Origin of the sequence: Bradyrhizobium sp. 35, from assembly GCF_023073215.1 — a bacterium.
GTDB lineage: Bacteria > Pseudomonadota > Alphaproteobacteria > Rhizobiales > Xanthobacteraceae > Bradyrhizobium > Bradyrhizobium canariense_D.
Window position 1 is genome coordinate 398,846 of the sequence record NZ_JADPJC010000144.1, and the last position, 181,672, is coordinate 580,517.

167 protein-coding genes, 2 tRNA genes and 2 pseudogenes (1 of these 171 only partly in view) are annotated in these 181,672 nt (G+C 64.0%); 105 read left to right on the top strand and 66 right to left on the bottom strand.

Going from position 1 to position 181,672, the window contains the following annotated elements; translation table 11 throughout:
* From IVB36_RS30530 to IVB36_RS30595, 14 genes are all read left to right on the top strand, one after another.
* Window positions 1-608, top strand: the 3' portion of a protein-coding gene (locus IVB36_RS30530) for an ABC transporter ATP-binding protein (protein WP_018455864.1). The gene continues 169 nt to the left of window position 1, outside the view; 608 of the gene's 777 nt are visible here — the last part of the coding sequence; the start codon falls outside the window, past its left edge; its stop codon occupies window positions 606-608.
* Window positions 605-1,327: an ABC transporter ATP-binding protein gene (locus IVB36_RS30535; RefSeq protein WP_018455863.1), complete on the top strand. Its 723-nt coding sequence runs from the start codon at window positions 605-607 to the stop codon at window positions 1,325-1,327. Before IVB36_RS30530 ends, IVB36_RS30535 begins: the two co-directional genes overlap by 4 nt.
* Window positions 1,324-2,334: a branched-chain amino acid ABC transporter permease gene (locus tag IVB36_RS30540; RefSeq protein ID WP_247295907.1), complete on the top strand. Its 1,011-nt coding sequence runs from the start codon at window positions 1,324-1,326 to the stop codon at window positions 2,332-2,334. Before IVB36_RS30535 ends, IVB36_RS30540 begins: the two co-directional genes overlap by 4 nt.
* Entirely contained in the window at window positions 2,331-3,416 is a 1,086-nt protein-coding gene (locus IVB36_RS30545) for a branched-chain amino acid ABC transporter permease (RefSeq protein WP_026233042.1), read from the top strand. The genes IVB36_RS30540 and IVB36_RS30545 overlap by 4 nt, the downstream gene beginning before the upstream one ends.
* A gap of 124 nt (window positions 3,417-3,540) precedes the next feature.
* Entirely contained in the window at window positions 3,541-6,651 is a 3,111-nt protein-coding gene (locus IVB36_RS30550; RefSeq protein WP_247295905.1) for an EAL domain-containing protein, read from the top strand.
* Between the two features lies 1 nt (window position 6,652).
* On the top strand, window positions 6,653-7,708 hold the full coding sequence (locus IVB36_RS30555; RefSeq protein ID WP_018455859.1) for a diguanylate cyclase: 1,056 nt from the start codon (window positions 6,653-6,655) through the stop codon (window positions 7,706-7,708).
* A gap of 74 nt (window positions 7,709-7,782) precedes the next feature.
* Window positions 7,783-7,859, top strand: a tRNA-Arg gene (locus IVB36_RS30560).
* A 163-nt stretch (window positions 7,860-8,022) separates the two neighbouring features.
* A complete protein-coding gene (locus tag IVB36_RS30565; RefSeq protein ID WP_247394068.1) occupies window positions 8,023-8,325 on the top strand; it encodes a hypothetical protein in 303 nt (100 codons plus the stop codon).
* On the top strand, window positions 8,322-9,005 hold the full coding sequence (locus IVB36_RS30570; protein WP_247394071.1) for a helix-turn-helix domain-containing protein: 684 nt from the start codon (window positions 8,322-8,324) through the stop codon (window positions 9,003-9,005). The genes IVB36_RS30565 and IVB36_RS30570 overlap by 4 nt, the downstream gene beginning before the upstream one ends.
* 389 nt (window positions 9,006-9,394) lie before the next feature.
* A complete protein-coding gene (locus IVB36_RS30575) occupies window positions 9,395-9,682 on the top strand; it encodes a hypothetical protein (RefSeq protein ID WP_247394074.1) in 288 nt (95 codons plus the stop codon).
* A gap of 143 nt (window positions 9,683-9,825) precedes the next feature.
* Entirely contained in the window at window positions 9,826-10,497 is a 672-nt protein-coding gene (locus IVB36_RS30580; RefSeq protein ID WP_247394076.1) for an HK97 family phage prohead protease, read from the top strand.
* Window positions 10,498-10,503: 6 nt separating this feature from the next.
* A complete protein-coding gene (locus tag IVB36_RS30585) occupies window positions 10,504-11,778 on the top strand; it encodes a phage major capsid protein (protein ID WP_247394078.1) in 1,275 nt (424 codons plus the stop codon).
* 9 nt (window positions 11,779-11,787) lie between these two features.
* Window positions 11,788-12,279 carry a hypothetical protein gene (locus IVB36_RS30590; protein WP_247394079.1) on the top strand — a complete coding sequence of 164 codons (492 nt, stop codon included), beginning with the start codon at window positions 11,788-11,790 and terminating at the stop codon, window positions 12,277-12,279.
* 170 nt (window positions 12,280-12,449) lie between these two features.
* Window positions 12,450-13,094, top strand: a complete 645-nt coding sequence (locus IVB36_RS30595; RefSeq protein ID WP_247394081.1) for a hypothetical protein — start codon at window positions 12,450-12,452, stop codon at window positions 13,092-13,094.
* A gap of 315 nt (window positions 13,095-13,409) precedes the next feature.
* Here IVB36_RS30595 and IVB36_RS30600 read toward each other — a convergent pair whose 3' ends face one another.
* Both IVB36_RS30600 and IVB36_RS30605 read right to left on the bottom strand, forming a co-directional pair.
* On the bottom strand, window positions 13,410-13,775 hold the full coding sequence (locus IVB36_RS30600) for a hypothetical protein (RefSeq protein WP_247394083.1): 366 nt from the start codon (window positions 13,773-13,775) through the stop codon (window positions 13,410-13,412).
* A 39-nt stretch (window positions 13,776-13,814) separates the two neighbouring features.
* Window positions 13,815-14,615 carry a DUF1828 domain-containing protein gene (locus IVB36_RS30605; RefSeq protein ID WP_247394085.1) on the bottom strand — a complete coding sequence of 267 codons (801 nt, stop codon included), beginning with the start codon at window positions 14,613-14,615 and terminating at the stop codon, window positions 13,815-13,817.
* Between the two features lie 1,079 nt (window positions 14,616-15,694).
* On the opposite strand from IVB36_RS30605, the gene IVB36_RS30610 reads away from it, so the two are divergent.
* The 3 genes from IVB36_RS30610 to IVB36_RS30620 all read left to right on the top strand — a co-directional run bounded on the left by IVB36_RS30610 (window position 15,695) and on the right by IVB36_RS30620 (window position 17,986).
* Entirely contained in the window at window positions 15,695-16,171 is a 477-nt protein-coding gene (locus tag IVB36_RS30610) for a hypothetical protein (protein ID WP_247394087.1), read from the top strand.
* A gap of 62 nt (window positions 16,172-16,233) precedes the next feature.
* Window positions 16,234-16,761: a hypothetical protein gene (locus IVB36_RS30615; protein WP_247394088.1), complete on the top strand. Its 528-nt coding sequence runs from the start codon at window positions 16,234-16,236 to the stop codon at window positions 16,759-16,761.
* A gap of 175 nt (window positions 16,762-16,936) precedes the next feature.
* The gene (locus IVB36_RS30620) at window positions 16,937-17,986 is read left to right on the top strand and encodes a site-specific integrase (protein WP_247394089.1); all 1,050 of its coding nucleotides are present in this window, start codon (window positions 16,937-16,939) and stop codon (window positions 17,984-17,986) included.
* 241 nt (window positions 17,987-18,227) lie between these two features.
* On the opposite strand, the gene IVB36_RS30625 is transcribed toward IVB36_RS30620, so the two are convergent.
* Complete coding sequence (locus IVB36_RS30625) at window positions 18,228-18,437, bottom strand: hypothetical protein (RefSeq protein ID WP_007598219.1); 210 nt, start codon at window positions 18,435-18,437, stop codon at window positions 18,228-18,230.
* Between the two features lie 168 nt (window positions 18,438-18,605).
* Here IVB36_RS30625 and dinB point away from each other — a divergent pair, with 168 nt between their 5' ends.
* Window positions 18,606-19,709, top strand: coding sequence for a DNA polymerase IV (gene dinB, locus IVB36_RS30630; protein ID WP_247394091.1), 1,104 nt, complete (start codon window positions 18,606-18,608; stop codon window positions 19,707-19,709).
* A gap of 115 nt (window positions 19,710-19,824) precedes the next feature.
* Here dinB and IVB36_RS30635 read toward each other — a convergent pair whose 3' ends face one another.
* From IVB36_RS30635 to IVB36_RS30660, 6 genes are all read right to left on the bottom strand, one after another.
* Complete coding sequence (locus tag IVB36_RS30635) at window positions 19,825-20,118, bottom strand: hypothetical protein (RefSeq protein WP_007598221.1); 294 nt, start codon at window positions 20,116-20,118, stop codon at window positions 19,825-19,827.
* A 240-nt stretch (window positions 20,119-20,358) separates the two neighbouring features.
* Window positions 20,359-21,045 carry a DNA-3-methyladenine glycosylase I gene (locus IVB36_RS30640; protein WP_018455857.1) on the bottom strand — a complete coding sequence of 229 codons (687 nt, stop codon included), beginning with the start codon at window positions 21,043-21,045 and terminating at the stop codon, window positions 20,359-20,361.
* A gap of 111 nt (window positions 21,046-21,156) precedes the next feature.
* Window positions 21,157-21,684, bottom strand: coding sequence for a GNAT family protein (locus tag IVB36_RS30645; protein ID WP_085385541.1), 528 nt, complete (start codon window positions 21,682-21,684; stop codon window positions 21,157-21,159).
* Between the two features lie 121 nt (window positions 21,685-21,805).
* The gene (locus tag IVB36_RS30650) at window positions 21,806-22,546 is read right to left on the bottom strand and encodes a di-trans,poly-cis-decaprenylcistransferase (RefSeq protein WP_018455855.1); all 741 of its coding nucleotides are present in this window, start codon (window positions 22,544-22,546) and stop codon (window positions 21,806-21,808) included.
* A 31-nt stretch (window positions 22,547-22,577) separates the two neighbouring features.
* Window positions 22,578-22,952, bottom strand: a complete 375-nt coding sequence (locus IVB36_RS30655; RefSeq protein ID WP_007616058.1) for a transcriptional regulator — start codon at window positions 22,950-22,952, stop codon at window positions 22,578-22,580.
* Complete coding sequence (locus IVB36_RS30660; protein WP_018455854.1) at window positions 22,939-23,556, bottom strand: hypothetical protein; 618 nt, start codon at window positions 23,554-23,556, stop codon at window positions 22,939-22,941. Before IVB36_RS30660 ends, IVB36_RS30655 begins: the two co-directional genes overlap by 14 nt.
* A gap of 199 nt (window positions 23,557-23,755) precedes the next feature.
* Between IVB36_RS30660 and IVB36_RS30665 the strand changes: the two genes are divergently transcribed.
* Window positions 23,756-25,003: a serine protease gene (locus tag IVB36_RS30665; RefSeq protein WP_026233040.1), complete on the top strand. Its 1,248-nt coding sequence runs from the start codon at window positions 23,756-23,758 to the stop codon at window positions 25,001-25,003.
* Window positions 25,004-25,075: 72 nt separating this feature from the next.
* Here the strand turns inward: IVB36_RS30665 and IVB36_RS30670 are convergent, their stop codons facing one another.
* Window positions 25,076-25,354, bottom strand: coding sequence for a DUF3551 domain-containing protein (locus IVB36_RS30670; RefSeq protein WP_247394094.1), 279 nt, complete (start codon window positions 25,352-25,354; stop codon window positions 25,076-25,078).
* A gap of 146 nt (window positions 25,355-25,500) precedes the next feature.
* Window positions 25,501-26,475: a tripartite tricarboxylate transporter substrate binding protein gene (locus tag IVB36_RS30675; RefSeq protein ID WP_018455852.1), complete on the bottom strand. Its 975-nt coding sequence runs from the start codon at window positions 26,473-26,475 to the stop codon at window positions 25,501-25,503.
* Between the two features lie 125 nt (window positions 26,476-26,600).
* On the opposite strand from IVB36_RS30675, the gene IVB36_RS30680 reads away from it, so the two are divergent.
* Together IVB36_RS30680 and IVB36_RS30685 are read left to right on the top strand one after the other, a co-directional pair.
* On the top strand, window positions 26,601-27,020 hold the full coding sequence (locus tag IVB36_RS30680; protein WP_018455851.1) for a VOC family protein: 420 nt from the start codon (window positions 26,601-26,603) through the stop codon (window positions 27,018-27,020).
* Between the two features lie 107 nt (window positions 27,021-27,127).
* Entirely contained in the window at window positions 27,128-28,708 is a 1,581-nt protein-coding gene (locus tag IVB36_RS30685) for an AMP-binding protein (protein ID WP_018455850.1), read from the top strand.
* 53 nt (window positions 28,709-28,761) lie between these two features.
* On the opposite strand, the gene IVB36_RS30690 is transcribed toward IVB36_RS30685, so the two are convergent.
* The 3 genes from IVB36_RS30690 to IVB36_RS30700 form a co-directional block, all read right to left on the bottom strand.
* A complete protein-coding gene (locus IVB36_RS30690; protein ID WP_085349734.1) occupies window positions 28,762-29,856 on the bottom strand; it encodes an HD domain-containing phosphohydrolase in 1,095 nt (364 codons plus the stop codon).
* 264 nt (window positions 29,857-30,120) lie between these two features.
* Complete coding sequence (locus IVB36_RS30695) at window positions 30,121-32,403, bottom strand: molybdopterin cofactor-binding domain-containing protein (protein ID WP_247394098.1); 2,283 nt, start codon at window positions 32,401-32,403, stop codon at window positions 30,121-30,123.
* A complete protein-coding gene (locus tag IVB36_RS30700; RefSeq protein ID WP_007616069.1) occupies window positions 32,400-32,891 on the bottom strand; it encodes a (2Fe-2S)-binding protein in 492 nt (163 codons plus the stop codon). Before IVB36_RS30700 ends, IVB36_RS30695 begins: the two co-directional genes overlap by 4 nt.
* A 304-nt stretch (window positions 32,892-33,195) precedes the next feature.
* Here IVB36_RS30700 and IVB36_RS30705 point away from each other — a divergent pair, with 304 nt between their 5' ends.
* The 4 genes from IVB36_RS30705 (at window position 33,196) to IVB36_RS30720 (ending at window position 35,850) form a co-directional block, all read left to right on the top strand.
* Window positions 33,196-33,960 carry an alpha/beta fold hydrolase gene (locus tag IVB36_RS30705; RefSeq protein WP_018455846.1) on the top strand — a complete coding sequence of 255 codons (765 nt, stop codon included), beginning with the start codon at window positions 33,196-33,198 and terminating at the stop codon, window positions 33,958-33,960.
* Between the two features lie 20 nt (window positions 33,961-33,980).
* A complete protein-coding gene (locus tag IVB36_RS30710) occupies window positions 33,981-34,316 on the top strand; it encodes a hypothetical protein (protein WP_026233039.1) in 336 nt (111 codons plus the stop codon).
* A 240-nt stretch (window positions 34,317-34,556) separates the two neighbouring features.
* Window positions 34,557-35,231 carry a dienelactone hydrolase family protein gene (locus IVB36_RS30715; protein ID WP_018455844.1) on the top strand — a complete coding sequence of 225 codons (675 nt, stop codon included), beginning with the start codon at window positions 34,557-34,559 and terminating at the stop codon, window positions 35,229-35,231.
* 136 nt (window positions 35,232-35,367) lie between these two features.
* Window positions 35,368-35,850: a hypothetical protein gene (locus IVB36_RS30720; protein ID WP_026233038.1), complete on the top strand. Its 483-nt coding sequence runs from the start codon at window positions 35,368-35,370 to the stop codon at window positions 35,848-35,850.
* Window positions 35,851-35,950: 100 nt separating this feature from the next.
* Here the strand turns inward: IVB36_RS30720 and IVB36_RS30725 are convergent, their stop codons facing one another.
* The 3 genes from IVB36_RS30725 to IVB36_RS30735 all read right to left on the bottom strand — a co-directional run bounded on the left by IVB36_RS30725 (window position 35,951) and on the right by IVB36_RS30735 (window position 37,993).
* Entirely contained in the window at window positions 35,951-36,694 is a 744-nt protein-coding gene (locus IVB36_RS30725; protein ID WP_018455842.1) for a polysaccharide biosynthesis/export family protein, read from the bottom strand.
* A gap of 195 nt (window positions 36,695-36,889) precedes the next feature.
* The gene (msrA, locus tag IVB36_RS30730) at window positions 36,890-37,546 is read right to left on the bottom strand and encodes a peptide-methionine (S)-S-oxide reductase MsrA (RefSeq protein WP_026233037.1); all 657 of its coding nucleotides are present in this window, start codon (window positions 37,544-37,546) and stop codon (window positions 36,890-36,892) included.
* A gap of 129 nt (window positions 37,547-37,675) precedes the next feature.
* Window positions 37,676-37,993 carry a hypothetical protein gene (locus IVB36_RS30735; RefSeq protein ID WP_007616084.1) on the bottom strand — a complete coding sequence of 106 codons (318 nt, stop codon included), beginning with the start codon at window positions 37,991-37,993 and terminating at the stop codon, window positions 37,676-37,678.
* Window positions 37,994-38,413: 420 nt separating this feature from the next.
* Between IVB36_RS30735 and rpsT the strand changes: the two genes are divergently transcribed.
* The 12 genes and pseudogenes from rpsT to IVB36_RS30795 all read left to right on the top strand — a co-directional run bounded on the left by rpsT (window position 38,414) and on the right by IVB36_RS30795 (window position 54,847).
* Window positions 38,414-38,680 (top strand): 30S ribosomal protein S20, encoded by a 267-nt coding sequence (gene rpsT, locus IVB36_RS30740; protein ID WP_007598259.1) that lies wholly within the window; start codon window positions 38,414-38,416, stop codon window positions 38,678-38,680.
* 1,273 nt (window positions 38,681-39,953) lie between these two features.
* A complete protein-coding gene (gene dnaA / locus IVB36_RS30745; protein WP_026233035.1) occupies window positions 39,954-41,366 on the top strand; it encodes a chromosomal replication initiator protein DnaA in 1,413 nt (470 codons plus the stop codon).
* 380 nt (window positions 41,367-41,746) lie between these two features.
* The gene (dnaN, locus tag IVB36_RS30750; RefSeq protein ID WP_007598262.1) at window positions 41,747-42,865 is read left to right on the top strand and encodes a DNA polymerase III subunit beta; all 1,119 of its coding nucleotides are present in this window, start codon (window positions 41,747-41,749) and stop codon (window positions 42,863-42,865) included.
* Between the two features lie 210 nt (window positions 42,866-43,075).
* A pseudogene (locus tag IVB36_RS30755) lies at window positions 43,076-43,440 on the top strand (DUF559 domain-containing protein).
* Window positions 43,441-43,529: 89 nt separating this feature from the next.
* Entirely contained in the window at window positions 43,530-44,666 is a 1,137-nt protein-coding gene (recF, locus tag IVB36_RS30760; RefSeq protein WP_018455838.1) for a DNA replication/repair protein RecF, read from the top strand.
* 120 nt (window positions 44,667-44,786) lie between these two features.
* Window positions 44,787-45,530, top strand: coding sequence for a hypothetical protein (locus tag IVB36_RS30765; RefSeq protein WP_026233034.1), 744 nt, complete (start codon window positions 44,787-44,789; stop codon window positions 45,528-45,530).
* A 124-nt stretch (window positions 45,531-45,654) separates the two neighbouring features.
* Entirely contained in the window at window positions 45,655-47,823 is a 2,169-nt protein-coding gene (locus tag IVB36_RS30770; protein WP_247394100.1) for a hypothetical protein, read from the top strand.
* 279 nt (window positions 47,824-48,102) lie between these two features.
* Window positions 48,103-50,538 carry a DNA topoisomerase (ATP-hydrolyzing) subunit B gene (gene gyrB, locus IVB36_RS30775; RefSeq protein WP_018455834.1) on the top strand — a complete coding sequence of 812 codons (2,436 nt, stop codon included), beginning with the start codon at window positions 48,103-48,105 and terminating at the stop codon, window positions 50,536-50,538.
* A gap of 225 nt (window positions 50,539-50,763) precedes the next feature.
* Window positions 50,764-52,059, top strand: coding sequence for a UDP-N-acetylglucosamine 1-carboxyvinyltransferase (gene murA, locus IVB36_RS30780; protein WP_247295895.1), 1,296 nt, complete (start codon window positions 50,764-50,766; stop codon window positions 52,057-52,059).
* Window positions 52,060-52,320: 261 nt separating this feature from the next.
* Window positions 52,321-53,715: an MATE family efflux transporter gene (locus tag IVB36_RS30785; RefSeq protein WP_018455832.1), complete on the top strand. Its 1,395-nt coding sequence runs from the start codon at window positions 52,321-52,323 to the stop codon at window positions 53,713-53,715.
* The gene (locus tag IVB36_RS30790) at window positions 53,712-54,200 is read left to right on the top strand and encodes a DUF2867 domain-containing protein (RefSeq protein ID WP_018455831.1); all 489 of its coding nucleotides are present in this window, start codon (window positions 53,712-53,714) and stop codon (window positions 54,198-54,200) included. The genes IVB36_RS30785 and IVB36_RS30790 overlap by 4 nt, the downstream gene beginning before the upstream one ends.
* Complete coding sequence (locus tag IVB36_RS30795) at window positions 54,197-54,847, top strand: 2-hydroxychromene-2-carboxylate isomerase (protein ID WP_247394103.1); 651 nt, start codon at window positions 54,197-54,199, stop codon at window positions 54,845-54,847. Before IVB36_RS30790 ends, IVB36_RS30795 begins: the two co-directional genes overlap by 4 nt.
* A 1-nt stretch (window position 54,848) precedes the next feature.
* Here the strand turns inward: IVB36_RS30795 and IVB36_RS30800 are convergent, their stop codons facing one another.
* Complete coding sequence (locus IVB36_RS30800) at window positions 54,849-55,964, bottom strand: FUSC family protein (protein WP_018455829.1); 1,116 nt, start codon at window positions 55,962-55,964, stop codon at window positions 54,849-54,851.
* A 118-nt stretch (window positions 55,965-56,082) separates the two neighbouring features.
* Between IVB36_RS30800 and IVB36_RS30805 the strand changes: the two genes are divergently transcribed.
* Window positions 56,083-57,450, top strand: coding sequence for an MmgE/PrpD family protein (locus tag IVB36_RS30805; RefSeq protein ID WP_018455828.1), 1,368 nt, complete (start codon window positions 56,083-56,085; stop codon window positions 57,448-57,450).
* Between the two features lie 6 nt (window positions 57,451-57,456).
* Here IVB36_RS30805 and IVB36_RS30810 read toward each other — a convergent pair whose 3' ends face one another.
* Together IVB36_RS30810 and IVB36_RS30815 are read right to left on the bottom strand one after the other, a co-directional pair.
* Window positions 57,457-58,884 (bottom strand): serine hydrolase, encoded by a 1,428-nt coding sequence (locus tag IVB36_RS30810; protein WP_018455827.1) that lies wholly within the window; start codon window positions 58,882-58,884, stop codon window positions 57,457-57,459.
* A 145-nt stretch (window positions 58,885-59,029) separates the two neighbouring features.
* Entirely contained in the window at window positions 59,030-60,091 is a 1,062-nt protein-coding gene (locus IVB36_RS30815) for a helix-turn-helix domain-containing protein (RefSeq protein WP_247394107.1), read from the bottom strand.
* A gap of 258 nt (window positions 60,092-60,349) precedes the next feature.
* Here IVB36_RS30815 and IVB36_RS30820 point away from each other — a divergent pair, with 258 nt between their 5' ends.
* From IVB36_RS30820 to IVB36_RS30830, 3 genes are all read left to right on the top strand, one after another.
* Entirely contained in the window at window positions 60,350-61,267 is a 918-nt protein-coding gene (locus IVB36_RS30820) for a pirin family protein (RefSeq protein WP_018455825.1), read from the top strand.
* A gap of 77 nt (window positions 61,268-61,344) precedes the next feature.
* The gene (locus tag IVB36_RS30825; protein WP_018455824.1) at window positions 61,345-62,259 is read left to right on the top strand and encodes a phosphoribosylaminoimidazolesuccinocarboxamide synthase; all 915 of its coding nucleotides are present in this window, start codon (window positions 61,345-61,347) and stop codon (window positions 62,257-62,259) included.
* Window positions 62,260-62,521: 262 nt separating this feature from the next.
* A complete protein-coding gene (locus IVB36_RS30830; protein WP_247295891.1) occupies window positions 62,522-64,738 on the top strand; it encodes a SulP family inorganic anion transporter in 2,217 nt (738 codons plus the stop codon).
* On the opposite strand, the pseudogene IVB36_RS30835 reads toward IVB36_RS30830, so the two are convergent.
* Window positions 64,728-65,560, bottom strand: a pseudogene (locus IVB36_RS30835) (alpha/beta hydrolase). The gene IVB36_RS30830 and the pseudogene IVB36_RS30835 overlap by 11 nt on opposite strands.
* A 221-nt stretch (window positions 65,561-65,781) precedes the next feature.
* On the opposite strand from IVB36_RS30835, the gene IVB36_RS30840 reads away from it, so the two are divergent.
* Complete coding sequence (locus IVB36_RS30840; RefSeq protein WP_018455822.1) at window positions 65,782-66,723, top strand: GlxA family transcriptional regulator; 942 nt, start codon at window positions 65,782-65,784, stop codon at window positions 66,721-66,723.
* A gap of 11 nt (window positions 66,724-66,734) precedes the next feature.
* On the opposite strand, the gene IVB36_RS30845 is transcribed toward IVB36_RS30840, so the two are convergent.
* From IVB36_RS30845 to IVB36_RS30855, 3 genes are all read right to left on the bottom strand, one after another.
* Window positions 66,735-67,454, bottom strand: a complete 720-nt coding sequence (locus IVB36_RS30845) for a hypothetical protein (RefSeq protein WP_018455821.1) — start codon at window positions 67,452-67,454, stop codon at window positions 66,735-66,737.
* A gap of 115 nt (window positions 67,455-67,569) precedes the next feature.
* The gene (locus tag IVB36_RS30850) at window positions 67,570-69,063 is read right to left on the bottom strand and encodes an NAD-dependent succinate-semialdehyde dehydrogenase (protein WP_018455820.1); all 1,494 of its coding nucleotides are present in this window, start codon (window positions 69,061-69,063) and stop codon (window positions 67,570-67,572) included.
* A 122-nt stretch (window positions 69,064-69,185) separates the two neighbouring features.
* The gene (locus IVB36_RS30855) at window positions 69,186-69,506 is read right to left on the bottom strand and encodes a hypothetical protein (protein ID WP_247394108.1); all 321 of its coding nucleotides are present in this window, start codon (window positions 69,504-69,506) and stop codon (window positions 69,186-69,188) included.
* A 347-nt stretch (window positions 69,507-69,853) separates the two neighbouring features.
* Between IVB36_RS30855 and IVB36_RS30860 the strand changes: the two genes are divergently transcribed.
* Complete coding sequence (locus IVB36_RS30860) at window positions 69,854-71,047, top strand: serine hydrolase domain-containing protein (protein WP_018455819.1); 1,194 nt, start codon at window positions 69,854-69,856, stop codon at window positions 71,045-71,047.
* Window positions 71,048-71,126: 79 nt separating this feature from the next.
* Window positions 71,127-72,821, top strand: coding sequence for an AMP-binding protein (locus IVB36_RS30865; RefSeq protein ID WP_018455818.1), 1,695 nt, complete (start codon window positions 71,127-71,129; stop codon window positions 72,819-72,821).
* Window positions 72,822-72,954: 133 nt separating this feature from the next.
* Here IVB36_RS30865 and IVB36_RS30870 read toward each other — a convergent pair whose 3' ends face one another.
* Window positions 72,955-73,956, bottom strand: a complete 1,002-nt coding sequence (locus IVB36_RS30870; RefSeq protein ID WP_018455817.1) for an adenosine kinase — start codon at window positions 73,954-73,956, stop codon at window positions 72,955-72,957.
* A gap of 125 nt (window positions 73,957-74,081) precedes the next feature.
* Here IVB36_RS30870 and murJ point away from each other — a divergent pair, with 125 nt between their 5' ends.
* The 16 genes from murJ (at window position 74,082) to IVB36_RS30950 (ending at window position 89,062) form a co-directional block, all read left to right on the top strand.
* A complete protein-coding gene (gene murJ / locus IVB36_RS30875) occupies window positions 74,082-75,632 on the top strand; it encodes a murein biosynthesis integral membrane protein MurJ (protein ID WP_247394111.1) in 1,551 nt (516 codons plus the stop codon).
* 73 nt (window positions 75,633-75,705) lie between these two features.
* The gene (trpS, locus tag IVB36_RS30880; RefSeq protein WP_018455815.1) at window positions 75,706-76,758 is read left to right on the top strand and encodes a tryptophan--tRNA ligase; all 1,053 of its coding nucleotides are present in this window, start codon (window positions 75,706-75,708) and stop codon (window positions 76,756-76,758) included.
* A 108-nt stretch (window positions 76,759-76,866) separates the two neighbouring features.
* Window positions 76,867-77,361 (top strand): universal stress protein, encoded by a 495-nt coding sequence (locus IVB36_RS30885; protein WP_018455814.1) that lies wholly within the window; start codon window positions 76,867-76,869, stop codon window positions 77,359-77,361.
* A gap of 174 nt (window positions 77,362-77,535) precedes the next feature.
* Window positions 77,536-78,105: a NifU family protein gene (locus IVB36_RS30890; protein ID WP_026233032.1), complete on the top strand. Its 570-nt coding sequence runs from the start codon at window positions 77,536-77,538 to the stop codon at window positions 78,103-78,105.
* Between the two features lie 85 nt (window positions 78,106-78,190).
* On the top strand, window positions 78,191-78,889 hold the full coding sequence (gene tsaB, locus IVB36_RS30895) for a tRNA (adenosine(37)-N6)-threonylcarbamoyltransferase complex dimerization subunit type 1 TsaB (RefSeq protein ID WP_018455812.1): 699 nt from the start codon (window positions 78,191-78,193) through the stop codon (window positions 78,887-78,889).
* On the top strand, window positions 78,886-79,368 hold the full coding sequence (gene rimI / locus IVB36_RS30900; protein WP_018455811.1) for a ribosomal protein S18-alanine N-acetyltransferase: 483 nt from the start codon (window positions 78,886-78,888) through the stop codon (window positions 79,366-79,368). Before tsaB ends, rimI begins: the two co-directional genes overlap by 4 nt.
* Before the next feature lie 38 nt (window positions 79,369-79,406).
* Entirely contained in the window at window positions 79,407-79,862 is a 456-nt protein-coding gene (locus IVB36_RS30905; RefSeq protein ID WP_007598312.1) for a Fur family transcriptional regulator, read from the top strand.
* Complete coding sequence (locus IVB36_RS30910; protein WP_018455809.1) at window positions 79,863-80,543, top strand: HAD family hydrolase; 681 nt, start codon at window positions 79,863-79,865, stop codon at window positions 80,541-80,543.
* Between the two features lie 192 nt (window positions 80,544-80,735).
* Window positions 80,736-82,124 (top strand): tRNA (N6-isopentenyl adenosine(37)-C2)-methylthiotransferase MiaB, encoded by a 1,389-nt coding sequence (gene miaB, locus IVB36_RS30915; protein ID WP_018455808.1) that lies wholly within the window; start codon window positions 80,736-80,738, stop codon window positions 82,122-82,124.
* Between the two features lie 4 nt (window positions 82,125-82,128).
* A complete protein-coding gene (locus IVB36_RS30920; RefSeq protein WP_081747794.1) occupies window positions 82,129-83,187 on the top strand; it encodes a PhoH family protein in 1,059 nt (352 codons plus the stop codon).
* A gap of 61 nt (window positions 83,188-83,248) precedes the next feature.
* The gene (gene ybeY / locus IVB36_RS30925) at window positions 83,249-83,758 is read left to right on the top strand and encodes an rRNA maturation RNase YbeY (protein ID WP_247394113.1); all 510 of its coding nucleotides are present in this window, start codon (window positions 83,249-83,251) and stop codon (window positions 83,756-83,758) included.
* A gap of 1 nt (window position 83,759) precedes the next feature.
* Window positions 83,760-84,878: a hemolysin family protein gene (locus tag IVB36_RS30930; protein ID WP_026233030.1), complete on the top strand. Its 1,119-nt coding sequence runs from the start codon at window positions 83,760-83,762 to the stop codon at window positions 84,876-84,878.
* A complete protein-coding gene (lnt, locus tag IVB36_RS30935; RefSeq protein ID WP_018455804.1) occupies window positions 84,875-86,488 on the top strand; it encodes an apolipoprotein N-acyltransferase in 1,614 nt (537 codons plus the stop codon). The genes IVB36_RS30930 and lnt overlap by 4 nt, the downstream gene beginning before the upstream one ends.
* Before the next feature lie 210 nt (window positions 86,489-86,698).
* Entirely contained in the window at window positions 86,699-87,112 is a 414-nt protein-coding gene (locus tag IVB36_RS30940; protein WP_007598327.1) for a helix-turn-helix transcriptional regulator, read from the top strand.
* Window positions 87,113-87,197: 85 nt separating this feature from the next.
* The gene (locus IVB36_RS30945) at window positions 87,198-88,355 is read left to right on the top strand and encodes a M20 family metallopeptidase (RefSeq protein ID WP_026233029.1); all 1,158 of its coding nucleotides are present in this window, start codon (window positions 87,198-87,200) and stop codon (window positions 88,353-88,355) included.
* On the top strand, window positions 88,352-89,062 hold the full coding sequence (locus IVB36_RS30950; RefSeq protein WP_018455802.1) for a tRNA (guanine(46)-N(7))-methyltransferase TrmB: 711 nt from the start codon (window positions 88,352-88,354) through the stop codon (window positions 89,060-89,062). The genes IVB36_RS30945 and IVB36_RS30950 overlap by 4 nt, the downstream gene beginning before the upstream one ends.
* On the opposite strand, the gene IVB36_RS30955 is transcribed toward IVB36_RS30950, so the two are convergent.
* Window positions 89,059-90,141 (bottom strand): DUF2336 domain-containing protein, encoded by a 1,083-nt coding sequence (locus IVB36_RS30955; RefSeq protein ID WP_018455801.1) that lies wholly within the window; start codon window positions 90,139-90,141, stop codon window positions 89,059-89,061. The genes IVB36_RS30950 and IVB36_RS30955 overlap by 4 nt on opposite strands.
* Before the next feature lie 364 nt (window positions 90,142-90,505).
* Here IVB36_RS30955 and rimP point away from each other — a divergent pair, with 364 nt between their 5' ends.
* The 8 genes from rimP to pnp all read left to right on the top strand — a co-directional run bounded on the left by rimP (window position 90,506) and on the right by pnp (window position 100,882).
* Window positions 90,506-91,285, top strand: a complete 780-nt coding sequence (gene rimP, locus IVB36_RS30960) for a ribosome maturation factor RimP (protein ID WP_018455800.1) — start codon at window positions 90,506-90,508, stop codon at window positions 91,283-91,285.
* A 2-nt stretch (window positions 91,286-91,287) separates the two neighbouring features.
* Window positions 91,288-92,898: a transcription termination factor NusA gene (gene nusA, locus IVB36_RS30965; protein ID WP_007603900.1), complete on the top strand. Its 1,611-nt coding sequence runs from the start codon at window positions 91,288-91,290 to the stop codon at window positions 92,896-92,898.
* A gap of 22 nt (window positions 92,899-92,920) precedes the next feature.
* Window positions 92,921-93,604 (top strand): RNA-binding protein, encoded by a 684-nt coding sequence (locus tag IVB36_RS30970; RefSeq protein ID WP_018455799.1) that lies wholly within the window; start codon window positions 92,921-92,923, stop codon window positions 93,602-93,604.
* Between the two features lie 70 nt (window positions 93,605-93,674).
* Window positions 93,675-96,377 carry a translation initiation factor IF-2 gene (gene infB, locus IVB36_RS30975; RefSeq protein ID WP_018455798.1) on the top strand — a complete coding sequence of 901 codons (2,703 nt, stop codon included), beginning with the start codon at window positions 93,675-93,677 and terminating at the stop codon, window positions 96,375-96,377.
* 156 nt (window positions 96,378-96,533) lie between these two features.
* The gene (rbfA, locus tag IVB36_RS30980; RefSeq protein ID WP_026233028.1) at window positions 96,534-96,965 is read left to right on the top strand and encodes a 30S ribosome-binding factor RbfA; all 432 of its coding nucleotides are present in this window, start codon (window positions 96,534-96,536) and stop codon (window positions 96,963-96,965) included.
* On the top strand, window positions 96,962-98,080 hold the full coding sequence (gene truB, locus IVB36_RS30985) for a tRNA pseudouridine(55) synthase TruB (RefSeq protein WP_018455796.1): 1,119 nt from the start codon (window positions 96,962-96,964) through the stop codon (window positions 98,078-98,080). Before rbfA ends, truB begins: the two co-directional genes overlap by 4 nt.
* A 2-nt stretch (window positions 98,081-98,082) precedes the next feature.
* Window positions 98,083-98,352, top strand: a complete 270-nt coding sequence (rpsO, locus tag IVB36_RS30990) for a 30S ribosomal protein S15 (protein ID WP_247394114.1) — start codon at window positions 98,083-98,085, stop codon at window positions 98,350-98,352.
* Between the two features lie 376 nt (window positions 98,353-98,728).
* Entirely contained in the window at window positions 98,729-100,882 is a 2,154-nt protein-coding gene (pnp, locus tag IVB36_RS30995; protein WP_018455795.1) for a polyribonucleotide nucleotidyltransferase, read from the top strand.
* Between the two features lie 76 nt (window positions 100,883-100,958).
* Here pnp and katG read toward each other — a convergent pair whose 3' ends face one another.
* Window positions 100,959-103,127: a catalase/peroxidase HPI gene (katG, locus tag IVB36_RS31000; RefSeq protein ID WP_026233027.1), complete on the bottom strand. Its 2,169-nt coding sequence runs from the start codon at window positions 103,125-103,127 to the stop codon at window positions 100,959-100,961.
* A gap of 114 nt (window positions 103,128-103,241) precedes the next feature.
* On the opposite strand from katG, the gene IVB36_RS31005 reads away from it, so the two are divergent.
* The 4 genes from IVB36_RS31005 (at window position 103,242) to IVB36_RS31020 (ending at window position 106,529) form a co-directional block, all read left to right on the top strand.
* Window positions 103,242-104,168, top strand: coding sequence for a hydrogen peroxide-inducible genes activator (locus IVB36_RS31005; protein WP_018455793.1), 927 nt, complete (start codon window positions 103,242-103,244; stop codon window positions 104,166-104,168).
* Window positions 104,169-104,175: 7 nt separating this feature from the next.
* A complete protein-coding gene (locus IVB36_RS31010) occupies window positions 104,176-104,640 on the top strand; it encodes a GNAT family N-acetyltransferase (protein WP_018455792.1) in 465 nt (154 codons plus the stop codon).
* Entirely contained in the window at window positions 104,613-105,569 is a 957-nt protein-coding gene (locus tag IVB36_RS31015) for a hypothetical protein (RefSeq protein WP_231189580.1), read from the top strand. The genes IVB36_RS31010 and IVB36_RS31015 overlap by 28 nt, the downstream gene beginning before the upstream one ends.
* Window positions 105,570-105,641: 72 nt before the next feature.
* Entirely contained in the window at window positions 105,642-106,529 is an 888-nt protein-coding gene (locus IVB36_RS31020; protein ID WP_240550533.1) for a hypothetical protein, read from the top strand.
* Between the two features lie 88 nt (window positions 106,530-106,617).
* Here IVB36_RS31020 and fabI read toward each other — a convergent pair whose 3' ends face one another.
* From fabI to fabA, 3 genes are all read right to left on the bottom strand, one after another.
* Window positions 106,618-107,418, bottom strand: a complete 801-nt coding sequence (gene fabI, locus IVB36_RS31025) for an enoyl-ACP reductase FabI (RefSeq protein WP_026233026.1) — start codon at window positions 107,416-107,418, stop codon at window positions 106,618-106,620.
* A gap of 155 nt (window positions 107,419-107,573) precedes the next feature.
* Window positions 107,574-108,797 (bottom strand): beta-ketoacyl-ACP synthase I, encoded by a 1,224-nt coding sequence (gene fabB / locus IVB36_RS31030; RefSeq protein ID WP_026233025.1) that lies wholly within the window; start codon window positions 108,795-108,797, stop codon window positions 107,574-107,576.
* A gap of 39 nt (window positions 108,798-108,836) precedes the next feature.
* Window positions 108,837-109,358, bottom strand: a complete 522-nt coding sequence (gene fabA / locus IVB36_RS31035) for a bifunctional 3-hydroxydecanoyl-ACP dehydratase/trans-2-decenoyl-ACP isomerase (RefSeq protein ID WP_007603915.1) — start codon at window positions 109,356-109,358, stop codon at window positions 108,837-108,839.
* A gap of 355 nt (window positions 109,359-109,713) precedes the next feature.
* Here fabA and irrA point away from each other — a divergent pair, with 355 nt between their 5' ends.
* Window positions 109,714-110,205 (top strand): iron response transcriptional regulator IrrA, encoded by a 492-nt coding sequence (gene irrA / locus IVB36_RS31040; RefSeq protein WP_018455787.1) that lies wholly within the window; start codon window positions 109,714-109,716, stop codon window positions 110,203-110,205.
* A 133-nt stretch (window positions 110,206-110,338) separates the two neighbouring features.
* On the opposite strand, the gene IVB36_RS31045 is transcribed toward irrA, so the two are convergent.
* Window positions 110,339-110,869 (bottom strand): SH3 domain-containing protein, encoded by a 531-nt coding sequence (locus IVB36_RS31045; protein WP_026233024.1) that lies wholly within the window; start codon window positions 110,867-110,869, stop codon window positions 110,339-110,341.
* Window positions 110,870-111,195: 326 nt separating this feature from the next.
* Here IVB36_RS31045 and IVB36_RS31050 point away from each other — a divergent pair, with 326 nt between their 5' ends.
* Complete coding sequence (locus IVB36_RS31050; protein WP_018455785.1) at window positions 111,196-112,197, top strand: D-glycerate dehydrogenase; 1,002 nt, start codon at window positions 111,196-111,198, stop codon at window positions 112,195-112,197.
* A 3-nt stretch (window positions 112,198-112,200) separates the two neighbouring features.
* Here IVB36_RS31050 and IVB36_RS31055 read toward each other — a convergent pair whose 3' ends face one another.
* The gene (locus tag IVB36_RS31055) at window positions 112,201-113,112 is read right to left on the bottom strand and encodes a LysR family transcriptional regulator (RefSeq protein WP_247295885.1); all 912 of its coding nucleotides are present in this window, start codon (window positions 113,110-113,112) and stop codon (window positions 112,201-112,203) included.
* 115 nt (window positions 113,113-113,227) lie between these two features.
* Between IVB36_RS31055 and IVB36_RS31060 the strand changes: the two genes are divergently transcribed.
* Window positions 113,228-114,235 carry an aldo/keto reductase gene (locus IVB36_RS31060; RefSeq protein WP_018455783.1) on the top strand — a complete coding sequence of 336 codons (1,008 nt, stop codon included), beginning with the start codon at window positions 113,228-113,230 and terminating at the stop codon, window positions 114,233-114,235.
* 9 nt (window positions 114,236-114,244) lie between these two features.
* Here IVB36_RS31060 and moeB read toward each other — a convergent pair whose 3' ends face one another.
* Window positions 114,245-115,048 carry a molybdopterin-synthase adenylyltransferase MoeB gene (gene moeB, locus IVB36_RS31065; RefSeq protein WP_018455782.1) on the bottom strand — a complete coding sequence of 268 codons (804 nt, stop codon included), beginning with the start codon at window positions 115,046-115,048 and terminating at the stop codon, window positions 114,245-114,247.
* 229 nt (window positions 115,049-115,277) lie between these two features.
* Between moeB and IVB36_RS31070 the strand changes: the two genes are divergently transcribed.
* Window positions 115,278-116,636 carry a serine protease gene (locus IVB36_RS31070; protein WP_026233023.1) on the top strand — a complete coding sequence of 453 codons (1,359 nt, stop codon included), beginning with the start codon at window positions 115,278-115,280 and terminating at the stop codon, window positions 116,634-116,636.
* Between the two features lie 77 nt (window positions 116,637-116,713).
* Here the strand turns inward: IVB36_RS31070 and ggt are convergent, their stop codons facing one another.
* Window positions 116,714-118,393 carry a gamma-glutamyltransferase gene (gene ggt / locus IVB36_RS31075; RefSeq protein WP_247370542.1) on the bottom strand — a complete coding sequence of 560 codons (1,680 nt, stop codon included), beginning with the start codon at window positions 118,391-118,393 and terminating at the stop codon, window positions 116,714-116,716.
* A gap of 239 nt (window positions 118,394-118,632) precedes the next feature.
* Between ggt and IVB36_RS31080 the strand changes: the two genes are divergently transcribed.
* A complete protein-coding gene (locus IVB36_RS31080; protein ID WP_085362015.1) occupies window positions 118,633-119,376 on the top strand; it encodes a ParA family protein in 744 nt (247 codons plus the stop codon).
* 270 nt (window positions 119,377-119,646) lie between these two features.
* On the opposite strand, the gene mutM is transcribed toward IVB36_RS31080, so the two are convergent.
* Complete coding sequence (mutM, locus tag IVB36_RS31085; protein ID WP_247394116.1) at window positions 119,647-120,552, bottom strand: bifunctional DNA-formamidopyrimidine glycosylase/DNA-(apurinic or apyrimidinic site) lyase; 906 nt, start codon at window positions 120,550-120,552, stop codon at window positions 119,647-119,649.
* 81 nt (window positions 120,553-120,633) lie between these two features.
* On the opposite strand from mutM, the gene ubiE reads away from it, so the two are divergent.
* The 12 genes from ubiE (at window position 120,634) to IVB36_RS31145 (ending at window position 138,775) form a co-directional block, all read left to right on the top strand.
* Complete coding sequence (gene ubiE, locus IVB36_RS31090; RefSeq protein WP_247295877.1) at window positions 120,634-121,395, top strand: bifunctional demethylmenaquinone methyltransferase/2-methoxy-6-polyprenyl-1,4-benzoquinol methylase UbiE; 762 nt, start codon at window positions 120,634-120,636, stop codon at window positions 121,393-121,395.
* Window positions 121,392-122,966 carry a 2-polyprenylphenol 6-hydroxylase gene (ubiB, locus tag IVB36_RS31095; protein ID WP_026233022.1) on the top strand — a complete coding sequence of 525 codons (1,575 nt, stop codon included), beginning with the start codon at window positions 121,392-121,394 and terminating at the stop codon, window positions 122,964-122,966. Before ubiE ends, ubiB begins: the two co-directional genes overlap by 4 nt.
* Before the next feature lie 56 nt (window positions 122,967-123,022).
* Entirely contained in the window at window positions 123,023-124,483 is a 1,461-nt protein-coding gene (coaBC, locus tag IVB36_RS31100; protein WP_018455775.1) for a bifunctional phosphopantothenoylcysteine decarboxylase/phosphopantothenate--cysteine ligase CoaBC, read from the top strand.
* Window positions 124,480-124,938, top strand: coding sequence for a dUTP diphosphatase (gene dut / locus IVB36_RS31105; RefSeq protein WP_018455774.1), 459 nt, complete (start codon window positions 124,480-124,482; stop codon window positions 124,936-124,938). The genes coaBC and dut overlap by 4 nt, the downstream gene beginning before the upstream one ends.
* 178 nt (window positions 124,939-125,116) lie before the next feature.
* The gene (locus IVB36_RS31110; RefSeq protein WP_018455773.1) at window positions 125,117-127,621 is read left to right on the top strand and encodes a PAS domain-containing sensor histidine kinase; all 2,505 of its coding nucleotides are present in this window, start codon (window positions 125,117-125,119) and stop codon (window positions 127,619-127,621) included.
* Complete coding sequence (locus tag IVB36_RS31115; RefSeq protein ID WP_018455772.1) at window positions 127,618-129,162, top strand: bifunctional tRNA (adenosine(37)-N6)-threonylcarbamoyltransferase complex ATPase subunit type 1 TsaE/phosphotransferase; 1,545 nt, start codon at window positions 127,618-127,620, stop codon at window positions 129,160-129,162. Before IVB36_RS31110 ends, IVB36_RS31115 begins: the two co-directional genes overlap by 4 nt.
* Window positions 129,163-129,291: 129 nt before the next feature.
* Window positions 129,292-129,609 (top strand): PilZ domain-containing protein, encoded by a 318-nt coding sequence (locus IVB36_RS31120; RefSeq protein WP_018455771.1) that lies wholly within the window; start codon window positions 129,292-129,294, stop codon window positions 129,607-129,609.
* Window positions 129,610-129,733: 124 nt separating this feature from the next.
* The gene (locus tag IVB36_RS31125; RefSeq protein WP_247394119.1) at window positions 129,734-130,456 is read left to right on the top strand and encodes a nucleotidyltransferase family protein; all 723 of its coding nucleotides are present in this window, start codon (window positions 129,734-129,736) and stop codon (window positions 130,454-130,456) included.
* A 127-nt stretch (window positions 130,457-130,583) separates the two neighbouring features.
* Window positions 130,584-133,730 (top strand): double-strand break repair protein AddB, encoded by a 3,147-nt coding sequence (addB, locus tag IVB36_RS31130; RefSeq protein WP_247394122.1) that lies wholly within the window; start codon window positions 130,584-130,586, stop codon window positions 133,728-133,730.
* Complete coding sequence (addA, locus tag IVB36_RS31135; RefSeq protein ID WP_018455768.1) at window positions 133,724-137,233, top strand: double-strand break repair helicase AddA; 3,510 nt, start codon at window positions 133,724-133,726, stop codon at window positions 137,231-137,233. The genes addB and addA overlap by 7 nt, the downstream gene beginning before the upstream one ends.
* 62 nt (window positions 137,234-137,295) lie before the next feature.
* Window positions 137,296-137,616, top strand: a complete 321-nt coding sequence (gene trxA / locus IVB36_RS31140) for a thioredoxin (RefSeq protein WP_007598398.1) — start codon at window positions 137,296-137,298, stop codon at window positions 137,614-137,616.
* Between the two features lie 145 nt (window positions 137,617-137,761).
* On the top strand, window positions 137,762-138,775 hold the full coding sequence (locus IVB36_RS31145; RefSeq protein WP_018455767.1) for an ATP-dependent DNA ligase: 1,014 nt from the start codon (window positions 137,762-137,764) through the stop codon (window positions 138,773-138,775).
* Window positions 138,776-138,784: 9 nt separating this feature from the next.
* On the opposite strand, the gene IVB36_RS31150 is transcribed toward IVB36_RS31145, so the two are convergent.
* The 12 genes from IVB36_RS31150 to aroA all read right to left on the bottom strand — a co-directional run bounded on the left by IVB36_RS31150 (window position 138,785) and on the right by aroA (window position 150,897).
* Entirely contained in the window at window positions 138,785-139,525 is a 741-nt protein-coding gene (locus IVB36_RS31150; RefSeq protein ID WP_247394125.1) for a metallophosphoesterase family protein, read from the bottom strand.
* Window positions 139,526-139,556: 31 nt separating this feature from the next.
* Window positions 139,557-140,900 (bottom strand): folylpolyglutamate synthase/dihydrofolate synthase family protein, encoded by a 1,344-nt coding sequence (locus tag IVB36_RS31155; protein ID WP_204513029.1) that lies wholly within the window; start codon window positions 140,898-140,900, stop codon window positions 139,557-139,559.
* A complete protein-coding gene (gene accD, locus IVB36_RS31160; RefSeq protein WP_018455765.1) occupies window positions 140,897-141,838 on the bottom strand; it encodes an acetyl-CoA carboxylase, carboxyltransferase subunit beta in 942 nt (313 codons plus the stop codon). Before accD ends, IVB36_RS31155 begins: the two co-directional genes overlap by 4 nt.
* A gap of 124 nt (window positions 141,839-141,962) precedes the next feature.
* Complete coding sequence (gene trpA / locus IVB36_RS31165; RefSeq protein WP_018455764.1) at window positions 141,963-142,799, bottom strand: tryptophan synthase subunit alpha; 837 nt, start codon at window positions 142,797-142,799, stop codon at window positions 141,963-141,965.
* Entirely contained in the window at window positions 142,796-144,013 is a 1,218-nt protein-coding gene (gene trpB, locus IVB36_RS31170; protein WP_018455763.1) for a tryptophan synthase subunit beta, read from the bottom strand. Before trpB ends, trpA begins: the two co-directional genes overlap by 4 nt.
* Window positions 144,010-144,681: a phosphoribosylanthranilate isomerase gene (locus IVB36_RS31175; protein WP_018455762.1), complete on the bottom strand. Its 672-nt coding sequence runs from the start codon at window positions 144,679-144,681 to the stop codon at window positions 144,010-144,012. The genes trpB and IVB36_RS31175 overlap by 4 nt, the downstream gene beginning before the upstream one ends.
* An 82-nt stretch (window positions 144,682-144,763) precedes the next feature.
* The gene (locus IVB36_RS31180) at window positions 144,764-145,156 is read right to left on the bottom strand and encodes a lipopolysaccharide assembly protein LapA domain-containing protein (RefSeq protein ID WP_204513028.1); all 393 of its coding nucleotides are present in this window, start codon (window positions 145,154-145,156) and stop codon (window positions 144,764-144,766) included.
* A gap of 71 nt (window positions 145,157-145,227) precedes the next feature.
* A complete protein-coding gene (locus IVB36_RS31185) occupies window positions 145,228-145,533 on the bottom strand; it encodes an integration host factor subunit beta (protein WP_007598410.1) in 306 nt (101 codons plus the stop codon).
* 172 nt (window positions 145,534-145,705) lie between these two features.
* Complete coding sequence (gene sppA, locus IVB36_RS31190) at window positions 145,706-146,686, bottom strand: signal peptide peptidase SppA (RefSeq protein ID WP_018455760.1); 981 nt, start codon at window positions 146,684-146,686, stop codon at window positions 145,706-145,708.
* 264 nt (window positions 146,687-146,950) lie between these two features.
* Window positions 146,951-148,657: a 30S ribosomal protein S1 gene (gene rpsA / locus IVB36_RS31195; protein WP_027566167.1), complete on the bottom strand. Its 1,707-nt coding sequence runs from the start codon at window positions 148,655-148,657 to the stop codon at window positions 146,951-146,953.
* Between the two features lie 267 nt (window positions 148,658-148,924).
* Window positions 148,925-149,563, bottom strand: coding sequence for a (d)CMP kinase (gene cmk, locus IVB36_RS31200; protein ID WP_018455758.1), 639 nt, complete (start codon window positions 149,561-149,563; stop codon window positions 148,925-148,927).
* Window positions 149,560-150,897 carry a 3-phosphoshikimate 1-carboxyvinyltransferase gene (aroA, locus tag IVB36_RS31205; protein ID WP_018455757.1) on the bottom strand — a complete coding sequence of 446 codons (1,338 nt, stop codon included), beginning with the start codon at window positions 150,895-150,897 and terminating at the stop codon, window positions 149,560-149,562. The genes cmk and aroA overlap by 4 nt, the downstream gene beginning before the upstream one ends.
* 172 nt (window positions 150,898-151,069) lie before the next feature.
* On the opposite strand from aroA, the gene IVB36_RS31210 reads away from it, so the two are divergent.
* The 3 genes from IVB36_RS31210 (at window position 151,070) to IVB36_RS31220 (ending at window position 152,000) form a co-directional block, all read left to right on the top strand.
* Window positions 151,070-151,480 (top strand): TIGR02300 family protein, encoded by a 411-nt coding sequence (locus tag IVB36_RS31210; protein ID WP_007598417.1) that lies wholly within the window; start codon window positions 151,070-151,072, stop codon window positions 151,478-151,480.
* A gap of 66 nt (window positions 151,481-151,546) precedes the next feature.
* Window positions 151,547-151,622 (top strand) — tRNA-Ala (locus IVB36_RS31215).
* Window positions 151,623-151,757: 135 nt separating this feature from the next.
* Entirely contained in the window at window positions 151,758-152,000 is a 243-nt protein-coding gene (locus IVB36_RS31220; protein ID WP_018455755.1) for a GIY-YIG nuclease family protein, read from the top strand.
* Window positions 152,001-152,016: 16 nt separating this feature from the next.
* On the opposite strand, the gene IVB36_RS31225 is transcribed toward IVB36_RS31220, so the two are convergent.
* The gene (locus IVB36_RS31225) at window positions 152,017-152,478 is read right to left on the bottom strand and encodes a MarR family transcriptional regulator (RefSeq protein WP_018455754.1); all 462 of its coding nucleotides are present in this window, start codon (window positions 152,476-152,478) and stop codon (window positions 152,017-152,019) included.
* Window positions 152,479-152,633: 155 nt separating this feature from the next.
* On the opposite strand from IVB36_RS31225, the gene IVB36_RS31230 reads away from it, so the two are divergent.
* The 8 genes from IVB36_RS31230 (at window position 152,634) to IVB36_RS31265 (ending at window position 159,884) form a co-directional block, all read left to right on the top strand.
* On the top strand, window positions 152,634-153,059 hold the full coding sequence (locus tag IVB36_RS31230; RefSeq protein WP_007598424.1) for an organic hydroperoxide resistance protein: 426 nt from the start codon (window positions 152,634-152,636) through the stop codon (window positions 153,057-153,059).
* A 176-nt stretch (window positions 153,060-153,235) separates the two neighbouring features.
* A complete protein-coding gene (locus tag IVB36_RS31235) occupies window positions 153,236-154,453 on the top strand; it encodes a CaiB/BaiF CoA-transferase family protein (protein WP_026233020.1) in 1,218 nt (405 codons plus the stop codon).
* A gap of 220 nt (window positions 154,454-154,673) precedes the next feature.
* Window positions 154,674-155,990: a sn-glycerol-3-phosphate ABC transporter substrate-binding protein UgpB gene (ugpB, locus tag IVB36_RS31240; protein ID WP_247338287.1), complete on the top strand. Its 1,317-nt coding sequence runs from the start codon at window positions 154,674-154,676 to the stop codon at window positions 155,988-155,990.
* A gap of 47 nt (window positions 155,991-156,037) precedes the next feature.
* A complete protein-coding gene (gene ugpA, locus IVB36_RS31245) occupies window positions 156,038-156,919 on the top strand; it encodes a sn-glycerol-3-phosphate ABC transporter permease UgpA (protein WP_018455751.1) in 882 nt (293 codons plus the stop codon).
* A complete protein-coding gene (gene ugpE / locus IVB36_RS31250) occupies window positions 156,919-157,767 on the top strand; it encodes a sn-glycerol-3-phosphate ABC transporter permease UgpE (RefSeq protein WP_247394129.1) in 849 nt (282 codons plus the stop codon). The genes ugpA and ugpE overlap by 1 nt, the downstream gene beginning before the upstream one ends.
* Window positions 157,768-157,772: 5 nt before the next feature.
* Window positions 157,773-158,852 carry a sn-glycerol-3-phosphate import ATP-binding protein UgpC gene (locus IVB36_RS31255; RefSeq protein ID WP_018455749.1) on the top strand — a complete coding sequence of 360 codons (1,080 nt, stop codon included), beginning with the start codon at window positions 157,773-157,775 and terminating at the stop codon, window positions 158,850-158,852.
* Window positions 158,853-159,134: 282 nt separating this feature from the next.
* Entirely contained in the window at window positions 159,135-159,560 is a 426-nt protein-coding gene (locus tag IVB36_RS31260; RefSeq protein ID WP_026233018.1) for an Hsp20 family protein, read from the top strand.
* 51 nt (window positions 159,561-159,611) lie between these two features.
* Entirely contained in the window at window positions 159,612-159,884 is a 273-nt protein-coding gene (locus tag IVB36_RS31265; protein WP_007598581.1) for a DUF1150 domain-containing protein, read from the top strand.
* Between the two features lie 165 nt (window positions 159,885-160,049).
* Here IVB36_RS31265 and IVB36_RS31270 read toward each other — a convergent pair whose 3' ends face one another.
* The 10 genes from IVB36_RS31270 to IVB36_RS31315 all read right to left on the bottom strand — a co-directional run bounded on the left by IVB36_RS31270 (window position 160,050) and on the right by IVB36_RS31315 (window position 170,894).
* Complete coding sequence (locus tag IVB36_RS31270) at window positions 160,050-161,072, bottom strand: glycoside hydrolase family 5 protein (RefSeq protein ID WP_247295991.1); 1,023 nt, start codon at window positions 161,070-161,072, stop codon at window positions 160,050-160,052.
* A complete protein-coding gene (locus IVB36_RS31275) occupies window positions 161,069-162,202 on the bottom strand; it encodes an O-antigen ligase family protein (protein WP_247394156.1) in 1,134 nt (377 codons plus the stop codon). Before IVB36_RS31275 ends, IVB36_RS31270 begins: the two co-directional genes overlap by 4 nt.
* A 449-nt stretch (window positions 162,203-162,651) precedes the next feature.
* A complete protein-coding gene (gene ptsN / locus IVB36_RS31280) occupies window positions 162,652-163,113 on the bottom strand; it encodes a PTS IIA-like nitrogen regulatory protein PtsN (protein WP_018455745.1) in 462 nt (153 codons plus the stop codon).
* Between the two features lie 238 nt (window positions 163,114-163,351).
* Window positions 163,352-163,969 carry a ribosome-associated translation inhibitor RaiA gene (raiA, locus tag IVB36_RS31285; RefSeq protein ID WP_026233016.1) on the bottom strand — a complete coding sequence of 206 codons (618 nt, stop codon included), beginning with the start codon at window positions 163,967-163,969 and terminating at the stop codon, window positions 163,352-163,354.
* Window positions 163,970-164,050: 81 nt separating this feature from the next.
* On the bottom strand, window positions 164,051-165,664 hold the full coding sequence (rpoN, locus tag IVB36_RS31290) for an RNA polymerase factor sigma-54 (protein WP_247295847.1): 1,614 nt from the start codon (window positions 165,662-165,664) through the stop codon (window positions 164,051-164,053).
* Between the two features lie 90 nt (window positions 165,665-165,754).
* The gene (gene lptB, locus IVB36_RS31295; RefSeq protein ID WP_018455742.1) at window positions 165,755-166,753 is read right to left on the bottom strand and encodes an LPS export ABC transporter ATP-binding protein; all 999 of its coding nucleotides are present in this window, start codon (window positions 166,751-166,753) and stop codon (window positions 165,755-165,757) included.
* Between the two features lie 266 nt (window positions 166,754-167,019).
* Window positions 167,020-167,730, bottom strand: a complete 711-nt coding sequence (locus IVB36_RS31300) for an LptA/OstA family protein (RefSeq protein WP_026233014.1) — start codon at window positions 167,728-167,730, stop codon at window positions 167,020-167,022.
* Window positions 167,731-167,735: 5 nt separating this feature from the next.
* Window positions 167,736-168,464 (bottom strand): LPS export ABC transporter periplasmic protein LptC, encoded by a 729-nt coding sequence (gene lptC, locus IVB36_RS31305; protein WP_018455740.1) that lies wholly within the window; start codon window positions 168,462-168,464, stop codon window positions 167,736-167,738.
* A gap of 144 nt (window positions 168,465-168,608) precedes the next feature.
* On the bottom strand, window positions 168,609-169,223 hold the full coding sequence (locus tag IVB36_RS31310) for a ribonuclease D (RefSeq protein WP_007598566.1): 615 nt from the start codon (window positions 169,221-169,223) through the stop codon (window positions 168,609-168,611).
* A 147-nt stretch (window positions 169,224-169,370) separates the two neighbouring features.
* Complete coding sequence (locus tag IVB36_RS31315) at window positions 169,371-170,894, bottom strand: hypothetical protein (RefSeq protein ID WP_018455739.1); 1,524 nt, start codon at window positions 170,892-170,894, stop codon at window positions 169,371-169,373.
* A 799-nt stretch (window positions 170,895-171,693) separates the two neighbouring features.
* Between IVB36_RS31315 and IVB36_RS31320 the strand changes: the two genes are divergently transcribed.
* On the top strand, window positions 171,694-172,155 hold the full coding sequence (locus IVB36_RS31320; protein ID WP_245288424.1) for a lysozyme inhibitor LprI family protein: 462 nt from the start codon (window positions 171,694-171,696) through the stop codon (window positions 172,153-172,155).
* Here the strand turns inward: IVB36_RS31320 and IVB36_RS31325 are convergent.
* On the bottom strand, window positions 172,142-172,327 hold the full coding sequence (locus tag IVB36_RS31325; RefSeq protein WP_157642950.1) for a hypothetical protein: 186 nt from the start codon (window positions 172,325-172,327) through the stop codon (window positions 172,142-172,144). The genes IVB36_RS31320 and IVB36_RS31325 overlap by 14 nt on opposite strands.
* Window positions 172,328-172,728: 401 nt before the next feature.
* Here IVB36_RS31325 and IVB36_RS31330 point away from each other — a divergent pair, with 401 nt between their 5' ends.
* Window positions 172,729-174,912, top strand: coding sequence for a PAS domain S-box protein (locus IVB36_RS31330; RefSeq protein WP_247394130.1), 2,184 nt, complete (start codon window positions 172,729-172,731; stop codon window positions 174,910-174,912).
* Window positions 174,905-175,270, top strand: coding sequence for a response regulator (locus tag IVB36_RS31335; protein WP_247394133.1), 366 nt, complete (start codon window positions 174,905-174,907; stop codon window positions 175,268-175,270). The genes IVB36_RS31330 and IVB36_RS31335 overlap by 8 nt, the downstream gene beginning before the upstream one ends.
* Before the next feature lie 119 nt (window positions 175,271-175,389).
* Here IVB36_RS31335 and IVB36_RS31340 read toward each other — a convergent pair whose 3' ends face one another.
* The 4 genes from IVB36_RS31340 to IVB36_RS31355 form a co-directional block, all read right to left on the bottom strand.
* Window positions 175,390-175,620 carry a hypothetical protein gene (locus IVB36_RS31340; RefSeq protein WP_247394136.1) on the bottom strand — a complete coding sequence of 77 codons (231 nt, stop codon included), beginning with the start codon at window positions 175,618-175,620 and terminating at the stop codon, window positions 175,390-175,392.
* 104 nt (window positions 175,621-175,724) lie between these two features.
* Window positions 175,725-176,030 carry a response regulator gene (locus IVB36_RS31345; protein WP_247394139.1) on the bottom strand — a complete coding sequence of 102 codons (306 nt, stop codon included), beginning with the start codon at window positions 176,028-176,030 and terminating at the stop codon, window positions 175,725-175,727.
* A 16-nt stretch (window positions 176,031-176,046) separates the two neighbouring features.
* The gene (locus tag IVB36_RS31350) at window positions 176,047-176,256 is read right to left on the bottom strand and encodes a hypothetical protein (protein ID WP_247394142.1); all 210 of its coding nucleotides are present in this window, start codon (window positions 176,254-176,256) and stop codon (window positions 176,047-176,049) included.
* A gap of 321 nt (window positions 176,257-176,577) precedes the next feature.
* Window positions 176,578-176,940 carry a response regulator gene (locus IVB36_RS31355; protein ID WP_247394145.1) on the bottom strand — a complete coding sequence of 121 codons (363 nt, stop codon included), beginning with the start codon at window positions 176,938-176,940 and terminating at the stop codon, window positions 176,578-176,580.
* 276 nt (window positions 176,941-177,216) lie between these two features.
* Between IVB36_RS31355 and IVB36_RS31360 the strand changes: the two genes are divergently transcribed.
* Window positions 177,217-177,486 carry a DUF2934 domain-containing protein gene (locus IVB36_RS31360; RefSeq protein ID WP_247394147.1) on the top strand — a complete coding sequence of 90 codons (270 nt, stop codon included), beginning with the start codon at window positions 177,217-177,219 and terminating at the stop codon, window positions 177,484-177,486.
* A 374-nt stretch (window positions 177,487-177,860) separates the two neighbouring features.
* Here IVB36_RS31360 and IVB36_RS31365 read toward each other — a convergent pair whose 3' ends face one another.
* The 3 genes from IVB36_RS31365 to IVB36_RS31375 all read right to left on the bottom strand — a co-directional run bounded on the left by IVB36_RS31365 (window position 177,861) and on the right by IVB36_RS31375 (window position 179,764).
* On the bottom strand, window positions 177,861-178,367 hold the full coding sequence (locus IVB36_RS31365) for a PRC-barrel domain-containing protein (protein ID WP_247394149.1): 507 nt from the start codon (window positions 178,365-178,367) through the stop codon (window positions 177,861-177,863).
* A 129-nt stretch (window positions 178,368-178,496) separates the two neighbouring features.
* The gene (locus IVB36_RS31370; protein WP_247360143.1) at window positions 178,497-179,351 is read right to left on the bottom strand and encodes a hypothetical protein; all 855 of its coding nucleotides are present in this window, start codon (window positions 179,349-179,351) and stop codon (window positions 178,497-178,499) included.
* A gap of 218 nt (window positions 179,352-179,569) precedes the next feature.
* The gene (locus IVB36_RS31375) at window positions 179,570-179,764 is read right to left on the bottom strand and encodes an SANT/Myb-like DNA-binding domain-containing protein (protein ID WP_247394151.1); all 195 of its coding nucleotides are present in this window, start codon (window positions 179,762-179,764) and stop codon (window positions 179,570-179,572) included.
* 1,062 nt (window positions 179,765-180,826) lie between these two features.
* Between IVB36_RS31375 and IVB36_RS31380 the strand changes: the two genes are divergently transcribed.
* A partial coding sequence (locus IVB36_RS31380; protein ID WP_247394153.1) for an FIST N-terminal domain-containing protein occupies window positions 180,827-181,672 on the top strand: 846 nt, incomplete at its 3' end.

Sequence of the window (181,672 nt, forward strand, 5' to 3'; positions counted from 1 at the left end):
CGAGCGGCAGCATTCTGTTCGACGGCACCGACATCACCCAGCATTCCGCGCCGATGCGGACGCGCGCAGGCCTGGGGCGCGCCTTCCAGCTCACCAACCTCTTTCCGAATCTGTCGGTGGAGGAAAACGTCCGCCTCGCGGTGCAGGCCGCCAACGGCACTCACTACGACATGTTGCGGCCCTGGATGGTCCGCCGCGATCTGATCGCCCGCGCCGATGCTATCCTGGATCAGGTCGCGCTCGGCGGCCGCCGTGGCGTCGCCGCGACCGCACTGTCGCATGGCGATCAGCGCAAGCTCGAGGTCGCGCTGATGATGGCGCTCGAGCCAAAGGTGTTCATGTTCGACGAGCCGACCGCGGGCATGAGCATCGACGAGGTGCCGGTCGTGCTGAACCTGATCGCGCAGCTCAAGCAGGACAAAAGCAGGATCATTCTCCTGGTCGAGCACAAGATGGACGTGGTGCGATCGCTCGCCGACCGCATCATCGTGTTGCATAACGGGCAGCTTGTTGCGGACGGCAGGCCTGCCGAGGTGATTGCGTCACCGATCGTGCAGGAAGCCTATCTCGGCGTCGCGCCCAATAAAGTTGCAGGGAGCGCAGCATGACCGATCTGTTGAGGCTCTCCGGTGTTCACACTCATATCGGCCGCTATCACATCCTCCAGGGCATCGATCTCGCTGTCGCGCAGGGGCAGACCACGATGCTGCTCGGCCGCAACGGCGCCGGCAAGACCACGACGTTGCGCACCATCATGGGCCTCTGGCAGGCCTCCTCCGGCGAGATCAGCCTCGCCGGCGAGCGCATCGAGAGCCGTGCGACGCCCGACATCGCGCGGCTCGGCGTCGGCTACGTGCCGGAGAGCATGGCGGTGTTCTCCGACCTCACGGTGAAGGAAAATCTGGTGCTGGCGGCGCGCGACGGACCACTCGACGACGCCCAGCTGGACTGGATTTTTGGCTTCTTCCCCGCGCTGCGCCGGTTCTGGCTGTCGCGCGCGGGAAGTCTCTCGGGCGGACAGAAGCAGATGCTGTCGATTGCCCGCGCCATCATCGAACCCCGCAAGCTCCTGCTGATCGACGAGCCGACCAAGGGGTTGGCGCCGGCGATCGTGATGGCGCTGATCGAGTGCCTGAAGGAGATCAAGCGCAAGGGCGCCACGATCCTGATGGTCGAGCAGAATTTCTTTGCCGCCCGCGAGCTCGGCGACAACGTGCTGGTGATGGACAACGGCACCATCGTTCATCGCGGCGAGATGGCGGCCTTGGCCTCAGACGTGCCGCTGCAGGAGCGGCTGCTCGGCCTGAGCCTGGAGACGCATCAATGACCGAGCTCGCCGCAACCGATCCGCTGCCGAAGCCGAAGCGCGACATCGCGCCGATCCTGCTGCCGATCGCGGTCGCCCTGGTGATGATCCCGCTGATCGGCTCGCCCAGCACCTGGCTGACGCTGACGGCCGCGAGCCTCGCGATGGGCATGATGATCTTCATCATGGCCTCCGGCCTGACGCTCGTGTTCGGCCTGATGGACGTGCTCAATTTCGGCCATGGCGCCTTCATCGCGGTCGGGGCCTATGTCGCGACCCTGGTGCTGGCGCCGTTCGCCGCTTCCCTCCAGGCGGATTCGCTGTGGACTAACCTCGCGGTGCTGGCGCCGGCGGCACTGCTGTCGATGGCGGTATCCGGCGCGCTCGGGCTGGTTGTCGAGCGGGTGCTGATCCTGCCCGTCTACGGTCAGCATCTGAAGCAGATCCTGATGACGACGGGCGGCCTGATCGTCGCCGAGCAGACGCTCTATGCGGTGTGGGGGCCGCAGATCATCCCGACGCCGCTGCCGACGTCGCTGCGCGGCTCCTTCATCCTCGGCGACGTCGCGATCGCGAAATACCGCGTGCTGGCGACGCTGATCGGCCTCGCCGTCTTCATCGCGATCCAGCTCGTGCTCAACCGAACCAAGCTTGGCCTTCTGATCCGCGCCGGCGTCGAGAACCGCGAGATGGTCGAGGCGCTCGGCTATCGCATTCGCCGTCTGTTCCTCGGCGTGTTCATGACGGGATCGGCGCTCGCCGGCCTCGGCGGCGTGATGTGGGCGCTGTATCGCGAGCAAGTCCACGCCTCCATGAGCGACGACCTCACCGTCCTGATCTTCATCGTCGTCATCATCGGCGGCCTCGGCTCGATCGGCGGCTGCTTCATCGGCGCGATCCTGGTGGCGATGATTGCCAATTACGGCGGCTTCCTGGTGCCTAAGCTCGCCCTCGTCTCCAATATCCTGCTGATGGTCGCCATTCTGATGTGGCGGCCGCGCGGCCTCTATGCGGTGACCAGCCGATGATGATCCTGTCAGGCGATCCGCCGCGCAGCCGCGTGCTCACGCTCGTTCTCGTCCTCATCATCCTGGCGCTGGTGGCGACGCCGTTCCTGTCTCCCGGGGCGAAGGCGCTGAACGTCGCGGCCAAGATCTGCGTCTTCGCCGCGCTGGTCGCCTCCTACGACCTCCTGCTCGGCTATACCGGCTCGGTGTCATTCGCACACACCATGTTCTACGGGATCGGCAGCTACGCGATCGCGATCGCGCTGTACGGGATGGGCCCGAATTGGGGCGCGGTCGCAACCGGCATCGTGGTCGGCCTGCCGCTTGCCGCGCTGCTTGCGCTTGCGATCGGACTGTTCTCGCTGCGGGTTGCCGCGATCTTCTTTGCCATGATCACGCTCGCGGTCGCATCCGCCTTCCAGGTGCTGGCCTCGCAGCTGTCCTGGCTGACCGGCGGCGAAGACGGGCGCAGCTTTCAGCTGCCCGAGCTGCTCAGGCCCGGCACGGTGCTGATCTCGAAGAACGTGCTGGGATTCGAGGTCAACGGCCGCCTCCTGACCTACTATCTGGTGTTCGCCGTCTCGGCCCTGATGATCCTCGCTTTGCTGCGGGTGGTGAACTCGCCGTTCGGGCGCGTGCTGCAGGCGATCCGCGAAAACCGCTTCCGCGCCGAGGCGCTCGGCTTCCGCACCGTTTTCCACCTGAGCTACGCCAACTGCATCGCCGCACTGGTCGCCGCCGGCGCCGGCATTCTCAATGCACTGTGGCTGCGCTATGCCGGTCCCGATACCTCGCTCAGCTTCTCGATCATGCTGGACATCCTGCTGATGGTCGTGATCGGCGGCATGGGCACGATCTACGGCGCGATCATCGGCGCCACCATCTTCATCCTCGCCCAGAACTATCTGCAGGCGCTGATGGGCGTCGCCTCCAAGGCGGCCTCGGAAGCCGGCCTGCCACTGCTGCCGGGGCTGTTGCATCCAGACCGCTGGCTGCTGTGGCTCGGGCTGCTTTTCATCGCCAGCGTCTACTTCTTTCCGACCGGCGTGGTCGGACGGCTGCGCAATCTCGGCGGCGACAAGAGCGCGAGCGGATCGCATTAACGCGTGATTCATGATGCAGCTCGGCGCAACCGTATTCGTGCAACGAGATTAACCCCCAGGTAACTGGCTTTCCTAAGCTTTACGCCATTTGTGCGGTGTATTCCTGTCCTTCCAGGGGGAGGGAATGCGCCAGGTCTTTGCAGAGATTGCGTCACGAATGTTCCTAGCCGCGAAGCACGGCTGGGAGGCAGCCATCCGGCGCGGACCGGTGCTGTGGCTTACTTTGTGCGGCGTGTTGCTGGTCGCCGGGATCTTCGCGGTGACCGCCATGGCCGTCGGCGAATTTCGCGAACGTACCCTGACCAACCGCGAGCGCGAGCTGGAAAACACGGTGCAGCTGATCGCGCGGCACTTCGATCAACAATTCGAAGATGCGGACGTCGTCGCCGCCGATGTGATCGGGCAGATGAATCTGCCGGAGATCAGTTCCGCCACGGCTTTCCGCGAGCGCATGTCCGGACCCGCGACGAACCAGATGCTGCGGAGCAAGATCAGCTCGGTGTCTTATCTCGGCGACATCGCGATCTACGATGCCGACGGCGAGCTGATCAACTGGTCGCGAGCCCAGCCGCTGCCCAAGATCAACATCTCCTCGCGCGCCTACTTCCAGACCTTCAAATCCGATCCGATGGCCGAACCGGTGATTCTGGAGTCGGTCCGCAGTTTCATCATCGGCAAATGGACCACGATTGTCGCACGTCGGCTGAGCGGCGTGGACGGCAGCTTCCTCGGCACGATGGTCCGCCGGATCGATCCGGACAGCTACCAGAACTATTTCGCATCCGTTGCGCTTGCGGAGGGCACGGCGATCTCGCTGTTCGACCGCAATGGCAAGATGCTGTCGCGCTACCCGCATGTCGAAGAGCTGATCGGCAGGGACTTCAAGGACGCGCCGCTGATGCGCAAGATGCTGGCCGAAGGTGGCCGGCACACCCTGCGCGTCAGGGGCCCGATCGACGGCGACGAGCGCCTCGGCTCCGGCGCCTCGCTTTCGCATTTCCCGCTGGTCATCGTCGCGACCAACACCACGAGCGCGGCGCTGGCCGACTGGCGGCAGCAGACCGGTTTCATGGTCACCACCGCCGCGCTTTCGGCGACCGTGATTGCGCTGATCCTGTTCCTGATCGTTCGCCAGATCAGCCGTCAGAATCGGGAGGCGCAGCAGCGGCTGGAAGCGGAGCGAGGGCGGCTCGACACCGCCTTGAACAACATGTCGCAAGGGTTGATCCTGTACGATGCAGCCGGATACATCGTCACCTGCAACCGCCGCTACGCCGACATGTTCGGCCTCTCCCACGACGTCATCAAGCCCGGCTGTCACATCCGCGAGGCGATGTATCATCGCAAGGAGCGCGGCGCGTTCGAAGGCGATGTCGAGGCATTTTGCGCCGACGTCATGAGGATCGTCGCGGAGGGCACGGTCTCCACCAGAAGCCATCACTTGCCGAGCGGCCGCGCTTTCCAGGTCATCAACACCCCACTCGCGCAGGGCGGATGGGTGGCCACGATCGAAGACATCACCGAACGCCGCAATCTGGAGCAGGAACGCGACCGCAACTACATGTTCCTGCGCGAGATCATCGACCACATCCCATCGCAGATCACGGTGAAGGATGCTCAAACGCGGCAATATCTGCTGGTCAACCGGACCGCGGAAGAGCAATTCGGCCAATCGAGTGAAAACATCGTTGGCAAGACTCCCTTCGACATTTACCCGGATGCCTCCGCCAGAGTCGTCACCGACGACGACAGCAAGGCGCTGCAGATGACCGAGGGATTGTTCAAAGACGAACATGCCTGGCAGAGCCAGGCCAAGGGAATGCGCTACATCACCTCGACCCGGATCGGGATCCGCGACAATTCCGGCGAGCCGCGTTACCTCATCAACGTGGTCGAGGACGTCACCGAACGACGGCGCGCCGACGAGAAGATCGCGCATATGGCGCATTACGATGCGCTCACCGACCTGCCCAACCGGACGCTATTCCGCGAGCAGATCGAGCGCGAACTTGAGAAGGTCGGCGGCGGCAGTCAGTTCGCGCTGCTCTATATCGACGTCGACGAGTTCAAGGGCATCAACGATTCGCTCGGCCATCACGTCGGCGACGAGCTGTTGAAGGGAATCGCCGCCCGCATCCGCGGCTGCCTCGGACAGGACGACCTGATCGCGCGGCTCGGCGGCGACGAATTCGCGGTGATCCAGACCGGCATCAAGTCGTCCGCCGACGTGGTGTCATTCGTGACGCGGATCTTCGAGGCGATCCGCCGGCCCTATCACTGCTTCGGCCATCAGCTCTCCACCGACGCCAGCATCGGCATCGCGATGGCGCCGCAGGACGGCACCGATCTCGACCAGCTCATCAAGAATGCCGATCTCGCGATGTACGGCGCCAAGGCCGGAGGACGCCGCGCTCACCGCTTCTTCGAGCCGGAGATGGATGCGAGCGCCAAGGCGCGCCTGAGCCTGGAGCAGGATCTGCGGCAGGCCCTGGTGAACGGCGGTTTCGAGATCCACTATCAGCCGCTGGTCGACTTGCGCACCAATGAGGTCACAGGCTGCGAGGCGCTGCTGCGCTGGCGGCATCCCGAGCGCGGCATGGTGTCGCCGGCGGAGTTCATTCCGATTGCCGAGGACACCGGCCTGATCAACGAGCTCGGCGACTGGGTGCTGCGCATGGCCTGCAACGAGGCCGCGACCTGGCCGGCGCATGTGCGTGTCGCGGTCAACGTCTCGCCGGTGCAGCTCAAATGCGACACGCTGGCACTGCGGATCGCCGGCGCGCTCGTCGCTTCCGGACTTGCCCCCTCCCGGCTCGAGCTCGAGATCACCGAGGCCGTGCTGATCCGCGACGACGAGGCGGCGCTCTCGATCCTGCACCAGCTCCGCGCCATCGGCGTGCGCATCGCGCTCGACGATTTCGGCACCGGCTACTCCTCGCTCAGCTATCTGAAGCGCTTTCCGTTCGACAAGATCAAGATCGACCGCTGTTTCGTCGCTGATATCGCCGAGACGAGCGGCGCGCCCGTGATCGTGCAGGCGGTGGTGAACATCGCCGCCGCCAGCGACATGACCACGGTCGCGGAGGGCGTCGAGACCGAGGCGCAGCGCGAGATGCTGCGTGCGCTCGGCTGCACGGAGATGCAGGGTTATCTCTTCAGCAGACCGAAGCCGGCCAGCGAAGTGCGAAAGCTGTTCGGTTCGAGCCATGCCTTGCCGGTGGCGGCGGTGGCCTGAGATGGCGAAGCCGGGGAAAACGCCAGCCAAGACGGTCGACGTTGCGGATTCCTATGCCGTGCGGCTGATGCAGCATCTGGTGGTGCCGACCTTCGTGATCGACCCCAAGCGCCGCGTCGTGATCTGGAACAGGGCCTGCGAGCGGCTGACCGGTGTCGCCGCCTCCGAGGTGATCGGCACCAATAAGCACTGGCAGGCCTTCTACGAGACCAGGCGCCCTTGCCTCGCTGACCTCGTCGCGCTCGACCGCCCGGAACAGCTGCCGGCGTTCTATTCGGAATATGCCGCGCGCGGTCATAACGGGCTCGGCTTCAGCGCCGAAAACTGGTGCGTGATGCCGAAGCTCGGCAGCCAGCTCTATCTCGCCATCGACGCCGGCCCCATTCACGACGAGGCCGGCCATCTGATCGCGGTGGTGGAGACTTTGCGCGACCTTGCCGACCAGAAGCGCGCCGAGATGGCCCTGAAGGAGCTTGCCACCAAGGACGGGCTGACCGGCCTGTCGAACCGCCGCGCGTTCGACCAGATGCTGATGAGTGAATGGGCCCGCGCCCAGCGGACGCAGAAGCCCATGGCGCTGCTGTTCGTCGATGTCGATCATTTCAAGCTGTTCAACGACCGCCACGGCCACCAGAGCGGCGACGAATGCCTGCGCGCGGTCGCGTCCGTCGTCAGCCGGTATGCCGTGCGCCCGCTCGATCTCGCCAGCCGTTATGGCGGCGAGGAATTCGCGCTGATCCTGCCGGACATGGGTTGCGATGCCGCCTGCGCCATCGCCGACGAAATCCGCTGCGCGGTGATGGCCTTGCGGGTCACCCACGGCGCCATCGGTGCCGGCGAGCACGTCACCCTGAGTGTCGGCGTCGCCAGCCACATTCCGGACGAAACCGACGACAGCCCCCAACGGCTGCTGGGCGCGGCCGACCAGGCGCTCTATGCGGCCAAACGGCTCGGCCGCAACCGCGTCATGTGCTCCGAACGGCTGCTCGCCGAGTTCGCCAAGCTCGGGCGGGACGGCGTGCCGGTTCCTGACCGCGCGACTCGTAAATCAGCCTAGCCCAAATCAGCCTGGACGAAGCCGGCGGAAGCGGTTGCCCACCCTCCGCCAATCGGCTAAATGAACCTCGACTAGCACCCGTAGCTCAGCTGGATAGAGCGTTGCCCTCCGAAGGCAAAGGTCACACGTTCGAATCGTGTCGGGTGCGCCAGTTTTCCGCACTTTCAAACTCATCAGTCCGCAGAATGTCCGCGTAATCTGTTCGCAGGTCGTTCTCTGCGCGCGTGCGCCGGCAATTCTGGCGGTGCCGTTTTGGAACAGCCAGAAGATGCTTCTGGCAACCGTTTCTCGTCGGCACAGTTGCGGAGGCCGTCGTGAAATCCGGCGGCTGGAAGCATAACCAGGAAACCAACGCCAAGATCGCGGCGACCAGGCGCGCGCAGCTGAGCGACCCTGCAGAGCGCGCCAAAATCAGTGAAGCGACTAAAGCCCGCATGGCGGATCCTGCCGTACGGCAGCGCATTCGTGACGGAATGCTGAGGGCCAGCGGCTCAGCCGACGAGCTGCGGACGCTGCGGGCTGTCTGGCGCGCAACGCGCACCACTGTTCGGGCGCGGTTTCTGGCCGAGCTGCTCGAGCCGGTCTGTCGCTCCGGTCGCGAGGACGATCAGTCATGAGCTGGCAGGCTACTGCATGGGCCGCAAAGCAGGTAACCGGCTCGGCTTCGAACAAGATAACCTTGTACGCGCTGGCGAACTATGCGGACGACAAGGGCATTTGCTGGCCCACGCAAGAGACCCTCGCTAGGGACACTGAGCAAAGCGTCGATACCGTCCAGCGGCGCATCAAGTCGCTCGTTAAGCTCGGCCTGGTGCGCGTCGAAACGCGGCCCGGCGGCCGCGGCCAGTGGGATGGCAGGAAGTATCAACTGGCGATGGGTGTTGCAGAAATGTCCGAGCCGCAATCTGCGGTGCGGTCGAGGCCGGCAAATGAGCCCGCAGCCAAGCCTCACCATGCCGCACCAGGCCCGGCCACCATACCGCACCAGGCCCGGTCACCGTACCGCACAGCTGTGCGGCGTAAACCTTCAATAGAACATCCAATAGAACCTTCAGCGCGCACAACTGCAAATTCCGCTGACGAGCGTCTGCGGGCTTTCCAGGCGAAGTGTGAGCCGACAGAGGTCATCCAGAACCGCATAGCTCAGCGCCTTGGGTCGGAAGGCTGGCTGATCCTAGGCGAGTTGAGCGATGCGCAGCGCGCAAGGCTCACCACGCTGCAGCGTCGCGGCGAGCTCGACGATGCGGCCCTAGCGACCTTCGCCGCGACAGTGCGCCTGGCGCGAGCGCCTCCGTGACCGGGGTGGGGCGGGTCAAAAGTCCACGCAGGAAGCCCGCGCAGACCGGCCTCTCTCTCATTCGCAGGTTTTTTTCCCGCTCAGCAGCGTTTTTCGGGACCAGTAGCAAGGTTGATCGATGAGCTCTCAAAGACCGATCGAGTCAAATCAAGCACTTAGCGATTCGGCGGGCGGCCGCGCGGTCGAATTGCCGGCAGGAAAATCGAATTATTTCCCGCAGCTGAATTTGCCATTGCGACAGCCGGTGACGTGCGTCGTTTGCGACGGGCCGTTCGAAATCGTTCGCCGGCGCGGCCGGCCTCAAAAATTTTGTTCCGCTCGCTGCCGAGCGGAACAGCTTCGCTGCCAGCAGACTGCCTGGACCGTTCGACAGAAAAGGAAAATCAACAATGGATGAAAATCGAAAGCATATCCGCGATCTGATCGCGGCCAACGCCGGCGCGCTGGCCGGCAATTTGAGAAATCTGTGGGTGCGCTCAATCGAGGATCTGCAGGACGGCGGCGTTGATCTCGCAGCCCTCGCGGATGCGATGTTCGATGTCGGCCTAACCTACAAGATTGCGATCGAGGGCAAGCACCGAACGGTCGAAACCCTGCGCGCCGTTGCTGACATGCTCGAGGAGAAGCTTCCGGACGCCGCGCCGCGCCGCGCCGCAAAGTCGGGGAGGCCGAATTGACAGAATCGCTCAAATCAGATTGTGCTGACCTGGTCGTCACGGCGGATCGCCGGGCGCGCCCTACTCACGGCAACGCGAAAGCGGGCTGCGAGCAAAGCCAGATCGAGCATTCGCGCTCGCAACCTTTGCCGTGGAATTTGCCGATGAGCATCAAACACCAAAATCTCGACGCGTCGCGCCAGCACAAGCAGGCCGCGCCCACACGCTTCAAGCTTGCTGCCTCGGCAGGGCGCATCGAAGGTTACGGATCGATCTTCGGGAACGTCGACAGCTACGGCGAGCGCGTCGTCAGGGGCGCGTTCGCCGGCTCGATCCAAAAATTCAAAGCCGAAAAGCGGATGCCGGCGCTGCTGTGGCAGCATCGCTCGGATGAGCCGATCGGCCGCTGGATCGACATGCAGGAGGATGAGGTTGGCCTCTGGATGCATGGCGAGTTCAATCTCGAGACGACCCGCGGCAAGGATGCCTATCACCACGTCCAGGCGGGCGACGTCGACGGCCTATCGATCGGCTATGAGACGATCAAAGCGCAGCCGAACGGCAAGGTCTTGGATCTGCTCGAGCTGCGGCTGATGGAAACCAGCATCGTCACGTTTCCAGCGAACCCAAAAAGCCGAGTTACCGGCGTGAAGGCCGAATCGTCGGCCGACGTCGAACGAATACTGCGCGAGGGCGGATTGCCCCGCGCATATGCGGCCAAGTTCGCGCAGGCCGGATGGGCCGCGCTAGCTGGGCAAACTTCCGACCACGATCTCAAACTCAACGAGCTGCTCGAGCTGGTCAAATCCGCTCGAGTTGATCTCAGAAAGGTCTAATCCACCATGAAACGCTACCTGCCTGTGATGGCGCTTGCCGCCATCGTCCTGATTGCCGCTGTCGCGGTAATGGGTTTCGACTATTCCGCCGTTGCGCACGCCCACGGTTTCGCCGGCACGATCGCCGACGCCGCCGGCGGCGCCGCCGCGACCGAAGAGCTTATGCGTCAGTTTAAAGCTCACAATTCCGACGTGCTCACCAAGTTGGAAGCCGCTGGCGTCGAGACCAAAGGCCTCGCGGCGCGCATGACCGAAATTGAGCAGCGAATGACGCAGCTCAAGCACGGCGGTTCGGCCGACCTGGTCGCTGACAGCTGGGGCGCGCAGGTTATCCGCAACGACGCCGCTAAGGCGCTTAACTCGACGTTCAAAGGCCGCATGCGCTTCGACGTGAAGACGACAGCGACGCTGACCAGCGCAAGCGGCGGCGCCGCTGGTGACGCTGGCGCACTCGTTCGCCCAGATCGTCAGGCCGGCTTCATCGAGTTGGCCCGCCGGAAGCTTCGTATGCGGGATGTGTTGGCGCCTGGCTCGACCACCAGCAATTCGATCGAATGGCCGCGCCAGACGGCCCGGAGTAACAACGCCGCGACCGTTGCGGAAGCTGCTCTCAAGCCGCAGTCGGACATGACTTTTGACATGCCGACGTGGCCTGTCCGAACACTGGCGACGTGGATCCTGGCGTCGCGGCAGATCCTTGACGACGCCGCGGCGCTGCAAAGCGCGATCGACGCCGAACTGCGCTTCATGCTGGCTGATACGGAAGATGGTCAGCTGCTCAACGGCGCCGGTACGGGCACCGATCTGCTCGGCGTCTACACGGCAGCGACGGCATTTTCCGCGCCGTTCGTGCCCACCGCCGCCGGCAGTGTCAATCAGATCGATATCCTGCTGATGGCGATCGCGCAGCTGCAGAATGCCGATTACGATCCGGATTTCATCGCGTTGAATCCACTGGATTGGGCCGACATTCTGCTGGTCAAGGACGACCAAGGTAAATATGTCGGCGACGGCCCGTTCTCGCAGCAGGCGGCGCTGCTCTGGACGTTGCCCGTGGTCACCACCAAGAGCATGACCCGGCGCAAATTCATGGTCGGATCCGGCAAGCGGGGCGCGCAGATCTTCGACCGGCAGGAGGCAACCGTCGAAGTCAGCACGGAAGACTCAGACAATTTTCGCAAGAACCTGGTCACGCTCCTGGCCGAGGAGCGCCTCGCGCTCGTCATCAAGCGCGCCGACAGCTTCGTAAAGGGCGACTTCGACGCCGCGCTGGCGAGCTAGGCGGCCGCCGTGACACCCTACAGCGGTTACCTCGCGCTCGGAAACCTCGACGACTCGGGGATCTTCACGGAGTTGACGGTCGCCGGTGGCGCCGTTGGCTACGTCCGACAGGCTATCTCTCTGGCGCCTGCGGGCGCCGGATCTCTGGTGAACTCGGCCGCGATCAACTTTCCAGTCGCGACCGTACCCTACATCTGGCCGAGCTTCCGCGCCTATGCCGTCTTTGACGCGGCGTCGGCCGGCAATCGTCAGATGGCCTGGCGGCTCGGCAATCCGATCGTCATCGCTGCCGGCGATCGGCATCGGCTCAAGGCAGGCGATATCGAGTTGAACTTTCCCGTGGCGACGTCGTCGCTCGGAACGGAAGTGCTGCTTTCGCAGACCTTCACGATATCGCCGGACAAGGTGCTCACTCAGCTGCCCAGCGTGACCATGACGCAGGCGGCATATGACGCGTTGCCAGTTAAGGACGCGATGACACTGTACGTGATTGTTGGGTGAGTTCTGAACTGGCGGCGGCGGGTGCTTCCGCCCACCGCCGCTACCCCAGGGTTCTTAGGATAAGGAGTTGACTCAAATGGCTATCTTCACCGCAATAGCAGCGGCGCTGGCGCTGCCTGCGTTCTTCGCGACACCATTTGTTGGTGAGGCCTTCATCGACGAGGTAGGTCATGACTGCGATTAGTGTTTGCGTCACGTCTGATGCGGCTCACTTATTCTCGGACGCGGGACTCATGGACCCGGCGTGCAGCAAGATCGAAGGAATCGGCAGTAAAGTGGCGATCTTGCCGGAATATAACGCCGTACTGGTCGCAAACGGCTTCACCTTCGTTGAACAAATTTTGCGGGCTACCTTGGCATTCGTTAGGTTCGATCATTTCGATGCGCTTTGCGCTGGCTTCCCGGAAGTGATCGGCAAAGCCGTCGAAAATGGCGTTCGGTATGGTGCACCCGCAGATTGGGGAAACACAGAGATCATCCTCGCCGGATGGTCGCTGGCTAAAAACGCGCCGACTGCGATGGTGTTCGCGTCCTATGAGAAGTTCGCGGGGAAGCAGGTAAGGACGTTCATCCGTCCCATGGTGAATATTAGTCTAGACCCGAGCGATATTGAGCAGTCTGGCTTGAGGCTGATGCAGGCTCAACGCGCGGCGACATTTCCGATCGAAGACAGCGGTGGTGGCCTGTTCATGAAGTCCAAAAGAGGGCGATGGGTCGTGCATGGTTTCTGCCAGCACACGGTTGTGACGCGAGACTCGATCCGCACGCGCGTTCTTGAGCGTTGGCCCGACGTCGTGCACCGCGAACCAGCCTAAGGCCGAGTGCCGATCCCCGTGTTACGGCTAACTTATTTGCGCCGATTACGCATCCCAGGTATCCGTAACAAATGCCCATCCCTTCTTGCTCAGATTGCGGTTACGAGAACCCGCTGGATGCAGTTCGCGGCCGATGTTGGAATTGCTATCGGCGGGACATGAGGGCTCTGAAGCGGATCAAGCTTTTTTGGTGCGTCGGCTGTGGAGTGGGGTTCAAAACCACGAGGGTTGATGCTCTTTACTGCTCGTCAGCATGCCGGCAAAAGGCTTATCGATCGCGACGCGCTGTGAGCCAGGTTGGCGGCTAGCAGCGCATCAGCTGCCTCGGCGCTTCGGTGGTTTCACTCTCATTATCATCCCGTTTTCTAGTCGGATGGCAAAATTGCCGGCCTGCCGGAAGGATTCCGAGGTCGGAGTGCCAGGCTCATCGGTTATCAGCTGCATGAACCGCTTGACGTCGCCGATCGTGAAAACGCGGTGACGCCTGGTGCGGCCGAGTCCTTTGAGCCGGCCGACCAGGTTGCCCGCGGCGATGTGCCTCGCGATCGTTTCGCGATGCATCGGGACTAGTGCGGCGAGCTCCGGCACACCGATAGTGGCGCGGCCCGCAAAGGCCGCCTCGAGAGCCCGGCTCAGATCGGCGGGGTCGCTCGGTATAGACGCGTGACCGCCGTGGGTCATTCGTGGCTCCCGAATGTACAGCCTCCTGATCCGTGGAGGTTAGGCGGCCAGCAACCCCATGGAGCGGCCGATCATGTCGACAGCCGCCTCCTCATCACCCCGAAAAATCGGCATCGAAAGTGCACGATTTTGGGCGCGCTGAAACTTCTTGCGGCTAATCAGTTTCAGGTCAGGTTCTTCGATCAGTGCAATGACCCTGAAGTCGGAAACACGCTTAGCCTGTGCCTCCATTTGCAAAAGCAGCGCCTCGTTTAGCTTGTCGTTGGAGTTGGCAAAGTAAATAGCAGCTGGCATTCCGGGAACCGTTGCGCGGGGCCTGATCACAAGGTCGGCAGGGTACTCAGAGAACTGCCTGTTGACCGGCTCGTTCTCTTCAAGCGTAGCCAGGTTGCTGAGTCGGCTCGTTAGGGCTGCGATTGCATCTTCACGGAATGTAGATCGAACGACTTCGCGCGTAAGCAACTCTAGGTCCCGCACCCGGATCATGGATGACAGAAACTCAATTACCCTTTGCGTGACATCAGACTCCGGGAAGCTCGAAGTCTTGATTTCGTAGGTTTCCTTATCCCAATAGGCGTTGGCCTTGGAGAGTATCGCGTCCAGCAGTTGTCCTCGCGTCCCTTCGTTAATGGGGACGTCCTTCGCAACTAGGTGCGCCAGGTAAGAACCGTCGTCTTCTATGCGGTAGCCATCGAGGGATGGCGACAAATAGAAACTGATTCGATCACCAGAATCGTCCTCGAAAGCAGAGCTGATCGCATAGCCGGACGCTACGGGATTAACAGAGATCCCGCTGCAAAAGGCCTTACAGAGTTTTTCCGACAGATCCTCGGTGATCATCTTACAACCCTAGCAGCCCGACTCTGTGCTCAACGTGGAAAAACCTCTTGGCTGCTTCCCAAAAGGAATGTTCCGTCCAGGCGCCTAATCTTCGGTGAAAGGCCTTAGCGCCAGGTATACGAGTCAACCCATCAATGCTTCTTGGCCCGGGCTCGAGGCCGCTGCGATCGCAATCCGAGTGTACATGAAGCCCAGGGTGACTGCCATGGAACTCAAAGCGACCAACCGCGGACCACCCGCCGGTCGCTTCAAGCAGCAACATCGCTTTCCAGTTGTCCCTGCTCGGATTGCATTCAGCGAGTAGGACATAATCCTCGGAAACCGAGACGCAACGCGCTGAGCGCCAAGTCCACCCTGCACGGATCGGTTTCGTCTTCGGATAGATTGGAGCGTGCCGGGGCCGCAGATCCTCGGTCGACCAGGTCGTTTCGCTGTCGATGTACTTCGGCTGTGAAATAAGATGCCGCACTCGCATTTTTTACTCGACCCCCCCGGCTCCCCCTGAAACGTAAGGTAGCGTAGGGCCCCCTGCCCCGAAAGGGGGTGTTTTCGTTAAGCAAATCAGCTAGCGTGTCCGTGGGCTTCATAACCCGGACCGAGATATAGCCGCACCATGCTTGGTCAGCATGCTTCCCGATTGGCGTCGGGTCGATGTCGGCTGAATTAGGAGGCGCATTGGCGTGCGCTCCAACCTGGCCATTATGGCCGGGAGGGCCGCGCCATGTCCAGCCCGCAAGGGTAAAAGCGCCGCCGCCAGTCTCTCGGCTGGTTATGAACTCCCGGCTGCCGGTCTGACACCGGCTACGGCCTTCATAAGCCGAAACCGAGAGTGAGCAATTATGACCCTTCAACGACCGATGTTTCCGCCTTCAACGGATCGCCGTGCCTCGACCGCCGGCTCGGCGCCGCCAGAAGCCGCCAGGGGGCGGACTGCCGGCCCGGGCGCCCCTTCGCCGTGTCTGACGCCCACGCTATGCGAACCTCGCTGTACGCGCCTACACGAGGCCCCTGCGGCCGGATTATGCCAGCCCGGCCAGCCGGCCGCGCCAGAACAGCCAATAGTATCTCGGAGAACCGTTATGCGTGCGTTGAGTTCGACCGTCGCCCTGCCCCTGATTGCCACGCCCTCGATCGCGAGCGGTGTGTCGACAGCCCACAGCAGGCCCGACCTAGCCGGAAGGTTTGATGAGTTCTATGCGCTTTGGAAACATCAGCGCGAGGCGGACGCTCTAGAGTCGGCGGCATGTGATGCGGCCGAAAGGACTGGCCAGCCTTTCGCCTGGTCGGATCCCGACAATGAAGCCTGGTCCAAGATCAATGAGGGCGGGAGCCAGCTAATCGACGAGATCATGTCGCAGCGAGCAAGCTCGCTGGCCGACATCGTCTTGCAAGCCAGAGCCAGTGCTATGGACAATCATCGATACTGGCTTGATCAGGCATCCCTGACAGGCGCCGGCCAGGTCGCGTATCGGCAGCTGGTCGATAGAATCTGCGAATTCGCCGACGTACAAGTCTTCCCAGGCCTCGAAACGGTGCCCTGCCAAGAAATTGTTTAGGCCAACTTGACCTACGATCGGAATATCAGCTATTAAAGCTAGTATCTGATTCCGAGGTTCTCATGCTCGATCTCAACACACCCGCCTACCCGATTGCCACGGCAAGCCTCATTGCCAACATGAACATGGCGACCGCGCGGAAGTGGGTGCAAAACGAGTGGGTGAAGTTTTCGAAGCACGACGCGCCGGCAGAAGTTGCCGGCGCGACTGCTCGTCTCTCGCCTCGTCGCATCCTGCAACTAGCGATCGCGGCTCGCCTGGTCGATGAGGGGATGCATCCTAAGACAGCTTGCAAGGCCGCGCTGCAGTTCACTGACTTCTCAAATCCGCTAGAGGCGCCGGGGCACGCGCGACAGCCTGGCGAGCTATTCGGCGGCAAAGCTCGGACAGTTCTCTGTTGTTATCCCGACGGGTCTTCCGTCGTCATGCGCGTCGACTCAAGCACTCGCTTTGATCAGGTCCTAACGCCCGCAGGCGGACAGACCCGGCAGGCTCGATACGGTCAGGCTCACGTCCTGGAGCTCGATGGAATCGTAAAGCATCTGGATGTCTCTCTGAAAGCTTCTAGCGGCGGGCACGTGCTCGGCTGAGAAAGGGTTTCGATGTGATGACTCTCAATGAGCTGCCCCGTCTTGTCACTGTGACGCAGGCCGCCGAGTATTTGGGTTTAACGGCCTCCCAGGTTCGAACTTTGGTTGCCACCGACAAAATCGCCCGCACGCCCGTTGGCGCGCGCGTCATGATCCCGCGAGATGCGCTGGATCAATGGATACTGAAAAACACGGTGCAGCCATGCCGCGACGAAACTCAGGTGCCCGCCTCCGCTTTCTCGAAAAGCGCAAGTGCTTCTATATCGTCTGGACAGATGGCGGACGCAGCCGCGAGCGCTCAACGGGCACTGCGGACCGCAAGCTCGCTGAAAGCGCGCTAGCTGATTTCCTGCATATCCGAAACCGCGACGCCGGCCCGCGAGATCCTGCGGAGATCCTCGTGACCGATGTGCTTGCCGACTATGCCGACGAGCAGGGACCTGAGACAGGCTCGCCCTGGCGGATTGCCGCAGCGATCAAAGTCCTCGTGCCGTTCTGGCAAGGCAAGACCGTCGCGAAAATTTCCAAAGAAAGCTGCAAGGCGTATGTGACAGCCCGAAATCGCGCGGCCGGCACAGCGCGCCGGGAGTTGGGCGTTCTGCGCGCGGCAGTGAATCACGCGCATCGTGCTGGACGGCTAACGCGAACGGTTGCGGTGGATCTGCCGGACAGTGCCGAAGCGCGCGACCGTTGGCTGACTCGACCGGAGGCCGCCGCCCTATTGCGCGCAGCGCTACGTGAGCCGCGCGTCCGTCTCCATCTGCCACTGTTCATCCTGATCGGCCTCTATTCCGGACAGCGCAAGCAGGCAATTCTTACTCTGCGATGGTCTCAGGTCGACCTCGAGACCGCTCGAATGGACTTCAACGCGCCGGGAGCTCGTCGATCGAATAAGCGGCGGGCGAGGCAGCCGATCCCGCGGAAGCTGCTTGGTCACCTCAGGCGGGCTCGAAAGCGCGGCTCCGATGTCGGCTTCGTCGTCAACGAAAACGGCAAACGCCTCGGCGATATAAAGCGAGGTTATGCCTCGGCTTGTGACAGGGCCAGGCTTTCCGATGTCACGCCGCACACGCTGCGACACACCTGCGCGACCTGGTTGATGCAGCGCGGCGTCCCTCTATGGGAGGCCGCCGGTTACTTGCAAATGACGGTCGAGACGCTGCAGCGGGTGTACGGCCACCATCATCCGGACTTCCTCAAGGGTGCCTCCGAGGCGTTCTCATGATCGTCCGCGATATGTCCGCGCAACGCGGCATCATTCACGCTTCGTTTCCGGGGTTTAGAAAGGCGCTAGCATTGATTTTAAACGAGAAAAGGCATGACCAGAGTTCTCCGAAGGCAAAGGTCACACGTTCGAATCGTGTCGGGTGCGCCAGTCTCCTCCAGTGCGCGCTGGAGGCACCCTCACCCGATTTGCGTTGTTACCCCGCCCGCTCAGGTCATCGCCTGCTCGGCGCAAGCCCACCTCAATTCAGCATCGAGATGATCGCCTGAACCTGGTCGGAAGCCGACGTGACCAGTCCGTCGTAGGACGTCTGACCGTGTGCGGCCGCCTTCAGGATGCATTCGGCGACCGCCGCCTTCAGGCCGAACACCGACTGATCGGGCGGCACGCTGGCCATCACGGCCTCCAGCGCCTGACGCATCGTTCGAATGAGTTCGGAGCTGTATTGCATGGGCTGTCCTCCGCAGCCTCATATTAGAGCGCGTGGCCATGCTGGCCACTCACAAGCCTGAGATTGTTTTTTGATGAAGTGGGACATCCCGGAGCGGCGGCCAGCCTGTCTCGAGCGCTGAACCACACCCACCTCGCGCTTCTCATCGCTCGATTGTATCATCTTGCCATGAGCGAATCCGACACGGCGACCGGCGAAGCTTCGCCCGTCCGCAAGATCATCCATATCGACATGGATGCCTTCTACGCGTCCGTGGAACAACGCGATCATCCGGAGCTGCGCGGAAAGCCGGTCGCCGTCGGAGGCTCCGCGGAACGTGGCGTCGTCGCGGCCGCCAGTTATGAGGCCCGCGAGTTCGGCGTTCGCTCTGCCATGCCATCCGTGACGGCGAAGCGACAATGTCCCGATCTGATCTTCGTCAAGCCGCGCTTCGAGGTCTACAAGGCGATCTCTAGGCAGATCCGCGACATCTTCGCGGAGCATACCCCCATCATCGAGCCGTTGTCGCTCGACGAGGCCTATCTCGACGTGACGGAAAACCTGCAGGGCATCCCGCTGGCGCGTGATGTTGCGCTCAGGATCCGCGAGAGGATCAAGGCCGAGACGGGCCTCAACGGCTCGGCCGGCATCTCCTACAACAAGTTCCTGGCCAAGCTCGCCTCCGATCATCGCAAGCCCAACGGTCAGTTCGTGATTTCACCGGAGATGGGACCCGCCTTCGTCGAGACCCTGCCGGTCGGAAAGTTCCATGGGATAGGCCCGGCCACGGGTGCGAAGATGAACGCGCTCGGCATGTTCACCGGTCTCGATATTCGTCGTCAGACGCTGGAGTTCATGAATGCGAATTTCGGCAAGTCGGGCGCCTATTACTACTGGATTTCGCGCGGTGTCGACGAACGGCCGGTCCGGGCCAACCGGGTCCGCAAGTCCATCGGCGCGGAGACCACGTTCTCAAGCGATCTCACCGAATTCGACGCGCTGGTCGCCGAGCTCAAGCCGCTCGTCGACAAGGTGTGGCGCCATTGCGAGGCGACGGGCAGCCGTGGCCGCACCGTCACCTTGAAGATCAAGTTTGCCGACTTCGAGATCATCACGCGCAGCAGGTCCGCTCTTTCGCCGGTTGCAGGCCGGGACGATCTTGAGCGGCTGGCTTGCGGCCTGCTCGAAGTCGAGATTCCGCTGCCCAAGAGCGTCAGGCTGCTGGGGGTCTCGCTGTCTTCCCTCCAGGCCGGGGACGATGCGGAGCCGCCGCAGCTGACTCTCGGCATCTGAACCAAACCGACGGGCTTTCGGCGGACGCAGAGAGCCACGTCGAGCGCGCTCGCAACGCGAATCTACGGTGGCGGGTTTTCAGACTCGCCGCCGAAGGACGATCCGCTGGGCCCGATCAATGCCTCACGTGCTCGAACACGACGATCACGCCCGTCGGTTCGGGCTCGTGTGCCATCAGGCGGGTCAGCTCGGAATCGCCCCAATCGGCGAGGCTGACGACTTCGCCGCTCTGACGCTCGGTGCCGGGCGGCGCCGTGGGCTCGACGACCTTCAGCCCCGTCTCATCGACGAAGAAAGTGTGCTCGCCGAACATGCTGTTGAGCTGCGGCATCGCGGGATGCTCGTCGGGCAGCACTTGAGCGCCGAGCTGGTTGACGGTCTGCTTCACCTGTTCGGATGTGAGCTTCATGAGCTGCTCCGTTTCTGTCACGTCGGTTTCACTGAGCTGAGCCAGAGCGGGCGTTCCCTGCGCTGATGTTCGCCTGGCCCAATCTTCCGAACAGGTGCTACGCACAAATGTTCCGGAGAAATGCATTTCGTGATCGCGCGTCGCGTCTGCCGCGCTTGCGGCACCAGATCGCCACAGGATGCACATGATTCAACATCCCAAGAGCCAAATTCCAAGAGCTGATTTCAAGAGCCGAATTCGTTACTCGCTTCTGTTCTCGCCAACAGAGAGCGCGCAGATGCGTGACAGATATGTGTAGGACAACCCGGTCTCCTCGGCCCAGGCGTTGAACTGCGCCTGCACCTTGGCGAGATCGCCCTTCGACTTGACCTCTTCGGCAATGTCGAGACCGGCATCGCGCAGGCAGGCCACGACGTCCCTGGACGTCACAAAGCCGTCCCAGCCGACGAACCGCAGCAGCATCTGGCCGGTATTGCCACCCAAACGGCTGCCGCGCTTGCTTAGAAGCTCGAGCAGGCCGATCTGGTCGGACGGCGGCCACTTCGTCAGAAACCTGCCGAAGCTGCCGTGCTCTCTTGCGATCTCCTGGACGAAGGCCGCGTTGTCGCGCACCGACATGATCTTGGCACCGTTGCGCACGATGCGCGCGTCGCGCAGCAGGTCCTCCCAATAATCCTCCGGCTGGAAGGTGAGCTTGGCCGGTTGGAAACGCAGGAAGGCGTCTTCAAACCCGTCCCATTTCGTCTCGATCACGCTCCAGGCAAAGCCCGCGCAAAACACACGCTTCGTCATCTCTGCGAGGATGCGGTCGTCGCCGCGTTTGGCGAGGCCCTTCAGGTCGGGCTTTTCCGGCATCAGCTTTTCGAGCGCCTTGGGCCCGCCCTTGCGTTTTTCGGCGCGCGCACGAATGGTCTTGAAGGAGGTCATTGGGAGACACGCGATTGAGGGTGTGCCACGACACCAGAATTCGACGCTCGGGTCCAGCTCCGCCACGTCCGCCGACTTCGGTCGCGCTTGCTCGGTTCGCGGCAAGCCCGGCTATCGCGACAGACGCTTCGCGAGATGGACCGACTGCCAGTCTCCGAGACCGGTGTCCTCGAACCCCGCTTTCTTCGCAAGACCGCGCATCTCGGCGTTCACGCGCGCGGTCTCGGCTGCAATCATCTCGTGACCGAGATCGCTCGCGTGCCTCTCCATCGCCGTCATCATCTGGAGGCCGACGCCCTGGCGCTGAAAGCCATCGGCAACAGAGATGGCGAAATCACCATGCCGTGCAGCCGCATCGTAGGCGTATCTGGTTTCGCCGATGATCGTGCCCTGCCCTTCGTGCCTGATCTCGGCGAGCAGGGTGAAATGACCGGGATTGCTGGTCTTGGCGACGCATTCGGCCGCGATCATTGCAAAGTCCGCCCGCGCGCCCATGAAGCGCTTGTTGCGCGATGTCGTGGAGAGGCTCGTGAAATAGATCGAGAGGATCTCGACATCGGACGCGCTGGCCGGCCTGATACGAAGCGTGGCGTTGCCTTCGGCTGACTCGACAATGGCATCCAGCAACGGCTGTGACATGCGCGCGGCTCTCGGCAGGTTGCATCGAATGCACACCTAGCCGAGACCGCGCGCTTACCGCTTGGACGGTGCTGCCAATCTTGCGGCCGAAAACGAACAGTTCGTTGCTCGGTGCCGGGCGTCACACGCGAGAGAGTGAAGGCACCTCCTCCGGCACGATCGCCTGGAGGCCGCCGAAGCGACGCTCGCGGCCGTGGAAGGAGGCCAGGGCCGCAGCGAGATCGCCTGCGTCGAATTCGGGCCACATCCGCTCGGTGAAGTGCAGCTCGGCATAGGCACCTTCCCAGAGCAGGAAGTCCGACAGCCGTTTCTCACCCGAGGTGCGGATGATGAGGTCGACGTCGCGCAAACCGGCCTCGCCGGTGACGAGCTGCGAGAACGCCTCGCGGGTGAGACTCGTCAGCGCCGCCGCCTTCGCCGCCGCGTTGAGGATGGCGTCGCGGGCGGAATAGTCGACGGCGATGCGCAGATGAAGCGTGCCACCGTGCGCGGTGGCGTCTTCCGCGCGCGCGATCGCATTGGCGATACCGTCGGGCAGGCGGTCTCGCCGGCCGATCACGGTGAGGCGCACGCCGTTCTTGACCAGGCTCTGCACCTCGTTGCCGAGGTAGAATCTCAGAAGGGTCATCAGCGCGGCGACCTCGGCCTTCGGCCTTCGCCAATTGTCGGTCGAGAAGGCGTAGAGCGTCAGCGTGCCGATGCCCTGCTTGGGCGCGGCCTCGACGATGCGGCGGATCGCCTCGACGCCGGCCTCATGGCCGCGCACGCGCGACAGGCCGCGCCGCGTCGCCCATCTGCCGTTGCCATCCATGATGATGCCGACGTGAAGCTTGTCGTTGCGGGACACAAGGTCACTTTGCATTGCAAAGTCTCCGGTCAAAAAAGGGGGAGGATCAGGTCGAGACGATACCGAGACGGCCGAGCGGCGCCGCCTCGCGGCCGGCAGCCTTGGCTGCGTCGCGCACCAGGCGTTCGAGCACGGCGAGATAGTCGAGGAAGCGGCGGCGGCCGGCCTTGGTCAGGCGGCAGGTCGTGTGCGGGCGATTGCCCTCATAGCCCTTGGTCACCTCGACGAGGCCGGCTTCCTGGAGCACGGCGAGATGCCGGCTGAGATTGCCGTCGGTGAGGCCGCAGAGCTGCTTGAGATCGGCGAACGCCAGACCTTTCGGATGCGCCATCAGCGAGGTCAGAAGTCCGAGCCTCGCCTTCTCGTGGATCACGCGGTCCAGTCCTTCATAAGAGAAGGGTGCGCTGTCAATCTTCGACATCATGGTCTCCCGATGCGAAATACAGAATGCCCGCCATCACCGATTGCCCGATCACGAAGGGCAGGCCCATGGTCCATGGCGACAGCGTATGGGTCTGGCTCGCGAGCACCACCACCGCAAAGCCGGATATGAAATACCAGGCGCCGGCGAGCGCCACGGTGCGCGGCAGCGAACGGACGGAGGCAAAAATGCCGAGCGACACCAGGATCTGCCACAGGCCCGGCAGCAGCCACAGCGTTTCGCCCGCGAACTTCCACATCACCACCGCAAGCAGCACACCGGCAACGCCAGCGGGCAGGAATTGCTCGACGGCCTGGTGGATCATGGCATCAGCGAGGCCCGAATGATGGCGGCGCGAACGCGCGCGCATCTCGATGCCGATGATCAGGCCGGAGAGCGCGGCGGCAATGAACCAGCCGAAGAAGAAGCCGAGCGGTTCGCTGGTGGCATCACCAAGCAGCCAGAATTCCAGGATCGCGGTGAGAAGCGCGACCGCGCCGGTCGCGGCCATCGTCGCCGGGCCGTAACCGCGAAATGCCGTGCCTGCCGCAATCTGGCTGCGGATCGCCACGATGTCGGCCAGTGCCTTGTCGAGATCGCGCATTGGCAACGCCAAAACCTCGCTCCGCCTATCCCTGCCGGGTCTATCCGTCTGTTACTTTGTACCGCAAAGCATATCGGATTGCAAAGTAAAGGCAAGTCCCGAAGGTCGCCCGAGAGGATCCGTCCTCAACAGACAACTGCCGGTTGCGCGAGACGTCCTCCCGCGGATAAGATGCGCGCGAACGCGCTGGGGGGAGAGTATGTGGCTTAAGCCATTCATCGTTGCGTCATTATTGCAGGTGAGCGTCGTCACCGCAGCACAGGCAGCCGGCCCATTCGGCAGCGTCAAAATCGGCAACTGGGTCGGCGGCGCGTTCAGCAATGACGAAACGGGAGCCTTCTCGCATTGTGCCGCGACGGCGCCTTATGCCAACGGCGTCATTCTCGTCGTCGGCCAGAATGCTGGGGGCTCGTGGATCTTGAGCTTTGCCAGTCCCAGCTACCGCTTCAAGCAGGGCGAGAATGCCGCGATCGACGTCATCTTTGACGGACAGGAGCAAGCCAGATTGTTCGCCACGGCCAACCAGACGAACATGCTCAGCTCCGTCATGCCTGCCAACGTGGTACGAACGTTTCAGAAGGCAAGCCTGATGGTCGCGACGAGCGGCCGCACCGTGCTGAATTTCGACCTGACCTCGGCCGGGCCCGTGATTGCGGCACTGGCCAATTGCGTCACCAAGGTGAAAGCCGACGGGCTCGACAAGGCCGGCGACTTCACCAAGATCGCCGCCAAGCCGCAGCCAGCGCCGGACAAGCAGGGACCGCCAGCCAACGGCAGCAAACCTGCCAGAGCCAAGAGCGGCACCGGGTTCGTCGTGAGTGCCAGCGGACACGTCGTCACCAATAACCATGTGATCAATGGCTGCGTCGGCGACATCAAGGGCAATCTCACGGGCGAAGCCGGAATGGTTTTGCGCGTGGTGTCGAGCGACGCCAACAACGACCTCGCCTTGCTGCAGGCGCCGTCGACGACCATGTTCAAGGAGTTCGCCCGGATCCGCGACCGCTCGATCCGCTCCGGCGATTCCGTCGTCGCGATCGGCTTTCCCTTCCATGGGCTGCTGACTTCGGACTTCACCGTCACGACCGGCATCGTCAGCTCGCTCAGCGGCATGCGCAACGATTCGCGTTTCCTGCAAATCAGTGCGCCGGTGCAGCCCGGCAATAGCGGCGGCCCGCTGTTCGACACCACCGGGCAGATCGTTGGCGTCGTTACGGGAAAGCTGGACGGATTACGGATGGCCGCTGCGACCGGCAACATCCCCGAAAACATCAACTTCGCGATCAAGACCGGCGCGTTGCGCGACTTCCTCGACAACTCCGTGGTGCCTTACCAGACTGCCGAACCGAAAGGCGAGATCAAGACCACAGACATCGCGGGCAATGCGCGGCCCTACACGATGCTGATCTCGTGCAACGGAATCGAGCAGGCCGACGCGAAGCGGTAGCGGCAACGCGGGCCGGCTGGAGGCGTCGAGCCTATACGAGGCGCTCCAACCGGGCTGAAGTCAGCCAGCTCGCTAGTACGGCGCGACGGGGCGCGGCCGCCGGTGCGATCGCGGTTGCGCCGGAGAAACCTGGCTGTAGGCAAAGCGGGGATTGCCATCGCAGTACAGCAGCCGGCCGGACACGCTGGCTTGGCATTGTTCATAGCTGCTGTAGGAGCATTCCCCCGGATAATCATACTCACCGCCCTGGGCACACCAAGGATAGTCGCGCGCCGCTGCCGGCGTAACCGTCGCGAAGCCGGCAAGGGCTGTCACGCCGAGTGCCACCAGCACCAATTGCGTCTTACGCATGATCTACTCCTCTCCTCACAGCGCATCATACGCGCCATATACCCATCAGGTTTCACGAAGCCGCTTTATTCCAGCTCAATGGCACGGCATCCAAGAAAAAAGCCCTGCCGAACGGCAGGGCTCCATTCCCGGACATCACAAGATCGCTACTCGACCTTCAGGCCGGCGAACTCGACCACCTTCTTCCATTTCTCGGTCTCGGCCTTGATCTCGTCGCCGAACGCCTCGGGCGTCTGCGCCCGCGGCTCGCCGCCGAGTTCGACCAGGCGCTTGGCCATGTCCGGCTCCTTTATCAGCGTGTTGATCTCGCTGTTGAGCTTGGCGATGATCTCCTTGGGCGTGTTCTTCGGCGCCCCCATGCCGAACAGCGCGCTCGCCTCGTAGCCCTTCACGGTCTCGCCGATCGCCGGCACGTCGGGCAGCTGCGGCGAGCGCTCCGCCGTGGTGACGCCGATGGCGCGGAGCGAGCCGGAGCGGATGTGCTGGATGATCGAGGGCATGTTGTCGAAGATCACCTGCACCTGGCCGCCGAGCATGTCGGTGATCGCGGGTGCGGCGCCGCGATAGGGCACGTGCTGCATCTTGCAGCCCGTCAGCGCCATGAACATCTCGCCGGACAGATGCACCGAGGTGCCGTTGCCCGAGGAGGCCATGTTGACCTTGCCGGGGTTGGCCTTCACGTATTCGATGAACTCGGCGACGGTCTTGGCCGGCACGTCCTTGTTGACGGTCATCACGTTCGGCACGCGCTGGAACGAGGCGACCGGCGCGATATCGCGCACGAAGTTGAATTTCAGGTTGGTGTAGAGCGAGGCGTTGATGAAGTTGGCCGGATTGACCAGTTGCAGCGTGTAGCCGTCGGGTTCGGCGTTGACGACCGATTCGGTGGCGATATTGTTGCCGGCACCCGGCTTGTTTTCGATCACGAATTGCTGGCCGAACTTCTCCGACAACCGCTGGCCGATCAGGCGCGCCAGGATGTCGGTGGCTCCGCCCGGCGGATAGCCGACCACCCATTTCACCGGATGGGTCGGGTAATCGGCGGCAAGGGCTTTCGACAGCGGGCTGGCTGCAAGCGGACTGGCGGCGAGCAGGCTCAGCGCGGTACGGCGTGTGATCATCTCAAGGGTTCTCCCAACGTGTTGTTCTTGAAGCCAGATAGCTTGAAAATGGCGTCGGCGCGGTTGTAACAAAGCTTGCCGCAGGCGCAAAGTACACGGGGTGCATCACGACGAAAGGATAAGGCATGGCGGTCAAGGTCGAAGCCCTCGATCATCTCGTGATCAACGTCGCGAACGTCGCAGTGACCGCCGAGTGGTACGGCAAGATTCTCGGCATGGAAGTCAAGGTATTCGACCCCGGCGGCGGCAAAGCGCCGCGGACGTCGCTACAATTCGGTAACCAGAAGATCAACGTCCGGCCGCGCGATGCCGACAAGGTGGAGTGGTTCACCGCGGACCACCAGACCGCCGGCAGCGAGGATCTGTGCTTCCTCACCTCCGCCAGCCCCGACGAGGTGGTGGCGCATTTGAAGGCACATGGCGTTGCGATCGAAGAGGGCCCGGTTCCCAAGCAGGGCGCCCGCGGCACGCTGCGCTCGGTCTATTGCAGGGATCCGGATGGCAGCCTGATCGAGATTTCGTCATACGAGGACGGCGGCCGGTAAGGCCAAGCCGCCTGCCCCACGCACCGTCGCATGAGGGCTGAGAGAGCAGGAAGACGCAATCATCAAAACGCGGCCGCCGGCAAGATGCAGGCTGCACGGGAGGACATATGCCGACTTCGCAAGCCGCCGCCGGAATCGTCGGCCCATTCGACGGGCTCGATGTGCCTTGGCTGCTGAAGATGCGGGCTGACGTGCGCAGCTCACATCCGTTCCTGATCTGGGCGCCGTTCGACGCGCCTGCGCGGCGCTGGAGCTATGGCGAGTTTCACGAGCGGGTCGGCGCGCTCGCGGCGGGACTGACGAAGCGCGGCGTGAAGCCGGGCGAATATGTGCTCATTCACCTCGACAATTGCATCGAGGCGCTGCTGGCCTGGTTCGCCTGTGTCGAACTCGGCGCCATCGCGGTGACCACCAACACGCGCTCGGCGCCGGCCGAACTCGACTATTTTGCCGATCATTGCGGCGCGGTCGCCGCGATCACACAGCCGGCCTATGCCGAGATCGTCGCGCAGAATTGCCGCAACATCCGCTGGATGGCGGTGACTTCGCACGATGCGGGCGCGCCGCCCGGGAACCCGGTCTCACGCGGCGACAGCTTTGAGGAGCTGTTCGCCGATAGCGCCGACCGTCCCAGGCGCGCGATCGATCCGCTCGCGCCGTGCAGCGTGCAATACACCTCGGGCACGACATCGCGCCCCAAGGCGGTGCTGTGGACCCACGCCAACGCGCTGTGGGGCGCCAAGATCAACGCCGCGCACGAAGACCTGCACGCAAGCGACGTGCATCAGGCCTATCTGCCGCTGTTCCACACCAACGCGCTGGCCTATTCGATGCTGGCGACGCTATGGGTCGGCGCCACCTGCGTGATCCAGCCGCGCTTTTCCGCCAGCCGGTTCTGGGGCGCTGCGCGCGAGCACGGCTCGACCTGGACCTCGACGATCCCGTTCTGCATGAAGGCGCTGCTCGAGCAGGAGATCCCGAGCGATCACAAATTCCGTCTGTGGGGCACCGCGATCAACGAGCCGCCGGCCTTCGCCGCCTTCGGCGTCAAGATCATCGGCTGGTGGGGCATGACCGAGACCATCACCCACGGCATCGTCGGCGAGATCGACCAGCCCAACATCCCGATGTCGATCGGCCGCGCCGCGCCGGAATATGAAATCCGCATCACCGACGACGACGGGCGGCCGACCGAAATCGACGGCACCGGAAATCTCTCGATCAAGGGCATTGTCGGCCTGTCGCTGTTCGCCGCATATCTGCACAACGAAAAGGCGACGCGCGAGAGCTTCGACGAGCACGGCTTCTTTCTCACCGGTGACCGCGTGGGGCGGCTGGAGAACGGCTACATTCGCTTCGCAGACCGCAGCAAGGACATGCTGAAGGTCGGCGGCGAGAACGTCGCCGCGTCGGAGATCGAGCAGGTGGTCGCACTGGTCCCCGGCGTGCGCGAGGCCGCCGTGGTGGCGAAGACGCATCCAATGCTGGACGAGGTGCCGGTCGTCTTCATCATCCCGCAGGGTGGCGTCGCCGGTGCCCGGCCTGATCTGCACGACGCCGTGATGGCCGCCTGCCGCGCCGGCCTCGCCGACTTCAAGATGCCGCGCGAGATCCGCTTCGTCGACGACATGCCGCGCTCGACGCTGGAGAAGGTGGCGAAGGCGGAGCTGAGGAAGATGGTGGGGTAGCACGAGCGATTACCACAACGTCGTCCTGGCTTTCGCCAGGACGACACCGGAGTTCAGAACGACCCCAGCGCCACCGGGCGGAACGCTTGCAACAGCTGCTGGTCCAGCTTGCCGCCCATGCCTTCCATCATCGCAAACGCGCGCGAGTGGGTGAAAGGCATGCGATAGGCGCGCTTCTCCACGAGTGCCGCGTAGATGTCGACGATGGTCGTGACCCGCACGATATCGCTGATCTGGTTCGACGAGAGATTGTTGGGATAGCCGGAGCCGTCGAGGAATTCGTGGTGATGCAGCACGACGTCCAGCATCTCCGGCGGGAAGCCGCCTTGAGCCGCGAGCGCGTCATAGCCGCGGCGCGGATGCTGGCGGACTTCAGCCATCTCCTCGTCGGTGAGCTTGCCGGGCTTGTCGAGCAGCGCGGAGGGAACGAAGGCCTTGCCGACATCGTGCAGCAGCGCGGCACGGGTCAGCCGGCGCTGGTCGTCCTCGCGCATGCCGAGGTGCTGGGCGAAGGAGACCGCAAATCCGGTCACGAACAGGCAATGCCGGTAGCTGCCGACATGGTGGCAGCCCACCGTGGTGAGCCACTCGCGCAGCGAGGAGTGCTTGATCGCCTTCAGGATCTTGCTCTCGGCGGCGATGACGTCGTCGAAGGTCAGGGGCACGCCGAGCGGCAGCTTCTCGAACATCTTCTTCAGCACCGCGTGCGCGGCCTCGACGCCGCGATTGAGCGTCTTGCCACGATCGGTCGCGTCATAGACGGCGGTGTCGGGGAAGGCGGCACGGATGCGCTGCAGGATGTCCTCAGGCTGAAGCGGCCGCGAGATGGTGTCGGTGGCGCCCAGCGCCCAAGCCTGCATGGTGCCGTGATGCAGGGCGTCCGCAAGCACGAACAGACGAGGCATGGCGCGATAGGCGTCGCCGCGCAGCTTGTTGCGCACCCGCTGCACGCTGTCGGGCGAGCGCAGATTGATGTCGACCACGAGGCCGGAGAGATCGCGCGAGGGCTGCTCGGGGAGCTCCTGCGTCGTTACCGTGGCAACGTCGCCGACCGCCTTGAGAATGCTGGCGAGCTCGGTGCTCTCGTCGCTCCGGTCGGAGGCGAGCAGAAGCCGGCGTTTGGCGGCGGGTTTGGCTGAGGCGTTCATGGCTTCCCCAAGAGCACGGGCGTGTTTCGGGCAAAAGCCTAAGCCGGATCAGGTTCTCCGGCCCTTAAGAGGCGTGCTCAATGGAACCCTGCGGAATCTGGGACAATTTTACGGAATTCGCGTCCCCGGCGGTTCCAATCAAAAACCTCGAAAACAACCCCATGCACAGTAGAGATGTGGTTGCAAACACAGGGCTTTTTTAACGACGAATCCGCCGGGGGCTGCCCCCGGCGGATCATGTCAGGTCAACAATCGCAACCAGCCTTACGCCTTCATCGCGCCCTTCACGGCTTCGGCCGTGATCGGCAGGGCCCGGACGCGGGCGCCCGAGGCGTTGAAGATGGCATTGCCGATCGCGGGTGCGATCACTGTCACCGCGGGTTCGCCGACGCCAGTGGCCTTTTCGCCATTGGCGATCACGGCGATCGCGACCTCCGGCACCTGGCTCATGCGCAAGGGCGTGTAGCTGTCGAAATTGGTCTGTTCGATGCCACCGTCCTTCAGCGTCGCCTTCTCGTACATCGCCAGTGACAGGCCCCACAGCGCCGCACCCTCGACCTGGGCGCGGATGTTGTCGGGATGCACCTGCGTGCCGACATCGGTGGCGACCGTGAGCTTCTTCACGGTCACTTCGCCCGATGGCGCCACGGCGACGTGAGCGACGCAGGCCGTCCAGCTTGCGGTCGCGCGTTCCTGCGACGAGACGCAGGCCACGCCCATGCCCTCACCTTTCGGCAGCTTCCTGGTGCCGTAGCCGGCAAGACCCATCGCGGCGAGCAGCGTATTGCGCAGCCGCTGCGCACCGCCGTCGTTCTTGCCGGCGCCGTCGAGCAGCGAGATGCGGAACTGCGCGGGGTCCTTGCCCGCCGCCGCCGCGATCTCGTCGATCATGCTTTCGACCGCCCAGAAGGTCCAGCCCGGCGCGACCGAGCGGAGCTGGCCGGACGGCGTCGCGTTGTGCGCCATCTCGTTCTTGATCGCGCGCACATGATGGTTGGGCACGGTGTAGAAGAAGTCGGCCCCGTTCACCGTGAAGGAGTCGAGCGGACCCTTCTTGTCGACCGAGGGCGTCAGGAAATCGGGTATTCCCCAGCGCTGGGTCGGCCACGCCGAAACCACGTCGTGGCTGAGCGCGATGAGCTTGCCGTCGCCGTCCACGCCTGCCTTCACTTTCTGGTAGGTGAGCGGACGCGAGAAATCCATCGTCATGTCGTTCTCGCGCGTATAGATCACCTTCACCGGCTTGCCGATGGCCTTCGCCGCCTGCACCGCCGGAATCATCATGTCGGCATCGAGCCTGCGGCCAAAGCCGCCGCCGAGCCACATCTGATGCATGACCACGAACTTCGGATCGATCCCGGCCGCACCCGCCGCGATCGCGCCGGAGCGCGTTGCGAACTGGTTGCCGGAATAGATGTGCAGGATCTCGCCCTTGAACTCCGCAGTGGCGTTCATCGGCTCCATCGGCGCATGGATATTGATGCTGGTGGTGTACTCCGCCTCCAGCACCTTGGCCGCCGTGCCGAACGCCGCCGCGGGATCGCCGTCCTTGACGAAGAACTGGCCGGAATCCTCCTGCTTCTGAAGCCGCATGGCCTCGTCGAGCAGCGACTGGCTCGACACCTTCGCGTTTGGACCGCCGTCATAGGCGATCTTGAGCGCCTGCGCCGCCTTCTTGGCGTTGGCATATGTGCCGGCGACCGCGACGACCCAGCCCGAGGTCGTTCCGGTCTTGTCGTCGAGGGTGACGGCCTTGATGAAGCCCGGCACTTTCTTGGCGGCACTGTCGTCGACCGATTTCACCGTGGCGCCGAAGCGCACGGGCGGCGGCACGACCGCGCCATAGGCCATGCCTAGCAGCATCACGTCGATGCCGTATTTGGCCGTGCCGTTGGTCTTGGAGGGAATGTCGAGCTGCGGCACCGACACGCCGATCATGGTGTATTGATCCGGCGTCTTCAGCTTGATCGCCTTCAGCTCGTCCGGCGTGAAGGTTTTTGTCGCCTTGCCGCTCTTGACGACATCGGCGAAGGACATCGCCTTCTTCGACTTCGGGTGCGAGATCATGGAATCGCGCACCACGAGCTCCGACGCCGGCACGCCCATCGCGGCGGCCGCGCCTTCTGTCAACGCCATCCGCCCGGCAGCGCCGGCGCGGCTCATGGCCTCGAAGTTCATCATGGTCGACCAGCTGCCGCCGGTGATCTGAGCGCCCAACACGGGATCGTTGAACTTCGGATCGTTGGAGGCAAGCTGTACGCGCATGTCGCTCCACTTCGCGCCCAGCTCTTCGGCCACGATCTGCGCCATGGTGGAGGCGATGTGCTGGCCCATGTCGGCCTTGCCGCAGGTGACGGTGACGAGACCATCGGGCGCGATCGCGTACCAAACGCTCGGCTCGAAGTTCGAAGGCGCCGCAAGCGCCTCACCGATGCCGGGCACGCCGGCATAGCCGAGCACGAGGCCGGCGGCCGCTGTGCCGACCAGGAAGGAGCGGCGGCTGAGATCGGTCGCCTCGGGCGCAACGTTGTTCACGTGCTTGTTCATGTGGGCCTCCGCTCGTTGCCGGAGGCGGATGCGGTGCGCATCTCGGTTGCGGCGCGCATGATTGCCTTCTGGATCCGCGAATAGGTCATGCAACGGCAAAGATTGCCGTCCATATGCGCCACGACCTCTTCCTTGGTCGGGTTGGGATTCTTCGCCAGCAGCGAGGCCGCCTGCATGATCTGACCGGACTGACAGTAGCCGCATTGCGGCACCTGTTCGGCGATCCATGCCTTCTGCAAGGGATGGTCGCCCTTGGCGGCGAGGCCTTCGATGGTGGTGATCTTCTTGCCGGCGACATCGCCGACCATGGTCTGGCACGAACGCACGGCTTCACCGTTGACGTGCACGGTGCAGGCCCCGCACAGGCCGGCACCGCAGCCGAATTTGGTGCCGGTCATCTGCAATTGCTCGCGGATCGCCCAGAGGAGCGGCGTGTCGTTCGCCGCATCCACGGACAGACTCCGCCCGTTGATGGTGAGAGTTGGCATAGGCGTCTTCCCCTGCCGGTGCATGAAGCCGCTTACGGCGGCAACTTGAGTAGCGGACGCCCACCGGGCCGGCGCCAGCCTTGATCGCAAGAATGATCGCGTTCAGGCGCGGAGGCAAATGCAATTTGGAATCGATCGAAACAAACGAGGCGCGCGCATCTTGTGCGTTGCGAGAACAGCGGTGATGCAGCGGCTGAACGCAACAGAGTGCACGCCAAGCAGGCAGGCCATCGCATTCAGGCAGTTTCCTCCGAGTAACCCGGCGCGTTAAGATGGGGGAAGACAAGATAATAAGGTGGATGCAATGCCTAAGATCGATCGGGACGGCGTTGGAATCCATTACGAGGTTCATGGCGAGGGCTGGCCGCTGCTGCTCACCCACGGCTACTCATCGACTTCGGCAATGTGGCATGGGCAGGTCGAGGCACTTGCCCGGGATCACAAGCTGATCTTGTGGGACATGCGCGGTCACGGCCAGTCCGACTATCCCGACGATCCCGCCGCTTACAGCGAAGCACTCACCGTCGGCGACATCGCCGCGATCCTCGATGTGGTCGGCACGGAGCGCGCCATCATTGGCGGGCTCTCGCTCGGCGGCTACATGTCGCTTGCCTTCGCTCGCGCGCATCCAAAGCGCGTCCGCGCGCTGCTGATCATCGACACCGGCCCCGGCTTCAAGAAGGACGATGCACGCGAGGCCTGGAATGCGCGCGCGCTCGCCACTGCCGACAAATTCGATCGCGAAGGGCTCGACGTGCTGAAGGCGGCAACGCGCGAGCGCGCCACCGCGAGCCATCGCGATGCCAGGGGATTGGCGCTCGCCGCACGCGGCATGCTGACCCAGCGCGATGCGAAGGTGATCGAGCTGCTGCCGGAGATCAAGGTGCCCAGCCTGATCGTGGTCGGCGCCGACGACACGCCGTTCCTAGCTGCCTCGGACTACATGGCCGCGAAAATTCCCGGCGCACAAAAAGTCGTGATCCCCGCCGCCGGACACGCCGTCAACATCGACCAGCCACAGGCTTTTGTTGACGCGGTGCTGCCTTTCCTGAAGAACTTGCCGGAATAGGTCGGACAGGAACAGTGGCGATGAAGCGAGCTATATTGGCTGCGGGCGCGGTGTTGCTGTCAGCATCCGCGCAAGCCGAGCAACTCGGCGGGACATTGCCCCGCCTGCCCTTCGTCGCGACCTTGTCGAACAACACGCCGCTCGCTTTCGGCATGGATGCCGACCAGACTGCGCGGGCGCTGGGGCAACCGCTGCAATATGTGCGGGGACGCCCCGGCAACGAGATCTATCTCGCCCTTCGCAACATCGGCGGCAGCAGACTGATCCCCACCCGTCACCGCCTGTTCCTGCAATTCCGCCACGGACGGCTGGCGGGCTGGAAGGAGGATTATGGCGAGAACTGGATGTGGGAGTGAGAGTGGCTTTTCATGACGCAGAGCAATCGTCTCTGCGCCATCATGCGTTGGAGCTGCCACATCGTCACGGCCGGGCTTGTCCCGGCCATCCACGATCTTTCCTACCGCACCAAGAACGTGGATGCCCGGGACATAGGCGAGCGGAAGCGACGCCGTCCTTCGGACGGCTACGCCCGGGCATGACGAGTTTGTGGAACGAGCGGAACCCGCAATCGAAGACTAACCAAAAGGACAACCCGCGTGCGACAGGACATCAAGCTGACGGCCTCCGACAAATTCCAGCTCAGTGCCTATCGCGCTGACCCCGCCGGCACGGCGAAGGGCGCGGTGGTGGTGATCCAGGAGATTTTTGGGGTCAACCATCACATCCGCTCGGTCTGCGATCGCCTCGCCGGGGAAGGCTATGTCGCGATCGCGCCGTCGATCTTCGACCGGACCTCGCCGGGCTTCCAGTCCGGCTACTCGCCCGACGAGATCGCGGAAGCGCGCAAGTTCGTCGCCAGTCCGGACTGGGACGCGATGCTGCGCGACACGCAGGCGGCGATCGATGCGGTGAAGAGCGTCGGCCCGGTCGGCATCATCGGCTTTTGCCTGGGCGGCAGCATCGCCTTCGTCGCGGCGACGCGGCTGTCGGGCCTGAAGGCCGCGATCGGCTATTACGGCGGCGCCGTCGTGCGCTATGCCGACGAGACACCAAAAGTTCCGACACAGCTGCACTTTGGCGAGAAGGATGCCGGCATTCCCCTGACCGACGTCGAGACCATCAAGACGAAGCGGCCGGACGTGGAGGTCTTCGTCTATCCGGGCGCGCAGCACGGCTTCCATTGCGACGAGCGGACGAGCTACGACAAGGCCAGCGCCGACATCGCCTGGCCGCGCAGCATGGAATTTTTCGCGAAGCATTTGAAATCGTAGCGCGCGCGGCTGTCTTCGCTGTCATTCCGGGCTCGCGCTTCGCGCGCCCCGGATGACGAGCAGGAATCGGGTGGCTGCATCCTGCTGCCCGGCGATAGAGCTGGCTGATCAAGCCAATTCGCGCCGGGAGATCATGATGCAGCAGGCCAATACGAACATCGTCATCCGCAATCCGTTCGGCACCATGGACGTGCCCGCGCCTGATGATCGCGACGTCATGGACTATGCCGCAACCGCCGCGCTTGCCGGCGATGCGGCTGACGTCAACGCGGCGGCATGGGCAATTATCGCGGCACAGTCAGACCCGCTCGACGGCATCTGGGCCAGCCGCTGGAATGGCGGCGCAGATCCGACCATTGCCGGCGATACGCCGCAAGCCTGGAAAGAAGGACGCGCGGAGGTGCGGGTCGCAGGCGAGCGCATTTTCCTCCGCTTCGACTGGGACCATGGCCGCCGGCACGGGCTGATCGATACGGCGCGTGATCGCGCGGGTCGCCTGGTCGGGAAATATATCAACCTGACCAACCCGGCGATCACACGGCCATGGGTTGGACTGGTGGTCGACGCCACCAGGATCGACGGATGTTTTCCGAACGGGCGTCTGGATTTCAGGCGGTGAGCTAGAGCTTCGGTTCTGATTGCATCAGAACCGAGGCTCTAGATTCTTTTCTGACGCGTTTTCTTTACGCGAACCGGTATCCACTTCGCTCGAAAACGCTCTAGAACCAGCGCTCGCCGACAAACACGGTGTCGCCGGGGCTCAAGGGGGTGCCGAGCGGCACCACGGCGCGCATGGCGCCGCCGGCTTCGGTGTGCGTGACGGTGACCACGTCGCGCTTGGCGCGGGGCGAGAAGCCGCCGGCGATCGCGACGGCGCTTTCGACCGTCATGTTCGGCACGTAAGGATACTGGCCGGGCGCGGAGACTTCGCCGAGAATGAAGAACGGACGATAGGCCTCGATCTCGACGGCGACCGAGGGCTCGCGAATGTAGCCGTTGCGCAGCCTTGCGGCGATCTCGCCGGCAAGACCCGCGGGGGTGCGGCCGCGTGCCGGCACGCCGCCGATCAGCGGCATGGTGATGGAGCCGCCGGCGTCGATTGCGTAGCTGTTGGTGAGACCTTCCTGGCCGTAGACAACCACGCGCAGCTTGTCGCCGGCGTCGAGATGATAGGAGGCATCGTAGCGAACAGGCGCCGCCATCGGCGCGGCATAACCGACCGGCATGGGCGCAGGCGAGGCAAAGGAATTGCTGAGTGCTGCGATGGCACCGCCGCCACTGCCGACGACGGCGGGCTGCGGCGCGTTGTACGGCTGGCCATAGACCATCGAATCGAGATCGGCGCGCGGCTGCACATAGGCGACGGGACCAGCGGTTTGCATGCAGCCGCCAAGGGTCAGCGCGGCGGACGCTGCCAGGGATGCTGCCGAGATCGACCATCGAAACGCGCGTGCAACCGGCACCGGACTTATCCCTCGAAACGAGACAGATCCAGTGATGCACCGGTTATGGTTAATAAAGCGTTGAGGGGGCGGGTGGCTTGGCAATGGTACCAAACACTCCGTCATGCCCGGGCTCTTCCCGGGCATCCACGTTCTTGGTGCCGCACGAAATATCGTGGATGGCCGGGACAAGCCCGGCCATGACGAGGGACCAGCTTACGCGCTCACACCGACGCCGATCGGGCAGGACACGCCGGTGCCGCCCAGGCCGCAATAGCCGGCGGGATTCTTGGCCAGATATTGCTGATGATAGTCCTCGGCAAAGTAGAATTCGCCGGCGGGTGCGATCTCGGTGGTGATGGTGCCGAGACCTTTTGCAGCAAGCGCCTTCTGATAGAGCGCCTTCGATTGATCGGCCGCTTTCTTCTGCGCGTCTGAATAGGTGTAGATCGCGCTCCGGTACTGCGTGCCGACGTCGTTGCCCTGACGCATGCCCTGCGTCGGGTTGTGGCTCTCCCAGAACGTCTTCAATAGCTTCTCGTACGACACCTTGGTGGGATCGAACACGACCAGCACCACTTCGGTGTGACCGGTGCGGCCCGAGCAGGTCTCTTCATAGGTCGGGTTCGGCGTGTGGCCGCCGGCATAGCCGACAGCAGTCGTGTAAACGCCGTCGCCGAGCTCCCAAAACTTGCGCTCGGCGCCCCAGAAGCAGCCGAGCCCGAACACCGCCTGCTCGAGACCGGCGGGATAAGGCGGCTGCAACTTCGCGCCGTTGACGAAATGGGTGGTCGCGGTCGGAATGGCTTGCGCACGGCCCGGCAGCGCTTCCGCGGCGCTCGGCAATGCGGTGGTCTTGCGCATGAACACCATGGACGGATCTCCGAACGAGCCGTGCATCGCCTGGGCTAATTACTCAGGCGGCGTGCTCGCGATCAGGTGGGAATATAGGTCTTTACGCACGGAGCGGCAGCCCTGTTACAGCGCGGCATGCTCGAAAGCTCAATCCCGGGAATAGCCGATCAACGGCTTGCGCGGGCGGAACAGGATCATCAGGAGGATGCCGAGAATGCCGAGGACGGCGAAAACCGGCTGATCCAGCACCAGGCGGATCACCGAGGTCCACAGCCAGGGCGCCTTGGCCTCAACCCAGGTCCGGAATGCCGTCTGGCTGGCCTGATTGATGTCGTTCCAGAACTGGCCGAAGCGGGTGAACCGCAGGGTCTGGTCGGCCACCCAGCGGGCGCCATCATAGACCATGAAGATGAACCCGCCGGCGAGCAGCAACAGCCCAATCAGTCGGAAAAAGCCGCGGATCATGCCTCACCCTATATAGTCGTCCGATCGGACGACCCTCGGAACGCCGCCAGCCAATACAAGGGAGACGGCAGAAATTCAACCTCTTCAGGGCGTTACGGCACTCATCCCGGCTCTGAGGGGCTGCTTTTGCAGCCCGGGAAAGCGTTGACGGTGCCGAAGACCCTCTCTATAAGGGCGCCAACTGGCGGCGGGCGCAATCCTGCCGCCGCTGTTCTTTGAGCAGATGCAGGCTCTTTGGGCTTAGAGGCTTCTTGGGCTGAGAGGCTCCTTGGGCCTCAGAGGCAGCCGCAAGGCCGTCGCTCATGTTCCGGGAACAGCCTAGCAACCGAACACCCTAATTCCGAGCGTCGATTACGCGGTCAAGCAAGCCGGCGCTACCCGACGAAGACGCGACCGGTACCCGCAAAGGACATTGAGACCATGGCCAATACCACTTCCGCCAAGAAAGCGACGCGCAAGATCGCCCGCCGCACCGCTGTCAACAAGTCGCGCCGCACCCAGATGCGCGGTGCCGTACGTAACGTCGAAGAAGCGATCAAGACCGGCGACCGCGCCGCTGCCGTGACGGCGCTGGCGAATGCCGAGCCCGCCTTGATGCGCGCCGCGCAGCGAAACATCATTCACAAGAACAATGCCAGCCGCAAAGTCTCGCGGCTCACCGCGCAGATCGCCAAGCTCGCCAAGTAAACTCGCGAGCGTTCTGGCACGCCGTCCGATCGAGTCGTTCGATCGGGCGATCACATCGCACGCGTCAAATAGCCCGGCCTCACGCCGGGCTTTTTTGTTGCCCGTCATATTCACGCAAGCAGTCACGCGTCGAACGACCTTCGATCGGAGGATTGCGGCGCTTGCACCATGACGCGTCCGTAGTTTTACCTGCGAATGGTTTTGCAACAGCGGAAACTTGCACCGCGGTGCAAAAAGCCCCTGCGAGGCGGGCGCAAGTTGAATTCGCGGGCTTGCGAGTTCTGCACACCGTAGTTTCCCCGGATCGCGTCACGCGATGGAGTTACCCTGTGAAACGAGACTCAAAAAACGATGGCTCGCTAACAACTTATCGACATAGTGAGGCCAAGCATTTGGAAAATTCACCCGCGCGTCGCGCGCGTGACGCTTTTGTAAAAAATTTTTGGCGGTGGCGGAGAATTGTCACATCGGACGCGGCATCTTCGATTCTGTGCACGAATCCAAAAACTTGCTCTGAAGCCTGTGCACAAGTGCCGCGTGGCGTTAACGCAGATCAAGATTTTTGATGCCTCAAGTGTGAATCAATTCCGTTGCGAGTCTTTCCGCATAGTGTATTCCTTAAGACGTCAGCGGCGCCCACGATCTTGAGACCAGCGCGGTATCGGAAACGGGGCGAGCGTGCAAATCGGCGGCGGTGTGCACGTAGGCGACGCTTCAACAAGCGATTGTCGGATCAAAACCCACAGCAATGTGGGAACGGTAGCTCTTTGTCTGAATGTCTCCAAGCGGGATCTTTCTCTCGCGCTTAAGAGACATCTTGAAAGCTGCCCCGACAGGCATGATGGCGAAGCCGAGCGGACGACGAGTACACGGGCAGGCATCCGACTACGAAGCGGGTGTCGTTTGGACACGCAGGACCTTGTCGTGAGCAATCACGGCAGGACGGGGAGGTATCATGTCTTACGAACTCAACGCGGTATTGAAACACATTTCGACTTCCAGCATTTCGACTTCCAGCGATGCCGTTTTAGATCCGTCGGACATCAAGCCTCCCGCGTGTAACGGAGCGCCGAGTACGCGCTGACCTCGCGACCCCTCCATCTCTAGACATTGCTGATCGGACGCGGCGTTTCCGCCGAACGGTCGAGCCATGCCTGCAGGTGAAATCGCTTGAGGTCCCGCCATCGCAAATATCCCTGAGCAGGTATCCCTGGCAGGAACTCAGCATGGCGCTCACCACGCAACCTTATCTCTCAAGAAAAGTTCTCAAATGATGACAACCCCGGAACAGGATCGCTGGTCACGCGTGAAGAGTCGGCTGCGCTCGAACGTAGGCGAGGACGTCTATACGAGCTGGTTCGCGCGCATGGATCTGGAAGGCGTCCAGGACGAGAGCGTGCGTCTGTCGGTGCCAACCCGCTTCCTGAAGAGCTGGATCCAGGCCCATTATGCCGAGCGCGTGCTGTCGTGCTGGCAGGCCGAGATGCCGGAAGTGCATCGCATCGATCTCACCGTGCGCTCGGCCGTGCGCCCCGTGGTGCAGCAGAAGGAAGCGCCCGCGCCGGTCGAAACGCGCCGCTCGCCTGCGCCGGAGCTGCGCTCGACCGCGACCGCGCCGGTCTCGGCCAATCATGATGCACTCGGCGGCTCGCCGCTCGATCCGCGCCTGACGTTTGCGAGCTTCGTCGTCGGCCGTTCCAACACGCTGGCGCATGCGGCTGCGCGTCAGGTCGCCGAGGGTCGTCGCGGCGATCCCGTCATGTTCAATCCGCTCTACATCCATGCGGGTGTCGGCCTCGGCAAGACGCATCTCTTGCAGGCGGTGACCTGGGCCGGCAATTCCGGCAACGAGCGCAAGGTGCTTTATCTCACCGCCGAGAAATTCATGTACGGCTTCGTCGCCGCGCTGAAGACGCAGACGGCGCTCGCCTTCAAGGAAGCGTTGCGCGGCATCGACGTGCTCGTGATCGACGATCTCCAGTTCCTGCAGGGCAAGTCGACCCAGGCCGAGTTCTGCCACACGCTGAACGCGCTGATCGATGCCGGCCGCCAGGTCGTGATCGCGGCCGACCGTCCGCCGTCCGACCTCGAAAGCCTCGACGACCGCGTGCGCTCGCGGCTGGCCGGCGGCCTCGTGGTCGAGATGGCCTCGCTCGGCGAGGAGCTGCGGCACGGTATTCTCAAGTCGCGCGTCGCAGCCGCCCGCGCCCATCATGCGACCTTCGAGGTGCCGGAGGAGGTGCTGACCTATCTGGCCCGCGCCATCACCCATAACGGCCGGGATCTCGAAGGCGCGATCAACCGCCTGCTCGCGCATTCGAAGCTCAACAATCGGCCGGTGACGCTGGAGATGGCGGAGCACGAGGTGCGCGACCTGATCCGGCCGCAGGAACCGAAGCGGATCAAGATCGAGGACATCCAGCGCGTGGTGGCACGGCAGTATAATGTCAGCCGCTCCGATCTCCTGTCCTCGCGCCGGACCGCCAACGTGGTCCGTCCGCGCCAGGTGGCGATGTATCTCGCCAAGACGCTGACCTTGCGATCGCTCCCCGAGATCGGCCGCCGCTTCGGTGGGCGCGACCACACCACGGTGCTGCACGCCGTGCGCAAGATCGAGGCCCTGGTTTCCAAGGACACGGCGCTGTCGGACGAGGTCGAATCGCTCAAGCGCCAGCTTCAGGAATAAACGCCTATTTGCTTCTGCGCGGGTGCGACCACATCCAAGCTGCATCGGAGGTCGTCATGCCCGGGCCTGTCCCGGGCATCCACGTTCTTAGGACCGCGAACCCAGACGTGGATGGCCGGGACAAGCCCGGCCGTGACGGGCGCAGAGACGTCCCTGGCCGGCGAGGCGTTCAGCGCGTTGCGGAAACATAGGTAAATCGTGGGGAACTGCCCGCAATCCCTTGAATCCGGGGGCCATCCGCGCCACCTTGCGCGACCCTGACGGCTTTGGTCATATCGGCTGGATGATCCGGCTTTCCGGGGTCTTCGGTGCCGTGGCGCGCGTCCCGCCGCCCGGCTTTTCCAGATTTGTGTTTCCTTGGGGATCGGGCGAGTAGTGCAATGAAGGTTACGGTCGAACGCGCGCAACTCCTGAAGTCGCTGGGCCACGTCCACCGCGTGGTCGAACGCCGCAACACGATTCCGATCCTCGGCAACGTGCTTGTTAGGGCCGAAAACGCGAAATTGTCGCTGAAGGCGACCGACCTCGACCTCGAGGTCACGGAAACGCTCGCGGCGGAAACCGCGACCGCGGGCTCGACCACCGTGCCGGCGCACATGTTCTACGACATCGTGCGCAAGCTGCCGGATGGTTCGCAGATCGTGCTCGAAGCCGACGGCGACCGCGCCGTGCTGGCGATCCGTGCCGGGCGCTCCCGCTTCACGCTGCAGACCCTGCCGGAAAACGATTTCCCGGATCTCGCCGCCGGCGACATGTCGCATTCGTTCAGCCTCGCCGCCAAGGACGTCAAGCGGCTGATCGATCGCACCCAGTTCGCGATCTCCACGGAGGAGACCCGCTATTATCTCAACGGCATCTACCTGCATGCCGCGGGCTCCGCCAAAGCCGCCACCCTGCGCGGCGTCGCCACCGACGGCCACCGCCTCGCCCAGCTCGACCTGGTGCAGCCCAAGGGTGCCGAGGGCATGCCCGGCGTGATCGTGCCGCGCAAGACGGTCGGCGAGGTGCAGCGCCTGATCGAGGACAACGAGGCCGAGGTCACGATCGAGCTGTCGCAGGCCAAGATCCGCTTCACCATCGGCAATGTGGTGCTGACCTCGAAGCTGATCGACGGCACCTTCCCCGATTACGGCCGCGTGATTCCGCAGGGCAACGACAAGGAGCTCGTCGTCGACAAGAAGGATTTCGAGAACGCGGTCGACCGCGTCTCGACGATTTCCAGCGAGCGCGGGCGAGCCGTGAAACTCTCGCTGTCGCCGGGCAAGCTGGTGCTGTCGGTGACCAATCCGGATTCCGGCAGCGCGACCGAAGAGCTCGAAGTCGAATACGCCTCCGACGCCCTCGATATCGGCTTCAACTCCCGCTATCTGCTCGACATCGCCGCCCAGATCGAAGGCGACGTCGCAACGCTCCGGCTCGCCGACCCGGGCTCACCGACTCTGGTGCAAGACCGCGACGACAAGAGCGCGCTCTACGTGCTGATGCCGATGCGGGTGTGAGGGACGTGGTCCTCCTCTCGCGACACCTTTTATGCAGAGACAACCCCTCACCCGGCCTCGCTGCGCGAAGCCCCCCTCTCCCACAAGGGGAGAGGGGGAAGCTACAGCTTCGCCTGCCGAAACAAGCGCAATGCACGTTGCTGCGCCCTCTCCCCTTGTGGGAGAGGGCATCTCCACGGGCGGATACATACTCAGTCGGGTGAGGGGTTCGTGCCGCAGGAACCATCCCATCGGCCAGTCTCCAAACGTCTTCGCCAATTCGCGAAGAATATGCGGCACGAACCGGCGGATGCGGAAGCGGCAATGTGGCGCCTGCTCAGGCACCGGCAACTCTCCGCTTTCAAGTTTCGCCGGCAGGTCCCGTTCAACACCTACATTCTCGACTTCGTCTGCTTTGAGAAGCGCCTGGTGATCGAGATCGACGGCGGTCAGCACGGAGAATCACGACGCGATGCAGCGCGTGACGCAGCTCTCTCGCCGAAGGCTTTGTCATCGCGCGCTACTGGAACAACGACGTGCTCCAGCGACCCACTTCTGTATTGGAGGACATCCTTGCAAAGCTCGCCGAGCGGTAAGATACCCCTCACCCGTCGCCTCACCTTGTGAGGCGCCACCCTCTCCCACAAGGGGAGAGGGGAAGAATCGCGGCCACGACAAAGATCTGATGACCCCCTCCCGCATTCATCGCCTGACGCTGACGCATTTTCGTAATTACCGGGCGGCGGGGCTCGAGACGGCGGCCGACATGGTGGTCCTGGTCGGGCCGAACGGAGCGGGCAAGACCAATTGCATCGAGGCGATCTCGTTCCTGTCGCCGGGACGCGGCCTGCGGCGTGCGACGCTGGACGACGTCGCCGACAATCAGGGCGACGGCTCCTGGGCGGTGTCGGCACAGGTCGAGGGCGCGCTGGGCCTTGCCACGCTCGGCACCGGCATCGATCCGCCGTGCGCAGATAGCCCGGTCAGCCGGCGCTGCCGCATCGACCGCGAACCGGTCAATTCGGCGGCGGCGTTCGGCGACCACATCCGCATGGTATGGCTGACGCCGGCGATGGACGGGCTGTTCATGGGAGCGGCGTCCGAGCGGCGGCGCTTCTTCGACCGCCTGGTGCTCGCCATCGACAGCGACCATTCCAGCCGCATCTCCGCGCTCGAACGTTCGCTGCGTTCGCGCAACCGACTGCTCGAGACGCGCAATTACGACGACCATTGGTGTGACGCGATCGAGCGTGAGACCGCGGAGCTTGCGGTCGCGGTCGCCGCAACCCGCGGCCAGACCGCGGCGCGTCTGACCGGCATGCTGAACGCTCGCGCGCAGGCCTCCGCCTTCCCTTCGGCGCAGATCGCGCTCGACGGCTGGATGGAGAACGCGCTGCTGACGGAGACCGCGACGTCGGTCGAGGACCGCTACCGCCAGATCCTGCGCGACAACCGTCCGCGTGACGCCATCGCCGGCCGTACCACGGATGGTCCGCATCTCACCGATCTGCAGGTGATCTACGCGCCGAAAAGCATGCCGGCGCGCGATGCCTCGACCGGCGAGCAGAAGGCGTTGCTGATCGGGCTGGTGCTGGCGCATGCGAGCCTGGTCGCCGAGATGACCGGCATCGTGCCGCTGCTGCTACTCGACGAGGTCGTCGCGCATCTGGATCCCGGCAGGCGCGCGGCGCTGTTCGACGAGCTGCGCAAGCTCGGCGCGCAGGTGTGGTTGACCGGCGCAGACCCTGCCGCCTTCGCCGAGATCGGCGCCGGGGGCGAGATCTTTGACGTCGAAAGCGGACAGGTATCGGCCCGGCGCTAGTCGCCGCCGTTGAACCGGCCCCATTTCTGCCGCGACTAGTTGCCGGAGGCCGCGCCGACGGCGTCGCAGCCGTTTTGCAATCGCGCAATGACATGCCGCGCGAGACCCCTGGAGAGTGAGATGCGGACGGCAAGGTCCGGGGCGCAAGCTCCGGCACGATGGCGGGCGTTTGCGTGCGGCCTCGTCCTGCTCGCGATCTGCATGCTCGCTGCAAGGGCCGGCGCCGGGATGCCGCATCTCGCGGCGCTGTTTTCCGCCGATCTCACGCCGGATCCCGATGCCAGGCTGCTCGCACCGACCCGCTACAGCTTTCGAGGAATCCACACCACCCTGATGCGGGGCGTCGAAGCGCCGCTTCGGGTCAAGCTCGAGGCCACCGTGCCCGCCGAACTCGGCGACGTCCTAGCCTTCTACCGCAGGGAGCTCGGAAAGCTCGGCTGGCAGGAGCAGCACGATGGCGCCGTCGTCTCCGCCGATCACGTCCAGCTCGCGTTCGCATCTCCGCTCGGTCCGGCGATGCTGGAGCTCGGCCGCAAGGGCAGCAGCACCTTGGTTCATCTCGTGCAGAAGAACTCGGATACTGCAACCCGGGCGAACGTCATGCCCGAGCCGGGCCAGGCGAAGCTGGTGTTCAGCAACATCGGCGAGACGGAAGCCGTGCTCGGGATCAACGCGCACATCATCAAGCGCTCGGCCGGCGCTAACGCCGTCTCGCTGGATCTGGCGCCCGGCAGATATTCCTACGAACTGAACGTACCCGGCCGTCCGGCCCACAGCAATATCCTCACCGTCGCAGCCGGCGACGCCTGGGAGCTCACCATCGGGCGCGACGGCGAGGCATGGTCGCCGCTCCAGCTGTATTGAGCCGTCCGGATCTTTGAACCTGCCCGGTTCCTGCCGCGACTTCTCGTTTGAGACCCGCCGACGGTGTCGCAGCCGTTGCAATCGCGCGCGCCCAAGCGCCGCGCGGCATCCTGGAGACGTAACGATGGCGATGATCCCGCGCGGGATGCAAGTCCCGGCACGATGGCGGCTGCTTGCATGCGGTCTCTCCCTGATGGCGAGCTGCTCGATCGCGGCCGGCGCCGACGAGGGCATCGTCGACGTCCACGCGCTGCCCCAGCTCGAAGGTGCGGTGGAAGACATTTCGCGCCCCGATCCCTATAGCGTCGAATATCGCGTACCGATGCGGCAGGCCGTGACGCTGCCCGCGGTCCAAAAGCTCCTGCGCGACAACGGATGGGTGCCCTATGTGATGCCGCTTGAGGAGAAAAGCAGCCTGCTGAAGTTCAGGAAGGGACGACAAGGCCTTTCCGTTCATTTCACGCAGGCGCTCGGCCGGCCCGACCAGTCCGTGGTTTACTACACCACCGACCGGATGTACGGGAACGTGCCATTTCCGGAAGGCGCAAGTGACATCGTGTTCGACGGGACCCGGCCCTATCTCGGCTGCATCGCGCCGACGCCGCTCGATGCAACGTCGGATTTCTACAGCAGCCAGATGGCTGCGATCGGCTGGCAGAAGCTCACGCCGGAAACCGCCGCACGCTGGACCACCAGCCTGAATGAAACCGTTCCCAACGGCCTGCGCGCGTTCTACGCGCATGCCGATAGCAAGGAGACCGGCTTCTATCAGCAGAAGCCCGTGATGCTGACGCTGACGCGCCGCGACGATGGCCGCACCAATGTCGATATCCGGGTCGCCCCCTTCGCGCTGCCGAGCGAGCTCAAAGCCGATAGCGATCTGGCCGGCCTGCCGCGGCCGAGCCCGACCAAGACGGCCAGGGGGCTCGGCGGCGCGAGCGACAACAAGCGCGAAATGTCGGCCGCCGCGATGGCCGAGCTGCCGGCCGTGCTCGCCTTCTATCACCGCGAGTTCGCCGCGCGCGGCTGGCAGGAGGACGGCAGCGCGCAGCTCGCACCCGGTGACGAGGTCGCGATCAAGATCTCTTCGGCGGAGGAAACCGGCGTGCTGCGGCTTGGCCGCAAATATGATTTCACCATGGTCAGCCTGACCGCGCAGGTGAAGGACTCCGCGCTTGCCGCCCGTGCCAAGGCGAAGAAAGAGGCGGACGACAAGTTCCTTGGGGATGCGTTAGGTGCGGCCAAGCAGCTCATCACCGCCGACGAAGCCAGGCGCAAGGTGCAGGCGGCCGCATTGTCCGACGCGCCGCTCAACGCGCAGGCCGACAGCAAGATTCCGGTGCCGCTGCCTGAAAACGCCGAGGGTGTGAAGTTCGAGAGCGACGAGGGCAGGCTCGAGTTCTCCTCGACCTCGAGCGTGAAGGCGCTCACTGCGTTCTATCGCGCATCGCTCAAGCCAGCGGGCTGGAAAGAGCAGCCCTCCGTCATCAATCAGCCCAACATGGCGGTGATGGAGTTCGCAAAGAGCGGCAAGTCGATCTCGATGACCGTGATGCAGATGGGACCGAAGGTGAACGTTAGCGCCAACGGCTCCGGTCTGGTCGTCGCCGCGGCGAAGCCCGTCGAGGCCAAATCGACCCAAGCCAAGGCGGTCCAGACCAAATCGAAGGAGCCGCTCACGCCCGATCCCGATTCGGCCCTGCCGGTGCCGACGCAGCACAGCTCGACCGGCATCAGCTCCACGAAATTTCCCGGCAGCGACCAGTCGTTCCGGACCGAGCTCGAAGCCAGCATCCCCGCCGAGCTTGGCGAGGTCCTCGCCTTCTATCGCGCGGAGCTGACCAATCGGGGCTGGCAAGAGAAGGCCGACGGCGCGATCGTGACGGCCGAGCGGGCGGAGCTCGCGTTCACCTCGCCGCAGGGGCCGGCCGTGCTGAAGCTTGGCCGCGCCCGAGACGAGACCACGGTCAGCCTGATGCAGCGAAATCCGCAGGCCGCGGCCAAGGCCGACATCATGCCGAAGGCCGGACAGGCCAGGCTGATGCTCGGCAATATGGGGCCGAAAGAAGCATCGCTGACGATCAACAATCAGACCGTAAAGATCGCGGCCGGCGCCGGCGGTCCGCAATCGCCGAAAGGCCCGATGCTCGATCTGCCGCCAGGCAAGTACCAGTACGCGCTGCGTCTGCCGGGACGCCCCACTCGCACCGAGATTCTCACAGTGGCCGCCGGCGATGCCTGGGGCCTCCTGGTGGGGCCAAACGGAGATGTGCTGCCGCTTCAGATGTATTGAGCTGCAAGGCCGTTCCGGGGCGTTCCAGGCGCCTCGGAACGCCCTCGTCCCCGCAAAATCCACGCCTTCCACGGCCCGAAACGGCTTCCCGAATCGCGCTTTTTCCAAGCCGCCGAATCGGGCTTCGAAGGCCTTGAAAATCGGCCAAAAAATTCTATTTAATCAAAGACTTGCCGGGGGATACTTTGCGCTAGGCGCAATCCGTCTTTCGTGGCACAAATAGCCCGCATATCAGCGCCTTTTGCGCCGCTGATTCGGGCGACATCTCGAAGGCCTCTCATGACAGAACCTGCTCGGCAGACGCCTGCCGAAAACGAACCCTCAAATCCGAGCGATTACGGGGCGGAATCGATCCGCGTGCTCAAGGGTCTCGACGCCGTCCGCAAGCGTCCCGGCATGTATATCGGCGACACCGATGACGGCTCGGGCCTGCATCACATGGTGTACGAGGTCGTGGATAACGCGATCGACGAGGCGCTCGCGGGCCACGCCACGCGCGTGGACGTGATCCTCAACGCCGACAATTCCGTCACCGTGCGCGACGACGGCCGCGGCATTCCCGTCGACATCCACAAGGGCGAAGGCATCTCGGCAGCCGAGGTCATCATGACCCAGCTCCATGCCGGCGGTAAGTTCGACCAGAATTCCTACAAGGTTTCCGGCGGTCTGCACGGCGTCGGCGTCTCCGTCGTCAACGCGCTGTCAAGCAAGCTCGGCTTGCGCATCTGGCGCGACAACAAGGAACACTACATCGAATTCGCCCATGGCGATGCGGTCGCGCCGCTCAAGGTGGTCGGCGACGCGCCCGGCAGGCGCGGCACTGAGGTGACGTTCCAGGCTTCGACGGAAACCTTCAAGAACATCGAGTATGATTTCGCCACGCTGGAGCACCGGCTGCGCGAGCTCGCCTTCCTCAATTCCGGCGTCAACATCGCCCTCTCCGACATGCGTCACGCCGTCGAGAAGCGCGAGGAGATGCACTATTCCGGCGGCGTCGAGGAATTCGTCAAATATCTCGACCGCAACAAGAAGGCGATCGTTCCGGCGCCGATCATGGTGCGCGCGGAATCCAACGGCATCGGTGTCGAGGCCGCGTTGTGGTGGAACGACAGCTACCACGAGAACGTGCTGTGCTTCACCAACAACATCCCGCAGCGCGACGGCGGCACCCATCTCGCCGGCTTCCGCGGCGCGCTGACGCGCCAGGTCAACGGCTATGCCGAGGCCAACGCGAAAAAGGAAAAGATCGCGCTCACCGGCGACGACTGCCGCGAAGGCCTCACTGCGGTGCTGTCGGTGAAGGTGCCGGACCCAAAATTTTCGTCGCAGACCAAGGACAAGCTGGTGTCCTCGGAAGTGCGCCCCGTGGTCGAGAACGTGCTCAACGAGGCGCTGCAGGCCTGGTTCGAGGAGCATCCCTCCGAAGCCAAGATGATCGTCGGCAAGGTGATCCAGGCGGCGGCTGCCCGCGAAGCCGCGCGAAAGGCGCGCGAGCTGACGCGCAAGAGCCCGCTCTCGGTCTCTTCGCTGCCCGGCAAGCTCGCCGACTGCCAGGAGAAGGACCCGGCGAAATCCGAGCTCTTCATCGTCGAGGGTGACTCGGCAGGCGGCAGCGCCAAGCAGGGCCGCAACCGCGAATTCCAGGCCGTGCTGCCGCTGCGCGGCAAGATCCTCAATGTCGAACGCGTGCGTCCCGACAAGATGCTGCACAGCGAGCAGATCGGCACGCTGATCACCGCGCTCGGCACCGGCATCAGCGACGAATTCTCGATCGAGAAGCTGCGCTATCACAAGATCATCGTGATGACGGACGCCGACGTCGACGGCGCCCACATCCGCACGCTGCTGCTCACTTTCTTCTACCGGCAGATGCGCGAGATCATCGACGGCGGCTATCTCTATATCGCCCAGCCGCCGCTCTATAAGGTCAACCGCGGCAAGTCCGAGCAATATCTGAAGGACGAGCGGGCGCTGGAAGATTATCTGATCGATACCGGGCTGGACGATTGCGTCTATATTCCCGGCACCGGCGGCGATCGCACCGGCCGCGACCTGCGCTCGCTGGTCGATGACGCCCGCGCCGTCCGCGGCGTCCTGCGCAGCCTGCACACCCGCTACAATCGCAAGGTGATCGAGCAGGCCGCCATCACCGGCGTGCTCAACAAGGCGATCTACGGCGATCCGGAGAAAGCCGCCGCGGCAGCCCAATACATCGCCGCCCGCCTCGACACGCTCGCCGACGAGGTCGAGCGCGGCTGGATCGGTCAATACGTCGAAGGCCATGGTTTCCAGTTCGAGCGCACCGTGCGCGGCGTCAAGGACGTCGCCCTCATCGATGACGCGTTCCTGGGCTCGGTCGAAGCCCGCAAGCTCGACGAGTACACCGTCAAGCTCCAGGACGTTTATGCCCGCCCCGGCAAGCTGCGGCGCAAGGACACCGAGCACATGGTCTACGGCCCGGTCGATCTGTTCGAAGCCGTCACCGACGCCGGCCGCAAGGGCGTCTCGCTGCAGCGCTACAAAGGGCTGGGCGAGATGAATCCGGAGCAACTCTGGCAGACGACGCTGGACGTCAATGCGCGATCACTGCTCCAGGTGAAGGTCAAAGAGGTCGACGAGGCCGACGACATCTTCACCAAGCTGATGGGCGACGTGGTCGAGCCGCGCCGCGACTTCATCCAGGAACATTCGCTGAGCGCGACGATCGATATCTGAGATCGGATGGCTTGGACGGTCGTCATGCCCCGGACTTGTCCCGGGCATCTAGGTTCTCCGTGCATCTGGCAAAGGCGTGGATGGCCGGGACAAGCCCGGCCATGACGTAGAGACACGGCTGAACCTCCCCCGCCCTCGCGACAAGTGCAGAATTGCTCCCGCGCTCAATTCTCGGTAGTTTCCGCCTCGAAAACCCGCCCACCCAACACGACAGCGAGAGACCCCGTGGCGCCCATCCAGTACATTGTCGAGGGCGGTCACCGGCTCTCGGGCTCGATCGAGCCTTCCGGCAACAAGAATGCGGCCCTGCCGATCATCGCGGCAGCCCTGCTCACCGAGCATCCGGTGACGCTGGAGAACGTGCCGCGGATCCGCGACACCGAGACGCTGGTCGAGCTGATCCGCTCGGTCGGCGCGGCGGCGGAATGGACCGCCCGCAACACGCTTCATATTCACGCCAAGAGCATCCGCGCCGCCGATCTCGATCCTGATCTGTGCGTGCGCATCCGCGCCTCGATCCTGCTCGCCGGCCCCCTGCTCGCCCGCTGCGGCGAAGTGATGCTACCGCCGCCCGGCGGCGACGTCATCGGCCGCCGAAGGCTCGACACGCATGTGCTCGCACTCGAGCAGTTGGGAGCCAAGGTCACCGCGACCGACCGGCTCGAATTCCGCGCTTCGAAACTGACCGGCGCCGACGTGTTCCTGGACGAGCCCAGCGTGACCGCGACCGAGAACGCGCTGGTCGCAGCCGTCGCCGCCCAAGGCACCACCTATTTGCGCAACGCCGCGTCCGAGCCGCATGTGCAGGACCTCGCCAACTTCCTGGTCGCGCTCGGCGCAGGGATCGAGGGCATCGGCACCAACACCATGATGGTGCACGGTCCGGCGACGCTGGGCGGCGCGACCTACCGGATCCAGCCCGACCATATCGAGGTCGGCTCGCTGATCGGACTCGCGGCCGTGACGCGGTCGCCGCTTCGCATCGTGCGCGCGGGCGTCGAGCATCTGCGCTCGATCCGCATGGGATTCGAACGGCTCGGCATCGTCTGCCGCATCGAGGGCGACGATCTCATCGTGCCATCAAACCAGACGCTGAAGATCCAGGACGATTTTGGCGGCCACGTGCCGAAGCTGGAAGACCAGCCCTGGCCGGCCTTCCCGGCCGATCTGATGTCGATCGCGATCGTCACCGCCACGCAATGCGAGGGCGTGATCCTGATGTTCGAGAAGATGTTCGAATCGCGGATGTTCTTCGTCGACAAGCTGATCGCGATGGGCGCGCGTATCGTGCTCTGTGACCCCCATCGCGCCATCATCGCCGGCCCCAGCCGCCTGCGCGGTGCATCGATGATCTCGCCCGACATTCGCGCCGGCATGGCCATGCTGCTCGCGGCCGTCTGCGCCGAGGGCACCTCCACGATCAACAACGCCGACCAGATCGAGCGCGGCTACGAGCGCATCGACGAGCGCCTCAACGCGCTCGGCGCGAAGATCAGGCGCGTGCCTGAACGGAAGGGCTGAGGCGCTTCTTCCCTTCTCCCCTTGTGGGAGAAGGTGGCGTAGGCGGCCTTTGGCCGCCGTTTTTGAGAACGCCGAAGCTTCGCATCGGCTATAGCGCCGGATGAGGGGTTGCTTCAGCGAGTCCTGCTGCTTGAGGGCCGTACGCGGAGAGATCCCCCTCACCCGTCTCGCCGCTGCTGCGGCGAGCCACCCTCTCCCGCAAGGGGAGAGGGAGAAGACCAAGCCATGTTTTCGTCGCCCGGCTGTGCTATTGACCCGGCCATGCTCGACACCGTCCAGCCTCGTTCGCAGCCGCAAGCCGGCGTGCCGCCAAATCCTCTCGCCGACGAATTCGTCGCGACGCTGCGGCTGGCCGTGCCGATGATGCTGACGCAGCTCGGGCAGATCGCGATGATCACGACCGATCTCGCGCTGATCGGGCGGCTCGGCGAGAGCGCGGTCGCAGCAGCAGCGCTGGCGCACACGGTCTATTTCGTCAGCTTCACCTTCGGGCTCGGATTGATGACGGCGGTGTCGCCGCTGGTCGCGCAAGCCTTCGGCGCCGGCGATGTCAGGCGCATCCGCCGCTCTCTGCGCGTCGGCTTGTGGGTCGCCTTGCTGATCTCGCTGCCGATGATGGCCTCCCCGCTCTATGGCGAGCACATCCTGGTCGCACTCGGTCAGGCGCCGCACTCGGCCGCGCTCGCCCAGCGCTATCTGAATGGGCTGGCCTGGGGCATCGCGCCGGCACTCGGCTTCATCGCGCTGCGCAGCATGATGAGCGCGGTGAACCGGCCGCAGGCCCCGCTATGGATCACGCTCGCGGCGATCCCCGTCAATGCCGCGCTGGTCTACGCCCTGATCCACGGCCTGTTCGGCCTGCCGGAGCTCGGTCTGTTCGGCGCAGGGCTTGCGACCACCATCGTCAATCTCGGCACGTTCGTCGCCACGCTCGCCATTGCGGGGCTGCGCAAGCCGTTCGCGGATTATCGTCCGCTTGCCCATCTCTGGCGGATCGACTGGCCCCTGATGCACAAGCTCATCGCGATCGGCGCCCCGATCTCGTTCTCACTGCTGCTGGAATATGGCCTGTTCTCTTCGGCGGCGCTGCTGATGGGGTTGATCTCGACCACGGCGCTCGCGGCGCATCAGATCGCGCTCCAGGTCACCGCCGTGCTGTTCATGGTCCCGCTCGGCATCGGCATGGCAGCCACGGTGCGGGTCGGCCACGCCTTCGGCCGGGGCGACCCGGCTGCGGTGAGGCGCGCAGGTCTCGTGGCAGCCGTGATCGGGATCGCGTTCGTCTCGGCCCTCAGCGTCGCAATCATTCTCGGCCGCTATGAGCTCGGACGGCTGTTCTTCGGCAGCGGCGAGGCGAGCATGGCGACCGTCGAGCTGACTGCAACGCTGCTGCTGGTCGGCGCGACCTTCTTCATCGCCGATGCCATCCAGACCATCATGGGCGGCGCACTGCGCGGCATCAATGACACCAGAATGACGTTGGTATTCGCCGCGATCGGCTACTGGTGCGTGGGCTTTCCCATCGCCTGGTTGCTCGCTTTTCACGCTGATTTCGGCGCGGTCAGTGTCTGGATCGGACTGTCGATCGGATCGTTCGTCTATGCCGGACTTCTGATCTTGCGCTTCCGGATGCTGACGCGCAAACTGGCGGGATGAACGGGACCGTCCGCGAAGTCATCCCCGATGTCGACGCCGGCACGCTGCTGGCCGGTGCGCAATTCATCGACGCCTTTCGCGTGGAGATCGGCACAGCACCGGTGAATGCCCGCGAGGCCTGCACCAGGATGGTGTTGCACGGACCGCGCTGGATCGGTGCACTGACACGCCTGCGCAACATCCTCGTGAGGCCCTTTGGATTGAAGACATCGGGTGAAGGCGCACCAGCGCCGGGCGGCCCGATCGGCTTGTTTCCGGTGCTGAGCGAAACGCCGGAGCAGCTGGTCGCCGGCTTCAATGATTATCATCTCGACTTCCGCATCGTGGTCGATGTCGCCGGCGAAGCGGTGCTGCGCCACGTCACCCTGACCACGCTGGTGCGGACCAACAATCGGCTGGGCCGCGCCTATCTCGCGTTCATCACGCCCTTCCACAAGCTCGTCGCCCGCAGCATGATGGGGCGGCTCGTGGAGCCGGCCCGATGACGCTCTCCGTCGACCTCTTCTACTCCTTTCGCAGCCCGTTCAGCTGTCTGGCGTCGCCGAAAACGCTCAACCTGGTCGAAACCTACGATCTGACGGTGAATTTGCGGCCGGTCTATCCGCTCGCAGTCCGTGTGCCCGGGTTTTTCAAGAAGGCCAGCCCGAACTTCATTCGCTATGTGGTGCTCGACAGCACGCGCGTGGCGCAGCACGAAGGCATTCCGTTCCGCTTTCCCAGGCCCGATCCGATCGTGCAGCACAAGGTGACGTTCGAGGTCGCGGCGGAGCAGCCCTACATCCACCGTCTGACCCGGCTTGGTGCCATGGCGCAGCTCGAGGGACGCTCGCTCGCATTCACCGATGCAATCGCCCGCGTGCTGTGGGACGGCTCGGTGTCGGGCTGGAACGAAGGCGATCATCTCGGGCGCGGCGCCGAAAAGGCCGGCTTCGATCTCGCCGCGATGGATGCCGCAATCACCGCGGACCCTGATCGCTACGAGCAGGTGATCACGGAGAACGAGAAGGACCACGCCGCCTCCGGCCATTGGGGCGTGCCGACCTTCGTGTTCGACAACGAGCCGTTCTTCGGCCAGGACCGCATCGATTTGCTGGTCTGGCGCATGCAGGGCAAGGACCTGATGCGGCGCTAGCTCACTCGGCCAAGCGCGCTGACTTGTCCGACGAGGCTTCCGACCACTCGCCGACGACGCGATCGAGATCGCAGAGATTCTGGTGCATCTGCTCCAGCGAGAAGCCGATCGCGAAGAAGCGCTCGGCGGTGTCGCTCGGCTGGCCGCGGATCAGGCCGTCCTGGCGAACGGCGGCAACCGCCTCGGCGTAATGCTGGAGCGCGACGTGCACGGGATGAATCGGCGGCGCGCCGGCACCAGCCCGCAACGCTTCGGCCGCCGAGCGCAGAAAGCGCACGATCGCCGCACTGACCTCCGCCAGCGGCGCGGCGAGCCGCATCTGCACCTCGGCCGGCAACGGCACCACGGTCGAGCGGCCGATCATCACGACGTCGTGGCGCAGCCGTAGGATCGTTCGCAGCAAGGGACCGGTGTCGGGCCCGCTTGACAGGCGCGCGGCCCGCTCGCGCTCGGCTTCGGCACCGATCGCATTCATGCCCACCATCGCGGTGCCGATGCCGTCCTGGATCCGGTGCAGCGCATCGTTGTCGCGGCCGCGCGTGAGACCCGCGAGCAGCTCGGTGAAGGCGTCCGCGATCAGCTCGAGCAGCCTTGCCGCGCTGGCGCGGATCTGGCGCACCGCGCGCGAGGGCAGCACCAGGAACGAGACCAGCAATCCCGTGATTGCGCCGACCCCGACCTCGCTGACCCGATCGATTGCCGATGTCATGGGATCGGAATGATGCATCGTCGGAACCAGCAGCACGATGATGGCGGTGACCGTCGCTGCATTGAGGCTCGGGTTGATCGCGGCGACGAAGGCGAGTGGCGCGACCGCCAGCACCAGCAGGCCCAACAGGCCGGCCTCGGTCGAATAAGGGATCAGGATCGCGATGGCGCCCCCATAGATGGCGCCGCCGATGGTGCCGAGCACGTAATCGCGCGTCGCCTTCAGCGAGCGCCCGACGCTCAACTGGGTCACGATCAGCGAGGTCAGCACCGCCCAGAGCGGCAGCAGCAGATGCAGCGCGGTGGCGATCGCGTAGGCCGCGGTGGCCGCGACCGTGACCCGGATCGCCAGGCCCAGTTGCGTTCGCCGCGCCCGGACCCGGTCGAACACATCTTTTGGAAGTCCCATCGTGGAATATCCCGATCCTCTTGGAGCCTGCCAAAAGCATAGCTGATGCCCGCAGCCCATGGCCGCTTGAAAGGCCAAATCAGCCCGCCTAACTTGCGCGCCAAAACGAGGAAACACGATGGCCCACGAAACCGCAACGCTCGCTGCCTATGTCTTCAATCTGAAATACGGGGATATTCCGGCGGAAGTGCTGGATCGCGCAAAGGTGCTGACGCTGGACTTCCTGGGCAGCGCCATCCGCGCCCGCAGCGAAGCGGAATCGACCCCCTCGATCCTGAAGATGCTGGAGGCGCTCGCGCTCGACACCAGGGGCGAATCCACCGTGTTCGGCGACAGCAAGACCTGGACGCCGGCGGTCGCGGCGCTGCTCAACGGCGCGCTCGGCCATTCCCTCGACTTCGACGACACCCATGCGGACTCCTCGCTGCACCCGAGCGCGCCGGTCGTTCCGGCCGCCTTCGCCATCGGCGAGATGGTCGGCGCGTCGGGCCGCGACGTGCTGACCGCGATCGTTGCGGGCTATGAGGTCTGCTGCCGGCTCGGCAACGCGCTCGACCCGACCTCGCATTATGCGCGCGGCTTCCATCCGACCGCCACCGCTGGCACCTATGGCGCAGCAGCGGCCGCCGGAAAACTGTTCGGCCTGTCCGAGCAACAGCTCATCGCCGCCTTCGGCGTCGCCGGCAGCCAGGCCGCGGGCTCGCTGCAATTCCTGGTCAATGGCGCCTGGAACAAGCGCTACCAGGTCGGAGCCGCCGCGATGAATGGCGTGATCGCCGCGACGCTGGCGCGCAACGACTTCGTCGGGGCGACGGAATCCGTGGAGGGCAAACATGGCCTGCTCGCCGGCTACACCGACGATGCGCATCCCGACAAGGCGGTCGCCGAGCTCGGCAAGACCTACGAGACCATGAAGATCGGCGTCAAACCGTATCCGAGCTGCCGCTATACCCACGCCGCGATCGACGCGCTGATCGCAATGCGGCGCGAGCACAATCTGACGCCCGATCAGGTCAAGCGGGTCGAAATCGGCCTGCATCGCAACGGCATCACGCTCACCGGCGACGCCGCGACCAAGCGCCACCCGACCTCGATCGTCGGCGGCCAGTTCTCGATGTTCTTCACCGGCGCGCTCGCGCTCGACCAGGGCTCATTTGGCTGGGACGACTACAATCGTCTTGGCGACGCCGCCATCGACGCACTCGCCGACAAGTTCGACGTAGTGCAGGACGATCGCCTCGAAATCGGCCGCACCCACCCCTTTGGCGCGCGCGTGAGTATCACGACGGACGACGGCGTGCATGAGCGGCTCTACGCCGATCCCTCGGGGGAGCCGACCTCGTTCCCGGATGCACAGGCGATGCAGCAAAAATTCTTGACGCTGGCACGCCCGGTGCTGAATGCGCGCGCGGAGAAATTCGCAGACGCGATCATGACGCTGGAGCGGTTCGATCGCGTGGCAAAGGCGACGGAGCTGGGAAGGTAAAGCACCTCAATCCATCCCCGCCACCTTCCCTTTAGCGCGCGTTGCCGCAATCACATCCCGCACCAGATCAAACACACCGTCCGCTTCCGGCGGTGAGTTCGGCGAACGGCCGAGCCGCACGATCACGAGTCGTTCCGACGGAATCACGATTGTATACTGCCCGATCGTGCCCTTGGCGAAGAAGGCATCGCGCGGCCAGCCGTGATCGACGCGAAAGGTCGCGCCAAAGCTGTCGCCCTGGTTGGTCCAGAATCCGGCGCCGATACCGACCCAGGCATTGGGCGTCGCCGACGCCGAGTAATTCACCCAGCCCTCGGGCAGGATGCGCCGGCCGCCGGCGACGCCGTCGTCGAGATAGAGCTGGCCGAAACGCGCCCAGTCGCGCGCGGATGCGAGCATCTCGCTCGACCCCTCGATCGTGCCGGCGCCGTCGAGCTGGAGCGTGACGTGTCGCATGCCGAGCGGCGCGAACAATTCGCGGCGCGCGAAGGCAAGCGCATCGGCGGGATTGCCGCCGGCGGCGTTGCGGATCAGATGCGCGAGCATGATGGTGTTGCCATCGTGATAATTCCACACGGTGCCCGGCGCGGTCGCAAGCGGCATGCTCGCTGCATAGGCGGCCATGTCGGCCTCCACGAATTTCATGCGATTGACCGGCTCGAAGGCGGAGCCAAGCGAGGCCTGAAGCGAGCTGCCGAGCGCCAGGCCCGCGGTGTGGCGCAGCAATTGATCGACGGTGATGGCGTGACGCGGATCGTCCGGATTTGTCCAGGCGGCGACCGGTGCGGGCCCGTCGAGCTTCAGTCGGCCCTGGCGCACGAGGATCCCGGTGAGAGCCGAGATCACGGACTTGGTCATGGAGAAGCCGAGCAGCGGCGTCTCCGGTCCGATGCCGTCCGCATAGCGCTCCGCGATGATGCGGCCCGACTTCATGACGACGATTGCGCGGGTGCGGCGGAATGGCGGCGATGGCGGCTCAGCGAAGGCGCGATCGAGTGCGGCTGACAGCTCCGGGCTCTGTGGCGACACGACCGCGGGCCCGGCGATCTCGGGCAGCAACGCCGGCTGCCTGTCATCCGGCGGCAACGTGACGTCGGTGATCCCTCCGCCGTGCTCGAGCGTGCAGCCGAGTCCCTCGCGATAGACGGCGTGGCTGCGACCGATGCCGAACAGCGTCACCGTAACATCCTTGCGCGCGCGATCGACCCGATAGTCCATCGCCCAGGCGAACAGACTTGCGCCCGGCATCGCATCAATGGTCTCCGTCAGGTTAGGCCTGATATCGAGGCCCGAGACAAACGTCTCCGCGCAGAGCACGTCGGCGATGAAGCCGGTGACGACCTTGGGCACGTCATGGGCGCGAACCGTGCCGAGCGCGAGGCCGGCAAAGACGATGGCGATGGTGAGAAGGACGATCTTGCGGCGGCGGGTCACGGGCTTGCTCCGGCTTGAGGCGTGTGCCGGAGACGAAGCGGCATTCACGCGATGCCCGCTCGCCGGATTTGGAAAACGGCAGAGCCGAAAGCAGCGAGACGCTCGCCGATTCCAAAATAACCTTGATATTACAGCGTGCTAAAGATTAGACGGCATTCACCTTCAGCCGCCGGTACTCCGTCGGCGTCACGCCGGTCACGGCCTTGAAGGCGCGGTTGAAGGGGCCTAGCGACTGGAAGCCAGAATCCATCGCGATGGTGATGACGGGGACCTTGGCCTGGGCGGGATCGGCGAGGGCTGCCTTGGCCTCTTCGATCCGGTGGTTGTTCAGGAACACATTGAAATTGCGGTAGCCGAGCCCCTGGTTGATCAGCCGGCGCAGCCGGTATTCGGGAATCTTCAGCCGGCCCGCCAGCACGCCGATGCTGATGTTCTCCTGGCGATAGATCCGTTCGTCCGCCATCAGCCGCATCAGGGCGTCGATGAGCTTTTGGTCGGGGGCATCCTCGCCGACAGGCTGGCTCGCCGCGATCGCGGGCGCCGCTTCCGCGGCGGCTGGAAACAGGTCGGCGCCATCGACGCGCATCATCGCATAGGCGATGGCCGCGACAATGCCGGCGAGCACGCCTGTATTGACGGTGTTGGCGACGTCGCCGACGTCACTGCCGACGACAAGGATCTGGAGCACCGCGTTCAATCCGCCATAGAGCGCGGCAGCACAGACAATGAAGATACGGACGCGGCGGCGGCGCTCGACCAGATCGGCTGACCATGAGGCGATCGTCTGCACGATCGCGAGCGCAATGAAGCCGAGCACGATCAGGTTCACCGCGGTGACGGCGACCCGGACATGTCCGCCGGGTGCGATCCAGAGACAGCTGACGAAGCTGAAGGCTGCCACCAACGCCCAGGTCAATCCGTGCCACCGGCGCAGGCGAAACTCATCGTCGAACAGCGCGCGCGTGAACAGCCAGAACACCACGATATTGCCGGTCGACAACGCGATCAGCGGCGCATGCCATGCCGGTACCAGCGATGATGTTCCGACAGAATAGCTCACAGCATGCGCGGCCGAGCCGAGCCCAAAGGCCGCACCGAGCCGGGCTGCCAGCACATTGCGGAAATCCGAGAGTAATGACGCTGCCAACACCAGCAGCAGCGCCACGGCGGCGGCGCGAAAGGCGAGCTCGGCTGCGGCTGGGGTCATCGGGTGTTGCGATGGGTCGCGGTTGACATCAGCCGAACATCCTTCGTCAGGCGTATGTTTTCAAGCACCATCCGCACCACAGCTGTCATCGTCCGGCTTGACCGGACGATCCAGTACTCCGAGACGGCCATGATTGAACGGATAGGCCGCCGCGTACTGGATGCCCCGCCTTCGCGGGGCATAACAGCGGGCTTAGCCGCGACGCTGGCGCGGAATCCTGCTAGTATCGAGCCCAAGCAATTTAGACGGAGTTTTACCATGAGCTGGCAACCCTCGAACGATCCCGTGCTCGGCGATCCCATGTCCTGCGATGCGCTCGATCTCGTCATCGTGCCGCGCACGCGCGATCTCGGCGACGGCTTCGCGGTGCGGCGCGCGTTGCCGCACGGCAAGCGGCAGATGGTCGGGCCCTTCATCTTCTTCGACCATTTCGGGCCGGTGCAGTTCGTCTCCGGCAAGGGCATGGACGTGCGGCCGCACCCGCATATCGGGCTTGCCACGGTCACCTATCTGTTCGACGGCGCGATCATGCATCGCGACAGTGAGGGCAACATCCAGGAGATCCAGCCTGGCGCGATGAATTTGATGACGGCCGGCCGCGGCATCGCGCATTCCGAGCGCACGCCGGATGTGCAGCGCGCCTCGGGGCAGAAGATGCTGGGCCTGCAAAGCTGGATCGCGCTGCCGGCCGGATCGGAAGAGATCGCCCCGTCGTTCCAGCACTACGGCGCGGGTGACCTGCCGATGGTCACCGAGCGCGACTTCACCGCAAAGGTGATCGCGGGCTCGTCCTTCGGCATCACCTCACCTGTTTCGATGGTGTCGCCGTGGTTCTATACCGAGGTCACGGCGGCCGCGGGCGCGGTCGTGCCGCTCGACCCTGATCATGAGGAGCGCGCCATTTACGTGGTCGACGGCGAGGTCGAGATCGCGAACGAGCGCTACGAAGGGCCGCGACTGCTGATCTTCCGCCCGGGCGACCGCATCACGGTGAAGGCGCTCAAGGCCACGCGGATGATGTTTCTGGGCGGCGACGCCCTGGAGGGCCCGCGCCACATCTGGTGGAATTTCGTCTCCTCCAGCAAGGAGCGGATCGAGCAGGCCAAGCAGGACTGGAAAACCGGCCGCTTCGCCGCAGTTCCGCAGGAACATGAGTTCATTCCGCTGCCGGAATAGGCTAATCCGGCTTCCGGTCGCGCGATCAGGCTCGGCCGGATGTCCCGTCGCAAGGCCTTGCTCCGAAAGTTCTGCCGATGACCACCATGCTCTCCAGCGACCTGCCCCTGCCCAAGATCGGGCGCGGCAAGGTGCGCGATATCTACGCCGTCGACGACGACCGCCTGCTGCTCGTCACCACGGACCGCATCAGCGCCTTCGATGTCGTGATGGGCGAGACCATCCCGATGAAGGGCGCGGTACTGACGCAAATCAGCGCCTTCTGGTTCAACGAGCTCGAAGGCGTGGTGCCGCATCACATGATCAGCGCCGACACCGACGAGATCATCGCCGCCGTGCCGGCCTTGAAGCCGCATCGTGCCGAGATTCTCGGCCGCGCCATGCTGTGCCGCCGGACCACGGTGTTTCCGATCGAATGCGTGATCCGCGGTTATCTCTCGGGCTCGGCCTGGAAGGAATATGCAGCAAGCGGAACGCTGGCCGGCGAGAAGCTGAAGGCGGGACTTGTCGAGAGCGAGAAGCTGGAGCCCTCGATCTTCAGCCCGGCGACCAAGGCCGAGACCGGCCATGACGAGAACATTACCATCGCAAAAATGCGCGAGGTCGTCGGCGACGAGACGGCCTACACGCTCGAGAGCATGACGCGCGCGATCTACACGCTCGGCGAGGAGCTCGCCCGCGAACAGGGCATTATCATCGCCGACACCAAGTTCGAATTCGGCCGCGACAAGGACGGCCGCATCATCCTGATCGACGAAGTCATGACGCCGGATAGTTCGCGCTTCTGGGCCGTCGATGCCTACAAACCCGGCCAGCCGCAGGCGAGCTTCGACAAGCAGCCCTTGCGCGACTATCTCGATGTCGAGCGCCGCGCCGGCCGCTGGAACGGCGACGCCCCGCCGCCGCCTTTGCCCGCAAGCGTGGTGGACGCGACCAGCAAGCGGTATCTGGAAGCATATCGCCGCGTGACGGGAAGCGAACTCAAGATCTAGTGCAGGCCCTTAGCGTCGTCCTGGACCAGCGAACGAAGTGAGCGCCGATCCAGGACCCATTACCACCGGGCGCGGTTTGGCGAAGACTGTGGCCGTCACCTCGCGGCACGACTCCTCCCTGGGATAATGGGTCCTGGCTTTCGCCAGGACGACACCGAATGGCGGGCGCTTCGGTTTCTTCCATCCGGCTTGCAAGAATCTTGTTGCGCTAAGTCTCCAGTCGTCTACCTCTCGGAGGGGAATACTCAGCGAGTGGCACGGCGTGACAGATCCAGCGATTGGCTTCACTCCGTCGACCGGGCTCAATCCGGCCCTCAAGCGCGCGCTGAACGATATATTGGGCGGGAGCGCCGCCAGCGTCCTGACCGTCACGTTCGGACTGTCCTACGCGCTGCTGATCTTCGCGGGGCCGTTGTCGCCCTATCTGTCCTACGGCATCACGGCCACTTTCGTCAGCTCCGCGGTGCTTGCGGCCGTCGTCGGGCTCGGCAGCTCGCTGCCCTTCGCGATTGCAGCCCCCGACAGCTCGACCGCCGCGGTGACGGGTATCCTGGCGGCCTCGGTGGTCGAACGCATCGAGACGGCGAACCTGTCGACGCCGTTGCTGTCCCCTATCCTGATCACGCTCGGCCTGTCGACGATGCTGACAGGATTGGTGCTGTGTGGACTGGGCCTGACGCGGCTTGGCCGCGCCATCCGTTACGTGCCTTATCCGGTGGTCGGCGGCTTCCTCGGCGCCACCGGACTTCTCATCGTCATGGGTGCGGTCCGGGTGATCACCGACCATCCGCTGCAGTTCACGACGCTGTCGCACTTCGCCGACCGCACCATCCTGCTGGAGCTCGGTGCCGCCTGCGCGATGGCGCTGGTGCTGTATCTCACCTGGCACCGCTCGCGCAGCCCGTTCGGACTGCCGATCATCCTGGTCGGCGGCGTGCTCACCGCGCATCTGGCGTTCTGGATCACCGGCGTTTCCTTCGATGAGGCGCGCACATTGGGCTGGACCTTTCAGCCACCGCCGCAAGCGGTCTTCATGCTGCCCTGGCATACCGACGATCTCGCCCGCTATCCCTGGTTTGCCATACCGGACCTGCTTGGCAATGTCGTCGCCGTCATCTTCGTCACGGCCTCCAGCACGCTGTTCAACACCACCGGCATCGAGGTGGCCACGCATCGCGAAGCCAATCTGGAGTGTGAGCTGAACGTCACCGGCGCCGCCAACATCCTGACCGGCATGCTGGGCGGCTACCCCGGTTGCAGCTCGACCAGCCGCTCGATGCTCAATTTCAGCAGCGGCGGCCGCGGGCGACTGTCCGGCCTCACCGCCGCAGCGCTGTCGCTGCTGGTGCTTGCCGTCGCACCCGAGCTGCTCGGCTTCATCCCCAAATGCGTGCTCGGCGGGCTGTTGCTCTATCTCGGCGCCGACCAGTTGCACAAATGGATCATCGAGTCGCGCAAGCGGCTGTCGAAGCTCGAATATCTCTCGCTGATCGCCATCATCGCGATCATCGTGGCCTGGGGTTTCGTTCCGGGCATCCTGATCGGCGTCATCATCGGCTGCGCGACGTTTGCGTTCAGCGCCGCGCGGGTCGAGTCGATCAAATACAGTTTCGACGGCTCGGAGTACCGCTCCTCGCTCGACCGCTCGCGCGACGACCAGGACGTGCTGCTTGCCCACGGGGGCAAGATCCAGGGCCTCAATCTCCAGAGCTATCTCTTCTTCGGCTCCGCCAACCGGCTCTACCAGCACGTCAAGCAGCTGCTGCAGGAACGCCCCGAGTGCCGCTATCTGCTGTTTGACTTCAAGCTCGTCACCGGCGTGGATTCATCGGCTGCCTATAGTTTCGCCCAGATCAAGCGCAGCGCCGGCGATCTCGGAGTCGAGCTGATCCTGGTGCATCTGTCGGCTGCGGCCGAGAAGGTGCTGCGCTCCAGCGACTTCGTCGGCGAGGGCGTCACCATCATCCCCGAGCTCGATCGCGCGCTGGAATGGTGCGAGAACGAGCTCATCTCGCAGCATCAGGAGCTGGCGCAGGAAGAAGCCAGCCTGCGTGACTGGTTCACGCGAATGCTCGGCAGCGAAGACGGCGCCGACGAGCTGATCCGCCGCTGCCAGCGCATCGAGGTCGAAGCCGGCGAGGTCATCGTGCAGGCCGGCGCCCCCGCCGATTCCATGCATTTCATCCTCGACGGCCGCGTCGGCATCATGATCCCGGCCGATCACGACCGCACCACACGCGTGCGCAGCCTCGGCCGTTACACCACGATCGGCGAGATGGGGCTGGTGTCACAGACACCGCGCAGCGCGACCATCCAGGCCGAGGTCGACAGCGTGCTCTACGTGCTGAATACGCACCAGTTCGACGCCATCAAGACCGAGGATCCAGCGCTCAGCCACAAGCTGCTGACCTATTTCGTGTCGGTCATGGCGGAGCGGCTGACCTTTGCGAACCGCACGATCGCGGTGCTCAGGCGGTAGCCCTCGCATCCAGAAACGTTCTGCAATGTGCTACGAACAAATCCGGGTATTGGAAAGGTGCGCCGTGTCCGGAGTCGGGATACAGGATGAGCTGCGCATCACTCATCGCCTTGAACATGTTGTAGGCGTTGATGCTCGGGAACATTGAATCGTCGCTGCCGTGAACAATCAAGGTGGGCTGCGCGATTGCGCGGAGGATGGACGCCTCGTCCTTGCGGGCACACCAGGTGATGATCGCCTTCGCCTGAGGTTCGCTCACACTGTCTCCGCTTTCGGGATCCCGGTCCTGTGCGCGCGCAGTCCTCGCGCGATAAAGCCCCTACCGGCGCGCTGGCTGGCCTCGGAGGGCGTAAAGAACAGCGGCAGCCTGACATCGGCAGCCCCACGGGCAAAGGCGTCGTTGACGACGGCCATCAGATGCTCCTCGCCGCCGCGCGGCGCCGCTCCCGCCACGATCATCTTGCGGACGAGCCCCGTCCCCCGGGCAGCGAGCACCTGAGCGATCATGCCACCGAGCGAGAAGCCGAGAAGATCGACCTCACCGAGATCGAGCGCCCTGATGAAAGTTTCGGCATCCGCCGCCATCCGCTCGACGTTGTCCGGCGTCGCGCCGGAGCTCGTGCCGACGCCCGCATTGTTAAAAACGATGACCGGCCTGGTTTCCGCGAGCCGGTTCACCACGGCCGGATCCCAGGAATCCATGTTGCCTGTGAAATGCTGAAGCAGGACCAGTGGCATACCCTTTGCCGGGTCGAGGCGCCTGAAGGCAAAGCGCATACCGCCGGCCTCGATGAATTCCGTTCGCGCCGTTTCAAGGGACATGCCTTTTCCTTTTTCTTGAAGTGCACGGATGGCTGCTGGCACGACGGCGAGCACTCCATATAGGACGCTCGCCATATGTATGTCGTCTTCCCGCGCTCGAGGGTGGAGACGTATCAGCCGGCTTACGGCATCGACAGGACGTAGATGCCATCATTTCGGCCATCGAATTGGCGAGGGGAGCAGGCGCACAAACAGGTGGTCCGTCGCATCCAGGAGTCATCATGAGAATCGGCTTGGTTCTGTCTCCGAGCTTCCAGGCCGTCTGTTTCGGCGCCGTCGCCGCTTTCGACGTGGCGAACAAGCAGGCTGGAGAAAAAATCTACGATGTTCGTGCGTTCTCGGAAGACGGCGGGCTGGTCACCTCGTCTGCTGGGATGCAAGTCATGACGGAGCCTTTCGATCAGGCCGCTTTCGACACCCTCATCGTCGCGGCGGGCCTCGACATTCCAACCTCATCACCCGGCCTCGTCCGGCTGCTTCGCGCAGCGGCCCGGAATGCGCGGCGGGTTTCGTCGATCTGTCTCGGCTCGTTCGTGCTCGGTGACGCCGGGCTGTTGAACGGGCGGCGAGCGACCACGCATTGGCGCTACGCACAGGAGATGCAGGCCAGATTCCCGGGTTGCAATGTGGACGCCGACAAGATCTTCATTGCCGACGGCCAGATCTGGACGTCTGCCGGCATGAGCGCCGGCACCGACATGGTCGTCGGCATGATCGAACGAGATCTCGGTGCCGAGAGGGCTCGCTCCGTGGCCAAAGGCATGGTCATGTACCACAGCCGCCCCGGCGGACAATCGCAGCATTCGGTTTTGCTGGAGGTGGGAACGAGCGAAGACAGGATCCAGAAGGCCCTGAACTACGCCCGGCAAAACCTGCGCGAGAGCCTCACGATCGAAGATTTGGCCCGCGCCGCCTGTCTCAGCCCGCGGCAATTCACGCGACTCTTCCGCTCGGCGACCGGCACGACGCCGGCCAAGGCCGTCGAAGCCTTGCGCCTCGAATCCGCGAAGCTGATGCTGGAGCAGACTCGTTTGCCGATCGAGGTCGTGGCGCGCGAGACCGGCTTTGCGACCCGTGAGCGCATGCGACAGGCTTTTGTCCGCGTGCATGGCGAGGCGCCGCGGACCTTCCGCAAGGAGGCTGGGCCACTCGCCATGCTCTGACGTGCCTCAAATCAGCTCAGCCGGATATTGGACAGATCGATCGAGACGACCAGCGGCTCGGTGCTGAAGCTGCCGTCGGGTTGCCGTGCATAAATGCGACGCTTGGTCGGAAACCGGATGCCCGAGACCTCGACATAGCCATCGATCAGATGCGCGCCGGGCGTATTGCCGGCGATCTCCACGTCGTAATCGTGCCGCTTCAAGAGTCCGTCCGCATCGAAATAGAGCGTCTGCACCGCGCTGTGCGTTGCGATGTCATTTGGAAAACGGACCGCAAGACGGCGCCACAGCCCGTCATTCGTACGCACCGGCTCCAGCTCTTCTGCCTCGACTCCCGGCCAGGCGAGCACGAACGGGGTGTTGAGGTAAGTCCACATGGCGCAGCCGGCGAAATAGGCGAGCTGGAGATCGGTCCACGGCGTTTGCAGAGTATGACCTGCAAAGCTGCTGCGCGGGTCACGAAGCTCGTCGAGCACCGTGCCGTCGGCCGCTTCGAGGGCGACCCGCCCCGGCTCGAACCGCGAACGGCGGCGCTCGGCGCCGAAGGGCGAGTGGGACGCCCATTCCTGGCGCAGACCAACCGTCACGGTGGTCTGCTGAAGCGTCTCAGGCTCCCCTTTCAAGGACCACAACACGCCCCCCTGCTGAAGGTCGGCCGCGACCTGCTCGAACTGGTTCCAGCGCTGAAGCCCACCATGGGCTTCGATCGCCAGCTCACTTAGTTTGGTCATCACGTTCTCCTGCGTAGGGGCCGTTGCATTGAGCCCTGCTGCAGAGAACGTTAGGCCCTCACGGGAGGACGGCGAACGCCGTAGATGCCGCGTTTCAGGCCACGGCGACCAGCAGCTAAACCCCCGCCATCATCACATATTTGATCTCGACATATTCTTCCATGCCGTGATGCGAGCCTTCGCGGCCGAGGCCGCTTTCCTTGACGCCGCCGAAGGGCGCCACTTCGGTGGTGATCAGGCCGGTGTTGACGCCGACCATGCCGGATTCCAGCGCCTCGGCGACACGCCAGACGCGGCCGAGATCGCGGGAGTAGAAGTAGGAGGCGAGCCCGAACGGCGAGGCGTTGCACATCGCGATGACGTCGGCCTCGTCCTTGAAGCGGATCACCGGTGCGAGCGGGCCGAAGGTTTCCTCCTGCGCCACCAGCGAGTCCGGCTCGACGTCGGCAAGCACCGTCGGCTCGAAGAACGAACGCCCGAGCTCGCTGCGCTTGCCGCCGGTGACGATCCTGGCGCCGCGCTTGACGGCGTCCGCGATATGGCGCTCGACCTTGTCGACCGCTTTCAAATTGATCAGTGGGCCCTGCGTGACGCCGTTCTCGGTACCGTCACCGATCTTCATCGCCGCGACTTTCTTCGACAGCTTCTGCACGAACTCGTCGTAGATCTTGTCCTGGGCGTAGATGCGGTTGGCGCAGACGCAGGTCTGGCCCATGTTGCGGTATTTCGAGACGATCGCGCCGTCGACCGCCGCATCGATGTCGGCGTCGTCGAACACCACGAACGGCGCGTTGCCGCCGAGCTCGAGGCCGAGCCGCTTCACGCCGACGGAGGCCTGCCGGTAGAGAATCTTGCCGACCGCGGTCGAGCCGGTGAAGCCGACGAAACGCACGGCCGGATGCTCGCACAACACCTTGCCGATCGGCGCTGCATCGCCCGTGACGATGTTGAACACACCCTTGGGCACGCCGGCTCTCTCCGCGAGCGCGGCAAGCGCCAGCGCCGACAGCGGCGTTTCATTGGCGGGCTTCAGCACCACGGTGCACCCGGCCGCAAGCGCCGGCGAAACCTTTCGTGTGATCATCGAGTTCGGGAAATTCCACGGCGTGATCGCGCCGCAGACGCCGATCGGCTGCTTGATCGCGAGCAAGCGCGCATCCGGCCGCTGCGTCGGAATCGTCTCGCCATAGACGCGGCGGGCCTCCTCGGCGAAAAATTCGACATAGGCGCCGCCGATGTCGACCTCGCCGAGCGCTTCGGCGAGCGGCTTGCCCTGCTCGGAGGTGAGGATCAGCGCGAGGTCCTCGCGATTGGCGATGATCAGCTCGAACCATTTGCGCAAAATATTGGAGCGCTGCTTGGCGGTGTGCTTGGCCCAGCCCGGGAACGCGCGCTCGGCGGCCTCGACCGCCCTGGTGGCGTCATCGGCCGAAAGCTGCGGAACCTTTGCAAGCTCGATGCCGGTTGCGGGATTGTTGACGGCGAAGACCGGCGAGCCGACCCAGGTGCCGTCGATGTAACAGGCCTCCTTCAGCAGCGACGGGTCCTTCAACCGGTCGCGCAGATTGGACGTGGCGTGCTGGGCACGTGCGGCGGCGGTCGGGGTCATGGCGTTGCTCCTGCGGGGCTTTTGCGGGCTGTTCCGGTTCGGCCGGAATATAGGGAGACGCGGCGCGCAATGCACCGTCCCGCAACGCACATCTGCTGGGAGCCAGGCTCGGAGCGGCGGAGTTACGCCGCGCCGCTCAGATAGATCTCGCGCCGCCCGATCATGCGCTCGGCGGCGGCCTTGGCGTCGGCCTTCGAGGAGGTTGCGCAGGTCCGGTATTCGAGATCAGGAACGTCGGACGCGTTGCGGCGGCCGAACCAGGACTTTGAACCGACCGGCAGCAGCGCCAGCGCCTGTGCCAGATTGTCGACAGCGCCGAAGGAATAAAGTGCGCCGGTGCCGGCGATGCGGACCTCGTAGATGCCGGGCGCGATCGGCGCTTCGAGATTCTCGCCCCGTCCGGGACGGGGATAGCGCTTCCATTCGCTCCAGGTCGAAATCATCTGAGGTCCCCCCTCGCGGCCGGTGGGCGGCCGCCAATTTGCATCAAGTCTTAACGTCGACCGTCGATCGGCCGAGAGCTGAACGCCGCAGCTCACAAAATGTTTCAAGTGCTTCAAACAGTCGAAACATCTCGCCAGCACCCATCCACGGTCACGGCTGGTTGCGGCCATCCACCACAGATTGTGACGGAGTGTTGCAGGTCAGCCGCCTTGTCGTCGTGCGAGGGGAGCCGACCGTCAAGTCACGACATCGCGACCGCGGCAGGTACGCGGATGTGCTTGCCGCGCGGCGCACGCGGGAGGACAATCGATCGCTTCCAACAATAATCAAACCGGAGGAAACGCGGATGCAAGGCAAAGCTGAGATCGACGAGATTCTGCGCCAGAAGAGCGAGGCCAGGGAGATTCCCGGCGTCGTCGCCATCGCCGCCAGCGGTACCGAGGTGCTGTATCAGGGCGCGTTCGGCAAACGCGACCTGTCCAAGCCGGATGCGATGACCGCCGACAGCGTGTTCTGGATCGCATCGATGACGAAGGCGGTGACATCAGCGGGCGCGATGCAGCTCGTCGAGCAAGGCAAGCTGTCGCTGGATGCGCCGATCGGCGAGGTGTTGCCCGATCTCGCCAAGCCGCAGGTGCTCGAAGGTTTCGATGCCAAGGGCGAAGCCAAGCTGCGGCCGGCCAAGGGGCCGATCACGCTGCGCCAGCTCATGACCCACACCGCCGGCTTTGCCTACAACATGTGGAACGGCGATCTCGCGATCCATCTCGAGAAATCCGGCATCCCCGCCATCACCACCTGCCAGAACGCGGCGTTGAAGACGCCGGTTATGACCGACCCCGGCACGCGCTGGGAATACGGCACCAATATCGATTTCGTCGGCAAGGCGGTGGAAGCCGTCAGCGGCAAGCGCCTCGATGCCTATCTGCGCGACAATCTGTTCGCACCGCTCGGCATGAGCGATACCGCTTTCAAGATCACCGACGACATGCGCAAGCGTCTGGTCGGCATGCATGCGCGCGGCGAGGATGGCCAGCTCGCCGCGATCCCGTTCGAGCTCGAGCAGGAGCCGGAATTCCACATGGGCGGCGGCGGCCTTTATTCGACCGCGGCCGACTACATCAAGTTTACCCAGATGATCCTGAACAAGGGCCGCGGCAACGGCAATCAGGTGCTGAAGGCCGAGACCATCGCGACGATGGGGCAGAACCACATCGGCGACCTCGCCATGGGCAAGATGACCACGGCGGCGCCGATGTACACCAATGACGTCGATCTCTATCCGGAGCAGGTGAAGAAGTGGGGCCTCAGCTTCATGATCAACACCGCCAAGACCGCCGAGGGCCGCAGCGCGGGCAGCCTCGCCTGGGCGGGCCTCGCCAACACCTATTACTGGATCGACCCGGCGCGCGACGTCACCGGCGTGATCCTGATGCAGCTGCTGCCATTCGCCGACGCAAAGTGTCTCGAGGCTTTTGCCGGCTTCGAGCGCGGCGTCTATGCCGGGCTCGATGCGGGAAGCGGGCAGAAGGCGGCGTGAGGCGCGCCTGACTCTCACGACGCGTCACGGCCGGGCTTGTTGTCCCGGCCGTGCACGCAGCTGACTGGAGGACACGATCTTGGCAGACAAAGCCGACAGTTACGTTTGCGGCACCTCCGACACGCCGCTGCTCGGCGACACCATCGGGCGCAGCCTCGATCAGGCCGCGCGGCGCTGGAGCGATCGTGAGGCGCTGGTCTCGCCCAGCCACGGCGTGAGATGGAAATGGGGAGAGTTTGCCCAGCGGGTCGACGCGCTCGCCGCCGGCTTTGTCGCGCTCGGCCTCGAACGCGGCGCGCGGATCGGCATCTGGTCGCTGAACCGGCCGGAATGGACACTGACCCAGTTTGCCGCCGCCAAGGCCGGCCTCATCCTGGTGACGATCAATCCGGCCTACCGGCTGAGCGAGCTGGAATTCGCGCTTCACAAGGTCGGATGCAGCGCCATCGTCACCGCGACGGCATTCAAGACCAGCAACTACATGGACATGCTCAACACGCTGTTGCCGGAGCTCGCGAGCGCCAAGCCCGGGCAATTGCGCGCGGCGCGGCTGCCGGCCTTGCGCATCGTGATCCAGATCGGCGGCCCCGCCTGCCCGGGCACGGTCCCGTTCGACGAGGTCGCCGGCATGGGCGGTACCCTGCATCGCGAACAGCTCGCCGCGCTCAGTGCCTCGCTGCAATTCGACGATGCCGTCAACATCCAGTTCACCAGCGGAACGACGGGATCGCCCAAGGGCGTGACGCTGACCCATCACAACATTCTCAACAACGGCTATTTCGTCGGCCGCGCCATGCGCCTGACCGAACAGGACCGCATCTGCATTCCGGTGCCGCTCTATCATTGCTTCGGCATGGTGATGGGCAACCTCGCCTCCGTCACGCTCGGCGCAACGATGGTCTATCCCGGCGAGGGGTTTGATCCGCTCGCAACGCTGCGGACGATCGAGCAGGAAAAATGCACCGCGCTGTACGGTGTGCCGACCATGTTCATCGCCGAACTCGACCACGGCGAATTCTCAAACTTCGATCTGACATCGCTGCGCACCGGCATCATGGCCGGTGCACCCTGCCCGATCGAGGTGATGAAGCGCGTCAACAGCGAGATGAACATGGGCGAGGTCACGATCGCCTATGGCATGACCGAGACGAGCCCGGTCAGCTTCCAAAGCGCCGTCGACGACCCGCTCGATCGCCGCGTCTCGACGGTCGGGCGAATCCATCCGCATGTCGAGGTCAAGGTCGTCGATCTCGAGGGCAAGATCGTCAAGCGCGGCGAACGGGGCGAGCTCTGCACCCGCGGCTACAGCGTGATGCTGGGCTACTGGGAGGAGCCGGAGAAGACCGCGGATGTGCTCGACGCCAACGGCTGGATGCATACCGGCGACATCGCCATCATCGACGACCAGGGTTATTGCAACATCGTCGGCCGCATCAAGGACATGGTGATCCGCGGCGGCGAGAACCTCTATCCCCGCGAGATCGAGGAATTTCTCTACCGCCATCCCAAGATTCAGGACGTGCAGATCTTTGGCGTTGCGGATACCCGCTACGGCGAGGAGCTCTGCGCCTGGATCCGCGTCAGGCCCGGCGAGACGCTGACGAAGGAAGAGGTGCGCACCTTCTGCGACGGCCAGATCGCCCACAACAAGATTCCGCGGTACGTGGAATTCGTCGACGAGTTTCCGATGACCGTGACCGGAAAGGTCCAGAAATTCCTGATGCGCGACGACGTGGAGCAACGGCTTGGACTGAAAGCCGCGAAGACGGCGTGAGCCGCAGCTGTCATTCCCCGCGAAGGCGGGGAATCCAGTACGCCGAAGCTTCTCGATTGAATCACGACCGTCTCGGAGTACTGGATCGCCCGGCCAAGCCGGGCGATGACAGCGAGGATGAGGCTATTCCACCTTAAGACGTCAGCCCGCGCTGCCCGGCGAGCTCCTTCAGCGACACCTGTGGACGCGCGCCGATGTGCTGGATCACTTCGGCGGCCGCGAGCGCGCCGAGTTCGCCGCACTGCTTGTGGGGCAGGTTGCGCGCCAGACCGAACAGGAAGCCGGCGGCGAAGAGATCGCCGGCCCCGGTGGTGTCCACGAGTTTCGCGATCGGAGACGCCGGGGCTGCGACTGCGTCAGTTGGCGTCACCACCACGCAGCCTTTCTCGCTGCGGGTGACCACGCCGAGATTGACGTCGTTGCGCAGCTGCTTGAGCGCGGTGTCGAAGTCCGAGGTCTGGTAGAGCGAATGCAGCTCGGACTCGTTCGCGAACACGATATCGACGGTGCCGTTGCGCATCAGCCCCAGGAACTCGTCGCGATAACGATCGACGCAGAAGGAATCCGACAACGTCAGCGCCACCTTGCGCTTGGCATCATGAGCGATCTTGGCCGCCTTGACGAAGGCGTCCTTGGCGTTCTTGGGGTCCCAGAGATAGCCCTCGAGGTAGACGATGCCGGCCGCGGCGATCTCGGCCGGGTCGATGTCGGCGGGCGACAGGTCCTGCGCGGCGCCGAGATAGGTGTTCATGGTGCGCTCGCCGTCGTCAGTCACCAGGATGTAGGAGCAGCCGGTCGCAGGACCGTCCTTCGCCGCGGGCGTGTTGAAGGCGACGCCGGCCGCGCGGATGTCGTGGACGTAGAGCTTCCCGATCTGGTCGTCCTTGACCTTGCCGACATAGGCGGCGCGCGCCCCGAGGCTGCCGATGCCGACGATGGTGTTGGCGGCCGAACCGCCGGAAACTTCCGTCGCCGGGCCCATGTCCTTGTAGATGGCGGCGGCCCGCGCCTCGTCGATCAGGGACATGCTGCCCTTGGTCATGCCGTGCTTGCCCAGAAAGGCTTCGTCGGTCTTGACCAGCACGTCGAACAGCGCGTTGCCGATGCCGAGAACGTCATATTTCACGTCAGCCATTCACCTTGATCCTGTTTGGCGGATTGCGATACCCGCGGAAATCCGCTTCCTGTCGGTCTGAAATCTGGCTCGCGGCCTATCACGGCCGGCCCTTCGCGGGCAAGCAACGGTATTATGCAGTTCCGATGATCCGCTCCTTCCTGACCGTCTCGACGGGGACACTGGCTTCACGGCTGCTGGGCTTTGCACGCGATTCCCTGATCGCGGCGCTGCTCGGCACCGGCGCCGTGGCGGACGCGTTTCTGGCGGCATTTCAGCTCGTCAATGTGGTGCGGCGCCTGCTCAGCGAGGGGGCCCTGAATGCGGCGCTGATCCCGGCCTGGCTGCGCGTTCGTGACCGCGACGGCGAGGCGGCTGCCGCGGCGTTCGCGGGACGCGTGCTCAGCTCCGTGAGCGCGGGCCTGATCGCAATCTCAATCGTGATTGCACTGCTGATGCGGCTGATCATCATGATCATCGCGCCGGGCTTCGTCGGCAGCGCATCGCTCGATCTCGCCGTCCAGAATGCGCGGCTGATGCTGCCTTATCTTGCCTTCGCGGGACCCGTCACGGTGCTGATGGGCCTGCTCAACGCGCAGGGTCGCTTTGCACTCACCGCGTTCTCGCCGCTGCTGTTCAACATCGCCCTGATCGCTGCGAGCACAACACTCCTGCTGTGGCACGTCGACGCGACCGTCGCCGCGTGGATATTGGCGGCCTCCGTCGGCATCGCCGGCCTGTTGCAGCTCCTGATGCTGCTGTCGCAGCGAAGTGCGCGTCTGGCGACACCGTTGCGCGTGAGCTTCGACAAGGACATGCGCGGCTTCTTCGCCAAGGCGATCCCGGGCATGATCGCGAGCTCCGGCCCGCAATGGCTGATGGTTGCCGGCGCGATCATCGCCTCCGCCACGCCGGCCGCGGTCTCCTGGCTCTATTTCGCCAACCGCTTGATCGAGCTGCCGCTTGGCATTGTCGGCGTCGCCATGGGTACGGTGCTGGTGCCGGAGCTGACGCGCGCGGTGAGGAGCGGTCACCGTGACGCGGTTGCGTATGCGGAATCGCGTGCGCTGGAACTCGCGACCGGGCTGGCATTGCCGGCGACGCTCGGCCTGATCGTGCTGGCCGAGCCGATCGTGCGGCTGCTGTTTGAACACGGCGCCTTTGGCGCGGAGGACAGCGCGACCACGGCGCGCGCCCTGATGTGGCTGGCGCTGGGACTGCCGGCGCACGTGCTGATCAAGGCGCTGTCCCCGACCTATTTTACCCGCAGCGACACGATGACGCCGCTGCTTGCGACCGCGAAAGGGTTCGTGGTCGCGGTCGCGCTCGCGATCCTGCTCGGTCACTTCTTCGGCGCGAGCGGGATCGCCGCCAGCATTGCCGCCGGCGCCTGGAGCAGTGCGATCTCGCTGCTCCGGAAAGGCACGCGTGAATTCGGCTTCTCGGTCGACGCCGCCGCCCGCAAGCGGCTGCCGCGAATCGTGCTCGCCGCGCTCGCCATGGGCGGCCTGCTGTGGCTGACCGCGGGCCTCTTGCCTTCACAGGCCCATGGGCTCATCCGCTTCATTGCGCTGGGATCACAGATCGCCGCCGGAATCGTCGTCTATGGCTTGCTCCTGCAAATCCTCCGCGTCGCGTCCTGGCGCGAGGCGGCCGGTGCCTTGAAGCGCCCCGCCCAGCCCGATCCCGGCGCCTGAAGTCAGCGAAATTCCCTTGACGGGGCAGCGCCGCTGTTGGAAACGACGCCCCGTATCTTGCAGGGAAGCTGCCATGCCATTCGTTGAACGGGTTTTTTCGGGCGTCCAGCCGACGGGCAATCTGCACCTCGGCAATTATCTCGGCGCAATCGTCAACTTCGTGAAGATGCAGGAAACCCACAACTGCATCTATTGCGTCGTCGACATGCACGCGATCACGCAGGGCGTGGACGTCTGGGGCGGACCAGTCGAGCTCGCGCGCAACACCCGCGAGGTGACCGCGGCGTTCATCGCCAGCGGCATCGATCCGAGCAAGCACATCGTGTTCAACCAGAGCCAGGTCTCGGGCCACGCCGAGCTCGCCTGGATCTTCAACTGCGTCGCGCGCATGGGCTGGCTCGGCCGTATGACCCAGTTCAAGGAGAAGGCCGGCAAGGACCGCGAGAACGCCTCCGTCGGTCTGTTCGACTATCCCGTGCTGATGGCGGCTGACATTCTGCTCTACCGCGCCACCCACGTGCCGGTCGGCGAGGACCAGAAGCAGCATCTCGAGCTGTCGCGCGACATCGCGCAGAAGTTCAACAACGACTTCGCTGAGTCGATCCGCAACCTCGGCGCCAATGACGGCCTGTTCTTCCCGCTGCCGGAACCCTTGATCACGGGCCCGGCGACGCGCGTGATGAGCTTGCGCGACGGCACCAAGAAGATGTCGAAGTCGGATGCGTCGGATAATTCGCGCATCAATCTGACCGACGACGCCGACACCATCGCGCAGAAGGTCCGCAAGGCCAAGACCGACCCGGAGCCGCTGCCGACCGAGGAGAAGGGTCTGGAAGCGCGTCCCGAGGCCGACAATCTCGTCGGTATCTTCGCCGCGCTCTCCGGCCGCTCCAAGGCCGACGTGCTCAGGGATTTCGGCGGCGGCCAGTTCTCCAGCTTCAAGAACGCGCTGGTGGATTTGTGCGTCACGAAGCTCGCGCCGATTGCCGGCGAGATGAAGCGCCTCGTCGCCGACCCCGGCCATATCGACGCGATCCTGAACGATGGCGCCGACCGCGCGCGCGCGATTGCCGACGAGACCATGACGCTCTCGAAGGACATCGTGGGCTTCATCCGTCGGCGCTGATAATAAGTTCGCGAAAACGCGGCCGACGCCACGGCGCCGGCTCGCTTCTGCTCTCCCCAAGTACGACGGAGTGTGGCAGCATGTCAGCGTGGACATTCCGGGACATGCATGACCAGCAAGCGACTTTGCTTCGAGCCGGGTCACAAGCCCAAATGCCTCGTCATCGTCGACGACACCGCCGAATGGGATCGCGCGGTCTATTACGCCAGCCGCTGGGCGATTCGGGCCGGTGGCGGCGTGGTGATGCTCCGCATCATCGAGCCCGAACAGCAGAGCCAGGAATGGCTGGGGGTCGCCGACATCATGCGCGCCGAAGCGCATGAGGCGGCCGAAGCCGCGCTCGACCGTGCCGCCGGCCGCGCCAACGGCATCGCCGCGATCACGCCGGAACGGGTGATCCGCGAAGGCGCTGCGATGGAACAGCTGCTGGCGGTGATCGACGAGGACCCCGACATCGCCATGCTGGTGCTCGCCGCGAACCCGGGCGCGGAAGGCCCGGGGCCATTGGTCGCGCTGCTCGCGCACGCGCTGGGCACGTTCCCGGTGCCGGTGACGGTCATTTCCGGCGCGCTCAGCGACCAGAGCGTGGATTCGCTGTCCTAGACTGCTGCTCGTTCGCCTCGCCCCGTTAGCCGGCAGAGGGAAGAAGCGGGTACCCTAACCCGCTGATATAACAGGTGAACGGCCAGCTTACCCCTTGACCGTGCGTTCGCCGTCGCCATCTGCTAGTGGATAGAGCACGCGCCGGCCTTGAACCGGCGACGTCTGGAGAAAACCATGTTCATTCAAACCGAAGCCACCCCCAATCCCGCCACGCTGAAGTTCATTCCCGGCCGCGTCGTGGTCGACGGCGGACCGATGGAATTTGCCAACCGCGAATCGGCCGCACGCTCGCCGCTCGCCGAAAAGCTGTTCGAAGTCCCCGGCGTCACCGGCGTGTTCTACGGCTCGGACTTCATCACCGTGACCAAGGCGAACGGTGAATGGCAACAGCTCAAGCCCGCGATCCTCGGCGCCATCATGGAGCACTACATGTCCGGCGCGCCGCTGCTCGCCGACGGTGCGGCCGCGAGCGATGTCGATCTCGACGAAGAGGACGAGTTCTTTGACGAAGCCGATGCCGAGACGGTCGACATGATCAAGGATCTGATCGAGACCCGCGTGCGGCCAGCGGTCGCCAATGACGGCGGCGACATCACTTTCCGCGGCTTCAAGGATGGTATCGTCTATCTCAACATGAAGGGCTCCTGCGCCGGCTGCCCGTCATCGACCGCGACGCTCCAGCACGGCATCCAGAACCTGCTCAAGCACTTCGTCCCCGACGTGGTCGAAGTCCGGCCGATGTAGGCTGGGGCCGCAAAGGCGTGGACGGCCGGGACAAGCCCGGCCATGATGACGAGCATTCCATGACGGATGGTGCTACCATCGTTCCATGCTGATCCTTGCCATCGATACCGCGCTGGAAGCGTGCGCGGTTGCCGTTCTCGACACCGATGCCGGCCAGCTCCTCGCGCAGGAGCAGCTTCTGATGAAGCGCGGCCACGCCGAAGCGCTGATGCCGATGATCGCGCGCGTGATGCAGTCAGCCAACCTCGCCTTCACAGCGCTCGAGCGCATCGCGGTCACCATGGGCCCCGGAAGTTTCACCGGCCTGCGCGTCGGCATTTCGGCCGCCCGCGGCCTTGCGCTTGCTGCGAAGCGGCCCGCCGTCGGCCTGACCACCTTGTCGGCCTATGCCGCCGCCGTCGTCGGCCAGAGCGGAGCGGCGCCGGTGATCTCGGCGATCGACGCGCGGCACGACCACGTCTATTTCCAGATCGTGGCCGGTGACGGCAGTCAGCTGGTGCGGCCGGGCGTCGCTCCCATCGACGAGGCGATCGCGGCGTCGCAATTCGGCGCGCCGCATCTGGTCGGCAATGCCGCGAAGATCCTCGCCGAGCGCTGGCCGAAAGATATGCCGCAGCCGGTCGCGGTCGACGCGCAGCCCGCGCCCGACATCGGCTGGGTCGCATGGCTTGGCGCCGCCGCCGATCCCGCGACAAATCCGGCGCGGCCGTTCTATCTGCGGGCGCCCGACGCAAAGCCGCCCGCACAACTGCCGCTTGCAGCACAAGCCGCAAGCTCACGATGAAATGGTTGTCGGAATGGTGGCGCGGCGGTACGGCCGTCGTCGAGCCGGCTGTCGCGCGCGACGTCGCACGGCTTGCGCAACTCCACGGCGCCTCCTTCGCGCGCGGTTGGGGCGAAGGCGAGTTCGAGAGCATGCTCAGCGAGCGCAACACGCTGGTGCACCGGTTGCGGCTCGGCCGCAAGACCGTGGGCTTCGCGGTGTCGCGGATCGGCGCAGACGAAGCAGAGATTCTCTCGATCGCGGTCGATCAGGCCCATCGCGGCCGCGGCCTCTCTCGCACGCTGCTGATGACCCATCTCGGCCACCTGGCAGGACGCGGCGTGCGCACAATATTTCTTGAGGTCGAGGAAAATAACCAGCCGGCGCGGCGGCTCTACGACCGAGCCGGATTCATGGTGGTCGGACGCCGCGAACGCTACTATAAGCAGCCGAACGGGGAACAATTGAACGCACTTCTGATGCGACGTGACTTGTCGTAACATTGATGGCAGAAAGCGCCCCGTCAGGCGGACATCACATGACTGGTCTTAAACCTTCCCCCGCTTCCAAGGCGTCCGGCATCGAGGCGCGCTGTGCCGCCACAGGCATGCGCATGACCGAGCAGCGTCGTGTCATCGCCCGCGTGCTCGCGGAGGCGGTCGATCATCCCGATGTGGAGGAACTATATCGCCGCTGTGTCGCGGTCGACGACAAGATCTCGATCTCGACCGTGTATCGGACCGTCAAGCTGTTCGAAGATGCGGGCATCATCGAGCGCCATGATTTCCGCGAAGGCCGCGCGCGCTACGAGCAGATGCGCGACAGCCATCACGACCACCTCATCAACCTGCGCGACGGCAAGGTGATCGAGTTCACCTCCGAGGAGATCGAGAAGCTCCAGGCGGAGATCGCCCGCAAGCTCGGCTACAAGCTGGTCGATCATCGGCTCGAACTCTATTGCGTCCCGCTCGACGACGACAAACCCACAAGTTAAGTGGCGATCGATCTCGTCATCTTCGATTGCGACGGCGTGCTCGTGGACAGCGAGGTGATCTCCTGTCGCGCGCATGCAGATGTGCTGTCGAGGCACGGCTATCCGATCACATCGGAGCAGGTGCTGGTCCGCTTCCTCGGCGTATCCGAGAAAGATGCACGGCGAATGGTCGAACAGGAGATCGGCCGCAATCTTCCCGATGATCTCGAAAGCCAAGTGAATGCTGCGACGCTGCAATTTTATGCCAGCGATTTGCAGCCGATCACCCATGTGGCCGCAGCGATTGGCGCAATCGATTTGCCCAAATGCGTTGCGTCGAGCGGCACGCCGGAGAAGATCCATCATGGCCTGACCTGCGCCGGTCTCTACGATCTGCTTGCGCCGAACATCTTTTCCGCGAGCCAGGTCGCGCGCGGCAAGCCCGCGCCCGATCTTTTTCTGTTCGCCGCCGCGCAGATGAAAGTCGCGCCGGAGCGGTGCCTCGTGATCGAGGACAGCGTCCCCGGGGTGACCGGCGCGCATGCCGCCGGGATGACCGTGCTGGGCTTTCACGGTGGCAGCCATTGCCCGCCGGGCCACGCTGAAAGGCTCCGGGCCGCCGGGGCCGGATTGACGTTCGACGATATGCGGCAATTGCCGGAGCTGGTCCGGCGGGTCGCGGCGGACACCCTGGCGGGCTGATTCAGGGTATTTTCTGAGTGCAGCTGGCGGCTGCCGGGACACGCACACGCCCGGAATCCCGAGGTTTTGGCGGGATTCCGCACTTCCCGCCAGCGCTCGCCCCGGAATGACAGCCCAAAGGGCGCCAATCGCTGGATTTTCGCCTCCCCAGCCTATATCTGAGGGCGGTCCTCCACCTCAATTCCGGATTCCATGACGCCGCCGCGCAAGCTGCACATCAAATCATATGGCTGCCAGATGAACGTCTACGATGCCCAGCGCATGGTGGACACGCTGGCCCCGGAAGGATTCGTGGAGACGGCCAGCGCTGATGACGCCGACCTCGTCATCCTCAACACCTGCCATATCCGCGAGAAGGCCTCGGAAAAGGTCTATTCGGAGCTCGGCCGCCTGCGCGTCGCCAAGGACGCCGCCGCGCGCGACGGGCGTACCATGCAGATCGCGGTCGCAGGCTGCGTGGCACAGGCCGAGGGCGAGGAGATCGTGCGCCGTGCACCCGCGGTCGACGTCGTGGTGGGACCGCAGAGCTATCATCATTTGCCGCAGCTGTTGAAGCGCGCCGGCAATGAAGGCCGCGCCATCGAGACCGAATTCCCGGCTCAGGACAAGTTCGGCTTCCTGGCCCAGCCCAAGCCCGGCGCGATCCGCGCCCGCGGCATTTCCGCTTTCGTCACGGTGCAGGAAGGCTGCGACAAGTTCTGCACCTTCTGCGTCGTGCCTTACACGCGTGGCTCGGAAGTCTCGCGGCCGGTGACAAAGATCGTCGACGACGTGAAGCGGCTCACCGAGAACGGCGTGCGCGAGCTCACGCTGATCGGACAGAACGTCAACGCCTATCACGGCGAGGGACCGGACGGAAAAAGCTGGCCGCTCGGCAGGCTGCTGGAGCACCTCGCGGCGCTCCCGGGCGTCGCGCGGCTGCGTTATTCGACCAGCCATCCGCGCGATGTCGATGACAGTCTGATTGCAGCCCATCGCGATCTCCATGCCTTGATGCCGTTCGTGCACCTGCCGGTGCAGTCGGGCTCGGACCGGATTCTGGCTGCCATGAACCGGAAACATACCGCCGATGATTATCGGCGTGTCGTCGACCGTTTCCGGTCCGCACGCCAAGACATTGCTTTCTCATCAGATTTTATCGTCGGCTTCCCCGGCGAGAGCGAGCAAGATTTTCTCGCGACCCTCGCGCTTGTCACGCAAATCGGCTACGCTGCGGCATATTCGTTCAAATACTCCGCCCGGCCGGGAACGCCGGCCGCGGACATGCAGGAGACGGTGTCCCCCTCCGAGATGGACCAGCGATTGGAGCGGCTCCAGGAACTGATCGACAGCCAGCAATCGGCCTTCAACAAGGCTGCGATTGGCTCAACGGTCGATGTGCTGTTCGAGCGCCCGGCCCGCAAGGACGGCCAGATCGTCGGCCGCACCGCCTTCCTCCAGCCCGCGCATGTGATGGCCTCCCCGGACATCATCGGACAGATCCTGCCGGTCCGGATCGACAGTCTCGAACGCTACAGCTTCCTCGGTGAGCTCGCCATGGCGCACGAGCCCGCTTTATCGCCCATCGCCACTGGAGCCTGAACCCTTGCCCAAAAGCGCATCGGATTCGTCTTCTTCCATCGCTCCCAGCCGCAAATTTGACCGCGACATGCAGGTTCCGCCCGAGACCCAGGTCGTCATCGATTTCGACGACAACCGCGCCGCGTCCGCGCTAGTTGGCCCTTATGGCCAGCATCTGGCACAGATCGAACGGCGGCTTGGCGTCGTCGTCGATTCCAAGGGCAACCACATCACGATTGGCGGCTCGCGCGACGGCTGCGATGCCGCGCGCCGGGTGCTGGAGACGCTCTACGCCCAGGCCGTGAAGGGACAGGATCTCGACCAGGGCGAGGTCGAGGGCGCGATCCGTGCCGTGATCGCGCAGGGCTCGCTGTTCGAGTTCGATGCCAAGTCGGCCAAATCCACCTTCGACAGCATCAATCTGCGCAAGCGCCCGGTGCGTGCGCGCACGGCGGCGCAGGATTCCTATATCCGCGCGCTGAAGCGCCACGAGCTGGTGTTCGGCATCGGCCCCGCCGGCACCGGCAAGACCTGGCTCGCGGTCGCGCATGCCGCGCAGCTATTCGAGCGCAAGGAAGTCGACAAGATCATCCTGTCGCGCCCGGCGGTGGAAGCCGGCGAGCGGCTCGGCTTTTTGCCCGGCGATCTCCGCGAGAAGGTCGATCCTTATCTCCGCCCGATCTACGACGCGCTCTATGACCTGATGGACGCGCGCATTGTCGAGCGCGCGCTGCAGACCGGCGAGATCGAGATCGCGCCACTCGCCTTCATGCGCGGTCGCACGCTGACCAACGCGGCCATCATCCTGGACGAGGCGCAAAACACCACGTCCATGCAGATGAAGATGTTCTTGACCCGCCTTGGCGAGAACAGCCGCATGATCGTCACCGGCGATCCCTCGCAGATCGACTTGCCGAACGGCCAGACCTCGGGCCTCGCCGAGGCGACGCGCCTGCTGAGCGGCGTCGAAGGCATTGCGCAAGTTCATTTCAAGGCCGAAGACGTGATCCGCCACGAGCTCGTGGCGCGGATCGTCTCCGCCTACGAAGGGTCGCCGCAGCGGCCGGCCGCCGGTAAATCCTGACGAGACAGCAACCGGACCATATGGGCGCGGACACGGCGCCCCTTCGTTCGGAACAAGGACAATGTCACACCCCAACCTTCCCATCACCGAGGTCCTCGTCGTCGCCGATCGCTGGCAGCGGGAGCCCGAATCCGAAGCCGTGATCCAGCGCGCCGTGGCGGCCGCCGCCGAGAATGTCGACGAAGACGTTGCGGAGGCGGAAGTGGCGGTGATGCTGACCGATGATGCCGGCATCCGCACCCTGAACAGCAACTGGCGCGGCATCGACAAGCCGACCAACGTGCTGTCGTTTCCCGCGCTGCAGCCGGAAGGCGACTGGAAGCCTGGCGATGCGCCGCGCATGCTGGGCGACATCGCGATCGCCTACGAGACCATGCGGCGTGAGGCGGACGAGGAACAAAAGCCGTTCGATCATCATTTGAGCCATCTCGCCGTGCACGGTTTCCTGCATCTGGTCGGCTACGACCACGAAAACGAAGACGACGCCGAGGAAATGGAAGCGCTCGAACGAGAGATCCTGGCTCATCTCGGCATTCCCGACCCCTATGCCGACCGCCCAGGGACGCATTGAGATGCCGGATTCGGACCCGACTCACGACAATCCGCGCAACACGGCCAATTTACCGGTCGTGGTGACCTCAGGCGAGGTGATGCGCCCGACCGCGGAGGGCTGGCTGCTGCGTGCCATTCGCAGCCTGTTCGGCTGGAAGGCAGGTTCGGTGCGCGACGACCTCCAGGTCGTGCTCGACGCCACGACGCCCGACGACACCGGCTTCTCGACGGTCGAGCGCACCATGCTGCGCAACATCCTCGGCCTGCACGAGCGTCGCATCGCCGACGTCATGGTGCATCGCGCCGACATCGTCGCGGTCAAGCGCGACATCCCGCTCGGCGAGTTGATGGACCGTTTCGAGAGCGCCGGCCATTCGCGCCTCGTGGTCTACAACGAGACGCTCGACGATCCCGTCGGCATCGTCCATATCCGCGATCTGCTCGCCTTCATGACCGCGCGTGCGCGCGTGTCGGGGGTCACGAAAACCAAGCGCAAGAAACCGCTGCCGGCCGGGCTCGATCTGCGTACGGTCGATCTCGCGCTACCGCTCGAGGAAGCGCGCATCATCCGCAAGCTGCTCTACGTGCCGCCGTCGATGCGGGCGATCGACCTGCTTGCGCAGATGCAGGCCACCCGCATCCATCTGGCGCTGGTGGTCGACGAATATGGCGGCAGCGACGGCCTGGTCTCGCTCGAGGACATCGTCGAGCAGATCGTCGGCGAGATCGACGACGAGCATGACAGCGACGAGCCGCCCTCGATCGTGCGGTTGCCCGACAACGCCTTCATCGCCGACGCCCGCGCCAGCCTCGACGACGTCCGCACCGTGATCGGCGAGGACTTCGTCACCGGCGAGGCCGGCGAGGAAGTGGAGACGCTGGGCGGCTATCTCGTCAGCTTCGTCGGGCGCCTGCCGGTGCGCGGCGAGGTGATCTCGGGCCCCGGCCATTACGAGATCGAGGTGCTCGATGCCGATCCGCGCCGGGTCAAGCGACTGCGGATCTCGACGCGAAAGGAGCGTCCCGCGCCGCGCACCCAGCGCGAGAGCCGGCGCCGCGAGGCTGCGCCGGATGGCAGCCAGCCGACGGCCAGCGACACGCCCACCCCGCCGCCAAGCGACGGGACCGGTCCGCAGTGAGCCCTTTCCAGCGATTTCGCCAGATCGCGCTTGCCATCATCCTGACCTGGGGATGGAAGCGCGCGCTCGTCGCGATGGCTGCCGGCGCGCTCTCGGTGCTGGCGCTGGCGCCGTTCAACGCCTTCCCGGTACTGTTCATCACCTTCCCGGTGTTGGTCTGGCTGATCGACGGCGCCGGCGCCGGACGATATCGCGGCGTCCCCGCCGCGGCGCTTACCGGCTACTGGTTCGGCCTCGGCTATTTCGTGCCCGGCCTCTACTGGATCGGCTACGCCTTCTTCGTCGACGCCGATGTATTCGCCTGGCTGACGCCGTTCGCCGTGCTGGGCCTGCCGGCCTATCTGTCGATCTTCACGGCAATGGGCTTTGCGCTCGCCCGCCTGCTCTGGACCAAGAACGCGACGCGCGTGCTTGCGCTCGCGGCAAGCCTCACCATCACGGAATGGCTGCGGGGTCATGCGCTGACCGGCTTTCCCTGGAACGCGTTCGGCTATGCGCTGTCCGAGCCGCTGCCGCTGGCACAAACGGCGTCGCTGATCGGCCTGTGGGGCATGACGTTCCTGACGGTTGCGATCTTCGCAAGCCCCGCGGCGCTGATCGACCGCACGCCCGATCGCCGCCTGGCGTGGCGCGCACCGGCCGCGGCCCTGGCGCTCCTGCTGGTCATGAGTATCTTCGGCGCGATCCGCCTGTCGCTGCATCCGACCACGATGGTCGCGGGCCCCAAATTGCGCCTGATGCAGCCGGATCTCCAGCAGGACGCGAAATTCAACTACGCCGCCAAGGCGGAGGTGATGAAGAAATATCTGGCCTTGTCGGACCGCGCCTCCGGACCGCAATCGACCGGCGTGCGCGATGCCACCATCCTGATCTGGCCGGAATCCGCCTTTCCGTTCTTCCTGACTCGCGAAGCCGATGCGATGGCGCAAATCGCGGAGCTTCTGCCCAAGGGCACGGTGCTGATCACGGGCTCTGTCCGCGCGCCCGACCTGCCGCGGGGCACGCCGATCACACGCGCCTATAATTCGATCTACGTGATCGACCACGACGGCAGCGTGCTCTCTATGTACGACAAGCTGCATTTGGTGCCGTTCGGCGAGTTTCTTCCCTACCAGGGCCTGATGGAGAAGCTCGGTTTCGAGCAACTCACGCGTGTGCGCGGCGGCTTCATTGCCGGCACCGTGCGCCATGCGCTGCCGGTCCCCGGCGCGCCGTCCGCGCTGCCGCTGATCTGCTACGAAGCAATCTTTCCCGGCGAGGTGGCCGGACGCAATGAACGTCCGGGCTGGATCGTGAATCTCACCAATGACGGTTGGTTCGGAATTTCGACCGGTCCCTACCAACACCTCGAACAGGCGCGGATGCGCGCGATCGAGCTCGGATTGCCGCTAGTTCGCTCCGCCAATACCGGCGTTTCCGCAGTGATCGATCCGGTGGGACGCATCGTCGCCAGCCTCGGTCTCGGGATCGAAGGCATTTTGGATGCAAATCTGCCCGCCGCGATCCCGCCGACTATCTATGCGCGCGTGGGCGATGTCCCCGCGGCCATGTTTGTCGCGCTCGCCGTGTTTCTGGCGGTCCGCCGACGTGTTGCCAAACGGCGTCCCTGATCACGCAGCCGCGGCCGATAGCTTTTGACAACCGTAGTCCCACGGTTGACAGACTGCACGCGGCCTCCTCATTCTGCACCGGCTGCAAAAGACAGTGGGTATTGCTAAATTTCTCCGCAATGTTTCCCAATAACAGGGTCTGATTTTGACGTTGCTTACACCTCAGGCATTCCTGATTGCGCCGAAGGTGATGTTTGGAGGGCTGAGGAAATGTCGAAAGCGCCCAACCCTGTTGACAAATATGTCGGCAGTCGCGTGCGGATGCGCCGCATCATGTTGGGCATGAGCCAGGAAAAGCTCGGTGAAGCTTTGGGCCTGACTTTCCAACAAGTTCAGAAATACGAGAAGGGCACAAACCGGGTCGGCGCGAGCCGCATCCAGCAAATTGCCGAAATTCTCCAGGTGCCGGTGTCCTTCCTGTTCGAGGGCGGTCCGAGCGGCGTGGCGGGGCCGGACGGCTTCGCAGAAGGCGCATCGCCGTCTTACGTCTCGGATTTCCTCGCGACTTCCGAAGGACTCGCTTTGACCAAGGCGTTCACCCGAATCACCGATTCGAAGATGCGCCGCTCGATCGTCGATCTCGTCGAGCAGATTGCGGCCCGCGAAGGCCCCGACAAGCGCTGACGCGCCATCTCAATCCGATTTGAGACTGCGTCAAATCTGGCCTATGTCGTCATTTGTGGCCGCGCTTTGATGCGCGTCCTCCTTGATGATGCGATTCAAAGGCACAGATGCGCCCATGGCCAGCTCCAATTGGTTCGATTCTCAAACTATTCTCGATGGCATCCGCCGCTGGGTGGAGGTCGAGACGCCAACGGACACGCCTGAACAGGTCAACAAGCTCGTCTCGATGGTCGCGGAGCAATACCGCGATCTCCCTGTTACGCTCGAGCGCATCGCCGGTGTCGATGGTTGCGGCGATCATCTCGTGGCGCGCTCGACCTGGGGCCAGGACCGGCCGGGCATCCTGGTGCTGAGCCACCTCGATACCGTTCACCCCATGGGATTCATCGAGCGCCTGCCGTTCAAGGTCGAAGGCGACAGCGCGTTCGGTCCCGGCATCTACGACATGAAGGGCGGCGCCTACATCGCCCACCACGCCTTTCGCGCGCTTTGCGCCACGGCCGATCGCCGGCCGCTCGGCATCACCCATCTGTTCACTTCGGACGAGGAGATCGGCAGCCCCACCTCTCGCGCACTCATCGAGACCGAAGGGCGCAAGGCGAAGTACGTGCTGGTGACGGAGCCGGCGCGCGAGGGCGGCAAGATCGTCACCGGTCGCAAGGGCGTCGGGCGATTCGAAGTGTTCATCAAGGGCGTGCCCGCGCATGCCGGCACGCGGCCCCAGGATGGCCGCAGCGCGATCCGCGAGCTTGCCAACGTCATCCTGGCGCTGGAGGCGATGAACGATCTGGCGCGCGGCGTCACCGTCAATGTCGGCGTGGTGCGCGGCGGCACGCGGCCCAACGTGACGCCGGAAGAAGCCTATGCTGAAATCGATCTGCGCGTGCCGAGCTTCAAGGACGCGGATGAATTCGTCGGCAAGATCCTCGCTTTGACATCGAAGACAGATGGCGTCACCGTCAAGGTCACGGGCGGGCTCAATCGTCCGCCTTACGAGAAGAGCAATGCAGGCGCTTCGCTGTACGAACATGCAAAGACGGTTGCCACGGAGATCGGCTTCGATCTGGTGGACGTTCACACCGGCGGCGGCTCGGACGGCAATTTCACTGCCGCCCACACCGCGACGCTCGACGGGCTCGGCGTCGACGGCAAGGGCGCGCACACCCATTATGAGCAGCTCTATGTCTCGTCGCTCGCACCGCGCGCGCGGCTGCTCCACCGCCTCTACCAGACGCTACGATGAGTGAGCGCAAATCAGATCCGGATCGCGAGGACAGCGAGCGCGCCTTCTTCGGACGCCGCAAGGGCCACAAGCTCAGGCAGCACCAGGCCGAGCTGATCGATCATCTGCTGCCGCGTCTTGCGCTCGCCATCGACCGCGCAGCACCGGCGGATGCCCGCGAGATCTTCGCCCCCGCAGCCGACGATTTGCGGCTCGAGATCGGCTTCGGCGGCGGCGAGCATCTTGCGGCGGAAGCGCAGACCTTCGCCACAACCGGCTTCATTGGCTGCGAGCCTTACGTCAACGGCATGGCGAAGATCCTCGCGCAGATCGAGGCCGCCGAGATCGGCAACATCCGCCTGTTCGCAGGCGATGCCGCCGAGCTCCTGGCCTGGCTGCCGGAAGCTTCGCTGTCGCGGATTGACCTGATCCATCCCGATCCCTGGCCGAAACGGCGGCACTGGAAGCGGCGCTTCGTCCAGGACCGGACCATCGCCGCGATGGCGCGCGTGCTGAAAGCCGGCGCCGAATTTCGTTTCGTCTGCGACATCGACGATTACTGCGCCTGGACGCTGTCGCATCTGTCGCGCTCGCAGGACTTTGTCTGGCTCGCGGAGCGCGCCGATGATTTTCGCCTGCCGTGGGCCGGATACACGATGACGCGCTACGGCCGAAAGGCCACGCGCGAGGGGCGCAAGGCGGCGTATCTGCGGTTCAGGCGGGTCTAGATCGTCTGCCGGTTGCGCCAGAAATTCACGACGCGCTCGGCGGTCGTCGGCATCAAGCGCGTGAAATTCGCGCGCGCCTGCTCAAGATCGGCATCGGCTGGCGTGCGATTCGGGCCGTGCCACATCAGGATCAGCGCCCGCACCGTCGGCCAGCTGACATTCAGCACACGCCCCAGAACCAGGATTGGATCGTAGCGGTCGCCCGTGATCAGGCGGTCGAGGACCGAGAGGCGGACTCCGGACATCGCCGAGAGCGAAGCGATCGCCTCCTCGTATTTGTAGGCCTTCGCGAAGCCAAACAGCGCGCTCTCGCCAAGATGGCCCCCGCGATGCAAGGCCAGCACCGTACGTTGCGCTCCCGAGAAATCGCGACGCGGGCCCGGCGGCAGCGTGGCTTCCTCGATGGCCGCCATGGCGCGCGTGATCTCGACCTGGCGCACGGGATTGACCACGCTCGAGAGGCGACGGCGGATGACGTCGAGCGTACCGTCGAGAAGCTGTTTCAGGTTCTCACCCGAAAGATCGCTGCGCTGGCCGATCCTGAGCGTCAGCACGCCATCCTGCGCGGCACGCTTGATCAGCTCCGAATAGCTGCCAAGCGAGAACACCGCGCCGGCATTGCCCGCGGCGCGGCGCACCACGTCGCGATCGCCGCGCTCGACCAGCACGTCGGTGATGACAGCCGACAGCGTGGGGCGTTCGCTCATCGCCAGCAGATGTCCCTGGCCCTTCAGTCGCGCGATTTCGACGAGAGCGGCGTCGTCGAGCACGGGCGAATGGCGCAGCACGGGGCCCGCCACCGCGATTTCGTTTTCGCGCGCGAGCTCGCTCACGAGACGCCGCGGCGCGTTGTTCAGGCGCGAGAAGCGTTCGGCGAGATCGACGCGCGAGGCGAGCTCGGCATGCGGGACGAGATCGATCAGCAGATTGTCGAAGAGATCGATGACATCGGGACGGAGGTTCTCGGCGTCCTGAAAGAACAGTTGGGAAATGGCATGCGCGATCTCGCCGCGACGCCGCGGGTCGCCGCGTTTGACGATATCGTCCAGTCCGGGAATGAGCGACGTGGCAACGGTCATGAAAACGCAAACTCGTAGGGGGCACGCCGCGGGTACGCCCTGGTCCAAGCCGCCCCACAATCAGGGAATCTAGGCCTTGGAGGTGAAGGAAGCGTTGCGCCAGCGGGCCGCACAGCGGGCGCAAAAAGCCTCGCGCGCCGTGCAATGGGCCTTGTCCGAGAGGGCGGAAAGGGCTATATCACCGGCAATTCATCTTCTCATACGATCCGCGTAGTGAGAGTGGGCCCGAAAGGACCCGCTCTTTTTTATTACCTGAACGCGGCCTGGTGGAAGATGTGCGGCCCGCCGATCTGTCGGGAGAGTTCCGAAGCGGGCTTGAAAGCTTAACCAAGCCTTAACCATACCGAGCGCCTTGACCTCTGACATGACCGAACCGAACCCTGGTTCCACGGATGCCGAATTGCTGGCCGAGCCGAGGCTCGTGGTCGAGCCGGGCGTCGCGGCGCGGGTGTCCGCGGTCGCGGGGCCGGTGCTCGAAGGCATGGGCTACCGCCTGGTGCGGATCCGCATTTCCGGGGAATCCGGCTGCACCGTGCAGGTTATGGCAGAGCGGCCGGACGGCTCGATGCAGATCGAGGATTGCGAGGCGATCTCGCGGGCACTGTCGCCCGTGCTCGACGTCGCCGATCCCGTCGATCGCGCCTATCGGCTGGAAATCTCCTCACCGGGGATCGACCGCCCGCTGGTGCGCCGCTCCGATTTCGAGCGTTATGCCGGCCATCTGGTGAAGGTCGAAATGGCTGTCGCCCATGAGGGGCGGAAGCGGTTCCGCGGCACGATCGGCCCCGTCGAAGGCGACCGCGTGCATCTGCATCGCGACGACATCAAGGCGGGCGAGGCTGCCGACGTTCTCCTGACGATGGAAGACATCGCCGAGGCACGGCTGGTGCTGACGGACGAGCTGATCGCGGAATCCATGCGCCGCGGCAAGGCCCAGGCCCGCGAAATGCGCCGCAATCTCGGCCTCGAGCCGCCGGCGGCGCCGCACGCCAGCATCAGCGAAAAAACGACCAAGAACACCAAGCCGACTAAGAAACCGACGCCGGCCGCGACGAAGAAGCCGGCTCCGACCAATACCAAGAAACATCGCCTGGCCGCCGAACGCGCGCGACGGGGCGAAATCGATCCTGACGAAGGAGACTAGCCATGGCAGTCAGCGCCAATCGACTTGAATTGCTTCAGATCGCCGACGCCGTTGCGCGCGAGAAATCGATCGACCGCGGCATCGTCATCGCGGCGATGGAGGATGCCATCGCCAAGGCGGCGCGGGCCCGCTACGGCAGCGAGACCGACGTTCACGCCGAGATCGACCCGAAGAAGGGCGAGCTGCGGCTGTCGCGCCACATGCTGGTGGTCGAGACGGTCGAAAACCATTCCAACCAGATTTCGCTGGTGGATGCGCAGCGCGCCAATCCCGGTGCCCAGGTCGGCGACACCATCGCCGACACCCTGCCGCCGCTGGAATATGGCCGCATCGCCGCGCAATCCGCCAAGCAGGTGATCGTGCAAAAGGTGCGCGAAGCCGAGCGCGACCGGCAATATATGGAATTCAAGGACCGCATCGGCGACATCGTCAACGGCGTCGTCAAGCGCGTCGAATATGGCAGTGTGATCGTCGATCTCGGCCGCGGCGAGGCCATCATCCGCCGCGACGAGATGCTGCCGCGCGAAGTGTTCCGCAACGGCGACCGCGTCCGCGCCTACATCTTCGATGTCCGCCGCGAGACCCGCGGGCCGCAGATCTTCCTCTCCCGCACCCATCCGCAGTTCATGGCAAAGCTGTTCGCGCAGGAAGTGCCCGAGATCTATGACGGCATCGTCGAGATCAAGGCGGTCGCCCGCGATCCCGGCTCGCGCGCAAAAATCGGCGTGATTTCTCGTGATTCCTCGGTCGATCCGGTCGGCGCCTGCGTCGGTATGCGCGGTTCGCGCGTGCAGGCGGTGGTGAACGAATTGCAGGGCGAGAAGATCGACATCATCCCCTGGTCGCCCGACATCGCGACCTTCGTGGTCAACGCGCTGGCGCCGGCCGAAGTCTCCAAGGTCGTCATCGACGAAGACCGCGAGCGCATCGAGGTCGTCGTGCCCGACACCAACAACCAGCTCTCGCTGGCGATCGGCCGCCGCGGCCAGAATGTGCGTCTGGCCTCGCAGCTCACCGGCTGGGACATCGACATCCTGACCGAGCAGGAGGAATCGGAGCGCCGCCAGGCCGACTTCGAGAACTCCACCCGCGTCTTCATGGAATCGCTCAATGTCGACGAAGTGGTCGGCCAGTTGCTGGCGTCCGAAGGCTTCACGTCGGTCGAGGAACTCGCGATGGTGGACGTCAAGGAACTCGCCGGCATCGAAGGTTTCGACGAGGAGACCGCGCAGGAACTCCAGAACCGCGCCCGGGAATATCTCGAACAGCTGGAAGCCGAGCTCGAGGCCAGGCGCAAGGAACTCGGCGTCGAGGACGCCGTGAAGGACGTGCCCGGCGTCACCTCGAAGATGCTGGTGAAGTTCGGCGAGAACGACATCAAGACGGTCGACGACCTCGCCGGTTGCGCCACGGACGATCTGGTCGGCTGGACCGAGCGCAAGGAAGGCGGCGAGCAGACCAAATATCCGGGCGCGCTCGATGGCCTGGAGATCTCCCGTGACGATGCTGAAGCGATGATCATGCAGGCCCGCGTCAAGGCCGGATGGATCACCGAGGCCGATCTCGCCAAGCCTGCTGAAGAGGCCGAGGCGACCGAAGATCAGCCGGCTTAGGGCGAAGGAGGATGTCACCCGGATGCTCGCCGATACTGACCCCGAACTCGACCATGGACCGCGGACCGAAAGGTCCGCGACCGTGCGGATGTGTGCGGTCAGCCGCGAGGTCCGGCCGATCGACGAGCTGATCCGCTTCGTCGTCTCGCCGCAAGGGCACATAGTTCCCGATCTCAAGCGCAAGCTGCCCGGACGCGGCATGTGGGTCACCGCCTCGCGCGAGGTGGTTGCGGAAGCCGTTCGGCGTCACCATTTTACGAAAGCCTTCAAGCGCGAGCTGCGCATCCCTCAGACGTTTCCCGCCGACCTCGAGGCGCTCCTGGTCCGGAGCGTGGTCGAAGCCCTTGGGATTGCGGCCAAGGCGCGCCAGATCGTCGCCGGTTTCGGCAAGGTCGAAAGCGCGCTTCGGGAGGGTACGGTCGAGGTCCTGATCCATGCCAGCGACGGGGCCGCGGACGGAATCCGCAAATTGGACATGCTGGCGCGTCAAAATGAGGGAAATCGCGGCGCCAAGCCGGAGATTCCCGTCGTCACTGCACTAAAATCGACAGAATTGGATTTGGCACTTACCCGGTCAAATGTGATACATGCTGCCCTGCTCGCGGGCCCGGCGAGCAAGTCATTCCTGTCACGTAGCCAGATGCTGGTCCGATACCGGATGGCGGACGCTGACAGGACTGCCGAAAAGCCCGGCCAGGATTTCTGAGAGACAACGACCACCCGATAGCACGGTGCGGCAACGCACAAGACAACAAGATCAGGATTAGGACTGCTTAATGGTTGATACCAAGACCCCTGGCGACAAGAAGCTGAGCGTTCCGAGCAAGACGCTATCGCTCAAGCCGCGCGTCGAAACGGGCACCGTGCGCCAGAGCTTCAGTCATGGCCGTAGCAAGCAGGTCGTGGTCGAGAAGCGTGGCAAGCGCCGTGTCGACGGCAGCCCTGAACCGCAGGTGGCCGAAGTGGCGAAGCCCGCGCCGGCCGCCGCGCCCAAGCCTGCCCCGGCACGCCCCGCGCCGCCGCGCAACGCCGGCTCCGGCGTGGTGCTGCGCACGCTGACCGAGGACGAACGTTCCGCCCGCGCCAGCGCGCTGGCCGATGCCAAGGTGCGCGAAGTCGAAGAGCGCCGCCATGCCGAGGAAGAGGCCCAGCGCCGCGCGGTCCGCGAAAGCGCCGAGCGTGCTGATCGTGAGGCCGCCGAAGCCCGCCGCAAGGCCGAGGAGGAGCGTCACCGTCACGAGGAGGAAGCCAAGCGGAAGGCCGAAACCGAGGCCAAGAAGCGTTTTGGCGAAGGCGAGCAGCCGCAATCTGTGGCGCGCCCTGCAACGGGGACCTCGGCCGCTCCTGCAGCGCGGCCCGGAGCGCCGATGGCGCGACCCGGCACAACCACCACGGCACGCCCGGGAACAACGACCGCGCGACCCGGAACGACCACGCAGCGGCCGGGAGGCCCGGTGGGCCGCGCCCCCGCCGTCGCAGCCGGACCGGACGAGGACGACGGTCCGCGCCAGATCCGTCGCGGCCCCGGCGGCGCTGCGCGGCCTGTGGTCGCTCCCAAGCCCACCCACAAGCCCGGCCCGCAGAAGGAGCGCGGCCGCCTGACGGTCGTCACCGCCTTCAATGCCGACGACGTCCGCGAGCGCTCGATCGCCTCGTTCCGCCGCCGCACCCAGCGCCTGAAGGGCCATGCCGCGAACGAGCCGAAGGAAAAGCTCATCCGCGAGGTGGTCATTCCGGAAGCGATCACCATCCAGGAGCTCGCCAACCGCATGTCGGAGCGCGCGGTGGAAATCATCCGCATGCTGATGAAGCAGGGCGCGATCCACAAGATCACCGACGTGATCGATGCCGACACTGCGCAGCTGATCGCCGAGGAGCTTGGTCACACCGTCAAGCGCGTTGCCGCGTCCGACGTTGAAGAAGGCCTGTTCGACGCCATCGACGATTCGACCGACACCGAGCCGCGCTCGCCGGTGGTGACGGTGATGGGTCACGTCGACCACGGCAAGACCTCGCTGCTCGATGCGCTTCGTCATGCCAACGTGGTCTCCGGCGAAGCCGGCGGCATCACCCAGCATATCGGCGCCTATCAGGTGCTGTCGCCCGAAAGCGGCAAGAAGATCACCTTCATCGACACGCCCGGCCACGCCGCGTTCACCGCGATGCGCGCGCGCGGCGCCAAGGTGACCGACATCGTCGTGCTGGTGGTTGCGGCCGACGACGGCGTGATGCCGCAGACGATCGAAGCCATCAACCACGCCAAGGCGGCGCGGGTGCCGATCATTGTTGCCATCAACAAGATCGACAAGCCCGACGCCAAGCCCGAGCGCGTGCGCACCGAGCTGCTCCAGCACGAGGTGCAGGTCGAATCCTTCGGCGGCGAAGTCGTCGATGTCGAAGTGTCGGCGAAGAACAAGACGAATCTCGACAAGCTGCTCGAGATGATCGCGCTCCAGGCCGACATCCTCGACCTCAAGACCAATTCGGATCGTCCGGCCGAAGGCACCGTGATCGAAGCCAAGCTCGATCGTGGCCGCGGTCCGGTCGCGACCGTTCTGGTCCAGCGCGGCACGCTCCGTGTCGGTGACATCATCGTCGCCGGCGCCGAAATGGGCCGCGTCCGCGCGCTGATCTCGGATCAGGGCGAGACGGTGCAGGAGGCAGGTCCATCCGTGCCGGTCGAGGTGCTCGGCTTCAACGGTCCGCCGGAAGCCGGCGATCGTCTCGCCGTGGTCGAGAACGAAGCCCGCGCCCGCCAGGTCACCAGCTACCGCGCGCACCAGAAGCGCGAGAACGCGGCTGCCTCGATCTCCGGCATGCGCGGCTCGCTCGAGCAGATGATGTCGCAGTTGAAGACGGCGGGCCGCAAGGAATTCCCGCTGATCATCAAGGCCGACGTGCAGGGCTCGCTGGAAGCGATCCTCGGCTCGCTGGAGAAGCTCGGCACCGACGAAGTCGCCGCGCGCATCCTGCATGCGGGTGTCGGCGGCATCTCGGAATCGGACGTGACGCTCGCGGAGGGCTTCAACGCCGCGATCATCGGCTTCTCGGTTCGTGCGAACAAGGAGGCCGCTGCGGCCGCCAAGCGCAACGGCATCGAGATCCGCTACTACAACATCATCTACGACCTCGTGGACGACGTGAAGAAGGCCATGAGCGGCCTGCTCGCGCCGACCCTGCGGGAAACCATGCTCGGCAATGCCGCGATCCTGGAGATCTTCAACATCTCCAAGGTCGGCAAGGTCGCCGGCTGCCGCGTCACCGACGGCACCGTGGAACGCGGCGCCAACGTGCGCCTGATCCGCGACAACGTCGTCGTGCACGAAGGCAAGCTGTCGACGCTGAAGCGCTTCAAGGACGAAGTGAAGGAAGTCCAGTCCGGTCAGGAATGCGGCATGGCCTTCGAGAACTATCACGACATGCGCGCCGGTGACGTCATCGAGTGTTACCGCGTGGAGACGATCCAGCGCTCCCTGTAAGTCCAAATCTTACCGAAGCGCCTGGATCTTTTTTGAACTGAATTGCGGGAGTACGATGGCCGGATTTTTTCCGGCCATCCACCCCTCTTCGTTTCAGCAAGACAAATGACAATGCCCGTGTCCCAAAAGCGGGCATGACGAGGTGATTTTCAGACCATGCCCCGCCATCATCAAAAAAAGAGTTCCGCGTCTGGCGGCTCGCAACGTCAGTTGCGGGTCGGCGAGCAGGTTCGCCATGCGATAGCCGAGATTCTGGCGCAAGGCAGCGTGCATGATGCTGACCTCGAAGGTCACATCATCACCGTGCCGGAGGTGCGGATGTCGCCCGACCTGAAGCTCGCAACAGTCTACGTGATGCCGCTCGGTGGCCGCGACACCGAGATCGTCCTCGCTGCGCTCGAGCGCAACAAGAAATTCCTGCGCGGCGAGGTCGCGCGGCGCGTTAACTTGAAATTTGCACCTGACCTTCGCTTCCGCGTCGACGAACGATTCGACGAAGCGGAACGGATCGAGAAGCTTTTGCGAACACCCGCGGTGCAGAAGGACCTGGAACAGGATCCGGATACGGATCGGGAAGAAGAACGATGACGATGGACCCGGCTCACGGCACGATCGGCGGCGAAGAGGCCGATCAGCTCGACGTGCAGAAGAATAATTTTGCGGACATGAGCGGCAATTCTCAGCCCGCTCAAGAGCCGCGCCGCGTCAACAACGATCCGCGCGCCAACAAGCAGAAGGGCAACCAGCCGCGCCGCGACCGTCGCGACGTCCACGGCTGGGTCGTGCTCGACAAGCCGATCGGCATGACCTCGACGCAGGCCGTTGCCGTGCTCAAGCGCCTGTTCAACGCCAAACGCGCCGGCCATGCCGGCACGCTAGATCCGCTGGCCTCCGGCGGCCTGCCGATCGCGCTCGGCGAGGCCACCAAGACCGTCCCCTTCGTCATGGACGGCCGCAAGCGCTACCGGTTCACGGTGTGCTGGGGCGAGGAGCGCGACACCGACGACATCGAGGGCCGGGCGACCGCAACCTCGGACCAGCGCCCGACTCGGGAGGCCATCGAGGCCCTGCTGCCCCGTTTCACCGGGGTGATCCAGCAGATCCCGCCGCGCTATTCCGCGATCAAGGTCCAGGGCGAGCGCGCCTACGACCTCGCCCGCGACGGCGAGATCGTGGAACTGGCCTCGCGCCCGGTCGAGATTCACCGATTAAGCCTTGTAGATCAACCGGATAGCGACCGGGCCGTGTTCGAGGCCGAGTGCGGCAAGGGCACCTATGTCCGCGCGCTGGCCCGCGATATGGGCCGGATTCTCGGCACTTACGGCCATATCTGCGCACTGCGGCGGACCCTGGTCGGCCCATTTGGCGAGAACGACATGATTCCGCTGGATCAGCTGGAGGCTTTGTGCGATAGAGCCGCGTCCGGCGAGGGTAGCCTCGCCGACGCGCTTATGCCCGTTGAGACCGCGCTGGACGACATCCCGGCACTGGCCGTCACTCGGGCTGATGCGGCAAGGCTCCATCGGGGCCAGGCCGTTTTGTTGCGCGGACGGGATGCGCCCACTTGTAGCGGCACAGTCTATGTCACGGTGGCAGGCCGGCTTCTCGCGCTTGCCGAAGTCGGCAATGGCGAAATCATCCCCAAGCGTGTGTTCAACCTGACCGGCCTGACTGCCAGCGCCGATCGCAACGAGAGAAATTGACGATGTCGATTGCCGCAGAACGCAAAGCGGAAGTCATCAAGACGAATGCCAGCAAGGCCGGCGATACCGGCTCGCCAGAGGTTCAGGTCGCGATCCTGTCGGAACGCATCGCCAACCTCACCAACCATTTCAAGACCCACGTGAAGGACAATCATTCGCGTCGCGGTCTCTTGAAGCTGGTCTCGACCCGCCGCTCGCTCCTCGACTATGTGAAGAAGAAGGACGAGGCGCGCTACAAGGCGCTGCTCGAGAAGCACAACATTCGTCGTTAAGAGTTCTTGCGCGCGCCAACCGGCGCGCGTTTTCGCGCGTGATTTCGAACGAAAGCGTTTGTTTAAAGGTTTTTCGTCGAGGCTGCGTGCGCGTCGGATGCGAGCCGTTGACGGCGAGCATCCGGGCATGATGGGCGAACACCGCGCTTCGGTGTTCGCGTTCGTGCCGACTGACAGTCCAGCAGCAATCCGGCGGCTGGGCACAACGGGCAAGGCGCCCGTATGACCCGAAGGGATGGACGCCATCCGAAATCCAAAAACCATGGCAGGATCGCAGGACGCTGATCGCCCGCTTCGATCAACGTCCCGCAATCTTGCGCATGGTTTTTGTTTTTCGACCCGTCCTTCTTTCGAGAACCCATGAAAGAAGACCTCTATGTTCAATAAGCATTCAGTCGAGATCGACTGGGGTGGACGCCCTCTCAAGCTTGAAACCGGCAAGATCGCCCGCCAGGCCGACGGCGCCGTCGTCGCGACCTACGGCGAGACCGTGGTGCTCGCCACCGTCGTTGCCGCGAAGTCACCGCGTGAAGGCGTCGACTTCCTGCCACTGACCGTCGACTACCAGGAGAAGACCTACGCAGCCGGCCGCATTCCCGGTGGCTATTTCAAGCGCGAGGGTCGTCCGACCGAGAAGGAAACGCTGGTCTCCCGCCTGATCGACCGTCCGATCCGTCCGCTGTTCGTCGACGGCTGGCGCAACGAGACCCAGGTGATCGTGACCGTGCTCTCGCACGATATGGAGAACGATCCCGATATCGTCGCGCTGGTGGCCTCATCGGCTGCGCTGACCCTGTCGGGCGCTCCCTTCAAGGGCCCGATCGGCGCCGCGCGCGTCGGCTTCGCCAATGACGAGTTCATCCTCAACCCGACGCTCGACGAGATGGTCGACACTCAGCTCGACCTCGTCGTCGCCGGCACTGCGGACGCCGTGCTGATGGTGGAATCGGAAGCCAAGGAGCTGAACGAAGAGATCATGCTCGGCGCCGTGATGTTCGGTCACCGCCACTTCCAGCCGGTGATCAACGCGATCATCGAGCTCGCCGAAAAGGCCGCGAAGGAGCCGCGCGAGGTCACCGCGATCGACAATTCGGCGCTCGAAAAGGAAATGCTCGGCATGGTCGAGCAGGAACTGCGCGCCGCCTACGCCATTCCGGTCAAGCAGGATCGCTACGCCGCGGTCGGCAAGGTCAAGGAAAAGGTGATCGCGCACTACTTCCCGGAAGGCCAAGAGCCGAAATACGACAAGCTGCGCATCGGCGGCGTGTTCAAGGAGCTCGAAGCCAAGATCGTTCGCTGGAACATTCTCGACACCGGCAAGCGCATCGACGGCCGCGATTCCAAGACCGTGCGCAACATCGTCGCCGAAGTCGGCGTGCTGCCCCGCGCCCACGGTTCGGCGCTGTTCACCCGCGGCGAGACCCAGGCGCTGGTCGTGACCACGCTCGGCACCGGCGAGGACGAGCAGTACATCGACGCGCTGTCGGGAACGTACAAAGAGACGTTCCTGCTGCACTACAATTTCCCTCCCTACTCGGTCGGTGAGACCGGCCGCCTCGGCGGTACCAAGCGCCGCGAGATCGGCCACGGCAAGCTCGCCTGGCGTGCGATCCACCCGGTGCTGCCGCCGCACCACGAATTCCCCTACACCACGCGCGTGGTGTCGGAGATCACCGAATCCAACGGCTCCTCGTCGATGGCATCGGTCTGCGGCGCCTCGCTCGCGCTGATGGACGCCGGCGTGCCGTTGAAGCGGCCGACCGCGGGCATCGCAATGGGCCTGATCCTCGAAGACAAGCGCTTCGCGGTTCTCTCGGACATCCTCGGTGACGAGGACCATCTCGGCGACATGGACTTCAAGGTCGCCGGTACCGAGCAGGGCATCACCTCGCTCCAGATGGACATCAAGATCGAGGGCATCACCGAGGAGATCATGAAGGTCGCGCTCGGTCAGGCTAAGGATGGGCGTATCTACATCCTCGGCGAGATGTCGAAGGCGCTCACCAACGCCCGCGCCGAGCTCGGCGAATACGCGCCGCGCATCGAGACCTTCAAGATCGCCACCGACAAGATCCGCGAAGTGATCGGCACCGGCGGCAAGGTGATCCGCGAGATCGTCGAGAAGACCGGCGCCAAGGTCAACATCGAGGACGACGGCACCGTGAAGGTCGCCTCCAGCGACGGCGAGGCGATGAAGGCCGCGATCAAGTGGATCAAGTCGATCGCCTCCGATCCGGAAGTCGGCCAGATCTATGACGGCACCGTCGTCAAGGTGATGGAGTTCGGCGCTTTCGTGAACTTCTTCGGCTCCAAGGACGGCCTTGTCCACATCAGCCAGCTCGCCTCGGCGCGAGTGCAGAAGACCTCCGACGTCGTCAAGGAAGGCGACAAGGTCAAGGTCAAGCTGCTCGGCTTCGACGACCGCGGCAAGACCCGCCTGTCGATGAAGGTGGTCGACCAGGAGACCGGCGAAGACCTCGAGGGCAAGGGCGAGAGCCAGCAGCCCGCGCGCGAAGCGGCCGGCGAGTAAATCTCGCTACCTGCCAGAAACACGAAGGGCGGCCTCGCGGCCGCCCTTTTTGTTTGTCGCTTGCCGAACTTTGGAATCAGGCCGCGATGTCGTAGCGATCGAGGTTCATCACCTTGGTCCAGGCCTTGGCGAAGTCCTTGACGAACTGCTCTTTGGAATCCGACGTGGCATAGACCTCTGCGTAGGCGCGAAGCTGCGAGTGTGCGCCGAAGATCAGGTCGACGCGCGTGCCGGTCCACTTGACCGCGTTGGTCTTGCGGTCGCGGGCCTCATAGGTGCCGTCGGTGCCGGCCGGCGTCCACTGCGTGCTCATGTCGAGCAGGTTGACGAAGAAGTCGTTGCTCAGCGTTCCCACCTTCGAGGTGAGGACGCCGTTCTTCGAACCGTTCGCATTGGCACCGAGCACGCGCAGACCGCCGACGAGCACCGTCATCTCCGGGCCGGTAAGCCGGAGCAGCTGCGCACGATCGACCAGAGCCTCCTCGGGCATCATGAACTGCTGCCGCTTGCCGATGAAGTTGCGGAAGCCATCGGCCCGCGGCTCCAGCGGAGCAAACGAAGCGGCGTCGGTCTGCTCCTGCGAGGCATCCATGCGGCCCGGCGTGAAGCCGACCTTGACGTCGACGCCGGCATCCTTGGCGGCCTTCTCGACCGCGGCGGTGCCGCCGAGCACGATGAGGTCCGCCAGCGAGACCTTCTTCGCACCGGATGACGCGTTGAAGTCCTTCTGGATCGCTTCGAGCTTGCCCAGGACCTTCGAGAGCTGAGCCGGCTCGTTCACTTCCCAATCCTTCTGCGGGGCGAGGCGGATACGCGCGCCGTTGGCGCCGCCGCGCTTGTCCGAGCCGCGGAACGTCGAGGCCGACGCCCAGGCGGTCGAGACCAGCTCCGAGACCGACAGACCCGAGGCCAGGATCTTGGTCTTCAGCGAGGCGATATCCTGCTCGCTGGCCAGCTCGTGATTCACAGCAGGGATCGGATCCTGCCAGATCAGGGTTTCCTTCGGCACCAGCGGACCGAGATAGCGCACCACCGGACCCATGTCGCGATGGGTGAGCTTGAACCAGGCACGGGCGAAGGCGTCCGCGAACTGATCGGGATTCTCGAGGAAGCGGCGCGAGATCTTCTCATAGGCCGGATCCATACGCAGCGAGAGGTCGGTCGTCAGCATCGTCGGCCGATGCTTCTTGGACTTGTCGAAGGCATCGGGAATGATCGCCTCGGCGCCCTTGGCCGTCCACTGCTGCGCACCGCCCGGGCTCTTAGTCAGCTCCCATTCGTACTTGAACAGGTTCTCGAAGAAGTTGTTGCTCCACTTCGTCGGCGTCGTGGTCCAGGTCACCTCGAGACCGCTGGTGATGGAATCGCCGCCAATGCCCGACGCGTGCTTGCTCTTCCAGCCGAGGCCCTGATCTTCGAGCGCGCCCGCTTCCGGCTCCGGTCCGACCAGCGACGGATCGCCGGCGCCGTGGGTCTTGCCGAAGGTGTGGCCGCCGGCGATCAGTGCGACGGTTTCCTCGTCGTTCATCGCCATGCGGAAAAAGGTCTCGCGAATGTCCTTGGCCGCGGCGATCGGATCCGGCTTGCCGTTCGGGCCTTCCGGATTGACGTAGATGAGGCCCATCTGCACCGCGCCGAGCGGCTCGGCGAGCTGGCGTTCGCCGCTGTAGCGCTCATCGCCCAGCCAGGTGCCTTCCGGACCCCAATAGAGCTCTTCCGGCTCCCAGACGTCGACGCGGCCGCCGGCAAAGCCAAAGGTCTTGAAGCCCATCGACTCCAGCGCGACGTTGCCCGCCAGCACCATCAGATCGGCCCAGGAAATCTTGCGGCCGTATTTCTGCTTGATCGGCCAGAGCAGACGGCGTGCCTTGTCGAGATTTGCGTTATCGGGCCAGCTGTTGAGCGGCGCGAAACGCTGCTGTCCGGCGCCGGCGCCACCGCGACCGTCGGTGGTGCGGTAGGTGCCCGCGCTGTGCCAGGCCATGCGGATCATGAGGCCGCCGTAGTGACCGAAGTCGGCGGGCCACCATTCCTGCGATTCCGTCATCAGAGCGGTCAGGTCCTTGATGACCGCGTTCAGGTCGAGCGACTTGAATTCCTTGGCGTAGTCGAAGTCCTTGTCCATCGGGTCGGACTTGGCGGAATTCTTGTGCAGCATCTCGATGCTGAGCTGGGTCGGCCACCAATCGCGGTTCGCCGGCACACGTTTTCCACCCGAAAACGGGCACTTTGAAGTGTCGTCCATGAATACCTCCTCTGGTGGCGTCGAACTCGCGCCTTTGACCAGGTAGAAACACTCTAAGCTTCACGTTCGATCAGGGGAAGTTGACTTTAATGATCGCAGCGATAAGATTTTCTGATGCTAAACCTCACGCTGCGCCAGCTCCGGTATTTCGACGCCCTGGCCCGTCACAGTCATTTCGGCCGCGCGGCTGAGTCCTGCTCGATCTCGCAGCCTGCCCTGTCGATGCAGATCAAGGAGCTGGAGGAGGCGCTCGGCGGTCTGCTGCTGGAGCGCAGCGCCCGGCAGGTGGCGCTGACCCGATTTGGCGAGGAGCTCGCGCAGCGCGTCCGCGACATCTTGCGCTCGGTCGACGAGCTCGGCGATTTCGCCCGCGCCTCGCAGGACCGGTTCTCCGGACGGCTGCGCATCGGCATGATTCCGACGATCGCGCCCTATCTGCTGCCGACGATCACCAAGAATCTGACGCGCATGCATCCGGAGCTCGACATCCGCGTGCGCGAGACGATGACGCCGCGGCTGATTCAGGAACTGGTGGAGGGTCGGCTCGATACCGCCATCGTGGCGCTGCCGGTGTCCGAGCCCTCGCTCACCGAGGTCGCCCTGTTCGAGGAAAAATTCCTGCTGGTGCGGCCGAGTGCGGATGAGGGAACGCCGGCACCGTCGCGGGAGATGATGCGCGAGATGCGGCTGCTGTTGCTCGAAGAGGGGCACTGCTTCCGCGATCAGGCGCTGTCATTCTGCAACATGCAATCGGCGCCGCCACGCGAGATGCTGGATGCCAATTCGCTGTCGACGCTGGTCCAGATGGTCAGCGCCGGCATCGGCGTCACGTTGATCCCCGAGATGGCGGTGTCAGTTGAGACGCGATCGGCCTCGGTCTCGCTCGCGCGCTTCCGCGACCCGCAGCCGTCGCGCACCATCGGCATGGTCTGGCGCAAGACCAGCCCGCTGGCGCGGCAACTCCTGCAAATCTCCGAGGTGGTGTGCCTGTCGGCGGGCAAGGTGCGCGCACGTCCATCCGTGCGCAGCAAGCCAACCTGAGGCCTCGATGTCGCATCCCATCATTCGCCCAGCCCGCGCGGACGAATACGACGAGATCGGCCGTATCTGGATGGAGAGCTGGGTCTCGACCGGCCTCGGCGAGACGAGCGACTTCCTGCTGGCAAACCTGCGTGCACGGATCCGGCGCGAGACCGAGGACGGCTGGAGCCTGTTCGTCGCCGACGACGACGGCACGATCGCCGCGATGCTGGCGCTGCATTTGCCAAAACTCTATCTCGACATGCTGTTCGTCGCGCCCGCCTATCAGGGCCAATCGCTCGGCCGCCAATTGCTTGGCTTCACGCGCACACAAATGCCCGACGAGATGTCTCTGCGCTGCATCCGCGAGAACGAAAAAGCCTGGCGCTGGTACGAGCGCGAGGGCTTTGTGTTCGAGAAAGAAGAGGTCGAGCCGTCGAACGGATTCATGATGAAGTATTATCGGTGGCGGCGGCAGCGACCCGCCGGATAGGCAGTGGTCGCCTGGTGCAGCTTGCGGTTGTCACGGTTCCAATTTACTGTGGCGTATCCGCCGTCCTCCTGCCCCCTGATCTCCCGGAATCGATGCTTCGAATTGCTGTCTCGCTGATCGCGTTGCTGTCCCTGCTCACCACGGCAGCCGCGCAAACCCCTCCCGCAACCACCGCGCCTCCCGCTCAGACGGCGGCGCCAGCCAAGAAGGCAGTCAAGAAGGCGGCGCCGAAGGCCAAACCGGCTGCACAACAGCCAGTTGCGGCGGAGAGCGGCCCCTGTCAGATCGGCGTCATTTCCGCGATCGGAGACCAGTTCTCGGTGCAACATGTCGGCCTCACGATGTTCGGCAACGAGTATATGGAGGCGCCGATCGAGACGTGGGGTATCGATGATCTGTTCGTCGCGAGGGTTCGCGCCACGGCTCCCGGCACGGCTGTCCGAAAGGTCGCTTACGCAAGCGGAGCCTTCAGGCCGTACTATCATCCGGAAGCGAAACTGTTCCGCAATGACCGCGACGACCTGACGGCGCTGGTGCGGCAGATCGCCGGAGCTGCAAATTGCGAACGCTACGTCGTAGCCACGAAAGCCCGCGTTTCGGTGGATGGCACCAATCAATCAATCGAGGGCCTCGGGGTCTACAAGAATTGGGCGAGCCCTTCCGGGCGCGGCGTCGTGGTTTCCTATTTCCGCATAAACGTTTTTGACGGACGGACTTTCGACATCCATCGGGCGCCTACCCGCAGCTTCGGCGATGTGATTGCTTCGAGTTTCTCCAACAAGAACGACAATATGCAAATCCTCAACAATCTCGAATTTCCCAAGACCCCTGAACAGGTGACCAGCAGTGCATTGCTGCGTGACAGCACACGCAGCCTGCTCACGGCCCAGCTGGACAGGTATCTACCCGCGTATATCAAGGGCGAGTAAGCGCCTTTGCCGAGGGGACGCGACAAAGACTATCGCTCGTCCGCTTCCTGCGGCTGGGCTGCATTTGACGTTTTGGCCCGGCTCGTCGTCCTTGCGGCCGTCGCGTGGTGCTTTTCGACATCTGCTTGGGCGCAGACCAAATTGGTACCACCAGGGGCGGAAACGGCAGGATCAGCCGTCAAGCAAAGCAACAACAAGACGACCACGCGGCGTGAAGCGACGGGCAAACCCGCTCCCGTGGTCGGCGGCCCGTGCGACTTCGGTGTCGTCGTCACCACCGGCGATGAGTTCACCGTGCTGACGACCGGCCTGACCGTATTTCAGCACAAGAAGACGGTCGTCCCGATCCCGGGCTGGGGACTCAATGATCTGATCTTCGCGCGGATTCGCGCCACGATCCCTGCCGGCGTGTCCGTTCTGAGAATCCCCTACAACCCGGCGAAATTTCCTCCCCGCGATGAGTCCAAGGACACATTGAAGGACAGGTTGTTCCGCGATCTCAATGCGGAGCTGGCCCAATACATGCGCGACGTCGTGAAAGGAACGAATTGCCGGCACTACATCCAGATCCTCAATTCAATCAGCCCTTTCGGGTCATCCAACTATACGGTCCGCGGCTTCGGCATCCTCAACCATGATGTGGTGCTCGGGCGTCGCATCTATCTCTACGCCCTGGCGTTTGTCCGCATCTTCGATGGGCGCGACTTCTCCGTTGTCAGACAGAGTTCTGCGCTGATCAACACGCATCATTCCCTTATGGTGCAGAGGCTCCTGGGCGTGCAAATCGGCGGCCCCTATCGCGAACTACCCGCAGAATCGTTTCCAACCCGCCCTGAAGATGCCGCCGACAATCCCGCACTGCGCGACGACGTGCGTGCCATGCTGACGGAAAGCCTCGACAAGACGCTGCCGCTGCTGATCGGGGTTCAACGAGCGGCGCGCAACAGCGACGCGCGCTGATCGACACGTCCTTCGCAGCAGGAACTGGTCTCGATTATTGAGAAATCGTGGGCACGTCGCTTGCGCGCCTTTGCCCACTCTACGAGAGCTAATCCTGCGCCTTCAAATCGTCCGGCCGCGGCATCAGGACGGTGTTGTAGCCGGAATCGACATAGTGGATCTCGCCGGTCACGCCGCCGGAGAGATCCGACAACAGATACAGCGCCGAGCCGCCGAGCTCGTCGAGCGTCACGCCCCGGCGGAGCGGCGAATGTTTTTGCATGAAGGCGAACATCGCGCGCGCCTCGCCGATGCCGGAGCCGGCGAGCGTGCGGATCGGGCCGGCGGAGATCGCGTTGACGCGGATGCCGCGCGGTCCGAAATCCGAGGCGAGATAGCGCACCGAGGCTTCCAGCGCCGCCTTGGCCACGCCCATCACGTTGTAGTTCGGCATCGCGCGTTCCGAGGCGCCGAAGGTCAGCGTGATCATGCTGCCGCCCTCCGTCATCAGCTCGGCGGCGCGTTTTGCCACTTCCGTGAAGGAGAAGCAGGAGATCACCATGGTGCGCGAAAAATTCTCGCGGCTGGTGTCGGCGTAGCGACCCTTGAGCTCGTTCTTGTCGGCGAAGCCGATCGCGTGGATCACGAAATCCAGCCGGCCCCACTTTTCGCGCAAGGCCGTGAATGTGGCGTCGACGCTGGCGATGTCCTCGACGTCGCAGGGCAGCACCATGTCGACGCCAAGCTGCTCCGCCAGCGGCTTAACACGCTTGCCCAGCGCCTCGCCCTGGAAGGTGAAGGCAAGCTCGGCGCCGTGGGCATGCAGCGTCTTCGCCATGCCCCAGGCGATCGAATGATCATTGGCGATGCCCATGATCAGACCGCGCTTGCCTTTCATTAAACCTTCCATTGCCTGATAGCTCCCATTATTCCGGCGTCATCGCCCGCCTTGCGCGCACTTGCGCACTGGGGCAGGCGATCCAGTATTTCGAGGCGATTACTGCAAATCGAGAAGTTGCGGCGTGCTGGATGCCCGCCTTCGCGGGGCATGACAGCGTGCCAAAATTACGCATCCAGCCGGCTGAACACCAGCGTGGCGTTGGTGCCGCCGAAGCCGAAGGAGTTCGACAGCACGGTGCCGATTTTGACGTTGTCGATGCGCTTGCGCACGATCGGCATGTCGGCGAACACGGGGTCGAGCTCCTGGATGTGGGCGCTCTCGCAGATGAAACCATTGTTCATCATCAGCAGCGAATAGATCGCTTCCTGCACGCCGGTTGCGCCCAGGGAGTGACCGGTCAGCGCCTTGGTCGCCGAGATCGGCGGGCACTTCTCGCCGCTTCCGAACACCCTGCGGAGTGCGTCGATCTCCGGCGGATCGCCGGCCGGGGTCGATGTCGCGTGCGGATTGATGTAGTCGACCTTGGTCTTCACGGTCGACATCGCCATGCGCATGCAGCGCTCGGCGCCCTCACCTGATGGTGCGACCATGTCGTAGCCGTCGGACGTCGCGCCATAGCCGACGATCTCGCCGTAAATGCGTGCGCCCCGCGCCTTGGCATGCTCGAGCTCTTCCAGCACCAGCACGCCGGCTCCGCCGGCAATCACGAAGCCGTCGCGGTTGACGTCGTAGGGACGGGAGGCCGTCGCAGGCGTGTCGTTGTACTTCGAGGACATCGCGCCCATGGCGTCGAACAGCACCGACAGCGACCAGTCCAGCTCCTCGCAGCCGCCGGCGAAGATGACGTCCTGCTTGCCGATCTGGATCGTTTCATAGGCATTGCCGACGCAATGGTTCGACGTCGCGCAGGCCGACGAGATAGAATAGTTCACGCCCTTGATCTTGAACCAGGTCGCAAGCGTTGCGGAGGCCGTGGAGGACATCGCCTTCGGCACTGCAAACGGCCCGACACGCTTCGGTCCCTTGGTGCGGGTGATGTCGGCGGCTTCGACGATGGTGCGCGCCGACGGACCGCCGGAGCCCATGATGATGCCGGTGCGAATATTGGAAATTTCGTCGGGCGAAAGACCGGAATCCTGGATCGCCTGTTCCATCGCGACGTGATTCCACGCCGCGCCCTGACCGAGGAAACGCATGGCGCGGCGGTCGACCACCGTCGAAGGATCGAGCGTCGGCGCACCCTGCACCTGGGAGCGGAAGCCGAGCTCGGCATATTTTTCAGCCCGCGAAATGCCCGACTTCGCCTCGTGAAGGCTCGCAAGCACCTCCTGGGTGTTGTTTCCGATGGAGGAGACAATGCCCATCCCGGTGACCACAACCCGCCTCATGACAGCCTCGCCTCAATCGTTGTCTTCGTGGTGATGCGCTCAGCCCAGGCTCGTGCCCTGCTTGAACAGGCCGACCTTCAAATCCTTTGCGCGATAGATAATCTGGTCATCCACCGAAAGCCATCCGTCGGCGATACCGAGCACCAGCTTTGAACGCATCACGCGCTTGATATCGATGTTGTACACAACCTTGCGGGCCTCCGGCAGCACCTGGCCGCTGAACTTCAGCTCGTTCAGGCCAAGCGCGCGACCGCGACCTTCACCGCCGCTCCAGCCCAGATAAAAGCCGACCATTTGCCACAGCGCATCGAGCCCGAGGCAGCCGGGCATCACCGGATCGTTCTTGAAGTGGCAGCCGAAGAACCAGAGGTCGGGCTTCACGTCGAGCTCGGCGCGCACCACCCCCTTGCCGAATTCGCCGCCGGTCTCGCTGATGTCCGTGATGCGGTCGAACATCAGCATCGGCGGCAGCGGCAATTGCGCATTGCCAGGGCCGAACATCTCGCCGCGGGCACATGCCAGCAGATCTTCATATTCGTAACCGTTGCGCCTGTTCAGCATGCGGAAGCCTTTGTGTTCAAACCCCGATTGAGCGGCGTTTCCGGCGAAAATGGGCCCCATCCTGTTCGAAAGGCGACATCTGTTGCCATTGTCAGACGAGAATACCGAAGGACCCTGGATGGATAGCGAGCGGCCCTCAATGCCGGGTCGCGCCAAAATGGGTTAAGCGGAACCGCGGGCTCTCTAACACAGGCCATTTCGGGTAGCAAAGCGCTCTCATGAAGGTAAAATGACGGGCCGCCACCCCGGTTCCCTGCCTGATTAGAACCGCTCTAGTTGCGAGAAACTTGCATCTGCATCTATCTCTCCATATATGTTGGGCAACGACAGTGTTCACGCGTGCCCGAAGCTGGAAATGAACGAAAATAACGCGCCCCATCGCGACGAAGAGGCCCATGCGGCGGCTCTTATGTCCGGCCGCCAGCCGGCGTTGACCGGCTGCCCGTGGCACGACGTCAACGAAATGCTCCAGTCCGCAGGGCTTCGCCCCACGCGCCAGCGCATGGCGCTCGGCTGGCTCCTGTTCGGCAAGGGTGCACGTCACCTCACGGCTGAAATGCTTTACGAGGAAGCGACGCTGGCCAAGGTGCCGGTCTCGCTGGCGACCGTCTACAACACGCTGAACCAGCTCACCGATGCCGGTCTGCTGCGTCAGGTCAGCGTCGACGGCACCAAGACCTATTTCGACACCAACGTCACGACCCACCATCACTACTACCTCGAGAACAGCCATGAGCTGGTCGACATCGAGGATCCGCATCTGGCGCTGTCCAAGATGCCTGAGGTGCCCGCGGGTTACGAGATCGCCCGCATCGACATGGTCGTACGGTTGCGCAAGAAGCGCTGAGATCTATCCTGAACTGCTGATTTGATCGTCATGGCCGGGCTTGTCCCGGCTATCCACGTTATTCGGTCAGGCGTCGAAAAATGCGTGGATGCCCGGGCATGACGGTGGAGCAACAGTTCCGCTCCCGCCCAGATCAATTCACCTGCTCGTCCGAGTAGACGCCCCAGAGGCGCTCCTGCTGGATCCAGCCGTCAAAGCCGTTACCGCTGACGCGGCACCAGTTTGCAGTGCACTTCTTCACCTGGGTGACGACACCGGCCTGGAGCCTGGCCGCAACCGCGCTCTCGGGATCGGCGCGGTCGTAGATCGGCGCGAGCTCGTCCTTGTGCTTCATGGTGACGACAGCAGTACGGCGGCCCGACAGCAGCGAGTGATAGACCCAACCCTCGGCGCCCTCGGAATCGCGGACCCGGCGCCAGTTCTCGAACTCGGCGGTGATTTCGACCGGCAGGCCGGAACGGGTGTAGACCCAGGCGACGTCGTTGTCCTTGGTCGGGCCGGCGCGGACGTTGACGTGATCCGATTTCAGGCTGACGTAGCGCGGCACCGGGAGGCCTGAGGCCGTCTGAGGGGTGTTGTCCTTTGCCGAATGCCCGGGACTGACCGAAGCGCTCAACCAGGTGCAAACGAGCGCCATCACCGAACAAAAACGCCCCAACGCCATCAACCCGTCTCCTGTCGAAGGTCCGGCCGAGCCGGTCCCTCGCCCTAAATTCCCAAACCAGGCCGCTGTCGCCCCTGACCCCGCCCCACGCGGGTGTTCCCGAGCCCTTTACCCGTGGTTCTTGTCTTGGCCCGGCCTTCTGCTAGAGAGGACGGACATCTGAACAACCGGTTTGTCCCGATTTTCCGGCCGGAAATGTCGGGAGAGCTTGAAGGAAACGCCGGGGACGACACGGCAAGCGCAGTGTCGAACAACCGGGTTAATGAGGCCTCAACGGCCGGCCTTTGGCGACAGAGGCGGCTCGCAACGCCTCATGAGGGCAGGACATGTCGGTGAAGAAAAAGCCCCTCGTCGTGGTGACGCGCAAGCTTCCGGATTCGATCGAGACCCGGATGCGCGAGCTGTTCGACGCGCGGATCAATCTCGACGACACGCCGATGTCGCCCGAGCAGATCGCGGAAGCCGCCCGTACCGCCGACGTGCTGGTCCCAACCGTGACCGACCACATCTCCGCCGACATCGTCAACCAGCCCGACTGCAGGTTGAAACTGATCGCGAATTTCGGCAACGGCGTCGACAACATCGATGTCGAGGCCGCGCATGCCCGCGGCATCACCGTCACCAACACGCCGAAAGTTCTGACCGAAGACACCGCCGACATGACCATGGCGCTGATCCTCGCCGTGCCCAGGCGGATGATCGAAGGCGCCTCGATCCTGACGGAAGGAAAACCCTGGCCGGGCTGGTCGCCGACCTGGATGCTCGGCCATCGCATCGGCGGAAAGCGCCTTGGCATCATCGGCATGGGCCGCATCGGCCAGGCGGTCGCACGCCGCGCCCGCGCCTTCGGCTTGCAGATCCACTACCACAATCGTCGGCCGGTGGCGCCGAAGATCGCCGAAGAGCTGGGCGCGACCTATTGGGAAAGCCTCGACCAGATGCTGGCACGGATGGACATCATCTCGGTGAACTGTCCGCACACGCCGGCGACCTACCATCTGCTGTCGGCGCGCCGGCTGAAGCTTATTCGCAAGGACGCCTACATCGTCAACACCGCGCGCGGCGGGGTCACCGACGAGGACACGCTGATCAAGCTGATCGAAGGCGGCGAGATCGGCGGCGCCGGCCTCGATGTCTATGAGCACGAGCCCGCGGTGAACCCGAAGCTGGTGCGGCTCGCCAAGGCCGGCAAGGTGACGTTGCTGCCGCATATGGGCTCGGCCACGATCGAGGGCCGCGTCGAGATGGGCGAGAAGGTGATCATCAACATCCGAACCTTCCTCGATGCGCACAAGCCGCCGGATCGCGTGCTGCCGAGCATGCTGTGAGGTCTATTTGCTGCGTGTTTCGCGCTTGCGCCAGTCGGCAACGAAATCGATAAAGGCCCGCAGCGCCGGCGGCGTTTGTCGCCGGCTTGGATAGTACAGGAACGGCCCGGGAAACGGCTCGCACCAATCCTGAATCAGACTGACGAGCGCGCCGGACTTCAGGGCTTCGCCGACATAACCATCAAGCGTCGCCCAGATGCCGGCGCCGTCGAGCGCGGCGCGCATGGAAAGGCCCATGTTGGTCGAGATCAGCTTTGCCGGCGGATCGACCTTCACCAGCTGGCCGGCCTTCTCGAACTCCCAATCGTGCATGACACCGCTGGAGTAGCGGGCGCGGATGCAATTATGGTCGAGCAGATCCTTCGGATGCTCCGGCTTGCCGCGGCGCGCGAGGTAATCGGGCGAAGCGACTACGACATAGCTCTGCGGGCCGCTGAGCGAGATCGCGACCATGTCCTGCGCGAGATGCTCGCCATAACGTACGCCGGCATCGAAGCCCGCGCTGACGATATCGACAAACCCGCTCTCGGAAACGATCTCGAGGTCGACCTGCGGATAGGCCTTAAGGAACGGCCCGATCATGGGGGCCAGCACGAGATCGACCGCGGGTGGCGGCGCGTTAATGCGCAGCCGGCCCGAGGCCATCTCGCGCAGGCCCCGGACCTGATCGAGGGCCTCGCCGACATCGCGCAGCGCCGGAGCCACGCGCGACAGCAGCAGCTCGCCCGCCTCGGTCAGGGCGACGCTGCGGGTGGTGCGGTTCATCAGGCGGACGCCGAGGCGCTCCTCCAGGTCCCGCAATCGCTGGCTAAGGCTCGACACCGACACGCGAATATCGATCGCCGCGCGCCGGAAATTGCGGGTGCGGGCGACCGCCATGAAGACGTCGAGATCACGCAGGTCGGGCTCAGCCATTGTTCGTTAATGTGAACAAGCCATTCTCGATTGTCCAGCTTATCGGCGCAATCGATCAAGCGCATATCAGGCCTCGTCACGCGGCGCAGTCAGCGCCTTTTCGAGGAGAGCCATCATGGAACAGCGCAAACTCGGTTCGACCGGTCCCACCGTCTCCGCTCTCGGTCTCGGGTGCATGGGCATGTCCGAGGTCTACGGCCCCGCCGATCGCGGCGAGAGCATCGCCACGATCCACGCCGCACTGGATGCCGGCATTACCCTGGTCGACACCGGCGATTTCTACGCCATGGGCCACAATGAAATGCTGGTGCGCGAAGCGCTCAAGGAGGTGCCGCGCGACAAGGTGCAGATCAGTGTCAAGTTCGGTGCGCTGCGCGGTCCTGCCGGCGAATTCACCGGCATGGACACGAGGCCGGCCGCAACGAGGAACTTCCTAGCCTATTCGCTGCAGCGGCTCGGCACCGACTACATCGACGTCTACCGTCCGGCGCGGCTCGATCCCAACATTCCGATCGAGGAGACCATCGGCGGCATCGCCGATCTCGTGAAGGCCGGCTACATCAAACATATCGGCCTGTCCGAGGTCGGCTCCGCCACCATCCGCCGCGCGCATGCCGTGCACCCGATCGCCGATCTCCAGATCGAATATTCGCTGATCGAGCGTGGCATCGAACGCGACATCCTGACGACCTGCCGCGAGCTCGGCATCGGCATCACGGCTTACGGCGTGTTGGCGCGCGGCCTCATCAGCGGCCATTGGTCGAAGGACTCCGGCAAGACAGGCAAGGACTACCGGCTGATGACGCCGCGCTTCCAGGGATCGAATCTCGATGCCAATCTCGCATTGGTGGAGCAGCTGCGCGCCATCTCCGCTGAGATTGGCGCGACGCCGGCACAGGTCGCGATCGCCTGGGTGGCGGCGCAAGGCAAGCAGATCGTGCCGCTGGTCGGCGCCCGCACCCGCAACCGCCTCACCGAAGCACTCGGCGCGGCCAAGGTCACGCTGACGCCGGCTCATCTCGCCGTGCTGGCAACGGCCTTCCCGCCCGATGTCGCTGCCGGCACGCGTTACGCCGCTGAGCAGATGGCGCATCTCGACAGCGAGAAGCCGGCCACAGCATAACGTCTGCAATCAAGTGCGATGGGCGCTGAGATCGGTGATCACAGGCCCATCGCCATTGAGCGGATTGGCGGGATCGCGCGCGTAACGCAGCGTCTCGAAGCGCATCGCGCGCGCATCGATCATCAGGAGGCGGCCGACGAGGCCGTCGCCAAAGCCGACGATCTCGCGGATCGCCTCCAGCGCCATCATCGAGCCCATCACGCCCGCGAGCGCGCCCATGACGCCGGCTTCCGCGCACGCCGGCACGGTCCCGGGCGGCGGCGCTTCCGGGAATAGGCAGCGATAGGTCGGATTGAATTCGCCCTGCTCGTTTGTCTCATGCGCGCGGATGGTGGTCAGCGAGCCATCGAAGGTGCCGAGCGCCGCCGTGATCAGCGGCCTCTTGGCGAAGAAGCAGGCGTCCGAGGCCAGATAGCGGGTCGAGAAATTGTCGGAGCCGTCGAGCACGAGGTCATAGTCCCCGATCAGCGACAGCGCATTGTCGGCATTGAGCCAGGTGGCGTGACCGACGAAGCGGACATGCGGGTTGAGCGCCGAGATCCGTTCGGCCGCGCTCTCGACCTTGTGCCGGCCGATATCGGGCGTGGTGTGAATGACCTGGCGCTGGAGGTTCGACAGCGACACCACGTCGTCATCGACCACGCCGAGCGTACCGATGCCGGCGGCCGCCAGATACATCAAAGCGGGCGCACCGAGCCCGCCGGCGCCGATCACCAGCACGGAGGCCCGCTTCAGCGCAGCCTGGCCGGGGCCACCGACATCGCGCAGCACGATATGGCGGGCATAACGTTCGAGTTCGTCCGGGCTCAGCATCGTTATCCTTCCAGATCCTCTCCTCATGGTGAGGAGGCGCGAAGCGCCGTCTCGAACCATGCAGGCCCCGCTGCGGCTGCACGGCCTTCATCCTTCGAGACGCCGCTTACGCGGCTCCTCAGGATGAGGAGCTAGACCTCTCCTGCCGGTCTGAACCACCGCAACATTGTTCGCGACCAACGAGATGTGCTTCAATGGCATTGCGTTCAATGGGCGGGCTGGATTTGTCATGAGATCGATGCTTGCGGCAACACTGATGTTTGCGGCTGCGACAGGCGCGAACGCCCAGATGACGACACCGCAGCTTCCCGGCACCAAGCCGAAGCCGGTCCAGACCGTTCCGATCCGGCCTCCTGCATTGCAGACGCCGGCTGCGACGGCCGATGCCATGGCGCAGGCGGAGCGGCTGTCGCTGCAGTCCGACCTCGCCTGGGTCGGCCAGTATAACGGCGCCATCACCGGCGACGTCAGCGCGCGCCTGGTCGAGGCCATCAAGGAGTATCAGAAGGCCAAGGGCGGCAAGGCGACCGGCGTGCTCAATCCGCAGGAACGCGCAGCGCTCGCCGAGACCGCGCGCCGCAAACAGGACAGCGTCGGCTGGAAGATCGTGACGGAAATGACCAGCGGCGCGCGGCTCGGCATTCCCTCAAAGCTGGTGCCGCAGCAGGCGACCGACGCCAACGGCTCGAAATGGACCTCGCCCACTGGCACGGTGCAGGTTCTGCTCAGCCGCCGCAAGGAGGCGAACCCGACCACAGCCAAGCTTGCCGAAGCGGAGAAGAAAGAGCCGGGTCGCAAGGTCGACTACACCGTGGTAAAGCCCGACTTCTTCGTGCTGTCGGGTCTGCAGGGCCTGAAGAAATTCTATTTGCGCGGCACCTCCAGGGGTGACGAGGTCCGCATCATGACGATCCTCTACGATCAGGCGACCGAGAACACGGTCGAGCCGGTCGTGATCGCGATGTCGAGCGCCTTCAACGCGTTTCCGTCGGGGCCACAGGCGGGGCCGCCGCCACGCAAGACCGTCGAATATGGCACCGGCATTGTCGTCAGCGACGATGGCGCGATCCTCACGGACCGCCTCGTCACTGATAGCTGCCTCGCGATCACGATCGCCGGCTATGGCAGCGCCGACCGTCTCGCCGAGGACCGGGAACACGACCTCGCGCTGCTGCATATTTACGGCGCCCGCGGCCTGGAGCCCCTCAACCTCGCGGCCGGCGCAGCGAAGACGAGTGTCGATGTCATCGGTATCGCGGATCCGCAGAGCCAGGGCGGAGCCGCGGGTGTGTCGAGCCTCAAGGCTACGCTGGCATCCGTCGGTGGTGGCGATTCCCCACTCTCACCGCCACCGTCTGTCGGCTTCTCCGGCAGCCCCGCCATCGACGGCGACGGCAAGTTCGCCGGCATCGCACTATTGAAGCCGGCGATGGTTGCGGGCCCCGCGACGTCGGTGCCGGCGTCGCAGGCGGTGATGGTCTCCGCGGAGACGGTGCGCGATTTCCTGAAGGCGAACGGTGTCGCGGCGAACGGAACGTCCACAGATGCGAAAGCCGCTGTCGTGCGCGTGATCTGCGTGCGCAAGTAGCTCTCGTGTCCCGGGCGCGGTGCGGCATGAAATGCGCGCCGCTGAAGAAGCGCTGCGCTGCGTCCGGGGCATGAGACCTAGCTCAGCCTGAACCTGATCCCGGCCTTCGCAAGACCACCCGAGATCCCGACCGGCGTGCCGTCCGCACGCCAGCAAGCGGCGCCACTCATGGTGCCGTCGTCGTGGAAGGCGATACCATTCATGCCGCCGGCGACTGCCGCGACAGGCTGCACCTTGTGGCCGAGCTCCGCGAGCTTCGCGCGCACGCTCTCCGGCACCCTCTGCTCGACCTCAAGCGCATTGCCTTCGGTCCAGACCCGCGGCGCCTCGACTGCTTCCTGCAAGCTCATACCGTGGTCGATCAGATTGAGCAGCGCCTGCATCGCGCTCGGGAAGATTCGTTTTCCGCCGGGCAAGCCGAGCGCATAGCGCAACTTTCCATCACGGAGTGCCATCATCGGCGACATCGAGGTCGTCACCCGCTTGCCCGGCGCCAGCGACAGGGCGTGGCCTGGACGCGGATCGAACAGGTTCATGTAGTTGTTGGCGATGGCGCCCAGGCCCGGGATCATGATCTTGGCGCCGAACAGATTGTTGATGGTCTGCGTGGTCGCAACCACGTTGCCGAACGCATCCGCCGCCGTCATGTGCGTGGTGTGAGCGCCTTCAAGCTGCGACACGCCGGCGCCCCAGCTCTGCGCCCGTGCCGGATCGATCGCAGCGCGGCGCTCCTCGGCGTAGGCCTTCGAGGTCAGCCGCTCCACGGGGACGCCGACATAATCAGGATCGCCGCTGGCCGCGGCGCGGTCGGCGAATGCGATCTTCAGGACCTCGGCAAGATAGTGGATGGTCTCGGGCGTACCGAAGCCGAGGCCTTGGATGTCGTAGCCTTCCAGGATGTTCAGCATCTGTGCGATATGCACGCCGGAAGCCGCGGGCGGCGGCGGGCCAAAGATAGTCCAGCCGCGGTAATCGGCGCGGATCGGCTGCCGTTCGACGGTCTTGTAGCTGGTGAGATCGTTGCGCCGGATGAAGCCGCCGGCCTTTTCCATATAGTCGACCAGGATATCGCCAAGCGGCCCCTCATAGAGCGCCTTTTCGCCGTGGTCGGCGATATGCCGCAACGTCTCGGCATACTCGGCCTGTACCACGCGCTCGCCGACCTTGAGCGGCTCGCCGTCTGGCAGATAGATCGCCGCGATCGGCTTGTCCTTGCGCATCTCGGCGGCGCTCTCGGTGATGCATTCGTGCAGATAGGGTGTCGTCGCATAGCCGCGCGCGGCGTGCTTGATCGCGGGCTGCATGACGTCGGCAAGGCTCATGGTGCCGAAGCAGCGCAGCGTCTCGCACCAGGCTTTCAGCGAGCCCGGCGTGGCGACCGCCTTTGGTCCGTTGAGATTTTCATTGCCGACGGTGTCGAACACATCATGCGCGGAACCCGGCGTGGGGGTGTAGCTGGTGTCAAGCACCGCCGCGGGCACGGTGCTCTGTCCGTCGATGAAACGGTGGCTGCCGTCGGCGAGCCGGATGTGCGCCATGCCACCGCCGATGATGCCCACCATCATCGGCTCGACCACGGTCAGCGTGAACAGGGTCGCTATCGCGGCGTCGATGGCGTTGCCGCCGGCGGCCAGCATCTCCGCGCCGGCGCTGGAGGCCAGTGGATGGTTGCTGACCACCATGCCGCGGCTCGATACCGCCGGCATCTTCTGGCATTCGAAATTCGTCGCCGTCCGGTCGCGCCAGTTTCCGCCCATGCCGCTTGTCCTTATTATTCACGGCTGCAAGCACAGCACACGGACGAGTACGGGTCCAGTAATGGTACGGATTCGTTGGCATTCCCGATTCCGCCATCATCGTGACTGCTGATTCGGACCTCCGCGATCCCCTTTGGATCGGGCCGGCACGTCCTGAGCGAGAAGAGCTCAGCATCGAGATCGATGCACGTTCGCGTGGCGTTTCCCGAGACCCAAGCACTCCAAAGGATTGATCTTCAATGCACACGATCGCACTGGCCACCCAAAAGGGTGGCAGCGGCAAGAGCACGCTCGCCATCGGCCTCGCGCTGGCAGCCAAGCAGGCCGGCTTCACCGTTCGCCTGATCGAAACCGACCCGCAGGGCACACTGTCGAACTGGCAGCGCCGCCGCACCACCGATGATCTCGTCGTCGAGCCGATCTATCACGCCGCCGATATCGAGCCGCGCCTGAAGATGCTCGCCGACGGCGGTCTCCAGATTGCGATCGTCGATACCGCCGCCGGCCTCAGCGCCGCGACCACCGCCGCGATCCGCCATTCCGACCTCTGCCTGATCCCGGCACGCCCGAGCGTCGCCGACATCGAAGCGACCGTTTCGACGCTGAGCGTCGCGCGCGCCTGGAAGCGGCCTTACAGCTTCGTGCTGAACCAAACCCCGATCCGCGGCCAGCGCATCGACAACGCCGCCAACACGCTCGCCGAGGAAGCAGCGCTTGATCTCGCCGAGGTGCTCGCGCGTCCCCTGATCGTGATGCGCAACGATCACCAGGACTCGCTCGCCAGCGGCCTTGCGGTGAGCGAATTCGCGCCGAACGGCAAGTCGACCGAGGAGATCCGCGGCCTCTGGCATTGGATTGAGACCCGGCTCGAGCTCGACGTCACGACCAATGTCTTGATCGACCAGGTCATCGCGGCCGCGGACGGAATGTTGCACGTCGCCGCCGAGCTGGCCGCCGATGAAACTACGATACTGGCGTCCTGAGCGGGGGTATCGCTCGGATGGCAGCCGGACCTTCACCATCCGGAAGGGCCTTAGCGACGAAGCAATCCGGCCACCAGCCCGGCCGGATTGCTTCGCTTCGCGTTTTTGGGAAACTCTATCTCCGCTGTCATTGCGAGGAGCTTTGCGACGAAGCAATCCAGACTGCTTCGTTGGAAAGCTTCTGGATTGCTTCGCTGCGCTCGCAATGACGGTCGTGGTGGGCTCGTCACCGCCGCTGAACTTACGACCTCTCGGATACGAGCCTGATTTTCACTTCTGACATTTCGGACACCAGAAGGTCGACCGGCCGTTCTGCGTAAAACGCTTGACGATGCCGCCACATCGCGGCGTGGTGCATTTCTCGCCCTCGCGATCGTAGACCTTGAACGAGTGCTGGAAATAGCCGAGCTCGCCCGAGGTCTGGCGATGATCGCGCAAGCTGGAGCCGCCGGCCTTGATGGCGTCGTTCAGCACGGTGTGGATCGCGCCGACCAATCGCTTTGCATGGTCGGTCGGCTCGCCCCCGGCAACGCCCTTGCGTTGTCCGGCCTTGGTCGACAACGTCGCGGCGATCCGGCGCGGCGACAGATGCGAACGATGCAGGGCTTCGCAGACATAGATATTGCCGAGCCCGGCGACCACGCGCTGATCGAGCATCGCGGCTTTCAGGCTCGTGGTCTTGCCGGCGCAGGATCGCGCCAGCATCGCGGCGTCAAATTCGTTGCCAAGCGGCTCGGGCCCGAGCCCGCGCAGCAGCGGCTCCTCGTCGAGCGCGCTGCGCGCGATCACTTTCATGTAACCGAAGCGGCGCGGATCGTTGAAGATGATGTCGGCGCCGGAGGACATCCGAAACAGCACGTGATCGTGCGCGGAGTCCTTGGCTCGCGGATAGTGAAACTCGCCCGGCGCCGCCTCGTTGTCCGGCTTGATGACGCGAAACGAACCCGACATGCCCAGATGCATCAACAGCACGTCGCCGGAGGTGAGATCGGCCATGAGATATTTTGCACGGCGGCCGAGCCCCGTGACGACCTGCCCCTTCAGTCGGGCCACGAAGTCCGGCTGGAAAGGAAAGCGCAAATCAGGCCTGCGGGTCTCCGCGACCAGGATTTTCGCACCCTCCATGACAGGCTGAAGGCCGCGGCGGACGGTCTCGACTTCGGGCAATTCGGGCATGGTCAGGCATTCACCTTATGAGAGCGGTGTGATAGCGCCATTGCGGCGGGCGCGCTATGGTCCGCCTCGTGGAGTAGAGTAATGGATCGGCCGGGCGAAACCACGCATTTTGGCTTCAGGGACGTCCCCCTGGGCGACAAGCAGACGCTGGTGAACGATGTGTTTCACAGCGTGGCGTCGCGCTATGATTTGATGAACGATTTGATGTCCGGTGGCCTGCATCGGGTCTGGAAGGACATCATGATCACCGCGCTCGACCCGCCGCGAGGCGACCGGCGGTTCGCGCTGCTCGACGTTGCCGGCGGCACCGGCGACATCTCGTTCCGCGCCGCCAAGGCCGCAGGCCCCGGCTTCCATGCCACCGTCTGCGACATCAATTCCGGGATGCTGGAGGTAGGCCGCGAGCGCGCCGCAAAGCGGCATCTCAAGACCCAGGTCGATTTCGTCGAGGGCAATGCGGAAGCGCTCTCCTTCGCCGACCGCAGCTTCGACGCATATACGATCGCTTTCGGCATTCGCAACGTGCCTCGGATCGATCTCGCGCTGGCCGAGGCCTATCGCGTGCTCAAGCCAGGCAGCCGCTTCCTCTGTCTGGAATTCTCCACCGTCGAGATGCCCGGACTCGATCGTCTTTATGACCTGTTCTCGTTCAAGGTCATCCCGCCGCTCGGCCGCATGATCACGGGTGACGCCGAGTCCTACCAATATTTGGTCGAGTCGATCCGCAAGTTCCCAAGACCCAACGCCTTCGCCGATATGATCCGTAATGCCGGCTTCGCCCGCGTGAACTGGCAGATATTGTCCGGCGGCATCGTCGCACTGCATTCGGGCTGGCGTTTGTGATCTCTGCCATAACCCATAGTGCGCGCCTGATGCGCGCCGCGTTCGTATTCGCGCGCGAGGGCGTGTTCGGCGCCGTCGATCCCAGCCTGGTGCCGCCGCCCGGACAGCTCGCGCTGAAGCTTGCGCGCATCGTCGAACGGGGCGGCCCTAAGGACGGGCCTCGGCTGTCGCGCGCGCTGACCCGGATGGGCCCGGCCTATCTCAAGCTCGGGCAATTTCTGGCGACGCGCCCCGATGTGGTCGGCGTTGCCATGGCGCGCGATCTGGAAAGCCTGCAGGATCGCCTGCCGCCGTTTTCGCAAGTCGAAGCGGAAGCCGTGATCGCGACGTCGCTGGAGCGTCCGCTGACGGACGTATTCGCGAGCCTCAGTGCGCCGGTCGCAGCGGCCTCGATCGCACAGGTGCATCGCGGCGAAGTCTTGCGCGATGGCATCCGCAAGGCGGTCGCCGTGAAAGTGCTGCGCCCCAACGTGGCCGCACGCTTCCGCCGCGACCTCTCCGACTTCTTCTTCGTCGCATACAAGGCCGAGTCCTATTCGTCCGAGGCGCGGCGCCTGCGTCTCATCGAGGTCATCAACACCATGTCGCGCTCGGTCGCGATGGAGATGGACCTGCGCCTCGAGGCCGCGGCGCTGTCGGAGATGGCGGAGAACACGCGCGACGATCCTGATTTCCGCGTACCGACCGTGGACTGGGACCGCACCACGCACAACGTGCTGACGATGGAGTGGATCGACGGCATCGCGCTGAACGATCACAAGCGCCTGGCCGAGTCGCAGGTCGACCTGCCCGATCTCGGCCGCAAGGTGATTCAGAGTTTCCTGCGCCACGCGCTGCGCGACGGCTTCTTCCACGCCGACATGCATCCGGGCAATCTGTTCCTGGATGACGCCGGTCGCCTCGTCGCGGTTGATTTCGGCATCATGGGCCGGCTCGGCATGAAGGAGCGGCGCTTCCTTGCCGAAATCCTGCTCGGCTTCATCACCCGCGACTATCGTCGTGTCGCGGAAGTGCATTTCGAGGCAGGCTACGTCCCGGCGCATCACTCGGTCGAGAACTTCGCGCAAGCGATCCGCGCCATCGGCGAGCCCATTCATAACCGCACGGCGGAAGAGATCTCGATGGCGCGGCTGCTGACGCTGCTGCTCGAGGTCACCGGCCTGTTCGACATGACCACGCGGCCCGAGCTGATCCTGCTCCAGAAAACAATGGTGGTGGTCGAGGGCGTGGCACGCGGCTTCGATCCCAAGCTCGACATCTGGAAGGTCGCCGACCCCGTGGTGCGGGAATGGATCGAGCGCAATCTCGGTCCGATCGGCCGGGTCCAGGGCGCGATCTCCGGCACCGGCGATCTCGCGCGCATCCTGATGCGCCTGCCTGATATCGCCGCGCGCTCGGTTACGGTGCTCGAACAGCTGGAGACCATGACCCGGGAGGGCATCCGGCTGTCGCCGGAGAGCATCGCCGCGATGGGCCGCAGCGAAGGCCGCAAGAACCGTTGGCGCACCGTGGCGCTCTGGATCATCGCCGCGACCTTCATCGGCATCCTGATCGCCGTCCGGAATCTTTGATTGCAGTGCAATCATGCGAATGATAGCATCGCCATCATTTGTGCTGGAGGGGTGTCATGGCGAGCCTGACCATTCGCAAGCTCGATGAAGGCATCAAAACTTACCTTAGGCTGCGCTCGGCCAGGAACCGCAGGTCGGTCGAGGAAGAGGTCCGGGTCATCCTCGGCGAGCTGATCGAGGGCCGCGAGGAGCCCCTGACGCCGTTCACGGCGCCGCCCGCGGCTTCCGCCACCCCCACGCCCCAGCGCAGCGGCGCCCTCCCCGAGGCCAACGTCACCCTGATCATCGGCGGCGGGATCGCGGCCTACAAATCGCTCGACCTGATCCGCAGGCTCAAGGAGCGGCGGATCGAGGTCCGCTGCGTGCTGACCAAGGCGGCGCAACAATTCGTCACGGCATTGGCCGTGAGCGCGCTCTCGCATGAGCGCGTCCACACCGACCTGTTCGATCCCGAGAGCGAGTTCGACGCCGGTCATATCCGGCTGGCGCGCGAGTGCGACCTGATCGTGGTGGCGCCTGCGACCGCGGATTTGATGGCCAAGATGGCCAACGGCCATGCCGACGATCTCGCCAGCGCCATCCTGCTTGCGACCAACCGCAAGGTCCTGCTCGCGCCGGCGATGAACCCGCTGATGTGGAACAACGCGGCGACGCGGCGCAACGTCGCGCAACTTCAACGCGACGGCGTGATGCTGATCGGGCCGAATTCCGGCGAGATGGCGGAAGCCGGTGAAGCCGGCATCGGTCGCATGTCCGAGGCGATCGAAATTGCGGCTGCCACCGAGCGACTGCTGCGGCCGCCGTTGCCGCGCCCCCTCGCCGGCAAGCGCGTGCTGATCACGGCTGGTCCGACCCACGAGCCGATCGATCCGGTGCGCTACATCGCCAACCGATCCTCCGGTAAGCAGGGCTTTGCGATCGCCGCCGCGGCACAGGCCGCGGGCGCCGAGGTAATCCTGGTCAGCGGCCCGGTCGATCTCAGCGATCCCCAGGGCGTGACAGTCAAGCATGTGGAATCGGCACGGCAGATGCTGGAGCAGGTGCAGGCCGCGCTCCCCGCTGACATCGCGATCTTCGCCGCCGCCGTCGCCGACTGGCGGGTCGCCAATGAAGGCGAGCAGAAGCTGAAGAAGACTTCGGCCGGCATGCCGCCGCTCCAGCTGGTCGAAAACCCCGACATCCTCGCGACGATCTCCAAGCTGACCGACCAGCGGCCGCCACTGGTGATCGGCTTTGCCGCCGAGACCGAGCACCTCATCGACAACGCCAAGTCGAAGCTTGCCCGCAAGGGCTGCGACTGGATTGTCGCCAACGACGTCTCCCCCGCAACCGGGGTGATGGGCGGAGACCGCAACACCGTGCACCTCATCAGCAAGAGCGGTGAGAAGAACGATGAGAAGGATGGCGACATTGCAGTTGATTCCTGGCCGGCGATGACCAAGGAACAGGTCGCCATTCGATTGGTCGCGCATATCGCAAAGAGCGTGACCGGCAAATCCCGGGAGCCCGCATCTTGAGCACCAAAGTCACCGTCGAACTGCAACGCCTGCCCCATGCGGAGGGGCTGCCGCTGCCGGCCTATCAGACCAATGATGCCGCCGGTCTCGACCTGATGGCGGCGGTGCCCGAGAACGAGCCGCTGACGCTCGCGTCCGGCCAATACGCGCTGGTGCCGACGGGACTCGCGATCGCGTTGCCGCCCGGCTACGAGGCGCAGGTGCGGCCGCGCTCCGGGCTTGCGGCCAAGCACGGCGTCACCGTGCTGAACTCACCGGGCACGATCGACGCGGACTATCGCGGCGAGATCAAGGTGATCCTGATCAACCACGGCCAGACCGCCTTCGTGGTCAAGCGCGGCGAGCGCATCGCGCAGATGGTGATTGCGCCAATGGTGCAGGCCGCGCTGGTTCCCGTGTCGACATTGTCCGCGACCGATCGCGGGACCAGCGGATTCGGCTCGACCGGCCGCTAACACACCGAATCACCCGAGGAATTACGCGAATTGGAACACCGCCTTCGGCATTTTTTTGGGACCGCCGTTGCGTTCACGATCTGGACTCTTACCGGTGGAGTCACGGTGAGGGTATTGTCGTTTGATTCGCGCGCGACGGGGGTCGCCGCGCGCAAATTCGTGCGATCTTGGGGCAACTATGTCAGGCGTGATCGTGTCGATGCGTCGGACGCTGCTGTCGTGCACATCGCTGGTGCGCAACGGCTTGTTGGGAAGCGCTCTCGCGGCGCTGCTGCCGGCTGCGCCGGCTGAGGCCGCCGACCTCGTCGACACACTCTCAACGTTGCTGGATTTCAACCGGCAGGAGCTCGCGGTGCTGGCCACCGCGCTGGCCTTGCTCGGCTTCTCGGTGGTCGCCGCGATCCTCCTGATGCGCACGCGCGTGCGCACGGCGAAGAACGAGGCGCGGCTGCGCGCCCGGATCGGGGAACTCCAGCTCCAGGCCGACCGCTTCGGCGCATTGCTGTTCGCCGAGCCGCAGATCCTGATCTCTTGGCCGGCCGGCGACAATCGCGCGCAGATCTCCGGTGACATCTCCATGGTGCTGCCGCGCGACTCCTCTCCGCAGCGCGTGCTCGCGTTTGGAACCTGGTTGCCGCCGGAACCGGCGCTGCAGATGGATCACGCCGTCGATGCGCTGCGCGACCGCGGCGACGGGTTCCAGCTGACGCTCACCACCGCGCATGGCCACACGCTGGAGGCCATCGGCCGCGCCATCGGTGGCCAAGCCATCGTCAGGATTCGCGAACTCTCGGGGCTCCGCCGCGATCTGGCCGAGACCAATCTGCGTTACAAGGCACTTTCCGACGAGACGGAGATGTTGCGCGGCTTCGCGACCGCCGCCCCCTGGCCGATCTGGGCCAAGGGCGAGAACGGCGCGCTGGCTTATGCCAATCCCGCCTATGTCCGTGCGACCGAGGCGGCGAGCATCACCGACGCCCAGGAGCGCAAGCTCGAGCTGCTCGACAGCGCCGACCGCACCGCGATGGAGCGGGGACTGAAGGAAGCGGCCAATTTCACCTCGCGGCTGCCGATCGTGATCGGCGGCGAGCGGCGCATCTATGATGTGCGCGCCGTCAATGTCGGTGGCGGCAATGTCGGCGTTGCCATCGATGCCAGCGAGGCGGATGCCTTGAGCTCGGCGCTGGTGCGGATGGCGGAGGCGCATCGCCGTACGCTGGACCAGCTCTCCTCGGGCGTTGCCGTGTTCGATGGCCAGCGCCGGCTTGCCTTCTACAATGATTCCTACCGCCAGCTGTGGGACCTCGACCGCACCTTTCTCGACGCCAACCCCGATGATTCCAGCGTGCTCGACAAGCTTCGCGCCGCGCGCAAATTGCCGGAGCAGCCGGACTTCCGCGCCTGGAAGGCCAAGCTGCACGAGGCTTATCGGGCGGTCGAGGCCGCCAAGGACACCTGGTATCTGCCCGATGGGCGCGCGCTCTCCGTCGTCACCACGCCGAATCCCGAGGGCGGCGTCACCTATCTGTTCGACGACGTCACCGAGAGCCTGGAGCTCGCCCGCCGCTTCGACGGCATGATCCGGGTCCAGCGTGAGACGCTGGATAGCCTCGCCGAGGGCGTTGCGGTGTTCGGCAGCAATGGCAGGGCGCAGCTGTTCAACCCGGCGTTCGTCCGGATGTGGAAGCTGTCCGCTGACGCCATGCGCGACGAGCCGCACATCCAGACGGTCGAGGGCTGGTGCCATCAGCTGTTCGACGACGCGATCGTTTGGCGGCAGATCCGCGAGGCCGTCACCTCGATCGAGAGCCGCGCCGACATTCCGCTGAAGCTTGAGCGCAAGGACGGCAGCGTGCTCGACGGCATGATCCGGCCGCTGCACGACGGCGCCACGATGCTGACGTTCCAGGACATCACCGACACCGAGAACGTCGAGCGCGCTCTGCGCGAGCGCAACGAGGCGCTGGAGGCGGCCGACCAGATGAAGGTGGATTTCGTCCACCACGTCTCCTACGAGCTGCGCTCGCCGCTCACCACCATCATCGGCTTTGCGCATTTCCTCAGCGATCCCTCGACCGGGCCGCTGACCCCGAAACAGGCCGAATATCTCGACTACGTCACCAAATCGACCAATGCGCTGCTGGCGCTGACCAACAACATCCTGGATCTCGCCACCATCGACGCCGGTGCCATGAAGCTGGAACTCGGCCCGGTCGACGTCAGCAAGACCATCGAGCTCGCCGCCGAGGGTCTTCAGGACCGGCTCGCCACCGACCGCATCCGCCTCAAGGTCGAGATCGCGCCCGATGTCGGCAGCTTCACCGGCGACGAGAAGCGCGTGGTGCAGGTGCTCTATAATCTCCTCGCCAACGCCGTCGGGTTTTCTCCACCGGATTCCACCGTCGGCATCAGCGCCCGCCGCACCGAACGCAGTGTGGTCTTCACTGTGACAGATTCCGGGCCTGGAATACCTGCCGACATGAAGGACAAGGTGTTCAACTGGTTCGAGAGCCGCTCGCAAGGCTCGCGTCATCGCGGCGCCGGGCTCGGCCTGTCGCTGGTGCGCTCCTTCGTCGAGTTGCATGGCGGCAATATCCGGGTGGATTCGATCGTGGGCAGGGGCACGGTCGTGATCTGTGACTTCCCGACCGACCAGGCGGCGCATCGCGACGCCGCCGAATGACTGCGCCAACCACATTCGCCGTCGCGCTCCGCAACGAGACAGCCACTGCGCAACTAGTGGCCGACCTCGCGCTGCTGGTCGGCCCCGGCGATGTCATCACGCTCACCGGCGATCTCGGGGCCGGCAAGACCGCGGCGGCGCGGGCCATGATCCGCTACCTCGCCGGCGACGATGCACTGGAAGTGCCGAGCCCGACCTTCACGCTGGTGCAGGGCTACGAGCTGCCACCGTTCCCGGTGATGCATGCCGACCTCTACCGCGTCGAGGACGAGAGCGAGCTCGAAGAGATCGGGCTGTCGCCGCTGCCGGAAGCAACCCTCGTCCTGATCGAATGGCCGGAGCGCGCGCCGTCGGCGATGCCTCAAGACCGCATCGACATCGCGCTGACGCACCGGCCGGCGCTGGGCTCGAATGCACGCGCCGCCGACATCACCGGCCATGGCAAGGCTGCCGCCATCGTCGCGCGGCTGCAGGCGCTGCGCGAATTCCTCGATGCATCCGGCTACATGGAGGCAACGCGCAAACGCATGGCGGGCGACGCCTCGACGCGCTCCTATGCGCGGCTGCAGCGCGACGACGAGATCGTCATCCTCATGAATTCGCCGCAGCGCCCCGATGGTGCTGCGATGTACAACGGAAAATCCTACAGCGCCGCGGTGCATCTCGCCGAAAACATCAAACCCTTCGTCGCCATCGACGAGGGCCTGCGCGCGCAGGGAATCTCGGCGCCCGCGATCCATCATTCCGACCTCGACCACGGGTTCCTGATCAGCGAAGACTTCGGCACCGAAGGCGTGATCGAGGGCGATCCGCCGCGCCCGATCGCCGAACGCTACGAAGCCGCGGCCGATCTGCTGGCCGTGCTGCACGGCAAGACGCTGCCGCAAACGCTGCCGCTCGGGCGGCAGACCTACGCCATTCCCGTCTTCGATATCGAGGCGCTGCTGATCGAAATCGGCTTGATGCCGGAATGGTACCTGCCTGATCGCAACGCGCCGCTGGACGACGCGAAGCGCGCCGAATTTTTCGCCATGTGGCGCGAGTTGCTGCAGAAGGCGCAGGCCGCGCCGAAGACCTGGATCATCCGCGATTATCACTCGCCGAATCTGATCTGGCTCAGCAATCGCACCGGCATCGAACGCGTCGGCGTGATCGATTTCCAGGACACCGTGCTGGGGCCGCAATCCTACGACGTGGTGTCGCTGCTCCAGGACGCCCGCATCGACGTGCCCGAGGCGATCGAGCTGACGCTGCTGTCGCGCTACATCAAGGCGCGCCGCGCCAGCGAGGCGAGCTTCGATGCGGCCGGCTTCGCCGAGCTCTACGCCATCATGTCGGCGCAGCGGAACACGCGTCTGCTCGGCACCTTTGCCCGCCTCAACCGCCGCGACGGCAAGCCGCATTATCTGCGTCACCAGCCGCGGATCTGGACCTATCTCCAGCGCTCCCTGGCGCATCCCACGCTCGCCCATCTGCGCGACTGGTATCTCGCCAACGTCCCGCCGCCCCAAAGGCAGGCCCAAGGCCCGGCCCAAGGCTGAGGCCCAAGGCGGAAAAGGCTAGTAGGGGCTGAAAAGGCTGATTCAGGGCTCGATTTACCGGCTGTTAGCCAAGACGCCGGTAACCTGGCGGCGGAGCAGCCGGATGATTACGGGGCTGGAGCAGGGCAGATGGCGGTGAAGACGGACCAGCGCGGCAACAGCCGGGTTGTTTTCGAGCGCGGGATCGCGGCCCAGATGATGGGTATCGACGGCACCTGGCGGCGCGATTGCACCATGGAGGACGTCTCCGACAGCGGCGCCAAATTGACCATCGACGGCTCAGTCGAAGGCCTGCATCTGAAGGAGTTTTTTCTGCTGCTGTCGTCCACCGGACTTGCGTACCGACGCTGCGAGCTCGCCTGGGTGAATGGTGACCAGATCGGCGTCAACTTTCTCAAGCTCGGTGACAAGAAGAAAAAGGCGCGGTCAACGTCCATCGGGGCGTAACGGCAACACCTGTCGTACAAGCGTCACGGCAGGTGGTTAAGGCGGTTAAGACGCGGTGCGGTCGGTCGAACCTCATGTTAGGATTGCTGCGAACGCGAGATCAGTAGGTCTGAGAAAGCGAAGGATGCCCGTCAAACCGACCAAAGCCATGGTGCTCGCCGCAGGGTTCGGCCTGCGCATGCGTCCGTTGACGGACAAGATGCCGAAACCGATGGTTCCGGTGGCCGGCCAGCCGCTGCTCGACCATGTGCTCGACAAGCTCGGTCGGGCCGGCGTGAGCGAGGCGGTGGTCAACGTGCATTACCTGCCGGACCAGATCATCGATCACACCGCATCCCGCCAGCATCCGCGCGTGACCATCTCGGACGAGCGCGACCAGGTGCTCGGCACCGGCGGCGGCGTGGTCAAGGCACTGCCGCTGCTCGGGGACGCACCGTTCTTTCACGTCAATTCCGACACGCTGTGGATCGACGGCGTACGCTCCAACCTGACGCGGCTCGCCGAAAACTTTGATCCCGCGCGGATGGACATTTTGCTGCTGATGGCGCCGACGGCGACCAGCATCGGCTATAGCGGCCGCGGCGATTACGGCATGCTGGCCGACGGTGCCCTGCGCAAGCGCAAGGAAAAAGAGGTCGTTCCGTTCGTCTATGCCGGCGCTGCGATTTTGTCGCCGTCGATCTTCGCCGATGCCCCCGCGGGCGAGTTCTCGCTGACCAAGATGTTCGATCGTGCCAACGAGCATGAGCGGCTGTTCGGCCTTCGCCTCGACGGCGTCTGGATGCATGTCGGCACGCCTGATGCCGTGCACGCGGCGGAAGAGGCGTTTCTGGAGAGCGTGGCGTAGGGCTGCGCCATTGTCCCCTACGGCACCTGTTCTGGTCCGGCAAACAGCGGGGACTATCCCACCTCCGCCCATGACCATTTGACTCCGCCTCCCTATATTGGCGCCTGATTCCCGAATCAGGCAGCTCATGCGCGTTTTCAGCGTTCCCATCTCAGTTCCGTTCCTGCGCACCGTCGTCTCAGGCTTGCTCGACGGCCGGCTGGTCGAGGGCTTTGAGGCACGCAAGGAGCCGGAACGGCTGGCGGATGCCACGCTGTACCTGCCGACACGGCGCGCCATGCGCGTCGTCCGCGAGATCTTCCTCGACGAGATGAAGGCGGAGGCTGTCGTGCTGCCGCGGATCGTCGCGCTCGGCGACATCGACGAGGATGAGCTCGCTTTCGCCGATGAGGGCGAACAGTTTTCCGGCGCAACGCCGCTCGACATTCCGCCGCGGCTCGGCGAGCTCGAACGGCGGCTGACACTGGCGCAACTCGTCGCGGCCTGGGCCAAGGGTCCGGTGCTGTCTCCGCTGGTCGTCGGCGGCCCCGCGTCGACGCTGGCACTGGCGTCCGATCTCGCGCGGCTGATCGACGACATGGTCACGCGCGGCGTCGACTGGAGCGCGCTCGATGGCCTCGTGCCCGATATGCTCGACCGCTACTGGCAGCATTCGCTCGAATTCCTGCGCATCGCGCGCATCGCCTGGCCCGGTCATCTCGCCGAAATCAAACGCATCGAACCCGCTGCCCGCCGCGACCTCCTGATCAATGCCGAAGCCAGGCGGCTGACCGTGCATCGCCATGGCCCCGTGATCGCGGCCGGTTCGACCGGCTCGATGCCGGCCACGGCAAGATTTCTCCACGCAGTCGCTTCGCTGCCGCATGGCGCCGTGGTGCTGCCCGGCCTCGACACTGATCTCGATGACGATGCCTGGCGCAGCATCGGCGGCGTCCGCGATGCGCTCGGCAAGTTCGCGGAGCATCCGGTCTCGAACCATCCGCAATATGCCATGCACGCGCTGCTGGATCGCTTTGGCATCAAGCGCAGCGACGTCGATATCCTCAAGCCTCCGGCGGAAGGCGGTCGCGATCTGCTCGCCTCCGAATCGATGCGGCCATCGGCCAAGACCGAGATCTGGCACGATCGGTTGAAGCAGCCGGATGTGGCCTTAAAGATCACCGGCGGTATGAAGAACCTCGCGGTTGTCGAAGCTCCCAACCCTGAAATGGAAGCGCTCGCCATCGCCATTGCGATGCGCGAGGCGCGGCACCTCGACAAATCCGCCGCACTTGTCACGCCCGATCGCGCCCTGGCGCGGCGGGTGATGGCCGCGCTGACCCGGTGGGATCTCGCATTCGACGATTCCGGCGGCGACGTCCTGATGGAAACCTCCGCCGGCGTCTTTGCCCGACTGACAGCTGAGGCTGCGACCAAGGGACTGGAGCCGCCGACGCTGCTCGCAATGTTGAAGCATCCGCTATGCCGGCTCGGCCGGGCCCCTGGCGCATGGAAGGCTGCGATCGAAGGCCTGGAGCTCGCCTTGTTGCGCGGCACGCGCCCGCCTGCAGGCACCGCCGGCCTCTTGCGCGAATTCAATCGCTTTCGCGAGGAGCTGGCCAAGCTGTGGCGCAGCGAAGTCTCCGCGCTGCATAAGGCCGAGCCGCGCGCACGTCTCAAGGCGGAAGACCTCGATCGCATCCAGGCGCTGATCGATGCCTTACGACAAGCCTTGGCGCCGATCGAGAGTCTTGCGTCATCAAAACCGTATGACTTCGCCGAACTCGCGCATCGGCATCGCGAGATCATGATCGAGCTGTCGCGCGACGAGCAGGGCATTTCCGTGGCCTTCGAGGACCGCGAGGGCCTCGCGCTCGCGAGCGCCTTCGACGATCTCCTGCGCGGCGGCACGACCAGCGGACTGATGGTCACGCTGCCCGACTACGCAGACGTGTTCCAGACCGCGTTCAGCGATCGCGCGGTGCGGCGGCGGGACAGGCCAGGCGCGCGGCTCCAGATCTACGGACCGCTGGAATCACGCCTGATGCAGGCCGACCGCATCATCGTCGGCGGGCTGATCGAGGGGGTCTGGCCACCGGCGCCGCGCATCGATCCGTGGCTGAGCCGGCCGATGCGGCACCAGCTGGGCCTCGATCTGCCGGAACGCCGTATCGGCCTCTCCGCGCATGATTTTGCGCAACTGCTGGGCGGCGACGAGGTCATCCTCACCCACTCCGCCAAGGCTGGCGGTGCCCCGGCGGTTGCCTCGCGCTTCCTGCACCGGTTGGAGGCGGTCGCGGGCGATGCGCACTGGAAGGCCGCGATTCGCGCGGGCGAGAAATACGTGCAGTTCGCAGCCGCGCTGGACCAGCCCGACGAGGTGAGGCCGATCAAGCAGCCCGAGCCGCGACCGCCACGCGCGACCCGGCCGCTCAGGATGTCTGTGACTGGGATCGAGGACTGGCTGCGCGATCCCTATACGATCTACGCAAAACACATTTTGCGGCTCGACGCGCTCGATCCCGTCGACATGCCGCTGTCGGCCGCCGACCGCGGCTCGGCGATCCACGATGCGCTCGGAGAGTTCACGGAACGCTACGCCACCGATCTGCCCGACGATCCGGCGCGCGTGCTGCGCGCGATCGGCGAAAAATACTTTGAGCCGCTGATGGAGCGACCCGAGGCGCGGGCGCTGTGGTGGCCGCGCTTCCAGCGCATCGCACGCTGGTTCGGCGAATGGGAGACGGCGCGGCGCGACGCGATCGAGGCGATCGCCGCGGAAACTCGCGGCGAGATCTCGATCCCGCTCGACCATGGGCGCAGCTTCCGTCTCTCCGCGCGCGCCGACCGCATCGAACGGCGCCGGGGCGGCGGCTACGCCATCCTCGACTACAAGACCGGCCAGCCACCGACCGGCAAGCAGGTCCGCATGGGCCTGTCGCCGCAGCTCACGCTGGAAGCCGCGATCCTGCGCGAGGGTGGTTTTCCCGACATCGATGCCGGCGCGTCCGTGAGCCAGCTCGTCTATGTTCGCCTGAGCGGCAACAATCCGCCGGGCGAAGAACGCATTCTCGAACTCAAGTTCAAGCAGGGCGACGAGCCGCAGCCGCCGGACACCGCGGCTGCCGAGGCCAGGGCCAAGCTCGAGGCGCTGATCCGCGCCTTCGAGGACGAGAACCAGCCCTATACCTCGTTGAACCTGCCGATGTGGACCAATCGCTACGGCGCCTATGACGATCTCGCCCGGATCAAGGAATGGTCCGCGGCCGGTGGATTGGGGATCGAGGAATGGTGAAGGCACCGCGCCCCATCCCGGATGAGGTGCGCGCCAGGCAAGCGCGCGCATCGGACCCGTCCGCGTCGGCCTTCGTGTCGGCCAATGCCGGCTCGGGCAAGACGCATGTGCTGGTGCAGCGCGTGATCCGCCTGCTGCTCGCGGGCGTGCCGCCGGAAAAGATCCTCTGCATTACCTTCACCAAGGCGGCTGCCGCCAACATGGCCGAGCGCGTGTTCACCACGCTCGGGCATTGGGTGACGCTCGACGACACGGCACTCGATGCGGCGATCCGCGCGGTCGGCATCCCGCATCCCACTGCAAAATTGCGGCGCGACGCACGAAAGCTGTTCGCCTGTGCGCTGGAGACGCCGGGCGGGCTCAAGGTGCAGACCATCCACGCGCTGTGCACGCGTTTGCTCCAGCAGTTTCCGTTCGAGGCCAATGTCCCCGCGCGCTTCGCCGTGATCGACGAGCGCGACCAGACCGACATGATGGAACGCGCCAATCTGAAGGTGCTGCTGGAGGCCGCGCGCGACCCAGACAGCGTGACCGGCCGCGCGCTGCTGACCGCGATGGCGAGCGCCGCCGATGTCACCTTCAAGGAGGTGGTGCGCGAGGCTTGCCTGAGCCGCGATCACTTCATGGCCTGGACCGATGAAGCCGGCAGCGCGGAGCTGGCTGCCGTGCAGATGGCAGCGGCGCTGGGGGTGGACGCGAACGATCGCATCGAGGACGTCGAGACGGAGATTGTCGACGGTCCGTTCCTGCCGCGATCGCGCTGGAACGAGATCGCCTTTGCGCTGGAGGACGGCAGCAAGTCCGACAACGACCAGGCCTGCCGGCTTCGCGAGGCAAAGGTCTTTTCCGGCGCCGCGCAGGTCGATGCCTATCTCAGCGTTTTCCTCACCGACGAAAAGCTGCCGCGCAAGGCGGTGCTGACCAAGAAGTTTTGCGATCACAACCCGTCCGTCGCCCGCCTGTTCGAGAACGAGGCGCAGCGCGTCGCCGGATTGGTCGAGACGCGCCGTGCGGTGACCATGCGCGACCGCACCGCGGCCCTGCTGCATATCGCGACCGCGGCTGCCGCAAACTACCGCCGCGAGAAGCAGGAGCGCGGGCTGCTTGACTATGACGACCTCATCGACAAGACGCTGGCGATGCTCGATCGCGTTTCCTCGGGCTGGGTGCATTACAAGCTCGACCGCGGCGTCGATCACGTGCTGATCGACGAAGCCCAGGACACAAGTCCGCGGCAGTGGGACATCGTCGCGCACATCATCTCGGAGTTCACCGCCGGCGAAGGTGCGCGCGAGGGCCTGAACCGCACCGTCTTCGCTGTCGGCGACGAGAAGCAGTCGATCTTCTCGTTCCAGGGCGCCCAGCCCCGGGAATTCGATGCACGCCGGCGCGAACTGCACCGCAAGTTCACGGCGGCCGGACTGAAATTCGATCCGGTCGCCTTCACCTATTCGTTCCGCTCCGGCGCCGCGATCCTGCATTCGGTCGACCACGTCTTCCGCGAGCCCGCGATCTACAAGAGCATCCATTCGCTCGAGACCGGTCATCCCCTGCACAATGCACTCGGCGATGCCGGCCCCAGCGTGATCGAGCTGTGGGACCTTGCGGAAGCCGACGACAGGCAGGAAATCGAGGGCTGGCGCGCGCCGTTCGACGGCGTCGCCGCCACCAGCCCCGAGGTGAAGCTCGCGCGCCGGATCCAAACCGAGATCAAGCGGCTGGTCGAGAGCGGCACGCTGACCGGGCACGAAGGCGAGCGGCGTCCCTTGCGCTATGGCGACATGCTGATCCTGGTGCGCCGGCGCGGCAATGCGTTCGATGCCGTGATCCAGGCGCTGAAGCATGCCAACGTTCCGGTCGCGGGCGCCGATCGGCTCAAGCTCACCGAGCACATCGGAATCATCGACCTGATGAACCTTGCCGATGCGCTGCTGCTGCCGCAGGACGATCTCGCGCTCGCGGTCGCGCTGAAGAGCCCGCTGTTCGGGCTCGATGACGACGATCTGTTCCAGCTGGCCCATGACCGCAAGGGATCGCTGCGCCGCGCGCTTGGCGAGCATGCCACGACAAGCGAGACATTCGCTGCGGCGTTGCGAGGCCTCGAAGCCTGCGAAACGCGGGCGCGCGAGGAGACGCCGTTCGCCTTTTACGCCTGGTTGCTCGGGGGAGACGGCGGACGCGCGCGCATGCTGCGCCGGCTCGGTCATGAGGCCAATGACGCGCTCGATGAGTTCCTGGAGCTGGCGCTGAACTACGAGCGCAAGGCGCCCGCCTCGCTGCAGGGTTTCATGGCCTGGCTGCGCTCGGCCGATACCGAGGTGAAGCGCGACATGGAGATCTCCCGCGATGAGGTGCGGGTGATGACCGTGCACGGCGCCAAGGGCCTGGAGGCCTCGGTCGTGTTCATGGTCGACACTACATCGTCGCCAGCGGATTCGCAGCGGCTGCGGCTGATCCATGTCCCGCGCGGCAATGGCGGCGAGGTGGTGGTCTGGGCCGGACGCAAGGCGGATGATCCCAAACCCGTCGTCGAGGCGCGCAAGGCGATGCTCGAGGAGACCGAGGACGAATATCGCCGCCTGCTCTACGTCGCGATGACGCGCGCCGCCGACCGGCTCATCGTCGGCGGCTGCATGCCCGGCAACATGAAGACGGTTCGCAAGCTGAGCTGGTACGATCTGGTCGACACCGGGCTCGCCGGCTCGGGCCTGACGAAAGAGACGATCGAGACGCCGCTGGGAAAGGCGACGCGCTTCTCCCGACCGGAGGATGTCGTGGCGCTGGGCACGCCCGCGGCCTCGTTGGACCAGGCGACCGCGCTCCCGGACTGGCTGCGGACGCCGGCACCGCGCGACACCATCGACGACGATCCGGTGCGCCCCTCCGGCCAGCCGTCCGGGGACGGCCGCGCCGTGCAGTCGGGCGAATCAGTGCAGTCCCGCGCGCTCGCGCTGCAACGCGGCACGCTGGTGCACCGGCTATTGCAATCGCTCCCCGACATCGCCACTGAGCGCCGACGCGAGGCCGCGCTCGGCTTCATGGCGCGCAACGCGGCGGATTGGGCGGAGGCCGACCGGACCGCGCTGGCCGACAAGGTGCTCGGCTTGATCGCCGAGCCACGGTTTGCGCCCGTGTTTGCGGCCGGCAGCCGGGCGGAGGTCGCGATCGTCGGCCGGCTGGAACGGCCGGGCCACGCCCGGGCGCTGGTGTCGGGGCAGATCGACCGGTTGGTCGTTCGGCCGGATGAGGTCCTGATCGTCGATTTCAAGACCAATCAGGCGGCTCCCAGGAGCGCCGATGCGGCGCCCGCCGCCTATGTCCGGCAGCTTGCGCTCTATCGGGCGGTGCTATCGCGGCTTTATCCCCAAAAGCCTGTCCGCGCCGTCCTGCTTTGGACCGAGGCCCTTGAATATATGGAGATTTCGGCTCCCGCGCTGGACGCGGCGCTGGCATCTCTTCATCTCGGTGTGAGCGTCCTTGACCCGGCAAGGAGCCATTCATAGGTTGACGCCATGATCTTGGCGCGATTCCCGTCGCGCCGTTCTCTCAGGTACGAGGTACTCCCATGGCCGTTGGTAAGGTTTCTGACACCGATTTCGAAGCCGAAGTGCTCAAGGCAAACGGCCCCGTGGTCGTCGATTTCTGGGCCGAATGGTGCGGCCCCTGCCGCATGATCGCACCCGCGCTCGACGAGATCGCCGGCGCGATGGGCGACAAGGTCAAGATCGTGAAGCTCAACGTCGACGAGAGCCCGAAGACCGCGTCGAAATATGGCGTGATGTCGATCCCGACCCTGATGATCTTCAAGGGCGGCGAGATGGCCTCCCGCCAGGTCGGCGCGGCGCCGAAGGCGAAGCTGCAGCAGTGGATCACTTCCGCGGTCTGATCCGCCGCGCGCAAGATTATTTTTGGAAACGGCCGGCGAAAGTCGGCCGTTTCGCGTTGATGGGACATGTCCAGCGTATGATGAGTCCCGCCTGTTGCCTCCTCCTCCCGCAAAACGCGCGCGAAAGTCGGACCCCCTCGTGGCGATGGAGGCGCGCTCGGTCGACGCGATCCCGCGCGGCAAGGAGTGGCAATACGAGCCGAAATGGGATGGCTTTCGTTGCCTGCTCTCGCGCAACGGCGGCAGCATTGATCTGCGCTCGAAATCCGGTGAAGACCTTGCGCGTTATTTCCCCGAGATCGTCGCCGCGGCGCTGAAGCTGAAGGCGGATCGCTTCACCCTCGACGGCGAGATCGTCGTGCCGCACGGCAAGGGGTTTTCCTTCGACGCGCTGCTGCAACGCATTCACCCTGCGGCGAGCCGCGTGAAGAAACTCTCGGAGGAGACGCCGGCGCTCTATCTCGCCTTCGATCTGCTTGCGACGGCCAGGGAGAAGCAGCTTGCCGGGCAACCGCTGAGGGAGCGGCGACCGGCGCTGGAAGCGTTTGCCAAGGCGAATCTGAAAAGCAGCATCTTCCGCCTCTCACCGGCGACGACGAGCTACGCCCTTGCGAAAAAGTGGCTGGCGCAATCCGGCGGCGGCTCGGACGGCGTCATCGCCAAGCGCGTCGACCTGCCCTACCAGGCGGGAAATCGCGACGGCATGCAGAAGATCAAGAAATTCCGCAGCGCCGATTGCGTGGTCGGCGGTTTCCGCTATGCGACCAACAAGATCGCCGGCCGGAGCGTGGTCGGTTCGCTGCTGCTCGGGCTTTACGATGACGATGGTCTCCTGCACCATGTCGGCTTCACCTCGGCGATCAAAGCGGCGGAAAAGCCTGACCTGACCGATCGGCTTGAGGCATTGATCGGCGAGCCCGGCTTCACCGGCAACGCGCCGGGCGGCCCCAGCCGCTGGTCCACCGAGCGCTCGGCGAAGTGGTGTCCGCTCAAGCCGAAGCTGGTGATCGAGGTCTGCTATGACCATTTCAGCGGCGACCGCTTTCGCCACGGCACCTCGATCCTGCGCTGGCGCCTCGACAAGGCCCCGCGGCAATGCAGCTTCGAGCAGCTGAAGCAGAAGGCGGTGGATCCGATGAAGCTGCTAAAACAGCCGTAGCCGTAGCCGCTAGGCAAGCCATCCCGTCGCCAGCGCTTTCGCCAACTCCGGCTGGCCGTTGCGGCGAGCGAGCGTGGCCATCGCCTCGTGATCATAGACCACATGGCGGAACGTGACCTGCCAGGCACCATCGGTTAGCTCAAGGATCGCATAGCGCGCGTGCGGCGTGCCGGCCTCGACGACATGCGGGAACGGATGCTTGTCACGGAAGCCCGGGCCGCCCACGCTGCCGGGATTGACGATCAGCCTTCCGTCGCGAAGTCGCACGGCACGGGCGAGATGGGTGTGGGCGCACAGGATCAGCGATTGCGTGATGCCTTGCGCAAATTTCTCGATGCGATCGAGCGGCGACAGCGCCACCGCGCCGTCGGGATGCACGGTATCGAGCCAATAGACTTCGTCATTGTCGGGCGTCGCGTGGCAGAGGAACACCTGATCGCGAAAGACGCGCGTCATCGGCTGCGCGCGCAGCCAGTCGAGTTGCGCGGCATTGAGCGCGGCATGGGCCGGGCGATCCCACGAGCCCATCTTCTCGGGCGGACGGTCGAGCAGATAGCGGTCATGATTGCCGAGCACGTGCACGGCATCGAGCTGCATCAGGATTTCGATGGTCCGGCGCGCATCGAGCGGGCCGCTCAGCATGTCGCCGAGATTGACGATCTCGGAGACGCCTTGCGCGCGGATGTCGGCGAGCACAGCTTCCAGCGCCAGGTAATTTCCGTGGACGTCGGCAATCGCGGCAAAACGCATGGGTCTTCCCGTAGCTCGGATGGAGCGAAGACTATACAGGAGGCGTGCCGTTGATGGCGAGCACGTGGCCGGCGAGATAGAGCGAGCCGGTGATCAGAATGCGCGGCGGCACTTCGTAGGCGAGCTTCGCCAAGGCGCGCAGTGCGGCCTCCACGCCGGGCGCGGGCTCGACGCGCATGCCGAGGCTGCGGGCGGCATCCGTAAGGCGGTCGACCGGCATCGCGTTGTCGGTGTCGGGAATCGGCACTGCGATGATGTGACGGGTCAGACCGGCGAAATTGGCGAGAAAGCCTTTCGCGTCCTTGTTGGCCATCATGCCCACGATCACGACCAGCGGCCGCGACACCCGCTCTTCGAGATCGCCGAGCGCGGCCGCCGCGACGCGGCCGCCTTCCGCATTGTGGCCGCCGTCGAGCCAGATCTCCGAGCCCTGCGGGCCGAGAGCGAGCAGCTCGCCCGAAGCGATGCGCTGCATCCGCGCCGGCCATTCCGCACCGACGATCCCCGCCTCGAACGCCGCCTGGTTGATCTTGAAGGCGTTGGTGGCCCGCAACGTCGCGATGGCGAGACCGGCATTGTCGAACTGGTGCCGGCCGAACAGGCGCGGCGCTGTGAGATCCATCAAGCCGCGCTCATCGGAATAAACCAGCCGCCCGTTCTCGACATTGACATGCCAGCTCTCGCCCGCGGCAAACAACGGCGCGCGCATGCGCCTGGCCTGCGCCTCGATCACGGCCATCGCCTCAGCCGGCTGCTCGGCGCAAACCACGGGCACGCCACGCTTGATGATCCCAGCCTTTTCGCCCGCGATCGACGTCAAGGTGTCACCGAGGAAATCCATGTGGTCCATGCTGACAGGCGTGATCACGCAGGCCGCCGGCGCGTCAACCACATTGGTTGAATCAAGCCGACCGCCAAGGCCGACCTCCAGCAGAACCACATCGGCCGGGTTCCGCGCGAACAGATGAAATGCAGCCGCCGTCTTGAGCTCGAACACGGTGGCCGGCTCGCCGGCATTGACACGCTCGACCTCTTCCAGTGCCGCGCGCAACTCGTCGTCGCCGACCAGCACGCCGCCCCCGACGCGGCCGAGCCGGAAGCATTCGTTGATGCGAACGAGATAGGGTGAAGTGTAAGCGTGGACGCGCAGGTTAGCTGCCTCCAGCGTCGCGCGCAGATAAGCGAGCGTCGAGCCCTTGCCGTTGGTACCGGCGATGTGGATCACCGGCGGCAGCTTGCGCTCGGGATGACCGAGCCGCTCGAACAGGCGGTGCATCCGCTCCAGCCCGAGATCGATGCGTTTCTGGTGCAGGGCCGACAGCCGCCCGATCAATTCGTCGAGCGGCGGCTTTGCGCGGTCGGAGGAAGCGTTCACGCGTGCGGCGCGGCCGGCGCCGTTTCGGGAGCCGATACAATCTGCGCCGGACTGACGACCGGCTGCACCGGCTTTGACGCGGTCTCAAGCGCCGGCGCCCTGGTCAACAGTCGGCAGAGCCGCGCCAGGGTCGGGCGCAATTCGTGGCGATGCACGACCATGTCGATCATGCCGTGCTCCTTGAGGTATTCGGCGCGCTGAAACCCCTCGGGGAGTTTTTCGCGGATGGTCTGCTCGATCACGCGCGCGCCGGCAAAACCGATCAGCGCACCGGGCTCGGCAATCTGCACGTCGCCGAGCATCGCATAGGACGCAGTGACGCCGCCGGTGGTCGGGTTGGTCAGCACGACGATGTAGGGCTGTTTTGCTTCACGCAGCATCTGCACCGCGACCGTGGTGCGCGGCATCTGCATCAGCGACAAGATGCCTTCCTGCATGCGCGCGCCACCACTGGCGGCGAACACGATGAAGGGTGACTTCTTCTCGACCGCGAGCTCGAGCCCGCGCACGATGGCTTCGCCCGCGGCCATGCCGAGCGAGCCGCCCATGAAGTCGAAATCCTGCACCGCGACGACGACGGCGGCACCTTCGAGCTTGCCGTAGCCGACCTTGATCGCGTCGTTCAGATTGGTCCGCGCGCGGGCATCCTTGATGCGATCGACGTACTTCTTCTCGTCACGGAACTTGAGCGGATCGGGCGTGACGTCAGGCAGCGCGACGTCGTACCAGGTCTCATTGTCGAAAATCGACTTCAGACGCGCCACCGCATTCATGCGCATATGATAGTTCGAGCCGGGGATGACGAACTGGTTGGCCTCGACGTCCTTGTAGAACACGAGCTGTCCGGAATCCGGGCACTTGATCCACAGATTCTCCGGCGTCTCCCGCCGCAGCATGTTGCGGATCTTCGGCCGGACCACATTGGTAAGCCAGTTCATGGTTTGCTCCGATGTGCGATCCCGCCTGGGGACCACCTGAAGGGATATATGGCGGCCGGGACCCGGCCCGGCAAGCCGCCGTATCGTCCGCCTTGCTCGTCGGACTTGGCAGCGGAATTAAGGCCTATTCCGCCGCCTGTTGCGCGCCCTTGACGCCCTGGGCCAGTGCCGCCGTCAGCTCGGCGACGGCGTTGACGGTTTTGGCCGTCGCGCGCCCTTCCGCATCGAGGCTGTTCTTGAGCGCATCGACCAGCGCGGTGCCGACTACCGAGCCATTGGCCTTTTCGGCAATGGCGCGCGCCGCCTCCGGCGTGCGGATGCCGAAACCGACGCATATCGGGAGCTTGGTATGCCGCTTGATGCGCGCGACCGCGTCGCCAACGGCATTGGCGTCCGCCGCCGCTGCGCCGGTGATGCCGGCGATAGAGACATAGTAGACAAAGCCTGACGTGTTCGCGAGCACCGCGGGCAGGCGCTTGTCGTCGGTGGTCGGGGTCGCCAGGCGAATGAAGTTCAGGCCCGCCTTCAGCGCGGGAATGCAGAGCTCCTCGTCTTCCTCGGGTGGCAGATCGACGATGATCAGGCCGTCGACCCCGGCCGTCTTGGCATCAACCAAAAACTTGTCGACGCCGTAGATGTAGATCGGATTGTAATAGCCCATCAGCACCAGCGGCGTGACGTTGTCGTCCTTGCGGAAATCACGCACCAGTTCCAGCGTCTTCTTCAACGTCATGCCGTTCTTGAGCGCGCGCAGACCGGCAGCCTGAATCGAGGGACCATCCGCCATCGGATCGGTGAAGGGAATACCGAGTTCGATCACGTCGGCGCCTGCCTTGGGCAACGCCTTGACGATATTGAGCGACGTCGTGAGATCGGGATCGCCGGCCATCACATAAGTCACGAAGGCCGAGCGGCCGGCTTTCTTCAGCTCGGCGAAACGGGTGTCGATACGCGTGGTCACTTGCTCTTGCCCCTCAGGATGTCGCCGACCTGCGGGACGTCCTTGTCGCCGCGGCCGGAGAGGTTGACGACCATCAGGTGATCTTTGGTCCGCTTCGGCGCGAGCTCCATCACTTTGGCGATGGCATGTGCCGGCTCGAGCGCGGGGATGATGCCTTCCAGCTTTGACAGCAACTGGAACGCTGCGAGGGCCTCGTCGTCGGTCGCGGAGAGATAGTTCACGCGGCCGATCTCGTGCAGCCAGGAGTGCTCGGGGCCGATGCCGGGATAGTCGAGCCCGGCGGAGATCGAATGCGCGTCCTGGATCTGGCCGTCGGCGTCCATCAGGAGATAGGTGCGGTTGCCGTGCAGCACGCCGGGACGACCGCCCGCGATCGACGCCGCATGCAGTTGCGTCAGCCCGTGGCCCGCAGCTTCGACGCCGAAGATCTCGACGGTGGAATCGTCGAGGAACGGATGAAACAGGCCCATCGCGTTGGAGCCGCCGCCGATACAGGCGACCAGCGAATCCGGCAGGCGGCCTTCGATCTCCTGCATCTGCACCTTGGTCTCGTTGCCGATGATCGACTGGAAGTCGCGGACCAGCGTCGGATAGGGATGCGGACCCGCGACCGTGCCGATGCAGTAGAAGGTGTTGTGCACGTTGGTGACCCAGTCGCGCAGCGCCTCGTTCATGGCATCCTTCAGCGTGCGCGTGCCCGACTGCACTGGAATGACCGTTGCGCCCAACATCTCCATGCGGATGACGTTGGGCTGCTGCCGCTCGACGTCGACGGCGCCCATATAGACGATGCATTCCAGGCCGAAGCGCGCACACAGCGTCGCGGTGGCGACACCGTGCTGGCCGGCGCCGGTCTCGGCGATGATGCGCTTCTTGCCCATGCGTCGCGCCAGCATGATCTGGCCGAGCACGTTGTTCACCTTGTGCGAGCCGGTGTGGTTGAGCTCTTCGCGCTTGAGGTAGATCTTGGCGCCGCCCAGATGCTCGGTCAGACGCTCGGCGAAATAGAGCGGCGAGGGCCGGCCGACATAATTCTTGAGATAGCCGTTCATCTCGATCTGGAAGGCCGGGTCGACCTTGGCCTCGGTGTAGGCTTTCTCCAGATCGAGGATCAGCGGCATCAGGGTTTCGGCAACGAAGCGTCCGCCGAAAATGCCGAAATGGCCGCGCTCGTCGGGGCCGCTGCGATAGGAATTCGGTTTTGCAACATTCATCGGACGCTCAACTCTTGACTTGCATCTTGGCTTGCGCGCGCGGCGCGAATGAAGGCCTTGATCATCTCGGGGTCCTTCACGCCCGGGGCGCTCTCGACACCGGAGGAGACGTCGACGCCACCGGCCCGGGTGACGCGAACGGCTTCGGCGACGTTGTCGGCGCTGAGGCCGCCCGAGACCATATACGGCAACGCGAGCTCCAGGTTTCCGAGCAGATGCCAATCGAATGGTGCGCCGAGGCCGCCTGGCCGCGTTGCGTCCTTCGGTGCGCGCGCATCGAACAGGATGCGTTCGGCTATCTCGGCGTAACCGGGCAGCACGGCGAGATCCGCTGACGTTGCGACCGGCACGACCTTCATCACCGGACGACCGACCCGTTGCCTGATGTCGCGCAGCCGGGCCACGCTCTCCGTGCCATGAAGCTGGAAAATGTCCGGCGACAGCGCGTCCATGATGTTGTCGAGCGTGGCATCGTCGGCATCGACGGTGAGCGCGACCTTGAGCGCGCGCCGCTTCACCTGCCGGCCGAGCTCCCGGCCGGCTTCCAGCGACAAATGCCGCGGCGACGGCGGGAAGAACACAAAGCCCACCATGTCGGCACCCGCCTCGAGCGCCGTTTCGAGCGTCTCGGGCGTGGACAGGCCGCAGATTTTGACGAGCAAGGACATGTTCTCGACGGATATGGGCTCAAAGCAAATGGAGGGCCGCGGGTCCGCGGCCGGAAAACGGGCTTTTCGGTTGCGGCCGCTTCTACAACGTCGCGCGCTGCTTGTCTCGCCCGACGGGCCCGTAAAGCCCCACACCGGAGGGAACGGGGAGGCGCTGGGACTCAGGCCTTGCTGCGGCAGACTGGGCCCGCAGATCAGCCAGCTCGCCTCGCGCGGCCCGGGCATCCGCGTCATGCCGGCGCGCCGCACGCCGCCAGTGCCGCTGGCCGAACCAGACGGCACACCCGCCCACGAGGACCCCGAGCGCAGCCACCACGATCAGGAGCAGGAACAGCGGCAGCGTTGCCGAGAATGACGGGTCGTTGGAAACGAAGGGATCGAACGAGACCGTGACGAAATGCCGGTTGGCGACGGCAAAGACCATCAGGACCAGGCCCAGCGGAATCACGACCAGCGCGCTCAGGAATTTTCGCATCTCGGCTCGCTCGCCTTGAATCAAGGTTGCGGCCGCATCACTGGCGACCGCGGGAAACCCTGAGGTGGACCTCAGTCTGGCGCGCCTGGATCCGGATGGTCGCGATTCAGCCGTTCGCGCATTTCCTTGCCGGTCTTGAAGAACGGAACGCTCTTCTGATCGACAGGCACATGGGCGCCGGTGCGCGGATTGCGCCCTGCGCGCGCAGGGCGATGCTTGACCGAGAAGGCACCGAAGCCGCGCAACTCGACGCGATCACCGCGCGCGAGAGCCGCTACGATCTCTTCGAGAATCGCATTCACAATGTTCTCGACATCCCGCTGGTACAGATGCGGGTTGTGCTCGGCGATACGCTGAACAAGTTCGGATTTGATCATCGAGAGATAGGACCCGGGAGCGTGCGGACGACCATTTCCGTGAAAATACCGTGATCTGTCAAGACGCTAAATGAGGGTTGAGCGTCGTGAAAACACGTGACAAATGCCGAAAAAGCGGGCTGGACCTACACGCGCCGAACGGGAAAAACCTCTGTGGCTCGCCCGGTTCCGGTCAGTTCGACGCCGCCGGCTGCCACAAGGCGAGCATTCCATCCATTCCGAGCCGATCGACCGCCTGTGCGACGCCGGTTTGTCCGATTTGATGCGCAATCGAGCCTAAACCCAGTGCTTCCAGCGTTACTGCGGCCGCCGTCTTGAGGAACGGCAGATCGCTGAAGCGCGGCTGCAGCTTGTAATCGCGCACGGAGAGCCCCTTCTTGACGCCCTTCTGCTCGACCAGCCAGGTCACGGCGGTCTTCTCGTCGCCGATCTGATCGATCAGCTTGAGATCGATGGCCTGGCGTCCGGTGAAGACACGGCCATCAACCACTTTCTCGAGCTGCGTGTCATCCATGCCACGCCGTTCCTTCACCAATCCCTTGAACCAGGCATAGGAATCCTTCACCAACGCATCGAGCGCCGCCCGTGCCTCAGGGCTGGTTGGCTCGAAACCGTTGGGCGCGGCCTTCAGCGGCGTGGACTTTACCTCCTCGACCTTGACGCCGACGGTCTTCAACAGCTCCGAGACGTTCGGAAACTGGAACAGCACGCCGATCGAGCCGACCAGCGAGCTCTGCTGGGCGATGATGTGATCGCTGGCGATCGCGGTGATGTAGCCGCCGGAGGCGGCGAGGCCTTCGACGACGACAACGAGCGGCTTCTTTGCCTTCAACCGTACAAGCGAATCATAGAGCTGCTCGGAGCCGGCGGTGGTGCCGCCCGGCGAATTGATGTGAACGATGACGGCGGCGGCCTGCGAATTCTCCAGCCGCTCGAGCGCCTGGGTGCGATCGGAATCGCTGCGGATCAGGCCCTCGATCTGGACCCGCGCGATCGAGCCGGCGGACGCGAACGTGCCGCGCGCACCAGGCGTCGCGACCAGCGCGAAGCCTGCGATCGCCGCGATCGCGATCAGCGCGGCCAATACGCGCCAGAACGTCAGCTTGCGGCGGATCCTGCGGCGATCGACGATGATGTCCGAATCGAGTGACATCTCAATATCTCCAAATGAAAGGCCAGGCGCGTTGTGCCGTCGCAGCGTCGCCATTGGCTTATCTGGATACATCAATTGCGGCGCAATTAGAAGAAAACAAGGCCGGCTGCCGCGTAGCCCGGATGGAGCGCAAGCGTAATCCGGGGTTCTCGCCTCACGGAGAGGCTTTCCCGGATTTCACTTCGCCCCATCCGGGCGACGACCTCACTACAAAAAAGCCCCGGCTCGCGCCGGGGCTTTGATGCAGTGAAACCTGCGTTTCGCTTACTTGGTGTCGCGGTTCTTGAGCGCGGTGCCGAGGATGTCGCCGAGCGTTGCTCCCGAATCGGAAGAGCCGTACTGCGCGATGGCTTCCTTCTCTTCGGCGACTTCGAGCGCCTTGATCGACACCTGGACCTTGCGGGCCTTCTTGTCGAACTGGATCACGCGGGCATCGACCTTCTCGCCGACGGCGAAGCGTTCGGCGCGCTGATCGTTGCGGTCACGAGCGAGCTCCGAGCGCTTCACGAACGTGGTGAAGTCGGTACCGGTGATCTTCACCTCGATGCCGCTCTCCTTCACTTCGATCACTTCGCAGGTCACGACCGCGCCCTTCTTGACATCGCCCGGCTCGGCGAAGGGGTCGCCTTCAAGCTGTTTGATTCCAAGAGAAATGCGCTCCTTCTCGACGTCCACATCGAGCACCACGGCCTTCACCATGTCGCCCTTCTTGTAGTTGTCGATCACCTGCTCGCCCGGCTGCTTCCAGTCGAGGTCGGAGAGATGGACCATGCCGTCGACGTCGCCCTCGAGGCCCAGGAACAAACCGAATTCGGTCTTGTTCTTGACCTCGCCCTCGACCGTCGAACCGGTCGGGTGACCTTCGACGAAGACCTCCCACGGGTTGCGCATGGTCTGCTTGAGGCCGAGCGAGATGCGGCGCTTGACGGAATCGACTTCCAGCACCTGCACTTCGACTTCCTGCGAGGTCGAAACGATCTTGCCGGGGTGCATGTTCTTCTTGGTCCACGACATCTCGGAGACGTGGATCAGGCCTTCGATGCCCGGCTCGAGCTCGACGAACGCGCCGTAGTCGGTGATGTTGGTGACGCGACCGGTGAAGCGGGCACCCAGCGGGTACTTGGCTTCGATGCCCTGCCACGGATCGTCCAACAGCTGCTTCATGCCCAGCGAGATGCGGTGCGTCTCGTGGTTGATCTTGATGATCTTGACCTTCACGGTCTGGCCGATCGAGAGCACCTCGGTCGGGTGGTTGACGCGGCGCCACGCGATGTCGGTGACGTGCAGCAGACCGTCGATGCCGCCGAGATCAACGAACGCACCGTAATCGGTGATGTTCTTGACCACGCCGTCGATGACCTGACCCTCTTCGAGGTTCTGCACCAGCTCCTGACGCTGCTCGGCGCGGGTCTCTTCGAGAACCGTGCGGCGGGACACGACGATGTTGCCGCGGCGGCGGTCCATCTTGAGGATCTGGAACGGCTGCGAGTTGTTCATCAGCGGCGCAACGTCGCGGATCGGACGGATGTCGACCTGCGAACGCGGCAGGAAGGCCACGGCACCGTCGAGGTCGACGGTGAAGCCGCCCTTGACCTGGTTGAAGATGACGCCGTTGACCTTCTCGTTGTTCTGGAAGGCCTTCTCGAGCTTGCCCCAGCTCTCTTCGCGGCGCGCCTTGTCACGCGACAGCACGGCTTCGCCGAGGGCGTTCTCGATCCGATCGAGGAACACTTCCACCTCGTCGCCGACCTTGAGCTCGCTGTCACGGCCGGGGCCGGAAAATTCGCGCAGGGCAACGCGGCCCTCCGTCTTCAGGCCGACGTCGATGACGGCCATGTCCTTTTCGATTGCAACAACCTTGCCCTTGATGACTGAGCTTTCCTGCAGGTTGCCGCCTGCGAAGGACTCGTCGAGCATCGCGGCGAAATCGTCGCGCGACGGGCTATAGGTATCAGCAGAAGTCGAAGCCATTTGTTCTCCAGTTGCGGATGTCATGCCGGCCGTTGGGTTCTTGGGCGCACCGTACGCGCAGTGTCGGAAGGTCCGCAGAACCTTCGAGCGACCGCTCGCTGCTCCGACCTGGAGGGCGGAACAGCGGAAGCGGGCCGGCTGAGGCCCGCGCGTTCGATACGTGGAAATCTTTTGTCCGGAACCTGGATCGCGTCGGCCCCGAGCAGGGACCGAGAGTATCGACCTCAAAGAGCGGGAGCGGGCGCTTCCTCCAATGACGGCAGCGGCTTAACCCCGCGACCGGCCCGCTCGGACGGCCTCGATAATGTCGATGGCGGCCCGGACGCCGCCTTCTATATCCAGTTGGGAGTTATCTAGCAAGTAAGCATCCGGAGCCGGCTTCAGGGGGGCGATCGCCCGGTTCTTGTCGCGCTCGTCGCGCTGGATGATATCGGCGAGCACGGCCGCCTCGTCCGCCTCCTCGCCCCGCGCCTTGGCCTCCATGGTCCGGCGGCGGGCACGGACCTTGGGGTCGGCGACGACGAAGATCTTCACGTCGGCATGGGGGCAGATCACGGTTCCAATATCGCGCCCATCGAGCACGGCGCCGGGCGGATCGGCGGCGAATTGCCGCTGAAAGTTGATGAGGGCCTCGCGCACCTTGGGGATCGCCGAGACGATCGAGGCGCCCTCGCCGGCCTTCTGGGTCTTCAGGGCGGGATTGCCGAACTTTTCGGGATCGAGTTCCAGCGCCGCAGCGACCGCCGCCGCCTCGTCCCGGAGATCATGACCGGACTGCATCAGGGAATAGGCCACCGCGCGATAGATTACGCCGGTATCAAGGTGACGGTAGCCGTAATGGTGGGCAAGGCGCTTGCCGAGGGTGCCCTTGCCCGACGCCGCGGGCCCGTCGATGGCAATGATCATGAAAAATCGGCCCCAAGCGAACGCATCATCGGGATGAAATCCGGAAAACTGGTGGCGATGAAGGCGGTGTCATCGACGGTTACCGGCTGATCGGAGGCGCAGCCCATCACCAGCGCGGACATCGCGATGCGATGATCCATGTGGGTGGCCACCACGCCGCCGCCGGGAACGTGGCCGCGGCCTTCGACGATCAAATCGTCGCCGCAGACCTCGACCTTGACACCGTTGACGCGGAGCATGGCGGCGGTGGCCTCCAAACGGTCGGATTCCTTCACGCGCAGCTCCTGGAGGCCGCGCATGATGGTCGTGCCCTCGGCAAAGGCGGCCGCCACCGCCAGCACCAGATATTCGTCGATCATCGACGGTGCACGCTCCGGCGGCACCTCGACACCGCGCAATTTCGAGGCGCGTACCCGCAGCTTTGCCATCGGCTCGCCAGCGTCGCCACGAACTTCGCTTTCCTCGATCGAGGCACCCATTTCGCGCAGCGTGGTGAAAAGACCGGTGCGCAGCGGATTGGTCATGACGTCGGACAGGACGATTTCGGAGCCTTCGACGATCAGCGCAGCAACGATAGGGAACGCCGCCGACGAGGGATCGGCGGGCACGACGACATTGGCGCCATGCAGCTCCGGCTGCCCCACGAGCGTGATACGGCGGCCGTGCTGACCTTCTTGCACTGAGGTGATCTCGGCGCCGAAATGCTTGAGCATCAGTTCGGTGTGGTCGCGACTGGCCTCGGTCTCGATGACGGTCGTGGCGCCCGGCGCGGCCAGGCCCGCGAGCAGCACGGCGGATTTGATCTGGGCCGAGGCCACAGGCGTCTTGTAGGTGATCGGCAGCGGATCGCGCGCACCCTGGACGGTCAGCGGCAGACGGCCGCCCGCGCCGCCGGAGACGACCTTCGCGCCCATCTTTTCCAGGGGATCCAGGATCCGGCGCATGGGCCGGCTGCGCAGTGAGGCATCGCCGTCGAAAACCGCGGAGATCGGACAGCCGGCGACGGCGCCCATGACGAGCCGGCAGCCGGTGCCGGAGTTGCCGAAATCCAGCGGCGCTTTGGGCTCCGCGAAGCCTGCGACACCCACGCCGTTCACCTTCCAGGCGAAATCTCCGGTACGCTCGACCCCGGCGCCGAGCGCCTGCATGGATTTGGCGGTGTTAAGGACGTCCTCGCCCTCCAGGAGGCCCGAAATCCGCGTCTCTCCGACCGCGAGCGCGCCGAGGATGAGGGCACGGTGGGAGATCGACTTGTCTCCGGGCACCCTTACTTTCCCGGTCAGGGGACCGCTGGCGCGCGACTGGAGCGGCGTCGGCTTGTCGGAATCGGTCAAGTTTGTGTCCTTGGGTAGGCCCGAAACGTCCCTGTGGGACTCGCGGGGCAGGTACCACATGGTCTCCCCGCCGTCACGGGCATGTCGTTCTCCCGCAATGCGCTATTGACAGCGGGCCGCCAACTAGCCAAGTGAAGCACCGCTTTTCAGACATTTCCAGGATTCCTCTGCCGTGGCCAAGTCCGAACTCGGAACTAAACGTATTTGCCCGACCACGGGCAAAAAGTTCTATGACCTCAACAAGAATCCGGTGATCTCGCCCTATACCGGTGAAGTCGTGCCGATCGCGCCCATCGCGCCGGCTCGCGCACCCCGCGGTGCCGAAGCCCGTCACGCAGCCGCTGCCGCCGACGCCACGCCAGAGCCGGCGGAGGTCGAGGAGGTCTCGCTCGAGGAGGCCGATGCCGAGGAGAACACCGGCAAGGTCAAGGCCGTCGTGCCCGAATCCGAGGACGACATCGAAGTCGATGAAACTATCGAGGACGATGACGACGATGATTCGACCTTTATCGCCGACGACGAAGAAGGCGATGAGGACGTCACCGACATCATTGGTGATGTCGGCGGTGACGAAGAGACTTGAGATAATTCCAGAACTGTGGTTCTGGGTCTTTCCCGACGCGTCGCCCAAGGCGCGTCGGACGGTTAAGGGGCCATAGCTCAGCTGGGAGAGCGCTTGCATGGCATGCAAGAGGTCGGCGGTTCGATCCCGCCTGGCTCCACCACGCTTCGCCCTTCGGGCTACGCGTGGCGCAGCCGCGCGGAGCTCGAAGGGCGAAGCGTGGTGTCCGGCGAAGCCCGAAGGGCGAAGACGGACTGGTGAGACTCCCACGCAGCGGCTGCCCGGGCGATAATCGTCAATGTGGTACGTCTACATCCTCCGCAGCATCGAATTTCCCGAGCAGGAATACGTTGGGGCTACGGAAGATCTGAAGCGCCGGTTTCCAGAGCACAATGCTGGCAAATCCACCCACACTGCCAAGTTCAAGCCTTGGAAGCTGATCTGGTACTGCGCCTTCCCTGACAAGCACAAAGCGCTCGCTTTTGAAGCCTACCTGAAGTCTCACTCCGGCCGAGCCTTCACAAAGAAGCGGCTGTCCTAAGAGCGCACCTCTAACCCTACTCCCCGATCACCGCATTCAACCGATCGCGCAACGCCACAATCTCGTCCTTCATCGCGACAAGCTCCGAGACCGAGCAGTCCGATGCCGCCAGAATCGATTGCGGCACGGCCCGCGCCTTGTCCTTCAAGGCCTGGCCCTGCGGCGTCAACGCGATCAGCACCTGACGCTCGTCCTCGCTCGAGCGCGTGCGCTTGACGAGGTGGGCCGCCTCGAGCCGCTTGAGCAGCGGTGTCAGCGTGCCCGAATCCAGGTGCAGCTTTTCGCCGATGCTCTTGACCGGCACGTCGTCGCGCTCCCACAGCACCAGCATCACCAGATATTGCGGATAGGTCAGGCCGAGCCGGTCCAGCAGCGGCTTGTAGACGCGGTTGAACGCATGCGCGGCGGAATAGACCGCGAAGCAGATCTGGTTGTCGAGGCGCAGCGGCGCGTCCGCTGCCGAATGTTTCCGGGGCATCGAGAATCTCACAGGACTTGCTCCATTCTGGGGCCGGCCGTCGCTACATTCAATTGCGAACAATTAAATGTGAGACGCTATAATTTCAATTGCGCGCAATCTAATTGCCTGCGATAAAGATGGCGCCCCCACCCCGAAAACACAGGGAGACAAAAATGTCAGTGAACGTCCTCTACAAGACCAGCGCAAAGGCCACCGGCGGCCGCGACGGCCATGCCGCGACCCTCGACGGCGCGCTCGACGTCAAGCTCACCACGCCGAAGGAGCTCGGCGGCGGAGGCGGCGCCGGCAACAATCCCGAGCAGCTGTTTGCTGCGGGCTATGCCGCCTGCTTCATCGGCGCGATGAAGTTCGTGTCCTCGCAGGGCGGCCCCAAGGTTCCGGCCGACGCCTCCGTGACCTCGACCGTCGGCATCGGCCCGCGCGCGGCCGGCGGCTTCGGTCTCGACATCGACCTTGCCGTCTCGCTGCCGGGCCTCGCCCGCGCGGAAGCCGAGGCGCTGGTCGAGAAGGCGCACCAGGTGTGCCCGTATTCCAACGCGACGCGCGGCAATGTCGACGTCCGTCTGACGGTCGTCTGATCGGTTAGCTGAAGCGGCTGGCCCGAGATACCCCTCGGGCCGGCCGCCTCCCTTGATTTGCCATCCCGCGGGATTGCGACGAGCGGCCTGCATGACGCCCTACGCGCGAAGCCATTGCCGGCTCGGACGAACCTCGTTAGGCCTGTGATCAATACCGACACAGGGGACGCGAAGGCATGACTGAAGCCGCCAGTTCTGGAGCTGCCATGGGTGCAATGAGCGGCCTGCGCGTCATCGATCTGACGCGCGTGCTCGGCGGCCCCTATTGCACCCAGATCCTCGCCGACCATGGCGCCGACGTGATCAAGGTCGAGCCGCCCGCAGGCGACGAGGTACGCGACTGGGGCCCTCCCTTCCACGAGGAAGACGCGGCCTATTTCATCGGCATCAACCGCAACAAGCGCTCGATCGGCCTCGACCTCGCCTCCGAGGGCGGCCGGACCGTGCTGCTCAAGATGCTGGAGAGCGCCGACGTCCTGATCGAGAACTTCAAGCCGGGCACGCTGGAGAAATGGGGCATCGGCAACGAGGTGTTACGCGAGAAATTTCCGCGCCTCGTGCATTGCCGGATCTGCGGCTTCGGCGCCGACGGCCCGCGCGGCGGCAATCCCGGCTATGACGCCATCATCCAGGCCATGACCGGCATGATCGCGGCGACCGGCTCGCCCGAGAGCGGACCGATGCGGATCGGCGTGCCGCTGGTCGACATCGGCACCGGCCTCTATGCGGCGATCGGCATCTTGATGGCGCTGTCGGAGCGGCAGCGCTCGGGCCAGGGCCAGTTCCTGGAGACCACGCTGTACGAGACCGGTCTCGCCATCATGCATCCGCACACCGCGAATTATTTCATGCATGGCAAGCCGCCGTCGCTCACCGGCAACGAGCATCCCAACCTCGTGCCCTATGCGATCTTCCCGACCAAGACCGACGACATCTTCATCGGCGTCGGCAATGACGGCACCTTCCGCAAGCTCGCCAAGGAGATCGGCAAGCCCGAGCTCGGCACCGATCCGCGCTTTGCGCGCAACAAGGATCGCATCGGCAATCGCGAGGCGCTGCGGGCCGAGCTTGCCGCCGTGTTCAGCCAGCACGAGGCCGAGCCGCTGTGCAATCGCCTGCTCGCCGCGGGCCTGCCCGCCGGCCCCGTGCAGAAGATCGACCAGGCATTGACCAACCCGCACACGATCGCGCGCGGCGATATTATCGAGAAGGATTGGTACAAGGGCGTGGCGTCGCCGATCCGGCTCGACCGCAGCAAGCCGAGCCTGCGGCGCCTGCCGCCGAAATTCAGCGAGCACGCCGCCGAGGTCCTGGGCGAATTCGGCTACTCCAGGTCCGAGATCGACGCGATGGTCGAGCAGGGCACTGTCTGCGGCCCCGAGCGCAAGCGCTAGCGCCCTCGCCTTCCACATCCCACGGCAATGCCGCAGTGCGGTGCGGGCGCTCTGTGCACCGCGAACGGAGGACGCTGCGCGCGCGGCATTCGCCTATTTGACGGCTTCCCTTTTCCAGCGCTTGCCGCTTTCGTTTCGGCCGCTTACACAGTCATGTGAACGTCATATGGCGCTGCTAGCGCAAGCGATCATTTTTGACGGCCCAAGGGAGGTTTACTTGATGGCTCTTCGACATTTTGGAGCGGCTGCCGCTATTGCACTCACGGTTGGACTATCGGCCTCGCCGGCCTTGGCCGTGACCGAAATCCAGTGGTGGCACGCGATGACCGGCGCCAACAACGACGTCATCGTCAAGCTCGCCACCGACTTCAACGCGTCGCAGAGCGACTACAAGGTGATCCCGACCTACAAGGGCAACTATCCCGATACGATGAACGCCGGCATCGCGGCGTTCCGCGCCGGCAACGCCCCGCACATCATGCAGGTGTTCGAAGTCGGCACCGCGACCATGATGGCCGCGACCGGCGCCGTGAAGCCCGTCTACAAGCTGATGGCCGACGCCGGCGAGAAGTTCGACCCCAAGATCTACCTGCCCGCCATCACCGGTTATTATTCGACGTCGAAGGGCGAGATGCTGTCCTTCCCTTTCAACTCGTCCTCGACCGTGATGTGGGTGAACCTCGACGAGCTGAAGAAGGCGAACGTAGAGATCCCGAAGACCTGGCCCGAAACGTTCGAGGCCGCCAAGAAGCTGAAGGCTGCCGGTCATGACACCTGCGGCTTCTCGGGCTCCTGGATCACCTGGGTCAATCTCGAGCAGCTCTCGGCGTGGCACAACGTGCCGCTCGCCAGCAAGGCCAACGGCCTCGACGGCTTCGACACCGTGCTCGAGTTCAACGGACCGCTTCAGGTCAAGCATCTCGAAACCCTGGTCGAGCTGCAGAAGACCAAGACCTATGACTACGCCGGCCGCACCAACACCGGCGAAGGCCGCTTCACTTCGGGCGAGTGCCCGATCTACCTGACCTCGTCGGCCTTCTTCGGCAACGTCAAGGCGCAGGCCAAGTTCAACTTCACCGCCGTGCCGATGCCGTATTATCCCGACGTCAAGGGCGCACCGCAGAACTCGATCATCGGCGGCGCTTCGCTGTGGGTGATGGGCGGCAAGTCGGCCGAGGAATACAAGGGCGTCGCGAAATTCCTGACCTTCCTCTCCGACACCGATCGCCAGGTCTACATCCACAAGGCCTCCGGCTACCTGCCGATCACCAAGGCGGCCTACGCCAAGGCGAAGGAAGAAGGCTTCTACAAGGATCAGCCCTATCTCGAGACCCCGCTGCTCGAGCTGACCAACAAGGAGCCGACCGAGAATTCGCGCGGTCTGCGCCTCGGCAACATGGTGCAGCTGCGTGACGTCTGGTCGGAAGAGATTGAGCAAGCGCTGGCCGGCAAGAAGAGCGCCAAGCAGGCGCTCGATGCCGCCGTCGAGCGCGGCAACACGATGCTGCGGCAGTTCGAAAAGACCGCCGTCAAGTGAGGCAATGAGCGGCAGGCCGCGACCCGGCCTGCCGCTCTGCTGGCATCATGCAAAAGCAAGCCATCTTCCAGTCAAGACTGTTACCGTACGCGCTGGTTGCGCCGCAGCTCGCGATCGTCCTGATTTTCTTCTATTGGCCGGCCCTGCAGGCGGTGATCCAGTCCTTCCTGCTCCAGGATGCGTTCGGTCTGTCGACCACCTTTGTCTGGTTCGAGAATTACGTCGAGCTGTTCAAGGACGCAGCCTATTTCGAGGCGATCGTCCGGACCTTCTTGTTCTCGTTCGCCATCGCCGTCTCGTCGCTGTCCTTTGCGCTGCTGCTCGCCGTGATGGCGGACAAGCCGCTGCGTGGCTCGATGCTCTACCGCACGCTCCTGATCTGGCCCTATGCGGTGGCACCGCCCGTGGTCGGCGTGCTCTGGATCTTCATGCTGCATCCCTCGCTCGGCGTGCTCTCGCGCTATCTGCGCAATATGGGCGTCGACTGGAATCCGCTGCTCGACGGCGACCAGGCCGCGGCGCTGATCATCCTCGCCGCCGCGTGGAAGCAGATCTCCTATAATTTCCTGTTCTTCCTCGCCGGCCTGCAAGCGATCCCAAAGAGCGTGTTCGAGGCCGCCGCGATCGACGGCGCCCGTCCGATGCGGCGGTTCTGGACCGTGACCTTCCCGTTGCTGTCGCCGACCATCTTCTTCCTGCTGGTGGTCAACATCGTCTACGCCTTCTTCGACACGTTCGGCATCATCGACACGATGACCCGCGGCGGCCCCGGAACGTCGACGGTCACGCTGGTCTACAAGGTCTATTCCGACGGCCTGCTCGGCGGCAATCTCGGCAGCTCGGCGGCGCAGTCGGTGATCCTGATGGTCATGGTCATCGTGCTCACCGGAATCCAGTTCCGGTTCGTCGAACGCAAGGTGACCTACTGATGGTCGAGGAAGAGGGCTTCCGGCGCAACATCGCCCACATCATCCTCTGGATCGGGATCGCGGTCGTCGCCTTCCCCGTCTACATCGCGTTCGTCGCCTCGACCCAGGACAACGCGCTGATCGCCAACGGGCAAATGTCGCTGCTGCCGGGCGGCCATTTCTTCGAGGTCTACTACCAGACCATTTTCGTCGGCACGAGCGGATCGACCCGCGAGCCCGTCGGCAACATGATGCTGAACTCGCTGGTGATGGCGCTGCTGATCGCGGTCGGCAAGATCGCGATCTCGATCATCTCGGCCTACGCGATCGTCTATTTCCGCTTTCCCTTCCGGATGCCGATCTTCTGGATCATCTTCATCACGCTGATGCTGCCGGTCGAGGTGCGCATCTATCCGACCTACAAGATCGTCGCCGATCTGCACATGCTCGACAGCTATGCGGGCCTGTCACTGCCGCTGATCGCCTCCGCCACCGCGACGCTGCTGTTTCGCCAGTTCTTCATGACGGTGCCGGACGAGCTGCTGGAGGCCTCGCGCATCGACGGCGCCGGTCCCCTGCGCTTCTTCTGGGATACGCTGCTGCCGCTGTCGCGCACCAACATGGCGGCGCTGTTCGTGATCCTCTTCATCCTCGGCTGGAATCAATATCTCTGGCCGCTGCTGATCACCACCCGCGACGACATGCAGACCATCCAGGTCGGCATCCGCAAGATGATCACCACCACCGACGCGCTGACCGAATGGCCGATCGTGATGGCGACGGCCGTGCTCGCGATGCTGCCGCCGGTGTTCGTCGTCGTCGTGATGCAGAAACTGTTCGTGCGCGGAGTCGTGGAGACGGAAAAGTAAATCCCATGGCTAACGTCACCCTGCGCAACGTCCGCAAAACCTATCCCGGCGGCTTCGAGGCCATCAAGGGCGTCAACGTCGATGTCGGCGACGGCCAGTTCTGCGTGCTGGTCGGGCCCTCCGGCTGCGGCAAGTCGACATTGCTGCGCATGGTCGCAGGCCTCGAAACCGTCACCGGCGGCGAGATCGACATCGGCGGCCGCATCGTCAACCAGATCGAGCCCGCCGACCGCGACATCGCGATGGTGTTCCAGAACTACGCGCTCTATCCGCATATGAGCGTCTTCAACAACATGGCTTACGGCCTGCGCAACCGCGGCATGAAGGAGGCCGAGGTCAAGACCCGCGTCGACGAAGCCGCCCGCGTGCTCGAGCTCACCTCGATGCTGGAGCGCAAGCCGCGCCAGCTCTCCGGCGGCCAGCGCCAGCGCGTCGCCATGGGCCGCGCCATCGTGCGCCAGCCGAAGGTGTTTCTGTTCGACGAGCCGCTCTCCAATCTTGACGCCAAACTCCGCATCGCGATGCGGGTCGAGATCCGCAAATTGCAGCGCCGGCTCAACACCACGTCGATCTACGTCACCCACGACCAGCTCGAGGCGATGACGCTCGCCGACATTCTCGTGGTGATGAATGGCGGCCAGGTCGAGCAGGTCGGCAATCCCTTGGCGATCTACGAGAAGCCGGCGACGACTTTCGTCGCCTCCTTCATCGGCGCGCCACCGATGAATCTGATGTCGATTCGCGCCGACGAGATCAAGTCGCAGCTCGGCAGCACCGACGCCGGCATCCTCGGCATTCGCCCGGAGGATTTCGTCATCACCGACCAGAGCCCGGCCGGCGGCGTCGCCCTTCCGCTCACCGTGGAAGCGATCGAGCGCGTCGGCGCTGAAACCTTCGTTTACGGCACGCGGGCTCAGGACGAGCAGCGCATCGCCGCCAACCCCGGCGAACTGCCGCCCGGCGAGGTCATCGTCCGCATTCCCGGCTCAGAGGCGCCTCCGATCGGCGAGAAGATCCGCGTCGCAGCAATGCGCCAAAAGCTGCATCTGTTCAGCGGCGATGGGCGGACGCGGATCGAGGCCTGATCGGGTTCCGCTGGGCCGTCGATTAAAAAACGCGAAAACAACCCCATGCACAGTAGAAGGGGGTTTGTTTTTGTTGAGAAAAATCACACCGCAATTTCGTCGGGCCGGCTTGTGGCAGGCGTTTCGCGCCATGGCGACAAGTCAGCTTTTGCGGGTGAGCTGCCAGTCCACAGCCCCGGCTACGTCCTTGAACCCACACGCGGATATGCCCATATTGCTGATCAAGGGGTGCCTGTACGGGCCCTGATGCACCAAAGTCGCTTCGAGAGGACTTTGTAAACTATGTCTCGTGTTCCCATGCTTTCCAGTCCCTTCCTTCTGGGCTTCGACGAGATCGAGCGCGTGCTCGATCGGGTTGTCAAAGGCGCCGACGGTTACCCTCCCTACAATATCGAGAGGTGCGACCGGTCGGAGGGCCAGCCCGAGCGTCTGCGGATCACGCTGGCGGTCGCCGGATTCACCCGCGACCAACTCGATGTAACCATTGAGGAAAACCAGCTCGTCATTCGCGGGCGGCAGCAGGACGACAAGACCCGGCAATACATCCATCGCGGCATCGCCGCGCGCCACTTCCAGCGCACTTTCGTGCTGGCGGAGGGGATGCTGGTGCTGGGTGCGGATCTGAAGAACGGATTGCTGGCGATCGATCTTGCCCGGCCGGAACCGGAGAGGATCGTTAAGACAATCGCTATCAATGAGCACGAATAATGGAACGAGTAGCGGACTCGACCGCTTAGTTTCGAGAGAGGAGTCGAGACCATGAGTGAAGGTCACGTTGCGTTCGAATACGAAGCCAAGAACGTCTCGCCGGAAACGCTGGCAACCCTCGGCGAAGGCCATATCGCCTATGTGAAGCAGATCCGCTCTGAGGATGTGCCGGGCCTGTTTCCCGAAGCGCCGAAGATCGCGCCGGGCCTCAAGCTCTTCGCGCTCCACGCCGCCGACGGCACGCCGATCATGCTGACCGACAGCCGCGAAGCCGCAATCGCCAACGCCTGGAGCAACGAGCTGCAAGCGGTGAGCGTGCACTGAGCACGCGCGCGTCGCACGAATAGGGTTTCAAGCGGGCATGCCTTCGCAGGAAGGCGTGCCCGTTTGCTTTGGGGGATCCAGAATCTTTCCGTGGCAAGATTTTGGATTGCTTCGCTCGCTCGCAATGAGGCAGTGTGCGGCGATGGCTCGCGTCCCGGATGCACCTCAACGCCCGGCCGGAAGCAGTGCCCGCAGGATGTCCGGCTTCCAGGCTTGACGCGCGCTGTCGAAGGCCGCGAAATCATGATCGAACTGCCAATAGGCCCAAGCCCAGCCAAGCCGCTCTGCGCTCCGCGCCACGAATGACAGATATCTGGTCCGTGCTTCGGCTGGAGCGGCCTCGTACACGCCGAACTCGCCGAGATAGATCGGGCGCTTTTCTCTTTGGGACCAGGACCGAATCTTCTCGAAATCGGCGCGGGCCTTCTGTTTATCCTCCGGGGTACCCCAGTCGAGCGGGCCGATTCGCGAGAATGTGGGCGACCACGGTGCGCCCTGATGGGTGAAACGGATCGGCGCGTAATAGTGAAACGTGACGATCAGATTCCGGTCATCCGACGGCAGGACCAGGTCCTCGACCGGCATCTCGTCGACGTTGAGAACCGAAGCGATGACCGTCCGCCGGGGATTGGTGGCGCGGATGATGCTGAGGCACTCGTTCAGAAGGCCGTTCCAGCCGGTGGACGACATCTGCCCGCCCGGCTCGTTGAGGACCTCGAAGACAAGTGCTGGATATTTCCCGGCGTAGCGCGCGGCGATTTGGGTCCAGAACGATTTCAGCTTGTCTGTGCACTCGGAGATGTCGCGCTGACAAACATGGGTATCGTGCTCGTCCAGGATGGGGATGAGATTTCGGGCGAGCACTTCCTCGATGACGCCATCGAGCCGCCTCAAGACGACTTCATCCATTACCTTCTCCGGATTCATGAATCTAAAGCCGAAGAAATTTATCCGAACGTGCGAGAACCCGGCGCGTCTGATCGCAGTGAGGTTGTCCAGACGAAATGGCGCGTTTCGGCCTCCCTCCCAGACGCCGTCGTAGCCGAGGATGTTGATGCCGCGCCCCAATTTTGGAGCAGGGGGCGTGTTGGCCTGTCCGGCTGCCTCGGTCCGGAAGCAGATCGGAAGCACGGATAGTGCCAAGACAAGACGAAAGGCTATCGTCCAGCGGACGCGGATGGCATTCATCCTGTTTGCCCCGTCATTGCTGCAGGCCCCTGCTGGGGCACCGGCCTGCACACTGCGAAGAAGAATGCGACGAGCAGCACCGACGTGAACATTGTCGAGCGAAGAAACATCGTCTCCGTGAAGTTCGATTGAAAGCTCAGGACGACGAAGCCGATGATCAGCGCGCAGTGATACCGATCGATCGACCGGGTGGCGATCAAATAGAGGACCTTTTCCGAGAACAGATAAACGCTCGTGACGAACAGCAAATATCCCAGAAATCCAGTTTCAATCGCGACCGCGATGTAACCGCTATGATAATTGTCGAGCACCCAGCCATGATTCTGGTTGAAATAGTCGTAGATCGCGGGGCGCGTCCAGAATCCGTTGATGCCGAAGCCCAGCAGCGGCGCATCGTTGAAATGGCCGATGGCGTACTGCCAAATGAAGGTCCGCTCGGTCAAATCGACGGTCGCCTCGCCGAGATGGATGGAATCGTACCCCGTCACGTAAAAATACAGCATCAGCAGAGCGGCCAGGATGCACATGATGAGTGGCAACACCGCATAGATTTTCATGCAGCGGATCGACCACATGGAAGTCACGAGCAGCCCGCCCGCCGCGAATGCGACAGCGCCGGCACCACGCGACTCCGAGGCGATGACGCAGGTCGATGCCAGAACAAGCGACACGAGGAATGCAATCCATCCCTGCCCCGTGATCTTCTGATAACAGGCAAAGAACATCAGATATGCGCTGATAAAGCCGAGCGTCTGCTTCGATTCGTAGATTCCTTGCCACTGGCCGTTGTGCATCCAGCTCTGGTCGACGCCGATCTCGGGCACGAAGACGGCGCACAACGCCGAGGCGGCGACCAGAACGAACAGCCCAAGCGCCGTGGATCCGACGATCTCGTCGATGTCGATACGCGTGATGAGGCAATACGCACCGAAAGTCGTCACCACAAGTGCAACGCTCTTCATGATCGCTGCGATGGAAAGCGTGGTCCAGAGAACGGAAACGGCCGCGAGGGCATAAAATGTGACCAACGCGATGAGATCTGGATTGGGCTGGATCCGGACCCGCGGCCGTACGAAGACACTGGCATAGATCGAGACGATCCACATCAGCAGCGCGACCGCCTGCTGCACATAGCTCCACTCTGAAGGTAGTAATGCGGGGTGAAGAACACCCATTGATGCGACCACGTTGAGGGTGATCGAGCTGCGGATCACGTTTCTGGCCAGCCGTTCCACGCCGGCGCTTGGCGCTTTCCAGATCGCGCTTTCATATGCATCGGAGTCCGCTGCGGTATGCAGTCCGGCGCCAAGCTGACCACCCTGAAGCACGGCCGCGGGCCGCTCTTCCGCCCCGGCACCGATGTGCAGCGGCGCCCTTCCATTCCCAGTCACGTGCACTCAGTCCATAACGGCGAACGGCCCTTAACGATGTGAGGGCCGCCCCTATGCCCTACGTCTCAAACGGGAAGATATTCGCGTCTTCTACCTTCGAGATCAAGATGAGCATGACGAGATTGCTGCGCGCCGCGCAATCCAGGTGCCAGAATCGATCGGGCCTTATCCTGCAAGAAGGAGGGGAGTTACGCCGCGGTCGCCGGCGGCAGCGCGAGCACCGAATAGATCGCCTGGGCATCGCGCGAGGCGCGGAGCTTCTTGGCGATGTCCTGGTCGCGGAGCAGGCGGGCGATGCGGGCCAGCGCCTTGAGGTGATCGGCACCGGCGCCTTCGGGGGCGAGCAGCAGGAAGACGAGATCGACCGGCTGGCCGTCCATCGATTCGAAATCGATCGGGCGATCGAGGCGGGCGAACATGCCGAAGATCTTTTCCAGCTTGGGCAGCTTGCCGTGGGGAATGGCGACGCCGTAGCCGACCGCAGTGGTGCCGAGCTTCTCGCGTTGCAGGAGTACCTCGAACACGGAACGCTCGTTCTGCCCGGTCAACTCGGCGGCCTTGGCCGCGAGTTCCTGAAGCGCCTGCTTCTTGCTGTTGACCTTCAATGCCGGGAGAATCGCCTCGGGCGCGACCAGATCGGTAATCGGCATGGAAGTTTTCCGAGGTGAATGAAAACGTCAGGTTCCGAATTGGCCAGCCTGGACAAAGAACCTGGGCGGGCCGACGTCAAGAAGATGAAGCAGGAGGCGGACTTAGCTCGCCCCTGATGTGGGGGGCTTCTACTCCAACGCAATCCCGGTGCCAACTCCCGCGTGCAGCTTTGCCCCGGTCATTGTTAAGGCGGAAAGGGGCCCCGGCGCGGGGCCCCCAGAGCGTCGCCCGACGGCCTCACGCCTTGCCACCCACCTTGCCGTCCGTCTTGACCCCCGGGGGGTCTATCCAGCCGACATTGCCGTCGGCCCGGCGGTAAATGATGTTCACCCGGCCGGAGGAGCCGTGCTGAAACACCAGGCAGGGCGCCCCGCTGAGGTCGAGTTCCATGACCGCTTCGCTCACGGACAGCGGCTTCAGCGAGGTGGTGGCCTCGGCGATGATGACGGGGCTGTAGCCGGTGATCTCGTCCTCATCCTCACCCTCGCCCGGTGCCTCCAGCACGTAGCTGGTGGCATCCATCGCGGCCAGCGCCGCGGAGGCGACATGGGCCTTGCGGGCGGAGCGATCCTTGAGCCGGCTCTTGTAGCGCTTGAGCCGCTTCTCGATCATCACCAGCGCCTGGTCGGCACTGGCATAGGCGTCCGGTGCGTTGGAATCGGCCTCGAGCGTGATTCCCGAATCAAGATGCAGCGCACAGTCGGTGCGGAAGCCGAAGCCGTCCTTGCTCAGCGTGATGTGACCAGAGTAATTGCCGTCGAAATATTTGCGCAGGACCTCTTCAGTCCGGTCGTTGACGCGGCCGCGCAGGGCCTCGCCGACGTTGACGCTCTTTCCCGAGATGCGGAGAGTCATGTGAACCTCACTTGGTTCGTGCCTGGCCTGGATTTGGGCCCGATAGCAGATCGAGAGTAGCGCGATTTCGCGCCGGCGCAATCAGGCCGGTTCGGGATTGCGGGAGCGATCGGCCATGGCGGTGGAGACGACGTTACCAAGAGCGCTCTGCTTGTCGCGACGGCGTTGCACCGAGGAAGGAATGCGCATGGCTTCGCGGTACTTCGCGACCGTGCGGCGGGCGATATCAATGCCCGAGCCGCGCAAGCGTTCCACGATGGTGTCGTCGGACAGGATCGAGGAGGGCGCCTCCGCATCGATCAGCTGCTTGATGTGGTGGCGCACGGCTTCGGCCGAATGAGCCTCGCCGCCATCGGCCGATGCAATCGAGGCCGTGAAGAAATATTTCAGCTCAAACGTGCCGCGATTGGTCGCCATGTATTTGTTGGCGGTGACGCGCGACACCGTGGATTCATGCATCTGAATGGCGTCGGCGACGGCCTTCAGATTCAGCGGTCGCAGATGCGCCACACCATGGATGAAGAAGCCGTCCTGCTGGCGCACGATTTCGGTTGCGACTTTCAGGATGGTGCGGGCGCGCTGGTCGAGCGCACGCACCAGCCAGGTCGCGTTCTGAAGCGCATCGGTGAAATACGATTTGTCGCCGTCCTTGCCGATCTTCTTCGAGAGCTGCGAATAGTAGGTCTGGTTGACCAGCACGCGCGGCAAGGTGTCGCTGTTGAGCTCGACATGCCAGCCGCCATCGGGTCCCGGGCGGACATAGACATCGGGCACCATGGTCTGGAGCCGGGCCGTGCCGAACTTCATGCCGGGCTTGGGATTGAGCCGGCGGATCTCGCCGATCATGTCGGCGATGTCCTCATCGTCGACGCCGCAAACCTTGCGCAAGGCTCCGATGTCGCGCTTGGCGAGGAGGTCGAGATGCTCGACCAGGGCCTGCATCGCGGGATCGTAACGGTCGAGCTCGCGGAGCTGGATCGCCAGGCATTCGCTCAAATTGCGCGCGCAGACGCCGGGCGGATCGAATTTCTGCAGTACGGCAAGAACGTTCTCGACGTCCTGTTGCGATGCGCCCAGCCGTTCGGCGGCCTGCCCGAGATCCGGCGGCAGGTAGCCGGCTTCGTCGACGAGGTCGATCAGATACTGGCCGATCATGCGCTGCGCGGCCCCGGTGAAGGCAACCGAGAGCTGCTCGGCGAGATGGTCGCCGAGCGTGGTCTCCGCGGCGACAAAGGCTTCGAGATTGTAGTCCTCGTCACCGGAGGCGCCGCCGCCCCATTCGGTGTAGGTGGTCGGCGCCGCATCCTGGGCGTTGCGCGCGGCCGCCTCGGCCGGTTCCTCGGAGAAGACGTTGTCCAGCCCGGTGTCCATGGTCTGCTCGATCTCGGCGCGGGTGCCGAGATCCTTGCTCATCCACTCTTCCTGGCCGGGCTCGAAGGCTTCGCCCGGGCCGCCGCCCGGCTCGTCGTTGTGGCCGCCGTCGCTGTCATTGAACTGGCCGGTCTCGGCCGGGCCCTCGCCCGCGGGCGGCTCGTCATTGGCCCGTTCCAGCAGGGGATTACGCTCGAGTTCCTCTTCGACGAACGTCGTGAGATCGAGATTGGACAATTGCAGCAGCTTGATCGCCTGCATCAACTGCGGCGTCATGACCAGCGACTGCGATTGCCGGAACTCTAATCTCTGCGAAAGCGCCATGAAGCAAGAACCGATCCCAAAAGTTGGTCCGATTTTTGCTTATCCTAGTCCAAGCCCGATGTACACGTCTTGACGAATTGGAAAAACGGGCTAGAGGCGGAATTCCTCGCCAAGGTAAAGGCGGCGCACGTCCGGATCGGCGACGATCTCATCCGGGCTCCCCTCGGTCAGGATCTCACCGGCATAGACGATGTAGGCGCGATCGGTGAGGCCGAGCGTCTCGCGCACATTGTGGTCGGTGATCAGCACGCCGATGCCGCGGTTGGTGAGATGGCGGACGAGGTCCTGGATGTCGCCGACCGCGATCGGATCGATGCCGGCAAAGGGCTCGTCGAGCAGCATGTAGTTCGGACGCGTCGCCAGTGCGCGCGCGATCTCGACGCGGCGCCGCTCACCGCCGGACAACGCAATCGACGGCGATTTCCTTAGGCGCGTGATGTTGAATTCGTCGAGCAGCGAGTCGAGCTGCTGCTCGCGCTTCTTGCGCGACGGCTCGACCACTTCGAGCACGGCGCGGATGTTCTGCTCGACGGTGAGACCGCGGAAGATCGAGGCCTCCTGCGGCAGATAGCCGATCCCGAGCCGCGCGCGCTGATACATCGGCAGCTTGGTGACGTCGTGGCCGTCGAGCTCGATCGCGCCGCGATCGGCCTTGATCAGGCCGGTGATCATGTAGAACACGGTGGTCTTGCCGGCGCCGTTGGGGCCGAGCAGGCCGACCGCTTCGCCACGGCGCACATAGATGCTGACGCCGCGCACGACCTGGCGGCTGCCAAAACTCTTTTCCACGCTATGCACAGCCAGGAAGCCCGGCCGCTTCAAGAGCTGAGGCCCGCCGGAACCGTTGGGCCTGCCGGCAGCCCTCACGGGATGAACCGCCTGGGCCCGGGGCTGCTCGGCTTGATAGTCCCCTTGGAACTGATCGGGTGCGTGCATCGGCTGGTTACGGGCGATCGGCGGCGCGTCCCTGACAGGGCTGGCCACGAGGCCGCCGACGCTGTCAGCGAGCGCGGTGATGTCCTGGCGCGCAAATCCTGGCCGGCCGCGTTTGGCGGGGCGCCGACGGAACATGCTGAAGAGATCGACCATCCCCGCCTTCTAGCCTTTCGCGACGATCCTGCGCGGTCTTCGCGCGATCTGCCACGCCGGCTTCAGGATTCGCCGACGCAGCATGAATGAAGGGATGTCTCATGCCCAGTGAAACACGCCCGAAAAGCGGCGAACCCCGCTTCGAAAGCCCTTCGCGCTAGATACAGTCTCGGCGCGCAAGCTTCAACCTCGGATCGGCGATGATCGACCCAAGCGTCTGAAATCATTCTTCAAATTTACTTTGACGGGCTTGGGTCTACGCTGACTTATTTGGGTTTAGTTGCGCCAGGCAATTGCAGAGGTCCCGCGCCGGGCTTGCCCGCGCCTCCGGATCCGCAATCATTGCCGCCGCCCTGCGGCAGCAGCGCCTGCACCCGGCCGCTATCGGATTCCACACGCGACACGCCCGTGGTCATGTCGACCGCCAGCCGGTCGCCGCGCAGCACGTTCTTGCACTGCGTCAAGACGACGCCCCCGAGCATGGTGATGAGGTTGGTGCGGGTGTCGAACACGGCGGTCTCGCCCGTGACCACCTGGTCCTTCTGGGTGACGACGACATTGCCGCGCGCCTCCAGTCGCTTGATCGAGGAGTTGCCGCCCGGTCCCGGCGTCGCCGACTGCATCGGCGCCCCCTTGGTCGCCTTTGCCGCAGGCTGTGGCGCGGCCGGCTTGTCGCCGCCCGAATCGTAAAACACCACCAGCGTCTTCGAGGTCATGGTGGTGTCGCCCTGAATGACCTTCACATTGCCGGAAAACGTCGCTTCCTTCTTCTTGTCGCGCATCTCGAGCGAGGCGGCCTCGATCTGGATCGGCTGATCGCGGTTCTGCGAGAAGCCCTGCATCGCGTTGGGCACGCCTTGCATCGTGCTCTGCGCGATCGCCGCACCCGTTGCGACCAGTGCGATGCCGACGGCGAGCGCGGCCGCACCCGGGATGACGCGCCGCTTGCCGTCGTTGCGCGGAAAAAACCTGATCATGAAAATCACTTTGAATTGGCGGACTTGTTCTGGGGCGTACGTGTCTTCGCAGCCGGCGCGGGTTCAGTCGGCGCGGGCTGAGTGGCGGCAGGATCGTCCAGCTTGTCGAGGTGCATCACCACATTCCCTTCGAAGCGGATGACGTCGCCGCCTTCCGTGATCCGCAGCCGATCGGCCGTCAGCGTTCCGTTGGTCAGCTTGACGTCGACATGCTCGTCCGAGGAGACCGTGCCCTTGCCCATGTCGACGAAGGCCGAGTTCAGCCGCGCCTCGTAGCCGGTCGAGGTGCGCAGGAAGATGTCCTTGTGCAGGTCGAGCTGCTGCTGCTTGTTGTCGAACCGTCCAGTGCGGGCATCGAGGAACAGGGTCGATTGGTCTTCCATCAGCACCTTCGCGCGCAAATCATGGAGATCGACATGATCGGGATCGGTGATGTCCTGGGTCGCGGTCTTGGCCCAGAGCTCGTAGGGCCGCTGGTCCGGCGTGAAGCCGGACATGTGCGGCGATTCCATCGTGATCTTCGTGCCAGTGACCACGAGATTTCCGGAGTCGAGCTTCACGGGGATCTGGAACGGGTTGAAAATGGTCGAGATGAGGACGAGCAGACCCATGGCCGCGGCCACTGTCGTCGGCACCGCGATGCGCAGAATCCGCACCAGGCGGCTGTGGCGCGCCGCGCTGGCGAACTTCGCCGCGAGCGCGGCGTCGTAGGTGACATTGTGGGCCGAATTCACCTGGGCTCCTGAGGTGTCGCTCGCCTTGTCCGGCTGGCGGGCGCCCCATTGTAGCCGGCAACGCCAAAATATGCAGCCCGCGACAGGCCGTTACGAAAGTGTCTGAAACGGGGCGACCGCCCAGCTTGGCCGCCGCGCTAAACTCTAGGAATGCGCGAAAATGTCCTCTTCGGCCCAGCCCTGGAGATCGAGCAAAGCGCGGGTCGGCAGGAAGTCGAAACAGGCTTTGGCCAGCGCCGTGCGGCCTTCCCGCGCCAGCATGGCATCGAGCCGCTCGCGCAAGCCGTGCAGATGCAGCACGTCGGAGGCGGCGTAGGCGAGCTGCGGCTCGGTCAGGCTGTCGGAACCCCAATCGCTCGATTGCTGCTGCTTGGAGAGGTCGACATTGAGCACCTCGCGCACGAGGTCCTTGAGGCCATGGCGGTCGGTATAGGTGCGGATCAGGCGGGAGGCGATCTTGGTGCAGTAGATCGGCCCGGTCATGACACCAAACGTCTGGTACAGCACCGCGACGTCGAACCGCGCAAAGTGGAAGATTTTCGTGTTCGCGGGATTGGCCAAAAGCGCCTTCAAGTTCGGCGCGTCGGTATGACCTTTGGGGATCTGCACCACGTCCGCGCTGCCGTCGCCGGGTGAGAGCTGCACCACGCAGAGCCGGTCGCGATGCGGGTTCAGGCCCATGGTCTCGGTGTCGATCGCCACCGCTCCGGTATAGCGGGACAGATCGGGCAGGTCGCCGCGGTGCAGGCGTACGGTCATGGCGTTTCAAACCTCAATCGAATCGGTGCGCTTTGCAGGCTAATCCCCGGCACAGACGCTGGCGAGGGCCGGCCGCGATGTATCCGCTGGCAGCCGCCGGCGCAAGCATCAGGCGCGGCTGGTCATACAGAGCCGCGGCGCTGGTCGTCATTGTCTTTTGGCTTCGCCGGCGAAACCGGATTGCGGCCTGACGTAAACGGTCTCGTAAGCGCCGGTGTATTGCTCGCGCCAGCCTCGCCGCTCCACCAGAAATCGCCGCAGCTGTTCGTGCGCCTTGACCCACAGCACGGCGTCGATCCGGTATTTGTCGAGCACCATGTCCCACGCGGCTTCGTCGATCTCCCAGCTCACCAGCTTGAAATAGTCGCGCAGCAAATCGTCCGGATAGGCGGTCGCGGCGCGACCGTCGACGAATGGGGGGACGGTGCCGTGCGTCGCGAAGATCAGGTAGCCGCCGACGTTCCAATTGTTCAGGACCCGCCGACCTGCGAGATGCTTTCGCAGATAGCCGGCATCTTCACTCGACAGCATCGGCGGAAGTGCGAGCGCCGGTGCAACGTTCAAATAGGCCATCGGCAGGGTGCCGAGACCGACGATGCCGGCGGCCAGCAACGCTCCCCTCACGTCCCGACCGGTGAGACGCTCAGGCAGCAAGCGGCTGAGGTGAAGCGCCATCGGCGCGGTCGAGAAAATGAAGAAGAAAGCGATGTACCTGAACTGATACAGTCCCAGAATCAGAAACAGCCAGGACATCAATCTCGGCTCGAGCGGGATCGGTCTGGAGTTTCTGTAGCGAAGCTCGAGCGCGACGAAGGCCAGCATGTACAGGATGCCGGGAATGCTGCCCGGCATTTCCATGTTGTGATAGTAGGACAGCCATTCGCCGATATTGCCCTGGACGAAGTGCCCCATCGTCGCGGCGGCACCGGCATAGATATTCCAGCCGAGCGGATTGATGGAGGTCGCGGCAAGGCACCCGATCCCCGCGAGAGCAAGGATCCGGAGCTCGGCCCAGGCCCCTCTGAGCACGGCGCCGCCGCAGAAGACGCCGATCACGAAAAAGCCGAGCAGAAAACCGCCATGCAGATTGGCCCAGAGCACCATCAACACGGGAAGCACGAACCATCGCGTTCGTCGCAGGCATTCGCGATAGAAGACGACGCAGAACAACATCGTGCATGTATTCGGCGAGACCGCGAGATACATGTTCGGCGAAGCTTCGTAAGCGGGATAGAGCAGGCAGGCCAAGAAGACCGAGACGCAGACCGCGATCGCCGACGCGCCGTAGCCGAGAGAGATCGCGGTCAGGATGCCGACGATCGCTGCGCCGCAGGCCACCGTCAGCAGGACGAGGCTGCCAAAGCCTGCGTATTGAAACGTCGCACTGGCAAGCGCGTCCCAGAGCCAGGACAGATTGAGCCATGGCTTGTCGCCGTGGGTGAACGACCAGGGGTCGTGGAGCGGGATGGCGTTGCGCTCCCGGATGATATCTCCGGCCGCCAGATGCCAGCCCAGATCGTAATGGCCGAGCAGAAGCGGCGCGTTCAAGACGTAGAACAGGCAGATGAACGAGATCAGGAACAGATAAATTCCCGATCTCAGGAGAAACGGGCTGATCGCGTTCGCAGCCTTGTCGAATGCCGGCTCGTGCCAGACCTGATGCTGATCCACCGCTTCCCCCACGATAAAGCGAGCCCGATGGCTCCGCGCTCGCCGACGGCCGGATGCGAGCCTGCCCGCTGACTAAGAGCTAGTTTGTCTAAAGCGGGGTAAATTCGGACGATGCAACCGAGGGGGGATTGGCGGAATGAAATTCCGCTCAACGGCGGGCTTCCGAGGTCTCCCAAGCAGCTGTTTACACTTGGAAATCTTCGAAGCGGACCTGCATCGTCTCATCCCCGAGCTGTTATTAATGGCATTGCTGGAAAATGCCCGAAATCGCTTCAGCTACCGGTTTCGGCAGCGGCGGCGGCGCAGTCACCGGCTTCGGGGGCGGAGGTGGTCTCACCGGCGGGAGCGATTCAACGACCTGGGTTGGGTGTGGTGCCCAGGAAAAGACTCGATCGTCACCTTCAGTTGTCCAAATGGAGGCCCGCGAGACCGCGACCGCGCAGCGTGGAGATCGCCAGTGCGTGCCTTAAGCGGTCCCGCCGTCATTATTCGTCAGCGTAGCTCCTGTTCCACATTCAGGTGAACCAACGCTGGGCCTTCGATGACCAAAGTTGCATGTATCACCTATTGGTCGAAAATCCCGTAAGTCAGGTCAAGGCACATCAAAGGCATTGATTGGAGAGGGCGTAGCCGAAGCCGCATACCCCCTCGTTTTCCCTTCGCACTCGCCGTCCGGCCCTTCCGCCACATCCGCCGGTCTACCGTCTCGCTGAGCTTCATGCGCTCGCAGTGGTGTTCTGTTCCATATTTTCGATGCGTCGAACGGAGATCTCCAATGAAGCTCAAACTTGCCGTCGCGATGCTCGCCGCAAGCCTCCCGATCGCATCGATGGCTTTCGCCCAAGGCATCGCGCCAGCCGAACTTGCGGTGATCGATGGCTGCCTGAAGACCGCGGAGAAAACCGGCGGTTTCGGCGGCGCGTGCGTTGGGCTCGTCGCCGACCCCTGCATCAAAGCGGCAGAGGGCGCGAATGACGATGTCGCCAAATGGAAAGCCTGCGCGGCGCGCGAACTCGCCATTTGGACGCAGAAAACCAATGAGGCGCTAAAGAAGGTTCAGGCCGGCGGGTTCGCCGACGCGATCAAGGCGGTCAATGACTCGCAGAAAACTTTCGCCGCGTCGCGTGATGGCTTCTGCGCGGTCTTCGACAAGGTCGATCCCGGCATGTACCGGGGCAGCGCGAGCTACTGCCGCCTGCGCGAGACCGCGAACCGCTCGCTGAGCCTGATCAAGCTCGGCGCCGCGGTCAACGAGCATTGAGACCTCTTAGGCGCTTGGGGTCATCAGCTTTGCCGACCTTTTCCCACATAGCGATGACGGCTTCGGCCGCGAGCGCGGTGGACGTCGGCGCGTAGCGCTTGCCTGAACGACTGAAGCCAGCCTCCAGATCGCCTGCGATCGCCGTGCCTCGGTTTTGAGTACCGGTCAGCAACTCAAATTCCCTGCAAAAGCGATTTCAATCGCTTGAGTAGGAGATGGTGCCCAGGAAAGGATTGGGCCCGCCGCCATAAGATCACAGCAAAATCAACTACTTATCGACGCTCTTCTTAGCTGCTTTGTACCACCCCGTTGTGCTGGTGTCCATGTGACCGCCCACGCTTTATTCGTGCCACTAGCAAGCAAGGCTCGCGGGCCGATAATGACGCTCGCCGCAAAAGAGTTACCTTAGTAGCTATCGCAAAGCCGCTTTCGGTCTGGTATTAGGGAACCATCTGATGCACGAGACGTTGGGGCTTGTTCGGCGGCCCAGCGGGGGAGTCCGCCCCATCTCCCTCTTCAAATAGTTGGCCGACGTCGGTGGCCTTCGCTCCTCTCGCCCCGAGAGATGCCTTCATGTCCAATATTGAGGACTTTCCGGTCTCTGCTCGTCGTCAACCGACGGAGTTCGACGCGCTGGTCGCGGCCGGTGATGCCGCACTCGACGCTATTCCTGGCGCGGTCTACCTCTGCGATGCAGAAGGCTTGCTCGTCGCCTACAACACTGAGGCAGTTGAACTGTGGGGCCGGACCCCGGACCCGGCTAAGAAGGAGCGTTTCTGCGGCTCCCATCAGCTTTATCTCCTGGATGGAACCCCGCTTTCCCACAGCGACTGCCCGATGGCCACGGCCATCCAGGTGGGCGCAGCCACGCGCAATGCCGAAGTCATCATGGCGCGACCGGACGGCTCTCGCTTCACCGCTTTGGTCAACATCCGGGCGCTGCGCGACCGCTCCGGCCGGATCCAGGGCGCGATCAACTGCTTCCAAGACATCACGGGACGCAAGCAGATCGAGGAGGAAGTCCGCCGGACGAAGCAGGACCTGGAGGACTTCTTCGAAAATGGCGCCGTGGGCCTTCATATCGTCAGCGGCGAGGGCATTATTCTCCGAGCTAACAAAGCCGAACTAGAGCTGCTCGGGTACAGACCCGAGGAGTACATTGGCCGCCACATCGCGGAGTTTCATGCCGACGCTCCGGTCATCGGTGACATCCTACAGCGCCTTTCATGCGGGGAGCCGCTTGATCGCTATCCCGCGCGTTTGCGGGCGCGCGACGGCTCAGTGAAGCATGTTCTGATTACATCCAACAGCCGCTTCGTGGACGGCAAGTTCGTCAATACGCGCTGCTTCACCATCGACATCTCGAAACTGCATGCTGCCGAAGAGGCACGACAAGTCAGTGAAGCCCGTCTCGCAGCCACCTATGAGGCTGCGAGCGTCGGCATCTCCGAGACAGACGAGAACGGGCGCTTCTTGCGGGTGAATGATTTCATATGCCGCATGACAGGCCGTTCGCGCGACCAACTGCTTGGAATGACCTTCCTGGAATACACCGATCCGGATGATCGGGCGGATGACGCCGAGCTATATGCGAGGCAAGTCCGCGGCGAGATCGAGAACTACACCACCCGCAAGCGCGTATTCCGACCTGACGGGTCCGTGCGCCATCTTGATATTTTCAGTTCGTCGGTGCGAGGTTCGGACGGTCGCTTCCTTTATGGCGTGCGGGTTGCCCAGGACGTCACCACGGCCAAACAGTTGGAGGACCGTTTGCGCGAAGGCGAGCAGCGCATGCGTGATCTCCTTGAGGCATTGCCCGCCGCAATCTATACGACGGACGCCGAGGGTCGCATCAATTTCTTCAATCGGGCGGCGGTCGAAATGGCGGGCAGAACCCCCCAGCCCGGCAACGAATGGTGCGTAACCTGGAAACTTTACTGGCCGGACGGCTCACCCCTTCCGCACAATGAATGTCCGATGGCTGTGGCTCTACGCGAGAATCGCCCGGTTCGCGGTGCCGAGGCTGTTGCTGAGCGTCCGGACGGCAGACGTGTGCCGTTCATTCCCTATCCGACCCCGCTGCGTGACTCGGAGGGAAAATTGGTCGGCGCCATCAACATGCTCGTCGATATTACTGAGCGCAAGCAGGCAGAGAATGCTCAAAAGGTTCTCATCGACGAATTGAACCACCGCGTGAAAAACACGCTCGCCACGGTGCAGTCTCTCGCGAGCCAGACCGCCCGCCATGCTGCCGATCTGGAAGAGTTTCTGCCGACCTTCACGGGAAGGCTGCTTGCGTTGGCCCGCGCGCATGACCTTCTCACGGCGCGAAATTGGCAAGATGCCCCTTTCGAGAAGCTGGTCTACGATATCGTCGCTCCGGTGTCGGCCGGGCGCGTGGTGACAAGCGGGCCGCACGTCGATTTGGACCCGCGTACTGCCTTGAGTATCACCATGGTGCTGAACGAGCTTTTAACCAATGCAGCCAAATACGGCGCACTCTCCGCGCGGGGTGGATCCGTGTCGCTCACCTGGAGGATCGTCGACGGCGAACGGTCGCAAGGCGTGCTCGAATGCGAGTGGCGCGAACGCGGGGGCCCCCTTGTAGTGCCGCCCAAACGGCGAGGATTCGGCACGCGGTTGATGGAGCGCTGCATAGAACATGACCTCGCCGGGAATTTCGAATTGGTGTTCGAGCCGGAGGGCACAAGCTGCAGCATTGCATTTCCCGTTAAGGTCCCAGTATCCAATGGCTGAAATGTCGGGCGCCAGGGTTCTCCTCGTCGAAGACGAAGGCTTGGTGGCGCTCATGATCGAAGACATGCTCGATGAACTGGGATTGAAAGTCGTGGCCTCGGCTGCCCATCTGAAAAAGGCCTGCCAACTTGCGACGACCGCATCCGTCGATGTCGCGCTCCTTGATGTAAATCTGGCTGGAGAGCTTGTCTTCCCGGCGGCTCGGATCCTGCGCGCGCGGAGTATTCCTTTTCTCTTCAGCACCGGCTACGGCGGGCCTGCCCTCGAGGAGGAGTTCAGGAATGCCCCCGCGATCGGGAAGCCCTTCTCCGTCGACCAGTTGAGCGATAAATTGCGAACGCTTCTGCCGCCTCCCTAGGCCGTCCGAAGCATCCTCGTAACGGCAAGATCCACAGCGGTCCTTACAATCCCCTTTGCTGGGAGGGTAAGCTTCGAGGGTCCATCAAGCTGGCCGTTCTTCTGACCAATCTACGACCGTCACTCAGGTTTGTCGGCATTGATGTGCAGGACGAAGAGCGTGTTTCGGAATTCGTCTGTAACTTCCATCCTCCACTCCCGCCCAGGCCCCAGCTTTCCGTCAATGCCCTGCAACGTCTGACCGGCCATCACAGTCGCCTCCTTCCAAGCTGCATGCTTGTCTGGCAACTCCTCGCCGACGCGGTCAATCTGCGTGTGTTCATGAGTAACATTGAAGTAGTAGCGCGGCATCAGGAATGACCTCTACTTATAAGGTACTTGCGTAACTTCTGGGCCTGTTCGCCGTTCCGCCTTCAGGTCCGATCCAACAACTTGGCGAACACCCTTTGAGTGATCTATTTGAAAAGGTTTGGTGAGGAGCGGTCGCTCCTAAAATCGGGCAAGTACTGCGTCGACAGCATACCCGCTCGCGAAAACGAACGGGACGTTGCGTCGAGCGACGACTTGGGCACTGGCTCACTACTGGTGCGGCCAAGTAAGACGTCCAGCACAGCGAACTCGAAATTAACGGTACTGGCGCGCTCTGGGAAGGAGACCAGATCACCGGCTTTGGCCACAACCGAATGACCTAGCTCCGCCAGCATATTGGCTATCATCATCTGAATAAGTGCTTCATCCTCTACCAGAAGTACCGAGGCCATGAGTTACCTCCAAGGCTTATGACGGCCCGAGTTTTGCTGCACCAGGAAATGCTCGGAGCGCAGCGGCCCGTAGCTCGTCCAATGTAATGTGCCCCGCTTCGGCAGCTGCAAGAAGCTGTTCGGCAATAAGCTTGCGGGTCTCATGATCACCGCCGCTCGGAAGCTCCCGGCACGTCTCTTCCAACACGACTTCCATATTCGACTTCACGCGACCTGACAGCGTCATCCTGCTCTCTCAGGGGTTGGTTAGATCATTTGCACAATATGGAAAGACCCAACACCCTCAACGGAGGTCATCGGCTATGGCACGCCCTAGCCCAGACGGCTGCCGTTCCTGATTTGGACTTTTCCGATATTCGTCACAAGCCGCCCATACGTCAAAGGTGCCCTCTTCCGCTATGCCTCGGTAAGCCGACGTAAGTACACGTCTGCGCCGTCACAGGATGAGGGTACGTCGGGTCACGCGACCTGCCGGGCCGCCTTTCGGACGATCCTGACTTCTATAGCGTGATGCAGCAGACCACCAGTGCCTGCTAATACTCTGGAGCTAGTCGGCGTTAGAGCCTTGGCCTAGAAGCGTCCCCATGCAGTGATCGAGAGCGTCCAAGGGAAATGGTTTCTGTAGAAGTGGCCGACCGTTGAATTGCTCTGGTATACCGTCGGCGCCATAGCCGCTGGCGAAGACGAAGGGAATGCCGCGGAGCTGCAAAGCCTCTGCGATAGCTTCAGAGCTATCCCGGCCAAGCTGCAGGTCGAGAATAGCAGCGTCGCATTCAGCGCTCATGGCCATGGCTAATCCAGAGCCCAGGTCGCTGGCCTCCCCAGCAACCTCGTGACCAAGCTCCACCAGCATATCCGCAATCATCATGCGGATAAGCGTTTCGTCTTCGATCAGAAGTACTGCAGCCATGCTTCTCCTTACGCCGGCAGGCTTGTGAACGGGAATCTTTTTCCCGGGCCCTTCTTCGCGAGCTCGCCCACGTTCCTTCCCTCTCGAAAAACCACGGGGCGGAAACTAAGCTCCCTTTACACTGGGTACAGCGCGGCCTCGCGACGAGGTTAATGAGCTGCTTTGTGCAAAAGTGAACTTAACCGCGTGAAGGAATTCGCGCTCCTCGCATTTTACAGCCAGGGCTGAACAATGAGCCCAGCCGGAGTCATTTAGAACGAGGAGGAATGCGATCCGATGGATGAAAGGAAAAAGCTCGAGCATCAGATAGCACTGGCTACTCGGACCGCCGCATACACCTCAGACGAGAACGCCGCCAGGAGGCTGCGGCAGTTTGCTGATCAGCTGGGGCGCAAGCTTTCCCCCTCTTCTTCGCGGCGCGCTCAAATCACGGCACGCGCCTATCAGCTTTGGGAACGGGCCGGACGCCCCTCGGGGCGAGATTTGGATTTCTGGACCGAGGCGGAGCGGGAGTTCAGCCCGGGCGATACTCCAGGCCAACATTAGGGGACTGGCGCTCCGCGCGATCTACTCGCAAAAAATTATACAGCGCCAGTTGTGTGCACTATCAGACCGTCAGCGGAAACGGACCATCGATCTAATTGAGCGCCCCGAACCGACCAGTGCTGCTCACCCATGAAGAATTTGCGGCAATGCTAGGCTTGGACGAGCTAAGCAAGCCGGTCTTTCAACGCTCCATCCTGATCACTAGCAACCCTTTGCCGCCAGGATGAACACGGGCCGATTCTCACACTCCATGCGGAGTGGCAATTTTGACCGAGGCGAAATCCGTGCTCGACGTGGCGCGCGAGGTGAAGGGCGCCCAAGGAGCCCCCTAATCGCCGCCTCGAGACCGAGTGTCCGAGGCGGCGTAGTGGGCCTCAGTATTTGAACTGCGGCATAGCCTTCAATTGGTCCTTGGTCGCGTTGTAGACGACGTGGTCCGGATACCAATTTTCGTTGGCTGCACGCACGGGCCGGTTGGAGCGGTTCACCTCTCCAGTCGCGGCACCGGCATTGTTGACGCCAACCGTCGGTTTGTCGGCAGGCGGCGTGGCCGTCGACGTGCGAACGGGCTCGTTGACCCACTTCAGCTTGTCATAGGGCACAGCAACATAATGCTCGCCCATACCGAGGAATCCACCAACACCCAGGATGACGTTCGCAGTCTTGCCCGACTTGTCGAGAATGACCTCGTTGATGTCGCCGATCTTCTCGTTGGCTTCGTTGTAGACGTTGACGCCGACGAGCTTGGAAGCCCGCCATTCGCCTTCCTTGTGCGACGAGGCGGCACTATCAGCGGCGGTCTTGGTCGAGGCAGTTTGCGCCGATGCCGAGCACGTGAACAACGCCGTGGTGAGCAAGGCGGCGACGAGATACTTGGACATGCGTCCTTCTCCGTTTGTGAATAGTGGGCGTACTTAGCGCAGCAGCATAATGAGAATGATCAGCGGGATCGGAATTCCGACGAGCCAAAGCAAAATCGGCATGACATCTCTCCTTTCGTTTTCGATGGGTTAGCGATTGGTTGCAGGCGCATACGCCTTCTTGCCCCAAGTGCCGTCGCGAAGCCCGCCGCCTTCAGTGGCAGCCAGCGATGCGCAGAAGGCGCCGATAAACAGGGAAAGCGTTAGCCAGATCGCAATCTGCATGGCGGCCTTCCTTGCCGCGTCGAGATCAGTTTTCACCTGAGTGACGACGTCGTTGACGCGCTTCTCGGCGTCCGCCTGGCTTAATCCGGTTCGGGCAGACACGACCTTAGCAACGTAGGTGCGGTCGGCGGGACTGACATCGTTGTCTTTGTGGAAGCTGTTGGTGAACAGGCGGACCATCTCACCACGCGAGTCGCCAGTCTGCTGGCCCTGGGAGGACGGGTTATCCGAGCGCAGGAGCGTGTCGACGTAGCCGCTCATCGGCGAATTCTGTGCAGCGTTCGCGGCGCCCTGCGTCGCGCCAGCAAGCGTTCCGCCTAGCAACGTGGTTGCCGGAGCAGCCAGCAACACAGCGCCGAGAACCGAGGCGGCCGCCCAAGCTAAAAAGCCATGCGCCGTATCCCGGAAGTGCACCTCGGTGGTCTGCACGCCGACCCACTTCGTGCGGAGACGGCCGGCAAGATAACCACCTACGGCGGACGAGATCATCGCCATGACGATGAAATATAGACCAGTTCCGATCTTGAAAGTCGTCGCGGACACACCCGAATTGCCCCAGGGCGACACCACAGAGAAACCCATGCCTGCGCCAAAGGATAGAAGCACGAGCGTAAGTGCGAGAGACGCAACGGCCCCGGCCAGGACGGCAGCCCAGGAAACCCCGGCCACCGACGGTTCAACCACCCCCACCTGTGCGTCTTCTCGAAAAGCTTGTGCCATTTGTTTCTCCCAGCAGCCGATACAGCTGCCTGGAAAATGCCCAGATGGGAACAAAGGTTCCATGCATTGACGCACTGAGACCGACGTGTGAGGTCTAAGCAGGCCCACCCCGATGCGGTATAGGGCGAAATCTGTGCTCGACCTGCAAATTGAAAATGCCGGCATTGCCACGCGGATGCCTCGCCTCGCGCTCAAGCAAGAGGCGTTAACGGCTTGCCCTAGCGGGAGCGCTTGCGCGCTACCAACCGCAAAGGAATATTGTGCAGATGTGCCCGGCCGCGCACCGCAGGTTCTGTCCTGCCCAGCGCGCGAGCGATCTCATCCGGTCTCGTCCCCGCGGCTGCCAGCGACAGCAGCCGCTGATGCTCCTCCGGCGTCCACCTTCTTACCAGCGGGTATCGTGATTGGTTCATCGCTCCATGCCCAAGGTTCTTCGCCCTGCCTGCTCATTGCGGCGACAGTCGCTGATTCGCAGCTGAAAAGAAGGATCACTTTGGACCGCTAAGAACGCTTTCTCGGTGTCATGTTCTTTTCTGCACCGAACACGAAGCTTGGCTCCTGAGAGATTGGCTGAGAGAGCGAATAAGACACGCGACCGAGACCATGCTACCACGCCTGTCAGGGAAAGTAGCCGCTCCGCGCTACCGACTCATCAACGCGTGGGTGTTGGTGACTAGCTCCGGCTGTTTTACGAGCAAGGCCGCGATGCCCACTAGAAGCAGCATCGAAGCGACCATGATGGCGAGCCACTTTCTGTCATCCATACGCGGCCAATGCCAGCCTGGAGGTCTCGTTCCCCATGGGTTTTGTTCGGTCTGTCCGGAGCAGCCCAATCGGGGCCTGACCTAGGCCGTGAACCCACAGTCCGCCGGGCTGACGCCACACCAGAGTCCGCTATGCTGACGTATTCCGAGCTAACCAAGGAGTGCGTTCGTGGGCACGATTCAAATCCCGCAAAATCCGAAAAGCCTCTAAACATAGGCTGCCTACCCAAACGGCCTTTCCGACACGTCGACATGATTCATCCCAACGGGTGGTACTTCGCCATCCAGCCACTCCTGCTCTTCGGCCAAAGAGCGCCACGCCTGCTCCATGCGCCGGTACCGCTTGTAAGCTGGGGCTGTCCCTCGAGGGCTCACCTCGCGCGAGCATGGCACCGTTATCGGAGTCCCCGATGGCTTCATGAGAGAGGCTCCTACACCACGAAAGTAGTCCATAAAAATTGGATATCCCGAAAGGCTCTGGAAGTTTCCCCGATTCGTAATAGCTCAGAAACGAGCGGTGCTGAAAAACCCCGGCGAATGACGCGCAAGGAGCGGTATGCTGGCGGGCTTGATCAGACTGAAAGCTATAACCCCAGACGGCCATTGCCGAATGTCGCTGCACAAAGCGCTTCGAGTCGCCTCCATATTTTTGAGGAACGGAACTTATCGTTTCGAAGGTTGTTTACTGCTGTTGTCTAAGTGGGGGGAACAATGAAAGCGTCGGTAGTCTCGACGGATTCGAGCGATAGCTCGACTGCAGGCAAATTTCTGGCCACCGAAATACGAAGATCCCTAAGCACACCGCCTGCTGCCTTGGTAGTATTTGCAGCTCCTCAGCACGACCACGGAGCGATACTTTCTGCCATAAAAAAGGAGCTGCCCGATACCATCGTTGTGGGAGCTTCATCTGCCGGCGAGTTTACGAATGTGGCCAGTGGTCAAGGCCTTGCGTGTGCACTGGGGTTGGTTGGCGACGATGTGGTCTTCTCATATAGTGTCGGACGTAACCTCGCGATGGATGCCACAGCGGCAGCCCAAGAGATAGTTTCGAGGTTTACACCAACACCGCCCGGACGGTTTCCGTTTCGGGCTGCTCTCGTTCTGGCTGATGCTCTAGCTGGGCATGCCGACATTTTGGTCGATCAGTTGACGTTAGCTACAGCCGGCCAATATCAATTTTTTGGTGGAGGCGCCGGGGATAACGCTCAATTTCAAAAGACCACTGTATTTTGTGGAGAAGAAGTTTTGTCCGACGCCGCGGTGGCATTGGAGATTCTTTCCTCAAAGCCGATCGGCGTGGGTGTTAGTCACGGCTGGAGACCTGCGTCCCGAGCCTATCGCGTCACGGCGAGCAACGGCATGAAAGTGATAAGCCTTGATGGCTTTCCAGCGATCGAAGCGTTTGAAGAACACGCGGAAGAGACTCATCAGAACTTGGACCGGAAAGAACCGTTACCCTTCTTCCTGCACAATATTATTGGGGTTGATAGCGGAGCTGAACATCGCTTGCGTGTTCCTCTGGCTGTGGATGAGGAAGGCGCAGTTGTGTGCGCCGCT

Excerpts from the sequence above, each read along its gene's own strand:
- IVB36_RS30535 (WP_018455863.1), top strand. The coding sequence starts at position 605 with ATGACCGATCTGTTGAGGCTCTCCGGTGTTCACACTCATATCGGCCGC.
- IVB36_RS30540 (WP_247295907.1), top strand. The coding sequence starts at position 1,324 with ATGACCGAGCTCGCCGCAACCGATCCGCTGCCGAAGCCGAAGCGCGAC.
- IVB36_RS30545 (WP_026233042.1), top strand. The coding sequence starts at position 2,331 with ATGATGATCCTGTCAGGCGATCCGCCGCGCAGCCGCGTGCTCACGCTC.
- IVB36_RS30550 (WP_247295905.1), top strand. The coding sequence starts at position 3,541 with ATGCGCCAGGTCTTTGCAGAGATTGCGTCACGAATGTTCCTAGCCGCG.
- IVB36_RS30555 (WP_018455859.1), top strand. The coding sequence starts at position 6,653 with ATGGCGAAGCCGGGGAAAACGCCAGCCAAGACGGTCGACGTTGCGGAT.
- IVB36_RS30570 (WP_247394071.1), top strand. The coding sequence starts at position 8,322 with ATGAGCTGGCAGGCTACTGCATGGGCCGCAAAGCAGGTAACCGGCTCG.
- IVB36_RS30575 (WP_247394074.1), top strand. The coding sequence starts at position 9,395 with ATGGATGAAAATCGAAAGCATATCCGCGATCTGATCGCGGCCAACGCC.
- IVB36_RS30580 (WP_247394076.1), top strand. The coding sequence starts at position 9,826 with ATGAGCATCAAACACCAAAATCTCGACGCGTCGCGCCAGCACAAGCAG.
- IVB36_RS30585 (WP_247394078.1), top strand. The coding sequence starts at position 10,504 with ATGAAACGCTACCTGCCTGTGATGGCGCTTGCCGCCATCGTCCTGATT.
- IVB36_RS30595 (WP_247394081.1), top strand. The coding sequence starts at position 12,450 with ATGACTGCGATTAGTGTTTGCGTCACGTCTGATGCGGCTCACTTATTC.
- IVB36_RS30600 (WP_247394083.1), bottom strand. The coding sequence starts at position 13,775 with ATGACCCACGGCGGTCACGCGTCTATACCGAGCGACCCCGCCGATCTG.
- IVB36_RS30605 (WP_247394085.1), bottom strand. The coding sequence starts at position 14,615 with ATGATCACCGAGGATCTGTCGGAAAAACTCTGTAAGGCCTTTTGCAGC.
- IVB36_RS30610 (WP_247394087.1), top strand. The coding sequence starts at position 15,695 with ATGCGTGCGTTGAGTTCGACCGTCGCCCTGCCCCTGATTGCCACGCCC.
- IVB36_RS30615 (WP_247394088.1), top strand. The coding sequence starts at position 16,234 with ATGCTCGATCTCAACACACCCGCCTACCCGATTGCCACGGCAAGCCTC.
- IVB36_RS30620 (WP_247394089.1), top strand. The coding sequence starts at position 16,937 with ATGGATACTGAAAAACACGGTGCAGCCATGCCGCGACGAAACTCAGGT.
- IVB36_RS30625 (WP_007598219.1), bottom strand. The coding sequence starts at position 18,437 with ATGCAATACAGCTCCGAACTCATTCGAACGATGCGTCAGGCGCTGGAG.
- dinB (WP_247394091.1), top strand. The coding sequence starts at position 18,606 with ATGAGCGAATCCGACACGGCGACCGGCGAAGCTTCGCCCGTCCGCAAG.
- IVB36_RS30635 (WP_007598221.1), bottom strand. The coding sequence starts at position 20,118 with ATGAAGCTCACATCCGAACAGGTGAAGCAGACCGTCAACCAGCTCGGC.
- IVB36_RS30640 (WP_018455857.1), bottom strand. The coding sequence starts at position 21,045 with ATGACCTCCTTCAAGACCATTCGTGCGCGCGCCGAAAAACGCAAGGGC.
- IVB36_RS30645 (WP_085385541.1), bottom strand. The coding sequence starts at position 21,684 with ATGTCACAGCCGTTGCTGGATGCCATTGTCGAGTCAGCCGAAGGCAAC.
- IVB36_RS30650 (WP_018455855.1), bottom strand. The coding sequence starts at position 22,546 with ATGCAAAGTGACCTTGTGTCCCGCAACGACAAGCTTCACGTCGGCATC.
- IVB36_RS30655 (WP_007616058.1), bottom strand. The coding sequence starts at position 22,952 with ATGTCGAAGATTGACAGCGCACCCTTCTCTTATGAAGGACTGGACCGC.
- IVB36_RS30660 (WP_018455854.1), bottom strand. The coding sequence starts at position 23,556 with ATGCGCGATCTCGACAAGGCACTGGCCGACATCGTGGCGATCCGCAGC.
- IVB36_RS30665 (WP_026233040.1), top strand. The coding sequence starts at position 23,756 with ATGTGGCTTAAGCCATTCATCGTTGCGTCATTATTGCAGGTGAGCGTC.
- IVB36_RS30670 (WP_247394094.1), bottom strand. The coding sequence starts at position 25,354 with ATGCGTAAGACGCAATTGGTGCTGGTGGCACTCGGCGTGACAGCCCTT.
- IVB36_RS30675 (WP_018455852.1), bottom strand. The coding sequence starts at position 26,475 with ATGATCACACGCCGTACCGCGCTGAGCCTGCTCGCCGCCAGTCCGCTT.
- IVB36_RS30680 (WP_018455851.1), top strand. The coding sequence starts at position 26,601 with ATGGCGGTCAAGGTCGAAGCCCTCGATCATCTCGTGATCAACGTCGCG.
- IVB36_RS30685 (WP_018455850.1), top strand. The coding sequence starts at position 27,128 with ATGCCGACTTCGCAAGCCGCCGCCGGAATCGTCGGCCCATTCGACGGG.
- IVB36_RS30690 (WP_085349734.1), bottom strand. The coding sequence starts at position 29,856 with ATGAACGCCTCAGCCAAACCCGCCGCCAAACGCCGGCTTCTGCTCGCC.
- IVB36_RS30695 (WP_247394098.1), bottom strand. The coding sequence starts at position 32,403 with ATGAACAAGCACGTGAACAACGTTGCGCCCGAGGCGACCGATCTCAGC.
- IVB36_RS30700 (WP_007616069.1), bottom strand. The coding sequence starts at position 32,891 with ATGCCAACTCTCACCATCAACGGGCGGAGTCTGTCCGTGGATGCGGCG.
- IVB36_RS30705 (WP_018455846.1), top strand. The coding sequence starts at position 33,196 with ATGCCTAAGATCGATCGGGACGGCGTTGGAATCCATTACGAGGTTCAT.
- IVB36_RS30710 (WP_026233039.1), top strand. The coding sequence starts at position 33,981 with ATGAAGCGAGCTATATTGGCTGCGGGCGCGGTGTTGCTGTCAGCATCC.
- IVB36_RS30720 (WP_026233038.1), top strand. The coding sequence starts at position 35,368 with ATGCAGCAGGCCAATACGAACATCGTCATCCGCAATCCGTTCGGCACC.
- msrA (WP_026233037.1), bottom strand. The coding sequence starts at position 37,546 with ATGGTGTTCATGCGCAAGACCACCGCATTGCCGAGCGCCGCGGAAGCG.
- IVB36_RS30735 (WP_007616084.1), bottom strand. The coding sequence starts at position 37,993 with ATGATCCGCGGCTTTTTCCGACTGATTGGGCTGTTGCTGCTCGCCGGC.
- rpsT (WP_007598259.1), top strand. The coding sequence starts at position 38,414 with ATGGCCAATACCACTTCCGCCAAGAAAGCGACGCGCAAGATCGCCCGC.
- dnaA (WP_026233035.1), top strand. The coding sequence starts at position 39,954 with ATGACAACCCCGGAACAGGATCGCTGGTCACGCGTGAAGAGTCGGCTG.
- dnaN (WP_007598262.1), top strand. The coding sequence starts at position 41,747 with ATGAAGGTTACGGTCGAACGCGCGCAACTCCTGAAGTCGCTGGGCCAC.
- recF (WP_018455838.1), top strand. The coding sequence starts at position 43,530 with ATGACCCCCTCCCGCATTCATCGCCTGACGCTGACGCATTTTCGTAAT.
- IVB36_RS30765 (WP_026233034.1), top strand. The coding sequence starts at position 44,787 with ATGCGGACGGCAAGGTCCGGGGCGCAAGCTCCGGCACGATGGCGGGCG.
- IVB36_RS30770 (WP_247394100.1), top strand. The coding sequence starts at position 45,655 with ATGGCGATGATCCCGCGCGGGATGCAAGTCCCGGCACGATGGCGGCTG.
- gyrB (WP_018455834.1), top strand. The coding sequence starts at position 48,103 with ATGACAGAACCTGCTCGGCAGACGCCTGCCGAAAACGAACCCTCAAAT.
- IVB36_RS30785 (WP_018455832.1), top strand. The coding sequence starts at position 52,321 with ATGCTCGACACCGTCCAGCCTCGTTCGCAGCCGCAAGCCGGCGTGCCG.
- IVB36_RS30790 (WP_018455831.1), top strand. The coding sequence starts at position 53,712 with ATGAACGGGACCGTCCGCGAAGTCATCCCCGATGTCGACGCCGGCACG.
- IVB36_RS30795 (WP_247394103.1), top strand. The coding sequence starts at position 54,197 with ATGACGCTCTCCGTCGACCTCTTCTACTCCTTTCGCAGCCCGTTCAGC.
- IVB36_RS30800 (WP_018455829.1), bottom strand. The coding sequence starts at position 55,964 with ATGGGACTTCCAAAAGATGTGTTCGACCGGGTCCGGGCGCGGCGAACG.
- IVB36_RS30805 (WP_018455828.1), top strand. The coding sequence starts at position 56,083 with ATGGCCCACGAAACCGCAACGCTCGCTGCCTATGTCTTCAATCTGAAA.
- IVB36_RS30815 (WP_247394107.1), bottom strand. The coding sequence starts at position 60,091 with ATGACCCCAGCCGCAGCCGAGCTCGCCTTTCGCGCCGCCGCCGTGGCG.
- IVB36_RS30820 (WP_018455825.1), top strand. The coding sequence starts at position 60,350 with ATGAGCTGGCAACCCTCGAACGATCCCGTGCTCGGCGATCCCATGTCC.
- IVB36_RS30825 (WP_018455824.1), top strand. The coding sequence starts at position 61,345 with ATGACCACCATGCTCTCCAGCGACCTGCCCCTGCCCAAGATCGGGCGC.
- IVB36_RS30840 (WP_018455822.1), top strand. The coding sequence starts at position 65,782 with ATGAGAATCGGCTTGGTTCTGTCTCCGAGCTTCCAGGCCGTCTGTTTC.
- IVB36_RS30845 (WP_018455821.1), bottom strand. The coding sequence starts at position 67,454 with ATGACCAAACTAAGTGAGCTGGCGATCGAAGCCCATGGTGGGCTTCAG.
- IVB36_RS30850 (WP_018455820.1), bottom strand. The coding sequence starts at position 69,063 with ATGACCCCGACCGCCGCCGCACGTGCCCAGCACGCCACGTCCAATCTG.
- IVB36_RS30855 (WP_247394108.1), bottom strand. The coding sequence starts at position 69,506 with ATGATTTCGACCTGGAGCGAATGGAAGCGCTATCCCCGTCCCGGACGG.
- IVB36_RS30860 (WP_018455819.1), top strand. The coding sequence starts at position 69,854 with ATGCAAGGCAAAGCTGAGATCGACGAGATTCTGCGCCAGAAGAGCGAG.
- IVB36_RS30870 (WP_018455817.1), bottom strand. The coding sequence starts at position 73,956 with ATGGCTGACGTGAAATATGACGTTCTCGGCATCGGCAACGCGCTGTTC.
- murJ (WP_247394111.1), top strand. The coding sequence starts at position 74,082 with ATGATCCGCTCCTTCCTGACCGTCTCGACGGGGACACTGGCTTCACGG.
- trpS (WP_018455815.1), top strand. The coding sequence starts at position 75,706 with ATGCCATTCGTTGAACGGGTTTTTTCGGGCGTCCAGCCGACGGGCAAT.
- IVB36_RS30885 (WP_018455814.1), top strand. The coding sequence starts at position 76,867 with ATGACCAGCAAGCGACTTTGCTTCGAGCCGGGTCACAAGCCCAAATGC.
- IVB36_RS30890 (WP_026233032.1), top strand. The coding sequence starts at position 77,536 with ATGTTCATTCAAACCGAAGCCACCCCCAATCCCGCCACGCTGAAGTTC.
- tsaB (WP_018455812.1), top strand. The coding sequence starts at position 78,191 with ATGCTGATCCTTGCCATCGATACCGCGCTGGAAGCGTGCGCGGTTGCC.
- rimI (WP_018455811.1), top strand. The coding sequence starts at position 78,886 with ATGAAATGGTTGTCGGAATGGTGGCGCGGCGGTACGGCCGTCGTCGAG.
- IVB36_RS30905 (WP_007598312.1), top strand. The coding sequence starts at position 79,407 with ATGACTGGTCTTAAACCTTCCCCCGCTTCCAAGGCGTCCGGCATCGAG.
- miaB (WP_018455808.1), top strand. The coding sequence starts at position 80,736 with ATGACGCCGCCGCGCAAGCTGCACATCAAATCATATGGCTGCCAGATG.
- ybeY (WP_247394113.1), top strand. The coding sequence starts at position 83,249 with ATGTCACACCCCAACCTTCCCATCACCGAGGTCCTCGTCGTCGCCGAT.
- IVB36_RS30930 (WP_026233030.1), top strand. The coding sequence starts at position 83,760 with ATGCCGGATTCGGACCCGACTCACGACAATCCGCGCAACACGGCCAAT.
- IVB36_RS30940 (WP_007598327.1), top strand. The coding sequence starts at position 86,699 with ATGTCGAAAGCGCCCAACCCTGTTGACAAATATGTCGGCAGTCGCGTG.
- IVB36_RS30945 (WP_026233029.1), top strand. The coding sequence starts at position 87,198 with ATGATGCGATTCAAAGGCACAGATGCGCCCATGGCCAGCTCCAATTGG.
- IVB36_RS30950 (WP_018455802.1), top strand. The coding sequence starts at position 88,352 with ATGAGTGAGCGCAAATCAGATCCGGATCGCGAGGACAGCGAGCGCGCC.
- IVB36_RS30955 (WP_018455801.1), bottom strand. The coding sequence starts at position 90,141 with ATGACCGTTGCCACGTCGCTCATTCCCGGACTGGACGATATCGTCAAA.
- rimP (WP_018455800.1), top strand. The coding sequence starts at position 90,506 with ATGACCGAACCGAACCCTGGTTCCACGGATGCCGAATTGCTGGCCGAG.
- nusA (WP_007603900.1), top strand. The coding sequence starts at position 91,288 with ATGGCAGTCAGCGCCAATCGACTTGAATTGCTTCAGATCGCCGACGCC.
- IVB36_RS30970 (WP_018455799.1), top strand. The coding sequence starts at position 92,921 with ATGCTCGCCGATACTGACCCCGAACTCGACCATGGACCGCGGACCGAA.
- infB (WP_018455798.1), top strand. The coding sequence starts at position 93,675 with ATGGTTGATACCAAGACCCCTGGCGACAAGAAGCTGAGCGTTCCGAGC.
- rbfA (WP_026233028.1), top strand. The coding sequence starts at position 96,534 with ATGCCCCGCCATCATCAAAAAAAGAGTTCCGCGTCTGGCGGCTCGCAA.
- truB (WP_018455796.1), top strand. The coding sequence starts at position 96,962 with ATGACGATGGACCCGGCTCACGGCACGATCGGCGGCGAAGAGGCCGAT.
- rpsO (WP_247394114.1), top strand. The coding sequence starts at position 98,083 with ATGTCGATTGCCGCAGAACGCAAAGCGGAAGTCATCAAGACGAATGCC.
- pnp (WP_018455795.1), top strand. The coding sequence starts at position 98,729 with ATGTTCAATAAGCATTCAGTCGAGATCGACTGGGGTGGACGCCCTCTC.
- katG (WP_026233027.1), bottom strand. The coding sequence starts at position 103,127 with ATGGACGACACTTCAAAGTGCCCGTTTTCGGGTGGAAAACGTGTGCCG.
- IVB36_RS31005 (WP_018455793.1), top strand. The coding sequence starts at position 103,242 with ATGCTAAACCTCACGCTGCGCCAGCTCCGGTATTTCGACGCCCTGGCC.
- IVB36_RS31010 (WP_018455792.1), top strand. The coding sequence starts at position 104,176 with ATGTCGCATCCCATCATTCGCCCAGCCCGCGCGGACGAATACGACGAG.
- fabI (WP_026233026.1), bottom strand. The coding sequence starts at position 107,418 with ATGGAAGGTTTAATGAAAGGCAAGCGCGGTCTGATCATGGGCATCGCC.
- fabB (WP_026233025.1), bottom strand. The coding sequence starts at position 108,797 with ATGAGGCGGGTTGTGGTCACCGGGATGGGCATTGTCTCCTCCATCGGA.
- fabA (WP_007603915.1), bottom strand. The coding sequence starts at position 109,358 with ATGCTGAACAGGCGCAACGGTTACGAATATGAAGATCTGCTGGCATGT.
- irrA (WP_018455787.1), top strand. The coding sequence starts at position 109,714 with ATGAACGAAAATAACGCGCCCCATCGCGACGAAGAGGCCCATGCGGCG.
- IVB36_RS31045 (WP_026233024.1), bottom strand. The coding sequence starts at position 110,869 with ATGGCGTTGGGGCGTTTTTGTTCGGTGATGGCGCTCGTTTGCACCTGG.
- IVB36_RS31050 (WP_018455785.1), top strand. The coding sequence starts at position 111,196 with ATGTCGGTGAAGAAAAAGCCCCTCGTCGTGGTGACGCGCAAGCTTCCG.
- IVB36_RS31055 (WP_247295885.1), bottom strand. The coding sequence starts at position 113,112 with ATGGCTGAGCCCGACCTGCGTGATCTCGACGTCTTCATGGCGGTCGCC.
- IVB36_RS31060 (WP_018455783.1), top strand. The coding sequence starts at position 113,228 with ATGGAACAGCGCAAACTCGGTTCGACCGGTCCCACCGTCTCCGCTCTC.
- moeB (WP_018455782.1), bottom strand. The coding sequence starts at position 115,048 with ATGCTGAGCCCGGACGAACTCGAACGTTATGCCCGCCATATCGTGCTG.
- IVB36_RS31070 (WP_026233023.1), top strand. The coding sequence starts at position 115,278 with ATGAGATCGATGCTTGCGGCAACACTGATGTTTGCGGCTGCGACAGGC.
- ggt (WP_247370542.1), bottom strand. The coding sequence starts at position 118,393 with ATGGGCGGAAACTGGCGCGACCGGACGGCGACGAATTTCGAATGCCAG.
- IVB36_RS31080 (WP_085362015.1), top strand. The coding sequence starts at position 118,633 with ATGCACACGATCGCACTGGCCACCCAAAAGGGTGGCAGCGGCAAGAGC.
- mutM (WP_247394116.1), bottom strand. The coding sequence starts at position 120,552 with ATGCCCGAATTGCCCGAAGTCGAGACCGTCCGCCGCGGCCTTCAGCCT.
- ubiE (WP_247295877.1), top strand. The coding sequence starts at position 120,634 with ATGGATCGGCCGGGCGAAACCACGCATTTTGGCTTCAGGGACGTCCCC.
- coaBC (WP_018455775.1), top strand. The coding sequence starts at position 123,023 with ATGGCGAGCCTGACCATTCGCAAGCTCGATGAAGGCATCAAAACTTAC.
- IVB36_RS31110 (WP_018455773.1), top strand. The coding sequence starts at position 125,117 with ATGTCAGGCGTGATCGTGTCGATGCGTCGGACGCTGCTGTCGTGCACA.
- IVB36_RS31115 (WP_018455772.1), top strand. The coding sequence starts at position 127,618 with ATGACTGCGCCAACCACATTCGCCGTCGCGCTCCGCAACGAGACAGCC.
- IVB36_RS31120 (WP_018455771.1), top strand. The coding sequence starts at position 129,292 with ATGGCGGTGAAGACGGACCAGCGCGGCAACAGCCGGGTTGTTTTCGAG.
- IVB36_RS31125 (WP_247394119.1), top strand. The coding sequence starts at position 129,734 with ATGCCCGTCAAACCGACCAAAGCCATGGTGCTCGCCGCAGGGTTCGGC.
- addB (WP_247394122.1), top strand. The coding sequence starts at position 130,584 with ATGCGCGTTTTCAGCGTTCCCATCTCAGTTCCGTTCCTGCGCACCGTC.
- addA (WP_018455768.1), top strand. The coding sequence starts at position 133,724 with ATGGTGAAGGCACCGCGCCCCATCCCGGATGAGGTGCGCGCCAGGCAA.
- trxA (WP_007598398.1), top strand. The coding sequence starts at position 137,296 with ATGGCCGTTGGTAAGGTTTCTGACACCGATTTCGAAGCCGAAGTGCTC.
- IVB36_RS31145 (WP_018455767.1), top strand. The coding sequence starts at position 137,762 with ATGGAGGCGCGCTCGGTCGACGCGATCCCGCGCGGCAAGGAGTGGCAA.
- IVB36_RS31150 (WP_247394125.1), bottom strand. The coding sequence starts at position 139,525 with ATGCGTTTTGCCGCGATTGCCGACGTCCACGGAAATTACCTGGCGCTG.
- accD (WP_018455765.1), bottom strand. The coding sequence starts at position 141,838 with ATGAACTGGCTTACCAATGTGGTCCGGCCGAAGATCCGCAACATGCTG.
- trpB (WP_018455763.1), bottom strand. The coding sequence starts at position 144,013 with ATGAATGTTGCAAAACCGAATTCCTATCGCAGCGGCCCCGACGAGCGC.
- IVB36_RS31175 (WP_018455762.1), bottom strand. The coding sequence starts at position 144,681 with ATGTCCTTGCTCGTCAAAATCTGCGGCCTGTCCACGCCCGAGACGCTC.
- IVB36_RS31180 (WP_204513028.1), bottom strand. The coding sequence starts at position 145,156 with ATGCGAAAATTCCTGAGCGCGCTGGTCGTGATTCCGCTGGGCCTGGTC.
- IVB36_RS31185 (WP_007598410.1), bottom strand. The coding sequence starts at position 145,533 with ATGATCAAATCCGAACTTGTTCAGCGTATCGCCGAGCACAACCCGCAT.
- sppA (WP_018455760.1), bottom strand. The coding sequence starts at position 146,686 with ATGTCACTCGATTCGGACATCATCGTCGATCGCCGCAGGATCCGCCGC.
- rpsA (WP_027566167.1), bottom strand. The coding sequence starts at position 148,657 with ATGGCTTCGACTTCTGCTGATACCTATAGCCCGTCGCGCGACGATTTC.
- cmk (WP_018455758.1), bottom strand. The coding sequence starts at position 149,563 with ATGATCATTGCCATCGACGGGCCCGCGGCGTCGGGCAAGGGCACCCTC.
- IVB36_RS31220 (WP_018455755.1), top strand. The coding sequence starts at position 151,758 with ATGTGGTACGTCTACATCCTCCGCAGCATCGAATTTCCCGAGCAGGAA.
- IVB36_RS31225 (WP_018455754.1), bottom strand. The coding sequence starts at position 152,478 with ATGCCCCGGAAACATTCGGCAGCGGACGCGCCGCTGCGCCTCGACAAC.
- IVB36_RS31230 (WP_007598424.1), top strand. The coding sequence starts at position 152,634 with ATGTCAGTGAACGTCCTCTACAAGACCAGCGCAAAGGCCACCGGCGGC.
- IVB36_RS31235 (WP_026233020.1), top strand. The coding sequence starts at position 153,236 with ATGACTGAAGCCGCCAGTTCTGGAGCTGCCATGGGTGCAATGAGCGGC.
- ugpB (WP_247338287.1), top strand. The coding sequence starts at position 154,674 with ATGGCTCTTCGACATTTTGGAGCGGCTGCCGCTATTGCACTCACGGTT.
- ugpA (WP_018455751.1), top strand. The coding sequence starts at position 156,038 with ATGCAAAAGCAAGCCATCTTCCAGTCAAGACTGTTACCGTACGCGCTG.
- ugpE (WP_247394129.1), top strand. The coding sequence starts at position 156,919 with ATGGTCGAGGAAGAGGGCTTCCGGCGCAACATCGCCCACATCATCCTC.
- IVB36_RS31255 (WP_018455749.1), top strand. The coding sequence starts at position 157,773 with ATGGCTAACGTCACCCTGCGCAACGTCCGCAAAACCTATCCCGGCGGC.
- IVB36_RS31260 (WP_026233018.1), top strand. The coding sequence starts at position 159,135 with ATGTCTCGTGTTCCCATGCTTTCCAGTCCCTTCCTTCTGGGCTTCGAC.
- IVB36_RS31265 (WP_007598581.1), top strand. The coding sequence starts at position 159,612 with ATGAGTGAAGGTCACGTTGCGTTCGAATACGAAGCCAAGAACGTCTCG.
- IVB36_RS31270 (WP_247295991.1), bottom strand. The coding sequence starts at position 161,072 with ATGAATGCCATCCGCGTCCGCTGGACGATAGCCTTTCGTCTTGTCTTG.
- ptsN (WP_018455745.1), bottom strand. The coding sequence starts at position 163,113 with ATGCCGATTACCGATCTGGTCGCGCCCGAGGCGATTCTCCCGGCATTG.
- raiA (WP_026233016.1), bottom strand. The coding sequence starts at position 163,969 with ATGACTCTCCGCATCTCGGGAAAGAGCGTCAACGTCGGCGAGGCCCTG.
- rpoN (WP_247295847.1), bottom strand. The coding sequence starts at position 165,664 with ATGGCGCTTTCGCAGAGATTAGAGTTCCGGCAATCGCAGTCGCTGGTC.
- lptB (WP_018455742.1), bottom strand. The coding sequence starts at position 166,753 with ATGGTCGATCTCTTCAGCATGTTCCGTCGGCGCCCCGCCAAACGCGGC.
- IVB36_RS31300 (WP_026233014.1), bottom strand. The coding sequence starts at position 167,730 with ATGATCAGGTTTTTTCCGCGCAACGACGGCAAGCGGCGCGTCATCCCG.
- IVB36_RS31310 (WP_007598566.1), bottom strand. The coding sequence starts at position 169,223 with ATGACCGTACGCCTGCACCGCGGCGACCTGCCCGATCTGTCCCGCTAT.
- IVB36_RS31320 (WP_245288424.1), top strand. The coding sequence starts at position 171,694 with ATGCTCGCCGCAAGCCTCCCGATCGCATCGATGGCTTTCGCCCAAGGC.
- IVB36_RS31330 (WP_247394130.1), top strand. The coding sequence starts at position 172,729 with ATGTCCAATATTGAGGACTTTCCGGTCTCTGCTCGTCGTCAACCGACG.
- IVB36_RS31335 (WP_247394133.1), top strand. The coding sequence starts at position 174,905 with ATGGCTGAAATGTCGGGCGCCAGGGTTCTCCTCGTCGAAGACGAAGGC.
- IVB36_RS31340 (WP_247394136.1), bottom strand. The coding sequence starts at position 175,620 with ATGCCGCGCTACTACTTCAATGTTACTCATGAACACACGCAGATTGAC.
- IVB36_RS31345 (WP_247394139.1), bottom strand. The coding sequence starts at position 176,030 with ATGGCCTCGGTACTTCTGGTAGAGGATGAAGCACTTATTCAGATGATG.
- IVB36_RS31350 (WP_247394142.1), bottom strand. The coding sequence starts at position 176,256 with ATGACGCTGTCAGGTCGCGTGAAGTCGAATATGGAAGTCGTGTTGGAA.
- IVB36_RS31355 (WP_247394145.1), bottom strand. The coding sequence starts at position 176,940 with ATGGCTGCAGTACTTCTGATCGAAGACGAAACGCTTATCCGCATGATG.
- IVB36_RS31360 (WP_247394147.1), top strand. The coding sequence starts at position 177,217 with ATGGATGAAAGGAAAAAGCTCGAGCATCAGATAGCACTGGCTACTCGG.
- IVB36_RS31365 (WP_247394149.1), bottom strand. The coding sequence starts at position 178,367 with ATGTCCAAGTATCTCGTCGCCGCCTTGCTCACCACGGCGTTGTTCACG.
- IVB36_RS31370 (WP_247360143.1), bottom strand. The coding sequence starts at position 179,351 with ATGGCACAAGCTTTTCGAGAAGACGCACAGGTGGGGGTGGTTGAACCG.
- IVB36_RS31375 (WP_247394151.1), bottom strand. The coding sequence starts at position 179,764 with ATGAACCAATCACGATACCCGCTGGTAAGAAGGTGGACGCCGGAGGAG.